This window comes from Actinacidiphila rubida (genome assembly GCF_900110255.1).
In the GTDB taxonomy this organism is placed as follows: domain Bacteria; phylum Actinomycetota; class Actinomycetes; order Streptomycetales; family Streptomycetaceae; genus Actinacidiphila; species Actinacidiphila rubida.
This window is the reverse complement of sequence record NZ_FODD01000022.1, coordinates 1-163,312: the sequence shown is the minus strand read 5'-3', so window position 1 is coordinate 163,312 and position 163,312 is coordinate 1. Positions and strand designations below refer to the sequence as shown.

At 72.0% G+C, this 163,312-nt stretch carries 147 protein-coding genes and 2 pseudogenes; 72 read left to right on the top strand and 77 right to left on the bottom strand.

Annotated features, from left to right (window positions below):
* Positions 1–98: 98 nt before the first annotated feature.
* The 4 genes from BMW99_RS22615 to BMW99_RS22600 all read right to left on the bottom strand — a co-directional run bounded on the left by BMW99_RS22615 (position 99) and on the right by BMW99_RS22600 (position 3,339).
* On the bottom strand, positions 99–881 hold the full coding sequence (locus BMW99_RS22615) for a transglycosylase SLT domain-containing protein (protein ID WP_079138395.1): 783 nt from the start codon (positions 879–881) through the stop codon (positions 99–101).
* A gap of 658 nt (positions 882–1,539) precedes the next feature.
* The gene (locus tag BMW99_RS22610) at positions 1,540–1,908 is read right to left on the bottom strand and encodes a hypothetical protein (protein WP_069463442.1); all 369 of its coding nucleotides are present in this window, start codon (positions 1,906–1,908) and stop codon (positions 1,540–1,542) included.
* A gap of 252 nt (positions 1,909–2,160) precedes the next feature.
* On the bottom strand, positions 2,161–2,517 hold the full coding sequence (locus tag BMW99_RS22605; protein ID WP_069463443.1) for a nuclear transport factor 2-like protein: 357 nt from the start codon (positions 2,515–2,517) through the stop codon (positions 2,161–2,163).
* A gap of 36 nt (positions 2,518–2,553) precedes the next feature.
* Positions 2,554–3,339 (bottom strand): SDR family oxidoreductase, encoded by a 786-nt coding sequence (locus tag BMW99_RS22600; protein WP_069463444.1) that lies wholly within the window; start codon positions 3,337–3,339, stop codon positions 2,554–2,556.
* Between the two features lie 124 nt (positions 3,340–3,463).
* Here BMW99_RS22600 and BMW99_RS22595 point away from each other — a divergent pair, with 124 nt between their 5' ends.
* Entirely contained in the window at positions 3,464–4,009 is a 546-nt protein-coding gene (locus tag BMW99_RS22595) for a winged helix-turn-helix transcriptional regulator (protein WP_079138396.1), read from the top strand.
* Between the two features lie 23 nt (positions 4,010–4,032).
* Here the strand turns inward: BMW99_RS22595 and BMW99_RS22590 are convergent, their stop codons facing one another.
* From BMW99_RS22590 to BMW99_RS22580, 3 genes are all read right to left on the bottom strand, one after another.
* Positions 4,033–5,640, bottom strand: a complete 1,608-nt coding sequence (locus BMW99_RS22590) for an AMP-binding protein (protein ID WP_069463447.1) — start codon at positions 5,638–5,640, stop codon at positions 4,033–4,035.
* A gap of 204 nt (positions 5,641–5,844) precedes the next feature.
* Positions 5,845–7,824 (bottom strand): lamin tail domain-containing protein, encoded by a 1,980-nt coding sequence (locus tag BMW99_RS22585; protein ID WP_245791585.1) that lies wholly within the window; start codon positions 7,822–7,824, stop codon positions 5,845–5,847.
* Positions 7,825–8,019: 195 nt separating this feature from the next.
* Positions 8,020–8,484 (bottom strand): MarR family winged helix-turn-helix transcriptional regulator, encoded by a 465-nt coding sequence (locus BMW99_RS22580; RefSeq protein WP_069465553.1) that lies wholly within the window; start codon positions 8,482–8,484, stop codon positions 8,020–8,022.
* Between the two features lie 54 nt (positions 8,485–8,538).
* Between BMW99_RS22580 and BMW99_RS42910 the strand changes: the two genes are divergently transcribed.
* A complete protein-coding gene (locus BMW99_RS42910) occupies positions 8,539–9,702 on the top strand; it encodes a TIGR03086 family metal-binding protein (RefSeq protein WP_322900212.1) in 1,164 nt (387 codons plus the stop codon).
* 47 nt (positions 9,703–9,749) lie between these two features.
* Here BMW99_RS42910 and BMW99_RS22565 read toward each other — a convergent pair whose 3' ends face one another.
* Complete coding sequence (locus tag BMW99_RS22565; protein ID WP_069466639.1) at positions 9,750–10,691, bottom strand: helix-turn-helix transcriptional regulator; 942 nt, start codon at positions 10,689–10,691, stop codon at positions 9,750–9,752.
* Between the two features lie 146 nt (positions 10,692–10,837).
* On the opposite strand from BMW99_RS22565, the gene BMW99_RS22560 reads away from it, so the two are divergent.
* Positions 10,838–11,791: an aldo/keto reductase gene (locus BMW99_RS22560; RefSeq protein ID WP_069466638.1), complete on the top strand. Its 954-nt coding sequence runs from the start codon at positions 10,838–10,840 to the stop codon at positions 11,789–11,791.
* Positions 11,792–11,846: 55 nt separating this feature from the next.
* Here BMW99_RS22560 and BMW99_RS22555 read toward each other — a convergent pair whose 3' ends face one another.
* From BMW99_RS22555 to BMW99_RS22535, 5 genes are all read right to left on the bottom strand, one after another.
* Complete coding sequence (locus BMW99_RS22555) at positions 11,847–12,695, bottom strand: class II fructose-bisphosphate aldolase (RefSeq protein ID WP_069466637.1); 849 nt, start codon at positions 12,693–12,695, stop codon at positions 11,847–11,849.
* Between the two features lie 117 nt (positions 12,696–12,812).
* Entirely contained in the window at positions 12,813–13,793 is a 981-nt protein-coding gene (locus BMW99_RS22550) for a DMT family transporter (RefSeq protein ID WP_069466636.1), read from the bottom strand.
* Entirely contained in the window at positions 13,790–14,776 is a 987-nt protein-coding gene (locus BMW99_RS22545; protein WP_069466635.1) for a BadF/BadG/BcrA/BcrD ATPase family protein, read from the bottom strand. The genes BMW99_RS22550 and BMW99_RS22545 overlap by 4 nt, the downstream gene beginning before the upstream one ends.
* 51 nt (positions 14,777–14,827) lie before the next feature.
* The gene (locus BMW99_RS22540; protein ID WP_075017420.1) at positions 14,828–15,991 is read right to left on the bottom strand and encodes an SIS domain-containing protein; all 1,164 of its coding nucleotides are present in this window, start codon (positions 15,989–15,991) and stop codon (positions 14,828–14,830) included.
* Complete coding sequence (locus BMW99_RS22535; protein ID WP_075017419.1) at positions 15,988–17,283, bottom strand: D-tagatose-bisphosphate aldolase, class II, non-catalytic subunit; 1,296 nt, start codon at positions 17,281–17,283, stop codon at positions 15,988–15,990. The genes BMW99_RS22540 and BMW99_RS22535 overlap by 4 nt, the downstream gene beginning before the upstream one ends.
* A 122-nt stretch (positions 17,284–17,405) precedes the next feature.
* On the opposite strand from BMW99_RS22535, the gene BMW99_RS22530 reads away from it, so the two are divergent.
* Entirely contained in the window at positions 17,406–18,203 is a 798-nt protein-coding gene (locus tag BMW99_RS22530; protein WP_069465203.1) for a GntR family transcriptional regulator, read from the top strand.
* Positions 18,204–18,554: 351 nt separating this feature from the next.
* Here the strand turns inward: BMW99_RS22530 and BMW99_RS22525 are convergent, their stop codons facing one another.
* Complete coding sequence (locus BMW99_RS22525) at positions 18,555–18,917, bottom strand: STAS domain-containing protein (protein ID WP_079138682.1); 363 nt, start codon at positions 18,915–18,917, stop codon at positions 18,555–18,557.
* A 153-nt stretch (positions 18,918–19,070) separates the two neighbouring features.
* On the opposite strand from BMW99_RS22525, the gene BMW99_RS22520 reads away from it, so the two are divergent.
* Positions 19,071–19,532 (top strand): ATP-binding protein, encoded by a 462-nt coding sequence (locus tag BMW99_RS22520; protein WP_069465202.1) that lies wholly within the window; start codon positions 19,071–19,073, stop codon positions 19,530–19,532.
* 153 nt (positions 19,533–19,685) lie between these two features.
* On the opposite strand, the gene BMW99_RS22515 is transcribed toward BMW99_RS22520, so the two are convergent.
* A complete protein-coding gene (locus BMW99_RS22515; protein WP_069465201.1) occupies positions 19,686–21,395 on the bottom strand; it encodes a SpoIIE family protein phosphatase in 1,710 nt (569 codons plus the stop codon).
* 303 nt (positions 21,396–21,698) lie between these two features.
* On the opposite strand from BMW99_RS22515, the gene BMW99_RS22510 reads away from it, so the two are divergent.
* Positions 21,699–23,618, top strand: a complete 1,920-nt coding sequence (locus BMW99_RS22510) for a sensor histidine kinase (protein ID WP_069465200.1) — start codon at positions 21,699–21,701, stop codon at positions 23,616–23,618.
* A gap of 18 nt (positions 23,619–23,636) precedes the next feature.
* Here BMW99_RS22510 and BMW99_RS22505 read toward each other — a convergent pair whose 3' ends face one another.
* Entirely contained in the window at positions 23,637–24,269 is a 633-nt protein-coding gene (locus BMW99_RS22505) for a response regulator transcription factor (protein ID WP_075017425.1), read from the bottom strand.
* A gap of 209 nt (positions 24,270–24,478) precedes the next feature.
* Between BMW99_RS22505 and BMW99_RS22500 the strand changes: the two genes are divergently transcribed.
* From BMW99_RS22500 to BMW99_RS22490, 3 genes are all read left to right on the top strand, one after another.
* On the top strand, positions 24,479–25,234 hold the full coding sequence (locus BMW99_RS22500) for an SDR family oxidoreductase (protein ID WP_141725991.1): 756 nt from the start codon (positions 24,479–24,481) through the stop codon (positions 25,232–25,234).
* A gap of 83 nt (positions 25,235–25,317) precedes the next feature.
* Positions 25,318–25,893, top strand: a complete 576-nt coding sequence (locus tag BMW99_RS22495) for a UbiX family flavin prenyltransferase (protein WP_069462047.1) — start codon at positions 25,318–25,320, stop codon at positions 25,891–25,893.
* 21 nt (positions 25,894–25,914) lie between these two features.
* A complete protein-coding gene (locus BMW99_RS22490; protein WP_069462046.1) occupies positions 25,915–27,402 on the top strand; it encodes a UbiD family decarboxylase in 1,488 nt (495 codons plus the stop codon).
* Positions 27,403–27,529: 127 nt separating this feature from the next.
* Here the strand turns inward: BMW99_RS22490 and BMW99_RS22485 are convergent, their stop codons facing one another.
* Positions 27,530–28,261 (bottom strand): hypothetical protein, encoded by a 732-nt coding sequence (locus tag BMW99_RS22485; protein WP_141725990.1) that lies wholly within the window; start codon positions 28,259–28,261, stop codon positions 27,530–27,532.
* 295 nt (positions 28,262–28,556) lie between these two features.
* Here BMW99_RS22485 and BMW99_RS22480 point away from each other — a divergent pair, with 295 nt between their 5' ends.
* The gene (locus BMW99_RS22480) at positions 28,557–29,606 is read left to right on the top strand and encodes a right-handed parallel beta-helix repeat-containing protein (protein ID WP_143080554.1); all 1,050 of its coding nucleotides are present in this window, start codon (positions 28,557–28,559) and stop codon (positions 29,604–29,606) included.
* A gap of 105 nt (positions 29,607–29,711) precedes the next feature.
* Here the strand turns inward: BMW99_RS22480 and BMW99_RS22475 are convergent, their stop codons facing one another.
* The 4 genes from BMW99_RS22475 to BMW99_RS22460 all read right to left on the bottom strand — a co-directional run bounded on the left by BMW99_RS22475 (position 29,712) and on the right by BMW99_RS22460 (position 33,113).
* The gene (locus BMW99_RS22475; protein ID WP_069462043.1) at positions 29,712–30,563 is read right to left on the bottom strand and encodes an aldo/keto reductase; all 852 of its coding nucleotides are present in this window, start codon (positions 30,561–30,563) and stop codon (positions 29,712–29,714) included.
* A 58-nt stretch (positions 30,564–30,621) separates the two neighbouring features.
* Complete coding sequence (locus BMW99_RS22470; protein ID WP_069462042.1) at positions 30,622–31,599, bottom strand: aldo/keto reductase; 978 nt, start codon at positions 31,597–31,599, stop codon at positions 30,622–30,624.
* Between the two features lie 93 nt (positions 31,600–31,692).
* Entirely contained in the window at positions 31,693–32,727 is a 1,035-nt protein-coding gene (locus tag BMW99_RS22465; protein ID WP_069462041.1) for a zinc-dependent alcohol dehydrogenase family protein, read from the bottom strand.
* Between the two features lie 65 nt (positions 32,728–32,792).
* Positions 32,793–33,113, bottom strand: a complete 321-nt coding sequence (locus BMW99_RS22460; RefSeq protein WP_069462040.1) for a carboxymuconolactone decarboxylase family protein — start codon at positions 33,111–33,113, stop codon at positions 32,793–32,795.
* Between the two features lie 181 nt (positions 33,114–33,294).
* Here BMW99_RS22460 and BMW99_RS22455 point away from each other — a divergent pair, with 181 nt between their 5' ends.
* The 6 genes from BMW99_RS22455 (at position 33,295) to BMW99_RS22430 (ending at position 39,114) form a co-directional block, all read left to right on the top strand.
* Positions 33,295–34,188 carry a helix-turn-helix transcriptional regulator gene (locus BMW99_RS22455; RefSeq protein WP_069462039.1) on the top strand — a complete coding sequence of 298 codons (894 nt, stop codon included), beginning with the start codon at positions 33,295–33,297 and terminating at the stop codon, positions 34,186–34,188.
* 569 nt (positions 34,189–34,757) lie between these two features.
* Complete coding sequence (locus BMW99_RS22450; protein WP_075017418.1) at positions 34,758–36,236, top strand: histidine kinase; 1,479 nt, start codon at positions 34,758–34,760, stop codon at positions 36,234–36,236.
* The gene (locus BMW99_RS22445; protein ID WP_069464537.1) at positions 36,233–36,703 is read left to right on the top strand and encodes a roadblock/LC7 domain-containing protein; all 471 of its coding nucleotides are present in this window, start codon (positions 36,233–36,235) and stop codon (positions 36,701–36,703) included. The genes BMW99_RS22450 and BMW99_RS22445 overlap by 4 nt, the downstream gene beginning before the upstream one ends.
* Complete coding sequence (locus tag BMW99_RS22440; RefSeq protein WP_069464538.1) at positions 36,700–37,053, top strand: DUF742 domain-containing protein; 354 nt, start codon at positions 36,700–36,702, stop codon at positions 37,051–37,053. The genes BMW99_RS22445 and BMW99_RS22440 overlap by 4 nt, the downstream gene beginning before the upstream one ends.
* Positions 37,031–37,666, top strand: a complete 636-nt coding sequence (locus tag BMW99_RS22435) for a GTP-binding protein (protein ID WP_079138576.1) — start codon at positions 37,031–37,033, stop codon at positions 37,664–37,666. Before BMW99_RS22440 ends, BMW99_RS22435 begins: the two co-directional genes overlap by 23 nt.
* Positions 37,663–39,114 (top strand): cytochrome P450, encoded by a 1,452-nt coding sequence (locus BMW99_RS22430; protein ID WP_069464539.1) that lies wholly within the window; start codon positions 37,663–37,665, stop codon positions 39,112–39,114. The genes BMW99_RS22435 and BMW99_RS22430 overlap by 4 nt, the downstream gene beginning before the upstream one ends.
* Before the next feature lie 95 nt (positions 39,115–39,209).
* Here the strand turns inward: BMW99_RS22430 and BMW99_RS22425 are convergent, their stop codons facing one another.
* Complete coding sequence (locus BMW99_RS22425; protein ID WP_069464540.1) at positions 39,210–40,292, bottom strand: terpene synthase family protein; 1,083 nt, start codon at positions 40,290–40,292, stop codon at positions 39,210–39,212.
* Between the two features lie 532 nt (positions 40,293–40,824).
* Here BMW99_RS22425 and BMW99_RS22415 point away from each other — a divergent pair.
* Positions 40,825–41,343 carry a hypothetical protein gene (locus tag BMW99_RS22415; RefSeq protein ID WP_069464541.1) on the top strand — a complete coding sequence of 173 codons (519 nt, stop codon included), beginning with the start codon at positions 40,825–40,827 and terminating at the stop codon, positions 41,341–41,343.
* Positions 41,344–41,549: 206 nt separating this feature from the next.
* On the opposite strand, the gene BMW99_RS22410 is transcribed toward BMW99_RS22415, so the two are convergent.
* Positions 41,550–42,908, bottom strand: coding sequence for a hypothetical protein (locus BMW99_RS22410; RefSeq protein WP_176735547.1), 1,359 nt, complete (start codon positions 42,906–42,908; stop codon positions 41,550–41,552).
* 496 nt (positions 42,909–43,404) lie between these two features.
* Here BMW99_RS22410 and BMW99_RS22405 point away from each other — a divergent pair, with 496 nt between their 5' ends.
* Positions 43,405–43,902 carry an NUDIX hydrolase gene (locus BMW99_RS22405; protein WP_069464543.1) on the top strand — a complete coding sequence of 166 codons (498 nt, stop codon included), beginning with the start codon at positions 43,405–43,407 and terminating at the stop codon, positions 43,900–43,902.
* 819 nt (positions 43,903–44,721) lie between these two features.
* Here the strand turns inward: BMW99_RS22405 and BMW99_RS22400 are convergent.
* The 3 genes from BMW99_RS22400 to BMW99_RS22390 form a co-directional block, all read right to left on the bottom strand.
* Complete coding sequence (locus tag BMW99_RS22400) at positions 44,722–45,747, bottom strand: helix-turn-helix domain-containing protein (RefSeq protein ID WP_075017415.1); 1,026 nt, start codon at positions 45,745–45,747, stop codon at positions 44,722–44,724.
* A 5-nt stretch (positions 45,748–45,752) separates the two neighbouring features.
* Positions 45,753–46,598: a peptidoglycan-binding protein gene (locus BMW99_RS22395; RefSeq protein WP_245791584.1), complete on the bottom strand. Its 846-nt coding sequence runs from the start codon at positions 46,596–46,598 to the stop codon at positions 45,753–45,755.
* Between the two features lie 380 nt (positions 46,599–46,978).
* Positions 46,979–47,629 carry an RICIN domain-containing protein gene (locus BMW99_RS22390; RefSeq protein WP_069464546.1) on the bottom strand — a complete coding sequence of 217 codons (651 nt, stop codon included), beginning with the start codon at positions 47,627–47,629 and terminating at the stop codon, positions 46,979–46,981.
* Positions 47,630–48,210: 581 nt separating this feature from the next.
* On the opposite strand from BMW99_RS22390, the gene BMW99_RS22385 reads away from it, so the two are divergent.
* Positions 48,211–48,984: a ZIP family metal transporter gene (locus BMW99_RS22385; protein WP_069464547.1), complete on the top strand. Its 774-nt coding sequence runs from the start codon at positions 48,211–48,213 to the stop codon at positions 48,982–48,984.
* A 24-nt stretch (positions 48,985–49,008) separates the two neighbouring features.
* On the opposite strand, the gene BMW99_RS22380 is transcribed toward BMW99_RS22385, so the two are convergent.
* Complete coding sequence (locus BMW99_RS22380; protein ID WP_069464548.1) at positions 49,009–49,761, bottom strand: SDR family NAD(P)-dependent oxidoreductase; 753 nt, start codon at positions 49,759–49,761, stop codon at positions 49,009–49,011.
* Positions 49,762–50,192: 431 nt separating this feature from the next.
* Between BMW99_RS22380 and BMW99_RS22375 the strand changes: the two genes are divergently transcribed.
* Positions 50,193–50,699, top strand: coding sequence for a DinB family protein (locus BMW99_RS22375; protein ID WP_069464549.1), 507 nt, complete (start codon positions 50,193–50,195; stop codon positions 50,697–50,699).
* 387 nt (positions 50,700–51,086) lie between these two features.
* On the opposite strand, the gene BMW99_RS22370 is transcribed toward BMW99_RS22375, so the two are convergent.
* The 5 genes from BMW99_RS22370 to BMW99_RS22350 form a co-directional block, all read right to left on the bottom strand.
* A complete protein-coding gene (locus tag BMW99_RS22370; RefSeq protein ID WP_069464550.1) occupies positions 51,087–51,383 on the bottom strand; it encodes a DUF4873 domain-containing protein in 297 nt (98 codons plus the stop codon).
* 175 nt (positions 51,384–51,558) lie between these two features.
* Entirely contained in the window at positions 51,559–52,944 is a 1,386-nt protein-coding gene (locus BMW99_RS22365) for a cytosine permease (protein ID WP_079138579.1), read from the bottom strand.
* A 34-nt stretch (positions 52,945–52,978) separates the two neighbouring features.
* A complete protein-coding gene (locus BMW99_RS22360) occupies positions 52,979–54,415 on the bottom strand; it encodes a YlbE family protein (protein WP_069464551.1) in 1,437 nt (478 codons plus the stop codon).
* Complete coding sequence (gene fdrA / locus BMW99_RS22355) at positions 54,412–55,962, bottom strand: acyl-CoA synthetase FdrA (protein ID WP_069464552.1); 1,551 nt, start codon at positions 55,960–55,962, stop codon at positions 54,412–54,414. Before fdrA ends, BMW99_RS22360 begins: the two co-directional genes overlap by 4 nt.
* Positions 55,959–56,876 (bottom strand): oxamate carbamoyltransferase subunit AllH family protein, encoded by a 918-nt coding sequence (locus BMW99_RS22350; protein WP_075017414.1) that lies wholly within the window; start codon positions 56,874–56,876, stop codon positions 55,959–55,961. Before BMW99_RS22350 ends, fdrA begins: the two co-directional genes overlap by 4 nt.
* Positions 56,877–57,013: 137 nt before the next feature.
* Between BMW99_RS22350 and BMW99_RS22345 the strand changes: the two genes are divergently transcribed.
* Positions 57,014–57,949: a carbamate kinase gene (locus BMW99_RS22345; RefSeq protein WP_075017413.1), complete on the top strand. Its 936-nt coding sequence runs from the start codon at positions 57,014–57,016 to the stop codon at positions 57,947–57,949.
* 199 nt (positions 57,950–58,148) lie between these two features.
* Here BMW99_RS22345 and BMW99_RS22340 read toward each other — a convergent pair whose 3' ends face one another.
* On the bottom strand, positions 58,149–58,805 hold the full coding sequence (locus tag BMW99_RS22340; RefSeq protein ID WP_075017412.1) for a GntR family transcriptional regulator: 657 nt from the start codon (positions 58,803–58,805) through the stop codon (positions 58,149–58,151).
* Positions 58,806–59,058: 253 nt separating this feature from the next.
* Between BMW99_RS22340 and BMW99_RS22335 the strand changes: the two genes are divergently transcribed.
* Positions 59,059–60,267, top strand: coding sequence for an amidohydrolase family protein (locus BMW99_RS22335; RefSeq protein WP_069467435.1), 1,209 nt, complete (start codon positions 59,059–59,061; stop codon positions 60,265–60,267).
* 133 nt (positions 60,268–60,400) lie between these two features.
* On the opposite strand, the gene BMW99_RS22330 is transcribed toward BMW99_RS22335, so the two are convergent.
* The gene (locus BMW99_RS22330; RefSeq protein ID WP_069467436.1) at positions 60,401–61,273 is read right to left on the bottom strand and encodes an aldo/keto reductase family oxidoreductase; all 873 of its coding nucleotides are present in this window, start codon (positions 61,271–61,273) and stop codon (positions 60,401–60,403) included.
* Positions 61,274–61,413: 140 nt separating this feature from the next.
* Between BMW99_RS22330 and BMW99_RS22325 the strand changes: the two genes are divergently transcribed.
* Positions 61,414–61,851, top strand: coding sequence for a winged helix-turn-helix transcriptional regulator (locus BMW99_RS22325; RefSeq protein WP_407640312.1), 438 nt, complete (start codon positions 61,414–61,416; stop codon positions 61,849–61,851).
* A gap of 249 nt (positions 61,852–62,100) precedes the next feature.
* Here the strand turns inward: BMW99_RS22325 and BMW99_RS22320 are convergent, their stop codons facing one another.
* Positions 62,101–63,753, bottom strand: coding sequence for a CHAP domain-containing protein (locus tag BMW99_RS22320; protein ID WP_075017411.1), 1,653 nt, complete (start codon positions 63,751–63,753; stop codon positions 62,101–62,103).
* A 260-nt stretch (positions 63,754–64,013) separates the two neighbouring features.
* On the opposite strand from BMW99_RS22320, the gene BMW99_RS22315 reads away from it, so the two are divergent.
* Both BMW99_RS22315 and BMW99_RS39325 read left to right on the top strand, forming a co-directional pair.
* Entirely contained in the window at positions 64,014–66,419 is a 2,406-nt protein-coding gene (locus BMW99_RS22315) for a tetratricopeptide repeat protein (protein WP_176735564.1), read from the top strand.
* A gap of 187 nt (positions 66,420–66,606) precedes the next feature.
* A complete protein-coding gene (locus BMW99_RS39325; protein WP_141726239.1) occupies positions 66,607–68,952 on the top strand; it encodes a tetratricopeptide repeat protein in 2,346 nt (781 codons plus the stop codon).
* Between the two features lie 51 nt (positions 68,953–69,003).
* Here BMW99_RS39325 and BMW99_RS22295 read toward each other — a convergent pair whose 3' ends face one another.
* Positions 69,004–69,651, bottom strand: coding sequence for a TetR/AcrR family transcriptional regulator (locus tag BMW99_RS22295; RefSeq protein WP_069464915.1), 648 nt, complete (start codon positions 69,649–69,651; stop codon positions 69,004–69,006).
* Positions 69,652–69,744: 93 nt separating this feature from the next.
* Between BMW99_RS22295 and BMW99_RS22290 the strand changes: the two genes are divergently transcribed.
* Positions 69,745–70,440, top strand: a complete 696-nt coding sequence (locus BMW99_RS22290) for an alpha/beta hydrolase (RefSeq protein WP_069464916.1) — start codon at positions 69,745–69,747, stop codon at positions 70,438–70,440.
* 82 nt (positions 70,441–70,522) lie between these two features.
* Here BMW99_RS22290 and BMW99_RS22285 read toward each other — a convergent pair whose 3' ends face one another.
* The 3 genes from BMW99_RS22285 to BMW99_RS22275 form a co-directional block, all read right to left on the bottom strand.
* Positions 70,523–71,521: an SMP-30/gluconolactonase/LRE family protein gene (locus tag BMW99_RS22285; RefSeq protein ID WP_176735565.1), complete on the bottom strand. Its 999-nt coding sequence runs from the start codon at positions 71,519–71,521 to the stop codon at positions 70,523–70,525.
* Positions 71,522–71,740: 219 nt separating this feature from the next.
* Positions 71,741–72,637, bottom strand: coding sequence for a helix-turn-helix domain-containing protein (locus BMW99_RS22280; RefSeq protein WP_069464918.1), 897 nt, complete (start codon positions 72,635–72,637; stop codon positions 71,741–71,743).
* A 450-nt stretch (positions 72,638–73,087) separates the two neighbouring features.
* Entirely contained in the window at positions 73,088–73,564 is a 477-nt protein-coding gene (locus tag BMW99_RS22275; protein ID WP_069464919.1) for a MarR family winged helix-turn-helix transcriptional regulator, read from the bottom strand.
* A gap of 85 nt (positions 73,565–73,649) precedes the next feature.
* Between BMW99_RS22275 and BMW99_RS22270 the strand changes: the two genes are divergently transcribed.
* The gene (locus tag BMW99_RS22270; RefSeq protein ID WP_069464920.1) at positions 73,650–74,549 is read left to right on the top strand and encodes an alpha/beta fold hydrolase; all 900 of its coding nucleotides are present in this window, start codon (positions 73,650–73,652) and stop codon (positions 74,547–74,549) included.
* A 151-nt stretch (positions 74,550–74,700) separates the two neighbouring features.
* On the opposite strand, the gene BMW99_RS22265 is transcribed toward BMW99_RS22270, so the two are convergent.
* Positions 74,701–75,654 (bottom strand): aldo/keto reductase, encoded by a 954-nt coding sequence (locus tag BMW99_RS22265; RefSeq protein ID WP_407640310.1) that lies wholly within the window; start codon positions 75,652–75,654, stop codon positions 74,701–74,703.
* A 365-nt stretch (positions 75,655–76,019) separates the two neighbouring features.
* Positions 76,020–77,339, bottom strand: a complete 1,320-nt coding sequence (locus BMW99_RS22255; RefSeq protein WP_079138639.1) for an MFS transporter — start codon at positions 77,337–77,339, stop codon at positions 76,020–76,022.
* 110 nt (positions 77,340–77,449) lie between these two features.
* Between BMW99_RS22255 and BMW99_RS22250 the strand changes: the two genes are divergently transcribed.
* Complete coding sequence (locus BMW99_RS22250; RefSeq protein ID WP_069464922.1) at positions 77,450–78,400, top strand: LysR family transcriptional regulator; 951 nt, start codon at positions 77,450–77,452, stop codon at positions 78,398–78,400.
* A gap of 282 nt (positions 78,401–78,682) precedes the next feature.
* On the opposite strand, the gene BMW99_RS22245 is transcribed toward BMW99_RS22250, so the two are convergent.
* Together BMW99_RS22245 and mdlC are read right to left on the bottom strand one after the other, a co-directional pair.
* Positions 78,683–79,972, bottom strand: coding sequence for an FAD-dependent monooxygenase (locus BMW99_RS22245; RefSeq protein ID WP_245791583.1), 1,290 nt, complete (start codon positions 79,970–79,972; stop codon positions 78,683–78,685).
* Positions 79,973–80,233: 261 nt separating this feature from the next.
* On the bottom strand, positions 80,234–81,811 hold the full coding sequence (gene mdlC / locus BMW99_RS22240) for a benzoylformate decarboxylase (protein ID WP_079176143.1): 1,578 nt from the start codon (positions 81,809–81,811) through the stop codon (positions 80,234–80,236).
* 806 nt (positions 81,812–82,617) lie between these two features.
* On the opposite strand from mdlC, the gene BMW99_RS22230 reads away from it, so the two are divergent.
* The 6 genes and pseudogenes from BMW99_RS22230 to BMW99_RS22205 all read left to right on the top strand — a co-directional run bounded on the left by BMW99_RS22230 (position 82,618) and on the right by BMW99_RS22205 (position 87,285).
* Positions 82,618–83,049 (top strand): RidA family protein, encoded by a 432-nt coding sequence (locus BMW99_RS22230; protein ID WP_107451735.1) that lies wholly within the window; start codon positions 82,618–82,620, stop codon positions 83,047–83,049.
* A gap of 324 nt (positions 83,050–83,373) precedes the next feature.
* A pseudogene (locus BMW99_RS42210) lies at positions 83,374–83,502 on the top strand (oxidoreductase); the annotation flags it as partial.
* 197 nt (positions 83,503–83,699) lie between these two features.
* Complete coding sequence (locus tag BMW99_RS22220) at positions 83,700–84,968, top strand: MFS transporter (RefSeq protein WP_075017409.1); 1,269 nt, start codon at positions 83,700–83,702, stop codon at positions 84,966–84,968.
* A 353-nt stretch (positions 84,969–85,321) separates the two neighbouring features.
* Positions 85,322–85,729, top strand: a complete 408-nt coding sequence (locus BMW99_RS22215) for a hypothetical protein (RefSeq protein ID WP_069466719.1) — start codon at positions 85,322–85,324, stop codon at positions 85,727–85,729.
* Positions 85,730–85,738: 9 nt separating this feature from the next.
* Complete coding sequence (locus BMW99_RS22210; RefSeq protein ID WP_069466718.1) at positions 85,739–85,957, top strand: helix-turn-helix transcriptional regulator; 219 nt, start codon at positions 85,739–85,741, stop codon at positions 85,955–85,957.
* A 479-nt stretch (positions 85,958–86,436) separates the two neighbouring features.
* Positions 86,437–87,285, top strand: a complete 849-nt coding sequence (locus BMW99_RS22205; RefSeq protein ID WP_245791582.1) for an SMP-30/gluconolactonase/LRE family protein — start codon at positions 86,437–86,439, stop codon at positions 87,283–87,285.
* 40 nt (positions 87,286–87,325) lie between these two features.
* Here the strand turns inward: BMW99_RS22205 and BMW99_RS22200 are convergent, their stop codons facing one another.
* A complete protein-coding gene (locus BMW99_RS22200) occupies positions 87,326–87,994 on the bottom strand; it encodes a hypothetical protein (RefSeq protein ID WP_245791581.1) in 669 nt (222 codons plus the stop codon).
* A 911-nt stretch (positions 87,995–88,905) separates the two neighbouring features.
* Positions 88,906–90,090 (bottom strand): glycosyltransferase 87 family protein, encoded by a 1,185-nt coding sequence (locus tag BMW99_RS22190; protein WP_079176142.1) that lies wholly within the window; start codon positions 90,088–90,090, stop codon positions 88,906–88,908.
* Positions 90,091–90,226: 136 nt separating this feature from the next.
* On the opposite strand from BMW99_RS22190, the gene BMW99_RS22185 reads away from it, so the two are divergent.
* The gene (locus tag BMW99_RS22185) at positions 90,227–91,432 is read left to right on the top strand and encodes a sensor histidine kinase (protein ID WP_107485394.1); all 1,206 of its coding nucleotides are present in this window, start codon (positions 90,227–90,229) and stop codon (positions 91,430–91,432) included.
* The gene (locus BMW99_RS22180) at positions 91,429–92,103 is read left to right on the top strand and encodes a response regulator (RefSeq protein WP_069461830.1); all 675 of its coding nucleotides are present in this window, start codon (positions 91,429–91,431) and stop codon (positions 92,101–92,103) included. Before BMW99_RS22185 ends, BMW99_RS22180 begins: the two co-directional genes overlap by 4 nt.
* A gap of 209 nt (positions 92,104–92,312) precedes the next feature.
* Here the strand turns inward: BMW99_RS22180 and BMW99_RS22175 are convergent, their stop codons facing one another.
* Positions 92,313–92,924 carry a TetR/AcrR family transcriptional regulator gene (locus tag BMW99_RS22175; protein WP_069461831.1) on the bottom strand — a complete coding sequence of 204 codons (612 nt, stop codon included), beginning with the start codon at positions 92,922–92,924 and terminating at the stop codon, positions 92,313–92,315.
* A gap of 144 nt (positions 92,925–93,068) precedes the next feature.
* On the opposite strand from BMW99_RS22175, the gene BMW99_RS22170 reads away from it, so the two are divergent.
* From BMW99_RS22170 to BMW99_RS40795, 4 genes are all read left to right on the top strand, one after another.
* Positions 93,069–93,803 (top strand): SDR family NAD(P)-dependent oxidoreductase, encoded by a 735-nt coding sequence (locus tag BMW99_RS22170; protein WP_069461832.1) that lies wholly within the window; start codon positions 93,069–93,071, stop codon positions 93,801–93,803.
* Between the two features lie 32 nt (positions 93,804–93,835).
* A complete protein-coding gene (locus tag BMW99_RS22165; protein ID WP_069461833.1) occupies positions 93,836–94,459 on the top strand; it encodes an NADPH-dependent F420 reductase in 624 nt (207 codons plus the stop codon).
* Between the two features lie 78 nt (positions 94,460–94,537).
* Positions 94,538–94,972, top strand: a complete 435-nt coding sequence (locus tag BMW99_RS22160; RefSeq protein ID WP_069461834.1) for a hypothetical protein — start codon at positions 94,538–94,540, stop codon at positions 94,970–94,972.
* 209 nt (positions 94,973–95,181) lie between these two features.
* Positions 95,182–95,469, top strand: coding sequence for a hypothetical protein (locus BMW99_RS40795; protein WP_141725977.1), 288 nt, complete (start codon positions 95,182–95,184; stop codon positions 95,467–95,469).
* Here the strand turns inward: BMW99_RS40795 and BMW99_RS22155 are convergent.
* Positions 95,450–96,151 (bottom strand): DUF4097 family beta strand repeat-containing protein, encoded by a 702-nt coding sequence (locus BMW99_RS22155; RefSeq protein ID WP_176735371.1) that lies wholly within the window; start codon positions 96,149–96,151, stop codon positions 95,450–95,452. The two genes, BMW99_RS40795 and BMW99_RS22155, sit on opposite strands and share 20 nt — an antisense overlap.
* 513 nt (positions 96,152–96,664) lie before the next feature.
* Complete coding sequence (locus BMW99_RS22150) at positions 96,665–97,825, bottom strand: pentapeptide repeat-containing protein (RefSeq protein ID WP_245791580.1); 1,161 nt, start codon at positions 97,823–97,825, stop codon at positions 96,665–96,667.
* Between the two features lie 168 nt (positions 97,826–97,993).
* On the opposite strand from BMW99_RS22150, the gene BMW99_RS22140 reads away from it, so the two are divergent.
* From BMW99_RS22140 to BMW99_RS22130, 3 genes are all read left to right on the top strand, one after another.
* Positions 97,994–98,713, top strand: a complete 720-nt coding sequence (locus BMW99_RS22140) for a transposase family protein (RefSeq protein WP_218108372.1) — start codon at positions 97,994–97,996, stop codon at positions 98,711–98,713.
* A gap of 91 nt (positions 98,714–98,804) precedes the next feature.
* Positions 98,805–99,371: a dihydrofolate reductase family protein gene (locus BMW99_RS22135; RefSeq protein ID WP_069461838.1), complete on the top strand. Its 567-nt coding sequence runs from the start codon at positions 98,805–98,807 to the stop codon at positions 99,369–99,371.
* Positions 99,368–99,715, top strand: coding sequence for an EthD family reductase (locus tag BMW99_RS22130; protein WP_069461839.1), 348 nt, complete (start codon positions 99,368–99,370; stop codon positions 99,713–99,715). Before BMW99_RS22135 ends, BMW99_RS22130 begins: the two co-directional genes overlap by 4 nt.
* Positions 99,716–99,775: 60 nt before the next feature.
* Here BMW99_RS22130 and BMW99_RS22125 read toward each other — a convergent pair whose 3' ends face one another.
* Positions 99,776–102,028 (bottom strand): ATP-binding protein, encoded by a 2,253-nt coding sequence (locus BMW99_RS22125; protein WP_075017406.1) that lies wholly within the window; start codon positions 102,026–102,028, stop codon positions 99,776–99,778.
* A gap of 774 nt (positions 102,029–102,802) precedes the next feature.
* On the opposite strand from BMW99_RS22125, the pseudogene BMW99_RS40170 reads away from it, so the two are divergent.
* Positions 102,803–102,946, top strand: a pseudogene (locus tag BMW99_RS40170) (flavin reductase family protein); the annotation flags it as partial.
* Between the two features lie 89 nt (positions 102,947–103,035).
* On the opposite strand, the gene BMW99_RS43110 reads toward BMW99_RS40170, so the two are convergent.
* Positions 103,036–103,443 (bottom strand): hypothetical protein, encoded by a 408-nt coding sequence (locus BMW99_RS43110; RefSeq protein ID WP_407640311.1) that lies wholly within the window; start codon positions 103,441–103,443, stop codon positions 103,036–103,038.
* Between BMW99_RS43110 and BMW99_RS42200 the strand changes: the two genes are divergently transcribed.
* Complete coding sequence (locus BMW99_RS42200; RefSeq protein ID WP_245791579.1) at positions 103,376–103,525, top strand: hypothetical protein; 150 nt, start codon at positions 103,376–103,378, stop codon at positions 103,523–103,525. The genes BMW99_RS43110 and BMW99_RS42200 overlap by 68 nt on opposite strands.
* On the opposite strand, the gene BMW99_RS43105 is transcribed toward BMW99_RS42200, so the two are convergent.
* Positions 103,516–104,166 carry a PIG-L deacetylase family protein gene (locus tag BMW99_RS43105; protein ID WP_075017404.1) on the bottom strand — a complete coding sequence of 217 codons (651 nt, stop codon included), beginning with the start codon at positions 104,164–104,166 and terminating at the stop codon, positions 103,516–103,518. The two genes, BMW99_RS42200 and BMW99_RS43105, sit on opposite strands and share 10 nt — an antisense overlap.
* A 48-nt stretch (positions 104,167–104,214) precedes the next feature.
* Here BMW99_RS43105 and BMW99_RS22110 point away from each other — a divergent pair, with 48 nt between their 5' ends.
* The 6 genes from BMW99_RS22110 to BMW99_RS22085 all read left to right on the top strand — a co-directional run bounded on the left by BMW99_RS22110 (position 104,215) and on the right by BMW99_RS22085 (position 111,430).
* A complete protein-coding gene (locus BMW99_RS22110; protein WP_069466397.1) occupies positions 104,215–104,712 on the top strand; it encodes a DUF2231 domain-containing protein in 498 nt (165 codons plus the stop codon).
* Positions 104,713–105,012: 300 nt separating this feature from the next.
* The gene (locus tag BMW99_RS22105) at positions 105,013–105,303 is read left to right on the top strand and encodes a hypothetical protein (RefSeq protein WP_069466396.1); all 291 of its coding nucleotides are present in this window, start codon (positions 105,013–105,015) and stop codon (positions 105,301–105,303) included.
* Between the two features lie 238 nt (positions 105,304–105,541).
* Complete coding sequence (locus tag BMW99_RS22100) at positions 105,542–106,399, top strand: DMT family transporter (RefSeq protein ID WP_069466395.1); 858 nt, start codon at positions 105,542–105,544, stop codon at positions 106,397–106,399.
* Between the two features lie 309 nt (positions 106,400–106,708).
* Positions 106,709–109,372 carry a cation-translocating P-type ATPase gene (locus BMW99_RS22095; protein WP_069466394.1) on the top strand — a complete coding sequence of 888 codons (2,664 nt, stop codon included), beginning with the start codon at positions 106,709–106,711 and terminating at the stop codon, positions 109,370–109,372.
* Positions 109,373–109,526: 154 nt separating this feature from the next.
* On the top strand, positions 109,527–110,393 hold the full coding sequence (locus tag BMW99_RS22090) for a universal stress protein (RefSeq protein WP_069466400.1): 867 nt from the start codon (positions 109,527–109,529) through the stop codon (positions 110,391–110,393).
* Between the two features lie 140 nt (positions 110,394–110,533).
* A complete protein-coding gene (locus BMW99_RS22085; protein WP_069466393.1) occupies positions 110,534–111,430 on the top strand; it encodes a universal stress protein in 897 nt (298 codons plus the stop codon).
* Positions 111,431–111,449: 19 nt separating this feature from the next.
* On the opposite strand, the gene BMW99_RS22080 is transcribed toward BMW99_RS22085, so the two are convergent.
* On the bottom strand, positions 111,450–111,731 hold the full coding sequence (locus BMW99_RS22080; RefSeq protein ID WP_069466392.1) for a dsRBD fold-containing protein: 282 nt from the start codon (positions 111,729–111,731) through the stop codon (positions 111,450–111,452).
* A gap of 291 nt (positions 111,732–112,022) precedes the next feature.
* On the opposite strand from BMW99_RS22080, the gene BMW99_RS22075 reads away from it, so the two are divergent.
* From BMW99_RS22075 to BMW99_RS22065, 3 genes are all read left to right on the top strand, one after another.
* Positions 112,023–112,805, top strand: coding sequence for a VanZ family protein (locus BMW99_RS22075; RefSeq protein WP_079138890.1), 783 nt, complete (start codon positions 112,023–112,025; stop codon positions 112,803–112,805).
* 16 nt (positions 112,806–112,821) lie between these two features.
* Entirely contained in the window at positions 112,822–113,397 is a 576-nt protein-coding gene (locus BMW99_RS22070) for a GNAT family N-acetyltransferase (protein ID WP_069466391.1), read from the top strand.
* A gap of 459 nt (positions 113,398–113,856) precedes the next feature.
* Positions 113,857–114,474, top strand: coding sequence for a flavin reductase family protein (locus tag BMW99_RS22065; RefSeq protein ID WP_069466390.1), 618 nt, complete (start codon positions 113,857–113,859; stop codon positions 114,472–114,474).
* On the opposite strand, the gene BMW99_RS22060 is transcribed toward BMW99_RS22065, so the two are convergent.
* Both BMW99_RS22060 and BMW99_RS22055 read right to left on the bottom strand, forming a co-directional pair.
* Positions 114,428–115,147, bottom strand: a complete 720-nt coding sequence (locus tag BMW99_RS22060; RefSeq protein ID WP_069466398.1) for a TVP38/TMEM64 family protein — start codon at positions 115,145–115,147, stop codon at positions 114,428–114,430. The genes BMW99_RS22065 and BMW99_RS22060 overlap by 47 nt on opposite strands.
* 381 nt (positions 115,148–115,528) lie before the next feature.
* Positions 115,529–116,740 (bottom strand): MFS transporter, encoded by a 1,212-nt coding sequence (locus BMW99_RS22055; protein ID WP_069466389.1) that lies wholly within the window; start codon positions 116,738–116,740, stop codon positions 115,529–115,531.
* A gap of 502 nt (positions 116,741–117,242) precedes the next feature.
* Here BMW99_RS22055 and tuf point away from each other — a divergent pair.
* Positions 117,243–118,421 (top strand): elongation factor Tu, encoded by a 1,179-nt coding sequence (gene tuf / locus BMW99_RS22050; RefSeq protein ID WP_069466388.1) that lies wholly within the window; start codon positions 117,243–117,245, stop codon positions 118,419–118,421.
* A 112-nt stretch (positions 118,422–118,533) separates the two neighbouring features.
* Positions 118,534–119,412 carry a spermidine synthase gene (locus tag BMW99_RS41380; protein ID WP_075017403.1) on the top strand — a complete coding sequence of 293 codons (879 nt, stop codon included), beginning with the start codon at positions 118,534–118,536 and terminating at the stop codon, positions 119,410–119,412.
* Here the strand turns inward: BMW99_RS41380 and BMW99_RS22040 are convergent.
* Positions 119,399–120,724: an MFS transporter gene (locus BMW99_RS22040; RefSeq protein ID WP_075017402.1), complete on the bottom strand. Its 1,326-nt coding sequence runs from the start codon at positions 120,722–120,724 to the stop codon at positions 119,399–119,401. The two genes, BMW99_RS41380 and BMW99_RS22040, sit on opposite strands and share 14 nt — an antisense overlap.
* 189 nt (positions 120,725–120,913) lie before the next feature.
* On the bottom strand, positions 120,914–122,080 hold the full coding sequence (locus BMW99_RS40790; RefSeq protein ID WP_069467144.1) for a hypothetical protein: 1,167 nt from the start codon (positions 122,078–122,080) through the stop codon (positions 120,914–120,916).
* A 72-nt stretch (positions 122,081–122,152) separates the two neighbouring features.
* On the opposite strand from BMW99_RS40790, the gene BMW99_RS22030 reads away from it, so the two are divergent.
* Both BMW99_RS22030 and BMW99_RS22025 read left to right on the top strand, forming a co-directional pair.
* On the top strand, positions 122,153–122,605 hold the full coding sequence (locus BMW99_RS22030; protein ID WP_075017401.1) for a DUF4442 domain-containing protein: 453 nt from the start codon (positions 122,153–122,155) through the stop codon (positions 122,603–122,605).
* Positions 122,606–122,723: 118 nt separating this feature from the next.
* On the top strand, positions 122,724–123,386 hold the full coding sequence (locus tag BMW99_RS22025; protein WP_069467025.1) for a DedA family protein: 663 nt from the start codon (positions 122,724–122,726) through the stop codon (positions 123,384–123,386).
* A 37-nt stretch (positions 123,387–123,423) separates the two neighbouring features.
* Here BMW99_RS22025 and BMW99_RS22020 read toward each other — a convergent pair whose 3' ends face one another.
* Positions 123,424–124,044, bottom strand: coding sequence for a gamma carbonic anhydrase family protein (locus tag BMW99_RS22020; RefSeq protein WP_079139016.1), 621 nt, complete (start codon positions 124,042–124,044; stop codon positions 123,424–123,426).
* 120 nt (positions 124,045–124,164) lie between these two features.
* Between BMW99_RS22020 and BMW99_RS22015 the strand changes: the two genes are divergently transcribed.
* A complete protein-coding gene (locus BMW99_RS22015; protein WP_079139015.1) occupies positions 124,165–125,061 on the top strand; it encodes an acyltransferase in 897 nt (298 codons plus the stop codon).
* 44 nt (positions 125,062–125,105) lie between these two features.
* The gene (locus tag BMW99_RS22010; RefSeq protein ID WP_069467024.1) at positions 125,106–125,636 is read left to right on the top strand and encodes a YbaK/EbsC family protein; all 531 of its coding nucleotides are present in this window, start codon (positions 125,106–125,108) and stop codon (positions 125,634–125,636) included.
* A 10-nt stretch (positions 125,637–125,646) separates the two neighbouring features.
* Here BMW99_RS22010 and BMW99_RS22005 read toward each other — a convergent pair whose 3' ends face one another.
* Positions 125,647–126,063, bottom strand: coding sequence for a CoA-binding protein (locus BMW99_RS22005; protein ID WP_069467026.1), 417 nt, complete (start codon positions 126,061–126,063; stop codon positions 125,647–125,649).
* A 173-nt stretch (positions 126,064–126,236) separates the two neighbouring features.
* On the opposite strand from BMW99_RS22005, the gene BMW99_RS22000 reads away from it, so the two are divergent.
* Complete coding sequence (locus tag BMW99_RS22000; RefSeq protein WP_069467023.1) at positions 126,237–126,878, top strand: YigZ family protein; 642 nt, start codon at positions 126,237–126,239, stop codon at positions 126,876–126,878.
* 68 nt (positions 126,879–126,946) lie between these two features.
* On the opposite strand, the gene BMW99_RS21995 is transcribed toward BMW99_RS22000, so the two are convergent.
* Both BMW99_RS21995 and BMW99_RS21990 read right to left on the bottom strand, forming a co-directional pair.
* Positions 126,947–127,456: a hypothetical protein gene (locus BMW99_RS21995; RefSeq protein ID WP_069467022.1), complete on the bottom strand. Its 510-nt coding sequence runs from the start codon at positions 127,454–127,456 to the stop codon at positions 126,947–126,949.
* A gap of 44 nt (positions 127,457–127,500) precedes the next feature.
* Entirely contained in the window at positions 127,501–128,289 is a 789-nt protein-coding gene (locus BMW99_RS21990) for an ArsR/SmtB family transcription factor (protein WP_069467021.1), read from the bottom strand.
* 151 nt (positions 128,290–128,440) lie between these two features.
* Here BMW99_RS21990 and BMW99_RS21985 point away from each other — a divergent pair, with 151 nt between their 5' ends.
* From BMW99_RS21985 to BMW99_RS21975, 3 genes are all read left to right on the top strand, one after another.
* The gene (locus BMW99_RS21985) at positions 128,441–129,601 is read left to right on the top strand and encodes an exonuclease SbcCD subunit D (protein WP_075017400.1); all 1,161 of its coding nucleotides are present in this window, start codon (positions 128,441–128,443) and stop codon (positions 129,599–129,601) included.
* Entirely contained in the window at positions 129,601–133,023 is a 3,423-nt protein-coding gene (locus tag BMW99_RS42700) for an AAA family ATPase (RefSeq protein ID WP_075017399.1), read from the top strand. Before BMW99_RS21985 ends, BMW99_RS42700 begins: the two co-directional genes overlap by 1 nt.
* A 348-nt stretch (positions 133,024–133,371) precedes the next feature.
* Complete coding sequence (locus BMW99_RS21975) at positions 133,372–135,054, top strand: FAD-binding oxidoreductase (protein ID WP_079138693.1); 1,683 nt, start codon at positions 133,372–133,374, stop codon at positions 135,052–135,054.
* A gap of 52 nt (positions 135,055–135,106) precedes the next feature.
* On the opposite strand, the gene BMW99_RS21970 is transcribed toward BMW99_RS21975, so the two are convergent.
* A complete protein-coding gene (locus tag BMW99_RS21970; protein WP_069465293.1) occupies positions 135,107–135,553 on the bottom strand; it encodes an Lrp/AsnC family transcriptional regulator in 447 nt (148 codons plus the stop codon).
* A 94-nt stretch (positions 135,554–135,647) separates the two neighbouring features.
* Between BMW99_RS21970 and BMW99_RS21965 the strand changes: the two genes are divergently transcribed.
* A complete protein-coding gene (locus BMW99_RS21965; protein ID WP_079138694.1) occupies positions 135,648–136,214 on the top strand; it encodes a rhodanese-like domain-containing protein in 567 nt (188 codons plus the stop codon).
* 61 nt (positions 136,215–136,275) lie between these two features.
* Here the strand turns inward: BMW99_RS21965 and BMW99_RS21960 are convergent, their stop codons facing one another.
* From BMW99_RS21960 to BMW99_RS21950, 3 genes are all read right to left on the bottom strand, one after another.
* A complete protein-coding gene (locus tag BMW99_RS21960) occupies positions 136,276–136,800 on the bottom strand; it encodes a GNAT family N-acetyltransferase (RefSeq protein ID WP_069465294.1) in 525 nt (174 codons plus the stop codon).
* Positions 136,801–136,961: 161 nt separating this feature from the next.
* Positions 136,962–138,650, bottom strand: a complete 1,689-nt coding sequence (locus BMW99_RS21955) for a DUF885 domain-containing protein (RefSeq protein ID WP_069465295.1) — start codon at positions 138,648–138,650, stop codon at positions 136,962–136,964.
* Positions 138,651–138,737: 87 nt separating this feature from the next.
* Positions 138,738–139,211: an Lrp/AsnC family transcriptional regulator gene (locus BMW99_RS21950; protein ID WP_069465296.1), complete on the bottom strand. Its 474-nt coding sequence runs from the start codon at positions 139,209–139,211 to the stop codon at positions 138,738–138,740.
* Positions 139,212–139,271: 60 nt separating this feature from the next.
* On the opposite strand from BMW99_RS21950, the gene BMW99_RS21945 reads away from it, so the two are divergent.
* On the top strand, positions 139,272–140,504 hold the full coding sequence (locus BMW99_RS21945; RefSeq protein ID WP_069465297.1) for a trans-sulfuration enzyme family protein: 1,233 nt from the start codon (positions 139,272–139,274) through the stop codon (positions 140,502–140,504).
* On the opposite strand, the gene BMW99_RS21940 is transcribed toward BMW99_RS21945, so the two are convergent.
* Positions 140,485–141,933, bottom strand: a complete 1,449-nt coding sequence (locus BMW99_RS21940; RefSeq protein ID WP_075017398.1) for a GNAT family N-acetyltransferase — start codon at positions 141,931–141,933, stop codon at positions 140,485–140,487. The genes BMW99_RS21945 and BMW99_RS21940 overlap by 20 nt on opposite strands.
* 245 nt (positions 141,934–142,178) lie before the next feature.
* Between BMW99_RS21940 and BMW99_RS21935 the strand changes: the two genes are divergently transcribed.
* The gene (locus BMW99_RS21935) at positions 142,179–143,990 is read left to right on the top strand and encodes an HSP90 family protein (RefSeq protein WP_075017397.1); all 1,812 of its coding nucleotides are present in this window, start codon (positions 142,179–142,181) and stop codon (positions 143,988–143,990) included.
* Positions 143,987–147,049 carry a tetratricopeptide repeat protein gene (locus BMW99_RS21930; RefSeq protein WP_075017396.1) on the top strand — a complete coding sequence of 1,021 codons (3,063 nt, stop codon included), beginning with the start codon at positions 143,987–143,989 and terminating at the stop codon, positions 147,047–147,049. Before BMW99_RS21935 ends, BMW99_RS21930 begins: the two co-directional genes overlap by 4 nt.
* A 276-nt stretch (positions 147,050–147,325) precedes the next feature.
* Here the strand turns inward: BMW99_RS21930 and BMW99_RS21925 are convergent, their stop codons facing one another.
* The gene (locus BMW99_RS21925; RefSeq protein WP_069465688.1) at positions 147,326–148,786 is read right to left on the bottom strand and encodes an NCS2 family permease; all 1,461 of its coding nucleotides are present in this window, start codon (positions 148,784–148,786) and stop codon (positions 147,326–147,328) included.
* Positions 148,787–148,966: 180 nt separating this feature from the next.
* Entirely contained in the window at positions 148,967–149,713 is a 747-nt protein-coding gene (locus tag BMW99_RS21920; protein WP_069465689.1) for an SDR family oxidoreductase, read from the bottom strand.
* Between the two features lie 267 nt (positions 149,714–149,980).
* Here BMW99_RS21920 and BMW99_RS21915 point away from each other — a divergent pair, with 267 nt between their 5' ends.
* A complete protein-coding gene (locus tag BMW99_RS21915) occupies positions 149,981–150,742 on the top strand; it encodes a GntR family transcriptional regulator (RefSeq protein ID WP_075017395.1) in 762 nt (253 codons plus the stop codon).
* A 166-nt stretch (positions 150,743–150,908) separates the two neighbouring features.
* Here BMW99_RS21915 and BMW99_RS21910 read toward each other — a convergent pair whose 3' ends face one another.
* Positions 150,909–152,066: an ROK family protein gene (locus tag BMW99_RS21910; protein WP_069465841.1), complete on the bottom strand. Its 1,158-nt coding sequence runs from the start codon at positions 152,064–152,066 to the stop codon at positions 150,909–150,911.
* 152 nt (positions 152,067–152,218) lie between these two features.
* Here BMW99_RS21910 and BMW99_RS21905 point away from each other — a divergent pair, with 152 nt between their 5' ends.
* The gene (locus BMW99_RS21905; RefSeq protein ID WP_069465840.1) at positions 152,219–152,677 is read left to right on the top strand and encodes a hypothetical protein; all 459 of its coding nucleotides are present in this window, start codon (positions 152,219–152,221) and stop codon (positions 152,675–152,677) included.
* 88 nt (positions 152,678–152,765) lie between these two features.
* Here BMW99_RS21905 and mug read toward each other — a convergent pair whose 3' ends face one another.
* The 6 genes from mug to BMW99_RS21875 all read right to left on the bottom strand — a co-directional run bounded on the left by mug (position 152,766) and on the right by BMW99_RS21875 (position 158,734).
* On the bottom strand, positions 152,766–153,341 hold the full coding sequence (gene mug, locus BMW99_RS21900; RefSeq protein WP_075017394.1) for a G/U mismatch-specific DNA glycosylase: 576 nt from the start codon (positions 153,339–153,341) through the stop codon (positions 152,766–152,768).
* The gene (purB, locus tag BMW99_RS21895) at positions 153,338–154,771 is read right to left on the bottom strand and encodes an adenylosuccinate lyase (protein WP_069465838.1); all 1,434 of its coding nucleotides are present in this window, start codon (positions 154,769–154,771) and stop codon (positions 153,338–153,340) included. The genes mug and purB overlap by 4 nt, the downstream gene beginning before the upstream one ends.
* A gap of 61 nt (positions 154,772–154,832) precedes the next feature.
* On the bottom strand, positions 154,833–155,651 hold the full coding sequence (locus tag BMW99_RS21890) for an SGNH/GDSL hydrolase family protein (protein WP_069465837.1): 819 nt from the start codon (positions 155,649–155,651) through the stop codon (positions 154,833–154,835).
* Between the two features lie 131 nt (positions 155,652–155,782).
* Positions 155,783–156,808 carry a hemolysin family protein gene (locus BMW99_RS21885; RefSeq protein WP_069465836.1) on the bottom strand — a complete coding sequence of 342 codons (1,026 nt, stop codon included), beginning with the start codon at positions 156,806–156,808 and terminating at the stop codon, positions 155,783–155,785.
* Positions 156,805–158,139 (bottom strand): hemolysin family protein, encoded by a 1,335-nt coding sequence (locus BMW99_RS21880; RefSeq protein ID WP_069465835.1) that lies wholly within the window; start codon positions 158,137–158,139, stop codon positions 156,805–156,807. The genes BMW99_RS21885 and BMW99_RS21880 overlap by 4 nt, the downstream gene beginning before the upstream one ends.
* Positions 158,140–158,305: 166 nt before the next feature.
* Positions 158,306–158,734: a GNAT family N-acetyltransferase gene (locus BMW99_RS21875; RefSeq protein WP_069465834.1), complete on the bottom strand. Its 429-nt coding sequence runs from the start codon at positions 158,732–158,734 to the stop codon at positions 158,306–158,308.
* A gap of 100 nt (positions 158,735–158,834) precedes the next feature.
* Between BMW99_RS21875 and BMW99_RS21870 the strand changes: the two genes are divergently transcribed.
* Both BMW99_RS21870 and BMW99_RS21865 read left to right on the top strand, forming a co-directional pair.
* Positions 158,835–159,062 carry an antitoxin gene (locus tag BMW99_RS21870; protein ID WP_069465833.1) on the top strand — a complete coding sequence of 76 codons (228 nt, stop codon included), beginning with the start codon at positions 158,835–158,837 and terminating at the stop codon, positions 159,060–159,062.
* Positions 159,059–159,430, top strand: coding sequence for a fic family toxin-antitoxin system, toxin component (locus BMW99_RS21865; RefSeq protein WP_069465832.1), 372 nt, complete (start codon positions 159,059–159,061; stop codon positions 159,428–159,430). The genes BMW99_RS21870 and BMW99_RS21865 overlap by 4 nt, the downstream gene beginning before the upstream one ends.
* Positions 159,431–159,585: 155 nt before the next feature.
* Here the strand turns inward: BMW99_RS21865 and bioD are convergent, their stop codons facing one another.
* The 3 genes from bioD to bioB form a co-directional block, all read right to left on the bottom strand.
* Positions 159,586–160,314 (bottom strand): dethiobiotin synthase, encoded by a 729-nt coding sequence (bioD, locus tag BMW99_RS21860; protein WP_079176141.1) that lies wholly within the window; start codon positions 160,312–160,314, stop codon positions 159,586–159,588.
* A 135-nt stretch (positions 160,315–160,449) separates the two neighbouring features.
* Entirely contained in the window at positions 160,450–161,766 is a 1,317-nt protein-coding gene (locus BMW99_RS21855; protein ID WP_075017393.1) for an adenosylmethionine--8-amino-7-oxononanoate transaminase, read from the bottom strand.
* Entirely contained in the window at positions 161,759–163,054 is a 1,296-nt protein-coding gene (gene bioB / locus BMW99_RS21850) for a biotin synthase BioB (protein ID WP_075017392.1), read from the bottom strand. Before bioB ends, BMW99_RS21855 begins: the two co-directional genes overlap by 8 nt.
* Between the last annotated feature and the right edge of the window lie 258 nt (positions 163,055–163,312).

Genomic DNA, 163,312 nt, shown 5'->3' with positions numbered 1-163,312 from the left:
CCCCTCACGGCGGAAAGCGGTGGGCCCGCCCCCTCGGATGAGGGGGCGGGCCCACCGCTGCTGCCGGGCTCGGCCTGCTGTCGATCAGTGGGTGCCGATCAGTAGGCGGAGTTGACGTTGTCCATCGAGCCGTACCGGTCGGCCGCGTAGTTGCAGGCGGCGGTGATGTTGGCGACCGGGTTGTAGATGTTCCATGAGGTGCCGGCGACGTGGAACCGCTTGAAGGTGGGGTCGATCACCTGCAGCAGGCCCTTCGAGGGAATGCCGTTGCGGGCGTTGATGTCCCACAGGTTGATCGCCTGCGGGTTGCCGCTGGACTCACGGATCACATTGCGGTGGATGCCCTCGTAGCTGGCCGGGATGCCCTTGGCGTGCAGGATGTCCAGCGACTGGCGGATCCAGCCGTCCAGGTTGTTCGCGTACGTCTTGGTGACGGGCTTGGGCGCGGCCGCGGGCTTGGCGGCGACCGGCTTCGCGACCACGTGCTTGTCGACGGGCTTGGCGACGGCCGGCTTCGCGACCAAGGGGTTCACGGCCGCCGGCTTGGCGGCGGTGTGCTGGACCGGGGTGCGCGTGACGGAGCGCGAGGCGGCCTTGCCCTGGGTGTGCGCGGCGGCGGCCTTCTCGGCGGCCGGCTTCGCGGCGGGCTTGGCCGCAGGCTTGGCGGCCGGGGCCTGCGGGGCGCTCTGGGTGGCCTTGTGCGCGGCGGGCGCGTCGGCCGCGGTCGCCGTGCCGGCTCCCGCGGTCGCCTGCAGGCCGGTGACCGCGAGGACGACCGCCGCGCCGGCTGCGGCGCCGGCCGTGGTGATCTTCTGCTTCTTGGTCATGCGGTTGAACGTGGCGAGCGTGGGGAGCTTCTTCGGGATCGCGGGGAGCTGCATCAGGCTTTTCCTCTTTCGTGCGGGGACCCGTGAATTGTTAGAGGTTCCGAATTCGCGGGTCAAAGGCCCCGTCTACGGGCCGGCACGTAGATGGAGCCTGAAGAGGAGTTCCGGAGTGCCCGGATCGCCTTGCTGGTGGGGATCTCGGCAGAGCTTTCTACTAATCCCATTCGTATGTGAGCCGCGTTACGTAGACGGGATCACAAAGGGCCTCGCCGGTCCTCACGGAAAGGCACGGAAAACCACGGTGCGTCAGGAGAATTCCGGGCCTCCCGCGCCACCCGGGGGGACCTGCGCACCGGACTCGCGGACCGGCGTCCAGCCCGCACCGTCACGGTGGGTGCCGAGGCGAGCGCGATCCCGCGGATCGCGGAGGATGCCCGCGCCGTGACCGGCGGCCACCGCTTGATCGGCTCGGCCGTCCAGGACATCCCGCCGCCGCGCACGCCGCCCGCGCGGAGGGGACGAGGAGGGCCACGCGGACGCGCCGGACCGGCCGCGGGCCCTGCGGCCGTCCGTCCGGCGACGGGGAGTCGGCGGCGCTGACGCTCCGTGCCCCGTCGCCCTGCGTCCCGCGGCGTACCAGGCCCGCGCTCGGGCCGTGGTGGGTCGCGGGACGTCCGGCGGTGATCAGTTCACGGGGCCGATGGCCCGGTGGTCAGTTCACGGGGCCGATGGCGTGGGCGACGCCCGGGTCGTCCACCTCCACCCACAGGCGCACGCCGGGGCCGTCGTAGACGCCGTCGGGCTGCGGCTGGTCCCCGGCGGGGGACATCGTGTTGTAGACGGTGTCGCCGTTGTTCGCATCGACGATCAGGTAGTAGCAGTCGCTCTTGTCGACCGTCGGGTCCACGAACATGTGGTCGTGGCCGTCGATGGTCTTGGTCAGCTCCAGGGCCTGGCACGCCGCGTCCGCGATCACCGGGGTGGGGGCCACACTGGCGCTGGCGGTGCCAGAGGCGGCGACCACCGTCGCGGCGGCGGCCACCGCCAGCGCACCGATCCGGAAGAGACCCTTGCGAGGCATGTTCCACTCCTTCCCGCCCACGGCCCGAGCGGCCGCCGGTCGCTCCGATTGTCGGGAAGAGCCCTCACGTCTCCGTGCCGGCGCCTATCGTCCGGCTACCGCCCCTGCTCGCAGCGGCCCCCGGCCGGCGGCGCCGCCGTGGAGCGATGGGCCGATGCGCACCTGGTCGCCTTCGTCCACGACCCGGAACGAGGCGCCGCGGACCTCGTGGTCCTGGCCGCCCGGGACGTCACCGGCCGCCGTGAGGACCGTTCAGGGCTCGATGACGAGCCGCTCGATCAGGCCGTCCCGCAGGGTGAAGCGGTAGTTCAGGTCGACCACGCCACCGGGGAAGTCGCCTTCCAGCCGGTTCGTGGCGGTCCAGTGCGCGGCGTCGACGCGTTCCGCGCCGGTGAGCGTGGTCGTGTAGGTGTATTCGCTGGACGAGCGGGTCAGCCACGCCTCGATGACGGCGGTGCCCTCGTAGGTCCTGCCGTCGTCGGTCACCGTGGCGTCGAGGGTGAAGGCGGAGATCGCGGTCGACGTGTCGTGCGCCCGGTGCGCGTCCAGATAGCGGGTGACGACCGCGGGCAGATCGCGGTGCGCGGGTGACGTGGGTCCGGCGTTCATGGTGGTCCTCCAGGTCGGATCGGAGCAGGAGCGGATTCAGACGGTGGGGGTGGTACCGCCGTCGATGACGTACTCGGCGCCGACGATGGCCGAGGCGCGGTCGGAGACGAGGAAGGCCACCAACTCGGCGACCTCGGACGGCCGGTTGGGCCGGCCGAGCGGGATGCCGCCGAGGGAGTCCATCAACTGGTCCAGCGCCTCCTCGCGGCTGATGCCGGCGTTGTCGGCGATCCGGGCGACGAGGTTGTCGGCGGCGGTGGTCTGCACGAAACCGGGGGACACGGTGTTGACGCGCACCCCGTGCGGCGCGACCTCGTTGGACAGGCCCTTGCTGTAGGTGGTCAGCGCGGCCTTGGCGGCGGCGTACGCGAGCGTGCCGTTCCACAGCGGCATGCGGCGCTGGATGGACGAGACATGGACGATCACGCCCTTGCCCGCCTCGATCATCCCGGGGAGCAGGGCCCGGTCCAGCCGGACGGCGGCCAGCAGGTTGGTGTTGAGTTCGCGGGCCCAGTCCTCCTCGCCGAGCGCCGCGAAACCGCCCGACGGAGCCTCGGAGCCGCCGAGGACGTTCACCAGGATGTCCACCCCGCCCACCTGGCGCCGCACCTCCGACACCACGGCGGCGGCGCCCTCGGCGGTGGAGAGGTCGGCGGCGACGAAGTGCTCCGGGCCCGGCTCCTGCGGCCGGCTGCGGGCGGTCACCACAACCGTGGCCCCGGCGTCGGTCAGGCGGCGGGCGATGGCCGCCCCGGCGCCCTTGGTGCCTCCGGTCACCAGTGCGCGCCGGCCTTCGAGGGAATCGCTCACAACGGTGCTCACGACAGGTTCCTTCCGGGTTCCACGGGCTGTTCCGGCCTTGCGCGCCGGGCGCCGCCCACGGGGGTAGGTGCTAAAATGAAAGCCAGTGACTTCTACTCTAGCAGTAACCAGAAGGGATGCCGCGATGGCCGCCAGCCGGATCAGGCAGGAGGACCGGGAGTGCCCGCTGTCCGCGACCGCGCAGCACGTGGGGGAGTGGTGGACGCTGCTGCTCCTGCACGACGCCTTCGACGGCTACACGCGCTTCGACCAGTTCCAGCAGAGCCTGGGGATATCGTCCAGCATGCTCACCAGCCGGCTCCGGACGCTCGTCGAGGACGGACTGCTGGAGCGGCGGCCCTACCAGACGAACCCGGTGCGCCACGAGTACGTGCTCACCGAGACGGGGCGCTCGCTGCGCCCGGTCATCGTGGCGCTGGCGGCCTGGGGCAACGCGCGGCTGCGGCCCGAGGAGCGCAGCATGATCCTCGTCGACGCCGCGAGCGGTGAGGAGGTCGAGCCGGTGATCGTCGACGCCGCGACCGGCCGCCGACTCGACGACAGCCAGGCCTTCGTGTTCGCCGCCGGCCCCGCCGCGAGCCCCGCGATGCGCGCGCGGTACGAGAACGGGACGGCCGGGACCGCGGGGACGGCCGGGACCGGGACCGCGGCGACCGGCGCGGCCTCGTAGCGGTGCGGCGGCCGCCGGGGCCGTCAGTCCCGTGCCGGCCGCTTCTCGCGCTCCAGGGCGCGTAGTTCGCGGCGCAGGATCTTGCCGCTCGACGCCCTCGGGATCGCCTCGGTGAACTCGACGCTCCGCACCTTCTTGTACGGCGCGACGTGGGACGCCACGTGGGCGATCACCTCGGCGGCGGTGAGGGCGGAGCGGGGCTGGGGCACGACGTACGCCTTGGGGACCTCGTTGCCGTCGGCGTCCAGCACGCCGATGACCGCCGCGTCGGCGACATCTGGATGGGTGAGCAGGACGGCCTCCAACTCCGCCGGAGGCACCTGGTAACCCTTGTACTTGATCAGCTCCTTGACCCGGTCGACGACGTGCAGCCAGCCGTCCGCGTCGACCCGGCCGACGTCTCCGGTCCGCAGCCAGCCGTCCTCGTCGATCATGGCGGCGGTCTCCTCGGGCCGGCCGAGGTAGCCCTTCATCACCTGGGGGCCGCGGATGTGGATCTCGCCCACGTCCTGTCGACCCGCGACCCCGGCTGCGCCCGCGCCCCCGGCCGGCGTGCCGTCGAGCGGGACGATGCGCATCTCCGTGCCGGGCACGAGCTTGCCGACGGTGCCCGGCGGCGCGTCGCGCGCCGACAGCGGGACGACGTGGGTGCCCGGGGACAGCTCCGTCATCCCGTAGGCCTGGAGGATCGGCGGCAGTCCGAGCCGTCGCGAGCACGCCTCGGCCAGATCGGCGTCGAGCGGGGCCGCGGCACTCAGCACGTACTCCAGCGAGCTGAGGTCGTGGGCCGCGACCGCGGGATGCTTGGCGAGCGCCAGCACGATCGGCGGGGCCACGAAGAGGCCCTGCACGCGGTGGGTCTCCACGGTCGTGAGGAACTGCTCCAGATCGAAGCGCGGCAGCACCACGACGGTGGCGCCGTTGCGCAGCGGCACGTTCATCAGCGCCGTGAGCCCGTAGATGTGGAACAGGGGGAGGACGGCCAGGATCCGGTGACCGGGCCCGATCGACAGCATCGGGTCGAGCTGGGCCAGGTTGGTGGAGATGTTGCGGTGCGTCAGCATCACGCCCTTCGGCGCGGCCGTGGTGCCCGACGAGTACGGCAGTGCCGCCAGGTCCCGGGCCGGGTCGAGATCCACCACCGGTTCGGGCGCGGTCGAGCGCAGGAGGTCGAGGACCGAGCGGTGGCCGTCGGCGGAGTCGCAGACCAGGATCTCCCGAATCCCGCCGGCCGCCCGCGCGGCCTCGCGGGCGGTCTCCAGCAGCGGGGAGACGGTGACGAGCCAGGTGGCCCCGCTGTCGCGCAGTTGCCGCGCGAACTCGTCGGCGGTGGCGAGCGGATGCACCGTGGTGACGGCCGCGCCCGCACGCGTGGCACCGTAGAACACGGCCGGGTAGGCGATGGTGTTGGGGCTGTGCAGGGCGAGCACGTCGCCCTTGCGCAGGCCGGACTCCGCCAGGGCCGCGGCGATGCGGCGGGTGAAGGAGTCGAGCTGCGCGTAGGTGAGCGTCGTGCCGTCCACGCCGTCGATCAGTGCGGGCCGGTCGCCGAACTCGGCCGCCCGTCCCAGCACCGCGTCGTGGATCGGGAGGTCCACGGCGGCCACGTCGGGGTACTCGCTGCGGAACACGGGCAGCTCGGCCAAGGCTGTTCCCCCTTCGTCGCCCGGCCCGCGGAGTGCGGCAGCGGCCCTGCCATGCTGCTCGCATCCGCGCCGGAACGACAGGCCCTCAGCACCGGCAATCGGGCCGGGTTCGGGCCGGGTTCGGGGCCGGACCCCGGGCCCCGCCCCGGAGACGGCGGAGTGCGTGAGCCGTCTCCGGGGCGGGCGCGGTCAGCAGGGGAAGGTGCCGCTGTAGAGGGCGTGCCCGTAGGAGGAACTTCCGGAGCCGAAGCCGTAGATGCCGTCGTCACTCCAGACCGACTCGCGGAAGCCGTTGACGCACGTCGACGTCGGCGCGATCGCGAAACCCTCCAGGTTGTCGGTCGGCATCACCGCCGGATTGGTGTAGGTCACATCCGGCACGATCGCGCCGGCGGCGTTGACCTTCATGAAGGTGTGCGTCTCGCCGCAGGTGTTGTCGCAGGTCGCCACGATCCGCTGGGTCCCGGCGTCGAACGTCACGTCCATCACGGCGGACTTGCCGGTCGCGAGGGTGCCGAACGTGGTGAACGTGCCGTCGGAGTTCAGGCCGTAGACGTGCAGCGTGCCGTCCCACTCCAGGCCGGCGAAGAACAGACCCGAGCCGTGCAGCGGGTAGTCGGCCGGGTTGTACGCGGCACCGGTCAGCGGGTCGATCCAGCCGTTGGCGGTCAGCCAGCTGTCCGGGACGTAACCGACGCCCTCGAAGCCCAGGTTGGCGTCGTCCTTGCTGCCGGTGTTGAGCTGGGGGAACTGCGAGGTCATGTCCCACTGGTGGACCGGCGTGAGCGTCGAACCCGTCGCGGCCGGGTCGAACTCCATGATCGTGTCCTTGGGGACCGTGTTGTTGGAGTTGTCCCGCTCGGAGGTCACGTAGACGTGGCCGTTCGCGCCGACGGACACACCCTCGGTGTCCGGCTGGCCGGAACCCCCGGCGAAGTGGAGCTGCTTGCCCGTCGCGCTCCACGACGCGTCCGGGACCCACTTGCCGTTGCTCTTGACCAGCTTGTACAGCCAGTTCTTGTTCTTCGCGGCCCACAGCACCGACGGGTTGGCCGGGTCGAAGGCCAGACCGCTCACGTCCCGGCCCTCGGGACCGGTGGACGTGGTGAACGCGCAGACGTTGTCGGCGATCGTGACGTCCAGCCCGCCGGGCCACGCCAGGGTGCCCGCGGGGGTGGAACCCGTGCCGGAGGGCGATTCGGGGGTGCAGCCGCTGGTGAGCGAGCCGCCGCCGCCGAGGAGTTGGCCGGTCTGACCGCCGCCACCGCCGCCGCTGCCGCCGCCCGAGCAGGAGTTCGCGCCGCCGAGCGTCGCGGTCGTGGAGGTCTGGAACCAGCCCGTGCCGTTGGCGCAGCGCTCGGCCGACGGCTTGGCGCCGCCGGTCGCCCAGGTCGCGGAGTCGATGGTGCTGCCGGTGCTGTCCAGGAGGAAGACCGAGTCGTTGTCGCCCAGACCGATGGTGGAGTCGAACGTGGCGTAGCCGCCCGCGGGGATGCTCGTCGCACTCGGCGAGGAGGACGAGATCGAGACGGGGGAGTGGGTGTGGTCGTTGTCGACGTACTTCCACGACCCGACGCTGACGGCGCTCGTTCCGCCGTTGTACAGCTCCACGGTGTCGGAGCCGTCCGAGGTGACCTCGTTGATCCGCACGCGGCTCGCCGCGGGGAGCGACGACGGGCAGCCCGCGGCGTTGGCGGCGCCGAACGTGGACGCCGTGGTCGTGGTCACCCAGGCTCCGGTGCCGTCGCCGCCGCACCGCGCCATCGCCGGCTTCGCCGCGTTGGTGGCCCAGTCGACGCGGTCCACCACCGTGCCGCCGGACGTGTAGATCACCAGCTTGTCCGCGTCGCCCAGTCCCTTGGGCGAGTTGAAGGTGACGAAGCCCCCGGCGGGGATCGTGCCGGCGGACGGGCTGAACGACTGCTGCGAGAAGCTGTCGTCGGACATCTTCCAGCCGCTGATGCTCACCGCGCTCGACCCGGTGTTGTACAGCTCCACCGTGTCGTTGCCCGACGAGGTGACTTCGTTGATCCGGACGTTCTGGTAGCCGGCCGGGTCCGCGGCGGCCGCGGGCTGAGCGGCGAGCATCCCGGTCGCGAGGAGTCCTGAGAGCGTCAGAGTCGCGGCGCACACGGAGGCGACGCCGGCACGTGAGTGTGAGGTAGGCACGAGGCGGAACTCTGTCGACACGATCTTGAAACAGCGTGTACTCCAGCTGAATGCCATCTGCTGGTCACCGGAACGTCAGCTCCGAGGAAGGTGCTGACCGTCCGTGGGATGGGGCGGCGTCACCCGCCCCACCGGGTCACCGGCCGGCGCGAACAGGCGTACTTCCCCGCTCGGCCGCACTCCCCATCCCGCAGGTCACCGCGCACCCGCCGGACCTCGCGCCGTGTCGTCGGGGCCCGTCGTGCGGGTCAGGGCGTTCAGTGCGCGCAGGAAGCCGCGGCGGTCGGCGGCCGGGAGCGCGGCGAGCGCGCGGTCCTCGACCGAGCGGATTCCGGCCCGCACGGACCTGAGGACCTCGCGTCCCTCGGCGGTGATCGACAGGAGGCGGACGCGACGGTCGGCCGGGTCCGGCGACCGCGAGATCAGCCCGGCCGCCTGAAGCGCGTCGAGGCTGCTGATGATGCGCGTCTTGTCCGCGCCGATGATCTCGCAGAGCGCCGCCTGCGTGCGCACCGGGCCGTCGCCGAGCGCACCGAGCACGGTGTAGCCCCACATGGAGAGGCCGTGCGCGGCGAGGATCGGCCGTTCCGCGCTGACGAGAGTGGTGAACAGGGGGTGGAGCATCGCGGCGAGATCGCGGCTCCGGTCGTCGTCCGTCATGGACGCATGATAATCACCGTTGACAGACGATAGGTTCGGGTAGATCGTCAGCACATGCCTATGAATTCCGGGGGACTTCTCGCGCTGGACGCCGAAGCGGTGCGCGTCGGCGCGCGCGTGGTGGCGCAGGTGACCGCGGCCGATCTCGACCGGCCGACTCCGTGCTCCGCCTGGACGCTGCGGGACCTGCTGGCGCACATGACCGCGCAGCATCGGGGCTTCGCGACGGCCGCGAAGGGAGGGGGCGGCCCGGAGGTGTGGTGCCCCCGGCCCGACGATCCCGATCCGGTCGGCGCGTACCTGGCCGCCGCCGAGGAGGTCCTGGCCGCCTTCGCCGCACCCGGCGTCCTCGAACGGCCCTTCCACCTGCCGGAGATCCATCCCGAGCGGACGTTTCCCGGCGAGATCGCCGTCGGCTTCCACCTCCTCGACTACGTGGTGCACGCCTGGGACGTGGCCCGGAGTCTGGACACCCCGGTGGTCCTCGGCCGCCACCTCCTGGACGCCGCGCTCGTCGTGGCCCGGGCCGTTCCCGACGGCCCCGCCCGCGACGCCCCCGGCTCCGCCTTCGCGGCCCCCCTCCCGGTCCTGGACGCCGGCTCCTCCGCCACACCCCTGGACGAGATCCTCCGTCTCCTCGGACGGATGCCCACCTGGCCGGAGCCCACGTCGCGCGTCTTCTGGCCGCTGCGCACCGACCGCCTGCGGATCGACCTGTTCACACCCGACGACGTGGACGCGATGCACGCCTACCAGGGCCTCCCCGACGTCGCCCGCTACCTCTACCGTCCGCCGCACACCCGGGAGCGCAGCGCCGAGGTCATCCAGGAGAGGTCGCAGGGCAGCCCCTGGTCGAACGCGGGCGACTCCCTGGCGCTGGCCGTCCGCCGCACCGAGTCCCCCGAACCCATCGGTGAGATCGTCCTCAAACTCGCCGACGCCCACGCCCGCCAGGTGGAGATCGGCTGGGTCTTCCACCCCGGGCACAGCGGCAAGGGGTACGCCACCGAGGCGGCCCGAGCGGTGGCGGCGGCAGCCGTCGGCACACTCGGCGCACACCGTCTCTTCGCCCGCCTCGACACGCGCAACGACGCCTCGATCCGGTTGTGCGAGCGCCTCGGAATGCGCCGCGAGGCCCACCTCGTCGAGAACGACCTCGACGGAAGGCACTGGAGCAGCGAATACGTCTACGCGATCCTCGCCCGCGAACTGGCCTGACCCGCACGGTCGTACGGGCAGGGGCAGGGGCAGGGGCGTCTGTGGGCTCAGGCGGTTTCGGGCCGCCGGAAGGCTTCGCCGGGCTGAGGACAATGCCGGGTGCGCTGTGCCGCCCGGGCCCGAGTGGCCGCCCGGGTGGTGAGGAGTTCGAGGCGGTCCTCGGACGCGGTGCCGGGTTCGGCGGTGTAGATGACCAGGTCGTGCACGGCTCGGCCCGACAGGGGTAGGTCGAGGGTCTGGAAGGTGAGTTCCAGGTGACCGACGTCGGGGTGCTGGAGCCGTTTGACGCCGTCGTGGCGCATCAGGACGTCGTGCACGGCCCATTGGCGGCGAAACTCCGGGCTGAGGGTGGACAGCTCGCCGACGAGTTCGCGCAGCGCCCGGTCGCGGGGCTCGCGCCCCATCTCGGCGCGCAGCAGGGCGGCGGTGGCGACGGCGGCCGCGTCCCAGTCGACGAAGAAGTCGTGTGCACCGGGCTCGAGGAAGACGTAGCGGGCGATGTTGGGGTGGCCGTGCCCGTCGCCGGTGGCGCTGTCGAAGATCGGCGCGAGCAGGGCTCGGGCCAGGGGGTTGCCGGCGACGATGTCCGTGCGGCCGTTGCGTACGAACGCCGAGGACGTCGTCATGGAGTCGAGCAGCCACCGGACCCGGGGCGGGACCTCGACGTCCCCGCGACGCGACGGCGTGCGGCTCGCGTGCCGCGACGACCGGGCCAGGTCGAACAGGTAGGTGCGTTCGTCGTCGTCCAGCCGCAGGGCACGAGCGACCGCGTCGAGGACGCCTTCGGACACGCCTCCGATGTGCCCCTTCTCCAGCCGCGTGTACCACTCCGTGCTCACGCCGGCGAGGACGGCGACCTCCTCGCGCCGCAGCCCGGCGACCCGGCGACGGGCGCTGGTCGGCAGTCCGGCCTGCGCCGGGGTGATTCTGGCGCGTCGGCCGGCAAGGAAGTCCCGGATTTCGCCGCGGTTTCCGGAAGGGTGGTCCATGTCGTTCACGGTAGACGCTGGTCACGGCGCGAGGGGGGTTGAGGTTGTACCCCCACAGACGGGACCTTCTCCGGTCGCGGCGATCGCGGTCTCCTGGAGTTCGCACGTTCCGACACGATCCCAAGAACACACAACGGAGGTAGGACATGACGAGCAAGGCGCTGACCGTGCCGGCCGTGGCGCTGGGCACATGGGCCTGGGGAGACAGCGGCGAGGCGGGCGACGGATACTTCGGCAGTCGGCTGAGCGGGTCCGGCCTGCGAGAGGTCGTCGAGAAGGCGCAGTCGAGCGGCTTCACCTTGTGGGACACCGCGGCGGTGTACGGCTCGGGCCGCTCGGAGACGGTCCTCGCCCAGGCGCTGACGGGCTACGACCGCAGCGCGTACCAGCTGTCGACGAAGTTCACCCCGCAGATCGCGGGCGACGGCGACGATCCGGTCGCGGACATGCTGGCGCAGAGCCTCGACCGGATGCGTACGGACCATGTGGATCTGTACTGGATCCACAATCCCGCCGACGTGGCACGGTGGACGCCGCTTCTGATCCCGCTGCTCAAGAACGGCACCGTCAGGCATGTCGGCGTCTCGAACCACAACATGGAGGAGATCGCCCTTGCCGACCGGATCCTCGGCGAGGCCGGCTTCCGCGTGGAGGCGGTCCAGAACCACTACAGCCTGCTGTACCGCAGCTCGGAGCGCGCGGGCATCCTCGAGTACTGCCGCGAGCACGACGTGCGGTTCTTCTCCTACATGGTCCTCGAGCAGGGCGCGCTGACCGGCAGGTACAGCCCGTCGCATCCGATGCCCGAAGGGAGCAGCCGGGCGGCCGTGTACAACGGCATCCTGCCCCAACTGCAGGCGCTGACGGACCGGATGGGGACGATCGGCGAGGACCGCGGCGCGTCCGCCGCCGATGTCGCCACCGCCTGGGCCGTCTCCAAGGGGACCACCCCGATCATCGGGGTCACCAAGGCGGGCCACATCGACGGGCTGGTCCGGGCCCGCGGGATCGAGCTCGCCGACGAGGAGGTCGCGGAACTGGAGGCGCTGGCGGATGCCGCGGACGTCGACACGCGCGGCTTCTGGGAGCACGAGATGTAGCAGCCGTCCGCACCGCGGAAGGGGCCGCGTTCACGGGGCCCGCGCCCCCCGCGCCTCAGGCGCCCACGACCTCGCACAACTCGCGGACGGTGTCCGCGACGGCCTCCCGGCCGCGGTCGAGGAAGTGCCGCGGATCGGCCCCGTCCGGCTTCGCCGCCAGCGCCTCGCGCACCGCGCCGGTGAAGGCGATGCCGAGCGCGGTGCCGATGTTGACCTTGGCGACGCCCGCCGAGACGGCACGGCGCAGCTCGTCGTTCGCGACGCCCGACGAACCGTGCAGGACCAGCGGCACCGGCAGCGCCTCCCGCAGCCGTGCGATCAGCGGGTGGTCCAGGGAGGCGGAGCGCTCGGTCATCGCGTGACTGCTGCCGACGGCGACCGCGAGGGCGTCGACACCGGTGTCCGCGACGAAGCGTGCCGCCTCGTCCGGATCGGTGCGCACGCCCGCCGCGTGTGCGCTCGCGGGCGCACCGGGTTTGCCGCCGACGTAGCCGAGTTCGGCCTCCAGCCACAGCCCCGCGCCGTGTGCCCAGCGCGCGGCGGCGAGCGTGGCGGCCAGGTTGTCGGCGTACGGCAGCGCTCCCGCGTCGAACATCGCGGAGGAGAATCCCGCGTCGGCCGCCTCGTGCAGCAGCCGGATGTCCGTGACGTGGTCGAGGTGCAGCGCGACATCGGCCGAGCCGCCGCGGGCGACCGCGGCCGCGGCCTGCGCGAGCGGCCGGACCCGGCCACCGTGGAACCGCACCGCGTTCTCGCTGATCTGCAGGATCACCGGCACTCCGGCCGCCGCGGCGCCGGCGGTCACCGCCTCTGCGTACTCCAGCGTGATCACGTTGAACGCGGGGACGGCCCGTCCGCCGGCGGCGGCCTTCGCGACGAGTTCCCCCGTGGACACCAAGGACATGGAAGATTTCCTCCGGTTGGTCAGCTCGGTCAGCTCGGTCAGCTCGGTCGGCGTGCCGCGTGATCCCGGCCGGCCCGGACGAGGCGTCCGGGCCGGCCGGGTCGCGGTGGGCGTGGGTCAGGGCCTGCGGGCGAGCGGGGCGCCGACCGCGGAACGATCGTCGGGTCCGACCGCGGAGGCGACCGCCGCGGAGGGGTCCTCGCCGGACTTCTCGTCGCTGTACACCATCAGCGTCGAGCCCACGAGGGCGAGCACGATGCCGATGGTCCCCCACACGTTGGGAAGGGTCTGGTACACCGCCAGGGACAGCACGATCGTGAGGACCGGCGCGAGCGCGTTGGTGATGGGCGCGACCACCGAGGCCTTGCCCCGGCTGAGCGCCATCACCAGGAACAGCGCGCCGATCGCGTTGAGCACCTGCGTCACGGCGGTGAGCGCCGGGGCCTGCCAGGGCGCCCCGGACGGCAGGCCGCCCATCATCGCGAACGCCACCGGGACCAGCAGGAGCCCGCTGACGGTCATCCACCCGAAGGTCGTGGCGTCGTTGACGCCGACGAGTGCGGCCTTGCGCATGCAATACGCCTGCGCGCCCCAGGCGATGCAGATCAGGACGGCCAGCAGCAGCCAGGGGCCGTGGGCGTCCGAGCTTCCGCCGCCCGGAATGCTGAGCAGCACGATCGCCACCAGCGCGATGACCACGCCCGCCACGGCGAGCCGGGCGATACGCTCGCGCAGCAGTACCGTCGCCATGAGCACGGTGATCACCGGGGACAGCGACACCACGGGGAAGATCAGATACGCCGGGCCCTCCGAGAGCGCCTGGAACAGGAGCAGCTGCCCGCCCGCACCGGTCAGTCCGGCGAGCAGGCCCCACATCGCCGCGACCGGCCTGCGGTCGAACCGGTTGCCGCGCAGCGCGACGCCGGCGGGGATCAGCATCGTGAAGGCCCAGATGATGTAGATCATCTCGTTGGGATAGCCGTACCGGGTGTTGGGCTGGCTGGAGAAGGCCCCCCAGACGCCCCAGAAGACCACCAGCAGGGTCGCGTAGACCATCCAGCCCCGCCTGGCGTTGGTCACCGGGTTCATCGAGGTCATCGCGTCTCCTCTGCTGCGTTCTGCGGTACCGAGCGCAGGGCGTCGAGCGCGGTGCGGTCGAGCGGAGTGCCGGACAGTTTCGCGGCGTACAGCGCGGCGCCGACGACCGGTTCGTACAGGGGCTGCCGCAGTTCGTAACCGGCGTGACTGCTCTCCAGCGCCGCGGTGAACGCGGCCAGGACCTCCGCGGCGGCGAACGTGCCGCCGGAGTACGAGACCGGCACGGTCTCGCCCGGAGCGAAGCCCAGCCGCTCGCGGGTGACGTCCACCACCAGGGCCAGTTCGCGGCCGGCCTCGGCCAGGATGGCGGCGGCCGACGCGTCGCCCAGCGCGGCGGCGTCCGCCACCACACGGCTGAGCGCGGCGATCCGGCCGCGGTCCCCCTTCCACCGGTTGTAGACGATGTCGATCACGTCCAGGTCGGACCCCGGTTCGAGGCGGCTCCGGAGCAGCGCGGCCAGCGGGCCCTCCGGCTGCCGGCCGTCGCTCATCCGCGAGAAGGCGTTGAGGCCGCGGATCGCGATCCAGTAGGCCGAGCCCTCGTCGCCGAACAGCTCTCCCCATCCGCCGACGCGCACCCCGCGTCCGAGCCGTTCGCCGTAGGTCATCGAGCCCGTGCCGCTGATCACGTTGATGCCGTCCACCGCGCCCAGCGAACCGGCCCAGCCGCAGACCATGTCGTTGTCGCACGCGTAGCGGTCGTGTCCCAGCACCCTCCGTGGGACGGCGTCGAGAACCGGCAGGTCCCCCGCCGACTCCCCGTAGCCGGGTATGGCGAAGAACGCGTGGTCGATCTGCGCCGGAGTCACCCCGGCAGTCGCGCAGACCGCGTCCACACCCTGCTTCAGGACGCGCTCGACGAGGTCGATGCCGTCCGAGAAGTAGTACGAGCTTGGCGCCTGTGCCCGCCCCAGCACCCGGCCGGCGCGGTCGACCAGGACGAAGGCGGTCTTGGTACCTCCGCCGTCAACACCCAGGAACATTGTGCAAACCTCCGTCCGGCGCCCTCACACCACGCCGTTGAGCCGACTTTCTCAGTTGTGCAGGGTGTGCAGGATCACGCCCTGCACGACCCGGTTGACCTCGCCCGAGGGGAACGGCTGGTCCGGGCGGATCCCTCCGGCGAGGGCGGCGCGCAGGGCCACGAGCTGGGCGTAGACCACGGCCGGCAGGGCCATGGCGACGTCCTCGACATCGTCCAGCCCGGGCAGTGCCCAGCCGTCGGCGAGGCCGCCGTCCAGCGGCCCGCCGCCGGTCGCGGCGACCGTCACGACGCTTCCGGCGGGCAGGTTCCCGCGCAGCTCGGCGGCGATGTCCCGGTCGTACTGGCGGGTGTAGGGGTCGTTCGACACGTACACCACGACGACGGTACGTCCGTTGAGTACCGCTTTGGGACCGTGGCGGAACCCGAGCGAGGACTCGGCGCCGGCCACGAGCGTCCCGCCGGTGAGTTCGAGCACCTTGAGCGCCGACTCCCCGGCGAGGCCCTTCAGCGCCCCGCTGCCCAGGTAGACGATCCGCTCCGGCGCGCGGGCCAGCAGGTCGCCGACGGTCCGCTCGACGTTCGCGTCGTCGAGGATCCGCTCGGCCGCACACGCCAGGCGCTCGGTGACGCCCTCGTAGGCCTCGCCGCCGAGGGCGAGCAGGGCGGCGAGCGTCATGCAGGTGAAGCTCGACGTCATGGCGAAGCCCTGGTCGTTCGCCGCGGCGGGCATCAACAGCACGTACGACCCGGGCCGGTCCGCGTGGCCGCGCGCCAGGCTGCCCTCGGCGTTGCACGTGATCACGAGGTGGTGCACCTCGGAGAGCACCTGGTCGGCCAGATCGGTGGCGGCCACGCTCTCGGGGCTGTCGCCCGACCGCGCGAAGGAGACCAGCAGGGTGGGCACGTCCTCGGCGAGGCACCCGCGGGGGTCGGCGACCAGGTCGGTGGTGGCCACCGCCTCGACGCGCCGCCCCAGCCGCCGGGTCAGCGCTGTCTGGAGCACCTGTCCCGCGAAGGCGGAGGTGCCGGCGCCGGTGAGCACCACGCGCAGGTCGCCGCGGTCGGTGAGCGGGCGCAGGAAGGCGTCGAGCGACTGCCGCGAGGCCGCGACGATCCGGTCCACCTCGCGCCACAGGGCGGGCTGCTGGGCGATCTCACGGACGGTGTGGGCGGCCCCGTCGTCGACGACGGGGCTGGCCGAGAGGGGGGTCACACGAGCTCCTTGTGGTTCGGGTCGCAGGCGCGGCTGTAGTCGCGCAGGACGTCACGGACGCGGTCCACGGCCAGGTCGCGCGGCCGGGAGGCCAGCTCTCCGCGCCGGACTCGGGCGTACTGGTCCGGAAGGTGGGCGCTGAGCAGCGGCAGGGGGATGTCCACGGCCGCCAGGTTGTCGAGCAGGCGCGCCTGGGCCCTGGAGACCTCCGGGTCCGGCCAGTAGTAGCGCAGCCGGTCGCTGTAGCTGTAGCGGCGGGCCACGTGCTGCTCGGCGGGACCGCCCGGGTAGTAGCCCTCCCACATGGCGGGCTCCGCGAGCATCCGCTGCTCGACCACCTCGGGCAGGCGCGACCGTTCGGCGGCCGGCACCAGTTCCTCCTCGATGGCGGCGAGGGCGAACAGCGCCTCCCGCAAGGCGAAGGTGAGCCCCGGACCGACCTTGAGGACCGCCCAGTGGTCCTCGACGAGCGCGGTCAGGGCCTCGACGGTCTGGTAGTCCGTCGAGTGCGCCTCGAAGACCATGGCGGGTTCCCCGTCGAGAACGGTGCGCAGCTCCGCGGTCAGCTCCGGCCGGTAGTCGACGACCCGCAGGTGGTCGAACTCGACGGCGGGCTGGACCACCAGGGCCATGACGCGCGGCCAGACGTCCTCGATGCCGTGCAGCGCGAACGCCTTCCGGTGCTGCTCCAGGGTCGTCCGCGCCGCTTCCGCCGTGGTGGGGAGCAGGGCGCCGATCTCCTCGTGGGCCCCGCCGGGCGTCGGCACCTCGGTGCCGATCACGTACCGGATCCCGCCGGCCGGCTGCGGACCGGCAGCGTCCTCGGCGGCCCGGATCAGCCGCGCGGCGCGTTCCGCGACCAGGTCGTCGGCCAGCGGGGTCGGGTCGCCCGCACAGGGAAAGCTGCAGTCCAGGTGGATCTTGGTGAAGCCGGCCGCCGCATAGGCGGCCACCAGGGCCTCGGCATGCTCCATGGCCTCGTGCGGCGGCAGGGCCCGCCACCGGTTGGGTCCGAGGTGGTCTCCGCCCAGGATGACGCGATCCAGTTGCAGACCGGTTTCGGCCGCGATGCCGTGCACGAGGTCGCGGAAGTCCACGGGCCGCATACCGGTGTAGCCGCCGTACTGGTCGACCTGGTTGGAGGTCGCCTCCACCAGGAGGTAATCGCCGCTGTCCTGTGCCTGCCGCGCGGCCGCCTCGATGACCAGCGGGTGGGCGGAGCACACGGAGGTGATGCCCTGCGAGCCTCCGGCCTTGTGTCGTTGGACCACTTCGTCCAGCAAATTCCGCATCAACAGCTCCTTGCGCGTTCTTGCCCGGCTTTGAGTGCTTTTCAGCGCAAAGTCCGAGCTGCAATGAACCGTACTGGCCTGGTGGATGGTCGTCAATGGTCGTCTTCTGGTATGCTTCTGGTATGACTGCTTCCGAAGGGGACGCCTCCCCGCTTCCCCGGGGCCTGCTGGACGACGGCGCGCTGCCCCTGTACACCCAGGTCGCCGCGCGCCTGTGGGACGACATCTCCTCCCACGGGGCCCGAGCCGGCGACCGGCTGCCGTCGGAGCGCACGCTGGCGACGCGCTACGGTGTGTCGCGCGTCACCCTGCGCGCGGCGCTGACCGAGCTGGCCGCCCGGGGAATGGTCGAGTCCGCCGCCGCTCGCGGCTGGTTCGTCACCCAGCACGCGGCGGCTCCGGGAGCCGCGGCCGCGAACGAGGCCGGCGCGCGCGCCCACACCGTCGAGGGCTTCGCCGACTACGCGGCCAAGCACGGGCTGACCACCCGCAGCCGGGTCCTGCAGTCCACGGTCCGGCCGGCGACCGTCATCGAGGCGCAGAAGCTGCGCATCGGCCCGGGCGCCACGTTGTTCGAGATGCGGCGGCTGCGCTACCTCGACGACCAGGTCGTCGTCGTCGAACACAACCGCCTGCCCCTGGCGCTGTGCCCGGCTCTCGCCGAGACCGACTTCACCACCGCGTCGCTGTTCGCGACCCTGCGCAGCGCCGACCCGCCGCAGCTGCCCCAGGTCGCGGAGTACGCGGTGGAGGCGCGGCTGCCGGACGCCGAAGAGCGCGAACTCCTGGAGATCACCGACGCCACGCCGGTACTCCTCGCCGACCAGCTCGCCTTCAACCAGGACGGCCGCCCCCTCGAACTCACGCTCGCCATCTACCGCGGCGACCGCTACCGCTTCCAGGGCGCGATCACCTCGTAGCCAGGCCGGCCGCGTTCAACGGCCTCCCACTGGCACTCGGCACCGCGCCGCCCGCGAAGCTCCGACTCGCGCCGGGCGAGCCGCGGATCGGCCAACTCATCGATCACATCGCCGAGATGCGCACGCGAGCCGCCGCAGAAGGCAGGCTGGGCCAAGGCCGCACGGGCCCACTTCTTGGACACGCTGGAAGAAGCCGTGTGGCACCGCCACGTCACGGCGGCCTGCCGATGATCAAGGGGTGTGGCTCAAGCGCAGCCGGCGAGCGTCGAGCGTGGCCCAGCCCCAGCCCCAGCCCCAGCCTGGACCGGGTGCCGGGCGCGACCTCTCAGCACGTGAAGCGCAGGGGGCCGGTCAGTCGGTGAGGGCCTGGTGGAGGGTCGCGCGGCAGTCGATGACGGCGTCGACGCCGAGGATGGTGATGGTGCGCAACGGGGCTCCGGTGGGGGCGGCCAGGCGGAGCCAGCCGCCGGCTTCGTGGAGGGCGTGGTGGGCGGCGATGAGGATGTTGATTCCGCTGGAGTCCATGAACGTGACCTGGCGCAGGTCGACCACGATGCGGGGGTGTGGAGTGCCGGAGGTGTCCAGGGCCCCGCGGAGTGTGTCACCGGTGTGATGGTCGATCTCTCCGGCCAGGGTGAGCACGCGGATGCCCTCGGTGGTGCTGGTCGCGACGGTCAGCCGGACGGGCTGCCCACCGTTTTCCGCGTCCGTCATCTCTCCATCAGACATGCACGTGATCCTGGCATACTCCGATGCCCGTGCGCAGTGCCGCCGTCTCGGCGCCGGTCGACGAAACGGACACGAGTGAACCGCCGCTGCGTGGGTACACGACGAAAAGTTGTGAAGGGGAGACGAAGAGCAGCCGTGATGGAACCAGACCCGGCGCCGGACGAACGGCGCCTGCAGGCCGGCGTGGCCCTGGTCGGGGACGGCACGGACATCGCCCGGGCACGTCACGTGGCGGCCGACTTCCTCTCCCGCGTCCGGGAAGACGACGGTCCGCCCGTTTCGCGGCGCGCCATTGACGTCACCCAGCTGGTGGTCAGCGAACTGGTCACCAACGCCCGCAAGTACGCTCCCGGCCCGATCCTGCTGGACCTGCGCATCTCGGGTGGCACGGTCGAAGTCGCCGTGTGGGACTCCGATCCGGTGCTGCCGCTGGCACGGGCGGCGGACGCCGGCCGGGTCGGCCAGCACGGTCTGGAGATCGTCATGGCCGTGGCGCAGGGTTTCGAGGCGCGGCGAGAACCGGTCGGCAAGCGGATCACCGTCCGCATCGCCCTGACCGACGAGCCGGACGACGCCGCATCGGGGGCCAGGCCCCTGTAAGGGTCGGCGGGCCGAGGTCCCGTGAGCGGTGGCACAGGCTCGGGTGCCCGTTCCGCCGACCGTGTCGCCACGGGGGTGGCGGCCGGACTCGCCGACCGGGATCCCGGACTCCCCATGGCGATCCATCAGACGTCAGACGTCAGAAGCCAGACCTCAGGCGCCCGGCACGCGCAGGGCGAGCATGGCCACGTCGTCGTCGTTGGCCGCGGGGCGCACGCGCTCGAGGACCAGGTCGCAGAACGCGTCCAACGGACGATGGGCCAGTGCGGCGGCGTGCCTGCGCAGCCGTTCCAGGCCCTCGTCGAGGTGGGCGTGCGGGTCTTCCACGAGGCCGTCGGTGTAGAGGAGCACGGTCGATCGGGGAGGAAGGCTGATGTTCGCGTCAGGCCGTTCGCCCGAGGCTCGGGTACCGAGGAGCAGGCCGTGGACCTCGGTGAGGAAGCGCGCGCGCCCGACGTCGTCGACGAGCAGGGGCGGTGGATGACCCGCGTTGGTCCAGCGCAGGCGCCAGCCCGTCGCGGCGTCGTGATCGAGCCTGCCGAAGACCGCGGTGGCCATGGTCACGTCGGTGAGGTGCACGGCGGTTTCGTCCAGTCGGCGCATGATGCTGCCGGGAGTCGCCTGATGCGTCCAGGCGTGAGCGCGCAGCATGTTGCGGAGCTGGGCCATGCCGGCGGCGGCGTCCAGGTCGTGGCCGGCGACGTCGCCGATGGCCAGGCCGAAGGATCCGTCGTGCAGGGGGAACATGTCGTACCAGTCGCCGCCGACCTGTGAGGCGTCGGGGGCTGACACGTAACGGGCGGTGGTCTCCAGCCCCGCGACCCGGGGCAGCCGGGGCAGGAGGTGGTGCTGCATGGTCTCGGCCACACGGACCTGCCGCTGATAGAGCCGGGCATTCTCCAGAGAGATCCCCGTGCGCAGGGCGATGTCGTCGAGCAGGGCGATGTCGTCCTCGGTGAAGGGAACGTCGCGCTCGGCCCGGCCCAGCGTGAGGGCTCCCAGGACTTCCCGCGGTCCGCGAATGGGTCCGATGACGGCGGAGCGGATGCCGGTGGCGGCGAACAGCCGCTGCTGTTCCACGGCGAGGCCGGAGTCCGGCTCGCCGGCGTAGGTCTCCTCGGTCGCCAGGGTGGTGGCCGCTCCTCGCAGCGCCTTGGACAAGGGGCGGGGAGACTCCGGGGGCACCGGCGGGAGAGGGCCGCACAGATCGGCGCGCTCCGTGAACGCGCCGTCGCCGGCGTGTGCCACGAAACTGCGCCACACTTCGTCGTTCTCCGCCAGCAGGTCGACGACGAGCCAGTCCGCCAGCCGCGGCAGCACGATGTGGGCGAGCCTGCGCAGCGCCTGGTCGGGGTCGAGCGTCGACGTCAGGCGGGACGTCGTTTCCGCAAGGAGCGCCAGGCGTTCCAGCTCCGAAAGCGAGGCGGTCGCCAGGCCCCGCTCGCGATCGGCTTCGGCGGCCGACCGGGCGTGGAAGATCACCAGCGCACCGGTTCTGCCGTGACTGTCGCGGAACGGTGTGACCAGCCATGAGACGGCGATGAGTGACCCGTCGCCGCGCGCGTACCAGCCGGCCTGCTCCGGTGCCGTGCGCCCGGTGAGCATGGCCCGCCGCATGGGGCACCGTTCGCGGTCCATCGGCTTGCCATGGGCGTCCCGGTGTAACAGGTCGTGGGCGTCCGCACCGATCAGGTCGTCCGCAGGGCGGGCCAGGAGTCCCGACCCGCGCGGATTCACGGCGACGATCACGCCTTGGTCGTCGACCGCGTACGCCCCGGCGTCCACCGCGTCGAGGAGGCCGGTGACAACGCCGGGGCCGGCGGATGCGGAGTGCGCAGGGTTCTCGGTACCTGGATGAGTCACCGGTCTCGGCCTCCGTGAGTTCTCGTCGTCCGTCTGGATCGCCCCAGCCGAGGCGGACTGCTTCAGAGACTGACGCTTTCCCACCCTTCGCATCCGCTTCCCGCGGGGGGAGGACGAAAACTCTCCGAGTCGGAACGGCGGGCGACCGGAACTCCTGTCACGCCTCGTGACCCCACCGCGTACGGGGCGGCTCAGGCGGCTTCGTCGGACCCCCGCTGAGGGTTCACCGTTCGGCATCGGCCGGCGGAGGCCCGCGCCACGCCGGCGGTCCCCTACCCTGGGGCTTCACCGGGGGGGGTGCGGGTGGAATCGCTCATCGGGTTCGAGCTTGGTGACGCACGTGACGACCGTGACGCACGTGACGACACCGACGACTTACGGCACGGTCTCGTGCGGACGATGCTGTGGGCCGCGCTTGGTCTGATCATGGTCATCAGGCTGCTGTCCGCCTGGCAGGAGGGCCTGGCGTGGCCCGCGATACTGCTGGCGACGGCGTGCTACCTGCCGATGGTGGGGCTGCTGCAGGAGTGGCGGCGGCCTGGACTCGCCGTTCGCAGCCTGCTGTTGACGGTGCTCGCGGCGCTCTACGCGCTGCCGTTCGCCCTGGTCGGTGTCCGCTGGGACTGGCTGCCGTGGCCGCTGGGGGTCGTCGCGTTGTGCGTGTTCCGCGGACGACCGGGCTGGGCGCTGTTCGGGCTCGTCCTGGTGGTGACGGACCTCGCCGGTCTCCGGCTGGGCGACGGCGCGGTGGACGCGTGCGAAAGGACGGCGAAGACAGCGATCGACGGCATCATCGTGTTCAGTCTCTACGCCCTGGCCGCGATGGTGGCGCAACTGCACGCGACTCGCGGGGAGTTGGCGCGGGAACTGCTCGCTCGTGAGCGGCGACGGCTGGACGGCGAGCTGCGCGCTCTCGTGGGACGGCGGCTGCGGCTGCTGGCGCGGCAGGCGGCGCGGACGCTCGAAGCGGGGGCGGAGGACGAGGCGGACGGCCGGCTGGAAGCGATGGTCGGGACGGCCCGAGGGGCGCTGGCCGACGTCCGCCGGATGGCCGGCGCCTATCGAGCGCCCGCCCTGCCGCGTCCGGCCACGGCCGTGCCGCCCGACGCGCCGATCGTGTCGCCGAAAGAGGCGAAGTGGGCTTTGGCCGGGGTGTATCTGTGCGACGCGCTGGTCACGGTCTTCAGCGATCTCGCCCAGTTCCACCGGCCCTGGACCGTGCTGGTCATGGCACCGATCATGTGTGCCGCGGGCGCGGTGCTCCTGCTGATGCGGATCTCGCGGCGGCAGACGGCGCTGCTGGGGCTGCTCCTGGTCCCCACCGCGTTTCCGCTGGGCGACCTGCTGTGGGAACTCAACTTGTTCACCCTGCTGTGGCCGTTCTTCCTCGGCCCGCTCTTCACCCAGTACCGGCGGCGGGATGCCTGGATCGTCGCCGGGGTGCTGGCGGTTCCGTACGCGTCGTTGTTCGTCTATCCGCCGCCGATCCCCAACCCCGCCGGGATCGCGGCGTCCGTGATGTCGATGGTCGTGCTGACCTGGGTGTCCTACAGCCTGATCCGCCTGTCCCAGCTGGTGGGCCTTCTCCGGGAGGCCAGGCGGGATCTGGCGCGGGAGGCGGTGATCCGTGAACGCACCCGTGTGGCCAGGGACCTGCACGACCTGGTGTCCTCCAGCCTCTCGGCCTTGGCGCTGCGGGGCGAGGCGTGCCGGAAACTGCTCACGTCGGACCCGGTGCTGGCGCGCGCCCGGTTCGTCGAGCTGTCCGGGCTCGCCGAGCGGGTACAGGCCGAACTGGTGGCGCTGGCCACCGGCCCTGCCGTTCTGCGCACCGACGACGAGGTGGCCGCCGCGCGCAGCGTGCTCGAGAGCGTCGGTGTCCACGTCGAAGTGTCCGTTCCCGTCACGCCGTTGCCGCCCGAGGTGGACGCGACGCTGGCGGCGGTGCTGCGCGAGGCGGTCACCAACGTGGTGCGCCACAGCCGGGCCGTGACGTGCACGATAGCGATCACCTCGGGGGCAGGGCTGGTGTGCCTGCGCGTCGTGAACGACGGGGCCGGACCGTCCGGTCCAGGTTCCGCGGGCCTGACGCGTCCGGCGGAACCGGGACCGAGCGGTGCGGGGCTGCTCGGGATGGCCGAACGCACCGTGGGCCGGCTGAGTGCGGGGCCCGTGGCGCAGGGGCGTTTCGAGGTCGTCGCGGAGTTCGTCGCCGGGACCTGAGCCGGCTGACCGCCGCGTTCAGATCCACCCGGCCTCGGTGGCGATCCTGATCGCGTCGACCCGGTTGCGCGCCGAGAGTTTGCCCACCGCCGAGGTCAGATAGTTGCGCGTCGTGCCGTAGGTGATGAACAACCGCTGGGCGATCTCGGCCGGTTGGGCACCGGTGGCCGACAGCCGCAGCACCTCGGTCTCGCGCTGGGTCAACGGGCTGGCGGGGGACTCCAGCGCGGCGACGGCGAGTGCGGAGTCGATCACCCGGCCGCCGGCGGCCACCGTGCGGATCGCCGCCGTCAGCTCCGCGGCCCGCACGTCCTTCGGCAGGAAGCCGGCGACGTCGGCACGCAGGGCCCTGCGCAGCTGGCCCGGGGCGGTGAGCGCGGTGAGGATGACGACCTTGCACCCGGGCAACGTCGCGCGCAGTTCGATCGAGGCCTCGACGCCGTCGAGCCCCGGCATCCCGATGTCGATGATCGCGACGTCCGGCCGGTGCGCCAGCGCGCCGTCCACGATCCGCGCGCCGTCGGCGACTTCGGCCACCACGACCATGTCCGGTTCGGCGGAGAGCAGGCCGACCAGGGCCTCGCGCAGCAGGTGCATGTCCTCGGCGATCAGGATCCGTATCCGATCGTGCGACGCCAGACCCTCGGGCATGGGGACATTCTCACCGATCACCGGCGGACGGTCCACCACGGGTATGCGAAATGCACAACCGGATCCCTGACAGGGGCACTTAAGGATCGGCGGCCGGCACGACAGGCTTGGTTCCCACCAGCCGAACGACCGCGGTCCACAGGTCCGTGGACGTGGACCGCGCGCCGGTTCCACCGCCGGCCCACTTCCTCGAAAGGGCGAACACCGCCATGCCGAACGAACCGATGCGAGACCTCGACGGCAAGGTGGCCCTGGTGGTCGGCGGCAGCCGCAACCAGGGCGCCGCCGTCGCCGAACTGCTCGCCTCCCGCGGCGCCACCACCGTCGTCAGCTACGCCAACGACCAGGCCGCCGCCGAACGCACCCTGGCCGCGCTCGAGAAGCACGACGTCGTCGCGGAGGCGATCCGCTCCGACGCCCGGCGCTCGACCGAGGTCGACGACCTGTTCGGCTGCGTCCTCGCGCGGCACGGGCACCTCGACATCGTGGTGCACACGCCGGGGGCCGTCATCAAGAAGCCCCTGGCCGACTTCACGGACGCGGACTTCGACCACCTGATCGACCTGAACACCCGCAGTGCCTTCAACACCCTGCGGGCCGCCGCCCGCACGCTCGCGGACAACGGCCGCTACGTCGTGCTCTCCACGACGCTCACCTCGATCATGACCGGCCCCTACGGCCTGTATTCGGGCTCCAAAGCCGCCGTCGAACGCATGGTTCTCGCCGCGGCCAAGGAACTCGGTGCACGTGCCATCACGGTCAACGAGGTCGCGCCCGGCCCGGTCGACGACTCCTTCTACCGCGACGCCGAGACCCCCGAGGCGATCGCGGCGGCCGCGCACCACAGCCCGCGCAACCGCCTCGGCCTCCCCGAGGACGTCGCCCCGGTCGTGGGCTGGCTGGTCAGCGAGGCGGCCGGCTGGGTGTCCGGCCAGACCGTCCGCGCCAACGGGGCGATGTTCTGACGGTGCGACCGCCCGGTACTCCGGATGCGGCCAGGCGAAGAGCCACGGAAGGAAGCGCACCGTCATGACGAACGAGGCCGGCCATGGATGACGGGCAGCCTCCGCGGCGCCTGGTGGTGGGCATCAGCGGCGCGACCGGCATCGCGTACGGGATGCGCGCCCTGGAGTTCGCACGCAAGGCCGGAGTGGAGACGCATCTGGTCGTCACGCCGGCCGGCCAGCAGACGCGCGCCCACGAGACGGAGCTGACCGCAGCCGACCTGGCCGCGATGGCGGACGTGACGTACCGTCCGGCGGATGTGGGTGCCGCGATCGCCAGCGGCTCCTTCCGCACCGTGGGGATGCTCGTCGCGCCGTGTTCGGTCCGGACCCTGTCGTCGGTGGCGTGGAGCGGCAACGACAACCTCCTGACCCGGGCGGCGGACGTGACGCTGAAGGAGCGGCGCCGGCTGGTGCTGCTGGTGCGGGAGACGCCGCTGACGCTCGGCCATCTGCGGGCGATGACGGCGGCCACCGAGTCCGGCGCGATCGTGATGCCGCCGGTTCCCGCGTTCTATCTGCTGCCGCGGACCCTGGACGACGTCGTCGCCCACACCGTGGGCCGTGCGTTGGACCTGTTCGGAATCGATGTCCCGGACATGCCCCGCTGGGGGGAATGACCGTCGTGGAAAGGAACGCCTGTGAAGCATCTGCGCAGCCTGCGCGAGTTCATCGCGGAACTGGAAGCGATCGGGGAGGTCCAGCGCATCGAGGAGGAGGTCGACTGGAGGCTGGAGATCGGCGCTGTCATCCGCCGGTCCTACGACCTTCGGGCGCCCGCCCCCCTGTTCACCAACATCACGGGATACCAGGGCACGGGGTTCGGTGTGCTGGGCGCTCCCGGCGCCCTGTCGGGCCCCGAACACCCCCTGGCCCGGATCGCGTTGGCCCTCGGGCTGCCGGCCGAGGCGACCGGGCCGGAGATCATGGAGGCGATCGTCGCGGCCCGCGCCGAGCCGGGGATCGCCCCCCGGGTGGTCGTCGCGGAGAACGCTCCCTGCAAGGAGAACATCCTGCTCGGCGCCGACGTCGATCTGCTGAAGTTCCCGACGCCGCTGATCCACGGCAACGACGGCGGCCGATACATCCAGACCTACGGCATGAACATCGCCCGCACGCCCGACGGGTCCTGGACCAACTGGTCGGTCAACCGCATGATGATCGCCGACCGGGCCACCCTGGCCTGCCTCATCCCCGGACCGCAGCACCTGGGCATCATCCGCGCCCAGTGGGCCGCGGAAGGCAGGCCGCTGCCGGTCGCGGTGGCCCTCGGCGTGGAACCCGCGCTGCCGTTCGCCGGCGGCATGCCGCTGCCCGAAGGCGCCGACGAGTCCCATTTCCTGGGGGCGCTCTTCGGCGAGGGGCTGGAGGTGGTTCCGGCCGAGACCGTGGACCTGATGGTGCCCGCCACCGCCGAGATCGTGATCGAGGGCCACATCGCCTTCGACGAAACGGTGATGGAGGGGCCGATGAACGAGTACCCCGGCTACAACGCTCTGGAGAAGTCGCCCAAGCCCGTCTTCCACGTCTCGGCCGTCACCCACCGGAACGGCGCCGTCCTGCCCGTCGTCGCGGCCGGCCCCCCGGTCGAGGAGGACCACACCGTCACCGGCACCATGCACGCCGCCGAGATCCTCTACCAGCTCCGCAAGGCCGGTCTGCCGGTCGCCTCCGCGTGGTTCTCCTTCGAGTCGGCGATGCACTGGCTGATCGTCTCCGTGCGATCGGACTGGCACGAGGCGACGGCCGTCCCGTCGGTGGAACTCGCCCGAAAGATCGGAGACGTGGTCTTCACCGGCAAGGCGGGGTTCGGCGTCCCCAAGGTGCTGCTGGTCGAGGACGACATCGACATCACCGACGTCGACGACGTGGTGTGGGCGTTCGCGACCCGGACCCACCCCGAACACGGCGAGGTCCATTTCCCCGCCCTGCCGCACGTCCAGCTCTCGGTGTATCTCTCCGAGGCCGAAGCCCACTCCTACCGCGCCGGGAAGGTGCTGTACAACTGCCTGCTGGCCGATCTGTTCACCAAGGAGGACCGCCCGGTCAAGGGCAGCCTCACGAACGGCTGGCCCGCTGACGTGCACGAACGCGTCCTGGCCAAATGGGAGACCTACGGCTACCGGTGACGGGCGATGGCGCCGGCGCCCACCGTGCGGCCGTCATCGCCCACGGTGCGCCGACGCCCGACTCCACGCCGCACGGAGCACTCGGCGACAGCGGCGCCGAGCAACAACTGAAGCTCCCTGGCACCGGCTACGAGCGCGGCTGGGGCTCGGGACGGACGACACGGAACGGCTGTCCCTGCAGATCGGTGACCACGACGCCCGACTTTCCCCCGCAGATCCAGTGCACGCCGATGCGCCACCGGAAGTCGCCCGGCCCGTCGGTGGTCACACGGACGTAGAAGTGATCGGGACTGAGGGGCGTGACCGTGTAGGGGAAGTCCGGTACGCCCGCGGCAGGTCTGGGCGACGGCGCCGGACCGGTGGCGTTCGCGGAGAGTCCCACGTGGAGACTCACGTGGAACTCTCGCATCTGCCGAGGGGACATCGGGGCAGCCAAGGGCGGCTCGCGGAGGTCACTGACGTGCGGGGGAGCATCGCACGACTCCATGCGCACGTCCAGCTTGTCGATGATCGCCGTACGGTCACCGGCAGCCTCGACGATCAGATGGACGACGACAGCGAAGAGGTCCACCCCGTTGGCGGGGTCGCGCCACCGCTCCGTCGTCGGAGGCAGCGGGCCGACGTATCCCCTGAAGCCGGAGACCTGGGAAGCGTGAATGGTGAGGGGATCGTCCGGTGCCCGGGCCAGCACCACCTCGCGGCCACGGCTGATCGCGGTGTCGACGTTGCGGGTGACGAGTCCCGTGACGGCCGCGCTCGCCCCCGCGAGGACGGCCGTCAGGGCCCACTTCTCCGCCCCCGCGGCAACCAGAGCTACGACAGCAGCAGCGAGAGCCAGCACAACTGCGCTGATCCGCATCACCAGTTGACGTGACAGAGCGGCCTCCCCTCTCTGATGCCCAGGATGCCCGATCGCCTTGAGCCGAGTCAGTGATCCGGGTCGTCCGGGTCGCGCGGGTCGTCCCGCGCCGGGTCTCCGCGGGAAGCAGGTCTCTTCGGGTTGTCCTGTCGACCGAACGAGCGAGTGCGCCGTGCGGGTCCGCGTTCTGAAAACCGGTAAGGCGTATATCAACACTGCGACGCGGTTGCGTTTGTGCACGCCTCGCAGGTATCCGACATTGCGCCCACCGATCCGAAAGCAGGAATGCCCCGCCATGCCAGTACGTCGATCCCTTGCCGGCGTCGCCGCGATTGTGACGGCCGCTTCCGCCTTCTCCGCAGGTCCCGCCGTCGCCCGTACGCCCATGGGTGTGCGCTGCAGTACGGCCGCTCTCGTCGCGGCCGTCAAGGCGGCCAATGCCCGAGGCCACGGCGAGATCAGTCTTGCCAAGCGCTGCGTCTACGACTTCACCGCGCCGTACTCGGCAGATGACGCGACGCCTCCCATCAGGGGAGCCGTCACGATCGACGGCAACGGCGCCACTCTTCGGCGCGGCACGACGGCCAGCCTCTTCCGCCTCCTCGACGTCGCGGCCGGCGGAAAGGCGACGATCAGCCACGTCACCATCGAGAACGGCAGTGTCACCGGCGACGGCGGGGGCGTCCGCGTCCAGGACCACGGGAAGCTCCAAGCGGCATCCGTCCTGGTCAAGGGCAACACCGCCGACGGCGACGGCGGCGGCATCGTGAACGCAGGAACCCTGAAGCTCGTGAGGTCCCGGGTGATCGGAAACCGCGCCACGGACTCCGGCGGCGGGATCGCCGGTGAGGGTGACACCTCCGTCGTTTCCACCTCGATCGCGGGCAACACCTCCAGCTACTTCTACGGCGGAGGCGTGTTCAACGACGACGTGCTCAGCATCGTGGGCAGCACCATCACCGGCAACCGGGTGACGGCAGGCGACGGCGGGGGCCTCTGGAACAACTGGCGGATGACCGTCGACCGCAGCACGATCGCCGCCAACAACGCATCCGACCACGGAGGGGGCGTCACCAACGCGGATCGGGGAAAGGCCACCTTCCGCCGGAGCGTCATCGCGAGGAACGCCGCGGGCCTGCTGGCCGGCGGCATCTACAACGTCGACTCCGGCACCCGCCTCTTCCTGAACTTCACCTCCGTCACCAGGAACACGGCGGGCGGTGCGCCGGGAGGCGTGTTCAACGACGTCGGGGACACTCTGGTGAACCACCACTCCCGCATCGCGGGAAACCGTCCCACCAATTGCGTGGGCAGCCCGACACCCGTGGCCGGCTGCACCGCCTGACCGTGGCCGGCGAGGGAGAGGGCCGGTGGATGCGCCACAGCCCGCCCCCACTCCCTGGCCGTGCGCAGCAGTTCCTCGTGCACGACGGTGAGCCCCGGACGCCGTTCAGTCGTCCAGACGGCGCTTGCTGAGCCAGGCGACCTTCTCGGGGTCGTGGTGGTCGAAGAACAGCGTCGTGCCGGTGTCCAGGGCGGCGATGGCGGCCATCTGCTCGTCGCTCAGCTCGAAGCCGAAGACGTCGATGTTCTGTGCCATGCGGCCGGGGTCGACCGACTTGGGGATGGTGACGATGCCCCGCTGGATGAGCCAGCGGAGTACGACCTGTGCCACGGACGTGCCGTGCGCGGTGCCGATCTCGCTGAGGACGGGGTGGGTGAACAGGCCGTTCCTGCCTTCGGCGAAGCCGCCCCACGACTGGTGCTGGACGCCGTGCTCGCGCATGAGTTCGTGATCGGCGGTGCGCTGGAAGAACGGGTGCGTCTCGATCTGGTTCACCGCCGGGGTGATCTCGTTGTTGAGGAGGAGGTCCAGGAGCCGGTCGGGGGAGAAGTTGGCGACGCCGATGGCCCTGGCCAGGCCCTCGCGGTTGGCGGCCTCCATCGCGCGCCACTGGCCGTAGACGTCGCCGAAGGGCTGGTGCATCAGGTACAGGTCGACGTGGTCCAGGCCCAGCTTGGTCAGCGACGTCTCCAGCGCACGCCGGGTGTTGTCCTGCGCGGGGGCGTCCTGGACCCACAGCTTGGTGGTGACGAACAGGTCCTCGCGGGGGATGCCGCTGGACGTGACGGCGCGGCCGACGGCCTCCTCGTTGCCGTAGGCCGCCGCAGTGTCCAGCAGGCGGTAGCCGGCCGCGAGGGCGTCGGAGACGGCCTGCTCGGTGTCCTCCGGCGGAATCTGGAAGACGCCGAAGCCGAGGATCGGCATCCGGACGCCGTTGTTCAAGGTGACGTACTGCACGGGTTCTCCCGGGATGTTCTGAGGCGAAGACGATGTGAGGGTGTGCCAGGAGTGCCGGTCAGCGCTCCATCATGCGCATCTGGGCCTCGTTGTGGGTGTCGCCGGCCGCGGGCGGCAGGCCGGTGAGCTCGGTGAGCTGGTCGTCGGTGAGGTGCACCGTGTCGGCCGCGGCGTTCTCCTCGATCCGTGCCACGCGCTTGGTGCCGGGGATGGGGGCGATGTCGTCGCCCTGGGCCAGCAGCCAGGCCAGCGCGACCTGTGCGGGCGTGGCCCCGACCTGCGTGGCGACGGCCGCGACCTGGTCGGCCAGGCGGAGGTTGTGCGCGAAGTTCTCCTCGGAGAACCGCGGGTTGCCGGCGCGGAAGTCGGTGGGGTCGAACTGGTCGGTGGAGCGGATCGCGCCGGTCAGGAAGCCGCGACCGAGGGGGGAGAACGGTACGAAGCCGATGTTCAGCTCGCGCAGTACCGGCAGCACCCGCGCCTCGGGGTCGCGGGTGAACAGCGAGTACTCGGACTGGACCGCGGTGACGGGGTGGACGGCGTGGGCGCGGCGGATGGTGTCGGGGCCGGCCTCGGACAGGCCGATGTGCCGGATCTTCCCCTGGGCGACCAGCTCGGCCAGCGCCCCGATGGTCTCCTCGATCGGCGTGCCCGGGTCGACGCGGTGCTGGTAGTACAGGTCGATGTGGTCGGTGCCCAGGCGGGTGAGGGAGCCCTCGACGGCGGTGCGGATGTTGGCCGGGCTGCTGTCCACGTTCCTCCGCCCGCCGTCGGCATGGGAGACGAGGCCGAACTTGGTGGCCAGGACGACCTGGTCGCGGCGGCCCTTCAGGGCACGGCCGACGAGTTCCTCGTTGGTGTAGGGGCCGTAGATCTCGGCGGTGTCGAGGAAGGTGACGCCCAGGTCCAGGGCCCGGTGGATGGTGCGGAGGGACTCCGCGTCGTCGGTGCCGGCACCGGTGTAGGCCTGGGACATGCCCATCGCCCCGAGCCCGATCCGGGAGACCTCCAGGTCACGCAGTGTGATGTGCTTCATCAGAATCCATCCGTTCTGTACGGGTGCGGTGCGGCTGGGGGCGCCGCGTGCGGGAAGCGCGGCTCGGCTCCCCGGGGACGGGCCGTGCGGCGGTCAGGGGCGGACGATGACCTTCAGGGCCTCGCGGTCGTTCATGAGGCGGTAGCCCTCGGCGACCTGCTCCAGCGGGACGGTGCGATCGAAGACCCGGCCCGGGCGGATCTCGCCGCCGAGGATGTGCGGCATCAGTTCCTCGATGTACGCGCGGGCGGGAGCAACCCCACCGGTGAGGGTCAGGTTGCGCATGAACTCCGGGAAGCCGTAGGGCACCGCCGGGTACTGCGGGGCGCCGACGCGGCTGATCACGCCGCCGTCGCGGGCCACCCCGGCGGCCTGGACGAGCGCGTCCTCCAGACCCACGCACTCCAGGACCCGCTCGGCGCCGCGGCCCGAGGTCAGGTCGCGGACGGCGGCCACGCCCTCCTCGCCACGCGCGGCGACGACGTCGGTGGCGCCGAAGTCGCGCCCGAGGTCGGTGCGCGCGGTGTGCCGGCCCATGAGGATGATCCGCTCGGCGCCGAGCAGCTTCGCGGAGATCACCGCGGACAGGCCCACCGCGCCGTCGCCGATGACGGCGACGGTCTCACCGGGCTTGACGCCGGCGGTGCGGGCGGCGTGGTAGCCGGTGCACAGCACGTCGGACAGGGTGAGCAGGTCCGGCAGCAGGTCGGAGTCCTCACTGACGGGCAGCGGGACGAGGGTGCCGTCGGCGTACGGGACGCGGGTGGCCTCGCCCTGCCCGCCGTCGACGCCGTTCACGCCCCACTGGCCGCCCTGCGGGCAGGAGGTGTGCAGGCCGTCGCGGCAGTACGCGCAGGTGCCGTCCGCGTAGGTGAAGGGGGCGACGACCAGATCGCCGGGCTTGACGCTCGTGACCTGGGCACCGGTCTCCTCGACGACGCCGACGAACTCGTGGCCCATCTGGCGGGGGTTGCCGGTACGCGGCTGCGACTTGTAGGGCCACAGGTCGCTGCCGCAGATGCAGCCCATCACGATGCGCACGAGCGCGTCGGTCGGCTGCTGGATCCTCGGGTCCGCGACGTCCTCGACACGAACGTCACCGGCCTGGTGGAGACGGGTTGCGCGCACGATGAGTGCCTTTCTGGTGAAGAAGCAGGTGCTGGTCCGGCGACGGAAGTCCGGGCTGTGGCGTTCTACGCCTCGGTGATCGCCTTCAGGCGGGTCATCGCGGACATCGCACTGGGCCATCCGGCGTAGAACGCCAGATGGGTGAGCGCCGCCACCAGCTCGTCCTTGCTCAGGCCGTTGGCCAGAGCGAGCCGCAGGTGCGAGTCGAGCTGTTCTGGACGGTAGAGCGTGACGAGCGCGGCGACGGTGACCAGACTGCGGTCCCGCCGTGAGAGCCCCTGATCGGCCCACACCCGGCCGAAGAGCACGTCGTCGGTCAGGCGCACCAGCTCCGGTGCGGTGTCGCCGAGGAGCTGCTGGGCTCGGGTCTGTTCCTGGTCCGGCATGGGTGCCTGCTCTCGTTCCGGGAAGTGGACGTCTGCGGGAGCGCGGATGTCCGCGTTCTCCACCGTTCCCGATTCGCGGAGCGTCTGGCAGGGCGGGCCTTTCCCGGGAGCCCCAGAGGGGGTGTGGCAGGGCGCCCCTCGGCCCGAGCACCCCGATGACCTGCGGGTCACACTGGAAGGCATGGCGGAACAGCGGCACGACCACAGCGGCGGCACCGAGCTGGGACGGTTCCTGCGCGCCCGGCGCACCCAGCTGACGCCGGCCGAGGTCGGTTTCACCCCCGGCGCCGGGGTGCGCCGCACCCCGGGGCTGCGCCGTGAGGAGGTCGCCGCGCTGGCCGGAGTGAGCATCGACTACTACACCCGGCTGGAACGCGGCAAGGAGACCCGCCCCAGCCTGTCCGTGGTCGACGCCCTGGGCCGCGCCCTGAAACTCGACACCGACGAACTGGAACACCTCCAGGACCTCGTGATCCGCGCCGCCCGTCACGCCCCCGAACCGCCACCTGCCCCCAGCCGCACCGTGAACCCGCAGGCCAAGCTGCTGCTGGAGAGCCTGCGCCCCAACCCGGCGTATGTCACCAGCCGCACCCTGGACCTCCTCGCCCACAACCCCGGCGCGCTCGCCCTCTACGCCGGCATCGGGGACTGGCCCGCGAAGCAGCGCAACCTGGCGCGTTTCCTGTTCCTGCACCCCGCGGCCCGAGATCTCTATGCCGATTGGGACACCCAGCTCGTCGGATGCGTCGCCCGCCTGCGTGCCCTGGCCGGCACCGATCCCGATGCACCCGACCTGGCCAACCTCATCGGTGAACTCCTCCTCAAGAGCCCGGACTTCGCGAGACTGTGGGACCGCTACCAGGTCACCCGCAGCCCCCACACCCGTAAGCCCAAGACGTTCCACCACCCCCGGGTCGGCGACCTCACCCTCAACTTCCAGGGCATGCAGCTCGAAGGCACCCCAGGCCACCGGCTGGGCGTCTACGTCACCACCCCGGGTTCGCCCGAGCACGACGCCGTCACACTTCTCGACATGAGTGCACCCCAGCACGCGCCGCGACCGGCGCAGAAGTGAAACTCCCGCGCACATGACGTGCGGTATCGGCGATCGGCGTCGGTGAGGCTGCGGGGCCCGGGGGATCGCCGGTGCGATCCGGATTGTTTCCCGCCGCAACGGGTTGTGCGCGGCGTTGTGTTTCCGGAAATCCGGCGTGCGGGGGTGCACGGTTGCGCCATCGCCCGGTGTAATTCGGTGATGTGCCGACTTGTTGCGAAGTAGGTTCCTAGCAGGCTGAGTTGGCTGCCGCAAGCGATTCCGCATGCATCCGCGAGGGGATTGAGAAGGGACTATGCTCGCGTCCCACAGCGCGTGGAGACGGCTTCGTCCCACGTCGCTGCCGTGGTGCTTGGGTCCGTTGAGCCAGGTTGTCCGCGACACGGGGGGCACGTGTATGAATTCCCGGTCCTTTTCCGAGAGCCGGCACCTTTCCGACAATGTGTTCGAGGTTGCAGATGGTTCGTGACACAGCCCCAGACAGACGCCGGATTCTCACCGCGAGCGTGGTCGCCGCGGTGGTCGTTTCGGTCGCCCTCAGCGCGGTATTGATCTCGGCTGTCCCTTCGTCACGGCGGGTTCCGGTCGCCGTGGGGTGCGTCGCCCTGGTCCTCGTGGTGGCGGCCACGGGGTGGGTGGCGTTCAGGCGGGAGGCGCGGATCGCCGAGCTGGAGCGGCGAGCCGGCGAGCGCTCGGCGGAACTCTCACGCGGCGCGGCCGCCACCGAACGGCTTCAGGCGACGCTTGCCGAGGCGGAGCGACACGTCGCCGCCCTGAGAGCGGAGCTGGCGCAGCGCACCACCGTGTTCGAGGAGCGGATGTCGGGCCCGGTGGCCCAGGCGGAGCACCTGGCCGACGTGGTACTCCCGGACGCGGTCCGCGCGTTGCGTGACGGGGCGACCGTGGACGAGGTGCTGGACAGCGTCGCACCGGCGCTGGGCACCGAGCCCGGACTGCGCGAGGCGCACGAGGCGCTGCTGCGGGCGACGCTGGACCCGCTGGACGCCCACGAGGCGGGACGGGACGCCTACCGGCACGCGCTGTCCGCGGTAGGGCACCGCGTCCGCGTGCGTGTGAACCTGCTGGCGAAGGAACTGCAGGAGCTCGAACGCACCTACGGCGACCACCGCAACGAGCCGCCGAGCCGCTCGGAGCTGCTGGCGAGCGTCTGGAAGCTCCGCAACGAGTCCGCCGTCATCGGCCGCCTCATCGACGAGTTCTCCGTTCTCACCGGCGGCCGGCCGGGGCGCCAGTGGGTCGAGCCCCTGCCGCTGATCAGCGTCCTGCGCTCGGCGATCGACTACGTGGAGAAGTACGAGCGGGTGGTTCTCGGAGCGACGCCCGAGATCGCCGTCGCCGGACCCGCCGCGGAACCGGTGATCCTCACGGTGGCGGTCCTGCTGGCCAACGGCATCATGTTCTCCCGCCCGACGACCAAGGTGGAACTCGTCGCCGAGGAGACCTCCAACGGTATCGCCATCCACATCTCGGACCTCGGCATCGGCATCCGTGCCGAGCAGGCCGAGTACGTCGAGCGCATCCTGGACCAGGCCCGGGGGGACGGGCTCACGCTCGCGGACCTCGGCGAAACGCCCCGCTTCGGCATCGCGGTGGCGGCCCTGCTCGCCAAACGCTGGGACCTGGACCTCAAGTTCCAGACCTACCCGTATGCGGGGACGCGCTTCACCGTCGCCGTCCCCTCCTCCAAGCTCTCCACGCTGGCCATGGACGACTCCCTCGACACGGCGCCCGCGACTCCCGAAGCAGACCGGGACGGTTCGCCGCTGGGCGGGCTGACACCGGCCGCGGCCACGACGGCCACGACCCCGGAGGGCCTGCCGATCCGCAGGCCACGGGCGTCGGCGGTGGCCTCGGCCGCCGGCTCGGCACAGCCCGCGTACACCCTCACCGCCGACGGCGACCTGTCCGGGGCGAGCGACCGGCCGGGCGACGACCCGCTCCCGTCGGAGGACTATCTCACCAGCCTGTGGGTCAGCACCCCGGCGGAGGACGCCTCGGTCACCGACGGCGACGGCGACGGCTCGGCGCACGAGGAGACGCTGTCATGACGGCTACCGCACAACGCTTCAGTCCCCGCCGCTCCGATCTGGACTGGCTGCTTGAGGACTTCGTCGACAAGGTGCCGGGTGCCCGACTGGTCGTCCTGCTGACCGTCGACGGTCTGGCCATCGCGCAGAGCCAGGGCGACAAGGAGACCGTCGAGCGCATCGCGGCCGTCGGCACGGGCTTCAACATGCTCGGGAAGGCCGTCGCCAACCTCTACGCGGACGGAGTCGTCAACTCGGTCGGTGTGGACGTCGGCGTCACCGGACCCTCGACCGCCGGCGCACGCGGTGGCTTCGTCACCTTCATGGCCGCCGGTGAGGGGACCTACCTGGCGCTGGTGGCCGACAAGGGCGTGGACGCGGACCCGGCGTTCATGAACCGGTCCATGGTCGAGCTGAGGGTCAGCCTCAAGGAGCACCTGGGGACGGACCTGCGCAGCGCCGACCACCGTACAGCGGGCGGATCATGAGTGAGCGGGTCCCCGGCGAGAACCCGCCGGACCGCCTCTACGTCCTCACCGGCGGGCGCACCGAGCCGGCCACCACCCGGATCGAACTGATCACGATCGTCGTGGCCCGCAGCGCGCCCCAGCTCGGCGACCCGCCGGAGTGGCGCCGCATCCTGAACCTGTGCAGCAGCCCGATGTCGGTCGCGGAACTGGGCGCGTACCTGAGATGGCCGGTCGGCCCCGTCGCGGTCCTGGTCGAGGACCTCCTGAAGAAGCAGCGCGTCGAGGCACGCGCCCCCGGTCCCACCGCCGTGCTGCCCGACCGGGCCCTGATCCAGGAGGTGATGGATGGACTCCGCGCGACGCTATGAACACGAGGACGGTCCCGACAGCGGCGACCGGCTGCCGTCCACCGTCGAGCAGTCCGTCAAGATCTGGATAGGCGGCGGCCTCGGCGTCGGCAAGACGACGTTCATCGCGTCGGTGAGCGAGATCGACCCCCTGTCGACCGAGGCGGCGATGACCGACCTGAGTCTCGGCCTCGACGACGTCACCCTCGTCCCCGACAAGGTGACCACCACGGTCGCCTTCGACTTCGGCCGCATCACGCTCAACAAGCGCCTCGTCCTGTACCTGTTCGGCGCGCCGGGCCAGGAGCGCTTCCGCTTCGTCTGGGACGACCTGCTCGCGGGCTCGCTCGGGGCGGTCGTGATCGTGGACACCCGCCGCCTCGACACCAGCTTCGAGGCCATCGACTTCCTGGAGAGCAAGGGCGCGCGCTTCGTGGTGGCCGTCAACTCCTTCGAGGGAGCACAGCGGTTCCCGGTGGAGAAGATCCGGCCCGCCCTCGCCCTGTCGGACCACGTCCCCATCGTCAACTTCGACGCCCGCAACCCCTCCGAGTGCAGCTCTGTACTGCTGAAACTGATGGAAGACCTCCAGACGACCCTGTACCCCCCGACGGCACTTCCGGAGCGACCATGACCGACTCGTCCCACCTGCCCGACGCCGCCGGCGCACCGGCACTGCCTGCCCCGCGCACCACCCCGGAGAACCACGCCGCGCCGGCGGCGTTCACCCCGGAACTGTTCGGGCCCGAGGTCATGGAGGACCCGATGGTCCTCTTCGAGCGACTGCGGGCGGATCCCCTGCAAGGTCAGGTCGCCCGGGTGACGGTGATGGGTCTGGACGCCTGGCTGGTGCTCGGCTGGGTGGAGAACCAGGCCGTGCTCAGCACGGAGTACCGCTTCTCCCGCCGCCTGGACCAGTGGACCGCCTGGACCGAGGGGCGCGTCCCGCCGCAGCTGCACCCGCTGGTCGCCCCGCAACCGATGTGCGCGATGCTCGACGGGCCTCCGCGGCACCGCCTCCGCCAGGCCGTCAAGGACAGTCTGGAGCCCTTCGAGGGCCGCGGCATCCGGCGCCACGTGATCCGCTCGGCGAAGGCCCTGATCAACACCTTCTGCGAGTCCGGTTCCACGGACCTGGTGGCGCAGTTCACCCGCCAGCTGCCCATGGCGGTCATGACGCAGGTACTCGGGATGCCTGAGGCCTTCGGCCCCCGACTCCTGCACGCCGCACGCGACATGCACACCGGCTCCGCCACCGCGCAGGACAGCAACGAGTACCTGCTGGACACCTTCCGCGACCTGATCGCACGCAAGCGCCGCCATCCGGGCGCGGACTTCACCAGCTGGCTGATCCAGCACCAGGCCGCCCTGACGTCACGGGAGTTGGAGGAGCACCTCCGCCTCGTCCTGGTCGCCTCGACCTCGACCACCGAGGACCTGATGGCCGACACCCTGGAACTGCTGCTGACCGACGAGCGGTTCCGGCCCTCCATGCGAGGCGCCACCATGACGCTCGGCGAAGCCGTGCAGCAAGCCCTGTGGAACAACCCCGCGTTCACCCTGCTCATCGGGCGCGTCGCCACCGGCGACACCGAACTCGGCGGCCGGCACATCAGGGCGGGCGACCTCGTCATCCCCTGCCTCGCGGCCGCCAACCGCGACCCCGCCGCGCGCGAGGACATCACCAGCTCCGTCGACGGAAACCGCTCGCACCACGCGTTCGGGCAGGGCGTGCACCGCTGCCCCGGTGAGTCGATGGCCGTGACGATCGTCACCCAGGGGATCGACACCCTGTACGAGGAGGTCGGTGGCGTCCGCCTGGCCGTCGACGGGAGCGAGCTGCGCCGCACGTCCAGCATCCTGACCTACGGTCTGGAGGGGCTGCCCGTGACGTTCAACGCGCGGGAGCCCATCCGGGTGTTCGTCCCCAGGACCGCCCCGGCGCGGCCGGCGGCTGCCGGAGCACAGGGCTGTCCCGCGGGCGCACACGCAGGGGTCCCCACAGGGGCGCCGTCAGCCGCCGCGCCCAGCCGGCCCCGGCACGCCCGCGACAGTGGCCGCGACGACCTGAACGCCGGCTGACCAGCAGCGAATCCGCCAGGAGGACGGGGCTGACGCGCGTGCGACCGGCACCCGCGGCAGCCCCGTCAGACCTCTTCGGACCTCTTCGGACCTCTTCAGACAACGTGGGGCTCGATGTACGACGGGACGCTCCCCGTCTCGGTGGTCTCCACGAGGCGATAGCGCGGGGACCAGCGGTGCCATTCCAGACTGCCGGAGATCCAGCCTTCGAGATCGGTGAGCGACTCCGTCACCGCGCGCCAACCGAAGTCGTCCACGCCGTACAGCCTCCGCATGTCGCGCAGGTCGTCACAGGCGATGACGAAGTCGCCGGTGCGATGCTTGACCATGTCGACCGCCCGCGCCAACGCCTCGTCCCACGTGGTGTCGTGAACCCGGCGCAGTACGGCCACGAGATGGTCCTCGTCGCCGCGGGCCATCTCCTTCCGCACACTGAAGATGTCGTTGGTCCAGCTGATGACGTCGTTGGCGCACCGTCGAACCGTCCGGTACGGCTCGCTGTCGGCGACGACGGCGGGCACCTCGGTCTGCGTGGCCACCGCGCTGAGGTCGAAGCTCATCTCGCAGCCGGAGTTCTGCCGGCGGCGTTCCACGAACGCCGCCAGGGTGGGCGGCGTCAGGCGTCCCCGGGCCGAGTGTGGCAGAAGCGTGAAGGCCAGGAAGTCCCGGTAGTGGCCGACGAATCTCCTGCGCCACGCCCGGGACATCGGCCTGGCGGTCCGGTGCCAGAGGTCCGACAGGGCTGCTGTCAGGGGACTGGCCGCGTGTGACGCGCCGGCCGTGCCCCGCCGCACCGGCAGGTGCAACCAGGAGAGGTCTTCCGGTAGTTGGGAGAGGAGCTGGTCGGCGACCCGCTCCCGGTCCTTCGGGTCGGCCAGGGTCAGACCCTCGTCGAGCTGGTCGTCCGCGAGCCAGTTGTGCCCCTGCCACTCGGCGACGAGGTGCAGTTGCGTGGCCCGCGGGTACACCGCGGCCGAGAACCGGCCGAAGCCGGCCCGGTGGAACCGCTCCGCCGCGGAGGGGGTGCGTATCAGGAGTGAGCGGCGCGCCCACTCCACCAGATGGTCGGCGACGCCGTCCGCGTCCGGGTGCATACGGGCCTCGAACGGACACCAGATGGGGGGGATCGAGGGGATGTCGAAGGCACCTGTCGTGTCGGATGTGGTGCTGGTTGACATGGGAACTCCTCAGGTCCGCCCATCCACCGATCACACTCAGTCGACATGTGGCCACGCAATACCAAGGAATAGTCCCCGAACCCGGCCCCGCCGCACAAGGTGTAAGGGCACGTGTCAACGGCAGCGCCGCCCGCTACGGGTCGGCCACGAGAAGCCGGTAGCCGCCGTCGAGGCTGTCGCGACGGAGCAGGCCGGCGTGGCGCCCCCGCCACCGGCCGGTGGACGGATCGCCGGCCAACCGGTCCAGGCCCGGAAGGAGCGCGGGGGGCGTCGGCGATCCACTCGCCGTCCGGCACAAGGGACGCTGCCCCGGCCGGCACCGCGCAAGCGGTCAGCGCGAGCACGACGGCCAGGGCCTGGCGTACTCCGCGGGGGTCGCGGTATAATTACACCGTTGCGTCAGCCGCTTCCCGCGGGCTGACGCTTTTTCATGTCTCCAGAACCTGCATCTCCCAGCCCCGAAGCTGCTGTGCGACGCGCTCGGGGAACGCTCTTCCACACTGCCATCACGGATCCTCGCGGTGACGAACTGTTGCCGCTGGCGGTTCTTGCGGGGCGCTACCCCGATCTGTATGCGCGTCATGTCGCCAAGTACGCAGGCCGTGAGCACCGCCTGCGCGAGCGTGTGATTCCGCTCGATTGCGACTGGGCGGACGTCGTCTTCTTCTCACCGGTCGACTCGGCAGTCCTGTTCGACGCGGTGCGCAGCACCGGTCGGCGAGTGTGGGAAGGGCCGATGTGGTCGTTGGACGCCTCGCGGCTGGACCCGCGGCGGTGCTGCGTGCGGCTCATGCGGGTGACGCGGGGTGCGCGGAGCGCAGATCCGGGTGATGAGGACGACTACCTTCCCCTGACGACCGCGACGTTGCGGGCGGTCTCCCAGGTGACCGACCGCGCACTGACGCGGCTGCGAAGTCTGGCCCCCGACGAGCCGCTGTTGCCGTGGGGCGATGTGCCGCACGTTCTGCATCGCGGGCCTGTGCCTCTCGACATCTTCCGCGAGCAGGAGGGCGACGAGCGGCCCGTGGCGGGAACCTGCCCGGCACCTTGAGGCGGCAACGTCGCCTCAACCCCGCCGCGGGATCACGCGGTTGGTGACCGGCCTTCTGCCGGACCTGCCGCGGACGATGGTGGCGGTGACGCCCCTGGCGCGGGCGTGCGGAGGGATGGGGCCCAGGGACTGCGCGAGCCCCGAGTTCACCGGGGGAGGGGCCGGCGGTTGGCCGTCAGTTCGAAGCCCGGCCCTCGTGTGAAAAGTCAGCGTTGGTTGCAGCCCCATCTGCTGATCTCCTCACGGAGGTCGGCCCATAGGCTGTCCTGCAGCGCGGTCAGTGTCTGCTCGTACTGGCCCCGATGGTCCGGATACAGCGACATACGGCCATACTGTGCCACGGCGTTGTAGACCCCGATGGCCTCATCGAGTACGTCGAGGGCCTCCACATGCCGTGTCTGCTGGTCTTCGTCGAAATCCGCCCCTATCAGTCGCCCTACGGCACGTCCGCGTTCAGATGGGTTCCGGAGGTCGTCGCGAAGGGCCTGGAATGCGTTTCTGTGATCACCAGCGGCGCCGTCCCAGCGGGCCAATTCCTGATTGAACGCGAGATAGCGAGCCATGTCACGTGCGTGGCGTTGCTCGACCTCGCGCTCCTCGGTCGTTCTGCGGTCCCAGACCCGGACCCCGAACAAGCCTTCCAACTCAGCGGTGAACATCAGCTCCGCCGTAGAAGTTCCCCCGACGACCTGGTAGCGGCGGAAGTACTCCAGGCAGGAGGTCACAGCGAGCGGATACATGATGTCGGTAATCGCCACGCCCTCCTTGACCTCAATGGCCTGGCGCAACCCGCACGCGAATCCGGAGCCTTCGGACAGGGTGCCTGACGGTAGACGCACCACCAGGCCGTCGACCACGTCATAGTCCTGCGTCTTCACAACGCGCCTGGCCCACACCGCCTCGCAGACGCGTCGTTCGAACAGCATTGCGCGGCCGCCCGAGGGTTGCACTACGCCGAACGTGTCATGCGTCTTCTCCCGGCCCATCTGTGTCAGCCTGGGCGAACCGCCTTCACCGTCTGCAACGAAATGGACACCGTCCTGCAGGGTTCGTGCGAAATTCGCGGCATTTCGCAGCTCGCCCACTGACGTGACTTCGCTGTTCAGTTTGTCAAATTGCTCGAACTGCCTGTTTATCCCAAGGATCATGACGCTTCCCGGATCGGATACAACTGCGGCAGGAACCTGCCGGCTCACTCCGTCACCAAGGACCGCGATCTGCTGATCGCGCGTCGCGTCCAGAGCGAAAGCGTCCAGTACGCCGACCGTCACGTCGCAGGCATGAGCAAGGCGACGCTGGGTCGAACTTTGCCCAGGCAGCAGGATGCCGACGTCAATCGGCAATCTTCCGTAGATTAGTTGTGCCGCCTCGACTTCCTCGCGGACCGCGGCCTCGTCGCGGACGATCACATGGACTCCGCCATGGCGAAGCGTGAGTGCGAGAGCCGCCAGCATCCGCACACGCTGCAACTGTTCCACGCGGGCAGCGTGCCCCGGGTGCACCATGGTGCCCTCCGCCACGCTGACGGCCATGCGCACAGTGTCGTCGTCACTGTCGCCGATCACGAAGGGCAGGACATCGACGACGAGGCCATGCAGTGGGCCCGCGGTCCTCCCACGGGCCCTGAGTCGGTCCAGCCCTGTGCGCGACTTTCTGTCCATTTCAGTCTCTCCACCCGAGTTGTGGCGCAACGCTGGTCCGCCTCCGGGGAAACGCCCGGGAAGAATCATCATCCCCCTGGCCCGAGAGCGCCAGGTCCGAAATGTGCGCCGCGCCTGGTCCGTAACCTCGAGGTTTGGCGGCGGACGAGGCCGCACGTGAAGCGGTCTCGGTTCATCTCCAAGATTCCTGCGCCCAATTGAACGCGGCGCCGGCATAAGTGCCGAAGGCGCCGGCTGTGAAGCTGAAGAGAAGATCACTCGGGTTGATGGGCTGGCGCTGGATGGTGTTGACGGCCCATGTGCAGGCAGCTTGGGTAAGACCGTTGATGGCGGCGGCCTCGCGGGTGTCCCGGGACTGGGACGGAAACGTCCCGCGGCCCCAGCCGGGTATCGTGTGCGGATGCCCCCGGTGAACCTGCGTCACGCAGTCCGCGCGATCATCCTCGACGAAGACGACCGCATCCTGCTGTGTCGGTTCGCCATCCCGAAAGCGGACGGGACGATCGTCGTCTGGGCAACCCCCGGCGGTGGCGTCGAAACGGGCGAAACCCTCCTTGTGGCCCTGCGCCGGGAACTGCACGAGGAGGTGGGCCTCACCCTTGACGCAGACCCGCCCCACGTGTGGCACCAAGAGGTCATCGACCCCGGACACGCGGCCGGTTACGACGGCGTGATCAACGACTACTTCCTGATACGCACCGTGTCCTTCACCCCTCGCGGAGCACTGTCCGACGAGAAACTCGCCGCCGAGAACATCACGAGGCTGCAATGGTGGCGGCCACAGGACATCACCGAATACGACGGCACCGACCTGTTCTCACCCCGCGACCTCGCCACTTCGCTGGCGACCCTCATCTCCAGCGGTCTTCCCGACAGGCCGGTGCCACTCGGCTTGTGAACCACGGCCGCCACGCCACGCGATCGCGTCACAGCTTGCAGCCGAACCAGACCCGTGCGTGGGGCATGACGTGAACTTCTCCCTGGGGACTTACGCGGCGTTCCTCAGCGGCGGGCTCAGATGGTGCTGCCGTCACTCAGCGCATGCCGGTGGCGAGGATCGCCGAGGTAACGCTCACCGGCGCGGAAGCCGACCGCCAGCGCCAGGGCGCCGGCGACCGCCGCACCGCGCCGGGTCCCTCTCCATCGGTGATGTCCCATCGCCGTCCCCGCCTCATACGGCCGGGGAGCAGTGGGCGGCCGCCCCCGCCCACGAGGTGAACGTGCAGCAGGCCGTGGCGAGCACGGCGCCCAGGGCCACCGCCCAGATGACCGCCGGTGGGTTTCCGCGCATGAGGTTCTGTCCTCTCGATCGGTCCGAGTCGTGCGCGCATCGCGGAAGGCCCCCAGCGGCTGTTCCGCGGGACCCTTCTCCAGGAGGCACCGGCGTCCTGCGCGCAGCCGGTCGGAACGCGGCGATGGAGCCGCTGTCCAACGAAGCCGGGGCCGGGCCGGGAGGGCCAGGCCAAAGCTGCGGCCACGAAGCGGGCCGCGACCGGAGGGGCGAACTGTCCTCCCGTCGGCAAGCGCACGGAACACTCCTGGGACGGGGTGCGGGTGTGCGGGCCGAGCGGGATCGCCGGCCCGCACAGAGCTTCACGTCCGCGGCCCCCGGACCTCGACGGATGCCGGGCAGTTGCTGCCGCAGTGGCTCACCCACGCCTCTGACCTGTGAGAACTCGTCATCCGATGACGACGTGACGGGTCGGCGGGCTACGGCTCAGGACGACGCGGAAGGTGGCACAGGGACCGAGCGGCAGGCGGTGGACGAGGGCGCCAGGGTCGTCAGGCACACCCTCAAGGCCGCATGCCCGCCGGTGAGGGCGATCAGCGGGGTGTAGGTGAACCCGTAGAGCGCGTGGGAGTCGGCCACGGTGACGGCCTGCGTCGGCGCGCCCGGCTCGGACAGCGTGAGCTTGTCACCGAGCCGGTTGTTCCAGGTACGGGCCCAGGCCGCGCGACACAGCGGCTGGTAGCGCACCTCCAGCCCGGCCCCCTTCGCGGGCAGCAGTTCCAGCAGGGTCTGCGGTGCGACACCGCACAGGGTCGTCTCCGGACTGCGACCGTCGCAGGCGGCGCCAGTGCAGCCGACGTGAAAGGCGGACGCCGTGCTGGCGGGCTTCCCTGACGGAGTGCGACCGCCCGCCTGGCGGTCGTAGTGGACTACCACGCCGGTCGCGGCCGTGAGGAACAGCACGGCGGCGACGGCACCGGAACGGGAGCCGGGCCGCATGCGGTGGGCCCGTCCGGCGGGCCGCGAATGCGTCGCCGCAGCGCCGGACGTGTCGGGGAGGGGCGCCGGTAGGGACCGCCCGGATCCTGGCTTCGCTGCTGCTGGTGCTGCTGCTGCCGCCGCTTCTGCTTCCGGCTCCGGCTCCGGCGCCCGTTCCGGACCGGAGGCAGGCAACGGTGACGACGATGGCGAAGGTGAAGAAGCGTCGGGTTGATCAGGGGCCGGGGCCACGATCCCGCGGCCGCTCCAGGCGCCCTCCGCCAGTTCCCACAGGGCCCGGATCCGGTGCTCGGGCTCGTCGGCGAGATGGCACAGCGCCCGCACGGCCAGCCAGGGAGGCAGCGCGGCACCGCTCAGATAACGCTGCCAGGAGGACCGGCTGTAGGCCGACTTGTCGGCCAGTTCGGCGAGCGTCAGGCCCGAACGCTCGCGCAGGAAGCGCAGTTCGGCCGCCAGGCGGGCGCGCTCACGCTGACCCCCGGCCTGGTTCGTGCCCAGGTTGCTGCTCCGCATCAGGCTCACCGGCGCAGCGCGGCCCAGGTGTGCGGCCCGACTTGGCCGTCGACGTCCAGGTGGAACTGCTTCTGCGCCTGGATGACCGCGTGCTCGGTCAACGGCCCGAAGTTCCCGTCGATTCCGCCCGGCGTGATACCGGCACGCTGGAGGAGGCATTGGAGTTCGGCCACGTCCGGGCCGAACATGTCGACCACGATGTGCCGTGTGCTGGTCGTGCTGTTGCCCGCGTACCACAACGTGGCCCTCTGGCTGTAGTGGCAGCCGTACGTCACCGGCTTGTGCACGGCGGGGACCGGCGAGCAAGGCGCCGCGCCCTGGCTCGTGTCGACCACCAGCAGCGTGATCACCGCACCCAGGGCGGCGCCGCCGCCGAGCGTGACCAGCCTGCGCCATCCGGCGCCGGGCCGGCGTCGGGGCCGCGGGTCACCGTCCGCCGGGGCGGGCACTGGCGGCTCGGCGGGCCGGCCGGCGGCACCCTCGCCGGGACCGTTGGCCTCGTGTGCCCGACCGTCCCTGCCGTCCCCACCGTGCTCAGCCGAGTCGTCGGACCCAGCGGGGTCGGCCGGCTCCCCGGACGCGTCCGCCTCCCCGGCCGCGTCCGGCTGCGGCCCGGCGCTTACGGCGTCCACGGCGTCCACCTGTCGGGACTTCCAGGCGTCCGCCGCCATCTCCAGTAAGGCCAGCACGCGCGCCGGATCGCCGCCCGCGATCTGTGCCAGCGCCTCCACGGCACCGCGGGGCGGCAGCGACCGGCCCCCCAGGTAGCGCTCCCAGGAGGACGAGCTGTATCCGGTTTCCTGGGCGAGCTCCCGCAGCGTCCGCCCGCTGACGTCCTTGAGCTTCCGCAACTGAACGACAAAACGCACCACCGCCGGATCGAGTCCGGCGGGCAGCGCCCGCCACCGTGCCACTTCGCCCCCCAACCGTGCCGCTTTTCGAGGGCTTCCCCAGCCCTCCGGCAGAGATCATAAGGCGGCCCGGCGACAGTTCGCGGTGCATACCCGGCTCTGGGTCCCGGTCGGTGAACCCGCCGCCCCCGGACGGCTTTTCGGCACCCGGCGAGCACCCAGCCCGCGTCGGGACGGTCATGGTCACGCCGGACGGCACGAGGTGGGCGCGCGACGTCGAGCCGCACGCCCACCTCTGTGGTTCCGCTCCTCTTGTACCTCTCCGGCCGGACTACCGGGTGACGCCTCCTGAGCACCTGCGACGGCTGGGGCCCCGTTGATCACACGGTCTGCAGATCCCACACGTGGTCGTCGTACGGGACGCCGTCGTACCACGAGCCGTTCACATTGGTAGAGGAATTCGTGGTGCAGGGGTAGATGGTCAGGGGCGCCCGCGGGTATTCGTCGCCGTCGTCTTCCGCGAAGCCGCTGACGTCCAGGCACTCGTCGTCCTTGAACACCCCGGGCTGGTTGCCGGAGGACGCGTAGTTGATGAGCAGGACGTAGTGGTTGGTGCCGTCGAGGGAGTCGATGTACCACTCCTGGTTGTCGGCGGCCTGGTCGGCCTGGCACGTGATGAGGGACACCGCGCTGCCGGCGCCGTCGGCACCGGTGCCGGGCAGGTCGAGGCATCGCTGGCTCTTCACGTTGACGATCTCGTAGAGCTGGGTGCCGTGAGAGGTCTTGCGGGTGCTCAGGAAGCCCCATTCCTGGTTGTCGCTGGCGCCGTTGTTGAGGCAGGAGTCCTGCCACACGACGGTGCCGTTGGGCTGTGCACCGGTGCCGCCGAGGTCGACGCACTGCTTGGTCCAGAGGTTCTTGATGTAGAAGTTGCCCAAGCCCGTCGCGTGGGCGTTGGAGGTGACGGCGAGCGGCAGCAGCGCTGCGAAGGCGACGACCGCGAGTCGGCGGCCGAGCTTGCACGAGGTCATGTGAGGCTCCAGGCGGATGAGTCGGCGGGGTGGCCGGCCGATGTGACCCCGTGGGCCCCTCGGCGTGCTCGCCGGCTCCGGTGCCGGCTCCGGGGAACTGCGCGTCCACCGTGCCACCCGCCCCACGACCGCGTCGAGGGGCGCCGCAAGACTCCCCGCCCGGCCTGCTCGCAGGCGAGGTCTGCCGGACATTTGACGGCGACACGGTACGCAGCGGCCCCTGAGCTGCGGGTTCCCCCCGCCCGGTGAGGGACCGGCGGGCCGGGTAGTCGTCGTGGACCGGCAGCACATGGCACGGCCCGAGCCGGCACGCCCCTACAGCAGCTCTGCGAGTGCTGGCCGATGACGCGGAGCCGGCACTGCCTGCCGTACTGCGCTCGAGCCGATGCTGCCGCTGGGCCGGATCCAGGACGATCTGTTGACAAGGGTTGAATTCACCGGTGAGCCCGGGGGCGATGACTTCGCCACAACGGCGGCCGTAGTCCGCCCGCCTACCTCTACGTCAACAGGCCGCGGATCCTGAGCTGTCCGGATGGCCCAACCGATTCGTTGTCAGAACAGCCCGTGCCGATAATCGCGTCATGGCTGCGATCGTCGCCGTGGGCGCGTTCTTGATGACGCTGATCGGCGGGATCGTCGCGCAGCGGGTCGGCGACCGCCGCCATCTCGTCCTGGGGCTGGCCGCCGGCCTGATGCTCGGCGTGGTCGGCTTCGATCTGCTGCCCGAGGCGCTGAGCGCCCAGCCGCGTCGGATCTTCCATGTGCCGGCCGCACTGCTCCTGTTCGTCGGCGGCTTCCTCACCATCCATGTCGTGGAGCGGTCGGTGGCGATGCACCGTGCGCATGAGGGTGAGTACGCCCGTCACGAGCACCCTCACGCTGCCGGCCACGGCCACAGCCACGGCCACAGGCACGACACTCCGGGTCTCGGCGTGGCAGCGGCCGGCGCGCTCATCGCGCACAGCCTCTTCGACGGTTTCGCCATCGGAGCCGCTTTCCAGGCCGGCTCCGGAGTCGGCTCGGTCGTGGCCATCGCCATCATCGCGCACGACTTTGCGGACGGTTTCAACACCTACACGCTGACCCGGCTGTACGGGAACGAGCGGCGCAAGGCGATCGTCCTGGTGGCCGGCGACGCCGTCGCGCCTGTGGTCGGCGCAGCACTGACCTTGGCTTTCACCATCCCCGAAGGGGTGCTCGGCCTCTATCTCGGGTTCTTCGCCGGCTTCCTGCTCTACTTGGCGACCTCCGACATCCTGCCGGAGGCGCACAGTTCGCACCCGTCACGCGCCACGTTGCTGTTCACGGTGGCGGGGGCCGGGTTCATGTGGCTCGTGGTCGGCCTGACCGGGTGACCGCCGGGCCGGCGCGTGCCGGAATCAGATCTGGTTGAGTCCGCCGTCGACGTACAGTTCGCTGCCGGTGACGTAACTGCTCTCCTTGGAGGCGAGGAAGAGCGCCGCGGCAGCGATTTCGTCGGGGTGGCTCATGCGTCCGAGCGGAACCTGACTGGTCAGCAGCGCCTTCAGGTTTTCGGCCTCCTCCGCGTTCGGGGCCAGTCCGGTGATGCCGGCGGTGTCCGTCACGCCCGGCACCAGGGTGTTCACGCGGACATTGCGGCCTTTGAGCTCGTTGGCCCAGGTGCGGCCGAACGAACGCACGGCCGCCTTGGAAGCCGCGTAGACGCCGAATGCCTCGGCTCCGCTGCCGGCCGCCGTGGAACCCGTCAGGATCACCGAGGCACCCTCGGGGTTGAGCAGGGGCAGGGCCTTCTGGACGGTGAAGAGCATGCCTTTGACGTTGACGTCGAATGTGGCGTCGAAGTGCTCCTCGGTGATCTGCTCCAGGGGCGCGAACTCGCCGCCGCCGGCGTTCGCGAACAGCACGTCGATGGGCTTCCCCCGCTCGGCCACACTTGCGTAGAGGCGGTCGAGGTCGGCCGGATCGGCGACGTCTCCGCGGGTCCCGGTGGCGTGGGGTCCGATCTGGCCGACCGCGTCGTCCAGTGCTTCCTGACGGCGTCCCGTGATGAACACGTAGGCCCCTTCGGCGCTGAACCGCTTGGCCGCGGCCAGCCCGATCCCGCTGGTGCCGCCGGTGACGACGGCCGTCTGGTCTTTGAGCTGCTCCATGATTCCTGCTCCAGCCTGCAACGGACGATCGACCGCGGCGGCCGCCGGCGAGAGCGAAGGACGGAGCCGGGACCACCCTTGAGGAGCGTCGACCCCCGGTGGCCGGGCGCTCCCGGCGCCGGCGCAAGCACCTGCCACGACGCCGGGCTCCCTATCCAGGGTGCGTCCGCCCACAGGGGGCGGCAACCTCGCAGGCATGTGCGAGCCGACGCGACCGCCATACGCTCCGTCCCCACCGCCGGGTCTGCGCCCGCGGCCCCGGCGTGTTCCGGCGGCTGCTCGTATGCGGTGGCCTGTTCGGCGGACCCTCCCGGGCGGCGCACCGGCGTCGAATCGCGTAGCGACCCGCCTGGCAAGGAGCCAGGCGGATCAGTTGGGACCGTCGACAAGTGCCTCGACATCGGTCGTGATGATCGGGGATGCTTCGCGCGATGACCAGAATCGACGACACACCCCCGGCGTGGGACGAGCGCACCCAGCTGACCACTTTTCTCGACTACGCCCGTGACACGGCCCGCGCCAAGTGCGACGGCGTCAGCGCGGAGAACGCCCGCAAGGCGCTCCTGCCGGGATCACCGCTGATGACCATGAGCGGGCTGATCAACCACCTGCGCTGGGTCGAGTACTACTGGTTCCAGGTGGTCCTCCTCGGCGAGGAGGACCGGGCCCCCATGACGGATGAGGACCCCGACCGCGAGATGCGGATCGCCGTCGACGTCCCGCTCACGCAGTTGCTCGACGAGTACGCCGAACAGAGCGCCCGTTACCGCGAGTTCGTCGCCGGGAACGAGCTGGACATGCGGGCCGCGGGAACCATCCGCGACGGCCTCCGCGTCGACCTGCGCTGGATCCTGCTGCACCTCACCGAGGAGACAGCCCGCCACAACGGCCACCTGGACATTCTGCGCGAGATGCTCGACGGCACCACCGGCGGCTAGTACTCCACTGAGAGTTTTCCGTTTGCCCTGGTCACCGCTCTGCGGGGGTGCGAGCGTGCCGAACGCGGTGCACACCGTGCGGATCGGCGTTACCGCGTCGATCGACGGGGATGAGGCGCCGCCCCCGCCGTCCGGCGCGCGCCTCCCGGGGGAGGAGTCGGCTCAGAACGCGTGTTCTGCGCTGAACGACGTATGGCCCCGCCGGGGTCTCGGTGGCAGCGTTGCACCCCAGCAAGCGCCCCGCTGTACCCCCCCGTCGGCGGGGCGCTCGCGCGTCCGGTTCCGGTGGACCATGCGGTGAATGTGCGAAGCTCCGCCGCCATGGCTCTCGATGCCCTTGCCGGCCGGAGCGTGGGCACGCCGTCCTGCTCATATGCTCATAGGCGGCTAGAAGGGCGGGAGCCCGCTGCCCTTGACCGGAATGCGCTGGTGCTCACTGTCGATCACCGCATCCGGCTGCGGGAGGATGGCGGCCTCCCCGCGATCCGTGCGCACGGACGCGGAGTCGTTGGCGTGCAGTAGCCAGTTGAGGTCGACGTCTTGCTCCGGTGTGACTTCCCCGCCCCATTCCTCACCGAGCCGAGTGCACATCGTCACCATCAGTCGGGCGTGGACGGGGATCTCCTGGCCGCCGACGAGGACGACGGCAGGGCCGTCATACGGGGCTCGCGGTGTTGCGCTCATAAAACGATCGTGCGCCGCGGTCAGCGCACCCGCACCTTGACGGCCTGGCGCGGCCTACTCGCCGGCCGCGGCCCTGATGCTGGGAGGGACCTACGACAACGGTGCGCGGGCACAACGGCTTCTCCAGCCGTTGTGCCCGCGCCCACCCCGTCGCGGATCGCCGGTCCGGTCCCGCTCAGGCGGCCGTGCCGGCCCCGCCGCTCACCTCGTCGCGGGTGCGGTCCCGTCCGCCGGTGCCGAGGCTGACCGAGGCGGGCAGCGCGCGTTCGAGCACCGCGTAGGCCACGAACGCGACGACCAGGCCGGTCACCGCATCGGACAGCTGCGGCGCGTACCAGTGCGCGACGGCCGCGGCTCCGGCGCCGACCGCCCACGCGCCGAAGGCCGTGGGGCGGATCGCAGCGGGGGCGCGGCGGTCCATGGCGGCGCGCCCGCCGCGCGCGGCGAACTGGTCCGCGATGAGCACGCCGCCGAGCGGCGGCACGAAGACGCTCAGGATGACCAGCCAGTCCAGGAAGTGGTTCCACACACCGGCGAGCGCCGCGACGGTGCCGAGCAGGCCGAGCGCGATCGTCGTCGTCCGCATGCCGCGCCCGGTCAGGTGCGACCACCCCAGCGCTCCGTTGTACAGGCAGTGGCTGCAGACGGAACCGAGGTTGACGAAGACGAAGACCGCGGCCAGCACGTTCAGCACGGCTGTGTGCTGCCCGGTGAGGATCGGCAGGAAGTCGCCGCCGCCGGTGGCCGGCGCGGCCACCGCACCCGCCGCCACCACGAGGCCGCCGGTGACCTGCGCGACCACGCTGGCCACCGGGAAGGCACTGATCGTGGCGAGGACCGCCTGCCGCCCGTTCTTCGACCAGCGGGTGAAGTCGGCCGTCATCGTGCCCGAGTCCGCGAAGGTCGCCATCACCATCGAGACGGCCGCGCCGAAGGTGAGGGACGCGCCCCCGCCGACCCCCTTGTAGGAGGTGACGGCGCCCAGACCCTGGTGGCGGGCGACGATCACCAGGGCAACGCCGCCCGCGACGAGGAACAGCGGCGCGGCCACCGCACCCAGCCAGGACAGCGCCTTGATGCCCAGGTACGTCAAGGCGATGAAGCCCAGCCCGGCCAGCACCGCGACCAGCCGCTCGTGCCAGCCGAACGCCTGGTGCAGCGTCGCCCCGGTGGCGCCGGTGTTGAAGGCGAACCAGCCGACCACGACGGTGGCGAGGAACGCGGAGGCCACGATGTAGCCGACGCGCCCGAACGTGCGGGTGGCCTGCAGCGAGAAGCTCTCGCCGGTCGAGCCCGCGCGGTGGCTGAGGATGCCGACGTACAGCAGCATCACGAGGTTGGCCGCCGCGATGGCGGCCAGCCCCCGCCAGAAGCCGAGCAGCGCGACCACCACGCCGCCGGGCACCGCGTTGGTGAGGATCATCGGGAAGCCGAACCAGACGGCCGAGACGGTCCACAGCGACTTGCGGCTGCCGGCCGGGACGGGGCTGTGCTCGTACTCGGAGTCGAGTTCCCTGGCCGCGGAGACGTCCTGGTCCGCGGTGGTCTGGTGCGTGTTCATGTGAGGTCCGGGCCTTCGGTCGGGCGCTCGCGCGTCAGGTGAGGGCGTCGGCGAGCGCGCCGGCCGCGTGGGTGAATGCCTCGACGGGCGGGTGGGTGATGCCCGCGCCGATCATGCCGATGCCGGCCTCCTTGTGGGCGATGGCCGTGTTGATCACGGGCAGGATGCCGGTGTCGAGCACCTTGCGGACGTCGATGCCGGTCGGCAGCCCCTGGAAGTCGAGGGCGGGGATCGTGACGTTGGGGTTCTGCGTCGTGGTGATCTCCCCCATGTCGCGGGTGTAGCCCATGGCCTCCTGCACGGTGCCGCCGACCAGGGCCACGATCGCGGGAGCGGCGGACATCGCGAAGCCGCCGAAGCCGTACGTCTCGGTGATCGCGCTGTCGCCGATGTCGAGGCCGGAGTCCTCGGGCTTGTAGCCGGCGAACATCGGGCCGACGACCTTCTGCGCCGGGCCGGTGAACCAGCGGCCGGGGAGACCGCTGACCCGGATGCCGAACTCGACGCCGTTGCGCGCCATCGTGGTGACGATCGTGGAGTTCTCGATGCCGTGCGCCGCGTCGAGGGCCGCCTTCGCCATCGCCATCCACGTCGGTCCCGAGAAGTAGTCGGAGCCGGCGATGAAGTCGAAGACCTCCTTCTTCTGCGCGGTGGTGAACGACGTCTGCAGCAGGGACGGGCTGAGCGCCTGGGCCAGCAGAAGCGTGCCCGCGTTGTTGCGGTTGTGGCACTCGTCGCCCATGTGCACGGCCTGCGAGAGCATCAGGCGCAGGTCGATCGGTCCGCCGATCTCCAGCGCCTCCTTGAGCATCGGGCCCAGGACGTCGCGCATCCAGTTCAGGCGGTCGATGACGCTCTGATCGTTGGCGCCCATGCGCAGGATCTTCGCCATCTGCTCGGACAGGTTGGTGAAGGCGGTGTTGCCGTGCGTCTCGTTGCGCACCACGTGCATGTACATCGACGCGGAGGTGACGCCGGCCATCGAGCCGACGCAGTCGTGCTCGTGGCAGGGGGCGAAGGTGATCGCTCCGGAGGCGGCCAGGTCCGCGGCCTCGTCGAGGTCCTTGGCCAGGCCTTCGAAGACGAGGGCGCCGGTGACCGCGCCCCGCATCGCGCCTGCCATCCGCTCCCAGGTGATGGGCGGCCCGGAGTGCAGGATCGTGGTCGGGGTCATGCCGGGGACGACGTCGAGTGCCCGGCCGTAGCCGACGAGAACGGGCCGGGCGGTGGTGATCCGCTCGACCGCCTCGGCGTTGGCGGCCTCGATCCGGGCGGCCACCTCCGGCGCGTCCAGGGCGTCCAGCGCGCGGACGGCCTCGGCACTGCCGCCGCCGGGCGGCGTCCAGTCCAGGGTGGTGACCGCGGCGCCCTGCGCGGCGATGTCCCGGTCGAACATCGCCAGACCGACGTTGACGACACTGAGGTCGGCGGCGAAGAGCGAGGCGGCGGAGGGCGTTTCGGGCGTGCTCATGCCTGCGTGGCCTTTCGTGCGATCTCGCGGGCGAAGCTGCCCGTCTCGGTGCTGCTGCGGGTGACGGTCACGCCGGCGGCCCGCAGGGCCGCGGTCTGCGCGGCCAGCGACGGCGTGTCGAGGTCGGTGCCCAGGACGTAGCCGATGATCTCCAGGTGGCGGCCCGCCTCCTCGGCGATCCGCCGGGCCTCGGCTATCGCGGGCAGCGTGACGCCGACCGGATCCTCGTGGGCGCCGAAGCCGAGCACGAAGTCCATGACGACGGCGGCCACTTCGGGGTCCCTGGCCTCCTCGACGAGGCGTTCCAGGCGCAGCGCCGGGTCGATCATCGGGTGCGGGCGGCCGTTGGTGAAGTCGTCGTCGCCGAAGTCGAGGAAGGTGTGCCCGGTGCTGGGGGCCGAGGCGGTCAGCCGGTGGGCGGGGTCCTTCTGGATGTTGCTCCAGACCTCGGTCCCCGCATCGCGCACCGCGTACATCGTCTCGTCGCACAGGGTGCCGCCGCAGAACAGGCCGCGCACGTAGGCCTGCCCGGGGGCGAGCCGGGCGACGACGGCGTCGGCGGCGGCCACCGCGTCGAACTCCTCGACGTCCGGCTGCCCGACGCCGGCCAGCCGCACCGCCTGGCGGGCCGCGTCAAGACTGTCCGCGGCGAAGTGGCCGCCGGCGGCGGTGACCGCCTCCTGCGAACCGCCGATGAACCAGACCACGACGGGCTTGCCCGCCGCGGCGACCTCGGCGAGGACTCTGGCCTCCACCGAGGGGGCCGGCGGCTTGGAGACCAGGACGATCACGTCCGTGGCGGCGTCGGCGGCGAGGGCGCGGATGCCGTCGATCATCATGATGCCGCCGACCTCCTCGCTCAGGTCGCGGCCGCCGGTGCCGATGAGCTGCGAGACGCCGCCGCCCAGGCCGTGGACGCGGACGCTGACCTCCTGCGAACCGGTGCCGGACGCGGCGACGATGCCGACGGTGCCGGGGCGCACCTTGTTGCCGAAGCACAGGGCGACGTTGTTGACGATTGCCGTGCCGCAGTCCGGGCCCATCATGAACAGGCCCTTCTCGTGGGCGAGTTGCTTGAGGGCGATCTCGTCCTCGACGGACACGTTGTCGCTGAACAGCATCACGTGCAGGCCGCTGAGCAGCGCCTTGCGGGCCTCACGGGCCGCGTAGGCGCCGTTGACCGCGATGACCGCGAGGTTGGCGCCCCCGACGCCCCGGGCCGCGCCGGTCAGCGTGCGGTAGGTGACCGTACCGGCCGCGGCGGAGGCGGGAGCCTTGCGGTGCAGCAACTCCTCGACCTCGGCGAGCAGCTCGTCGGTGTCGGCCCCGTCGGCGGTGACCAGGACGATCATCAGGTCGCCGTTGCCGGCGTCCCGCAGCTCGTCGGTGAGCAGCCCCAGGTTCTCCAGGACGCTCTTGTTCATCTCGGTGCCCATGGCGGTGAATGCCTGTTCCACCCCGTCCAGGCCGTTGGCCTTGGTCGAGACGGACATCAGGGACACGGAGTCGAAGTACGTGTTCTTCCGTACCACTGCTGTGGTGCTCACAGCGGACCTCGCAGTTCTTCTTCCAGTCGGAGTCCGGCAGCAAGGCCGGACAGGGTGTCGCTGCCCGAGGTGTGGCCGATGGCCAGCAGCGCGCGGGCGGCGGCGTGCAGTTCCCCGGGCGCGGCGGTGTGCGCCACCAGCCGGAGGATGTCGAGGAGTTCGGCCCGGGCCCGGGCGTCGGCGGCTTCCAGCAGCGTCGCCAGGGACAGGTCCGTGGTGCGTTCCGGGCGGGCGGACGCCAGGTCGCGCACGACGGGGACGAGGGAGGCCTGCGCGCTGCCGGGCAGCGCGGCGACCAGGCAGAGGCCGGTCAGGAAGTCGTCGCCGGCCGGTGTGAGGCCAGGGCCCAGGCCCAGCAGCGCCAGCACGCCCTGCCGCATCAGGCCGGCGTCCCCCGCGCGGATCGCGTCGAGGAGCAGCGTCCGGCCGTGGTGCAGGGCGCGGACGATCGCGGCCTCCATCGGGCCCGCCCCCGGTGTCGCGCCGAGCATGCCGCCGCGCACACCGTGTTCGGCGTTGCACCGGTCCAGCAGGTCCGCGGCGGTGGCGCGGGCACCGGGGCGCAGGCCGGCGACGGAGGGGGCGGCCGCGGACCAGCCGCGCGCCCCCGCCGTGGTGAGCCGGACCGGGCGGCCCGGGACGGCGAGGGTGATGCTGCCGGGTGCGAACACCGCGGCCTGGCCGGCCAGCAGCCCGCGCCCGGCCCAGTCGGTGACGTCGGCGGCCAGGGTGCGGGGCGCGTGCCCGGCGCCGCGGGCGGCGAGCGCGATGAGGGTGCCGCGGGGCGTCAGCACGTTGACGACGCGGGTGAAGACGGAGTGCACCCGGCCCTCGCCGCGCCAGGCGTCCAGCCGGCGCAGCAGGCCGGCGTCGCCGGACTCGACGCGGAGCCCGATCGGCTCGCAGTGGCGCATCGCCGCACCCTCCTTCCCGGCTGCCGGTGCGCACGCGCGCGTGCGCACCCTGGACGGGCTCGGACCGAACCCTCGACTCCTATTGGTATACCATTTGCGTTCCGGTATGCGAACACAGGTAAGGCAAGGGACAGCACATGCGCATCGTCGTCGCCCTCGGAGGAAACGCACTCGCCCGGCGCGGGGAGCCGATGACGGCCGAGCACCTGCGCGCCAACGTGCGCGGCGCCTGCCAGGCACTGGCGGGCCTGGCCCGCGAACACGAGGTCGTCATCACCCACGGCAACGGCCCGCAGGTCGGCCTGCTGGCCCTGCAGAACCTGGCGTACCAGGACGTGGCCGCCTACCCGCTGGACATCCTCGGCGCCGAGACGCAGGGGATGATCGGGTACGTCATCCAGCAGGAGCTGTCCAACGCCCTGGTCGGCGAGCGCGAGGTGGCGGCCGTCGTCACCACCACGGAGGTCGACGAGTCCGACCCGGCCTTCGAGCGCCCCACCAAGCTGATCGGCCCGCAGTACTCGGCGCAGGACGCCGCCGAGGCGGCCGCCGAGTACCGCTGGACGATCGCCCGCGACGGCGGCGCGTTCCGGCGGGTGGTCCCGTCCCCGAGCCCGCTGCGCATCATGCAGGCGCCGCTGGTCAGCCGCCTGCTGGACGCCGGCACGCTCGTGGTCTGCGTGGGCGGCGGCGGTGTGCCGGTGCGCACCGACTCCAAGGGCCGGCAGATCGGCATGCAGGCCGTGGTCGACAAGGACCTGGCCAGTGCGGCGCTCGCCGCGGACCTCGGCGCCGACATGCTCATCATGCTCACCGACGGCGACTTCGTCAGCGAGAACTGGGGCACGCCCGAGCAGCGCGACATCCTCACCGCGTCCCCCGAGGGCCTGGCCCGTCTGGCCTTCGCCGAGGGGTCGATGCAGCCCAAGGTCGACGCCGCCGTGCGGGTCGCCGCGGCGGGTGGCCGCGCCCTGATCGGCCCGCTGGAGCGGCTGGACGACCTGCTGGCCCGGCGGGTCGGCACGGAGATCCGGGCCGAGGTGGCCGGCGGCGTGGAGTACGTCGGCGCCTGAGCGGCCGCCGTGCGCCGGTCGCCGTGCGCCGCGCGGGGAGCGCGGCCGTCTCTGAGCGACCGCCGGCCGCCGCAGGGGGGCGGCCGGCTCGCGGAGTCACGCGGCCGTGGGGCATCCGGTATACCAATCACGGGCCGGGGTCCGCCGGATGCCGCCGGAGCCCCGCCTGAGTCCTTCCCTGCCCCGGGGCGCGGAGGACCTACTCGGCGGCGGCCGCCCGGCTGCGTCGCGCCGCGAGCTTGTCACTGCTCGTCGCCAGGTGGCGCTCCGCCAGTTCGGCGACCCCGGCCACGTCACGCGCCTCGATCGCCCGGTACAGCGCCTCGTGCTCCTCGGCCATGGTGGCGAAGTCGTCGTGCTGGCCCAGCAGCCAGCGCATCCGGCTGCGCAGTGTGAGCTCGAGCTCGCTGAGCATCGCGTTGTCGGCGAGCTCGGTGACCGTTTCGTGGAAGTCCGCGGCGGCCCGCCGTGCGGCGGCGCCGTCCCCGCGGGCGGCAGCGGACAGCTCGGCGTCGAGGTCGGCGCGCAGCTTGGCCAGTCCGGCCCGGGTGCGGCGCTGCGCGGCCAGGCGGAACCCCAGGGTCTCCAGTGCGGACCTGATCTCGTGCAGGTCGGAGATGTCCGTGGTGCTGAACTCGCGGACCACGGCCCACGTCCGCGGGCGCGGCTGCACCAGGCCCTCGCCCACCAGCCCGCGCAGGGCGTCGCGGACGGGCAGCCGGCTCACGCCCAGCTCCGCGGCGATCTCGCGCTCCACGAGCCTGCTGCCGGGTGCCCGAGTGCCGTCGACGATCTCATCGCGCAGGACGCGCATGACCCGCTCGGACTCGGGAGTGAATTCCTCAGCGCCTGTCATTCCCTCATTTTCGCATCGGCGGACCCGGTCACCGCGCCCGGCCGCACGAGCCGACCACGCGCTCCGTGCCGGACACTCTCGCCAATCTGCATACCAAAGATGCTGTCCGGTCGTGGCGGTGGCGCATTAGGTGTCATGAATTGTCCCATACTTCACGCGTTTCGCCGGCTGGACTCCCTCATTGGTATCCCAAATGTTAGGGTCGCGGCATGTCTGATCAGGTACGTGTCATGAGCGCGAGGAGCCACTGCCCATGCTGATCCGAAACGTCCGTCCCTGGGGCGGGCCGTCCGCCGACGTCGACATCAAGGACGGCCGGATCGCCGCCGTGCTGCCGCACGACCCGGCCCGCGCCGACGACGGGACCTGTGTGCAGGGACGCGGCCGGCTGGTCATGCCCTCCTTCTCCGACGTCCACTGCCACCTGGACTCCAACCGGGTCGGCCTGCCGTTCCGCGGGCACACCGGGTCGCCCGGCGTGTGGGGCCTGACGATGAACGACCGCGCGCACTGGCGCGAGGACCCGCCGGTGGCCGAGCGCGCGACCAGCCTCCTGGGCCGGATGATCGCCCACGGCACGACGCGGGTGCGCAGCTACGCGCAGATCGACGCCGACAGCGGGCTGGAGCGCTTCGAGGGCGTGCTGGCCGCCAAGGAGGCGCACAAGGACCGGGCGGACGTCGAGATCATGGCGTTCCCCCAGGCCGGCCTGCTGCTGGAGAAGGGCGTCCCCGAGCTGATGGACCGGGCGCTGTCCTCAGGGGCCGCGGTCGTCGGCGGCATCGACCCGTGCACGCTGGACCGCGACCCGGTCCGCCACCTCGACATCGTCTTCGGCCTCGCCGAGCGCCACCAGGCGCCGGTCGACATCCACCTGCACGAGCCGGGACACCTCGGCGTGTACAGCACCGACCTGATCCTGGAGCGCGTCCGCGCGCTCGGCATGCAGGGCAAGGTCACGCTCTCCCACGCCTACGAGCTGGGGACCGTCGACGAGGCCACCACCCGCCGCCTCGTCGAGGAGTTCGCCGAACTCGACGTGTCGATGGCCACGATCGCACCGGCGCAGCAGGCGCACGCGCTGCCCCTGGCGGACCTGACGCGGGCCGGTGTGCGGGTCGGCCTGGGGCAGGACGGCCAGCGCGACCACTGGTCGCCCTACGGCAACGGCGACATGCTGGACCGCACCTGGCAGCTGGCGTTCACCAACCGGTACCGCCGGGACGAGCTCATCGAGCACTGCTGGGCGGTGGCCAGCCGCGGCGGCCACACCTTGCTCGACCCCTCCCTGCAGCGTCTGACCTCCACCGCCGACCGGCCCGGCCTGGACGTCGGCGACGCGGCCGACCTCGTCCTGGTGGGCGGCGACAGCGTGGCCGCCGCCGTGATGGACCGCGGCACCGACCGCACGGTCGTCCACGCTGGCCGGATCGTCGCCGCCGGACTCCAACTCGTGGGCTGAGCCCGGCCGTACGGGAGCAGCCCCCCGGGATACGCGGCCCGCCCGGCTCCTGGCAGGACTGCGACGTGTCCGGGTCCCGCAGCGCCGGGCGGTGGCTTCGGTCGTGACCTGTGAGCCGGTCAGCTCCGGGCGTTCAGCGGCTGATGTCGTCCAGTGCGGTCAGGTCCTCATGAGAGAGGGAGAGTCCCGCGCCGGCGATGTTCTCGCGCAGGTGCGCCGTCGATGACGTGCCGGGGATGAGCAGGATGTTCGGTGATCGCTGCAGCAGCCAGGCCAGCGCGACGGACATCGGTGTCGCCGCCAGTCGAGCGGCGACCGCCGAGAGCGCCGAGGACTGAAGCGGGGTGAAGCCCCCGAGGGGGAAGAAGGGCACGTACGCGACGGCGTCGGTGGCGAGTCGGTCGATGAGCTTGTCGTCGTGGCGGTGGGCGAGGTTGTACATGTTCTGCACGCACACGATCGGCGCGATGCTCCGTGCCTCGGTGACCTGCTCCTCGGTGACGTTGCTGACCCCGAGGTGGCGGATCAGGCCCTGCTGCTGAAGTTCGACGAGCGTCTCGAACGCCTCGGCGAGAGAGCCGGGCTGGGGACCTTCGGCATTGCCGAGTCGGAGGTTGACCAGGTCGAGTACGTCGAGCCGGAGGGAGGTGAGGTTGTCGTGGACCTGGCGGCGCAGATCTTCGGGCCGCCGGGCCGTGGGCCAGCCACCCTGTTCGTCACGGGTCGCGCCCACCTTGGTCACGATGCGCAGCGACTCGGGATAGGGGTGCAGCGCCTCGTGGATCAACTCGTTGGTGACGCGCGGCCCGTAGGCATCACTGGTGTCGATGTGGGTGACACCGGCGTCGACCGCTTCACGCAGAACGGCCAGGGCACCCTCGCGATCGGCGGGCGGCCCCATGACCCACGGTCCGGCCAGTTGCATGGCGCCGTAGCCGAAACGGGTGACGGTCACGTCACCCAGAGTCCAGGTGCCGCCGGGAAGGGAGACAGGGGGTGTGCTCATCTTGTTGCCTTTCGTCGTGCCCTTGGGGGTGGCGCCTGCTGCCTCCCTGTATCAGCATGGGAGAGAAACTTCCCATGGGGAAGTAGGCACCCAGGAGTGCGTAACCCACCCATCGGTGAGAGGTGTGATCAGTGACGACGATGAAAGCGGCCCAGAAGAGGGCGCAGGCCAAGGTGGAGTACAACGCGTTCCTTGCGGGGTGCCCCAGCCGGCAGTTGCTCGACCGCATCTCGGACAAGTGGGTCGTCCTGATCCTGTGTGCGCTGGGCGGCGACAACAGCCCCGGCCAGCCCGGTGCGGCACAAGCAGTCGCTCCGAAGGCGATGCGTTACTCCGAGATCTCTCGTCTTCTGGCCGGGGTCAGCCAGAAGATGCTGACCCAAACGCTTCGGTCGCTGGAGCACGATGGTCTGCTCACCCGTACCGTGACGCCGACCGTCCCTGTCACCGTCTCCTATGAGCTGACCGAGCTCGGCCTCTCGCTCCACCACATGACGCGCGGGCTCAGGAACTGGGCGCAGGCGCACATGGCCGAGGTCCTCGCGAACCGCGAGACATACGACTCGCGCACCTCCTGACGACTCACATCCAACCGTCCAACACCTCTGCATGGGGACGATCACGTGATACCCCGCGGCTGCGCACCCACCGCTGTCCACCTTTTCCGATCTTCTCCGATCTTCTCCGATGCGAAGGTCGGCAATCCGGTGGTGGGGGAGGCGGGCAGGAAGGGGAAGCACCGTGTCCGCGACTCCCGGTTCGGAGCCGCGGGACACGGTGGGGGCTGTGCCGGCGTGCGTGTGGCCAGCCGTCTGGGGTGTGGTTGTTCAGGAGCCGATGAGGGTCCAGTAGGCGTTGACTTCGGACCAGTTGGTCCAGCCGTTGCTGTTGCTCTGGGTGTAGCCCATGTGGCCGCCGCTTCCGAGTGCGAAGGCGGTGTTCTGGGTGGTGTCGGGGTCGTAGACGGGGGTGGGGTCGCCGGTGAAGTTGTTCCAGTAGGCGTTGGCTTCGTTCCAGTTGGACCAGCTGGCGCCGTCGTTGGTGGATTGGGTGTAGCCGATGCGTCCGTCGCCGCCGCGGGCGAGGAGTGAGATCGTTTTGGTGTGGGGGTTGTAGACCGGCCGGGGGTCGCCGGAGAAGTTGTTCCAGTAGGCGTTGACTTCGGCCCAGTTGGACCAGCTGGCGCCGTCGTTGGTGGATTGGGTGTAGCAGATGCGTCCGTCGCCGCCGCGGGCGAAGACGGTCATCCGGTTGGTGGTGGGGTTGAGGACGATGTGTGGGTCGCCGGAGAAGTTGTTCCAGTAGGCGTTGACTTCGGCCCAGTTGGACCAGCTGGCGCCGTCGTTGGTGGATTGGGTGTAGCCGATGCGGCCGTCGCCGCCGCGGGCGAAGACGGTCATCCGGTTGGTGGTGGGGTTGAAGATCACGTGGGGGTCGCCGGAGAAGTTGTTCCAGTAGGCGTTGACTTCCGCCCAGTTGGTCCAGCTGACGCCGCCGTTGGTGGATTGGGTGTAGCCGATGCGGCCGTCGCCGCCGCGGGCGAAGACGGTGACCCTCTTGGTGGTGGAGTTGTAGACGGCCGAGGCGTCGCCCTTGAAGTTCGTCCAGTACGGGTTGACCTGGGTCCAGTTCGACCAGCTGGCTGCGTTGTTGGTGCTCCTGCTGATGCCCATGGCGCCGTCGGCCGAGCCGCGGGCGAACAGCAGCGTCGCCTTGGCGTCCGGGTCGTAGACCGCGCTCGGCGTGCCCTGCAGCGTCCAGTAGCCGTTGGCCTCGGCCCAGTTGCTCCAGCTGGCCCCGCCGTTCAAGCTGTTGGTGAAGCCGAGATGACCCCCCGACCCCAGACCGAACAGGGACATCACCCGCGCGTTGGGGTTGTACACCGCCCAACTGCTGTCCGAAGCAGCGGCATTGGCCGGAGGTGTCGGGGCGGGGACGCCGAGCGGACTGACGTAGCCCAGGAAGCTGTACGAGGAGCCCTCGAGCTGCGTTTCGATGGAAGCTGCCGTGCCGGTGACCTCGGTGACCTTGTGACCCTGGTTGCCGCCGATCTCGGTGATGGTCCCGTTGGAGTTGACGCTCTCCACCAGGCCGACGTGCGCTCCGCCGCTGGCCTTGGTCGGGAATCCCGGACCACCGAAGATCATGGCGTCGCCGGGCTGGGGCGTGTAGCCGGACGGGTCGTGCCAGGTGCCGTTGGCGTCACCGTAGTTGACGAACGTGGTGACCGTGGCACCGAGCGTGGTGACGTCCACGCCGCCCTGCTGCCACGCCCACTTCGAGAACTCGGCGCACCACTCCACGCTGCAGTCCACGATGCCGCAGCCATCGGAACCGAGTTGGCTGCGGGCCGCGGAGACGATCTTGCTGGTGTCGGTTGCCGCGGCTGCCTGCTGGGCGGTGACCGCGCTCAGGGTGAGGCCGGACAGCGCGAGACAGGCCGCCGCGGCGATGGAGCGTAAACGTCGACTGGATGGCATTGCGGGTACTCTCCTTGGACGGAGCCGATGGGGTCGGGGTGCCCGATCCGGTGTGCCGGTGCCGAGTGGACGCGCACGCGGCCTGGACGTAGATCGGGGCAGGGCCTGCGCCGTTTGCCGTGCACCGGGACACGACCACGGTGCCCCGGGTGCCCGTATGGAGTCGCGTTTCCCACACAAGCCCACACACCCCACTCGTAGACTCGGGTCAGTCAGGGGCGTGACTTCACGGGGGCGTGATGGCTGAGCAGGGTGGGTCCATGCCGGACCCGGACGGGGCCGGGGACCTGGGGCAGTTCGTCGGTCTGCTGGGTGAGCTGCGCGCGTGGGCGGGGTTGCCGTCGTACCGAATGCTGGCCAAGCGGGTCGGGCCGTTCATGCGGCCTGCGCGGGTGGTGTCGCCGTTCACGGTGGTGGACGTGTTCAAGCCCGGTCGGCGCCGCCTGGATCTGGACCTCGTGGTCGCGATCGTTCGCGCGCTCGGTGCGGACGAGCCCGCGGTCGATCGTTGGCGCCAGGCATGCATCAGGGTCCATGCACGGGCCAGAACCGACGGCCCGGCCGGCGAGTTCGGGTCGTTGCCGACGGATCTCGCCACCTTCACCGGACGCCATGAGGAACTCGCCCGGTTGGTCGCCGCTGCGACGAACCCGCGCGAAGGCGACAGCAGCGGCGCGAACAACGTCGTGGTCTCCTCGATCGAGGGCATGGCCGGCGTCGGCAAGACCCAGCTCGCGATCCACGCCGCCCACCAGCTCTTGCGCGACGGACACTTCGCCGAGATCCAGCTGTATGTGAACCTGCGCGGCTTCGACCCCGATCACCCTCCCGCGGACCCCTCGGCTGTCCTGGAGGCGTTCCTGCGGCAGTTGGGCGTGGCCCCGAAGCACATCCCCGCTGCCCGGGACGAACGCGCGGCGATGTACCGGGACAAGTTACGCGAGCGCGGTGGGCTGGTACTGCTGGACAACGCCGCCGACGAGGGCCAGGTCCGCGACCTCGTTCCCGCCGGCCCCGGCTGCCTGGTGCTGATCACCAGCCGTCGCAGCCTGGCCGGTCTGGACGGTGTCGACCCGTACTTGATCGACGTGTTCTCGGAAACCGAGTCGCTGGACCTGCTGATGCGGATCGCGGGACGCGACCGCGTCGTAGCCGAACCCGAGGCGGCGGCCCGCATCGTCGACTGCTGCGACCACCTTCCGCTCGCGGTGGCACTGGCAGCCGCCCGGCTGCGCTCCCGACCAGCCTGGTCCCTCGCGGTCATGGCCGAGCGGCTGGAAGACGGGTGCCTTGACGAGATGCACGCCGGGGGCCGTGCGCTGACCCCGGTCTTCGACCTCTCCTACCGTGATTTGCCCGAACGACTACGCAGGACCTTTCGTCTGCTGGGCCACCACCCGGGGCACGACTTCACGCCGTCCATGGTCACCGCTCTGGCCGAAGTCCCCCTGCGTGAGGCCGAGGCCGCGCTCGAACACCTTCAGGACGAGAACCTGGTCCGTCAGAGTACGCCTGGGCGGTACGAACTCCACGACCTCGTCCGTGCCTACGCTCTCAAGCTCGCCCAGGCCGAGCCGGAACACGACGCACAAGCCGCGCTGACCCGACTGGCTTCCTGGTACGTGACCGCCGGCCACGCAGCGGCCACGGCCATCAACACACCCGCCCTTCTCCGCGTTCTCCCCGACGGTCCTGGTGAGCGGGCGCAATTCGGCAGCTACGACGAAGGGCTGGCCTGGTTCGACCAGGAGTGGCAGAACATCACCGCCCTCCAGCAAGCCGCGGCAAAAGCCGGGCTCCACCGTCACACTTGGCAACTCGCCTTGGTGCAGAAGCAGTTCCGCGTCGTTCGTAACCAGTTCGACGACTTCCTCGCCGTGCAGAAACTCGCCGTTGAGGCCGCCGTGGCTTCGGGTGACCGGGCCGCGGAGGCCTTGATGGTGACCGGGCTCGGGGGCGTCTACTTCAGGACGGACCGCCTCGACGACGCCGAGCGCTGTCTTCTGGAAGCCAGGCGCATCTACCGTGCGATCGGCGACCCCACTGGCGAGGGCTCGGCCCTCGTCGACTACGGCTCGGTACAAACGCAGCGCGGGAACAAGGACCACGCCGTTTCCCTCTATACCCGGGCGATCGACCTGCTCCAAGGCCCGGACGGGCAACGCGTTCTGGCGATAGCCCTGATGAACCGCGGCGTGATTCACCAGCGACTCGGGAACCTTGCTCAGGCCGTCGCCGACACCCACCTGGCTCTCTCGGCCTTCCGCCAAGTCCAAGACCACCGCAACCAGGCCATGGCCATCGGAAACCTCGCCTGGTTCCACCTGCTCGCCGCGAACCACCGCGCCGCACTCGACCTCTACCGCGACCAGCAACAGCTCGCCGACCTCCTCGCGGACAACCTCCTCCAAGCGAACGCACTCATGGGCACGGGCGAGACCCACGCTGCTGCCGGCCAGATCGACAAGGCCCGACACGCCTGGCAGGAAGCACAGCTCCTGTATGAAGAGATCACACACCCCTGGGCCGCACAGGCACGGCACCGGCTCGACATCTCCCGGAAGGACCCGACGGCCCCCTGGACCCCGACGGACTGGGAGGACCCCGAATCCCTACCGCCGCAGCCCCGGAACTCTTCGCCGACGACCCGATCTCCCGGCCGGTGAAGGCGGCAACACCGCCCAACGCGGGTGACGACACCACGCCCGCAAGGCCTGCCTCGAACCGGTCAACGCCGTCCCGCTGGAGGCGCCGCCGGGAGTCCTGGTGCGTCTACAGCCGTCTTATAGACTCTTCCTGTCAGGAGCACGGCTTCACGGGGGAGTGAGCGTCGTGGGTGGGCAGCGGGGCACTATGCCGGATCCGAGCAAGGCGGCGGATCTGGAGGAGTTCGTCAGTTTACTGGGTGAGTTACGGGCCTGGGCGGGGATGCCGTCGTACCGGGTGCTCGCCAAAAGGGCCGGGCCGCTGATGCGGGCGGCGCGGGTTGTCTCGACTTCCACGGTCGTGGACGTCTTCAAGACCGGACGCAGTCGCCTGGACCTGGACCTGGTCGTGGGAATCGTCCGGGCGCTGGGGGCGGACGAACCCGCGGTCGATGTCTGGCGCGCGGCGTGCATCAAGGTCCACGGGCCGGCCCGGACCGGCGGCCCGGTCGGGGTTTTCGGTCAACTGCCCACGGATCTGGCGACGTTCACCGGGCGCCGGGAGGAACTCGTCCGCCTGATCGCGGCCGCGACGGAGCATCACGACCGCAGCGGTGCGAACACGGTCGTGATCTCCGCCGTGGAGGGCATGGCCGGGGTCGGCAAGACCCAGCTCGCGATCCATGCCGCACACGAACTGGTACGTGCCGGGCACTTCACCGACGTGCAGTTGTATGTGAACCTGCGCGGCTTCGACCCCGAACTCCCGCCCGCGGACCCGTCCGCGGCGTTGGAGGCGTTCCTGCGGCAGTTGGGAGTGGCCGCGCAGCAGATCCCCGAGGGTCGGGACGAGCGGGCGGCGATGTACCGCGACCGCATGAGGGATCGTCGTGCCTTGGTGCTGCTGGACAACGCCGCCACCGAGGACCAGGTCCGCGACCTCATCCCAGCCGGGCCCACATGTCTGGTCCTGATCACCAGCCGCCGCAGTCTCGCCGGACTCGACGGTGTCACTCCGCACCTGATCGACACGTTCACCGAGGCCGAGGCACTCGACCTGCTGGCCCGGATCGCCGGACACGATCGTGTGGCCGCTGAACCCGAAGCTGCCGCAAGGGTCGTCGAGTACTGTGACCGCCTCCCGCTCGCTCTGGCGCTGACGGCCGCCCGGCTCCGCTCCCGGCCCGCCTGGAGCCTGGCCGCACTCGCCGACCGGATGCAGGCCGGGCGCCTGGAGGCGATCAGTGCCGGCGGCCGCGCGTTACGCCCGGTGTTCGACGCGTCCTACCAGGCACTCTCGGACAGGGCACAGCAGGTGTTCCGCCTCATCGGCCTGCACCCCGGCCCGGACTTCAGCGCAGCGGCGGCCGCCGCGTTGGCGGGCATCACCGCCGGCGAGGCAGCCGAGGTACTGGAACTGCTCCTGGACGAACACCTGCTCCAGCAAAAGCGCAGCGGGCGCTTCGAACTCCACGACCTGCTCCGCGCCTACGCCCATGAGCAGGCCAACACCCATGACACGGGGCAGGAGCGCCGCGCCGCGGTGCACCGGATGCTGGATCACTATGTGCATACCGCGAACGACGCCGCCATGCTGGTCGAACGGGGCCGGGACCCGCTGAAGCTGCCCCCGCCGCAGCCGGGGGTCTGCCTGGAGCACTTCGCCGATCACGAGCGGGCGCTGGCCTGGTTCACCACCGAACATGCCGTACTCCTCAGCGCGGTAGGCCACGCCGCCGCCACCGATTTCCCCGCCCACACCTGGCAGTTGGCCCACGCCCTCGCCACCTACCTCGACCGGCGCGGGAACTGGCACGACCTTGCCGCCGTCGGCAACACCGCGACGGACGCCGCCGACCGGCTGGCCGACCCCCTCGGGAAGGCCATCGCCGGCAGTATCGTCGCCCGCGCCCACCGCCGCCGTGGCAACTACGCGGACGCCCGGCATCACCTGCGCCACGCCCTCGGCCTGTTCCGCCGGATCGGTGACCTGGACGGGCAGGCCGACACGTACATCGAACTCGCCAGAGTGAAGGCGTGGGAAAGCCCTCCTGCCATTTCCGATGCACTTGCGCTCGCCCGTCGAGCACAGGCGTTGTACCAGTCCAGTGGCCACCGGCTGGGGCAGGCCCAGACTCTGACCGCCATCGGCTGGTCGCACGCGCGCCTTGGCGACTACGCACTGGGCTTGACCTGCTGCCGGCAGGCTCTGCCCGTCCTCGAAGAATTCGACGACCGTGAACGGCAGGCCCATGCCTGGGACAGCATCGCCTACGCCCACAGCCACCTGGGCCAGCACCCCCAGGCTCTCGCGTGCTACACACGCGCCCTTGACCTGTGCCGCGACCTCGGCGACCGCCCGCTGGAAGCAGACATCCTCCATCGCTTCGGCGACGCCCACCATGCGGCACACCATCCCGATGCAGCCCACGACGCTTGGCGACATGCCCTGGACATCCTCACCGAACTCGATGACCCCCACGCCGACAAGATCCGCGGCAAGCTCGCTCTGCACCGTGACCAGGGGGCATGTCAAAGGGCGGTTCGCGTGTGACGTCTACTGCCCCGTCGCCTCGGCATGGCGGGCGTGCGACCAGAAGGGCCGTCATGAGCCGTTCGGCATCCCCGGCCTTGGTGGGGCTGCTGCACCGCCCGGCGGGACACCGTCCGGGACGAGGGCAACTGCATCTGGGCGGTAGCCCCTGGCCAGGTGCTCGACTGCGCCGAGGAAGTCGCGGAAGGCCCGGTCCGTGCGGGTGGTGTCGCCGGTGGCGTCGAGGTCCATGAGGAGACCACGGATGACAGCGAGAACGAGCGTCGCGAGATCCGGCCGACCGATGCTGCGCAGGCCGTCCTCGAGCGGCCCGAGCCAGTCGGTCGTCGCGGTGCGCCGGAAGTTCGGCCACAACTGCTGCTCCGCACTCTCGCGCAGCTGACCGAACATCCGCAGGTACGGCTGGCCGTCCGGGCCGGTGATGGAGGTCCAGGCGCGGTTCAGGGTGGCCGTGTACGGCTCGTCGGGCCGCACCCGCAGGAAGTCGCCGAATGTGTCGAGCTGACGTTGCCGCGCGTGCCCGAGGACGGCCCGCAGCAGCGCGTCGCGGGTGCCGAAGTGATAGATCAGCATGCGGGCCGAGGTGCCGGTGGCGGTGGCCAGCGGCTCGAGCCGGTCGGGGAGGCCGTGCGCGAGGGCGTGATCGGCGCAGGCATCGAGCAGCCTGTCCTTGATGTGCGGTTGCGGTCTTCTACCCACCGCCCAATTTTTTCACGTAACAACTACTACGTCTATCGTCGGCAGGAGGCAGTCATGGCAGTCACGGCAGTCACGGCAGACGTGGAGGTAGCGATGAGGGTCGTGTTCGTGCATGGGGCGTGCGTGCGGGACGGGTCGTGGTGGTGGCACCGCACCGCCGAGCTGCTGCAAGAGCGAGGGGTGCCGAGCGTGGCCCCGGCGCTGCCGAGCTGCGGCGAGGCGGGCCTGCCCGGCGGCGTCGGCGGCCCGGGGCTGCCCGAAGATGTCGCCGCGGTACGGCAGGTGCTGCAGGACGGCGACGAGCCGACCATCGTGGTCGCCCACAGCTACGGCGGCATCATCACCGCCGAAGCCGCCGCGGGAATCGGGTCGGTACGCCACCTGCTGCTGGTCTCCAGCTACCTGCCTGAGGTCGGGCAGAGCCTGTCGGAGTTCGGGGACGGCGGCCCCGCCCCGTTCCTCGACGTCGACCCCGACGCCGGCACGTTCGGGGTCCGCCCCGAGCTGCTCGTGGATACCTTCCTGCAGGACTGCGGCCCCGAGGTCCAGGTGCAGGCGGGGACCCACCTCGCCCGGCAGAGCGTGCAGGTGACCGGGCAGCCGGTCGGGGCGGCCGCATGGCAGCAGTTGCCCTCCACGTACCTCGTCTGCGCCCAGGACCGGGGCACCCCGCCGCGGCTTCAGCGCGAGTTCGCCCGCCGGGCCGGCAGCGTCGTCGAACTCGACGCCGGCCACCACCCGTTCCTGTCCCAGCCCGCCGCGGTCCGGGACCTGCTGCTGAGTCTGTGAGGGCAGCCGCGGACGAGCGGGGCCGGCGCGATCCGAAGGCCGGGCGCAGTCCCCGTGGAAGACGGTCACCCGACCGGAAGCGTCAGTTTCGGGCCGGCGAAAGGGCCCGATGCGCTCTCCCCATGGATGCGTGCAGCAGGTTGGGGTCGGTGTTCGTGGTGTAGGCGGCGCTGAGCACGTACACGTCGTCGCCGCGCAGTGCCACGGATGTGGGGTTCTGGAGCCCGTCGGTGCTGTCCGCGACGGTGGAGCTGGTGCCGTCGGGCTGGATGAGCACGACCCGGTTGGGGCCGTTGAGGGCGGCCAGGACCTGGTTGCCGCGGCCGGTGAAGGCGAAGTCGTCGATGCCGACCAGGCCGGATGCCGTGACCTGCGGCGCTCCCGCACGATTGCGGGAACCGATGGGGATGCGCAGGAGGGTGCCCTGGTCGAGGTTGCTCACCCACAGGGCACCGCCGTGCACCTTCGCGCCGTTGGCTCCGAGGAAGCCGGTCGAGGCAAGCTCGGAGGCGGTGGACCAGGCGGTGGGCGTGCCACCGGTGGTGGGGACTGTCCACACGGTGCCGAGTACCGAGTCGGTGATGTAGAGCTGCTTGCCGTTCTCGTCCAGGGCCAGACCGTTGGGCAGGCCGTCCGCGGGCAGGGCGGCGATGCGCTGCGGGGACTGCCCGGGACGTATCCGCCACAGCCCCGTCAGGTCGGCCGTGCCCGTCGCGTACAGCACGTACACGGTGCCGTCCGCGGTGCGGACGATGCCCGTGGTCAGGGGGAACTTCAGGACGGGCGTGTTGACTCCGCGGTCGGCGGGTTCGGGCAGCGTCGCCAGGATGCGCGTCGCGCCGTGGGGGGTGATCTGCGCCACCTGGCGGGCTCCGGCGAAGGTGACGTCCGCCGTGCCGTCGGGCAGCAGGGCGATGTTCTCCGGCATCTGGCCTGCGAGCAGATCGAAGTGGTCGGTGATGCGGACGTCGGTCAGCGGTCCTCGGGCCGCCGGCGTCGCACCGGCAGGCGCAGCCGCGGCGAGGGCTGCGGCAGTGACGAGGACGGCCGAGACGGTGCTCATGATGCTTCGCTTGGACACGGTTCCTACTCTGCTTCTCTGGTTTCGGGCATGCGGCAGCCGCGGTGCGGTGCCGTGGTCAAGGGGAACGCCGGTCGTGGGGGTGCGACGGCGTGGGAGTGGCGGGCTCGGCAGTGGGGCTCCGCCGCCGGGGCCGGATCGGCGATGCAGCGCCGCCGACGGCGGGCACGCGGCAGGCTCTCGGAGAGGCTGGGGCCGGGCGGTGCGGCGGACGCTGTGTCAGGTGGTGGTGCGGGCGTCGTGCTGCCGGGCCGCCGCTTCCTGCGGTGCGATGGCGTGGGCGAGCAGCGACAGGGCCGTCGCGGAGGGGGATCCGGGAGCGGCTGTGGCAACCACGACGGCCGGGCCGTTGCCCTGCGGGTTCTGCAGCGTCTGCTGGGTGACGGTCAGGGGCCCGACCAGCGGGTGGTGCATCTGGTAGTCGGCGGTGTCGCAGGCCACGATCCGGTGGTCGGCCCACATCGTGGCGAACTCCGGGCTGCTTATGGTCAGTTCGCCGATGAGCCCGGCCAGCAGCGGATCGTCCGGGTGCCGTCCGGCGGTCAGGCGCAGGTTGCCCACGACGGCCCTGGCCTTGGCGGGCCAGTCGGCGTACAGGTCGCGGGTGTGCGCGTCGAGGAAGACCAGCCTGGCCATGTTCGGCCGCCGGCCGGGGTTGTCGGGGCCGCCCGGGTCGAGATGGCCGGCGAACAGTGCGTGGCCCTGACGGTTCCAGGCCAGCACGTCGGTGCGGCGGCCCATGACGATGGCGGGCGTGCCCTCGATGGCTGCCAGCAGGGCGCTGGTCGCCGGGGTGACGCGTTCGGCCGGCGGCCGGCTCGCGCGTTGGCGTCCTCGCGGTGCACGGGCCAAGGTGTGCAGATGGGCACGCTCGGACTCGTCCAGCCGCAGGGCGCCGGCGATGGCGTCCAGGACCTCGGGAGAGGCGTTGCGCGATTGCCCCTGCTCCAGGCGGGTGTAGTAGGGCGTGCTGATGCCGGCGAGCAGCGCGAGCTCTTCTCGCCGCAGACCCGGCACCCGGCGCCGCTCGCCGTAGGTCCGCAGCCCGAGGTCCTCGGGCCGCAGCTGGCTCCGGCGGGTCTGGAGGAAGTCGGCGAGTTGCCCGTGCTTGTTCATGGAGCCGAGTATGCGCGCCTCCCGCGATCGGTACCTGACCCTGTCGGGGTACGGGTACGGGTACGGCGAGGGGGCGCCCCGTCTGCGGGTGCGGGGAAAGCCGGAGTTGTGCTGTGTCGGGGCAGCGGTATCGATCTTCAGGCGTTTAGGCCGAACGGCGGCTGGCAGGGGAGCACTTGGGGCCGCGCTGTGGGATCTCGAACTGGCCGCGGTTCCGCTACCGCCTCGTTCGGGCCGCAACTCGCCCGCAACGGGTGTGGCGCTGGATGAGCTGACTACCCGTCAGGTTTATGTGTGGGCCGTCGTCCTGACTATGGGCCAGTGCCTGCCCATTCCCGGTGAGCAGCCCGAGGCGACTGTGGACGTGTTGACCGCGTGCGGCGATCACGAGCGTGCCGGGCAGTTCGACGCCATCGGAACCTCGGCACCTTCCCCGCCCGCCGTGGCCGCCTACTCCACGTCCGGGAGACGCGCGATCCAGCCCGGTGAATCGAGCCGGATCGCGCTGTCCCCGACGAGTGAACGGAGTGTCTCTTCGAGTGTCGAGACCGACGCCTTGCCCGACTGCTTCTCCCACTGCTCGCGGAGCTCGTCGAAGACCGCCTCGCCCTGTCGCAACAACGCGAGTCCATGCTCGGTGACGCGCAGCCGCGTCCGCCGACGGTCGTCCGAGTCGGGTTGGCGCGCTACGTAGCGACGTTCCTCCAGTGCGGCGATCGTCTTCGCGGCTGCCTGTCTCGTCACCGACAGTCTGCGGGCGAGTTCGGAGGTGCTGTCGGCGCCGGACAGGATCGACCGGAGGGCGAAGTCGTGCACCGGCCGTACGTCCTCGAACCCGCGGTCGGCGAGCTCGGCGGTCGCTCGATCCGCCAAAGTGCGGAAGCCGGCGAGCAGGAGCAGGGCGAGATCGGCGCCTGATCTGGACATGCGGCCAGCATAGGACCACGTTGACAAAGGCAACCGGGTTGCCTATCTTGATGAGCAACCAGGTTGCCTATTTGGGAGCTTTCTCGTGCCCACGATCACGCCCCCCGGGGCGACCATTCCCGGCGTCACGCATCAGCTCGCCGAGGTCAACGGAACTCAACTGCACTACGTCTCCGCCGGCGCCGGCGGCTCACCGATCCTGCTGGTGCACGGCTGGCCGGAGACCTGGTGGGCGTTCCGCAAGCTGATTCCGGTGCTCGCGCGGACGCACCGGGTCTTCGCCCTCGACCTCCGCGGGTTCGGCGACTCCGGCAACGCCGACACCGAGTACGGCGAGACGGTCGCAGCTGAGGACCTGCACCATCTCGTCGAGCACATCGGCGCGGGTCCCGTGCACCTCCTCTGCCAGGACATCAGCGGCGGCACGGGCTTCCGGTTCGCGGCAACGCACCCGGAGGACGTCATCAGCTTCACCGGAGTCGAGACGACCCTCGCCGGTTTCGGATTCGAGGCTCTTGCCGACGTGAACAACCACGGTTCCTGGCACGTCGGATTCCTCGGCGCTCCGGGCATAGCCGCGATGCTCGTTCCGGGCCATGAGCGCGAACTCCTGGCCGACTGGGCCTTCCCGCTGATGAACGGGACGGAGGGAGCCATCGGCGAAAGCGACATCGACGAATTCGTTCGAAGCTACGCGCGCCCGAACGCCTGGCGAGGCACGGAGGGTCTCTACCGAGGCGTTCTCGCCGACAACGGCGCAACCAAGGCTCTGGCCGAGTCCCACCCGATCGCCGTGCCGGTGCTCACCGTCGAGGGTGCAGGCCATGGAACGATCACCGAAACGACCTTCCGTCAGGTGGCCGCCGGCGAGGTCACCGCGGTGCATATTGAGGGGGTCGGCCACCTCATCGCGCAGGAAGCTCCTGAAACGCTCGCGGCCGTCATCCTGGAGTTCACCGGAGGAATCGACAGCAGCAGTTCGTAGCGCCGCGGCAGCAGTTGTCCTCGGGGTCGTCAACGGTCGAAGCAGCGGTCCTGGTCCAGGTCCTCGATCAGCGTGGGACCTGTCGGCTGCCATTCCGGGCGATTCCGCGTCGCCGCGCTCGACGTCGGTTGTCGATCGTAACGACGGGGACTTACCGGGCTTCGGCGAAGCGCGCCATGTGCTCGTCGCTGAGCCGCACATCGCGTGCGGCGAGTGCCTCCTCGATCTGTTCCACCCGGCTCGCGCCGACGATGGGGTCGACTCCCTGCCGCATCAGCCATGCGAGGACGATCTGGTTCCTCGTGGCCGAGAGTTCGCCTGCGACATCGTCCAGGACCGCGAGCACTCGGGCGGTGCCGGGATGATCATAGGTCTGCGGAAGCGGCTTGTCCGCGCGCACGTAGGAACCCAACATCAACGAGCTGTACGACCAGACGGCGAGCCCCTCCGACCGTGCGAGGTCCAGGTCTTCGGTGGCGAGCATGCGATGGCCGGCCTCCGCCACGGGGGTGAGGGGGCGCGGCTGCACGAGGGAGTGGCGTAGTTGCAGGGCCGTCCAGGGCTCCACCCGCTGCTCCCGGGCGATCGACCGGGCGCGCTCGACGCGCCAAGCGGCATGGTTCGCCGCCCCGATCCGTAGGGCCACGCCCTTTGCGACCAGCTCGCCGAAGGCGCCGACCGTCTCCTCCAGCGGTACGGTGCGATCCTCGGCATGGGCCCAGAGAAGATCGACGTGATCGATCCCGAGACGCTCAAAGCTCCCCTCGACGCCGGCGTGGACAGCCTGGGCGGAGAGTCCCTCGGCGCTCTGCGGCCAGGAGTGCGGGACAAGCGGGTTCTGCCGGACCTTCGTCGCGATCCGTACCGCGTCGCGGGCGCCGGGGCGGGCCCGGAGCCATGAGCCGATGACTCGCTCACTGGCCCCGCCGATGCCGCTGGGGTCACTCCAGAAGGAGTAGCAGTTCGCGGTGTCGAGCCAGATCCCGCCGCCGGCGACGAAGGAGTCGAGGATCGCGAAAGCGGCGTCAGGGCGGACGCGGGTACCGAAGTCCATCGTGCCGAGGACGATCTGGGAGCCGGTGAAGTTGGTGTCCATATGACCCATACTCGAACCTGGAGCGCGCTCCGGGTCAAGGTCGGTTCCGGAGACGCCGCACGAGCGCCGCGCGCGGGCAGAACACCACCTGATCCGCGACGGACGCTGCACTCCCCTCAAGGTCATCACCACCGCGGTCAACATCAACGACGTCACCCAGAACCTCGCCCTCGTCGGTCGTGGAGCAGAGCTTCGAGCTCCTCCACCAGTTCAAGCGTCCGGCCGTCCGCTGGGAACGCCGCACCGAACTGCGCCACGCCTTCGTTTCTCTTGCCTGCGTCCTCATCTTCCGGAGGCGGCTCAAGAAGCGCCAGCCATGGCCGTGTTACGAGCTCTGCTCCGGGCACATTCGTCCTCCGACCTCGCGCCGGACACTAGACCGCGCGGTTCTTACGGGGCGTCAGGCGTGTCGCGGCGAGGGCGGCTGCGATCGCTACGGCGGAGAGGACTGTGGCGAAGCCGGCCATCGTGGTGGGCACGCCTGCGTGGTGGATGGCCAGGCTGAAGAGGATCGCCGGGCCGCCGAGTCCGAGGTAGCTCGCGGCGAAGTACAGCGCCAGCACACCGGCGCGCGAGTCGGGCTGGGCGCTCGCGGCGACCCGCAGGACACCGCCCTTGAACAACACGCCGGCTCCGGCTCCGGCGACGGTCACCGCGACGAGGAAGAGCCACAGGACCGGCTGGTACAGCGAGAGAGTGACCAGCGCGAGGCCGGCGACGAAGGCCACGGCGCCGGTGGCGGCCATCGGCGCCGGCCGCATCCGGCCGAGCACCATCTGGGCGACCGCCGAGGCGGCGAACATCAGGAACGGTGCCAGCCCCGCCACCGCGTGCGAGGTGATGCCGAGTTCGGTGTGCAGGATGACCGCGCCGAGCGAGCTGACCAGGCCCAGCAGCGCGAAGGAGGAGAACCCCAGCAGGCATGCCGCGGCGAAGGCGCCGGTGGCCCGGGGCCGCAGCGCGAAGCGCGGGGGCCGCTTCGCGCCGCCGGCCCGGCGGTCCACCGTCTCGGGCGTGGTGAGCGCGAGCACCAGGCACACCGTCATGGCCGCGGCGAAGCTGATCTGGGTGGTCTCCAGCGGGTGCGGCAGCCACTGGGCGATCGTCCCGGCCGCGAGCGGTCCGAGCGCCAGACCGCCGAGGTTCGCCACCGTGGCCACGGTGCCGGGCACCGTCGAGGTGGGCCGGTCAGGATGTTCCTGCTGGTACAGGTCGTGCAGGTAGGTGGTCGCGGTGGACGCCATCAGCCCGATGGCGACGCCATTGAGCACCCGCCCCGTCAGCAGCCCGGCCAGGCTGGTCCACAGGGTCAGTACCACTGCCGCGACCACGGCTACGGCGAGCGCGGGCACCACGACCCGGCGCCGCCCGAACCGGTCGGACAGGTGTCCGAGACCGACGAAGCCGAACGCCGCGCCCACGACCAGCACCCCGAAGGCGACAGTGATCGTGGTGCTGCCGAAACCGTCCCGCGCCTCGTAGAGCGGCCATAGCGGTGTCGGCGCGGTGCCGAACGCCATCAGCGCCGCGAACCCCGCCGCGGCGAACCAGAAGCCGAGACCGTGCGAGACCTGCGGCAGCCGGTGCGATCGGCGCGCCGACGGCTGCCGGGGGGCGAACCGGCCACCGGAGCGCGGCGCTTCGGGCTGGTTCGGGGAGGGCCTTTCGGCTGTGCGGACACTGGGCAGTGCCATGTGATCACCTTCGTCGTCGTTGCCTGCCCTCCCACGATGATCTTCATCCGCCATCTTGTCCAACGATTCTTTGTGCTCTCCCCTATCACCATTCGTGATAGTTCTGGGGTGTGAACCTGCACCATCTGGAGTACTTCGTCGCCGTCGCCCACGAGCGCAGCTTCACGCGCGCCGCGCAGCGCCTGCACATCGTGCAGTCGGCGGTCTCAGCGGCCGTGCGATCGCTGGAGAAGGAACTGGGGGCAGAGCTCTTCGAGCGTTCCTCGCAACGCGTCGCACTCACCGGCGCCGGCGCTGCGCTTCTGCCCAAGGCGGTGGCGACACTGGAGGCCGCGCGCGAGGCCCGCGACGCGGTCGCCGACAGCAGCGGGCAGCTGAACGGCACGCTGCACATCGGTGGCATGCCCCTGGCCGGACTGCTCGACCTGCCGCTGCTGCTCGGCGACTTCCACACCGCGCACCCGGACGTGGCGCTGCGGCTGAGAGCGTCGTCGGCCGGCTCCGCGGGACTGGTGCAGGCGCTGCTCACGGGTGACCTGGACGTGGCCCTGGTGTCGCTGGGCGAGCACGTCCCCGCCGGGCTGACCGTGCGCACGCTGTGCACCGTGCCCATGGCCCTCGTCGTACCGGCCGGCCACCGGCTGGCCGGCCGGACGCACGCACGGCTCGCCGACGTCGGCGACGACGACTTCATCGACGCCCCGACCGGCTACGGCAACCGGGACCTGGCCGACCGGGCCTTCGCCGCCGCCGGAATCGGGCGCCGGGTGGCCCTGGAGGCGACGGACGTGGCCTCCGTCACGGCCTTCGTCCGGCAGGGCCTCGGCGTCGCCTACCTGCCGCGGTTCCTCGCTGCCGCCGACCCCGAGGCGATCGCCGTCGTGCCGGTCGCCGGCCGACCGGTCACCTGGTCGCTGTCGCTGGCCGTCCCGGCCAGACGCCCCCCTGGCGCCCGGGTCCGCGCGCTGCTCGACCTGCTCGACGCCCAGATGGACCGCTACCTGCAGCTACCGGCGGGCGCGACGGCCTCCGAAGCCCGTCTGCCTCCCCGGCGTCCGTGATCCCGAGGCTCTCCGCGTCAATGTTCAGGTCGTACGACCTGGACCGGCTCACCCCCCGCCGAACTGCTGGTCGCCTCCTGCCGACTGAGGCTCGGTACTTCCGCGAGGTCCTCGGCCTGCCTACCCCGTGAATCGTCTCCTCGGGTGTCCTTTCGCAGTGAGCGGAGCGAGTGAATCGGCTGGGAGCAATGGGCTTGGACGTCACAGCGGCGGTGTCCCAGCGGTCTGTTCAGTTCCGGTGAGCGCCGACCAGCCACGTGACAGAACCGCTGCGACGCCGCGCTATGGCGTGGCTGACGAGATGAGCGGCGATCCGGCCGGGGCCGCGGAGTCCGGCGCTCCCGCGTAGTCGGGCAGCTCGACGCCGTTGATCGCGCGCCCGACCAGCTCGGTGAACCATTCGCCGGCGAAGTCGGGTCGCGGCTCGGCGTCCGGCCCGGGGACGTCGCGGCTGCGGGCGTTCAGTCGGCCGATCTCCTGGTTGGCCTCGACGAACGAGCGCATCCGCGCCTCGTAGCGGGCGAACCCGGTGTCGGGGTCCCACTCGGCGGCGGCCAGTTCTCCGGCGAGCAGGTAGGCGCCGACCAGCGCCAGCCCGGTGCCCTGCCCGGACATCGGCGACGAGCTGAACGCCGCGTCCCCGAGCAGCCCCACGCGTCCGCTCGACCAGCGGTCCATCACCACCTGGGCGACCTGGTCGAGGTAGAAGTCCGGGGTGTCGTCCAGGTGCGCGAGAATGTCCGGGGCCAGCCAGCCCAGGCCCGCCATCCGCTCACGCAGCAGGTGCTTCTGGTCCGCGACGTCACGGTGGTCGACGTCGAAGTCGGCCGAGGCGAAGGAGAACATGGACATCGCCCGGGTGGCGTCCTGGATGGGCCGCAGAAGGGCGGAGCGCCCGGACTCCTGGTCCTGGTACTCGAGCAGCCAGCGGTCCAGCCCGAACTCGTTGGGCACACTGTAGAAGGCCAGCACGTGCCCGAGGTGGCGGAGGAACCGCTCATGCGGCCCGAAGACCATCGCGCGCAGCGGGGAGTGCAGCCCGTCGGCCCCGACCACCAGGTCGAAGCGCCGCCGGTCGCCGCCCGCGAAGACCACGTCGACACCGTCCGCGTCCTGGGTGAGCTCGGCGATTCGGTCGCCGAAGAGGTACTCGACGCCGTCGCGGGTGTCGTCGTAGAGCAGTTGGGACAGGTCCCCGCGCAGGATCTCGATATCGGCGATGAACCCGTCGCCGCCGTCGTCGTCCGCACGGAAGGTGTCCAGCACCTGTCCGTCCGCGTCGACGGTGTGCGCGCCGGCGGTGTCGGTGCACGCCGCGCGGACCACCGCGTCCAGCCCCATGCGCCTGATGACCTCCCTGGCGACCCCGCGCGCGTCCACCGCCTGCCCCCCGGGACGCAGCTCGGGAGCCCGCTCCACCACGGTCACCTCGGCCCCGCGCCGGTGCAGCCAGTGGGCCAGCGCGGGTCCCGCGATGCTCGCCCCCGCCACCAACACCCGGGGACCGGTCACCCCCGTCTCCTGCTCGCCCGTCCCGATCGTGCGCTCCTGCTCGGAGTCTTCGACGCCCATCACGGCCTCCACGCGCTTCCTCCCGTGCCGGAACGTTCCCAGCACAGGCCCACCCCTGTCGGTGGATCCGGCAGTATCGACTGCGGATCCGCACAAAACTCATTGGTACGGCCGAAATCGCGATCTGCGCGCAACCCGTTGAGACTTCGAAGGAACCAGCGGAGAACGGACGGGACACCCTGACCTGCGCGCTCGACCTTCGCTGAGACGCGGCGTGGTCCGTCAACAGCCGGCGGCGCAGGCGACGTCGTCACCTCATGGTCAGCGCTGGAGGATCTCCACCATCCGGGGGCCGGTCGCGGTCACGCCCTGCCGGATGTAGTCGGTGAGGTCGTCCAGGGATTCGGCCCGGTGCGTCTCGAGGCCGTAGCCGCGGGCGATGTCCAGGACGTTGAGCCCGGAGATGTCGAGGTACTCGCCCTTGGGGACGTGCAGCAGCTCGGAGAACTCCTCCAGGGCCCGGTACTTGGTGTTGGTGCAGACGACGTAGGTGACGGGCACCTGGTGGCGGGCCGCGGTCCAGAGTGCCGCGGGGGTGTACTGCATGGCGCCGTCGCCGATCAGTGCGACCACGGGCCGGTCGGGGCGCCCGAGCCGCAGTCCGATGGCTGCGGGCAACCCCCAGCCCAGGCCTCCGGCGGCGCAGTAGAAGAGCGACTTGGCGCGGGTGATGGTGAGGCGGTCGCGCAGTTCGTCGGAGGAGGTCCATTCCAGGGCGATGACGGTGTCGTCGGTCTTGCCGCGGTCGATCGCGTCGAGGATGGCCTCGGTGGTGAAGCGCGGGCCGCTGGTGTCGGCCTCGGGCAGCGTGCGCGCCGGCGGCCAGGCACGGTCGCTCTCGGCCACTGCCGCGGCCACCCGCACGAGTGCGTCCGACGGGTCACCGATCGCGATGCGCCCGAACGGGGCCCTGGCCGCCTCGTCGGGATCGTCGGTGACCGCGTGCACGCTCACGCCGGGCCGCATGAAATCGTCGTCGCTCGGTGCGTGGTACCGGAAGACGGGCGCTCCGAAGCAGACCACCGTGTCGTACTGCCCCAGGATGTCCGCGACCGCGCCCGCCGCTGAGGGGAGTTGTCCCTGGTAGCAGCGGTGCCGGGTGGGGAACGGCGAGCGGGGCGGGCTGGGCGCGATCCAGACGGGCAGCCGAGCCCGCTCGGCCAGCGCGACCGCGGCGGCGAACCCGGCCTCGGTGTCGGCGCCGGGGCCCAGCACGAGAGCCGGCGCCGATGCGCTGTCCAGCGCCTGGACCAGGGTGTCCAGCGCGTTCTGCGACAGTACCGGGTCCCCGATGACCTCCCGCTGGGCGAGCAGTTCGAGGGCGCCGTCCTCGGCCGGCTGCGTCCAGTCGTCCAGTGGAACGGACAGGTAGACCACGCCACGGGGTGCTGAGTTCGCGAGCATCAGCCCCTTGGACACCAGCGCCGGGCCGTCCTGCGGCCGCAGCGGCTCGCCCGCCCACTTCACCAGCGGGTCGCCGAGCTTGACCGGGTCGACGTTGGTGAGCATCGCCCCGACCGGCACGTACCGGCGTGCCTGCTGTCCGGCCATGATCACCATCGGGGTGTGGCAGTCCGCCGTGTTGGTCATGCACCCCATCGAGTTGCCGGTGCCCGAGGCCGCGTGGAGGTTCAAGAAGCCGATCGTGCCGGAGGCCTGCGCGTAGCCGTCGGCGATCGCGATCGCGGCGCCCTCCTGGAGGACGAGGTAGTAAGGAATGTCATCCGGGAGGCCGGTCAGGAACGACAGCTCGTTGGAGCCCGGGTTCCCGAAGACGGCCGTCACCCCGTGACGGCGAAGCACCCGGTAGAAGGCATCACTGACACTGACCACGGCCATCGTTCCTCACGCAGAGTGGCCACATCGCTATGACCCCGTCCTTACGATCTGCATTATTGAGGACGAATAGGAACATTGCGGCCCATTGCGGCGGCGTGTCCGCCATCCCGGTGCGCCGGTAGACCCCACGCTGGTCTCACGTCACCGACCCGGGCCGAGCTCTACCGCATCCCGGAGGGACCAATGATGGTTAACCGGTCGCCGACTCCAACAGGGGCCAGCCATCGACCTCGACTACCCGCCTCTCATCGGGCTTCCAGCCGCGAGTCAACGCCGCGTCCAGAAGGGTTCGGACGGCCCTGGGCTCGTGCAGGTTCAGCGAGTTGCCCCGGACGTAACCGACGTCGCCGGAACCGAAGGGCGCACCCCCTGGGACGTACCTGTCCGGGGCCGCGTCGAAGACGATGCGCAGTTGCGCTCCGGTGCCGGCCGGCTGCGGGTACAGAGTCAGGGTCTGACGACAGGCCCGTCCGTGATCCAGCACGCGGTGGCTGTGACGAAGCGTCCACAGGTACTCGCGCCCCTCAGCGACCAGGAGGCGGGGCTTGTTCGGATGGCGAGGCATGCAGCCCACGGTAAAGGTCAGGGGTGTAGCCCCGTGCCGTCTCGACCCAGCCCGCCGACGCGGCCAGAAATCCAACCTCCTGGACCAGGTCCGACAGGTCACGTGCCCGCCGGGTTCCGCGTCCTGATGCGCCGCCAGGCGCCAGCCCGCGCCCGCGTCCGAAAAGCTCCCCGACGCCGCGTCGTGCACCGCCGCGGGGCACTCGCCTGCTACAACCAAAGCCTGAGCGGACACGCAGCCCATGCCTGGGCCACGCACAGGAACACGGTCGCGCCGAGAGGATCCCGTGTCCAAAGAAGAGGTTCACACCAGCGACGCGCCTGCACCGGGCGGCGCCTACTCGCAGGCCGTCGTCGCCAATGGCTTCCTCTACACCGCGGGAACGGGACCTCACGACCCCACCACCGGTGCGGTCGTCGGGGATACGATCACGGAGCAGACACGGCAGGTACTGCGAAATCTCAGGGCGCTCCTCGCAGCCCGGGGGCTCGACTTCTCCGACGTCGTCAAAGTCACCTCTCACCTGGCCGACTTGAGCCGTGACTACGAGGCGTACAACGCCGTCTACGAGCAGACCCTGCCTCAGCCCTATCCCGTGCGGACGACAGTCGGGTCCACGCTGGACCGCAAACTCATCGAGATCGACATGGTGGCCATGCTCCGGCACGCGTAGGACCACACCTGCGACTGCAGTGCTCGCTGGGCCCCGCCGCACATCGGGGTGCCGCGCTCCCGGCTCGCGATCGCGTCATGGTCGACGTTCCGGAAGCAAGGAGTTGGCGGCTCGTCGTGGACCTACTCGCGCGGGTCTTGGGAGAGGCCGCAGTCCGGACGGTGAAGGCGGACGTGTACGCCTTGGCGTGGCTGGTGCCTCCTTTTTGCGCCCAGCCGGGTGAAGGGACGAACGGTGGCTGGGCGCCGGCAGAGACATGGGCGTCTGTGGGGCGCCGGCCACCGCGCATCCGTACCGCACCCCCGTCCGGTCGGATCGACCCGCCTCCCGGTCGAGATGGTGCAGTACGGAACGACGAAGACGGCGCTGCTCGGTGTGAGCCGGGGCTTCGCCAACCGGGCGAAGGCGACCGGGGTCACGGTCAACTCGGTGCTGGCGGGTCCCACCCATACGACGAATCGTCGACGCCATCCGCCCCTGACACGGGGAAGTCAGATGGTTTCGCCGCCCTCCGCTCAGGCCGGCAGGCCCGCGTTGATGATGTGCTGTGGAGCGGCCCGTCAGTGTGCGGCGGTGTAGTGTCGTTCTGTTTCTCACCCGCCGTCCGGGCATCCTCGGATCACGGGGGGGGACGTGACGGAGCGCGCACGATGACTGCCGAGGAACAGACAGCGGCGCATGCGACACCCACGGCGGCCGACCCGGTCCGGGACGGCTCGACCACATCAGAGGATCCAGGCAGACCGGGGAACTCCGGACGGTGGCCGGCCACAGCGGTCTTCTTCCTCAACGGGCTCACGCTGTCGACGTATGTCGTCCGGCTGGCATCGCTGAAGGGCAAGCACCATTTGAGCGACGGGCAACTCGGGCTCATCGGCATGGCTTTCGCCGTGGCGGCCATCGCCTGCATGCAGGGCGTGGGCCCTTTGACGGCGCGGCTCGGGACGCGGCCGGTGCTGCGCACCTCCCTCGTCGTCATGCCCGTGCTGCTGGCGCTGGTCGGCCTGGTGGGCGGAGTCGTCGAACTCGTGGTGGTCGTCATGGCGCTCGGTGCCCTGCACGGCACCACCGACGCAGCCATGAACACTCACGCCGTCACCATCCAACGGCGCGTCGGACGTCCCCTCATCAACGGCTGCCACGCCGCCTGGAGCATCAGCGCGGTCGTGGCCTCACTCACCACGGCCGCCCTGGAGCGTGCGGGTGTCTCGCTCGCCACGCACCTCGCCGTGGCCGCCGCCGTGCTCATGGTGGGGGGCCTGCTGCTGGGACGGCTGTTGGTGGAGACCGGTACACGGGACCGCGCCCCCACACCCTCGCCCGCACGGCGCCACCGGGGCCGACGCGGAGGCTGGAGCCGCCAGGTCGTGACACTCGGCCTGGCCGGCACGGCCCTGATGGTCTGTGAAGGCGCCGCCCTCGGCTGGAGCGCGATCTTCCTCCACGACTCCCGGGGCGCGTCCCTCGGTCTCGCGGCGACGGCCGTGACCGCCTACACCGGCGCTCAGGCGGTCGGCCGGGTGATCGGCGACCGCTTGACCCTCCGCTACAGAGCCCCCGCCCTTTTCCGCACCGGCGGCCTCGTCGCGGCATGCGGCCTGGCGATGGCGCTGCTTTCGCCGAACCCGGTCACGGCCATCGGCGGGTTCGCGGTCGCGGGCGCGGGTGCCTCGGTCCTGCTCCCGCTGGCCTACGGTGCGGTCGGGCAGGCGAAGGCGGACAGCCCGGAAGCCGCGACGCTGATCTCCCGATTCACGACCTTCACCTACGCGGGGACCCTGTTCGGCCCCGCCTTGATCGGTTGGGCCGCCGAGTTCGTCGGCCTGACCTGGACGCTCGCCGCGCTGGTCCCCGTGCTGTGCGGTGTCGCACTCCTGAGCCCACTGCCAAGTGCTGTGACCGGACAGCGGTATCGGTGATCGCGAATGCAGCTCCGGCCAGGCTCTCCGCTCGAAGAAGGTGAAGCCGCCGGGCGGCATCCACGGAGCGGGCGGGTGGCCATGGGTGGCGTGTGCCGGGTGCGGGCAGGGTGAACCGCGCTGGTGCCGGCGTGGGGTTGACGGTGACCGGCGAGTCCGCGGCCGGTCGGGACTGGGCGGATGCGGCGGTGGGGGCTACCGGGTCGGAAGCGATGGCTGACGCCACGGCGTCCCGAGCAGCGTTCGGCGGGTCAGGAGCCCTCTCTCGTTCACCCTAGCCAGAAATGTAAGGTTCACTTTCCATAAGGTCAGGAGTGCTTGACCAGATGGAAAGTGAACCTTACATTGGTATCATGGCAAAGAAGGTGGAGCAGGATCAGGCGACACGCGCGGCCCGCCGCGCTGTGCTCATCGACGGCATACCGGTGTCCGCTCTCGGGGTGATAGCCCTGGCGCTGGGCAGTAGCCCCGATCCGAGCAGGGCTCAAAAGGTCTGGTGGATCGCCACCACCACGGTGTTCACCCTCGCGATCGCCTGGGTGCTGCTGCGGGCATTCCGGCGTGGGGACGAATACCTGCGCAGGATTCAGCTGGAGAGCATGGCCATCGCCTTCGCCGCGGTCCTGGTGGGGCTGCAAGTGGCTACCCTGCTCGATGCCGCAGGCGTCATCCAGCTCCATCAGCTCGCGCAGGCGATCCTCCTTGGCGGCGTGGCCATCTGGATGACGATCGCCGACCTGCGCACCCGCCTGAACCGGTGACGGAATCCTGTGAAGAACCGACTACGTGAACTGCGTGCAGCTCGCCGGTGGAGCCAGGCCGACCTGGCCGACCGGTGCCAGGTCTCCCGGCAGGCCATCAACGCCATCGAGACCGAGCGGCACGATCCCAGCCTGCCTCTGGCGTTCACCATCGCCGACGTCTTCGGCTTGGCCATCGAGGAGATCTTCCGTCCCGACCGGACGGAAACAACAGGCAACTCGGCCTGACCTTGGGTCCTTTCAGCCGGATCCTTCGGGCAGCGTTGCGCACTCACCCGCCAGGATGAGTGCGCTGGCCAGACGGTGAGTTGCACCCGGGGGCAAGAGATCATTCCCCTCGCGGGGGAGGTGCGGCCGGCGGCGCGCAGGCGCTTCGCGAGTGCTTCGACGTTCTCGAAGTCCACGTCGCCGATGGGCGCTACGACGGGGATCGGTGTGTCGGCGGGACGTTCGGCAGCGGGGGGGCGCGTCGTGAGTCCTCATGGCCCTCGGCTGCCCCACGCCGCGGGGAGGTTGCGCGGACGCCGGACCTTCGGACGCGGGATGCGTGGACAGGCCCGTCAGCCGCGGCCGTCCCGGTCCGGCGGCATCAGGGATGGGTTCCGCGGCGATGACTTTCGTCGTGCGGTTCCGTCTGGAAGGTGGGAGGGGGCAGCGGCTCCTTCCCTGGCCCGAACGGGCCTGCCCCGTCGATCAAGGAGCCTTCTGTGTCCGCAGTCCGTACTCTCATGACCGGCCTCGTTCTCGGCGAGTCACCCCGCTGGCACGACGGCCGCCTGTGGTTCTGCGACTGGGGCGCGCACGAGGTCGTGGCCGTCGACCTCGACGGCCGCAGCGAGACCGTCGTCCGCGTCCCTTCGTTCCCGTTCTGCATCGACTGGCTGCCGGACGGCCGGCTGCTCATCGTCGCGGGCAGCGATCGGCTTCTGCTGCGTCAGGAGCCCGACGGGTCGCTCGTTTCCCACGCCGACCTCGCCGGCCTGTGCGACCGCCCCTGGAACGAGATCGTCGTGGCCGGAAGCGGGAACATCTACCTCAACAGCATCGGTTTCGACATGATGGCCGGCGAAGATCCCTCGCCCGGCATCCTCGCCGTGGTCACCCCCGACGGCTCGGCACGCCAGGTGGCAGACGACGTCGCGTTCCCCAACGGCATGGCGGTCACGCAGGACGGATCGACGTTGATCCTCGCCGAGTCCCACGCGAGCAGGCTCACCGCCTTCGATATCGAGGGCGATGGCGGCCTGTCGAATCGCCGGGTCTGGGCCGACCTCGACGCCGCCGCCCCTGACGGCATCTGCCTCGACGACGAAGGGGCCGTCTGGTACGCGGACGTCCCCAACAAGCGCTGCGTCCGCGTACGAGAAGGCGGGAAGGTACTGCGAACGGTCGATCTCGACCGCGGATGCTTCTCCTGTGCGCTGGGGGGCGCCGACGGCAGGACGCTGTTCATGACGGCGGCACAGTGGCACGGGCCGGAACGCGCGGCCGAGGGGACACGAACCGGCCAGGTGCTGGCCATGGAGGCGCCGAGCCCAGGCGCCCATCGTCCGTAGTGCCCAGACCCGCACTCACCGCGGCCGCCGCGGTGCGATGTCAGCCTGTCCGGAGTGTGCCCAGTGACAGCCCCGAGTCACGAAGCCAGGTCTCGCCGGCCGGGCTCCAGGCGACGCGGGAGCCGAGGGAGACCCAGACACCGAACTCGCCGGGAGCCGGCTCGGTGTGCTGCTCGGCCTGGACGCTGTTCAGACAGAGCTTGACGCCGCAGCCCTTGTCGTCGGGCAGGCCCCGCCAGCCGCAGCCCCAGCTGACGTCCATGGTCAGTGGTCCGAGTACGGCGACCATCCGGTCCAGTTCCTCCTCGGTGCAGGCGTCCTCGGACTCGCTGTCCGGGCCGCCGAAGGGCGGAGTCGTGTTCAGAGAGAGGGTCAAGCCTTCGGGGAGCGGCCACAAGTCGGCCAGGTCTGGGCGGAGCTGCATGTTCGCAAGGAACAAGCCGCTCAACTCTTTCCAGTCGAACGCCACACCGCGGCGCCGCAGTTCATCCCGGACCGGTCCGAAGCCTGGCAGGTCCGGATCCCAGGCTGCCAGCGCGGCGCCGAAGGTGCGAATCGCGTGCGCATACTGCTCGGCCGTGTCGACCAGCTCCAGTTGGGGCCAGGCGACGCCCTTCCAGTCGGCCAGGTCCCGCATGATCGCCCGCGCGCGTGACAGTGCGCTCGGCGCGTCAGGAAAGGGTTCGCACAACCGGTAGAGAATCGACATGGACAAGAGACTTTCCTCTCGCGCGGAGAGGGCGGACGCGCCTGACGGCACGCACTCGCCCTGGTAGCCGTTTACCGATGCTCCTGGTGCGCAGAGCGTCCGGCGCGAACCAGGCCAAGTCTGCTCGGCCCGGTGAGATACTCGCAGTCCAGCCGGGTTGGCCGCACCCGGGTTCACAGCGTGATCCGGAAGGCCGCACAGGCCGGTCCTCGCCGGCGCAGCCTGTCGTCGGAGTCCAGGACCGGTTCGGCGACGAGCCAGATCCGCACGGAACCGGCCGGCCCAGCAACTGCAGCACGCGATCAGGCCTCCGGCCCGCGGACCCTGCCGACTCCTGCTCGGTGTGGGCGCGTTGGTTCCTGGTGGCGGACGACGCCACTTCGACCCAGCGCTGCGCGGATATGTCCTGATAGGCCCCGCGTACGGTGCTCCTCGGCGCGCACGCCCTCACCGCCTGCGGCGGCGGCCCGCACACGGGCGCCCTCGACCGGGGCACCCCCAACGCCCACCCCACCTGCCGTGTGCACCCACACGACCTGCCCAGGACACCGCGTGGACCGACCTCTACATCCGGCTGACCCGACGCTGACGTCCGGCGCCGTCGAGCCCGGGCCGTACCGGTTCGAGCCGTGGCCCGAGATCCCGACAATCGCCGGCGCGGTCGAGATGGTCGCTGTCCTGGCGGCCGCAGGGGCTTCCGCCGCAGGCTGGAGCAAGCCGTCGGCGGGGCCTGCACCCGATGGCTGAAACGAATTCCTCGACGAAGTCGCCGCCTACCGCCGACGAATCGCCGTCAGAGCTCCTTGACCCAGATCATGCCGCGGCCGGACTCGGCCGGGGCTGTGATGCCGGCCTCCTCGATACGGTCGAGGCGGTAACCCAGGTGCCGCGCGACGGCAGGTCGGGCATCGTCACCGATCCGTCAGGACGCGATCACCGGCGAGGCGGTGTTGTTGTTCTCCATGGCCCCGGGCCAGGGCTGACGTACCGGCTGGCCGGCCGTGCAGTTGCCAGGCCATGTACGCGATGAACGCCAGGCCGCACAACAGGTAGCTGTTGGCGACGAGCGTGTTCACTCCGTCGAAGCCGTACTTCCGCGGCATCCACCACAAGGGGGAGAGGCAGAAGAGCACGTACACGCCGGCCGCCCACCGCCGCCGGCCGGCCCGCACGAGGAGCACCAGCGCGGGCACCACCCACACCCAGTGGTGCGCCCACGATATCGGCGAGACCAGCAGTCCGGTCGTCCCGGTCACCGCGGTCGCGGCCAGCCAGTCCTCCCGCCGCGCCCAGGCCGTCGCCACCGCGAGCCCTGCCGCGCCGAGCACGAGCGGCACCGCCGGATACCAGCCGCCCACGTGCGTCGGCCCGCCCAGAAGCCGTGCCGCCGCGCCGAACGGAGACTGGTTGCTGACGTAGGCGGCTCCGACCCGCGAGGTGTCGAGGAAGACGCCGCCCCAGTAGACCCGGGATGCCGTCGGGGCGATGGCGAACGCCAACAGCCCGCAGCCGAGGAACGTGGCCGCCGCGACCGCCGCCGCCCGGATACGCCCCGCCAGCAGCAGGACCACCACGAAGATCGCAGGCGTCAGCTTGAGCGCGGCGGCCACGCCCACCCCGATGCCGGCCCGGCGTCGGCCGGCTGCCAGCATGCGTACGTCGGCCAGCACGAACGCCAGCAGCATCGGATTGACCTGCCCCAGGAAGATGCTCTGCCACATGGGTTGGAGAAACAGCCCGGCAGCCACGACCGCGGCCAACCGGGCCCGCGTGCACCGGAATCCGCCCAGCTCCAGCGCGCTCCTCCACGCCCACGAGAACGCGCCGACGGACGCCGACTCCCACAGGACCCTCGCGACGGCCAGAGGCACGTGCGAGATCGGGATGAACAACGACGCCATGAACGGCGTGTTGGTGTACCAGTGCGCGACGAGCTGCTCCCGGTACAGTTTCGCCCCGTTCGTCGCGACCCGCCCGCCCTCCCAGTAGATATGGAAGTCCAGCGCGTTGTAGGCCGCGGCGAACGCGACGACGCCGATGATCTGGATGGTGAGCACGCCGTACACGACACGAGATTCCCTCTGCCTTCGTCCCATGGCATTGGACGATCTCCCGCGCGGTGTCCCCGCGGCATCGGACCACCGGCCACAATCACCGGCAGCGGCGGTAGCCCGCGGGTGTACACCCACGGACTGATGTGTCGCCTCAGGTCAAGCGGATACGATCCGCTCCATGTCCGTCACCGTACGCTCCCCGGGGTCCGACCCGGCGCGCCCGGCTCGTCCGGCGCGACTGCGGATGGTCCTCGCCTGGTGCGGCGTCGGCCTGTATCCCCTCATCTTGTTCGAGGCGATGCCCCGGGTCGACTTCATCGTGCTGGACGCTACGGTCGCCGTGCTGCTCACGATCCCGGTCCTCGCGCTGCTGCGGCGTCACCCGTGGCCGGCGTTCGGGTTGCTGCTGTTCGGCTGGCTTACGGCCGTCGTGGTGGAGCAGGGCCGTTACGGCATGGTCGGCCTGCAGGTGCTGGTCGTCGACATCGCCGTCGCCCTGATCACGATCGACCGCTCCCGCCGGGCTTCGCTCGCCACCGTGACCGTGGCGGTGCCCGTGCAACTTGCCTGCCTGCTCGCCTACGTGCATGGCAACGCGGTCCTGCCTGCCGTCGGATCGACCGTCCTGGCGGGGATCGTCGCGTGGATGGCGGGCAACTCCGTGCGCGAGCGCCGTCAGCACACCGCGGCACTCGCGACTCAGGCCACGGAGCAGGCGGTCACCGCCGAACGGCTGCGGATCGCCCGCGAGTTGCACGACATGGTCGCCCACAGCATCGGCGTCATCGCCATCCAGGCCGGTGCGGGCAGCAGGGTCATCGACACCCAACCGCACGAGGCGCGCAACGCCCTGTCGGCGATCGAGACCACCAGCCGGGAGACCCTCGCGGGACTGCGCCGCATGCTGGGCGCGCTGCGCGCCGCCGATCCGGACACCGCCGCCCGCCCGGCGCCGCTGGACCCGGCGCCCGGCCTGGCCGACGTCCAGCGGCTGGTCAAGGCAGCGCTGGACGCCGGCGTGCAGGTCGACATCCACCGGCTCGGCGAGCGCCGGGCCCTGCCCGCCGAACTCGACCTGTCGGCTTTCCGCATCATCCAGGAAGCACTCACCAACGTCGTCCGCCACGCGGGCACCAGCCGATGCCAGGTCACCATCGACTACCAGGACGAGGAACTCACCATCGACATCGTCGACGACGGCCGCGGCTGCGACCTGCCGGCCGCCGGAGGCTTCGGCATCATTGGAATGCGTGAACGCACCAGCCTCCTGCACGGGCAGTTCACCGCCGGCGCGCGGCCTGAAGGGGGATTCCGCGTACGGGCGCGGCTGCCCCTGCCGGTGGAGGCGCGGTTCATGGAGGCGCGGTCCATGGAGGCCCGGTGACGGTACGGGTCCTGCTGGTCGACGACCAGCCGCTGATTCGCGCGGGCCTCCGCGTGCTCATCGCCGACACCACCGATCTTGAGATCGTGGGCGAGGCCGGGGACGGCGCCGAAGCGGTTCGGCTGGTCACGGACGCCGCCCCGGACATCGTCGTGATGGACATCCGCATGCCCGGCATGGACGGCATCGAGGCCACCCGACGGATCACCTCGTCGGGCGCCACCGCCCAGGTGCTCGTCCTCACCACCTTCGACGATGACGAGTACGTCTACGGAGCGCTGCGCGCCGGGGCAAGCGGATTTCTCTTGAAGGACATGGCGCTGGACCACATCCTCAGCGCGATCCGCGTGGTCGCCGCCGGTGAAGCGCTGATCGCGCCCGGCATCACACGCCGCCTCATCAGTGAGTTCGTCGCCCGTCCCGCCCCGTCCGCGGCTACCCGCTCCGGTGTACCTCGCGGCACGACAGCCGGCGTGACCGAGCGCGAACGCGAGGTGCTGACCCTGGTCGGCCGCGGCCTTTCCAACACTCAAATCGCGGCCGAACTCTCCATAACCGTCGCCACGGCCAAGGCCCACGTCGCCCGGCTGTTCACCAAACTCGACGCCCGCGACCGCGTGCACCTGGTGATCATCGCCTACGAAGCCGGACTGGTCGCCACTTCCGCGTAGCGCCGGTGAGCCCTATGTTCAGCTGACCACGCGGGCGGGTCCTCGGGGGGCGCCGGTCTCCGCGGCGGCTTCTGCTGCGGTTTTCAGTGGGCGGGCGGCCGGTTCCGTCATCCAGCAGGTCCGGGCCGGTGCCGGGCGGCCGGTGTCGCGTACCGGCGGGTGCAGCCGGGTGATCGGCGGCGCGTCCAGCTCGGCCGCGGAGTGCCACGTCAGCGTGACGCTTCCTCCCGTCGCCGGTCGTCGCCGGCCGTGGCGGGGATGGCGTTGTCGATGAGGACGGCGGCGACGGCGGCGGCGGTGGGGAAGGCGTCGGCGTTGAGGACCCGGGTGCGGGCCGCGGCGCCGTCGATCAGCAATGCGAGCTGCTCGCCGAGCTGTTCGGGGTCGGCGGCGCCGGCTTCGCGGGCGGCGTCGGCGAGCCGCGCGGCGACGGCCTGCTTGTACTCGCGCGCGTACTGGGATGCGGGGTGTTCGGGGTCGTGGAGTTCGACGGCGGCACCGATGTAGGGGCACAAGGGTGTGGTGGCGGGGATGTCGAACGCGGCGAGGAGCCGCTCACGCGGCGTGAGGTCGGTGCGGTCGAACACGCCGGACAGAACGGAGGGGTCGAACCAGCGCAGGTACTCGGCGACGAGTTCGTCCTTGCCGCTGAAGTGCTGGTAGGCCGTGCGCTTGGACACCTCGGCCGCCGCGCACAGCTCGTTCATGCCGGTGCGGTTGATGCCCTGCTCGCGGAACAGCTGCTGGGACGCGAGCAGGATGCGCTCGCGGGCGCCCCGGCCGCGGCGGCGGCCCGTAGGGCCCTTCTCCAACTCCGTCATGGCTCCATCGTACCCCGGTCGGGTAACGACCGGTGTACATAATTGCGTCCCGGCCGCCCTCCCGGTACGGTAAGTACACAGGGCGGTGTACATAACGCCGCCGATCCCCGGTACACACGGCACCACCGACCCAAGGGAACGACCATGGGAAAGCTCGACGGCAAGGTCGCAGTCATCACCGGCGGCACCACCGGCATGGCACTGGCCGGCGCGAAGCTGTTCGTCGACGAGGGAGCGCACGTCTTCATCACCGGCCGCCGCCAGGACGCCCTGGACGAGGCCGTGAAGCAGATCGGCCGCAACGTCACCGGCGTCCAGGGCGATGCAGCCAACCTGGACGACCTGGACCGCCTGTACGACACCGTCAAGCGGGAGAAGGGAAGCCTCGACGTACTGTGGGCCAGCGCCGGCGGCGGCGAACCCGCCCCGCTCGGCGAGATCACCGAGGCCCAGTTCGACACATGGTTCGGGCTCAACGCCCGCGGCACCCTGTTCACCGTCCAAAAGGCCCTCCCGCTCCTCAACGACGGCGGCTCCATCCTCATGACCGGCTCCAACGCCTCCCTCGGCGCCTTCCCCGGCTGGAGCGTCTACGCCGGCAGCAAGGCGGTCCAGCAGGCCTGGGCCCGCATCTGGCTCAACGAACTCAAGGACCGCCGCATCCGCGTCAACGTCCTGACCCCCGGCCAGGTCGCCACCGCCAAGCAGGAAGAACTCTTCGACGAGGCCACCAAGCGCCAGTTCGAGTCCCTCATCCCCCGCGGCCAGATGGGCCACCCCGACGAAATCGCCAGCGTTGCCCTCTTCCTCGCCTCCGACGACTCCAGCTACGTCAACGGCATGGAACTCGTCGCCGACGGCGGCACCACCGCCCTCTGAACGAACAACACGCCACCAGGGCAGGACGTCTCATGAGCAGCATCAGCATCATCGGAACCGGGAACATGGCCCGCACCATCGGAGCACGGGCGACAGCGGGCGGCAACACCGTCGAGATCATGGGCCGCGATCGGTCCAAGGCCGCCGACCTGGCCAAGGCTCTCGGCGGCGGCGCCACGACCGGAGAATGGGGAACCACCCCGGCCGGGGACATCGTCATCGTGGCCCTGTCGTACGACGGTGTCGTGCCGGCCGTCGCCCACTACGGAGACGCACTCGCGGGCAAGGTCATCGTCGACATCAGCAATCCCTTCAACTCCACGTTCGACGGTCTGGCCCACCGTGAGGAGACCTCGATCGCGCAGGAAGCCGCCAAAGCGGCCCCGGCCGGCGCCAGCGTGGTGAAGGCGTTCAACACCGTCTTCCGCCATGTCCTGGAGAAGGGTCAGCCCGACGTCTTCATCGCCGGCGACGACCTGCAGGCCAAGGCGCGTGTGCGGGAGTTCATCGAGAGCCTCGGGCTGCGCCCGCTGGACGTCGGCGGCCTGAACATGGCGCACTGGCTGGAAGGAGCGGGCGTGGTCACGGTGGGCCTCGCCAACCACGGAGTGGGGAACTGGAACTTCGCCCTCGGCATCACCGAACTCCCCGTCTGAGCAAATGTTTGACGGAGGACCTGATCCGATCCGACAGCACCCCTGAACGACGCTGCCCCGAACTGGCACGATCCAGCCATGGGAAACATCTACGACTACTACGCGGCCACCGACGACACGCAAGCCCTCGCGCTGTTCAAAGAGGACAGCATGGTCGACCCATTCGGCACGCTCGGCCTCAAAGGGGCAGACCCCTACCTGATGCTCGCAACCGTCGAAGCCCACCTCACAGGAGCATCCGAGGAGCAAGTGAAAGCCGACCCCCGCTTCTGCGGACTGCTCAACGATCCCGACCCAGAAGGACCTTGGCTCGTCTCACTCACCGACACCCTTCGTGACGTCCTCGCAGCGGCCACCCCGGAGCGCCTGCTGGAAACCGCCACCGCATGGACCCACACGGAGGACGGGGGCGGGGAGGACCCAGGACTCATGGCGGGCTTCCTGGAACGCCTCGGCCAACTGGCCCGCGACGCCGGGCCGCGACGACGCCTGTACTGCGGCATGTCCCTGTAGGCAGCCGCGGACTGACCGGCAGCCCCTGCCGATCCAGCACTTCACCAGCGCGCCACCCAGGAGGGGTCGCTCGTGGCTCCGCAGGGAACCCGAGGATCTGATGTCCTGAGACGGGGATAGGATCCCCGTCCGGGCCGGCGCGGGTCACCGCGTGCGCCGGCCGGGTCCGGACAGTGTTCAGCGGGGCGGCAGCGAGGGCGATTCGTCGAATGACCGACAGAGCAAACGAGTCGCGCGACTCGAATCCGGCTCCCGACACCTACCCGGATCTGGCGGCCAACCCGATCGCGCGAGCATGGGGAAGAACCTTCCTGGTGGGTGCTGCCATCATTCTTGCGATCAGCAGCGCGATCATCGTCCGGCTTGCATCGGACAGCTGGCGCGCTGCGTTCATGCCTCTGTGTGTCATGCCCGTATACGGATGGGCGTATTTCCTCAACGCTCGAAGGATCGGCCTGGTCAGGGTTCTGGCGAGGCTCACACGCCTGCTGACCTGACCGTCAGGTCGCCGTTCGACGTCGACAGATCCAAGCGGTACTTCCCTGACGGGACGTTCTTGAACGCCACCGCCTCGTCGCCGTGGGTATCCGTGGTCGAGATCCGGTATTCGGCGGGTGGCGCCGTGACCGTGAGGCTGCCGCTGGACGTGCGGGCCCTGATGTTCTGCGGGGTGGCCGTGCGGATCGTCACCGCGCCGTTCGACGTCTGCGTGTCGATGCCACCGCCTCCGACATCCTTGACGTTGACGGCACCGTTGGACGTGCGCAGCTTCACGGGACCCGTCGCGCTGTTCACCGCGATCCTGCCGTTGCTCGTGTGCACGTCGACCGAGCCGACACCGGTCAGCGTGAGGCCGCCGTTGGACGTGCCTCCCGTCACCGGAAGACCGGCCGGCGCCTTGACGACATAGTCGACGCCGCAGTTCCTGCCGCAACCGGAGAGCACCAGGACGCCGTGCTCGACACTGAACGACGTGTGACTCGGCTTGTCACCGCGGTAGTTGACCTTCCGGTGCACGGAGACGGTGGAGGTGTCCGCCGAAGCCTCCACCGTCATCCCGCCGTTCCCGCTGTCGAGACGGATCGAGGTGACCTGCTGCGGCACCTTCGCGTCGTCCTCGAAGGTCTTCTGTTCAAAGGCCGAGCACGCGGACAGCCCACCGATGGTCAGGGCGGCCAAAGCCACTGCTGCAAGGACGTGTGTCTGTCGGCTTCGCATGAAGTTCCCCCGTGTGGAGCGAGTTGGACGGGTGTGTGCCCGTCCCCGCGACTCTAGGTAGCCACGGTCTCTCCCCGCGATGGGGGAAACCCCCCTATGCCAGCACCGGCTGGCCCTCCGGGCGACCGCGGTCGCCCGGCACCCGGCGGGCCCACTCGATCTGTCCCTGGCCGCCGGGCGGCCCACGGGAACGGCCCTGCCGCTCTCGTGCTGTTGGCCCTGCGCCGCGGCGAGTACGGCGAGGCGATCCACGGCCTGCACACAGCCCGGCCGACGGCCGCATTGCGGCGACGCCCCGCAGCCCGCGGCCTGAACTCGGCGGCATGCGCGGAGCGTTCAGTCACACCCGTGGTCGCCCGTGTGCCAGCGCCGCCCCCACCCCTCCAAGCCCCATGCTTGCCCATCAGGTGCCGGCATGGCACCGGCATGGGAGACGATCCGGACCTCGCCGCAACCTTCACCGGCGCGTCTTGGTCAAGAAGTGGACCGCAGCGGCGGTGCCTGCCGCGTCATCCCGGGCGGCTGGAGTAGGGGCGAGGGCTCGGGGCCGGGGTCATCGGTGTCGACGACTCCGGCGGCCGTGTGGTCGAAGTCGGTGGGCCAGCGGGTGTGCTCGCTGGCCAGGGCGCCGGTCAGGCGTGCTTCGACAAGGTTGGCGGTGCTCAGGTCGGTGCCGCGCAAGTCGGCCATGCGGAGGTCGGCGCGGTGGAAGACCGCGCCGTGGGCGTCGGCCTTGCGCAGGTTCGCCTCGCGCAGGTCGGTCTCGGTGAAGTCGGCGTCACGCAAGTCGGTCTCGACCAGCTTCGCAGCCCGTAGGTCGGCCAGGATGCAGCGAGCCCGACGGAGAACCGCAGTCGTGAGGTCGGCGTGCCGCAGGTTGACTGAGACCAGGGACGCCTGGGTGAGATCGGCGTGGTAGAGGCCCGCCGCCTCCATGCAAGCGCGGTCGAAGTTGACCTCGGGGAACCACAGTCCGTCGCAGTCGGCCCGGCGCAAGTCGGTGATGCTGAGATTGACCCAGGACTGCTCTCGGTGCTGGCACAGCACGCCGAGCGCGGTCAGCGCCACTTGGGCGTCGGCGGCGCGAGTCTCCAGGGGTGCGATGTCGTTGATGGGCACATCCGCCGCCGGTGATGCCGGCCCGGCGGGTGGCCAGGGCAGGTGTGTTCGCAGATACGCGGCCTGGATGGAGATGATGGCCTCCCGGTCGCGGGCGGACTGCTCCGCGATCCGCCACAGCGCGTGCAACCCGCCGATGCGCACATCCAGCTTGTCGCTGCCGAGCTGGTCGACGGCCCGGCTGAATCGGTCGGTGACGTAGCCCTCCTGGGTGGCGCGCAGACCGTCCTGACTCACCCGCAGTTGCCGCCAGGTGGCGTACGCGCCGAAGAGCACGACCAGCCCGCCGACCACCTGCAGAAGCGTCGTACGGACATCGTTCACCGCCTTCAGCCGATCCTGCGCGGTGACGCTCGCCCCGCCGAGATCGTGGTCGACCACCACCCCCGGCAGTACGACGAACACTATGCCCAGAATGGCCAGCCCCGCCCCGGCCAGCAAACCTACGGCTACACGACGCCTGACCAGCCCGTCGTGCCATGCCCGCCGCCCGCGGTCTGGTACCCCCATCTCCATGGGCATGAGAGCCTAGGCGCCGCTCAGAAGACGATCAAGAGTGGTGTGCCACTGGCCCGTGACATGAGAACGGCTGTATGGGTCGGGTGAGTTGTGAGGCTCACCTGGGCCCGTGCGGCCTGTTCCCATCCTGCCCTGTCCGACATCTCGCGCGCACACTGCGGCGAGTTGCTCGAAGAACTCGCGCCCCGGTGGCAGGCCGCGCGGGAGTCGGCGTTACACGAGCGGCGTGGCGGAGACCGGAGGCGGGCGGCCGGCGCCGGGCCCAGGCAGCGCCTGGTCTTCGTCGACCGGCTCCTGGTCACGCTGGTCCACCTGCGGCTTGGGATCGCGCACGCCGCGCCGGCCGAGCTGTGCGGGGTGGACCGCTCCACCGTCTCCGGAGCGATCCGCGAGGTCCGGCCGCTGCCGGCGCCCCGCGGTCTCGCCGTCCCCGACCGGCCGGGGGTGCGGCTGCAGACGATGGAGAACCTGCTCGCCTACGCCGACGCGGAGGGCGTCGATCTGCGCATCGACGGCGCCGAAGTGCAGGTCCGCCGCCCCCGCGCCCACCGCCCCGGCCGCAAGGCGTTCGTCTCCGGCAAGAAGAAGCAGAACACCATCAAGACCAGCGCATTCAGTGACCCGCAGGGTCGCGCCCTGTTCAGCGGCGTGGTCCGGCCGGGCCGCATGCACGACCAGAGCGCCGTGCGCACCGAGGGCATCGCCGAGCAGTTCCACCAGCACCCCGAGGTCAAGGCCGAGGCCGACGAGGGCTATCGGGGCCTGGCCGACGAATTCCCCGGCCAGGTCAGCGCCCCGGCGAAGAAGCCGAAGGACGACGGGCCGCCGGGCGAGCGCCACGCCAGGCGCGAGCAGCGACGCCGCCAGTCTTCCGCTCGTGGATGAGATTCCTCCGTGCGAATTCCGCCCGGGGCGATGAATCGGGGCGGTGCCACCGGTACGTATCGGTGAGCACCGAACCGAAGGGAACCCCCGCATGATCGTCAACGTCGTCGAATTGATCACCCTGGACGGGATCGTGTCCGACCCGGACGGGTCGCAAGGCACGCCGCTGGGCGGCTGGAGGTTCCGGTACGGCCGGAAGGAGGTCGGCACGGAGGACAGATTGCGCCTCGGCCCCGCGCTGGACGAGGGCGTGCTGCTGCTCGGGCGCGTCACCCGGCAGCTGTTCGCGCGGATAGGGCCCGGCCGCCAGGATCCCCGCGCCGCGCGCATGTGCGCCGCGGCGAAGCTGGTCGCCTCCCGAACACTGACCGACGCCGACGCCTCGGCCTGGGCCGACTCGAAGGTCCTGGACGACGACCTGGTCGACGCTGTCAGGCGCGAGCGGCGCGACGTGCTCGTCCACGGGAGCCTCCGGATCGCGGACCGGCCGAGGACCGCGGACCTGGTCGACGAGTATCGGCTGCTGACCTTTCCCACGGTCCCGGGAACCGGCCGCCGGCTGTTCCCCGCCCACGGCCGGCCGGCGGACTTGGAACTGCTGGATGTCGCCCACGTCGGTCCCGTCGTCCTCACCCGGTACGGGAGGGCTGCCCGATGACGGTACGCTTCGTCGCTCTGTACGGGACGCCCACGAACCCCGAACGGTTCGAGCAGCACTACCGCGAGGTCCACATCCCGCTCGCGCGACGCCTGCCGGGGCTTCGCCGGTATACGGTCGGCCGGGACCTGGCCGCCGCTGGCGGCCACTGCCCGTACTACATGGTCGCCGAGCTGGACTGGGACACGATGGACGAGTTGCGCGCCGCGTTCGCGTACGTGGGGAATTCCACCTGGCCGCTGTCATCTGAGTTCTCCCAGGGCACCGGGGAGTTGGGCAGGAGGTCCGAGAGTCGCGAACTCGGGGGGAACCACGGTGGGACGATCCTGTCGTGGCTGGTGTGATCACGGCGTCGGAGACGTCCTGGACAGTCCCGTTCGCTGGGCTGAGCCCTCCACGTGCTGCTAATCCGCTGTGAGGACCTCTGACGACTGCAGCGAGTCGATTTTCGCCCGGATGTCCGCGACCCGCGTCACACGGAGCGAGGTGAAGAGCTCGGCGGCCTCGGTCCAGGTCGCGCGGGCCTGCTCGACGTCCCCGCGTTCCAGCAGGGCGGACGCAAGGTGGTCGAGCACGTCGCCGCGATTGAAGTCGAGCTGGATCTCCTCGCAGATCTCCAGGGACGTGCGGTAGTTCGCGATCGCGGTGTCGAGGTCGCCCAGGCGCTGCCGGGCGTACCCGAGGGTGTCCCAGGCCCCTGCCTCCGGGCCGCGGTCCCCGAGGTCCCGCAGGATCGGGACGGCCTCCTCGCACATCGCCACGGCCTCCTCGTGCTCGCCGAGCTGCGCCAGGAACCAGGCGGTGGCGCTGAGCCCGCGGGCGACCTCGGCGGGCTGTCCCAGCGCGCGGGCGATGGCGAGCGAGTTCCGCGCGTGCTGCAGGGCCTCCGCGGGGCGACCTTGCCGGTCACGCACGATGCAGGCGCTCTCCTCGATACCGGCCTGCCGTTCCGGAGGGAGCCGGTGCAGGTGAGCGAGCATCAGGTCGACCACTTCGTCAGCCTCATCCGTGGGGCCCGGTCCGCCGGCCAGCGTCAACGCTCGTGCCAACTCGTAGCAGACGCTGGTGATGGATTCCGGGTCGTCCAGGGCGAGTGCCGCGTCGAGTGCGAGGCGCTGCCCGGCGATCTCCTCCGCCCAGCGGCCCGCCATTCTGTTGTACCGCGTCCACTCCAGGGCCAGGTCGACGCGGCGGCGCAGCAGCTGCGGGCCCTCCAGGGAACGCAGCGCGGCGGCCGCTGTCGCCTCCTCCTGGCGGTACCACTCCAGGGCGTCGTCGCGGTTGTCGATCGCGACGGACACCACCCCCGGCACGGGGACGTCCGGCAGCCCGGACGGGTAGTCCCACACGAAGCGGTTGCCGGCGTGGGCGTTGTGCCGCAGGTAGTCCAGCAGCCGCATCTCGGCGCCCACGCGGTCGTCGCCCTCCCGCTCCGTGAGCTCGGTGGCGTAGGCGCGGACGAGGTCGTGCAGCACGTAGCGGCCGTCGGCGTCGCGGGACAGCAGGCTGGTCGAGGTCAGCTCGCGCAGGTGGCGCCGCGCGGTGGCCATCGCCACGTCCGCCAGGCAGGCGGTGGCCTCGGCGGACAGCGCGGGGCCGGGGTGGGCGCTCAGATACCGGAAGAACCGCTGGGTCTCCGGCGTGAGCGCGCGGTACGACCAGGAGAAGACGGCACGCACGTCGACCCGCCGGTCCCCGGCCGCCAGCGCGTCCAGCCGCGGTCGGGACGCGCGCAGCTCGCGCAGGCCGACCCGCAGCGGCATCCCCGGCGTGGTGGTGAGCTGCGCGCCGACGATGGCCACCGCGAGCGGCAGGTGGCCGCACAGCTCGACGAGTTCGGCGGCCGCCTCGGGCTCCGCCGCGCACCGCTGCTCGCCGACTCGGGCCGCCAGGCCGGCCAGGGCCTCGGCCGGCGTCCAGGTGTCCAGGCCGATCAGTGAGGCGCCCTCGGTGGCGGCCAGCCCGGAGAGCTGGTTGCGGGAGGTGACGAGGGTCAGGCAGCCGACGGACGCCGGCAGCAGCGGCCGGACCTGCTCGGCGTCGCGCGCGTTGTCCAGCACCACGACCAGCCGGCGGAAGGCGGTGTGCTCCCGGAACAGCGCGCCGCGCTGGTCCGTGTGCCGGGGGATGTCGCTGCTGGGCACCCCCAGCGCCGTCAGGAAACCGCCGAGCGCCTCGCCCGGGTCCAGCGGCTCGCCCGAGTCCTCGAATCCGCGCAGGTTGACGTACAGCTGGCCGTCAGGGAAGCGGTCGGCCACCTGGTGCGCCCAGTGCACGGCCAGCGCGGTCTTGCCGACCCCCGCCATGCCCCCGATCACGCACACCACGACCTGCCCGGCCACCAGTGAGCTGAAAGCCCGCGCGGACGCCAGCGCCCGCTCGCGGCCGCGGAAGACCGCCAGGTCGGGCGGCAGTTGCTGCGGGGCGCGCACTGTACGCCGGGCGGACGCCTGCACCACCCGCCGCCGCTCGTCCTCGCCGAGTTCCAGGGCGTCCAGCAACTCGTTCAGCGTCGACTGGCGCGGCATCCGCTTGCCGCGCTCCATGTCGCTGATCGCCCGTACGCTCACCCCGGACGCCTCGGCCAGGCCCTCCAGCGTCAGCAGCGAACGCTGCCGCGCCTCGCGCAGCAGCGGGCCGAGCGTGCTGCGCTCCACTCCCACTCCCATCCCGTTCCCGCATCGGTGCCGCGGTCCGGCGTGCCGGCCCGGCGTCCTTGCTCAAGACGGACGGGTCACGCATGAACGCCTCGAACGTAGCATTCTGCAGGTGAAGCGCTCCAACTGTGTCTCACAAGCTGATCAGGGCGTTTCTCGGCGGGGTCGAGAGCGTCGGTGGCGCAGCGCCTGCTATCGCAGGGTTCCTCCATGTCCTTCGTCAAGCTGGCTTTGAGGGCCCGACGTTGGATGTGGACGGCGACAAGCGGGCCGCCTCTTCGCCGCCCGGTGGCGAGATGCGCCCGATGCTGAGTTGCAGGAGTTGGTAGCGCAGGCGCTGGGATATGCCCACTTCCGGAATTCCGATTGGGGCGTACCTTCTCTGTTCGAAAGCGAGGCATTGATGACCCGCGCCAGTACACTGCGGACGCGCCGCATTCGGGGCCAGGCCCCCGTAGCCGTGGTCGGGCCGACGAGCCAGGGGTTGGGGTCGTCGCGCGGCCCGACGTAGGGCTCTGCGCCGAGGGGCTGGCCGCCCTCGTGGGCCCGGGTGCGTTCGGCTTCCGTGCTGTACTCCAGGCCAAGGAGCAGGGCGATGCTGGAGATCCACAGCCTTGAACGCCGAGGTGTCGTTCTCGCGGTACAGCTTGGTGAAGGGGTCCCAGCCCAGGCGGGCGCGGGTGTCCTCCGCGTCCTGCTGCTGGCTATCCACGCCCGGCTCCAGACCGGGATCCCTTGCCAGGGGCCGCGACGCGGGTGGGGATACTGCGCCCTATGCGCATCGATTTCGACCCTGAGCAGATGGATCGCCGCGCGTTCTACAAGCTGCTGACCTCGGTCGTCGTGCCCCGGCCGATCGCGTGGGTGTCCACGACCAGCCGAGACCACTGTTGTGACAACCTCTCCCCAGCGACGTTCGGCGGACAGCGGTACCGGTGATCGCGAATGCAGCTCCGGCCCGGCCCTTGTTCCAAAGCGTCGTCGGTTCCTCGCCGGACCACGCGTGATCAGGCGGATCTGTCAGTTGGTGAGGGCTTGGCGGAGTGTCTCGCGGCAGTCGCTGACGTCGTCGACGCCCTCAGCAATGAGCCAACGTCGGTCTGCTCGGCAGCCGGGCATTCTTCACCGTCCTGGTCAGTCACGTTCGCTGCCCTTTCGGCGGCAATCAGAGGTTCGTCGCAATAGCAGCGTGTACGGAGTGGACGGCGCTCGCTCCCTCTCCAACAGCGGCGGCCACTCTGCGTGATTCGCTGGAGCCGTTCGCCTCCGTGCAGTTCGGTCACCTCAGTGGAAGGGCGGACGGTCACGCGCGGATCAGCGCGAAGTCGGTCGATGAGATAGGACGACATGCCTGCCGTGACGTCGCTGCCCCGGACGGCCAACGTGACGTCGCAACCACATGAGGCCAGGAACAAGGCCGCCTGCCCGGCGGAGTTGGCGCCACCGACGACGGTGATGGCCTGGCCGGAGCACAACTGGGCTCTCCATCACGACTGACCTCGCTTTATGGATTGGCAACCCCCTGAGTAAGCTCGAGGCGGGCTTTTTTTCATCAGAGTTGAACCTTCTGACGAAAAGATCATCTTCACGCCTGCCGCCTGGCCAGGGCGGGACAACTCGAATATATTCCTCGACAGGCGTATCGCCTCCCGGGACCCTGAGTACTCGCAGCAGGTCGTTCGCATCTGCCTGACTCTCGTGTGGTCTGGATGAAACGTCAGGCCATTCGGGGGGTAGGTGACGACGACATCGGGCTCGTACTGACCCATGAGTACTTCGAGTCGGCGGATGACGGGTTCGCCGGGGCGACTGCTGAACACGTCTGAATCGGCGGCGGACGGGGACGTGCCGGAGTCCGGGTAACCCAGTTCGACGCGATCGGTGATGCCCAAGGCGGCCCTCGCTCGGCCGAGTTCGCGGGAGCGTCTGGCGGCAATCTGGGCGGCTCGATCAGCACGGGGGACGCCGGGAGCATCGTCAGGGCCGTGACCCCGGCTGCCGTCCGTGCAGACCACGACCACGGTACGGGCCCCGGAGGCTGCACATCGGGCGAGGGTGCCACCGGTCTGGCTTGCCTGGTGGTTGCTGGATCCGGGTAGGCCGGGCGTGTGCTGCGGTTCGCTCGGGCCGGTCCCCATTACGTTGACGGTAGGCGCGTGAGACCTGGAACAGCAGCGGGGTCGGCAATGATCAATGGAATCCCGGCGCACCCGCTGTGGGTGCACGCTGTGGTGGTGCTGGTCCCGCTGTCGGCACTGGTGCTCCTGCTGTGCGCGGCATGGCCCGCCGTGATGCGCAGGGCCGGGGTCGCGCTGCCGCTGCTGGCTCTGGCCGCGCTGGTGTCCGTGCCCTTGGCGACGCAGGCTGGTGAGTGGCTGCAGGAGCAGGTGCCGGAGACCGCGGCGGTGGAGCGTCATACGGAGATGGGGGACGGACTGCTGCCCTGGAGCATCGGCATCTTCGTCGTCTCGATGGTGCTGTGGGTGGCGCACCGCGGGCTGTTTCGCCGATTGGTCCCGAACCATGCCGACCGGGCCGGCACGTGGATGGATCACGTCGCCTCGAAGGCGACGGCATTGCGTGCGGTGTCAGTGGTGCTGGCCCTGGTGGTGGGGGCGGGGGCAGTGGTGCAGGTGTACCGGATCGGCGATTCCGGAGCCAAAGCGGTCTGGCAAGGGCGGTGAACCGGGCGTTTGCCCCGGCCCTGCTGGGACCCACCAGGACAGCGCTGAGGGGCCATGACGGCCACCGGCCCTGCCGCGCGGGCCGGGGCGCTGGCCGAATGGCTCCGTGCGGCCGCAAAGCCGCGATGACTGCGCCTGCTCCGGTCGCGGCGGGCGGCGTCACGGCAGCACCGGAATCGACCTTGTCTCCGCCTCAGCACCCGCTCGAGACAAACAGATATAAAATACCGGATGTAGGGCATTTCCTAAGAGTGTAAAGACGGCTCCAACCAGCGGGAACCCGCTCCCCGGAGGTGGCCGATGCGTGATTGGACGGCCTGGACCACTCAGGGCATCCTCAGCGGGACCGGCGGGGTCGACACCGTGGAGATCGGCCCTGTCCATGGCGACCTCACCCTCCACACGACCTGGGTCGACGGCCAGGCGGTACTTTCCGTGCAGTACACAGGTGCCACCGACTGGTTCACCGTCACGGGCAGCCCCGTCTCCGCCGCGACCGAGCGGCAGGCCCGCGACATCCACCAGCGCATGGTGGAGGCCGCACAGTCCGGCGGTTCCGCCACCGCGCCCCACATGGGGGAGACAACCTGATCCGTCCCCGCCCGGTCGACAGCGCCGACGACACAGACTTCGACGTTCGCGGCGCCCTCGTCCTGGTGCAGGGCCAACCCCGTCGGCACGTAGTCCGTCCCGTTGACGGCGCCCTTGGAGGGGCGACCAGGGCCGGATTCTCCCTGTTCGGTGGGCGCTGCGCGGCGCGGCTGCCCTGTTCAGGTGAGCTGGCGTGTCGGCGGCCGGCATTCATGGGCCGTCGGCTGATGCTGGCCGGATGAGCACTGCCATCGCCGTCGTGGCCGCGCTGCTCTCCGCGATGTGCTTCGGCGTTGCGTCGGTGGCTCAGCAGTACGCGGCCAGCAGGGCGCCCGTTGGCGAGTCTCTGCGGCCCGCCCTGATTCTCCATCTGGCTCGCCAGCCGTTGTGGCTGGCCGGGATGGGTCTGACGGTCTTCTCCTTCGTGATGCAGGGTGCTGCTCTCGCTTTCGGCCCCCTGGTGCTGGTGCAACCCGTCGCCGCCACCGATCTCGTCTTCGCCCTGCCGCTCCTGGCCTGGCGACGCCAGGAGCGCCTGACCGTCGCCGAGTGGATCGGGATCGTCTGCACGGCGGGCGGGGTAGCGGCGTTCCTTGCCGTGCTCCCACCAGGGTCCGCGGGTACACCGGTCCCCGCGCTGGAGTCCTGGCTGCCGGCGTTCCTGTGCGTCGGCGGGCTGGTCGGCGTGCTGGCGGCGGTCGGCCTCCGTACGGGCGGCAAAGTCCGGAGTGCTCTGTACGCGATGAGCGCCGCCGCGCTCTTCTCCCTGCTGGACAGCCTGACCAAGAGCACCACCGGCAGGATCCGCGCGGTCGGCGTCAACGTCTTGGGGCACTGGGAGCCGTACGCGATGGTCGGGGTCGGCATCGCGGCGCTGGTGCTTTCGCAAAGTTCCTTTCAGGCGGGATCCCTGGCGGTCAGCCTCCCCATCATCGACACGGTCGAGCCCATCGGTGCCGTGCTGATCGGCGTCGCGGTGTTCGACGAGCGCCTCGCCGCCTCGCCACCGGCTGTCCTCACTCAAGCCGTCGCGGCCGGCGTCGCGGTACTGGGGATCGTGGTTCTGGCCCTGTCGCCCCTGGCCCGGACGCCCTGAGGCAGCGTCACGCAGTGGCAGGCATCGCCCCTGGACACACTCCCTGGGCAAGGGCAGAGCGACGGCCTTCGCCTGGCGGCCGCGGTGCATCACGCGTTCGGCGTACGGCGGTCGCCACGCTGCCGGAGCCGGGCTGCTGTAGCTTCGCAGGGGCGGGCCGGTACGCACGGGAGGCCGGAATGCTCTGGACCACTGGCGACGGGGCACGCAGAGGCCACCGCCTCGGACAGAACGGAGCCCGTGGGACACGGCCGAAGCGGGAAGCCTCGCATCGCCTACGGCCGGTACGACGGATGCGGATCGCGAGTCGTGACTGACAGGTCGCCGTCTTCGCCGTCTTCGCCGTCCGACGGCCGGACCGGGCCCGGGCTCACGCGCTCAGAGGCCGCTAGGAGACTGTCCGAGTACGGGCCGAACCAGGTCGGCAGCGTGCGACGGACCCCAGTGTGGTCCCGCACCGCGGCGCAGCTGCGTGATCCACTGATCCTCGTCCTCCTCGCGGCACTGGTTCTCACCGTGGCCATCGGCGACCACCCGGACGCGGTCGTGATCGGCTTCGTCGTGGTGGTCAACACGGCGGTCGGTGTCACGCAGGAAGTGCGGGCGGACCAGGCGGTTGAGGCGCTGACGGCCATCTCCGCTCCGGGCGCCCGCGTCCGGCGGGACGGTGCCGAGCAGCAGGTGCCGGCCAAGACGGTCGTACCCGGCGATGTGGTGCTCCTCGGAGAGGGGGACATCGTTCCCGCGGACGCCACACTGCTGGAGTCCTCTGCCTTGCTCGTCGACGAGTCGGCCGTGACCGGAGAGTCGGTGCCCGTGGAGAAGTCGGCGAAGGGAGCGGGGGAAGGGGGCCAGGACCGGCAATTGCGCGCCGGAACGGTCACCGTCCACGGCCGCGCGGTAGCCGAGGTCACGGCGACCGGCGCGTCGAGCACCCTGGGACAGATCGCCGCCCTGCTCGAATCGAAGGTCGAGCCCACCCCGCTGCAACGCCACCTGGCCGGGCTGGGCCGCGTCCTGGCACTGGTCACCATCGGCTTGTGCCTGGTGGTCCTGCTTCTCGGCCTGGCCAGGGGCCAGAGTCTGGAGGTCATGGCGGTGACCGCGGTCAGCCTTGCCGTGGCAGCCGTTCCTGAGTCGCTGCCGGCCGTCGTGACGCTCAGCCTGGCCCTGGGCGCGGGACGCATGGCCGCGCGCCATGCCATCGTGCGCCGGTTGTCGGCAGTGGAGACGCTCGGCTCGGTGACGATGCTGGCCACCGACAAGACGGGCACTCTGACCGAAGGCGTGATGGTCGTCGAGGAGGTGTGGACCCCTTACGGCCGGGCTGCGATCACCGGTACGGGTTACGGCCCCGAAGGAGAAGTGCGCCTGCACCAGGGAGTTCACGAGGCCCAAGCCGGAGAGGCGGTGCGAGCCGTCCTGGTGGCCGCGGCCCTGTGCAATGACGCCACACTTGAGGCGCCGACCGAACCGGGTGGTGCCTGGGCGGCGCTCGGGGACCCGACCGAGGCAGCCCTTCTGACGGCCGCCGGCAAAGCGGGGATCGACCTCGGGCGACTCGTTCACGAGTTCCCCCGGATCGGCGAGATGCCGTTCGACAGCGCGCGTCGCAGGATGAGTACGTTCCACCGCACACCTGCGGGGGACGTTCAGATCGCCCTCAAGGGGGCGCCCGAGGCCGTGCTGCGCCCCGGTGTCGTGGCGGCGACGCCGCAGTCGCTGGCCGTGGCCCGCGATGAAGCCGCGCGCCTCGCGGAGGGCGGCTACCGAGTGCTGGCGGTTGCCGCGGCGACACGAGCGCAGCCGCCCGCCGATCCGCCGGCCGCCGAGGCGGGACTGGCCCTGCTGGGTCTGGTGGCCATGAGCGATCCGCCCAAATCATCCGCTGCCGTCACCTTGGCGGCCTGCCGCAGGGCCGGCATCACGACCGTCCTGATCACCGGTGACCATCCCGCGACCGCCGCCGCGATCGCGCGTCGCCTCGGCCTGCTCCCCGAACTGGAGCAGGGCGCCCCCCGCCTGCGCACGGCCGGCTCCGGCGACGTGGAGGACCTCACCGACGGGAACGTCGTCACGGGCGGACAACTCGAGGCCGGCGAGATCGCGGACCTGACCCGAGTGCGGGTCTTCGCCCGCACCAGCCCGGCGCAGAAGTTGGAAATCGTCCAGGCATGGCGGGCCGAGGGCGGCGTCACGGCCATGACGGGCGACGGGGTCAACGACGGTCCCGCCTTGCGTCAGGCCGACATCGGGGTGGCCATGGGGCACCGGGGCACGGAGGTCGCGCGGCAGGCTGCCGACCTGGTCCTGGCCGATGACGACGTGGCAACGGTGATGACTGCCGTGAAGGAGGGACGGCGCATCTACGACAACATCCGCCGCTTCCTCCTCTACGGACTGTCAGGAGGCGCGGCGGAGATCGCCGTCATGCTGCTGGGGCCGCTGATGGGCCTGGCCCTGCCACTGCGCGCCGGACAGATCCTGTGGATCAACCTTCTGACCCACGGACTGACGGGTGTCGCGATGGGTGCGGAGCCGGCTTCGCTCGGCGCCATGGAACGCCCGCCGCGCCCTCCGCAGCAGCACGTACTCGGTGGCGGTCTGTGGAACCGGGTCCTGGCCTTCGGCGCTCTGATCACCGCGATGAGTCTGGCAGCGGGGGTCTGGGCCGAGCGACAAGGCGGCCTTCCCTGGCAGAGCATGCTGTTCCTGACCTTGTTGACCGCGCAGCTCGGGCTGTGCTTCGGCCTCCGCGAACAGTGGCGCACCAGGGAGAATCCCTTCCTTCCCGTCGCTGTGGCCGTCTCGGCCGCCCTGGGGGTCGCCGCACTCTACGTGCCGGCGCTCCGCACACTTCTCGAGACCGAGCCTCTCAACGGCTACGAACTGCTGCCGGCAGCAGTCGCCTTCGCGGTGGGACTGGCAGCAGGGCACCGGAGTCTGCGGGGCAGCCAGGGCACAGGGGGTTGAGCGCACAAAGTGGCGGGCGTGCCGCCTCGGCATTCCGTCCGTCGGCATCCTGGCCACAGGAGGTGCCTGAAGACGCTCAACGCTGGCGCGCCGGACGCAGCGGGGTCAGGCTGATATCGATCGGAAGAGGTTCGGACTCATGCCGGAGGGGCCCATGGCTCGTCCCATCGTCGTCGGTGTGGATGGCTCCGCGGAGTGTAGGGCCGCCGCCCGCTGGGCCGCCGAGGAGGCGCTGCGCGGCGGGTTTCCGGTTCATCTGGTCCACGCCTGGGGATGGCACCCCCAGCTTCCCGCACCGCTCGACATAGGGGCGAGGAGCCGGGCGGAACGCACAGTTCGCGACGCCCGAGCCGCTCTGCAATCCGGCTACCCGGAGGTGATGGTCGCCTCGGAAATGCCCATGGCGCCCGCGGACGCGGTGCTGCTGGCAGGCAGCGAGAAGGCCGAGATGCTGGTCCTCGGATCTTGTGGGCACAGTGCCATCGCAGGTTTCCTGCTCGGCTCCATCGGACTGCAGATCCTGGCACGGGCCGGATGCCCTGTGGTGATGGTGCGGGCTGACGCACGCAGTGAGAACGGACAAGCAGAAGGCGACGTGATTGTCGGACTGCAGGACCTGGATCATCCGTCCCAGCCTCTGCTCCGATTCGCCTTCACCCCTGCGGACCGGAGGAAGGCCGCGGTGCGCGCCGTGCACACGTGGAATCTGAGGTCTGATGTCCGGTACGACCCTCAAACCGTTCGTCTCGTGGACGCTGACGGCACGATCGCGGCTCGGGAGGAGAAGGCATTGGCCGACGCTGTCCGCCCTTGGGAGCAAAGGTTTCCGCACCTTCGCGTTCTTCAGGAGACCGCCCGGGGCGCCGCGGGCGGGAAGCTGGCAGCAGCAGCGGCGGGTGCCGCCATGGTCGTCGTCGGCCGCAAAGTGCACCGTCCCGTCCTCGGGATGCGCATCGGCCCCGTGACCCACGACGTACTTCACCACGTCACGGCCCCCGTCGTCGTGGTTCCTCACGACTGACACGGTCACGCGACGCACCACATGCGCCCGGGTACAGGGTTGTCGCAGCATGCAGCGGAGATCAGGCGATCCGGGATGCTTGGGTGGCGCCATCGCAGTGGCGAGGCGAACCTGGGGAGGAGACTAAGGCAGGAGGCACGGTGAGCGGTCTCGTGGTGGTCGGCACGGACGGTTCCGCCGAGAGCTCGGAGGCTGTGGCGGCCGCCGCCCGTGAGGCCGCATGGCGCGATGCGGACCTGCGGGTCGTGCACGCCTTCACGTGGCCGGAGGTGCACTTCCGGCCGGGCGGAACGACGCCGGCCTTCAGCGACACCGAGATCCAGAATGCGGCCGGCACTCTGCTGTCCCAGGCGGCCGAGCACGCTCGGGCTGTTGCCCCGCAAGTGAGCGTCGCTACGCATGTCATCGTGGGCGGCGCGCTGCGGGTCCTGGTCGACCAGTCGCGCGACGCGCAGCTCGTCGTCGTCGGGTCCCGAGGCACCGGAGCCTTCTCCGGGCTGCTGGTGGGCTCGACGGGCGTCGGCCTGGCGGCCCATGCACACTGTCCCGTGCTGGTCGTTCGCGACGGTCCGCGGGCGACGGGCCCGGTACTTGTGGGGGTCGACGGCTCCCCGGCTGCCCGGGACGCGGTCGCGTTCGCTTTCGACGAGGCCGCACTGCGGGGAACAACCCTGCGGGCACTCCACGCCTGGACCCCCTGGAACGTTCCCGTGCCGCAGCCGCCCCAGGATCCGAGAGCCCCGTACGCCTACGAGCCAGGCAGACTTGCCGAGGACGAGGAACGTCTACTCGCCGAGGCGCTCGCGGGCTGTGCCACAAGATATCCGCAGGTACCGGTCGAGCAGTTGTCGATCCGTGCCGCCACGCGTAAGACCCTGGTCGCCGAGAGCCGGGACGCGCAGCTGCTTGTGGTCGGCGCCCGGGGACGTGGCGGCTTCACCGGACTCCTGCTCGGATCGGTCGGCCACGCCGTTGTCCATCACGCCCACTGTCCTGTGGCCGTCGTCCGTCGCGGGGCAGTCGACACATCGACCTGACCAGCCCCTGCCCGCGGGTTCAGGACGCACCGCGCGCGTTGACATCAGCGTCCGCAGCCCCGGCGTCCACGAGTTGTCTGCCGAGCGCCATCAGCGCACGGCCGGCCGCGTACTCGTCGCCGATCTCGGGGACCGGCGGGTCGCCCGGGTTGCGGTGGGCCGTGGTCCGGCTGACGAGTGTGTTGTCGCCGGTGTCGAGGACCGCGTTCACCGCGGTGGTGTCCTCGTCCCTCTCGAAGATGTCGAGTCGCAGAGTCCATGTCCTGGTGTGGCCGGCCGTCGCCCCGGTCTTCTGTTTCATGGAGTGCCTGCCTTTCCGAGGGTCCCGGAGGCCGCGGCGCAAGGCGGCGGTCCACCGCCGGGGATTGGCCCCGATCCCAGTCAAGCCGTAGGTCGCCTGCCTCGGTAGGGCCGACCGACCCCTCTCAACAGACTCGTCGGCCCCCTCACCGGACCCGGGCGAGCCGCTGGCGTTGCTCTACCGGGACCTGAGGACGTCCACGTGGGGAATCGCGGATCCGGAATCGCCCGATCGCGGGCGTTTCGACAATCGGGCCCGCCAACGCGCCCGTCTGCCGTATTCAGTTGGGACATGGACCACACCGCCTCACCGTCCGCACGCAGGAGCCGTGCGCGCACGGCCGTGCTCGCCGTTCCGGCCGTCCTCGTGCTGACGCTCGCCGCGTTCGTCCTTCAGCGGCCGCTCACGGCGTCCGGCGCGCGGCAGCACGATGCGACAGGGGTGGCCGATGCGACGGGGACACGCGGCGCGACGGGGGCCCACGCCTGGCTCGGCACGTTCAACGGCGTCGCGTTCCTCACCCTGGCCGCGCTGCCGTTGGCCGCACTCGTGGTGTGGGCGCTGGCCCGTTCGCGAAGCGGCATCGGTACCACGCTGGCCTGGCAGCGGTCCCTGGCCGAGGTCGGCATGGTCTATGGGACGGTGCCGTGGGTGTGGATGACGATGCTGCCCGGCGGCGAGGCCGGCGCCGCCCCGCGCCGGGTGAACCTGGTGCCGCTGCGGGACCTCATCTCAATCATCGCGGCCGGCCCCGGAACGGCCACCGTCCAGATCGTCGGCAACCTGCTGGTCTTCGCGGCGCTCGGCTTCTTCGCCCCACTGCGCTTCGCACATCTCGCGTCGCTGCCGCGCATTCTGGCACTCGGGGCGGCCTGCTCGACGCTCGTCGAGACCGCGCAGTACGTCCTGAGCCTGGACCGGGTGTCCTCCGTCGACGACGTCCTCGTCAACGCGACCGGCGCCGGTCTGGCCGCCCTGGCCTCCCGCCGATGGTGGCACCCGACAGCCTCGAAGCCGTTGGACACCTCAGCATGTCCGGACCGTCGCCGTCACCGCACGAACGAGCGGACCTGAAAGATATTCTCGGCCGATGGACAAGATCGCCGTAACGCTGACGGCCGACGCCACGCCCTGGGCGCCCGCGCTCGTACTGCGCCCCTGGCGCCCCGGGGACGCAGTCCACCTGGTGGCGCTGTATCAGGATGAGGCGATGCGCCACTGGCTGAGTTCAGCGGTGGAGGACGAGGCCGGTGGGGCGCGGTGGGTCGAGCAGCACCAACTGGGATGGGAGACGGGGGAGCACTTCGCGTTCGCCGTAGTCGAGACCGAAACGGGCAACGGTGATGGGGAGGGCCGACTGGCCGGACACGTGGTGCTCAAAGGCCTCCGGCCCGGTGCCACGTTCGCCGAGGTCGGCTACTGGACGGCGGCGTACTCGCGCGGCCGGGGAGTCGCGTCACGAGCACTCCACGCATTGACCGACTGGGCGTTCACCACCTTCTCCGATCGCGGTCTGACGCGCCTCGAACTCCTCCACCAGCTGGACAACGTGGGCTCATGCCGCGTCGCAGAAAGATGCGGCTACGCCCTGACCTCGACCCTGCCCGCGGCACCCCCCGACTATCCCCTCGACGCCCACGTCCACACACGAACGCTGGCCCCCTGAGTGACGTTGCCGGGCGTGCGGACCCCAGGACTCCCGGCGGGAGCGGCGTGGGCGGACCTGACCTGCCGGCCCGTCGACGCCGGTCCCGCCGTTCAAGGCCTTCGAACATCAGCAGTCCGCAGACGAACGTGCCGGCTCCGCCGATCGCCAGCCCCCGCGGGGGGATGCCGTTCTGCCAGGCGTTCCCGACCTCGATCAGCACGGCCATGAGCAGAGCCCTGCCCACATCGGCCGTGACGCCGGCGGCGAGGTCGGACAGCAACTCGCGGAACTTCGGGCGGATGACCACCCAGTCGACGGAGCCGTCCGGCCGGACCACCTTCCGCTTCTTGAACGCCGAGGTGTCGTTCTCCCGGTCGTCGTGCTGTCCGATGCCGGGCACTGTCTGCGGACGTGCTGGGTTTGGCCCAGCCGGGATCCCTTGCTATGGGTGGGATGCGGGTGGGGATACTGGGCCCCATGCGCATCGATTTCGACCCTGAGCAGATGGATCGCCGCGGGTTCTACAAGCTGCTGACCTCGGTCGTCGTGCCCCGGCCGATCGCGTGGGTGTCCACGACCAGCCGAGACCACTGTTGTGACAACCTCGCCCCGCACAGCTTCTTCTCCGTGTCCTGCGTCAGCCCGCCGATCGTGCAGTTCACGTCCGTGGGGCGCAAGGACTCGGTGCGCAACGTGGAGGAGACCGGGGAGTTCGTCGTGAACTTCGCGCCGGAGCACCTGTTCGAGCAGATCAACGCGACCGCGACGGCGTTCCCGCGCGGGGTGAGCGAGTTCGACGCGGTGGGCATCGCGCGCGAGCCGAGCCTGCGGGTGAAGCCGCCGCGGGTCGCGGCGTCGCCGGTGGCGCTGGAGTGCGAACTGCACAGCACCATGAGGCTGGGCGACTCCACGGTGGTGTTCGGGCGGGTCGTGCATGCGGCGGTGTCCGCTGCCGTCCTCGACGGCGAGCACCCCGACGTGCGTCAGCTGCGGCCGCTCGCGCGGCTCGGCAAGGACGAGTGGGGGACCGTCGGCGAGATCCTGGAGATCAAGCGGATTCCGCTGGAGGAGTGGCCGGAGACTCTTCCGGACTGACCCCGGTCCCGCGGCGGCGATGGGCCACCGCCGCCGCGGCCACCCCGGTCAGGCCGATGAAGCCGACCGCCAGCAGGAAGACTGGCGAGGTGGGGGAGGCGGCCCGGCTGCCGGCCACCACATAGGCGGCCGTGTTGGCCGCGGAGCCCACGGCGGTCGCGGTGAGGAACGGCAGCAGCCGTACGCGGGAGATCGCCGCCGCGTAGTTCGCGGCGGCGAACGGCACGCCCGGGAACAGCCGCAGCGCGAGGGTGCTGCGGAAGCCGTGCAGGCTCAACTGGCGGTCCGCCGACAGCACCAGCCGCCCGCGCAGCAGCGGGCGCAGCGCGTCGCGCCCCAGGAAACGCCCGAGCACGAAGGCCAGTCCCGCGCCCAGGACCGTGCCGGCGATCGCGGCGGGCAGACCCGCGTGGATGCCGTAGAGCGCGCCGGCCGCGGCGTTGAGCAGCGGGCGCGGCACGAACGCCACGGTGGCCACCGCGTAGGCGACGGCGAACACCACGGCGGCCGTGATCCCCGAGGTGCCCAGCGGCCATCCGTGGGTGAGCAGCCGCTGCGGTTCGAGCAGCGCCGCACCCGCGACGGCCGCGGCGAGCAGTGCGAGCAGCACGGCGAACCGCGTCCACGGCGAGCTCAGGACGCGCCGCCAACTGCCGGACGTACGGCGGCGTATGGCGCCCGGGAGCGGCGGCGAAAGGCGAGACGGCACGGGTCGAGCCTAACCGAGCGGACGCCCGTTGCCCCGCCCCGCGCACCCGGGCCGGCGGCCGCGAAGGCCTCACGCGCCGCAGCCCCGGCGGTCGCCCGCGCGGTACGGGCGCCTGCCGGGCGTCACGATCCGGGCCCCTGCCGGACGTCACGATCCGGGTCGCGGTCCCGCGTTGCGATCCGTGTCACACCCCGCGTCGCGATCCCGCGTCACGGCCTGGCGAGACCGTTCCGGTGCCCGACTGTCCGCCAGCCGGCCAGCCGGCCGGCCAGCCCGCGCGCCGCCGGCCCCGCCGCCCCGTCGCCGCCCTGCGTCACCGCTTCCGCCGTCGCTCGTCCGGCAGGACTATTCGGCCGCGACCCCTTCGTGCGCCTTGCGCGTACTCGTGGCGACGACCGCCGACGCGGTCTGCGGGGCGCGGCGGTCCAGAACGCCCGCGGTCACCGCGATCGCCAGGCCGACCACGGCCAGCACGGAACCGACGAGCGCGGGTGACGTCCAGCCCCAGCCGGCGGCGATGGCCGCGCCGCCCAGCCACGCGCCGCCCGCATTGGCGAGGTTGAAGGCGGAGTGGTTGGACGCGGAGGCCAGGGTGGGCGCCCGCCGCGCCTTGTTCATCACCAGCATCTGGAGCGGGGTGGTGGTCAGGAAGCCGACCGCGCCAAGGACGACCACCGCGATCGGCGCCGCGACCTTGGAGCCGGCCGCGTAGTGGAAGCCGACCAGCACCACGGCGAGGGCGGCGAGCGACCCGTAGAGCGTGGGCCGCAGCGCCCGGTCGGTGAGCGGCCCGGCGGCCAGCGCGCCCAGCGTCATGCCGATGCCGAACAGGGCCAGGAGCAGAGTGACCGAGGACTCCGCGAAGCCGGTGACCTCGGTCATCATCGAGGCCAGGTAGCTGTAGACGGCGAACACCCCGGCGAAGCCGAAGACCGCGGTGAGCAGGCCGAGCAGCACCTGCGGCTCGCGCAGCGCGCGCAGTTCGTGGGTGATGCCCGTGTGCTCCTCGGCGGGCAGGTGCGGCACCAGGGCCGCGAGCGCGCCGAGCGCCAGCAGGCCGATCACGGACACCACCACGAAGGTGGCCCGCCAGCCCAGGTGCTGCCCGAGCAAGGTCGCGGCGGGGACGCCGACGATGTTGGCGACGGTCAGGCCGAGGAACATCGCGGCGACCGCCCGCGCCCTGCGGTCCTCGGCGACCAGGCGGGAGGCGACGACGGCGCCGACGCCGAAGAACGCGCCGTGCGGGAGCCCGGCGAGGAAGCGTCCGGCCAGCAGCGTGGCGTAGCCGGGGGCCAGGGCCGACGCCAGGTTGCCGACGGTGAACAGGCCCATCAGCAGCAGGAGCATCCGCTTGCGGGGGATCCGCGCGCCGAGTGCGGTGAGCAGCGGCGCGCCGACCACGACGCCGAGGGCGTAGGCGGAGACGAGATAGCCGGCGGTCGGCACCGACGTGCCGAGATTGTGCGCGACGTCGGGCAGCAGTCCCATCATCACGAACTCGGTGGTGCCGATGCCGAAGGCGCTGACCGCCAGGGCCAGGATGGCCAAGGGCATGAAGGTTCCTCATCTGTGGGGACGGAGGCGGGAGCGGAGCGCGAGTGCCTAAGTTCACTCGCGGAACAAATTCTCGCACGCCGGTGGTTCCGGCACATCACCACGAGATGACGTCAGGGCGGCGGCTGCACTGCCAACCCCCGGACCGGCCGACGCGGCGCCCTGGCCGGCTCGAACCGGCTCGAAGCGACCTGATCGGCCCGAACAGCCTGAACGGTCCCGGATCAGCGCGAACCGAACAGGTGGCCGGGGATAAACCGTTGGACGGCCGGCGCGTCCGGACGCCATGATCGCCTCATGTTCCGGATCGCCTTCCTCGCAGACGCCGCCGCAGCCGCGGCCGCGCAGAAGGCTGCCCGGAACGCCCGGAACGCCTTCTTCGACGGCGCGCGACGCTGACCCTCCCCGGACAGACGACCGGCGGACCCCGCAGGGGGAGGGTCGGTCCCGCCAGGGGTCCCGGCCATCGCGCCACTCCCGTTTCCCGAGGAAGAGCCTTCCCATGCCCAAGCAGGCGTACGTGCGGACGAAGCCGCACCTGAACATCGGCACCATGGGCCACGTCGACCACGGCAAGACCACCCTGACCGCCGCCATCACCAAGGTCCTGGCCGACCGCGGCACCGGCACCTTCGTGCCGTTCGACCGCATCGACCGGGCGCCGGAGGAGGCGGCCCGAGGGATCACCATCACCATCTCGCACGTCGAGTACGAGACGGAGACCCGGCACTACGCGCACGTGGACATGCCCGGCCACGCCGACTACGTGAAGAACATGATCACCGGCGCGGCGCAGATCGACGGCGCCATCCTGGTCGTCTCGGCGGTCGACGGCATCATGCCGCAGACCGCGGAGCACGTCCTGCTGGCCCGTCAGGTCGGCGTGCGGCACATCGTGGTGGCGATCAACAAGGCCGACGCGGGCGACGACGAGCTCACCGACCTGGTCGAGCTCGAGGTGCGCGAACTGCTGTCCGCGCACGGCTTCGCCGGCGACACGCTGCCGGTGGTGCGGGTGTCGGGGCTGCGTGCCCTGGAGGGGGACCCGCGCTGGGCCGCCTCGGTCGAGGCGCTGCTCGACGCCGTCGACACGCACGTTCCGGTGCCGGAGCGGTACACCGACGCGCCGTTCCTGCTGTCGGTGGAGAACGTGCTCACCATCACCGGGCGCGGCACCGTCGTGACCGGCGCGGTCGAGCGCGGAGTGGTGCGGCCCGGCGACCGCGTCGAGTTGCACGGCGAGGGCGCGGAGCGGGCGGCGAGCGTCGTCACCGGTCTGGAGACCTTCGGCAAGCCGATGGAGTCCGCGCAGGCCGGGGACAACGTGGCGCTGCTGCTGCGCGGCGTGCAGCGCGACCAGGTGCGGCGCGGCGACATCGTGGCCGCGCCCGGGAGCGTGACGCCGCACCGTCGCTTCACCGCGCGCGTCTACGTCGTGCCCGCGGCGGAGGGCGGACGGCACACGCCGGTCGCCACCGGCTACCGGCCGCAGTTCTACATCCGCACGGCCGACGTGGTCGGGGACGTCGACCTCGGTCCCGGCGGCATCGCCCTGCCGGGCGACACGGCGGACATCGCCGTGGAGCTCGGACGGGCCCTGCCCCTGGAGCCGGGGCTCGGCTTCGCGATCCGCGAGGGCGGCCGCACGGTCGGCGCCGGGACGGTGACCGCGCTCGGCTGAGCGCGCCACCGGGGGTCGTGGTCCCGTACCCGGGTACGGGACCACGACCGGCGTTCCCCGGCCGGCCGGAGGCGTGGCCGAGAGGGGCGGCGCCGCGGGGGAGAATGGGGGGATGCACGGAACGGGCAGGGTGGCGGCGGAGGACTGGGCCGAGGCCGTACCGGTGGGCCGGACGGTCGACCTGGGGGAGGCGCGGCTGCTGCCGGACGTGGACCGGCCGCTGGCCTGGCTGCTCACGGTCGACGGCGCGCCGCAGTCCTACGTGGACCTGGCCGACCCCGGAAACCTGGAGTTCGAGTACGTGCGGCGCATCGCGAACGCGATCACGAGCGCCCTTCCCGAGGGGCCGGTGGACGCCGTGCACCTCGGAGGCGGCGGGCTGACCCTGCCACGCTGGCTCGCGCACGAGCGGCCGGGCTCGTGGCAGCAGGTCGTGGAGGCGGACCGGGGGCTCGCCGCGCTGGTCGCCGAGTACCTGCCGCCGGCCGGAGAGGGCACCACCGTGCACACCGCCGACGCCCGTGCCTGGCTCGCGGACGCCCCGGCGGCAAGCGCGGACCTGATCGTCGCCGACGTGTTCGGCGGCTCCCGCGTGCCCGCGCACCTGACGTCCGTGGAGTTCGCGCGGGAGGCGGCCCGGGTGCTGCGCCCCGGCGGCCTCTACGTGGCGAATCTCGCCGACGCCGCCCCGTTCGCCTTCCTGGGCGGCCAACTCGCCACCGTGCGTGAGGCGTTCGGCGGACCGGACGCGTACCTGTGCCTGCTCGCCGAGCCCGGCGTGCTGCGGGGGCGGCGCTACGGCAACGCCGTGCTGGCCGCCTCGCGCCGTCCGCTGCCGCTGCACGCGCTGAGCAGGCTGTGCGCCGCCGACCCGTTCCCGGCGCGGGTGCTCGCCGGCCCGGCGCTGTCGGACCTCGTGGGCAGGCCGGTCGGCGACGCCGACGCGGTGCCTTCGCCGGAACCGCCGGACGGCGCCTTCACTGTGGGCTGAGCGGCACCGCGGGCTGAAGCGGCGCGGCCTGTCCGTGCCCGGCGTCGTCGCCGCCCGAATCCGGCACGGTGTTCGCGCGCTCCAGACGGCGCACGTCCGGCAGCACGAGGACGGCCGCGGTCAGCGCGACGACCAGCACCGCCGAGCCCCACAGGGACTCGGTGCGGCCGAACGCCGCGGCGGCGGGGCCGGCCAGCGCGAGGCCGAGCGGCATGACCGCGATCGAGCCGAGCCAGTCGTACGCGGAGACCCGGGACATCTTGTCCTCCGGGATCTCCTGGTGCAGGGCGAGCATCCAGCCGACGCCGAACACCTCGATGGCCACGCCCGAGGCGAGCATGGTCAGCACGAGTGCCCACAGCGGCAGCGCGAGGGCCAGCGCGACCAGCGGCAGGGCCAGCGGGAAGACCCCGAGGGTGCCGGTGAGGAGGATGCGCCGCGGTCGCCAGCGCATCATCAGCAGCCCGCCGGCGACCGTGCCGGCCCCGCCCGCGGCCAGGGCCAGACCCCAGGGTCCGGCCCCGCCGAGATGGTCGCGGGCGACCAGGGGACCGTAGACGGCCTCGCCCGCGGTCGTCATGGCGTTGACGATCGAGAACTGCACGACGATGCCCCACAGCCAGGACCGCGAGACGAACTCGCGCCAGCCCTCGCGCAGATCCCGCACGATCCCGCCCGTCTCCGCCCGGGCCGCCTCCTCGACCGACATCAGGGCGCGCAGCGCGCCCGCCACCACGAAGCCGACCGCGTCGACGGCCAGCACCCACCCGGGGCCGACGGCCGCGATGAGCGCGCCGCCGAGCGCCGCGCCGCCGATGTTCGCGCCGTTGGTCGCGAGCCGGAACACCGAGAACGCCTTGCCCGCGTGCGCGGGATCGACGGTCGTCATCACCAGGCCCTGCGAGGCGGGGGAGAAGAACGCCTGCGCCGTGCCGCCGGCCGCGGTCAGCGCGGCCATCTGCCACAGCTGCGGGTGACCGGTCAGGACCGTCAGCGCGAACAGGCCCTGCGACAGGGCGTTGAGGCCGTTGGCGGCGACCATGACCCGCTGCCGCGGAATGCGGTCCGCGACCGCTCCGCCGATCAGCAGGAAGACCACCATCGCCAGCGTGCGCGCGGCGGCCACGACGCCGACGTCGGTCGCGCTGCCGCCGTCGTCGATCACCGCGTATGCGGCGGCGATGGTCGCCCCGGAGTTGCCCAGGCCGCTGATGAACGACGCGGAGACGAGGAGCTGGAAGTTGCGGTTCGCCCAGGTGGGCATGCGGCTCAGCGGCCCGCGTGCGGTGTGGCGTGAGGGGGCGCTGGTCATGGGGGCACTGTCGCGGAGCGACCCGCGGGGACGCAAGGCGTTTTCCCCGCGGCCCGGCGTCCCCGCGTCTCCCGCTACCGGCCACTGCGCTTGCCGGCGTCCCGGCTCACCGGCGTCCCCGCCCCCTCGGGTTCCGGCGTGCGCGCGGGCCCTGGCACCCGCGCGCACGCCGCCGGGAGCCGGCCGCGCCTACTTCGTCTTGATCAGGCGGATGCTGCTCTTGATCTTGTCGATCGTCGACTGGGCCAGCGCGTCGGGCACGCCGCGGTCGGCGTACAGCACCCAGACCACGAGCTTCTTGGTCGGGTCGGACTGCGTCGGGTCCAGCCAGGCGACGGTGAAGGCCTCACCGGCAGGGGACGCGCACTTGGTCGGCACCGGGACGTTCGTCGCGGTGGCCCGGGCCTGCCAGCCGGAGATCCCGTGCGCGTTGTGGAAGGCCTTGCTGTCCAGCACCTTGGAGAAGGTGCCCTTGCCGTCGGTCTGGTAGGCCCAGTACGCCCAGGCCGTGGCCTGCACCTCGGCGGCGTTGCGCACGCTGGTCGCCCCGTTGGCGCCCTTGGTGCCCGCCGCCCCGCGGTCGAAGGTGCTGCTGCCCGACGAGCAGAAGTCGTGCTTGTAGTACGCCGGGCCGCTCATGGCCACGGCGGGGTTGCCGGTCTTGTCCGAGAAGCCGATGGTCATGCCCTGGCTGCCGACGTTCCAGTCCGGCGGGACGTCGAACAGCACGTTGCGCTGGTCGCGTTCGACGACCTTCCAACCCGGTATGACCGGCTCGACGTCCACGGGCGCCCCGCGCGGGTTGTCGCCGCCGCCCCCCGCGTCACCGCCGGTGCCGGTCGGCGTCGGCGTGGCAGTGGGCGTCGAGGCGGTGGCCGTGGCCGTCGGCGTCGGGGACTTGTCGTCCTGGGCGCTGTTCTTCTTGTCCCCGCCGGTGAGGTACACCGCGCCCACCACGACCGCGGCGATCACCGCGACGGCGGCCGTCACGGCGATGGCGATCGTGAGGTTGTTGCGGTTCTTCGGCGGCTGCCCCCCGGGCCCGCCCGGAACCGGGGGACCCCACTGCTGCGGCGTGGGGTAGCCGCCGCCCTGCTGCTGGTACCCGGGCTGGGCGTACGGCGAGGGCGCCGGCGTGCCGTAGGGCTGGGTGGGTGCCGCGTACGGCGGCTGCTGGCCGGGCTGCGGCGCCGGAGGCTGTCCCTGCTGCGGGTATCCCGCGGGCTGCGAGGGAGGCGGCGGCACGGGCTGGGCGTACGGGTTCGGCTGCCCGTAGCCGCCGGGCGGTTGCTGAGGGGGTGTCGGTGAGCCCTGCGGGTGCTGCTGTCCCCCGGACTGCTGGTCTCCTGGCCACATGGCTGGAAACACTAGGGGAGCGGGGGCCGCGGTTCCATGCCGGATTCAGCTACTGGCTGGTAACCTCCAGGCATGTCCGAGACGATGCCCTCCGTAGGCGAGATGATGGCGGCCACCGTGCCGATGGCCCGCACCCTCAACCTCCAGTACACGGAGACCACCGCGGAGCGCGCCGTGGTCGTGCTGCCCGACCAGCCGGAGTACCGCAACCACGTGGGCGGTCCGCACGCCGGCGCCATGTTCACGCTGGCCGAGTCGGCCAGCGGTGCCGTCGTCCTCGCCGCGTTCGGCGACCAGCTCGGCCGCGCGGTCCCGCTGCCGGTGCGGTGCGAGCTGGCGTGGACCAAGCTCGCCAAGGGCCCGGTCACCGCCACCGCGGAGCTGGCCCGGCCCGTCGCGGAGGTCCTCGCGGAGCTCGACGCCGGTCAGCGCCCCGAGTTCCCGGTGGAGGTCTCCGTGCGCCGCGAGGACGGTGCCGAGACCTCGCACATGACGATCGTCTGGACGCTGCGCCCCAACGGCTGAGGTCACGGCGGCCGGAGGGATGTGCCGGCCGGACGGGTTTGTCCGGTGCTTCGGTTAGGCTTCGACGGGGTGCGCGAGGGGCGCACACCTGATCGTCGTCGCGGGGAGGGGACCGGCTGTGCACGTCCAGGACTGGCTCGACGGCATCCCGCCGGTCGCCGTCTACCTGATGGTGGGCCTGGTGGTCGGCGTCGAGAGCCTGGGCATTCCGCTGCCCGGTGAGATCGTGCTGATGACCGCGGCTCTGCTGTCCTCGCAGGGCCACGTCAACCCGTGGCTGGTGGGCCTCGCCGCCATCATCGGCGCCGTCGGCGGCGACTCGATCGGCTACTCCATCGGCCATCGCGGCGGACAGCCGCTGCTGGACCGGCTCGGCCGCAGATTCCCCCGGCACTTCTCACCCGCCCAGATCGGCGTGGCCGAACGGTCGTTCCAGCGCTGGGGCATGTGGGCGGTGTTCTTCGGCCGGTTCGTCGCGCTGCTGCGGATCTTCGCCGGCCCGCTGGCCGGCGTCCTGCGCATGCCGTACCACAAGTTCCTGATCGCCAACGCGCTCGGCGGCGTCGTCTGGGCCGGCGGGATCACCGCGATCATCTACTACGTCGGCATCGTCGCCGAGCCGTGGCTGAAGCGCTTCGGCTACGTCGGCCTGGCCATAGCGATCGTCTTCGGCATCGGCACCATGGTGTTCGTGAAGCGGCGCGCGGCCAAGGCGCACGCGGAACTGGAAGCGGCCGCGGCCGCCGAGCAGGAAGTCGTGGCGGCGCCGGCCGGGGAGTGACCTCCCGCGCCGGGCGTGGCACGCGCCGCACGCGCCGTCAGTCCTGCCCCAGCGCCTCACGATGCACCGCGGCCAGCGCCACGTAGTGCTCGGCGTTGAGGGCGACACCGGCCCGCTCCTCGTCGGTGAGCAGACGGCGGACCTTCGCCGGCACCCCGGCCACCAGCGATCCGGGCGGCACCGTCATGCCCTGCGGCACCAGTGCCGCCGCCGCCACCAGGGAGCCGGCTCCGATCGTGGCGCCGTTGAGCACCGTCGCACCCATGCCCACCAGGACGCCGTCCTCGACGACGCACCCGTGCAGCACCGCGTTGTGGCCGACGGACACGCCCGCGCCGACCACCACGGGGAACCCGGGATCGGCGTGCACGGTGCAGTTGTCCTGGATGTTGGAGCCCGGGCCGATGCTGAGGGACTCGCAGTCCCCGCGCAGCACCGCGTGGTACCAGACGCTCGCGCCCGCCGCGAGCGTCACGTCGCCCAGGACCACGGAGGTCGGCGCGGTGAAGGCGGCCGGGTCGATCGCGGGGGTGCGGCTCGCGACGGCCGCGACCAGGGCGCTGCCCGGCGTCGTCCTGGCCGGGATGCGGCCCTGCGCCGCCACGCTGCCCGCCTGCCCGGGAGCCGGTTCCGCCGCCTGGTCCGCCGCGTCCGTCATGGCCACCGTCCTGTCCCGAGGTCTCGTCCTGTCCCGCCCGGCGGGGGTGTGCCGCAGGGCACACCGCGCCCGGCACGGCGATGCGGCCGCCGCGCTCCCGGCACCGTATACGGTGGCCTCGTGCCCGAGAACGAGAACGTGTTCTTTTCCACGCTCGCCCAGGCGGCCGCCTGGCGCCGCCGTGCGACCTCACGCCTCGTGCACGCCGGCTGGCGGCGGCTGCAGAACGCCGGCGCGGTCACCGCGGCGCGCCCCGGCCCGTACCGCTTCGGCGCGATCGGACACGGGACCCGGCTGGCCTTCCCTCAGGGCACGGTCTTCGGCGAGCCCTGGATCCACCTCGGCGACCACTGCATCATCGGCGAGCAGGTCACCCTGACCGCCGGGATGATGCCCGGGCTCGACCTCGGACCCGAACCGATCCTGCGGCTCGGCAACGGTGTGGTGCTCGGTCGAGGCAGCCACGTCGTGGCCTCCGTGCCCGTCGTGTTCGGCGACGACGTCTACTGCGGCCCGTACATCTACGTCACCAGCGACAACCACTCCTACGACGACACCGCCCAGCCCGTCGGCAAGCAGTGGCCGCGCACCGCCCCCGTCGAGATCGGCTCCGGCAGCTGGCTCGGCTCCGGGTGCGTGATCCTGCCCGGCGCCCGGCTCGGCAGGAACGTGGTGGTGGCGGCGGGCGCGGTGGTCCGCGGCGAGGTGCCCGACTTCGCCGTGGTCGCCGGTGCGCCGGCCCGCGTCGTCCGCCGGTGGGAGCCGGAGACCGGCTGGCAGCCGCCGCTGCGCACCCCGGCGCCGATGCCCATTCCCGAGCACGTCACCCCCGAACAGCTCGTCGCGCTCGCCGCGTTGGACGAGCAGTTCGGCGAGCGGCTCGGCGAGGTGCTCGCGGGCGCCGCACCCGCCGCGGACGCGGGCCCCGCACCCGAGCCCGGCCCCGGCATGCTGCCCGCACCGCAGCAGGAGCCTCCCGCCGGCACGCGCGAGGAGGCGCTGGAGGACCGCGGTTGAGCCCGGGCCGTCTTCGCGCCCGCGGACTTTGCTAGGTTCCGGACATGCGCGCACCCATCGGCCACTTCGAGGACGCCCGGCCCGCCACCGAGGCCCGCGAGCTGCTCCCGCCGCCCGTCGCCGCGGCGGTGACCGCCGACATGGTCTTCGTGGACACCGACCCCGACAAGGCCGACACCGCCGACTTCGTCGTCGCCTACGGCCAGGAACTGCTGGAGCAGTCCGCGAACTGCGTGGTGGTCGCCGGCAAGCGCGGCCAGGACGTCACGCTCGCCGCCTGCCTGGTCCTCTCCACGACGCGGGTCGACGTCAACAATGCCGTGCGCCGTCACCTCGGCGCCCGCAAGGCCTCGTTCGCCTCGATGGACACCGCGGTGGGGGAGACCGGCATGGCGTACGGCGGCATCACCCCCGTCGGGCTGCCCGCCGCGTGGCCGCTGCTCGTCGACACCGCCGTGGCGGCCGCGCCCTACCTGGTCATCGGCAGCGGCCGCCGCCGCGGCAAGCTCATCGTGCCCGGCAAGGCGCTCGCCGAACTGCCCGGCGCCGTGGTCCTCGACGGCCTCGGCACGTGACGGCGGCTCCTCAGCCGAGCAGGGGTATCTCGATGGCCGGGCAGCGGTCCATCACCATGTCCAGGCCGGCGGACCGCGTCCGCGCGTAGGCGGCCTCGTCCTCGACGCCGAGCTGGAACCAGACGGCCTTCGCGCCGATCGCCACGGCCTCGTCCGCGACAGCGCCGGCCAGGTCGGAGTTGACGAAGACGTCCACCACGTCGACGGGGAACGGGATGTCGGCGAGCGAGGCGTAGCCCTGCTCGCCGTGCACCGTCTCGGCCTTGGGGTGCACCGGCACGACGCGCTTCCCGTAGCGCTGGAGCACGGCCGCGACTCCGTACGCGGCCCGGCGCGTGTTCCCGCTCAGCCCCACCACCGCCCAGGTGTCGCCGGTCTCCGTCAGGATCCTGCGCACCACGTCCTGCTCATGGCCGGCGCCGTGCACGCCCTCGTGCTCCGTGCCGCCCGCGCCGTCCCCACTGCTGCTCACGTCCGCCACGCCGTCCTCCAGCCGTGTACCGCGGCCCGCACGGGCCGCGCCGTCGTCCTTGCTCACTGCTCCTGCCTGCGAAAACGCCGCCCGGTGGCCGGCCATTCCCCGGGCGTTAGGCTGAACGGATGGTCGACCGGTATCTGACGGTGGCGCGCGCGGGCGTCCACGAGAGCGAGATCAAGCGCTCGCGTTTCCTGTGCGCGGTGGCACCCGCCGCGGGCGAGGAGGAGGCCCAGGAGTTCGTGCGCGCCGTCCGCAAGGAGCACGCGACGGCCAGCCACAACTGCTTCGCCTACGTCATCGGGCCGGACGGCCGACTGCACCGCGCGAGCGACGACGGCGAGCCCGGCGGCACCGCGGGCACGCCCATGCTCCAGGTGCTGCTCGGGCGCGAGGTCCGGGACACGGTCGCCGTCGTCACCCGCTACTACGGGGGTGTCCAGCTCGGCGCGGGCGGCCTCGCCCGGGCGTACGGGGGCGCGGTGTCCGCGGCGCTCGACGAGGTCGGCACCATCGAGCGGCGCCGCCTCGCGCTGGTCACCGTGACCGCGGACCACCAGCGGGCGGGGCGCCTGGAGAACGACCTGCGGGCGGCGGGCCACACCGTCCGCGACGTCGCGTACGGCGCGGAGGTCACCCTGCGGCTGGGCGTTCCCGAGAGCGAGGTGCCCGCGTTCCGCTCGTGGCTCGCGGACAGCACGTCCGGGACGGCCGGGTGCGTCGTCGAGGGCACCGCCTACGTCGACGTCCGGCCGTCCGGTTCCTGAGCCCGCCCCTCCCGCCGTGAGGCCGCGACGCCGCGCGCCGTCACCGGTGACGCGGCCGGGCCGGGCGCTCACCCCGCCGCGCGTGCGCCTGCCTTCCGCGGCAGGAGAGCAAGCAACTGGTCGGTGTGGCCGGGGAGTTCGACACCGGCGAGGCCGGTGAGGAGGTCGCGCAGCGACATCGGCCGGTCGAGTATCAGGGCGCCGTGGGAGAGGAGCAACGTCGGTACCTGGGTGTCCAGTTCGGCCTCGGCGAGCGGGCGGCTGAGCGAGCACAGGGCGTCGGCCTGGTGACCGAGGCGCTCGCGGAGTCCCGGGCCGCCACCGGCCCGTTCGATCGTCCGGCCGAGGTTCCACTCGTCGAGCGCCCGTCGGTTGTCGTAGCCGGCGTTGCCCCCCGAGGCGACCGTCGAGACGGTCTCGAGCGTGATCGCGGTGAGGACGGCGACGTGCGCCAGGATGCGGTCGGCGTCCCATTCGCCGTCCGGTGGGACGGGAGCGGGCCCTCCGGCCGCGGCCACCGCCCTGGCGGCCTCCAGCAGCGTCCGGTACGCGCCCGCGAGCGGTGCGGTGTCCATCATCGGCTTCCTTTCGTGCGGAGTGCCCGGGGTTCGCGGGTCCCGGCTCACGAGTGCGCGGACGACATCTCCCACGGTGCCTGCGGCAGCACCTCGCCCGTCTCCAGCAGGGACTTGAGGTTGGCCAGCACCGCGGGCCAGCCCTGCGAGATGCCGTGGAACATGTCCACGTTGGGCAGCTTCTCGTGGGTGACGGTGAGCCGGACGATGTCCTGGTACGGCTCGACGAGGAACGTGACGACCGACGGCTCCCGCTGGAGCTCGGCCTCCGGCCGGTCCTCGAAGGTGAGGGACAGGCGGGTGGGGGGCTCGGCGGCGAGCACCGTGCCGATGCCGTCGACGACGCCCGAGTCGTCGGCCCGGTGGTGCTCCCAGCGTGAGCCGGGCTGCCAGTCGGAGAGGTTGCGGTGCCCCCAGAAGCGGGCCGTGAGGTCGGCGTCCGTCAGGGCCTGCCACACCTGTTCGGGGCTCGCGCGGATGTAGGTGACGTAGACGTAGTCCGGCACTGACGTGGTCGCATCGGTCATGGCGTACTCCTCCGCCTGGTTCTTGATGGCACTGAGCAGGTGCAGGCGGGGCTGGTCGAACCCCGCGATCCAGCGTTCGCCGATCTCCTGGACCGGGACCGGGTTGAGGTAGTGGAGCCGTTCGCGCCCGCGCCGTACGACGGTCACCAGGTTGGCGCCGGCGAGGACGTCGAGGTGCTGGGTGGCCGACTGGCGGGCCATGCCGAGCCGGTCGCACAGCTCCCGCAGGGTCTGCCCGTTGTGCTCGCGCAGCCGGTCCAGCAGCAACCGCCGGGTGGGGTCGGCCAGCGCCTTGAACACCGCGTCCATCTCCCGCGCTTCGAGGCTCACGGTTCAATTATGCAGGCGTTTACCTGCCTATTGTCAAACGCCGTGCTCCAGCGGCGCGGCGGCCACTCCCGGGTGACTCTCCCGGGTCCCCGCACGGCTGGGCCCCACGGGGCGCTAGTCTCTGGGGATCATGCGCTTCCTGCACACCTCGGACTGGCACCTCGGGCGGTCCTTCCACCGGGTGAGCCTGCTCGACGCGCAGCGCGCCTTCCTCGACCACCTCGTCGCCACCGTCCGCGCCACGGCGGTCGACGCGGTCCTCGTGGCCGGGGACGTCTACGACCGGGCCGTGCCCCCGCTCGCCGCGGTCGAGCTGTTCGACGACGCCCTGCACCGGCTCGCCGACCTCGGCGTCCCCACGGTGATGATCTCCGGCAACCACGACTCGGCGCGGCGGCTCGGCGTCGGCGCCGGCCTCATCGACCGGGCCGGCATCCACCTGCGCACCGACCCGGCGACCTGCCACCGGCCCGTCGTGCTGTCCGACGCGCACGGCGACGTCGCCCTCTATGGCCTCCCCTACCTCGAACCGGTGCTGGTCCGCGAGGAGTTCGGCGCCGAGCGCGCCGACCACACCGCGGTGCTCGGCGCCGCCATGGACCGGGTGCGGGCCGACCTGGCCGCCCGGCCCCCGGGGACCCGGAGTGTCGTGATGGCGCACGCCTTCGTCACCGGCGGGGCCGCCTGCGACAGTGAGCGGGACATCACCGCGGGCGGTGTGGCCGCCGTGCCCGCCGAACTCTTCGACGGCGTCGACTACGTCGCCCTCGGCCACCTGCACGGGTGCCAGACGGTCGACGACCGCGTCCGCTACTCCGGCTCGCCGCTGGCGTACTCCTTCTCCGAGGAGCACCACCGCAAGAGCATGTGGCTGGTCACCCTGGACGCCGACGGGGCCGTCGAGGCCGAACGCGTCGACACGCCCGTGCCGCGCCCGCTGGCCCGGTTGCGCGGCCGGATCGCCGACCTGCTGGCCGACCCCGCGCTGGAGCGGCACACGGACTCCTGGGTCGAGGCGACACTCACCGATCCCGCCCGCCCCCACGAACCGATGGCGGCACTGGCCGCCCGGTTCCCCCACGTGATCAGCCTCGCGTTCGAGCCCGAGCGCACCGACGAGGACCGGCTCGCCTCCTACGCGGAACGGCTGCGGGGCCGCACCGACCGGCAGATCGCCGAGGACTTCGTCGCCCATGTGCGCGGCGAAGGGCCCGACGCGGACGAGAGCGCCCTGCTGCAGGACGCGTTCGACGCGGTCGGCGCCGACGCGGCACGGAAGGAGGCCCGCTGATGCGGTTGCACCGCCTGGAGATCAGCGCCTTCGGCCCGTTCGCCGGGACCCAGAACGTCGACTTCGACGAGCTGTCCGCGGCGGGCCTGTTCCTGCTGCACGGCCCCACCGGCGCCGGCAAGACCTCCGTGCTCGACGCCGTGTGCTTCGCCCTCTACGGCCAGGTTCCGGGCGCCCGTCCGGCCAACCGGCTGCGCAGCGACCACGCCGCTCCGGGCACGCCCACCGAGGTGGTGCTCGAACTCACCGTGAGCGGGCGGCGGCTGGAGATCACCCGCCGCCCCGAGCAACCGCGCGCCAAGAAGCGCGGTAGCGGCACCACCATGGACAAGCCCGTCACGCTGCTGCGCGAGCTGGACGGCGGTCAGTGGCGGGGGCTCTCCACCTCGCACCAGGAGACCGGCGAGGAGATCAAGCAGCTGCTCGGCATGAGCTGCGAGCAGTTCTGCCAGGTGGTGCTGCTGCCCCAGGGCGAGTTCGCGACGTTCCTGCGCGCCGGCGCCGCCGAGCGCGGCGCGCTGCTCGGACGCCTCTTCGACACCCGCCGCTTCACCTCCGTCGAGTCGTGGCTGCGAGACCGCCGGCAGGAGACCGGCCAGCAACTCACCCGCAGTGACGAGGAGTTGCGCCAGCTCGGTGCCGCCCTGCGCCAAGCGGCCGGGCACGGCGCGGACGGCGGCACCACGGACGACGGCACCACGGACGACGGCACCTTCGACACCCCGGCGGCCCTGCTGGAGTGGGCCGCCCGACTGCGCTGCGACGCGCGCGAGCGGGTGACGATCGCGGCGTCCGCGGCGGCCCACGCCGAGGCCGCGCACGCCCTGGCCGCCGCGGCCCACACCGAGGCCCGCGACCTGCATGCCCTCCAGCGCCGCCACCGGGAAGCGGCCGACCGCGCGGCCGTCCTGGCCGGACAGCGCCCGGCCCGCGACCACGCCCGGGCCGCCCTGGCCCGCGCCCACCGTGCCGCCACGGTCGAACCCGCGCTGGCCCTCCGTGACAAGGCCGCCACCCAGCAGCGCGAGGCCGCCGCCCTCGAAGCCGACGTACTCGCCGAACTGGCCTCCTCCGTCGACCCGTTGGCCCCCGCCCTGCCCGCGGCCCGAACCGCGCCCGACCCGGACGCCGGCCGGGCGGCCCGCGCCGCCTCCGCGCTGCCGCACGCCCGCACGTCGCTCCGGGTGGGCGAGGAACCGGCCGCGCACGCCGCACCGCACCGCGGGGCGGAGGCGCTGTCCGGGCCGGCGCAGGACCGGGCCCGGAGCGGCGGGGCAGTGCAGGATCCGTCCGCGGGTGCACCCTCCGGCACGCGCCCTGCGGCGCGGGGCGCGGACACGCCTGCCGGGAAGTCCCGCACCGAGCGCCCGGCCTTCCGCGGCGACGGGCGGGACGTCGCCTCGGGCCGTCCCGATGGCGCGTCGCAGGAGGGCGCGAACGGTGCGGCCGCGTCCGGCCGCGGCGAAGCGGACGGCGCGCGGGACCGGTTCGCGGACCCCGAGACGTACGGCGGGCAGGCGCGCGAACTGCGCGGCGTCGTGGGGGAGTTGGGCGCGGCCGTCGAGGGGGAGGCGCGCCTGGCCGAGATCGCCGGGCGGCGGGACCGCCTGGAGCGCGAGGAGGCCGCGGACGACGACCTCGTCCGCGAGGCCCGCGAGTGGCTCGACCAATGGCCGCCGCGCAGGGCCGCGCTGCAGACCCGGGTCGACGCCGCCATGGAGGGCGCGGCCCGCGCCGCCACGCTGGCCGCCGAGGTGGAGGCCGCCAAGCGGCGCGTCGACGCCGCCGCCGAACGCGACCGTCACACCCGCCAGATGGCCGCCGCGGACGAGGACGCGCGCGACGCCCGCGACCGCGCCGCCACCTCGCGCGAGAGGTGGCAGGACCTGAGGGAGGCCCGCATCAGCGGCATCGCCGCCGAGCTGGCGGCCGGCCTGGTCGACGGCGCGCCCTGCCGGGTGTGCGGCGCGGAGCACCACCCCGACCCCGCGCAGCCCGCCGCCCAGCAGGTCAGCCGGGCCGACGAGGACGCGGCGTACGCGGACTTCCAGGCGGACAGCGCCCGTTACGACCAGGCGCGCGACGCCGCCGGGCGGTTGGCGGCCGCCCGCGAGGCGGCCGCGACCGCGGCCGGCGACCTGCCGCTCCCCGAACTCGTCGCCGTGCACAAGGAGTCCGCGGCTGACCACGCCGCTGCGGGTGCGCTGGCCGCTGACGCCCCGGTGGCCCGGGCCGCGCTCGCCCGGGCCGAGGCCGAGCACGACGAGCGGGCCGCACGGCAGCAGGAAGCCGTGAGCCGCAGCGCCGCCCGCACCTCCCGGCGGGAGGAACTCGACGAGCAGCACGAGCGGTTGAGCCGCCATCTCGCCGAGGCCCGCGCCGGGTACCCCACGGTGGCCGCCCGCCGTGCCGCGCTGTCCGACCGCGTCTCCCTGCTGGAACGTGCCGAGCGGGCGGTCAGGGAACGCGGCGACGCGGAAGCCCGGCTCGCCGAGGCCGGCACGTCGCTGGCCGAGGCCGCCGCCCGCGCGGGATTCGCGACGCCCGGCGAGGCGGCCGCGGCGCTGCTGCCGCCGCCCCGGCTCTGGGACGCGGAGCGGCAGACCGAGGCATGGGCGAAGGAAGAGGCCGCGCTCGACGCCGAACTCGCCGCGCCCGAGCCCGCGGCGGCCGCCGCCCGCCCCCCGGCCGACCCAGGCGCCGCCCAGGCCGCCCTGGACGCGGCGAACCGCCGGCTGCAGCACGCGGCGGCGGTCTCGTCCGCCGCGCGGAGCCGCTGCGCCGAACTGGACCGGCTGAGCACGGCGGCGGCGTCCCGCATCCGCGAACTGGCCCCGGCCCGCGCCGCGTTCGAGCGCGTCCGGCGGCTGGCCGAGCTGGCCGCCGGCACCTCGGCGGACAACCGCTACCGGATGGGCCTGGAGACGTACGTGCTGGCCGCCCGCCTCGAACAGGTCGCCGCGGCGGCCGGGGTGCGGCTCCAGCGCATGTCCGCGGGCCGCTACACCCTCGCGCACTCCGACGCCCGCGGCGGCGGCCGTGCCCGCTCCGGCCTCGGCCTGGTCGTCGTGGACGCGTGGACCGGCACCGAGCGCGACACCTCGACCCTCTCCGGCGGCGAGACGTTCTTCGCCTCGCTGGCCCTCGCGCTCGGCCTGGCCGACGTGGTGACGGACGAGTCCGGCGGCACCCGGCTGGACACCCTCTTCATCGACGAGGGCTTCGGCAGCCTCGACGACCAGACCCTCGACGAGGTGCTGGACGTCCTGGACGGGCTGCGCGAACGCGACCGCGCCGTCGGTATCGTCAGCCACGTCGCCGACCTGCGGCACCGCGTCCCCGTCCAACTCCGCGTCGACAAGGGCCGGGACGGCTCGACGATCCGGCTGCGCACCACGCCCCGCGAGCGCGCCGCACGCTGAGCGGCCAGGGGCCTGCGGCCTGCGCGTGGAGTGTGGCGCGGGCTGAGCGGTGAGCACTCGTGCCGTGCGCTGAGCGGCCTGAACCCGTGGGTGCCGTGCGCCGAGCGCTCGGAGCTCCGCGCCGTGGAGCGCTTCGGCGCCGAGGGCCGTGTGGCCCGCGCGCGTCGCGCGCTCGCGCAGCCGTGCGGCCCGCGCGCGTCGCGGGACGGCGGGCGACCGGCTGGAATCCACCGTTCCTCGAGCGGAGCCGGAGCGTCCTCCTAACCGGCCCTGGCACCCTCCGGGCCATGATTCCCGAGGACTTCGGCGCTTCCGCCGTGGGCTCGTCAGCACGAGGGGGTTGGGACGATGGCACGAGACACTGAAGGCATCGGCAGGCGGAAGTTCCTCGCCGGGGGCGCGGTCGCCGGAGGGGCGGCGCTCCTGACCGGTACCGGGCTCGCCCTGCCGGACGCGGCCGCCGCCGACACGGCGACCACCGCGGAGCCGATCTCGACGGTGACGCCGGACGACAAGCGCTACCCGGACATGGTGCGGGGTTACAACCAGCGCTGGGTCGGATCGCCCGAGCGGGTGTGCCTGGCCGACACGACCGCGCAGGTCCAGTCGGTCGTCCAGAGCGCGGTGAACGCGGGCAAGCGCCTCACGGTGCGCAGCGGCGGCCACTGTCACGAGGACTGGGTCTACAACTCCGACGTCGACGTCATCCTCGACATGAGCAAGATGGACCAGGTCTCCTACGACGCCGCGAAGAACGCCGTGTGCGTCGAGGCCGGTTCGCAGCTGCTCAACGTGTACGAGCGCCTGTACCGGTCGTGGGGCGTGACCATTCCGGCGGGCATCTGCTTCCAGGTCGGTGTCGGCGGGCACGTGAGCGGCGGCGGATGGGGGCTGCTCTGCCGCCAGTTCGGCCTGGTCATCGACCACGTGTACGCCGTCGAGGTGGTCTGCGTGACCGCGGGCGGCACGGCGAAGGTCATCCAGGCCACCCGCGAGCCGAACGACCCCCACCGCGACCTGTGGTGGGCCCACACCGGCGGTGGCGGCGGCAACTTCGGTGTCATCACCCGCTTCTGGTTCCGCAGCCCGGGCGCCGTCGGCACGGACCCGGCCGAGCTGCTGCCGCAGCCCCCGGCCGAGGTGCTGCTGCTCGCCGTGCAGTGGCCGTGGGCCTCCCTGACCAAGGACCAGTTCTCCCGCATCGTCACCAACTGGGGCGCCTGGCACGCCGACAACCTCGCGCCCGGCAGCGTCAACGACCACCTGTTCAGCGCCCTGTGGCTGAACCACAAGTCCAGCGGCTACATCGGCCTGGTGGCCCAGATGGACGCCACGGTCCCGGACGCGGAGAAGGTGCTCGACGACTTCGTGGCCTACGTGACCGACGGAGTGGACGTCGCGCACGAGGCGATGACGGCGCACATGGGCGAGATGGCGGCGCTGCCCGACCTCGCCGCCCCGCGCAGGATGCCCTGGTTCCAGGCCGCGCGGTACGCCAGCACCACCAACCCGACGCTCAACGACCCGAGTCTGAAGAGCGACAACAAGTCCGCGTACTACCGGACCGCGCTGCCCGCCGAGCACGTCGACGCGTTCTACGCGCAGCTGACCCGCGACGACTTCAGCAACACCACCGCCAACGTGCAGCTCAGCTCGCTGGGCGGCCGGGTCAACGCGCTCGCCGCCGACGCCACCGCCTGGCCCCACCGCGGCGCCGCGTACAAGGCCGCCTGGTCGATCTGGTGGACGGACCCGGCGGACGAGGCCGCCTCGCTCGGCTGGATCCGCGAGTTCTACCGGAGCGTCTACTCCGCGACCGGCGGCGTCCCGGTGCCCGACGCCGTGACCGACGGCGCGTACGTCAACTACTGCGACATCGACCTGAGCGACCCGGTGTACAACACCTCCGACGTGCCGTGGTCGGCGCTGTACTACAAGGACAACTACGCGAAGCTGCAGCGGGTCAAGAAGACGTACGACCCGCGGAACGTCTTCCACCATCCGCAGGGCGTCGAACTCCCCACGAGCTGAGGGCCGTCCGCGCGGCGCACGGGTGTCCGCCGGTGCTGTGGGCGGCAGCCGTTCACAGCACCAGCGGCCGCCGCTCCAGCGGCGAGGAGTACACCACGCTCGTGGTGACCGACCCCAGGCCCGCGATGCGGCCGGTGACCTCCTCCAGGTGCCGCATCGAGCGCGCCGCCACCTTCAGCACGAAGCAGTCGTCGCCGGTGACGTGGTGCGCCTCCAGGACCTCCGGCGTCGACGCCAGCAGGTCGTGGAACGGCTTGTAGTTGCCGTGGGGGTAGCGCAGCCGGACCAGGGCCAGCACGGGCAGCCCGATCCGCTCGTGGTCGATGACGGCCGCGTACCCGGTGATCACGCCCGCCTCCTCCAGCCGCCGCACGCGCTCGGTCACCGCGCTCGCAGACATCGAGACGGCACGGGCCAGCTCGGCGTAGCTGGCCCGTCCGTCGCGCTGCAGCGCCTCCAGGAGGCGCCAGTCGGTCGCGTCGAGGGAAATCGTGGTCATCGCCGATGGATAGCAGGGGATTCCCCGGCCGGGCAAGCGGGAGGCCGTGGATCAGCACTTCAGAGGCGTCTCCGGCGGTCGTAGATTTGCGGTCATGACACCAGCCCCGGCTGCACAGCCGCACCTCGCGCTCTCCGCCCCGCACACCGGCCCGGCCGCCGTCCCGAACGCCGTGCTGCGCGTCCCGCCGGCCGCGCCCGCCGACGCCGCCGCGTACTTCGCCGCGAGTCTGGCCTTCCACGCCGACGTCTCGGACGTCGCGGCGGCCCTGGCGGCGGGCGGCGACCCGGGGTTCACGCTCGTGGACACCCGGAGCACCGCCTCCTGGGACCAGGGGCACATCCCCGGCGCGGTCCACCTGCCCACCGCACTCATCCCGGAGCGGGCGGACCTGCTGCTCGACCGCGCCCGGCCGGTCGTCGTGTACTGCTGGGGCCCCGGCTGCAACGGCGCCACCCGCGCCGCGTTCGCGCTCGCGACCGACGGATACCAGGTCAAGGAGATGCTCGGCGGCATGGAGTACTGGATCCGTGAGGGCTTCGGTTACGCGACCGCCGGAGGCCCAGCGCGGCGCGACGCCGACCCGCTGACCGCGCCGTCGGCGCCCGCGGCCCCCGACGGCGCCACCTGCGCGGTCGGCGCCGTCGACTGCGGCTGCTGACCCGCCGCGGGCCGGCCCGGAGGCTGCCCGCCTCCGCGAGCCGGCCGGGAACGGATTGGCCCTACGCGGGCGGGGACGTCAGCTCGTACGCCCACAGCTCGCCGCGGTCGGCGACACGGGTGAAGCCCACGCGTTCCAGGACGGCCTGCGACGCGACGTTCTCCGGTTCGGTGGTGGCCAGCACGACCATCACCTCGGGCTGCGCCAGCGCCCACTCGCTCAGCGCGCGGGCGGCGTCGGTGGCCCAGCCCTCGCCGCGGGCGGACTCCGACAGGTCGTAGCCGATCTCCACCGAACCGTGGTCCGGCGGGCCGTGGAAGCCCGTGCCGCCCACGGCCACGCCGTCCTCCGTGCGTATGACCGCGAACAGGCCCCAACCCGGCTGGTACACGCCGGCCTTGGCCGCGGCCACCGTCATCGAGGCCGCGCGGGACGTCCCGTCGCCCGGCACCCCGTCGATCCACACCAGCGACGCGGGCTTGCCGTCCGCCAACTGGGCGGCGTCGTCCGGCAGTTGCTCGCGCAGGGTCAGCCGGCCCTGCGTCAGCACCAGCCGTCCGCCGTCGTGGGAAGAGTGCAGGGTCATGCGTACCGCCTTTTCGTCGCGGGATCCGGCGGAGGCCGGGGCAGCAGGGTAACGGTCGGCCGCCGCGGCCGGTTCCTGCGGGTCCGGGCGGATTCGGCCCGGACCCGCAGGGGCGCCGCGAGGACACCTCAGGGGCGCCTCACGGGTGCCTCACGCGCACCTCACAGCGCGGAGATCTCCGCGACGAGGTCGTCCAGGCCGAGGCTGCCCAGCGACAGCGCGGCCATGTGCCACGCCTTCGCGTCGAACGCGTCGCCGCGGGCGGCGCGGGCCGCGGCCCGGCCGGTCAGCCAGGCGCGCTCGCCCAGCTTGTAGCCGATCGCCTGGCCGGGCATGCCCAGGTAGCGGATCAGCTCGCTGTCGACGAAGGCCGCCGGACGGCCGCTGTGCATGCCGAAGAACTCTCGGCCCAGCTCCGGCGTCCAGCGCTCGCCGGGGTGGAACGGGGAGTCCGCCGGGATCTCCAGCTGGAGGTGCATGCCGATGTCGACGATGACGCGGTTGGCGCGCATCATCTGCGCGTCCAGGTAACCCAGCCGGCGCTCGGGGTCGGTGAGGAAGCCCAGCTCGTCCATCAGCCGCTCCGCGTACAGGGCCCAGCCCTCGGCGTTCGCGCTGACCATGCCGACCGTCGCCTGGTAGCGGGACAGGCTCTCCGCGACGTGCGCCCACTGCGCGAGCTGCAGGTGGTGGCCCGGGACGCCCTCGTGGTACCAGGTGGACACCAGGTCGAAGAGCGGGAAGCGGGTCTTGCCCATCGTGGGCAGCCAGGTCCGCCCGGGGCGGCTGAAGTCCTCGGAGGGCGCGGTGTAGTACGGGGCCGCGGCGCCGCCGGGCGGGGCGATCCGGGACTCCACGCGCTTGACGCGGTCCGCCAGCTCGAAGTGGGTGCCGTCCAGGGCCTCGATGGCCTCGTCCATCAGGCCCTGCAGCCAGGTCTGGACCTCGTCGACACCCTCGATCGCCTGGCCGTGCCCGTCCAGGTGCCTGAGCACCTCCCACGGGGTCGCGTCCGGCAGGATCTTCCCGGCCTCGGCGACCATCTCGGCGTACAGGCGGTGGAACTCCGACCAGCCGTACGCGTACGCCTCGTCCATGTCCAGGTCGGTGCCGTTCCACAGCCGGGTCCACAGCGCGTAACGCTCGCGACCCACGGTGTCGGGCGCCCCCGCGACGGCCGGTGCGTAGGTGTCCCGGAGCCAGTCGCGCAGCGCGCCGAACGCGGCGGTGGCCTCGGCGGCCGCGGCGTCCAGCTCGGCGCGCTGCTCCTGCGGGCCGTCGGCGACGAGCCCGGCGAACCAGCTGCCGCTCTCGCCGTCGCCGATCCACTCGGTCAGCTGGCCGATGACGGTCTCCACCTGGCGCGGGCCGGCCGGCAGGTTCCGGGACAGGCCCTCGGCCAGGGAGGCGCGGTAGCCGTCCAGTGCGGCGGGGACGGCGTGCAGACGCGCGGCGATGTCGGCGAAGTCCTCGGCGGTCTCGCCGGGCATCAGCGTGAACGCCTCGCGGACCGAGTGCGCGGGGGAGTGGATGTTGCTGACGGCGCGCAGGTGCTCGTGCGCGCCGTGCACGGCGAGTTCCGCGGTCAGGCGCTCGCGCAGCAGCCGGGCGCAGCGTCGCTCGGCGTCGCTCTGCGCCCCCGGCCGTGCCTCGGCCTCGGTGAGCCCGTCGAGGGTGGCGCGGGCCAGCGCGGCGAGCGCGTCCGCGCCGGCCGGGGAGAAGTCCGGCAGGCGGCGGGCACTTCCGGGCGCGCCGAGGTAGGTGCCGAGGAGCGGGTCGAGTTCGAGGAGTGCGTCGACGTAGCCGTCGGCGACCTCGCGGGGCAGCGGGCTGCTGCTGGTAGTGGCCATGCGGCCCATCCTGGTACGCCGAGGGGCCCCTCGTCACCACCAAAAACTGCAAGGTTCCTTACGCGTCACGCGAAATATCGACGACCGTCACGCCGGCGGCAGCAGCGGGCCGCACTCCCACTGCTGGAAGATCAGCCGGGTCTCCACCCGGGCCACCTCGGGCCGCGCGGTGAACTCGTCCAGCACCAGTCGCTGCAGGTCCGCGGTTCCGGCCACGGCGACGTGCACCAGGAAGTCGTCGGGCCCGGTCAGATGGAACAGCGCCCGCGACTCCGGCAGCTCCCGGACCCGGTCCACGAACGGGCCGACCAGGTCCCTGCGGTGCGGCCGCACCTGCACCAGCAGCAGCGCCTGCAGCCCGCGGCCGAGCCTGGCCGGATCCAGCCGCAGCTCGTGCCCGAGGATCACCCCGCTGCGGCGGAGCCGGGCCACCCGGTCCAGGCAGGTCGACGGGGCCACGCCGACCGCCTCGGCGAGATCCCGGTACGTCGTCCGGGCATCGTTCTGCAGCAGGCGGAGTATGTGCAGATCCACCGGATCCAGAGCGACGGAATCGGTCATCGGCCGAACGTAGCACGGCCCTCGCGCCGCACCCGCCGACGCCCGTTCAGCCTGGTCACCATGCAGACGCACCCGCGCGCCACCCCGCCGGGCCCCGAACGGGCCCTGGCCACCGAGGCGGTGCACGCCGGACGCGAGGACCTCGCGGACCTGGGCGTGCACGCCGTACCGCTGGACCTGTCGACCACCTACCCCTCGCACGACAGCCGCGGCGAGGCGGCCAGGATCGACGCCTTCGCGGCGACCGGCGCCCAGCCGGACGGGCCGCCCGTGTACGGCCGGCTCGACAACCCGACCACCGCACGCTTCGAGACCGCGCTCGCCCGCCTGGAGGGCACCGAGGCGGCCGTCGCCTTCGCCAGCGGCATGGCCGCCCTCAGCGCCTGCCTGCTGGTCAGGTCGGCCGAGGGCCTGCGGCACGTCGTCGCCGTCCGCCCGCTCTACGGGTGCAGCGACCACCTGCTGACCGGCGGGCTGCTCGGCACCGAGGTCACCTGGACCGACCCGGCGGGCATCGCCGACGCGATCCGTCCCGACACCGGCCTGGTGATGGTCGAGACCCCGGCCAACCCCACCCTCGCCGAGATCGACCTGCGGGCCGTGGCGCACTCCTGCGGGACGGTGCCGCTGCTCGCCGACAACACCTTCGCCACGCCCGTGCTGCAGCGGCCCGCCGCGGCCGGCGCCCGCATCGTGCTGCACAGCGCCACGAAGTACCTGGGCGGGCACGGCGACGTGCTGGGCGGCGTGGTCGCCTGCGACGAGGAGTTCGCCCGGAAACTGCGCCAGGTGCGCTTCGCCACCGGCGGCGTGCTGCACCCGCTGGCCGGCTACCTGCTGCTGCGCGGCCTGTCGACGCTTCCGGTGCGGATGCGGGCGGCCTCCGCGACGGCCGCGGAGCTGGCCGCGCGGCTGGCCGCGGACCCGCGCGTCGGCGCCGTCCACTACCCCCGGATCGGGGGCGCGATGATCGCCTTCGAGGTGCGGGGCGACCCGCACGCGGTGATCGGTGCGGTGCGCCTGGTCACGCCCGCGGTGAGCCTGGGCAGCGTGGACTCGCTCATCCAGCACCCGGCCTCGATCAGCCACCGCATCGTCGGCGCCGAGGACCGGCACCGCGGCGGGATCGGCGACCGGCTGCTGCGGATGTCGGTGGGTCTGGAGGACGTCGAGGACCTGTGGCACGACCTGGACGCGGCGCTCGCCGCGGCCACCCGGGACGTCGCCCCGGATCCACGTGCGGCCACGGACGGGCGCCGCACCGCAGGGCAGGTCAGCGCCGGCGGCTCGTGACCCACGGGAGGGCGTCGACCGACGGGGCGTCGGCGCCCTCCGCCGTGGGCAGCGACGCGGTGATCACCAGCGTGGCGTCCTCGACCTGGTAGTCCAGCGGAAGCCCCAGCTCGCGCATCGCCGCGACCATCCCGGTGTTGCCCGCCTGGGTGACCGCGTACACCGACTCCCGCCCGGCCTCGGCAGCCAGTTCGACGAGGCGCCGCAGCAGCGCGCCGCCGATGCCGCGACGCTGCCAGGCGTCCTCGACGAGGAGCGCCACCTCGTTCTCGTCGCCATCCCAGAGGAGGTGGCCGAGCGCCACCAGCCGTCCGGAGGCCGTCTCCACGGCGAGCGAGCGGCCGAACCGCGGGCCCAGCAGGTGGGTCAGGTAGCGGTCGGCGTCGGCTGCCGGGCCGTGGTAGCGCATGGCCAGGGTGGCGGGGGAGCAGCGGTCGTGCATCGCGAGGGCGGCAGCCCGGTCCTCGGGCCCCGCGCGGCGCACGGTGATCTCGTTGCCCCCGGGGAGCGTGACGACGTTGACACCGCCGGGCATCCGCACGCCGAGCCGGGCGTCCAGCTCGACCAGGGCGCGGGCCCGGGCGAACTCGGTGGGAGTGAACGGCAGGTAGTCCCGCCGCACGGTGATGGTGCCGCCCGAGGGGTCCCGCAGCCGCATCTCGGTCGATTCCAGCGCGTCCTCCGCCGGCTCCGCCCCGGGCGTGGCCGGAGTGGACCTGATGGTACAGCGGCCGAACAACTGGCGCAGGGCCAGCGGAAGTTCGGCCGCGTCCAGCGCGGTGCGGGTGGCCAGGGTGAGCATCCGCGTCGGCGCGTCCACCATGTCGTGGGCGTCCGCCCGCTCCAGCCAGGTGTCGCGGCCGCCGGCGTCCGCGACGGTCAGCACCAGCGCGGCGGCGGGCAGTGCCGCAGGAGCGCGCAGCAGGAACTCGTCGACGGTGCCCTCCGCCAGCGGATGCGTCTGCAGGGTGACGATGTCGACCCGGCTGGCGGCGAGGGCCGTGCACACGCGGCCCAGGCTGCCCGGCGCGTCGGCGACGGTGGTCCGCATCCGCCAGAGCGCGGACTGACCGTCCGCGGGCCGGTCCCCCGGCCCGGGGGCCTGCCCGGCGGATTCGGCGGACCCGGTGACGGGGGACGTCGCGGCGCCCGCGGCCATGCCGGTGGCGGCGGTGGCGCCGGTCGCGGCGTCGGCGGCGTCGGCCGAGGGGTGGCGGCCGCGGTGCGCCCACCAGGTGTGCACGCCGGCCGCGGAGAGCAGCGCCGCCGCCGAGGCGGTCAGCAGCATGCGGCCGTCGGGGCCGTGCCCGACGAGGTCGGCCGAGAAGTCGGCGGCCGCCATCGCCGTGAACACCGCGGCGACCTCCACGAGGTCGCGACCCCAGCGACGGTGGCGGGAACGGGAGTGCGCAGCTGACGTGTGAGGCATACACGTACGATGACGAAGGCGTGTTGCGTGATCACGAACGCGCCATGACCACGCGGTAAAGGACCGGGCTTTTCGGTTAACTTACGCTTTCAACCTCTATGCCCCTTCTCCCGCCGATCGGCCGCCGTCCCATGCGGCGCCATGGTCAACAGCGGTCCCAGGCGCCTACGATGGCCCGACCCCGACCGCCGCGGCCCCCGCCGCCCGACCCCGCGCCGTATCCCCGCACCCGCCGGCGCCGCGAGATGACTGCAGAACAGACACCGCACACCTTCCAGGTCGACCTGCGCGGTCTGGTGGACCTGCTCTCCCACCACCTCTACTCCAGCCCGAAGGTCTATCTGCGGGAACTGCTGCAGAACGGCGTCGACGCGGTCACCGCGCGCAGAGCCGGCGATCCCGACGCCCCCGGCCGGGTCCATCTGCGGACCGCCCCCGGTGCGTTGACAGTGGAGGACAGCGGCATCGGGCTCACCGAGCCCGAGGTGCACGAACTGCTCGCCACCATCGGGCGCAGCTCGAAGCGGCAGACGCTGGAAAGCGTCCGCAGCGGATTCCTCGGCCAGTTCGGCATCGGGCTGCTCGCCTGCTTCGTCGTCGCCGGCACCGTCCGGGTGGTCAGCCGTTCCGCCCGCACGCCGGACGCCCCGACCGTCGAGTGGACCGCCCACGACGACGGCTCCTACCGCGTGCGGACGCTGCCGGACCATCCGCGCGAGGAACCGGGCACCACCGTCCACCTCACCGCGCGGCCCGGCACCGAGGAGTGGTTCGGGCCCGAGCGGGTGGCCGCCCTGGCACGGGACTTCGGGTCGCTGCTGCCGTACGACGTCCGGGTGGACGGGGTAGCGGTCACCGACCGGCCGCCGGTGTGGGAGCGCAGGCAGCCCATCCCGGCCGCCCGGCAGGCCGACCTGGCCCGCTACTGCCGGGAGCGCTTCGGGTTCACACCGCTGGACGCCGTCGACCTCGACGTGCCGGCGGCCGGCGTCCGGGGCGTGGCCTTCGTGCTGCCCGGGGCGGTCAGCCCCGCCCAGCGCGGCGGCCACCGGGTCCACCTCAAGGGCATGCTGCTCTCCGAGCGGGCCGACGAACTCCTGCCGGACTGGGCGTTCTTCGTCCGCTGCGTCATCGACACCGACACCCTGCGCCCCACCGCCTCACGCGAGACGCTGTACGAGGACGACACCCTCGCCGCCGTCCGCGACGCCCTCGGCGACCGGATACGCGGCTGGATGACCGACCTGGCCGCCGCCGACCCGGACCGCCTGGCCCGGTTCCTGGCCGTGCACCACCTGGGCGTGAAGACCCTCGCCCGGCACGACCCGGACCTGCTGCGGGTGATGCTGCCCTGGCTCCCCTTCGAGACGACCGACGGCCGGATGTCGCTGGAGGAGTTCGCCCTGCGCCACCCCACCGTCCACTTCACGCGCACCGTCGAGGAGTTCCGGCAGGTCGCCGCGATCGCCGGCGCCCAGGGACTGGGCGTGGTCAACGGCGGCTACACCTACGACGCCGAACTCGTCGAGCAGCTGCCGCGGGTGCGGCCCGGCACCCCCGTCGCCGAGCTCGACGCGGACACCGTCACCGCGCACCTGGACACCGTCGACCCGGACACCGAACTCGTGCTGGCCGGTTTCCTCAGCGCCGCCCGCGGCACCCTCGAACCGCTCGGCTGCGACGTGGCACTGCGCACCTTCCACCCGGTGTCCGTGCCCGCGCTGCACCTGGACGACCGGGCCGCCCGGCACGAGCGGGCCCGCGAGGACGAGCAGGACCAGGCCGACGACCTGTGGGCCGGCATCCTAGGCAGCCTGCGCGGGGGCGCGCCGCGCGCCCGCCTCGTCCTCAACCACGCCAACCCGCTGGTGCGCACCATCAGCGCCCTGCCCAGCCGCGAACTCGTCGGCACCGCCGTCGAGGCGCTCTACGGACAGGCGCTCCTGATGTCCCAACGGCCGCTGCGCCCCGCCGACTCCGCCCTGCTGAACCGGTCGTTCCTCGACCTGCTCCGGTGGGCCACCCATCCGCACGCCGGCCAGGGGGAGGGCCGATGACCACGCACACCCGCACCGCCGACGCCATCCGCGAGGCCCTGGAGGACAACCGGGCCGAGGCCGAGGGGCCGGCCCGCAACGCCCACGCCGAGCAGCTCGCCGAGGAGGCCGAGCGCACCGGCGACCGGCCGCTGCTCGTCGAGGCCCTGTTCAACCTCCTCACCGCCTACAACTACAGCTCCGAGTCCGACAAGAAGTTCGTGCCGTTCGCCAAGGCACTGCGGATGTGGGACGAGAACCCGGCGGACTTCGACGAGTTCGCCGCCCACAGCCTGCACTGGTACTTCAAGTGGGTGTCCAGCGGCATGCTGGACCAACCGCACATCCCGCTCGCCGCCATCGAGAAGTGGCAGACGGAGATGGAGCAGCGGTACATCCTCGCCGGCCACTCCCAGCGCGCCGTCCACCAGGGCGAGTTCCGGATCGCCCGGCACATCGGGGACACCGCGCGCGCCGAACACGCCTTCGCCGCATGGCAGTCCGCGGACCGCGACGAGATGAGCGACTGCCTGGCCTGCGAACTCCACCTGCGGGGCTGCTGGCACGCCGACGAGGGCCGCGACGAGGAGGCGCTGGCCAGCTGGCGGCCGGTGCTGGACGGCGAACTCCGGTGCGCGCACGAGCCGCACGCCGCCCTCGGCTCGTCGCTCCTGCCGCTGCTGCGGCTCGGCCGCACCGACACCGCCCGCGCCCACCACGTCCGCGGCTACCGCATGGTGCGGTCCATGGACAGCATGCGGTCGTGCGTCGCCCGGCACGTGGAGTTCTGCGCCCTCACCGGCAACGAGCCGCGCGGCCTGGAGATCCTCGCGGCCCACCCCGAGCACTTCACGGCCACCGGCGACCCCGACAGCCTCATGGACTACCTGGCCGCCGCCGCCCTGCTCGCCGGCCGCGTCACCGCTCTCGGCCACGGCGACCAGCCCGTGCCGGGCCCCGGCGCCGAGCCCTGGACCGCCACCCGACTGCACGAGCACGCCGCCGGCCAGGCCCTCGACCTGGCCGGGCGGTTCGACGCGCGCAACGGCAGCACCGCCGTCTCCGCGTCCGTGCGGGCCCGCCTGGCCCAGCAGCCGTTCACCGCACGGCTCCCGCTCGGCCTGCGCGCCGCGCCGCTGCCCGGCCCCGCCGCCCTCGACGGCACCGCGCACGGCACGCCCGAGCCGGCCGACGGCGCCCCCGGCACCGCGACCGCCCACGCCGCCCGTCCCGGTGCCGCCGGGTATCCCGACCCCGCCGCTCCCGACCCCGCCGCTCCCGGCGCCCCCGCGCCCGACGACGTGCCCGCGCTCGTCGCCGAGGCCCGGCGGCTGAGCGACGCCGGGCACCCGCGCGCCCACGCGGCCTGGACAGCCGTGCGGACCGCCGCCGAACGCACCCGCCAGGTACCGGACGCCCTGGCGCGCGCCGAGATCACCGACCACGCGGCGATGGCCGTGATCGGCGAACCCGAGCGCTCCGCCGCCCTGTTCCGCGAGGCCGCCGCGCAGTTCGAGGCGGCGGGCGAGCACGGCGAGGCCGCGGCCTGCCGCATCCGGGCCGCCTACGCCCACGCGATGACCGGAGCCGTCGAGGAGGCGCTGCACACGGCGGACGAGCAGTGCGCGCGACTGGACACGCTGGTGGGCCTCGACCGGGCCACGCCCAGGCAGCACCTCGGCGCGCTGCTGATGCGCTGCCGCATCCTGCTGCAGCGGGCCGGCGACCCCGCGCGGCGGGCCGAGACCCTGGTGGCCGTCGCCTCGCAGGCCCGGGACGCGATGGAGCTGGGCGAACGGCACCGCGGTGAACCCGGCGTGGCGGGACGGCTGGCCGACGCCACCATCCTGCTCGGCCGCCTGGCGGCCGGGCGCGGTGACAGCTCCGAGGCCGTGTCCCTGCTCACCCGTGCCGCCGCGCTGCACCTGGAGGCCGGGCAGCCCTGGTACGCCGTCGAGCCGGAGGCCGCTCTCGCCGAGCTGTGCCTGAGGCGGGACGACCCGGCCGGCGCCGCCCGCTGGGCGCTCGCCGCGCTCGACGACGGCGGCGAGGTCCTCGAACCGCCGCACCGCGCCCACCTCCACATGATCGCCACGCAGGGGTACGCCGCGCTCGGCCGGGACGAGGCCGTGGTGCGGCAGTCGCTCGAGGCCGCGCAGTGGGCCGACGACGCCGGCGACAGCGAGGGCCTGGGGGCCAGCGCCCGGCTGCGGCTCGGCGGCGCCCTGCGCCGCCTCGGCCGCGCCGCGGAGGCCGCGTCGGTGCTGGAGTCGGTCATGCCCGACCTGGAACTCGCCCACGACGAGGGCGAGTACGTCCAGGCGCGGTGGTGGCTGGCCGAGTGCCACCTCGATCTGGACGAGCCCCGCGAGGCGGCCGAGCAGTTCCTGCTGGCGGCTCGCGTCGCCGAGGGCTGGGACGACCCGCACGACCACGCGATGCTCGCCAACCTCGCCGCCGACGCGCTCAACCGCGCCGGCCGCTACGACGAGGCCGTGCGGGCCTACGCCCGCGCCGAGGAACTGTGGCGGACCGTGGCCGACGTGCCGCAGCCGCCCGGCTCCGGCGAGCCGCCGGAGGCCGCCCTCGCGGTCGTCAGGACCCTGCGGGCCCGCGCCTGGCTGGAGCTGAACGAGGGCCGCGGCGGGCTGCCCGCCGCACACGCCTACATGACCGGGGCGCTGGTGAGCGTCCGCGAGGCGCTGGAGGCGGCCGGCGAGGGCCCACGGGCGCGGCACCTCGGCGTGGCCCTGGCCGACACCTACCGGCAGACGGCGGAGATCGTCGTCCGCACCGCGCCCGAGGAGGACCCCAGGGCCGCCTACGAGGAGGCGCTCGATCTGGTCGGCCGGGCCACCGGCATCCTCGCGCCGCTCGGCACGGCCGGGCGCGACGACCGGGCGGCCGCGCTGCTGCTGGCCGCACGGCTGGAGGCCGCGCTCGACCGGCTGCGCGACGCCCGCACGAGCGCCGAGGCGGCCGCCGCCGAGTACGAGGGCGCCGACAGCCCCGAGGCGGACTCCTGCCGCCGCGAGGCCGCCGACCTCATCGCCCACCTCCCAGCGCGGGACCCCGTCTGACCTGGCCCGGCGCCCGCCCCTGGAAGCGGCGGCGGGCGCCGGTGCCCCGGCACCGCCCCCGGCCCGGAGAATTCCCTCCCGTGCACCGGGAACTCCGCCGGGTTGGGGGGAGTTGTGACAGTACGGGCCGGTGCGCGCCACCGGTCCGGCCAGCAGCCCCGACCGGGCGCCCCCGTCCCGGTCGGGGCGCCGCACCGCGCGGCGGCGCGGCGGCGCGCCTGCGAAGGCGCCCCTCCTCCCGCGGACGCCGGGCGGCCTCCGCGGGGACCGCTGCCGTTACTTGGCGCCGAGCAGTTGTTGCAGCGGGTCGATCGCGAAGTACGCCACGAAGCAGACCGAGACGCCCCACACCAGCGGGTGCACGTCACGCCACTTGCCGAGCGCCGCCTTGATGGCGACGAACGACAGGAACCCGGCGCCGATGCCGTTGGTGATGCTGTAGGTGAACGGCATCACGGCGATGGTGAGGAACGCCGGGATGGCGATGTCGTACTGCGTCCAGTCGATGTTCCTGACCTGTGCCATGAGCAGGAAGCCGACCGCGACGAGCGCGGGCGCCGCCGCCTGCGAGGGCACCACCGCGGCCAGCGGCGCCAGGAACAGCGTCACCGCGAAGAGCGCGCCCGTCACCACGCTGGCCAGGCCCGTGCGGGCACCCTCCCCGACTCCGGCCGCGGACTCGACGTACGCGGTGTTGGAGGAGCACGACGCGGCACCGCCGGCAACGGCCGCGGCGCCGTCGATGAACAGCACACGCCCGATGTTCGGCACCCGGCCCTGCTCGTCCAGCAGCCCGGCCTCGTTCGAGATGCCGACGATCGTGCCCATCGCGTCGAAGAAGTCCGACAGCACCAGGGTGAAGACGAACAGGGCGGCGGTCACCACGCCCGCGTGGGCGAAGCCGCCGAACAGGCTGAAGTGCCCGAGGAGCCCGAAGTCGGGGCTCGCCACCACGTCGTGGGGCATCTTCGGCACGGTCAGGCCCCAGGCTGCCGCCGGGACGTCCGCGACCTCGTTGACGATGATCGCCACCACCGTCATGACCACGATGCTGATCAGGATCGCGCCCTTGACCCGCCGCGCCACCAGCGCCACGGTCAGCAGCACACCCAGGCAGAACACCAGCACCGGCCAGCCCGACAGCGTGCCCGAACCGCCCAGCTGCACGGGCACGGTCGTCTTGGCCGCGTCGGGGATGCGGCTGGCGAAGCCCGCGTCGATGAAGCCGATGAACGCGATGAACAGGCCGATGCCCACGCTGATCGCCTGTTTGATCGCCTGCGGGATGGCGTTCATGATCGCCTCGCGCAGCCCGGTGGCCACCAGCACGCAGATCAGCAGGCCCTCCAGGACCACCAGGCCCATGGCGTCCGGCCAGCTCATCCGCGGGGCGAGCTGGAAGGCCACCACCGCGTTGAGGCCCAGGCCCGCCGCGATGGCCAGCGGCAGGTTGCCGCCCAGGCCCATCACGGCGGTCATCACGGCCGCGACCAGCGCGGTGGCGGTGACCAGTTGGGCCGACGAGAGGTGGTGCCCCGACCGGTCCACGGCGCTGCCGAGGATGATCGGGTTGAGCACCAGGATGTAGGCCATCGTGAAGAACGTGGCCAGCCCGCCGCGGACCTCGCGGCCCGGGGTGGAACCCCGTTCGGATATACGGAACCAGCGGTCCAGCGCACTGCCGGACGGTGGCGGCAGGGACGTCGGCTTCGCGGTGTCCACGGTGGGTCCGGACATCGTGCTCCTCAGGCTGTGCGGGCCTGCCCGCGGGGCAGGCCGACGGTGAACTGGCGGGCGGGGCACACGGATTGTGCCCGCGCCGGGGCGTCCGCGGGTTTCCGCGGCGTTACCCCGTATCACCGTCGGGTTTCGGCCATGGTCACGTCAATGCCCGTGCCGATCCCGCCGCACGGCGGTTCACAGCCCGCCGGCCACCCGCAGCACCGCGCCCGTGGTGTACGAGGCCTCGGGGGACAGCAGCCACGCGATCGCGCCGGCCACCTCGTCGGGCTCGCCGGGGCGGCGCATCGGAATGCGGTCCGGATTGCGCCAGGGCCGCTCGGGGTCGCCCATCGCGGCGTGGATGCCGGTCACGATCATGCCGGGCTGCACGGAGTTGACCCGCACACCCTCCTGCGCCAGCTCCTTGGCCAGGCCCAGCGTCAGCGTGTCCACGGCGGCCTTGCTCGCCGCGTAGTGCACGTACTCGCCGGGGCTGCCCAGCGTCGCGCCGCCCGAGGAGACGTTCACGATGGCGCCTCCCTTCCCCCCGTACGCGGTGGACATCTCGCGCACCGCGCGGCGCGCGCAGATGATCGCGCCCATCACGTTGACGTCGATCACCCGGCGGACCGTCTCGACGGGCGTCTCGGCGAGCCGGCCGAGCGGGCCGGTGACGCCGGCGTTGTTGACCAGGCCGGTGACCGGGCCGAGTCCCTCGCGCACCGCGTCGAAGAACGTGTCGACCTGCTGCTCGTCGCTGGTGTCCACCTGGTGCACCAGTGCCCGGCCGCCCGCCTCGCGGACCGCTCGGGCGACGTCCTCCGCCGCGTCCCGCGCCCGTTCGAAGCCGATGGCCACGTGGTGCCCGTCGGCGGCCAGCCGCACCGCCACGGCGGCACCGATCCCCCGACTGCCGCCCGTCACCACGGTGACCTGCTCCATTGGCCTTCCCCTCCCGCTGTTCATGTCCCACAGAGATCACGAACGCTAGCGCAGCACCCCGTCAACACTGCATGAACGTCTCATGTATCCGGTTCCGGCGGGCATGGGCGGGAAACGAGGATTGGTCTTGACCAAGTTCGGCCGGGCGCTCTATGGTCCCAGTAGTGCAAGGACCTTTAATAAATAGGGGTTCCTAAACAAGGTTGGACAAGCGGGTCGGCGGCGCGGCGCCGCAGGGCCGCGGATCACGGCGATTGCGAGGACAGGGTGGGGACCACGCAGCTCGAAGCGGTGCAGGAGCCGAAGTACTGGCACCTGAAGACCGTGCTGATCGACGCCCTCGACTCGGAGTTCGAAGTCGGCGAGATCCTGCCCAACGAGCGCGACCTCGCCGCCCGGTTCGGAGTCGCCCGCGCCACGCTGCGCCAGGCGCTCGAACAACTCGAGCTGGAGGGCCGGCTGCAGCGTCGACGCGGCGTCGGGACCACCGTCGCGCCCCCGCGCATGGGCGTCGCGGTCGGGCCCTCCGCCAACGTCTGGCCCGGCGCCGGACGTGACGCATGGCACACCATCGGCTGCGTCGAGGCCGTCGCCCCCGCGCCGATCGCCGCGGTGCTGGGCACCGCGGCCGACGAGGCCGTGCACACCATCCACCGCGAGCGCGTGATGCAGGGCCAGCCGGTCGCCACCGAGCTGCTCTACGTGCCCGCCGCGTCGGTGCCCGGCCTGTCGCCGATGCTCACCCCGGCGAGCCACGCCCCCGCGGTGCTGCGCGAGCTGCACACCCTGGAACTGGACGGCGAGGACCGCGCCGTCGAGCTCGGCTCCGCCCGCGCGGAGGACGCCAAGCACCTCGACCGCCTGCCGGGCGCGCCCGTCCTCGTCGTCACCAGCCGCTACTTCGCCGGCGGCCGGGTCGCCGCCGCGTCGGTCGCCACCTACCGTGCCGACACCTGCCGGCTGACGTTCGGCGACTCCGGCACCGTCGAGGTCACCCACCACCAGGCGGAGGGCCGCCGGGCCTCCTGAGCCCCGGCCCGCCGACCGTACCCCGACCGCCGTACCCCGACCGCCGCACCGCCCCGCCTCCTCGGGGGAGGCAGGGCGGTCGCGCGTCCGCAAGCAGGCCGGTCGCCCGTGTGACCTCAGGGCGCCGCGGCGCTGACCGCCTCGGGCCCATCCGGCGGCAGGCCGCTCAGTGGCGCGACAGGGCCGTCTGCTCGACGGCGAACAGCTGCTCCTCGACGTGGTCCAGCGCCAGCCGCAGCGCCCCCGTCGCGATGGCCGCCTGGCCCAGCGCCGACAGCACCACCTTCGGCGGCCGCAGGCAGTACCGCTCCAGTTCGGTGCGCAGCGGCTCCAGCACCCCGTCCAGGCCGGCCGCCCAGCCGCCGATCACCACCAGCTCCGGGTCGATCGCCAGGATCAGCGCCGCCACGTCGTGCACGAGGCGCCGCAGGAACCGCTCGACGGCGTCCTTGGCCTGCGCGTCGCCCTCCCGGGCCAGGGCGAACACCCGCTCCACCGCCGCCTCGTCTAGCGGGTGCAGCGGAGTGCCGGTGGTCGACAGCAGATGCTCGGGCGTCACCTCGCGGCCCAGCAGGTGCAGGGCCCCGATCTCGCCGGCCGCGCCGCCGAACCCGCGGTGCAGCCGGCCGCCGATCAGCGAGCCCGCCCCGGGGCTCAGCCCGGCCAGCACGAACACCACGTCGTCGGTGCCGACCGCGGCACCCTTCCAGTGCTCGGCGACCGCCGCCACGTTCGCGTCGTTCTCCACCAGCACCGGGCAGCGGAACGAGCGCTGCAGGCGCTCGCCGAGCGGCAGCCCCGTCCAGCCCGGCAGCGCGGTGCCCAGCCGCACCTCTCCGTGCGCCTCGACGATGCCCGGGCTGCCGACGCCCACCGCCCACAGGGTGCTGCGCGCCACGCCGGCCTTCCGCAGCAGCTCGGCGACGGTGCCGCGGACCCGCTCCAGACGGTCGTCGGCGGACGCGGACTCCGGGACCTCGCGGCTGTGCGAGCCGAGGACCTCGCCGCCCAGGTCGGCCAGCACCACGCGCACCTGGTGGGCGCCGATCTCGATGCCGAGCAGATGGCCGGCCTCGGCGTGGAAGCGGAAGCGGCGGGCCGGACGGCCCTGCTTGCGCGCGTCGGCGGCCTCCGGGGCCACCTCGACCACCAGGTCCGACTCGGCCAGGCCCTCGATCACGCCCTCGACGGTGGGCCGGGAGAGCCCGGTGCTGTGCACCAGTTCGGTGAGCGTGGGAGCCTGCGCCCCGCGCAGCGCGTGGAGGACGACCGCGGAGTTGATCCGCCTGAGCAGGGACGGGTCCCCGCCGGTGAGTCGCCCCAAGGTCCGTCCTCCCAGCCTGTACCTGTGTGTGGCGGATCGTACCCGGCGCGGGGCCGCGCGGCGAGTGCCGTCGGGTACCGGTTGCGTGACGTCTGGACAGGTGGTTTGCTGACGGGCTGCCAATTGTCAGAGGTGCGGGCTTTACTGGACACATGGATCTTGCTGCCCAGCTCGCCGAGGTGGACCGGTTGCGCGCCCTGGAGTTCCCGGCGCAGCGGGTCACCTCCACCGCCGTGGAGAGCGGCCCCGGCTACCACCTCGCGGACCTCGCCGTCAGCGACGACTTCCACGACGGGGACCTCGGCCCCTGGGAGGCGGTGGCCGACGACTTCGAGGCCGCCTGCCAGGCACTGATCGAACTGCTCGCGCAGCGCTGGGGCGAACCCCGGCCGATCGACCTCTACCCGTACCTGGTGCGCATGGAGGAGGGCGGGAGCGTGCCGCCCCCGCTGGACCTGCTGTGCGGCTACGTCTCCGAGGTCTACGGCTGGACGGTCGACGACCGGTGGATAGGCCTCGGCGTGGGGCAGGGCGACCGTGAACTCCCCTTCCAGCTCGTGCTCGCGGTGGGGGAGCGGGACGCGCTGCCCGACGCCGGCGAACCCGCCTGACCTCCCGCGCCGCGGACCGGCCGGAGACGCGCCGGGCGGTCCCGCGCCGAGGAGCGGGGCCCGGCGCCGTACGGGTCGCGGCCGGGGCTTACGAGGCGGTGGCCGGAGGGGCGGGCGGCGGCGCCGACGCCCCGAACGCCGCCTGCCGCAGCCGCCCGAACTCCCCGGCCAGCGCGGCCGGCGTCCAGTGGGCGTTGAGGCCGCTGGGGCTCGGCAGCACCCACACCCGGGTGCCGCCGATCATCCGCTCCTGCGGGCCCACCTGCGCGTGCCGCTCGCCGAACGCGGTGCGGTACGCGGTCACGCCCAGTACCGCCAGCCACTCCGGCGCGCGCCGCTCGACCTTGGCCGTCAGCAGGCGGCCGCCGGCCACCAGCTCCTCGGCGGTGAGCTCGTCCGCCCGGGCCGTCGCCCGCGTGGCGACGTTGGTGATGCCCACCCCCAGGGACAGCAGCTCCTGCTCCTCCGCGGGCGCCAGACGCCGCGGCGTGAAACCCGACGCGTGCAGCGCCGGCCAGAACCGGTTGCCCGGACGGGCGAAGTGGTGCCCCGTCCAGGCCGACATCAGGCCGGGGTTGATGCCGCAGAACAGCACCCGCAGCCCGTCGGCGATCACGTCCTGCAGGGTGCGCCCGCGGGCCTCGGCGAGCTGCTCCGGCGTCAGAGGATCGCCCCCGGGGTGTACGCGGCGGCCTGCGGCCGGGACTTGGCGACCTCCTCGACCCGGCGCACGACCTCGGCCACCTGGCCGGTCGCGGCACCGGTGAACGAGATCGGCTCGCCCATCAGGCGCTCCAGGGCCGCCCGGTCCAGCGGCAGCCGGCGGTCCCCGTCGAGCCGGTCCAGCAGGTCGTTGCCCTCGGTGCCCTGCTCACGCATGGCCAGCGCCGCGGAGACCGCGTTCTCCTTGATGGCCTCGTGCGCGACCTCCCGGCCGACACCGGCCCGCACCGCGCCCATCAGGACCTTCGTGGTGGCCAGGAACGGCAGGTAGCGGTCGAGTTCGCGGGCGACCACCGCGGGGAACGCGCCGAACTCGTCCAGCACCGTCAGGAACGTCTCCAGCAGCCCGTCGAAGGCGAAGAACGCGTCCGGCAGCGCGACGCGGCGCACCACCGAGCAGGACACGTCGCCCTCGTTCCACTGGTCGCCGGCCAGCTCGCCGGTCATCGAGGCGTAGCCGCGCAGCACCACCATCAGGCCGTTGACCCGCTCGCAGGAGCGCGTGTTCATCTTGTGCGGCATCGCGGACGAGCCGACCTGGCCCGGCTTGAAGCCCTCGGTGACCAGCTCGTGACCGGCCATCAGCCGGATCGTCTTGGCCAGCGACGAGGGCGCGGCGGCGAGCTGCACGAGCGCCGTCACCGCGTCGTAGTCCAGGGAGCGCGGGTACACCTGACCGACCGACGTGAACGCCCGGGAGAAGCCGAGGTGGTCGGCGATGCGGTGCTCCAGCTCCGCCAGCCGGCCGCTGTCGCCGCCGAGCAGGTCCAGCATGTCCTGCGAGGTGCCGACCGGGCCCTTGATGCCGCGCAGCGGGTAGCGGCCGATCAGGTCCTCGACCCGCTCGTACGCCACCAGCAGCTCGTCCGCGGCCGTAGCGAAGCGCTTGCCGAGCGTCGTGGCCTGCGCGGCCACGTTGTGGGAGCGGCCGGCCATGACCAGCTCCGCGTACTGCGAGGCGAGCGCGGCCAGCCGGACGAGCACCGCGACCGTGCGGTCCCGCACGTGCTCCAGGGACAGCCGGATCTGCAGCTGCTCCACGTTCTCCGTGAGGTCACGGGAGGTCATGCCCTTGTGGACCTGCTCGTGACCGGCGAGCGCGTTGAACTCCTCGATGCGCGCCTTCACGTCGTGCCGGGTGACCTTCTCGCGTTCGGCGATCGAGGCCAGGTCGACCTGCTCCAGCACCCGCTCGTAGTCGGCGAGGGCCTGCTCCGGCACCTCGATCCCGAGGTCCTTCTGGGCCCTCAGCACCGCCAGCCACAGGCGGCGCTCCAGCACCACCTTCTGCTCGGGGGACCACAGGGCGGCGAGCTCCGCTGAGGCGTAGCGGCCGGCGAGGACGTTCGGAATACGCGGCTTGGCAGTCACGTGACCAGAGTTTACCCGCCGTCGTCCCAGGTCCCCGGCCTCGCCGCCGCGGGCGCCCCGTTCAGCCCTCGGTGGCGGAGGCCGCTTCCACCGCGGTGCCCGCGCCGGCGTACGGGACGAGCGACGGGCGCTTGGGCGGGCGGCCGTCGCCCGAGGAGCGGCCGGTCAGACGGCGGCCGATCCACGGCAGCAGGTGCTCGCGGGTGAAGCGCAGGTCGGCGCCGCGCCGGGCGCCCCAGCCGGCCCGGACGGCGGGCGGCAGCGGCGCGGTCCACTCGGACCCGGCGGGCAGGCCCAGGCGCTGCCAGACGGCCTCGGCGACCCGCTCGTGGCCCTCCGCTGTCAGGTGCAGCCGGTCGTCGGCCCACATCCGCGAGTCGCCCAGCACCTGGGCGCCGTACAGGTCGACCACCAGGGCGCCGTGGCGCCGCCCGAGGTCGTCGACGAAGTCGAAGAGCTGGTCCATGCGCGGCTGGACGCGGGTGGCGACCGGGCCGCGGCGGACCGGGCTGCGCATCAGGACCAGCTGCCGGCACGACGGCGCGAGCCGCGCCACCGAGCTCTCCAGCCGTGCGCACACCTCGTCCACGTCGCACTTGGGCCGCAGCACGTCGTTGAGGCCGCCGACCAGCGTGACGAGGTCGGCGTTCATCGCCGCGGCGGCGTCGACCTGGTCGTCGGCGATCTGCTGGATCAGCTTGCCGCGCACGGCGAGGTTGGCGTACCGGAACTCCGGACTGCGTGCGGCGAGCCGGCCGGCGAGCACGTCGGCCCAGCCGCGGTAGGTGCCGTCCGGGAGCACGTCGGACATCCCCTCGGTGAAGGAGTCCCCGATCGCGACGAAGCTGGTGTAACTGGGGTGAGTGGCAGGCGTCTCCATGGCGCCGCGATCCTATGCGACCGCTCGGTCGGTGCGGAAACCGGTGGCCAGGAGCGGGAGGCAGGAGCGCGCGAGCGGGGGGCGTCGGCGACCGGGGTGCCGGGCCCGCGTGCCCGCGGCGCCCGCCGCGGTCACGTCTGGCTGCCGGGCGGGCGCCCCACCAGTTCCTTGAGCACGTCCTCCATCGTCACCAGCCCCATGCCGCGGCCCTCGTCGTCGACCACCGCGGCCAGGTGCGCGCGGCCGGCGCGCATCGCCGTCAGGACGTCGTCGAGCGGCGTCGCCGCGCCGACCCGGGTGATGTGCCGCAGTGCCGAGCGGGGGAACGGCGCGTCCCGCGGCTCGGCGTCCAGCGCGTCCTTGACGTGCAGGTACCCCAGCACCCGGCCCTCGTCGTCGGCGACCGGGAAACGCGAGAACCCCGACCGCGCCCCCAGCGTCTCCAGGCCCTCCGGGGTGATGCCCAGCGGCGCCCGCACCACCCGGTCCGGCGGCATCACGATCTCCCCGACCGGGCGCCGGCCCAGCTCCAGGGCGTCCTGCAGCCGGTCGGCCGCCCGCTCGTCGAGGAGCCCGGCCGCGCCCGCGTCGATGACCATCCGCGACAGCTCGTCGTCGGAGAACACCGACTCCACCTCGGACCGCGGCTCCACCCGCAGCAGCCGCAGCCCCGCGTTGGCCAGCCCGTTGACCGCGAAGATCAGCGGCCGCAGCGCCCTGGTCAGCGCCACCAGCGGCGGCCCCAGCAGCATCGCCGAGCGCACCGGCTCGGCCAGCACCACGTTCTTCGGCACCATCTCCCCGACGAGCATGTGCAGGTAGGTGGCCACGACCAGCGCGATCACGAACGAGGCCGGGTGCACCGCGCCGTGCGGCACATGCGTGGCGTGGAACAGCGGCTCCAGCAGGTGCGCGATGGCCGGCTCGGCGACGATGCCCAGCACCAGCGTGCAGGCGGTGATGCCGAGCTGGGCGGTGGCCAGCAGCGCCGCCAGGTGTTCCAGGCCCCACAGCACCGGCCCGGCCCGCCGGTCCCCGGCGTCGGACTTCGGCTCGATCTGGCTCCGGCGGACCGAGATCATCGCGAACTCGCCCCCGACGAAGAAGGCGTTCACGACCAGCGACAGAAGGCCGATGAGCAGCTGGAGGACGGTCATCCGGCGCGCCCGCCCCCCTCACCGGGGGCCGGCGACACCAGGCGGGCCCTTGCGGCCCGCCGCCCCTGCGCCTCGGTGACCTCGATCTGCCAGCCGCCCACCTCGACGCGGTCGCCGCGCTCCGGGATCCGGCCCAGCAGCGCCGCCACCAGCCCCGCCAGCGTCTCGTAGGGGCCGTCGGGCACGCGCAGTCCGATCCGCTCCAGCTGGTCCTCGGTCCGGGTGGCGCCGTCCGCGTCGAAGATCCGCCGGCCGTCGGGGTCGGTGCGCAGGAAGAGCAGGTCGGGCAGCTCCTGCGGGTCGTGCTCGTCGTGGACCTCGCCGACCACCTCCTCGACGATGTCCTCCAGCGTCACCACGCCCGCCGTGCCGCCGTACTCGTCGATCACCACCGCCATCGTCCGGCGGCCCGACAGCTGGTCGAGCAACCGGTCGACGGTCAGCGACTCCGGTACGAGCAGCGGCTCCCGCAGCAGTTCGGTGACCTGGAGCCGGGGGCGCCGCCGGGCCGGGACGGCCAGCACGTCCTTGATGTGTACTGTGCCCACGACCTGGTCCAGGCTCTCCCGGTACACCGGGAAGCGGGACAGCCCGGTGGCCCGGGTCGCGTTGGCCACGTCCTCCGCGGTCGCCCGCGCTTCGAGCGCGGTGACCTGCACCCGGGGAGTCATCACGTTCTCCGCGGTCAGGTCGCCGAGCGCCAGGGTGCGGACGAAGAGCTCGGCGGTGTCCGCCTCCAGCGCGCCCTCCTTCGCCGAGTGCCGGGCGAGGGCGACCAGCTCCTTCGGCCCCCGGGCCGAGGCCAGTTCCTCGATGGGCTCCAGGCCGAGGCCGCGCAACACCCGGTTGGCGGTGTTGTTGAGATGGTGGATGAGCGGGCCGAACGCCGTGGTGAACGCGCGCTGCGGGGTGGCGACCGCCTTCGCCACCGGCAACGGACGGGCGATCGCCCAGTTCTTGGGCACCAGCTCGCCCGCGACCATCAGCACGATCGTGGACAGCACGGTCGCCAGGACCAGGGCCAGGGACGACGTGCCGGACGGCGAAAGGCCCGCGGCGCGCAGCGGGCCGTGCAGCAGTCCGGCGACCGACGAGCGGGCGAGCATGCCGATGATCAGGCCGGCCACGGTGATGCCGAGCTGCGCCCCCGACAGCTGCACCGTCAGGGTGCGCACGGCCGCCAGCGCCGACGACGCCCCCCGCTCCTCCCGCTGCGCGGCCCGTTGCAGCTCGCCGCGGTCGACCGTGGTCAGCGAGAACTCCGCCGCGACGAACACGCCGGAGGCGAAGGTGAGCAGCAGGGCCGGCACCAGGAGGAGCGCTTCGGTCATCGGGACACCTCGGTCCCATGATCGGACAAGTCCGCCCGCGGCGCACGGGAGACGCGCGGGCTCCCGCGAACCGGAGCGGCCCGGCCGCGCCGTCCTCGGCCCGGCGCCGCTCGGCGCCACCCGGCTCGCGCGCCTCGGCCCCGTGGCTCGGGCCGCCGTCCGTGGCTCAGCCCGTGGCCAGCGGCTTGGTCCAGCGCCGCCACTGCTCCTCGCGGGCGTATCCGGCCGACTGCCAGGCGTGCTGCGCCCGCTCGTTGCGCTCCAGCACCATCGCGTCGCCACGGCGGCCGCCGAGCGCCGTGAACCGCTCCTCGGCCGCGGCCAGCAGCGCCGTCGCCACGCCCTGGCGGCGGGCCGACGGATGGACCGCCAGCCGGTACAGGTGGCAGCGCCAGCCGTCGAACCCGGCGATGACCGTGCCGGTCAGCGTGCCGTCCCGCTCGGCGAGCAGCAGGGCCCCGGGGTCGGTGCCGATCAGCCGGGCGACGCCCGCCTCGTCGTCGCTGATGCTGGTGCCCTCGGCCGCCACCCGCCAGAAGGCGAGGACGGCGGCGGCGTCGGCCGGGGCCGCGGGCCGGATGCGCAGATCGCTCATGGCCGCATCCCACCAGGACCGGAGTGCGCTCCTCCGGCAATTCCGCGATCCGAGACGCGCGCCCTTGCCGCTACTAGCATTTCGGCGCTAGCTTTGTCGTATGGCGAAGACCCAGTTGAACGTGAGGGTGGACGAAGCCACGGCGGAGACGGCGCGCGAGCGCGCCTCGCAGCGCGGCATCAGCGTGAACCGCTACATCGAGGAACTCGTCCAGCAGGACGAAGGGGAGAACGGGCGGGCGTTCGTCCAGGCCGCCGCGGACTTCATGAGGACCTACGAGGCCGTCTTCACCGAGGAGTTCGACGCCCGGGGTGACGGCGCCCGTTGACGCTGCGGATCGATCTCGCGTGGCTGCTGATGGTGGCCGAGCACAACACCCCGGGGGACCCCCAGGTCACCGACTGGGGGGCGCTGGTCGCCGCGGTCGGCCGGCACGAGGCGGAGATCTTCGGCCGCCCGGTGTACGCCGACGCGCCCGCGCGCGCCGCGGCGATGCTCCAGCTCCTGGTCCACGTCCCCGCCCTGGAACGCTCGAACGCCTTGTTCGCGACCGCCGTCGCCTACGCCTACCTGGTGGCCTCCGGCCTGAAGGTGACCACGACACCCGAACAGGTACGGGACCTCGCCCGCCTCGTCAGCTCCGACCACGCCGGCGTGGACCGCATCGCCGAGGAGCTGCGCGGCTGGACGCAGTGACGGTCTAACTCCCCCGAAGCGGCTCCGCGCCGCGGGGGTGCGGGCGCGGCTCGTCGGGGGGCGGCTGGGCCGGCGGCGTCAAAGTGCCGCGGGCCCGGGCCGCCGCCGTCTTACCGGCGGGGCCCGGCGGCGTGCCTCGCCGGAGGGGTCAGACGTCAGGCGCGGGGGGCCGGGGCGTAGACGCGGCTGAAGGCGGAGGCGTCCCAGACGCCGCCGAGTTGGGGGGCCAGCCAGGCCGGGGCGGCCTCGCGGAAGGCCTCGGGTTCCAGGGCGCCCGCCTGCGCGGGAAGCGCGCCGAGGAGCGGCGCGGACGCGGCCACGGGCAGGTCGGCGATGTTGCACCGCTCGGCGAGGCCGGGGTCGGCCGCCCAGCTGCCGATGATGACGCCCAGGCACGTCAGCTTGCGCGCCCGCAGCGCCTCGGCCGTCAGGGCCGTGGTGTTGAGGGTGCCGAGGCCCGCGGGCGCGACGAGCAGCACGCCGGCGTGCATCAGCGCGGCCGCGTCGGCGAGCGTGTGGCCCTCCTCGTCGTAGCGGACGAGCAGCCCGCCCGCGCCCTCGACGAGCACCACGTCGTGGACCGCGGACAGCTTCGCCGCGGCCTCCGCGATCTCGGTGGGACCCACCGGCGTCATGCGGGCCCGTGCGGCCGCCCTCGCCGGTGCCAGCGGTTCCGGGTAGCGGGCGAGCTCGACCGCCGTCACCGCTCCCGCCAGGCGGGCCACCTCGGCCGCGTCCCCCGGCTCCTCCTCCGCGACCCCGGTCTGGGCCGGCTTCAGCACGGCCACGCTCAGCCCCTGGGCGAGCGTCGCCGCCGCCACCGCCGCGGTCGCGACGGTCTTCCCCACCTCGGTCCCGGTCCCGGTGATGACCACGATGGCCATGGGGTCTCTCCTTTCCTCGAAGGTTCGGTCTGCCCTGTCCCGCCGAACGGCCACGCTACGGGCGGCCGCGTCGCCGCCGTCCACGGGGTCCCGCCGGCCAGGCGCGGCGGGACCCCGTGGACGCCGGGAAGGACGTCAGCCGGCCTCGGCGGCGGCGCGGACACCCGCGCAGATCAGCGCCACGTCCTCGTCACCGGTCACGTACGGCGGCATGGTGTACACGAGATCGCGGAACGGGCGGAGCCAGACGCCGGCGGCCACCGCGGCCCTGGTGGCGGCGGCCATGTCCACGGGGTGGTCGAGCTGGACGACGCCTATGGCGCCGAGCACCCGCACGTCGCGGACCCCGGGCAGCTCGGCCGCGCCGGCCAGACCGTCGCGCAGCCCCGTCTCGATCCGCTTGACCTCCTGGCGCCAGTCCTGGCCGAGCAGCAGGTCGATCGACGCGCCGGCGACCGCGGCGGCCAGCGGGTTGCCCATGAACGTGGGGCCGTGCGCCAGCACCGGGACCTCGCCGCGGGAGATCCCCTCGGCGACCCGGGACGTGCACAACGCCGCCGCCATCGTCAGGTAGCCGCCGGTCAGCGCCTTGCCCACGCACATCACGTCGGGCGCCACGCCCGCGTGCTCCGCGGCGAACAGCTCGCCGGTCCGGCCGAAGCCGGTGGCGATCTCGTCGAACACCAGCAGCACGTCGTGCGCGTCGCACGCCTCGCGCAGCACGCGCAGGTACGCGGGGGAGTGGAAGGCCATGCCGCCCGCACCCTGCACCACGGGCTCCACGACGACCGCGGCGAGCTCGTGCGCGTGACGCCCGATCAGCTCGTCGAGGTGCGCCGCGTACGCCGGGTCGGGTTCGGCCTCGGCGCCGGGCGGCGGGGCGTCGGCGAAGACCTGCCGCGGCAGCACGCCCGACCACAGGTGGTGCATGCCGCCGTCGGGGTCGCACACCGCCATGGGCTGCCAGGTGTCGCCGTGGTAGCCGCCGCGCCAGGTCAGCAGGCGGTGCTTCTCCGGCCGGCCCAGCGAACGCCAGTACTGCAGGCACATCTTGAGCGCGACCTCGACCGACACCGAGCCGGAGTCCGCGAGGAAGACGTGCCGCAACGGCTCCGGCGTGATCTCCACGAGCCGGGCGGCCAGCCGGACCGCGGGCTCGTGGGTGAGCCCGCCGAACATCACATGGCTCATCCGGTCCACCTGGGACCGCACCGCGGCGTCCAGGACCGGATGGCGGTAGCCGTGGATCGCCGACCACCAGGACGCCATGCCGTCGACCAGCTCGGTGCGGCCCTCGGCGGGCGCGGCCAGGCTCAGCCGCACCCCCGAGGCCGACGCGACGACCAGCGGCTCCTGGCGGCCCGGCATCGGGCCGTAGGGGTGCCACACGTGCTCCCGGTCCAGGTCCAGCAGCGCCTGGTGGCCGAGCGGTTCGCGGTGCGGGTCAGGCATTGGGCGGCAGATCCGTGCCCGCGCCGCGACGGCGTACCGCGACGAGGTCGGTGCGGGCGGAGCCGGCCGCGCCGGCCGCGTCCGCGCCCACCGGCTGTGCGGGAACCGGTCCGGCGTCCGCGGGAAGGGTCTCCGCGGGAAGCGTCTCCGTGGGAACGGCGGCGGCGGGTCCGGCCTCGGCGGCGGGGGCCGCACACGGACCGGCGCCGTCCTCGTGGGCACCGCATCCGCCGTCGTGGCCGCCGCAGCCGCCCTCGTGCGAGCCGCAGCCGGCGGCGCCTGCCGCCCGGTGCCGGGGGAGCGTGGTGGTGTCCGCGCCCTCCACCTCGAAGCCCGCGTCGGCGATCATGTCGAGGTCGGCCTGCCCGGCCTGGCCCTCGCTGGTGAGGTAGTCGCCCAGGAAGATCGAGTTGACCAGGTGGAGCGCCAGCGGCTGCATCGTCCGCAGGTGGACCTCGCGGCCGCCCGCGAGGCGGACCTCCACGTCGGGGCAGACGAACCGCACCATCGCCAGGATGCGCAGGCAGCGCTGCGGGGTGAGGTTCCACTCCTTCGCCAGCGGCGTGCCCTCGAACGGGATCAGGAAGTTGACCGGCACCGAGTCCGGGTCGAGCTCGCGCAGGCTGAACACCACGTCCACCAGGTCGGCGTCCGTCTCGCCCATGCCCGCGATCAGGCCGGAGCACGCGGACATGCCGGCCGACTGCGCCTGCCGCACCGTGTCCACCCGGTCGGCGTACGTGTGCGTGGTGGTGATGTCCCCGTACGTGCTCTCGGAGGTGTTGAGATTGTGGTTGTAGGCGTCCGCGCCGGCCGTGCGCAGCCGCTCGGCCTGGCCCTCGGAGAGCAGTCCGAGGCACGCGCAGACCTCGACGTCCTCGTTCTGGCCCTTGATCGCCGCGATGGTCCGCGAGACGCGATCGACGTCCCGGTCCGTCGGCCCGCGCCCGCTGGCGACCAGGCAGACCCGCTTGGCGCCGCCCGCCACCCCGGCGCGTGCCGCGGCCGCGGCGTCGTCCGGCTTCAGCCAGGTGTACTTGAGGATGTCCGCGGTGGAGCCGAGCCGCTGGGAGCAGTACGAGCAGTCCTCCGGACACAGCCCGGACTTGAGGTTCACCAGGTAGTTGAGCTTCACCCGGCGGCCGAACCACTGGCGGCGCACCCGGCCCGCCGCGGCCACCACGTCCATCAGTTCGTCGTCGGAGGTCGCCAGGACGGCGAGCGCCTCGTCCCTGGTGGGCAGCTCGCGTCGCAGCCCCTTGTCCACGAGAGTGGTCAGCAGATCCATACCGGCGATCCTGTCCCATCGGGGCACCCCGGGCCAATGGCGGACCGCACAAGACCGGTGGCCGCCGGTGTGTGCATCACCACACCCTGTAGGGGTGGTGCGGGCCAGTACGTTGCTCAGTGCACAACTCCGTGCGTTTCGGACGCCGCCCTCCGGCGGCCCGCCGGACGGCCGTCGCCCGCGCGCCCGTTTCGACGACCGGACCGTGCGCCCGCCCGCCCAGCCGAGACGACCCCGCCCGGACGACCCCGGCACCCC

Bases quoted from the DNA above. Each gene is read 5' to 3' on its own strand.
- BMW99_RS22480 (WP_143080554.1), top strand. From the start codon at position 28,557: ATGCCAGTACGTCGATCCCTTGCCGGCGTCGCCGCGATTGTGACGGCC.
- BMW99_RS21955 (WP_069465295.1), bottom strand. From the start codon at position 138,650: ATGGCCACTACCAGCAGCAGCCCGCTGCCCCGCGAGGTCGCCGACGGC.
- BMW99_RS21945 (WP_069465297.1), top strand. From the start codon at position 139,272: ATGCAGACGCACCCGCGCGCCACCCCGCCGGGCCCCGAACGGGCCCTG.
- BMW99_RS21950 (WP_069465296.1), bottom strand. From the start codon at position 139,211: ATGACCGATTCCGTCGCTCTGGATCCGGTGGATCTGCACATACTCCGC.
- BMW99_RS40790 (WP_069467144.1), bottom strand. From the start codon at position 122,080: ATGTGGCCAGGAGACCAGCAGTCCGGGGGACAGCAGCACCCGCAGGGC.
- BMW99_RS22440 (WP_069464538.1), top strand. From the start codon at position 36,700: ATGAGTGAGCGGGTCCCCGGCGAGAACCCGCCGGACCGCCTCTACGTC.
- BMW99_RS22130 (WP_069461839.1), top strand. From the start codon at position 99,368: ATGACGGTACGCTTCGTCGCTCTGTACGGGACGCCCACGAACCCCGAA.
- BMW99_RS22255 (WP_079138639.1), bottom strand. From the start codon at position 77,339: ATGGCACTGCCCAGTGTCCGCACAGCCGAAAGGCCCTCCCCGAACCAG.
- bioB (WP_075017392.1), bottom strand. From the start codon at position 163,054: ATGGATCTGCTGACCACTCTCGTGGACAAGGGGCTGCGACGCGAGCTG.
- BMW99_RS22530 (WP_069465203.1), top strand. From the start codon at position 17,406: ATGACTGCTTCCGAAGGGGACGCCTCCCCGCTTCCCCGGGGCCTGCTG.
- BMW99_RS22265 (WP_407640310.1), bottom strand. From the start codon at position 75,654: ATGGGTCATATGGACACCAACTTCACCGGCTCCCAGATCGTCCTCGGC.
- bioD (WP_079176141.1), bottom strand. From the start codon at position 160,314: ATGGCCATCGTGGTCATCACCGGGACCGGGACCGAGGTGGGGAAGACC.
- BMW99_RS22320 (WP_075017411.1), bottom strand. From the start codon at position 63,753: ATGCCATCCAGTCGACGTTTACGCTCCATCGCCGCGGCGGCCTGTCTC.
- BMW99_RS22110 (WP_069466397.1), top strand. From the start codon at position 104,215: ATGATCAATGGAATCCCGGCGCACCCGCTGTGGGTGCACGCTGTGGTG.
- BMW99_RS22385 (WP_069464547.1), top strand. From the start codon at position 48,211: ATGGCTGCGATCGTCGCCGTGGGCGCGTTCTTGATGACGCTGATCGGC.
- tuf (WP_069466388.1), top strand. From the start codon at position 117,243: ATGCCCAAGCAGGCGTACGTGCGGACGAAGCCGCACCTGAACATCGGC.
- BMW99_RS21905 (WP_069465840.1), top strand. From the start codon at position 152,219: ATGGATCTTGCTGCCCAGCTCGCCGAGGTGGACCGGTTGCGCGCCCTG.
- BMW99_RS22375 (WP_069464549.1), top strand. From the start codon at position 50,193: ATGACCAGAATCGACGACACACCCCCGGCGTGGGACGAGCGCACCCAG.
- BMW99_RS21935 (WP_075017397.1), top strand. From the start codon at position 142,179: ATGACTGCAGAACAGACACCGCACACCTTCCAGGTCGACCTGCGCGGT.
- BMW99_RS22460 (WP_069462040.1), bottom strand. From the start codon at position 33,113: ATGCCGGACCAGGAACAGACCCGAGCCCAGCAGCTCCTCGGCGACACC.
- BMW99_RS21985 (WP_075017400.1), top strand. From the start codon at position 128,441: ATGCGCTTCCTGCACACCTCGGACTGGCACCTCGGGCGGTCCTTCCAC.
- BMW99_RS22010 (WP_069467024.1), top strand. From the start codon at position 125,106: ATGCGCGCACCCATCGGCCACTTCGAGGACGCCCGGCCCGCCACCGAG.
- BMW99_RS21855 (WP_075017393.1), bottom strand. From the start codon at position 161,766: ATGCCTGACCCGCACCGCGAACCGCTCGGCCACCAGGCGCTGCTGGAC.
- BMW99_RS43105 (WP_075017404.1), bottom strand. From the start codon at position 104,166: ATGGGGACCGGCCCGAGCGAACCGCAGCACACGCCCGGCCTACCCGGA.
- BMW99_RS21990 (WP_069467021.1), bottom strand. From the start codon at position 128,289: ATGGACGCGGTGTTCAAGGCGCTGGCCGACCCCACCCGGCGGTTGCTG.
- BMW99_RS21960 (WP_069465294.1), bottom strand. From the start codon at position 136,800: ATGACCCTGCACTCTTCCCACGACGGCGGACGGCTGGTGCTGACGCAG.
- BMW99_RS22215 (WP_069466719.1), top strand. From the start codon at position 85,322: ATGGCAAAGAAGGTGGAGCAGGATCAGGCGACACGCGCGGCCCGCCGC.
- BMW99_RS22615 (WP_079138395.1), bottom strand. From the start codon at position 881: ATGCAGCTCCCCGCGATCCCGAAGAAGCTCCCCACGCTCGCCACGTTC.
- BMW99_RS22360 (WP_069464551.1), bottom strand. From the start codon at position 54,415: ATGAGCACGCCCGAAACGCCCTCCGCCGCCTCGCTCTTCGCCGCCGAC.
- BMW99_RS22200 (WP_245791581.1), bottom strand. From the start codon at position 87,994: ATGTCGATTCTCTACCGGTTGTGCGAACCCTTTCCTGACGCGCCGAGC.
- BMW99_RS22470 (WP_069462042.1), bottom strand. From the start codon at position 31,599: ATGAAGCACATCACACTGCGTGACCTGGAGGTCTCCCGGATCGGGCTC.
- BMW99_RS22020 (WP_079139016.1), bottom strand. From the start codon at position 124,044: ATGACGGACGCGGCGGACCAGGCGGCGGAACCGGCTCCCGGGCAGGCG.
- BMW99_RS22165 (WP_069461833.1), top strand. From the start codon at position 93,836: ATGAGCAGCATCAGCATCATCGGAACCGGGAACATGGCCCGCACCATC.
- BMW99_RS21870 (WP_069465833.1), top strand. From the start codon at position 158,835: ATGGCGAAGACCCAGTTGAACGTGAGGGTGGACGAAGCCACGGCGGAG.
- BMW99_RS22560 (WP_069466638.1), top strand. From the start codon at position 10,838: ATGACGAGCAAGGCGCTGACCGTGCCGGCCGTGGCGCTGGGCACATGG.
- BMW99_RS22325 (WP_407640312.1), top strand. From the start codon at position 61,414: ATGAAAGCGGCCCAGAAGAGGGCGCAGGCCAAGGTGGAGTACAACGCG.
- BMW99_RS22435 (WP_079138576.1), top strand. From the start codon at position 37,031: ATGGACTCCGCGCGACGCTATGAACACGAGGACGGTCCCGACAGCGGC.
- BMW99_RS22075 (WP_079138890.1), top strand. From the start codon at position 112,023: ATGGACCACACCGCCTCACCGTCCGCACGCAGGAGCCGTGCGCGCACG.
- BMW99_RS22425 (WP_069464540.1), bottom strand. From the start codon at position 40,292: ATGTCAACCAGCACCACATCCGACACGACAGGTGCCTTCGACATCCCC.
- BMW99_RS22315 (WP_176735564.1), top strand. From the start codon at position 64,014: ATGCCGGACCCGGACGGGGCCGGGGACCTGGGGCAGTTCGTCGGTCTG.
- BMW99_RS22555 (WP_069466637.1), bottom strand. From the start codon at position 12,695: ATGTCCTTGGTGTCCACGGGGGAACTCGTCGCGAAGGCCGCCGCCGGC.
- BMW99_RS22550 (WP_069466636.1), bottom strand. From the start codon at position 13,793: ATGACCTCGATGAACCCGGTGACCAACGCCAGGCGGGGCTGGATGGTC.
- BMW99_RS22580 (WP_069465553.1), bottom strand. From the start codon at position 8,484: ATGACGGACGACGACCGGAGCCGCGATCTCGCCGCGATGCTCCACCCC.
- BMW99_RS22390 (WP_069464546.1), bottom strand. From the start codon at position 47,629: ATGACCTCGTGCAAGCTCGGCCGCCGACTCGCGGTCGTCGCCTTCGCA.
- BMW99_RS22190 (WP_079176142.1), bottom strand. From the start codon at position 90,090: ATGGGACGAAGGCAGAGGGAATCTCGTGTCGTGTACGGCGTGCTCACC.
- BMW99_RS22070 (WP_069466391.1), top strand. From the start codon at position 112,822: ATGGACAAGATCGCCGTAACGCTGACGGCCGACGCCACGCCCTGGGCG.
- BMW99_RS21925 (WP_069465688.1), bottom strand. From the start codon at position 148,786: ATGTCCGGACCCACCGTGGACACCGCGAAGCCGACGTCCCTGCCGCCA.
- BMW99_RS42910 (WP_322900212.1), top strand. From the start codon at position 8,539: ATGCCTATGAATTCCGGGGGACTTCTCGCGCTGGACGCCGAAGCGGTG.
- BMW99_RS21885 (WP_069465836.1), bottom strand. From the start codon at position 156,808: ATGACCGTCCTCCAGCTGCTCATCGGCCTTCTGTCGCTGGTCGTGAAC.
- BMW99_RS22565 (WP_069466639.1), bottom strand. From the start codon at position 10,691: ATGGACCACCCTTCCGGAAACCGCGGCGAAATCCGGGACTTCCTTGCC.
- BMW99_RS22340 (WP_075017412.1), bottom strand. From the start codon at position 58,805: ATGACAGGCGCTGAGGAATTCACTCCCGAGTCCGAGCGGGTCATGCGC.
- BMW99_RS22365 (WP_079138579.1), bottom strand. From the start codon at position 52,944: ATGAACACGCACCAGACCACCGCGGACCAGGACGTCTCCGCGGCCAGG.
- BMW99_RS39325 (WP_141726239.1), top strand. From the start codon at position 66,607: ATGCCGGATCCGAGCAAGGCGGCGGATCTGGAGGAGTTCGTCAGTTTA.
- BMW99_RS22505 (WP_075017425.1), bottom strand. From the start codon at position 24,269: ATGCCCGAGGGTCTGGCGTCGCACGATCGGATACGGATCCTGATCGCC.
- BMW99_RS21965 (WP_079138694.1), top strand. From the start codon at position 135,648: ATGACACCAGCCCCGGCTGCACAGCCGCACCTCGCGCTCTCCGCCCCG.
- BMW99_RS22065 (WP_069466390.1), top strand. From the start codon at position 113,857: ATGCGCATCGATTTCGACCCTGAGCAGATGGATCGCCGCGGGTTCTAC.
- BMW99_RS22405 (WP_069464543.1), top strand. From the start codon at position 43,405: ATGCCCCCGGTGAACCTGCGTCACGCAGTCCGCGCGATCATCCTCGAC.
- BMW99_RS22080 (WP_069466392.1), bottom strand. From the start codon at position 111,731: ATGAAACAGAAGACCGGGGCGACGGCCGGCCACACCAGGACATGGACT.
- BMW99_RS22280 (WP_069464918.1), bottom strand. From the start codon at position 72,637: ATGAACAAGCACGGGCAACTCGCCGACTTCCTCCAGACCCGCCGGAGC.
- BMW99_RS22090 (WP_069466400.1), top strand. From the start codon at position 109,527: ATGGCTCGTCCCATCGTCGTCGGTGTGGATGGCTCCGCGGAGTGTAGG.
- BMW99_RS21930 (WP_075017396.1), top strand. From the start codon at position 143,987: ATGACCACGCACACCCGCACCGCCGACGCCATCCGCGAGGCCCTGGAG.
- BMW99_RS22245 (WP_245791583.1), bottom strand. From the start codon at position 79,972: ATGGGCGTCGAAGACTCCGAGCAGGAGCGCACGATCGGGACGGGCGAG.
- BMW99_RS22370 (WP_069464550.1), bottom strand. From the start codon at position 51,383: ATGAGCGCAACACCGCGAGCCCCGTATGACGGCCCTGCCGTCGTCCTC.
- BMW99_RS22545 (WP_069466635.1), bottom strand. From the start codon at position 14,776: ATGTTCCTGGGTGTTGACGGCGGAGGTACCAAGACCGCCTTCGTCCTG.
- BMW99_RS22055 (WP_069466389.1), bottom strand. From the start codon at position 116,740: ATGCCCTTGGCCATCCTGGCCCTGGCGGTCAGCGCCTTCGGCATCGGC.
- BMW99_RS22605 (WP_069463443.1), bottom strand. From the start codon at position 2,517: ATGAACGCCGGACCCACGTCACCCGCGCACCGCGATCTGCCCGCGGTC.
- BMW99_RS41380 (WP_075017403.1), top strand. From the start codon at position 118,534: ATGCACGGAACGGGCAGGGTGGCGGCGGAGGACTGGGCCGAGGCCGTA.
- BMW99_RS22485 (WP_141725990.1), bottom strand. From the start codon at position 28,261: ATGCGGATCAGCGCAGTTGTGCTGGCTCTCGCTGCTGCTGTCGTAGCT.
- BMW99_RS21975 (WP_079138693.1), top strand. From the start codon at position 133,372: ATGGCACGAGACACTGAAGGCATCGGCAGGCGGAAGTTCCTCGCCGGG.
- BMW99_RS22500 (WP_141725991.1), top strand. From the start codon at position 24,479: ATGCCGAACGAACCGATGCGAGACCTCGACGGCAAGGTGGCCCTGGTG.
- BMW99_RS40795 (WP_141725977.1), top strand. From the start codon at position 95,182: ATGACCGACAGAGCAAACGAGTCGCGCGACTCGAATCCGGCTCCCGAC.
- BMW99_RS21970 (WP_069465293.1), bottom strand. From the start codon at position 135,553: ATGACCACGATTTCCCTCGACGCGACCGACTGGCGCCTCCTGGAGGCG.
- BMW99_RS22595 (WP_079138396.1), top strand. From the start codon at position 3,464: ATGGCCGCCAGCCGGATCAGGCAGGAGGACCGGGAGTGCCCGCTGTCC.
- BMW99_RS21995 (WP_069467022.1), bottom strand. From the start codon at position 127,456: ATGATGGACACCGCACCGCTCGCGGGCGCGTACCGGACGCTGCTGGAG.
- BMW99_RS21880 (WP_069465835.1), bottom strand. From the start codon at position 158,139: ATGACCGAAGCGCTCCTCCTGGTGCCGGCCCTGCTGCTCACCTTCGCC.
- BMW99_RS22030 (WP_075017401.1), top strand. From the start codon at position 122,153: ATGTCCGAGACGATGCCCTCCGTAGGCGAGATGATGGCGGCCACCGTG.
- BMW99_RS22495 (WP_069462047.1), top strand. From the start codon at position 25,318: ATGGATGACGGGCAGCCTCCGCGGCGCCTGGTGGTGGGCATCAGCGGC.
- BMW99_RS42200 (WP_245791579.1), top strand. From the start codon at position 103,376: ATGCCTGCCGTGACGTCGCTGCCCCGGACGGCCAACGTGACGTCGCAA.
- BMW99_RS22185 (WP_107485394.1), top strand. From the start codon at position 90,227: ATGTCCGTCACCGTACGCTCCCCGGGGTCCGACCCGGCGCGCCCGGCT.
- BMW99_RS22175 (WP_069461831.1), bottom strand. From the start codon at position 92,924: ATGACGGAGTTGGAGAAGGGCCCTACGGGCCGCCGCCGCGGCCGGGGC.
- BMW99_RS22430 (WP_069464539.1), top strand. From the start codon at position 37,663: ATGACCGACTCGTCCCACCTGCCCGACGCCGCCGGCGCACCGGCACTG.
- BMW99_RS22150 (WP_245791580.1), bottom strand. From the start codon at position 97,825: ATGGAGATGGGGGTACCAGACCGCGGGCGGCGGGCATGGCACGACGGG.
- BMW99_RS22330 (WP_069467436.1), bottom strand. From the start codon at position 61,273: ATGAGCACACCCCCTGTCTCCCTTCCCGGCGGCACCTGGACTCTGGGT.
- BMW99_RS22380 (WP_069464548.1), bottom strand. From the start codon at position 49,761: ATGGAGCAGCTCAAAGACCAGACGGCCGTCGTCACCGGCGGCACCAGC.
- BMW99_RS21875 (WP_069465834.1), bottom strand. From the start codon at position 158,734: ATGAGCGATCTGCGCATCCGGCCCGCGGCCCCGGCCGACGCCGCCGCC.
- BMW99_RS22170 (WP_069461832.1), top strand. From the start codon at position 93,069: ATGGGAAAGCTCGACGGCAAGGTCGCAGTCATCACCGGCGGCACCACC.
- BMW99_RS42700 (WP_075017399.1), top strand. From the start codon at position 129,601: ATGCGGTTGCACCGCCTGGAGATCAGCGCCTTCGGCCCGTTCGCCGGG.
- BMW99_RS22345 (WP_075017413.1), top strand. From the start codon at position 57,014: ATGCGCATCGTCGTCGCCCTCGGAGGAAACGCACTCGCCCGGCGCGGG.
- BMW99_RS22400 (WP_075017415.1), bottom strand. From the start codon at position 45,747: ATGCGGAGCAGCAACCTGGGCACGAACCAGGCCGGGGGTCAGCGTGAG.
- BMW99_RS21890 (WP_069465837.1), bottom strand. From the start codon at position 155,651: ATGGAGACGCCTGCCACTCACCCCAGTTACACCAGCTTCGTCGCGATC.
- BMW99_RS22040 (WP_075017402.1), bottom strand. From the start codon at position 120,724: ATGACCAGCGCCCCCTCACGCCACACCGCACGCGGGCCGCTGAGCCGC.
- BMW99_RS21940 (WP_075017398.1), bottom strand. From the start codon at position 141,933: ATGCCTCACACGTCAGCTGCGCACTCCCGTTCCCGCCACCGTCGCTGG.
- mdlC (WP_079176143.1), bottom strand. From the start codon at position 81,811: ATGGCCGTGGTCAGTGTCAGTGATGCCTTCTACCGGGTGCTTCGCCGT.
- BMW99_RS22525 (WP_079138682.1), bottom strand. From the start codon at position 18,917: ATGACGGACGCGGAAAACGGTGGGCAGCCCGTCCGGCTGACCGTCGCG.
- BMW99_RS22445 (WP_069464537.1), top strand. From the start codon at position 36,233: ATGACGGCTACCGCACAACGCTTCAGTCCCCGCCGCTCCGATCTGGAC.
- BMW99_RS22290 (WP_069464916.1), top strand. From the start codon at position 69,745: ATGAGGGTCGTGTTCGTGCATGGGGCGTGCGTGCGGGACGGGTCGTGG.
- BMW99_RS22220 (WP_075017409.1), top strand. From the start codon at position 83,700: ATGACTGCCGAGGAACAGACAGCGGCGCATGCGACACCCACGGCGGCC.
- BMW99_RS22520 (WP_069465202.1), top strand. From the start codon at position 19,071: ATGGAACCAGACCCGGCGCCGGACGAACGGCGCCTGCAGGCCGGCGTG.
- BMW99_RS21920 (WP_069465689.1), bottom strand. From the start codon at position 149,713: ATGGAGCAGGTCACCGTGGTGACGGGCGGCAGTCGGGGGATCGGTGCC.
- BMW99_RS22100 (WP_069466395.1), top strand. From the start codon at position 105,542: ATGAGCACTGCCATCGCCGTCGTGGCCGCGCTGCTCTCCGCGATGTGC.
- BMW99_RS22135 (WP_069461838.1), top strand. From the start codon at position 98,805: ATGATCGTCAACGTCGTCGAATTGATCACCCTGGACGGGATCGTGTCC.
- BMW99_RS22335 (WP_069467435.1), top strand. From the start codon at position 59,059: ATGCTGATCCGAAACGTCCGTCCCTGGGGCGGGCCGTCCGCCGACGTC.
- BMW99_RS22610 (WP_069463442.1), bottom strand. From the start codon at position 1,908: ATGCCTCGCAAGGGTCTCTTCCGGATCGGTGCGCTGGCGGTGGCCGCC.
- BMW99_RS22455 (WP_069462039.1), top strand. From the start codon at position 33,295: ATGGCGGAACAGCGGCACGACCACAGCGGCGGCACCGAGCTGGGACGG.
- BMW99_RS22350 (WP_075017414.1), bottom strand. From the start codon at position 56,876: ATGCGCCACTGCGAGCCGATCGGGCTCCGCGTCGAGTCCGGCGACGCC.
- BMW99_RS22160 (WP_069461834.1), top strand. From the start codon at position 94,538: ATGGGAAACATCTACGACTACTACGCGGCCACCGACGACACGCAAGCC.
- BMW99_RS22275 (WP_069464919.1), bottom strand. From the start codon at position 73,564: ATGTCCAGATCAGGCGCCGATCTCGCCCTGCTCCTGCTCGCCGGCTTC.
- BMW99_RS22535 (WP_075017419.1), bottom strand. From the start codon at position 17,283: ATGCGGAATTTGCTGGACGAAGTGGTCCAACGACACAAGGCCGGAGGC.
- BMW99_RS22230 (WP_107451735.1), top strand. From the start codon at position 82,618: ATGCCTGGGCCACGCACAGGAACACGGTCGCGCCGAGAGGATCCCGTG.
- BMW99_RS22105 (WP_069466396.1), top strand. From the start codon at position 105,013: ATGCGTGATTGGACGGCCTGGACCACTCAGGGCATCCTCAGCGGGACC.
- BMW99_RS22000 (WP_069467023.1), top strand. From the start codon at position 126,237: ATGGTCGACCGGTATCTGACGGTGGCGCGCGCGGGCGTCCACGAGAGC.